Source organism: Shewanella maritima (assembly GCF_004295345.1).
GTDB classification, from domain to species: Bacteria; Pseudomonadota; Gammaproteobacteria; order Enterobacterales; family Shewanellaceae; genus Shewanella; species Shewanella maritima.
Genome location: NZ_CP036200.1, coordinates 288,356 through 519,041, shown reverse-complemented (window position 1 = coordinate 519,041; position 230,686 = coordinate 288,356). Strand labels below are relative to the sequence as shown.

Annotated in this window: 162 protein-coding genes, 8 tRNA genes, 5 pseudogenes and 1 riboswitch (1 of these 176 only partly in view); of the genes and pseudogenes, 89 read left to right on the top strand and 86 right to left on the bottom strand. The window is 43.9% G+C overall.

Features of this window, described 5'->3' with window-relative positions; genetic code table 11:
• Together oleC and oleD are read left to right on the top strand one after the other, a co-directional pair.
• Positions 1-897, top strand: partial view of an olefin beta-lactone synthetase gene (oleC, locus tag EXU30_RS02220; protein WP_130597611.1) — the 3' portion only. 873 nt of this gene lie to the left of the window's left edge; 897 of the gene's 1,770 nt are visible here — the last part of the coding sequence; the start codon falls outside the window, past its left edge; its stop codon occupies positions 895-897.
• A 98-nt stretch (positions 898-995) separates the two neighbouring features.
• Positions 996-2,051, top strand: a complete 1,056-nt coding sequence (oleD, locus tag EXU30_RS02215) for a 2-alkyl-3-oxoalkanoate reductase (protein ID WP_130597610.1) — start codon at positions 996-998, stop codon at positions 2,049-2,051.
• 259 nt (positions 2,052-2,310) lie between these two features.
• Here the strand turns inward: oleD and EXU30_RS20215 are convergent, their stop codons facing one another.
• On the bottom strand, positions 2,311-2,481 hold the full coding sequence (locus EXU30_RS20215) for a hypothetical protein (RefSeq protein WP_165398949.1): 171 nt from the start codon (positions 2,479-2,481) through the stop codon (positions 2,311-2,313).
• 1,053 nt (positions 2,482-3,534) lie between these two features.
• On the opposite strand from EXU30_RS20215, the gene EXU30_RS02210 reads away from it, so the two are divergent.
• From EXU30_RS02210 to ushA, 4 genes are all read left to right on the top strand, one after another.
• Positions 3,535-4,602: a porin gene (locus tag EXU30_RS02210; protein WP_130597609.1), complete on the top strand. Its 1,068-nt coding sequence runs from the start codon at positions 3,535-3,537 to the stop codon at positions 4,600-4,602.
• A gap of 50 nt (positions 4,603-4,652) precedes the next feature.
• Positions 4,653-7,778 (top strand): ExeM/NucH family extracellular endonuclease, encoded by a 3,126-nt coding sequence (locus EXU30_RS02205; RefSeq protein WP_130603183.1) that lies wholly within the window; start codon positions 4,653-4,655, stop codon positions 7,776-7,778.
• Positions 7,779-7,853: 75 nt separating this feature from the next.
• Positions 7,854-10,451: an endonuclease gene (locus EXU30_RS02200; RefSeq protein ID WP_130597608.1), complete on the top strand. Its 2,598-nt coding sequence runs from the start codon at positions 7,854-7,856 to the stop codon at positions 10,449-10,451.
• A gap of 310 nt (positions 10,452-10,761) precedes the next feature.
• Positions 10,762-12,477 carry a bifunctional UDP-sugar hydrolase/5'-nucleotidase UshA gene (ushA, locus tag EXU30_RS02195; protein ID WP_130597607.1) on the top strand — a complete coding sequence of 572 codons (1,716 nt, stop codon included), beginning with the start codon at positions 10,762-10,764 and terminating at the stop codon, positions 12,475-12,477.
• A 375-nt stretch (positions 12,478-12,852) separates the two neighbouring features.
• Here the strand turns inward: ushA and EXU30_RS02190 are convergent, their stop codons facing one another.
• From EXU30_RS02190 to rmuC, 9 genes are all read right to left on the bottom strand, one after another.
• Entirely contained in the window at positions 12,853-13,860 is a 1,008-nt protein-coding gene (locus EXU30_RS02190; RefSeq protein ID WP_130597606.1) for a D-alanine--D-alanine ligase, read from the bottom strand.
• 228 nt (positions 13,861-14,088) lie between these two features.
• Positions 14,089-16,209, bottom strand: coding sequence for an exodeoxyribonuclease V subunit alpha (gene recD, locus EXU30_RS02185; protein ID WP_130597605.1), 2,121 nt, complete (start codon positions 16,207-16,209; stop codon positions 14,089-14,091).
• Positions 16,203-20,030: an exodeoxyribonuclease V subunit beta gene (gene recB / locus EXU30_RS02180; RefSeq protein ID WP_423213356.1), complete on the bottom strand. Its 3,828-nt coding sequence runs from the start codon at positions 20,028-20,030 to the stop codon at positions 16,203-16,205. The genes recD and recB overlap by 7 nt, the downstream gene beginning before the upstream one ends.
• Positions 20,030-23,689 (bottom strand): exodeoxyribonuclease V subunit gamma, encoded by a 3,660-nt coding sequence (recC, locus tag EXU30_RS02175; protein ID WP_130597604.1) that lies wholly within the window; start codon positions 23,687-23,689, stop codon positions 20,030-20,032. The genes recB and recC overlap by 1 nt, the downstream gene beginning before the upstream one ends.
• Positions 23,690-23,781: 92 nt before the next feature.
• Positions 23,782-25,821 carry a transglutaminase TgpA family protein gene (locus tag EXU30_RS02170; protein ID WP_242620296.1) on the bottom strand — a complete coding sequence of 680 codons (2,040 nt, stop codon included), beginning with the start codon at positions 25,819-25,821 and terminating at the stop codon, positions 23,782-23,784.
• Positions 25,808-26,875: a DUF58 domain-containing protein gene (locus EXU30_RS02165; protein WP_130597603.1), complete on the bottom strand. Its 1,068-nt coding sequence runs from the start codon at positions 26,873-26,875 to the stop codon at positions 25,808-25,810. Before EXU30_RS02165 ends, EXU30_RS02170 begins: the two co-directional genes overlap by 14 nt.
• Entirely contained in the window at positions 26,875-27,786 is a 912-nt protein-coding gene (locus EXU30_RS02160) for an AAA family ATPase (protein WP_130597602.1), read from the bottom strand. Before EXU30_RS02160 ends, EXU30_RS02165 begins: the two co-directional genes overlap by 1 nt.
• A 174-nt stretch (positions 27,787-27,960) precedes the next feature.
• Entirely contained in the window at positions 27,961-29,865 is a 1,905-nt protein-coding gene (locus tag EXU30_RS02155) for a transglycosylase SLT domain-containing protein (protein WP_423213372.1), read from the bottom strand.
• A 279-nt stretch (positions 29,866-30,144) separates the two neighbouring features.
• On the bottom strand, positions 30,145-31,641 hold the full coding sequence (rmuC, locus tag EXU30_RS02150) for a DNA recombination protein RmuC (protein WP_130597600.1): 1,497 nt from the start codon (positions 31,639-31,641) through the stop codon (positions 30,145-30,147).
• A gap of 528 nt (positions 31,642-32,169) precedes the next feature.
• On the opposite strand from rmuC, the gene msrP reads away from it, so the two are divergent.
• Both msrP and msrQ read left to right on the top strand, forming a co-directional pair.
• Entirely contained in the window at positions 32,170-33,210 is a 1,041-nt protein-coding gene (msrP, locus tag EXU30_RS02140) for a protein-methionine-sulfoxide reductase catalytic subunit MsrP (RefSeq protein ID WP_130597599.1), read from the top strand.
• Positions 33,211-33,221: 11 nt separating this feature from the next.
• Positions 33,222-33,944 carry a protein-methionine-sulfoxide reductase heme-binding subunit MsrQ gene (msrQ, locus tag EXU30_RS02135; protein ID WP_130597598.1) on the top strand — a complete coding sequence of 241 codons (723 nt, stop codon included), beginning with the start codon at positions 33,222-33,224 and terminating at the stop codon, positions 33,942-33,944.
• A gap of 169 nt (positions 33,945-34,113) precedes the next feature.
• On the opposite strand, the gene EXU30_RS02130 is transcribed toward msrQ, so the two are convergent.
• Positions 34,114-34,308, bottom strand: a complete 195-nt coding sequence (locus tag EXU30_RS02130; RefSeq protein WP_341274637.1) for a hypothetical protein — start codon at positions 34,306-34,308, stop codon at positions 34,114-34,116.
• A gap of 775 nt (positions 34,309-35,083) precedes the next feature.
• On the opposite strand from EXU30_RS02130, the gene EXU30_RS02125 reads away from it, so the two are divergent.
• Positions 35,084-35,899 carry a hypothetical protein gene (locus EXU30_RS02125; RefSeq protein WP_130597597.1) on the top strand — a complete coding sequence of 272 codons (816 nt, stop codon included), beginning with the start codon at positions 35,084-35,086 and terminating at the stop codon, positions 35,897-35,899.
• 160 nt (positions 35,900-36,059) lie between these two features.
• Here EXU30_RS02125 and cysK read toward each other — a convergent pair whose 3' ends face one another.
• Positions 36,060-37,025 (bottom strand): cysteine synthase A, encoded by a 966-nt coding sequence (gene cysK, locus EXU30_RS02120; protein ID WP_130597596.1) that lies wholly within the window; start codon positions 37,023-37,025, stop codon positions 36,060-36,062.
• A 330-nt stretch (positions 37,026-37,355) separates the two neighbouring features.
• Between cysK and EXU30_RS02115 the strand changes: the two genes are divergently transcribed.
• A complete protein-coding gene (locus tag EXU30_RS02115; protein WP_130597595.1) occupies positions 37,356-38,477 on the top strand; it encodes a beta-ketoacyl-ACP synthase III in 1,122 nt (373 codons plus the stop codon).
• 72 nt (positions 38,478-38,549) lie between these two features.
• Complete coding sequence (locus tag EXU30_RS02110; protein WP_130597594.1) at positions 38,550-39,791, top strand: response regulator; 1,242 nt, start codon at positions 38,550-38,552, stop codon at positions 39,789-39,791.
• Between the two features lie 10 nt (positions 39,792-39,801).
• Here the strand turns inward: EXU30_RS02110 and EXU30_RS02105 are convergent, their stop codons facing one another.
• From EXU30_RS02105 to cysZ, 6 genes are all read right to left on the bottom strand, one after another.
• Complete coding sequence (locus tag EXU30_RS02105) at positions 39,802-42,240, bottom strand: sensor domain-containing phosphodiesterase (protein ID WP_130597593.1); 2,439 nt, start codon at positions 42,238-42,240, stop codon at positions 39,802-39,804.
• Between the two features lie 12 nt (positions 42,241-42,252).
• On the bottom strand, positions 42,253-42,978 hold the full coding sequence (locus EXU30_RS02100) for a response regulator (RefSeq protein ID WP_130597592.1): 726 nt from the start codon (positions 42,976-42,978) through the stop codon (positions 42,253-42,255).
• Positions 42,979-42,982: 4 nt separating this feature from the next.
• Positions 42,983-44,344, bottom strand: a complete 1,362-nt coding sequence (locus tag EXU30_RS02095; protein ID WP_165398948.1) for an ATP-binding protein — start codon at positions 44,342-44,344, stop codon at positions 42,983-42,985.
• A 112-nt stretch (positions 44,345-44,456) separates the two neighbouring features.
• On the bottom strand, positions 44,457-45,467 hold the full coding sequence (locus EXU30_RS02090) for an ABC transporter substrate-binding protein (RefSeq protein ID WP_130597590.1): 1,011 nt from the start codon (positions 45,465-45,467) through the stop codon (positions 44,457-44,459).
• 346 nt (positions 45,468-45,813) lie between these two features.
• The gene (locus EXU30_RS02085; protein ID WP_423213355.1) at positions 45,814-48,183 is read right to left on the bottom strand and encodes a carbohydrate binding family 9 domain-containing protein; all 2,370 of its coding nucleotides are present in this window, start codon (positions 48,181-48,183) and stop codon (positions 45,814-45,816) included.
• 265 nt (positions 48,184-48,448) lie between these two features.
• Positions 48,449-49,222: a sulfate transporter CysZ gene (gene cysZ / locus EXU30_RS02080; protein ID WP_130597589.1), complete on the bottom strand. Its 774-nt coding sequence runs from the start codon at positions 49,220-49,222 to the stop codon at positions 48,449-48,451.
• Positions 49,223-49,397: 175 nt separating this feature from the next.
• Between cysZ and smc the strand changes: the two genes are divergently transcribed.
• The 14 genes from smc to EXU30_RS02010 all read left to right on the top strand — a co-directional run bounded on the left by smc (position 49,398) and on the right by EXU30_RS02010 (position 71,312).
• Positions 49,398-52,868, top strand: a complete 3,471-nt coding sequence (smc, locus tag EXU30_RS02075) for a chromosome segregation protein SMC (protein WP_130597588.1) — start codon at positions 49,398-49,400, stop codon at positions 52,866-52,868.
• A 3-nt stretch (positions 52,869-52,871) separates the two neighbouring features.
• A complete protein-coding gene (gene zipA / locus EXU30_RS02070; RefSeq protein ID WP_423213354.1) occupies positions 52,872-53,915 on the top strand; it encodes a cell division protein ZipA in 1,044 nt (347 codons plus the stop codon).
• Positions 53,916-54,062: 147 nt separating this feature from the next.
• Positions 54,063-56,075: an NAD-dependent DNA ligase LigA gene (ligA, locus tag EXU30_RS02065; RefSeq protein ID WP_130597586.1), complete on the top strand. Its 2,013-nt coding sequence runs from the start codon at positions 54,063-54,065 to the stop codon at positions 56,073-56,075.
• Positions 56,076-56,175: 100 nt separating this feature from the next.
• Entirely contained in the window at positions 56,176-56,664 is a 489-nt protein-coding gene (locus tag EXU30_RS02060) for a DUF2919 domain-containing protein (RefSeq protein ID WP_130597585.1), read from the top strand.
• Positions 56,665-56,785: 121 nt separating this feature from the next.
• Positions 56,786-57,985, top strand: coding sequence for a cyclic di-GMP phosphodiesterase (locus EXU30_RS02055; RefSeq protein WP_130597584.1), 1,200 nt, complete (start codon positions 56,786-56,788; stop codon positions 57,983-57,985).
• 95 nt (positions 57,986-58,080) lie between these two features.
• Positions 58,081-58,995, top strand: a complete 915-nt coding sequence (locus EXU30_RS02050) for an NAD(P)-binding domain-containing protein (protein ID WP_130597583.1) — start codon at positions 58,081-58,083, stop codon at positions 58,993-58,995.
• A gap of 53 nt (positions 58,996-59,048) precedes the next feature.
• Positions 59,049-59,270 carry an RNA-binding S4 domain-containing protein gene (locus tag EXU30_RS02045; protein ID WP_130597582.1) on the top strand — a complete coding sequence of 74 codons (222 nt, stop codon included), beginning with the start codon at positions 59,049-59,051 and terminating at the stop codon, positions 59,268-59,270.
• A 10-nt stretch (positions 59,271-59,280) separates the two neighbouring features.
• Positions 59,281-59,643 (top strand): ribonuclease E inhibitor RraB, encoded by a 363-nt coding sequence (locus tag EXU30_RS02040; protein WP_130597581.1) that lies wholly within the window; start codon positions 59,281-59,283, stop codon positions 59,641-59,643.
• Between the two features lie 178 nt (positions 59,644-59,821).
• Positions 59,822-61,807: an NERD domain-containing protein kinase family protein gene (locus EXU30_RS02035; RefSeq protein WP_130597580.1), complete on the top strand. Its 1,986-nt coding sequence runs from the start codon at positions 59,822-59,824 to the stop codon at positions 61,805-61,807.
• Between the two features lie 437 nt (positions 61,808-62,244).
• Positions 62,245-63,645: an SLC13 family permease gene (locus EXU30_RS02030; RefSeq protein ID WP_423213371.1), complete on the top strand. Its 1,401-nt coding sequence runs from the start codon at positions 62,245-62,247 to the stop codon at positions 63,643-63,645.
• 154 nt (positions 63,646-63,799) lie between these two features.
• On the top strand, positions 63,800-64,561 hold the full coding sequence (locus EXU30_RS02025) for a TSUP family transporter (RefSeq protein WP_130597578.1): 762 nt from the start codon (positions 63,800-63,802) through the stop codon (positions 64,559-64,561).
• 84 nt (positions 64,562-64,645) lie between these two features.
• Positions 64,646-65,989, top strand: coding sequence for an exonuclease subunit SbcD (gene sbcD / locus EXU30_RS02020; protein WP_130597577.1), 1,344 nt, complete (start codon positions 64,646-64,648; stop codon positions 65,987-65,989).
• The gene (locus EXU30_RS02015; RefSeq protein WP_130597576.1) at positions 65,986-69,687 is read left to right on the top strand and encodes an SbcC/MukB-like Walker B domain-containing protein; all 3,702 of its coding nucleotides are present in this window, start codon (positions 65,986-65,988) and stop codon (positions 69,685-69,687) included. Before sbcD ends, EXU30_RS02015 begins: the two co-directional genes overlap by 4 nt.
• A 413-nt stretch (positions 69,688-70,100) precedes the next feature.
• Entirely contained in the window at positions 70,101-71,312 is a 1,212-nt protein-coding gene (locus EXU30_RS02010; RefSeq protein WP_130603173.1) for a peptidoglycan DD-metalloendopeptidase family protein, read from the top strand.
• 216 nt (positions 71,313-71,528) lie between these two features.
• On the opposite strand, the gene EXU30_RS02005 is transcribed toward EXU30_RS02010, so the two are convergent.
• Together EXU30_RS02005 and EXU30_RS02000 are read right to left on the bottom strand one after the other, a co-directional pair.
• The gene (locus tag EXU30_RS02005; RefSeq protein ID WP_130597575.1) at positions 71,529-72,173 is read right to left on the bottom strand and encodes a DsbA family oxidoreductase; all 645 of its coding nucleotides are present in this window, start codon (positions 72,171-72,173) and stop codon (positions 71,529-71,531) included.
• A gap of 80 nt (positions 72,174-72,253) precedes the next feature.
• A complete protein-coding gene (locus tag EXU30_RS02000; protein ID WP_130597574.1) occupies positions 72,254-72,802 on the bottom strand; it encodes a carboxymuconolactone decarboxylase family protein in 549 nt (182 codons plus the stop codon).
• A 348-nt stretch (positions 72,803-73,150) separates the two neighbouring features.
• Here EXU30_RS02000 and EXU30_RS01995 point away from each other — a divergent pair, with 348 nt between their 5' ends.
• A complete protein-coding gene (locus EXU30_RS01995; RefSeq protein WP_130597573.1) occupies positions 73,151-73,735 on the top strand; it encodes a TetR/AcrR family transcriptional regulator in 585 nt (194 codons plus the stop codon).
• Positions 73,736-73,859: 124 nt separating this feature from the next.
• On the opposite strand, the gene bla is transcribed toward EXU30_RS01995, so the two are convergent.
• From bla to EXU30_RS01950, 9 genes are all read right to left on the bottom strand, one after another.
• Entirely contained in the window at positions 73,860-74,762 is a 903-nt protein-coding gene (gene bla, locus EXU30_RS01990) for a class A beta-lactamase (protein WP_130597572.1), read from the bottom strand.
• Between the two features lie 201 nt (positions 74,763-74,963).
• The gene (locus EXU30_RS01985) at positions 74,964-75,329 is read right to left on the bottom strand and encodes a VOC family protein (RefSeq protein WP_130597571.1); all 366 of its coding nucleotides are present in this window, start codon (positions 75,327-75,329) and stop codon (positions 74,964-74,966) included.
• 2 nt (positions 75,330-75,331) lie between these two features.
• Positions 75,332-75,925 (bottom strand): GNAT family N-acetyltransferase, encoded by a 594-nt coding sequence (locus EXU30_RS01980; RefSeq protein ID WP_130597570.1) that lies wholly within the window; start codon positions 75,923-75,925, stop codon positions 75,332-75,334.
• Positions 75,926-76,270 carry a 5-carboxymethyl-2-hydroxymuconate Delta-isomerase gene (locus EXU30_RS01975; protein WP_130597569.1) on the bottom strand — a complete coding sequence of 115 codons (345 nt, stop codon included), beginning with the start codon at positions 76,268-76,270 and terminating at the stop codon, positions 75,926-75,928. It lies immediately after the preceding gene.
• A gap of 53 nt (positions 76,271-76,323) precedes the next feature.
• On the bottom strand, positions 76,324-76,596 hold the full coding sequence (locus EXU30_RS01970; protein WP_130597568.1) for a hypothetical protein: 273 nt from the start codon (positions 76,594-76,596) through the stop codon (positions 76,324-76,326).
• Positions 76,589-77,143 carry a hypothetical protein gene (locus tag EXU30_RS01965; protein WP_130597567.1) on the bottom strand — a complete coding sequence of 185 codons (555 nt, stop codon included), beginning with the start codon at positions 77,141-77,143 and terminating at the stop codon, positions 76,589-76,591. Before EXU30_RS01965 ends, EXU30_RS01970 begins: the two co-directional genes overlap by 8 nt.
• 544 nt (positions 77,144-77,687) lie before the next feature.
• The gene (locus tag EXU30_RS01960; protein ID WP_423213370.1) at positions 77,688-78,182 is read right to left on the bottom strand and encodes a M48 metallopeptidase family protein; all 495 of its coding nucleotides are present in this window, start codon (positions 78,180-78,182) and stop codon (positions 77,688-77,690) included.
• A gap of 356 nt (positions 78,183-78,538) precedes the next feature.
• Positions 78,539-78,988, bottom strand: coding sequence for a DUF3010 family protein (locus tag EXU30_RS01955; protein ID WP_130597566.1), 450 nt, complete (start codon positions 78,986-78,988; stop codon positions 78,539-78,541).
• A gap of 68 nt (positions 78,989-79,056) precedes the next feature.
• The gene (locus EXU30_RS01950; protein ID WP_130597565.1) at positions 79,057-80,412 is read right to left on the bottom strand and encodes a DEAD/DEAH box helicase; all 1,356 of its coding nucleotides are present in this window, start codon (positions 80,410-80,412) and stop codon (positions 79,057-79,059) included.
• Positions 80,413-80,712: 300 nt separating this feature from the next.
• Here EXU30_RS01950 and rssA point away from each other — a divergent pair.
• From rssA to EXU30_RS01880, 14 genes and pseudogenes are all read left to right on the top strand, one after another.
• Positions 80,713-81,746, top strand: a pseudogene (gene rssA, locus EXU30_RS01945) (patatin-like phospholipase RssA).
• Positions 81,747-82,159: 413 nt separating this feature from the next.
• Entirely contained in the window at positions 82,160-84,277 is a 2,118-nt protein-coding gene (gene nrdD, locus EXU30_RS01940) for an anaerobic ribonucleoside-triphosphate reductase (RefSeq protein WP_130597564.1), read from the top strand.
• Entirely contained in the window at positions 84,277-84,756 is a 480-nt protein-coding gene (nrdG, locus tag EXU30_RS01935) for an anaerobic ribonucleoside-triphosphate reductase-activating protein (protein WP_130597563.1), read from the top strand. Before nrdD ends, nrdG begins: the two co-directional genes overlap by 1 nt.
• A gap of 325 nt (positions 84,757-85,081) precedes the next feature.
• Positions 85,082-90,547, top strand: coding sequence for a response regulator (locus tag EXU30_RS01930; RefSeq protein WP_130597562.1), 5,466 nt, complete (start codon positions 85,082-85,084; stop codon positions 90,545-90,547).
• 171 nt (positions 90,548-90,718) lie between these two features.
• On the top strand, positions 90,719-91,819 hold the full coding sequence (locus EXU30_RS01925; RefSeq protein ID WP_130597561.1) for a response regulator: 1,101 nt from the start codon (positions 90,719-90,721) through the stop codon (positions 91,817-91,819).
• 110 nt (positions 91,820-91,929) lie between these two features.
• Positions 91,930-93,357 carry a hybrid sensor histidine kinase/response regulator gene (locus EXU30_RS01920; RefSeq protein ID WP_207234092.1) on the top strand — a complete coding sequence of 476 codons (1,428 nt, stop codon included), beginning with the start codon at positions 91,930-91,932 and terminating at the stop codon, positions 93,355-93,357.
• A gap of 338 nt (positions 93,358-93,695) precedes the next feature.
• Positions 93,696-94,052, top strand: a complete 357-nt coding sequence (locus EXU30_RS01915; RefSeq protein WP_130597560.1) for a YibL family ribosome-associated protein — start codon at positions 93,696-93,698, stop codon at positions 94,050-94,052.
• Between the two features lie 63 nt (positions 94,053-94,115).
• A pseudogene (gene ribA / locus EXU30_RS01910) lies at positions 94,116-94,732 on the top strand (GTP cyclohydrolase II).
• 269 nt (positions 94,733-95,001) lie between these two features.
• A pseudogene (locus EXU30_RS20885) lies at positions 95,002-96,290 on the top strand (NRAMP family divalent metal transporter).
• A 102-nt stretch (positions 96,291-96,392) separates the two neighbouring features.
• Positions 96,393-97,058 carry a TetR/AcrR family transcriptional regulator gene (locus tag EXU30_RS01900; RefSeq protein WP_130597559.1) on the top strand — a complete coding sequence of 222 codons (666 nt, stop codon included), beginning with the start codon at positions 96,393-96,395 and terminating at the stop codon, positions 97,056-97,058.
• 172 nt (positions 97,059-97,230) lie between these two features.
• Positions 97,231-97,662, top strand: a complete 432-nt coding sequence (gene ndk / locus EXU30_RS01895) for a nucleoside-diphosphate kinase (RefSeq protein WP_130597558.1) — start codon at positions 97,231-97,233, stop codon at positions 97,660-97,662.
• 770 nt (positions 97,663-98,432) lie between these two features.
• Positions 98,433-101,123, top strand: a complete 2,691-nt coding sequence (locus tag EXU30_RS01890) for a TonB-dependent receptor (RefSeq protein ID WP_130597557.1) — start codon at positions 98,433-98,435, stop codon at positions 101,121-101,123.
• 789 nt (positions 101,124-101,912) lie between these two features.
• Positions 101,913-104,558, top strand: coding sequence for a TonB-dependent receptor (locus EXU30_RS01885; RefSeq protein WP_130597556.1), 2,646 nt, complete (start codon positions 101,913-101,915; stop codon positions 104,556-104,558).
• A gap of 598 nt (positions 104,559-105,156) precedes the next feature.
• A tRNA-Pro gene (locus EXU30_RS01880) sits at positions 105,157-105,233 on the top strand.
• A 382-nt stretch (positions 105,234-105,615) separates the two neighbouring features.
• Here the strand turns inward: EXU30_RS01880 and EXU30_RS01875 are convergent.
• Both EXU30_RS01875 and EXU30_RS01870 read right to left on the bottom strand, forming a co-directional pair.
• Positions 105,616-107,409: a DUF3413 domain-containing protein gene (locus EXU30_RS01875; protein WP_130597555.1), complete on the bottom strand. Its 1,794-nt coding sequence runs from the start codon at positions 107,407-107,409 to the stop codon at positions 105,616-105,618.
• 102 nt (positions 107,410-107,511) lie between these two features.
• On the bottom strand, positions 107,512-107,727 hold the full coding sequence (locus tag EXU30_RS01870) for a YejL family protein (protein WP_130597554.1): 216 nt from the start codon (positions 107,725-107,727) through the stop codon (positions 107,512-107,514).
• Positions 107,728-107,993: 266 nt separating this feature from the next.
• Here EXU30_RS01870 and yejK point away from each other — a divergent pair.
• A pseudogene (yejK, locus tag EXU30_RS01865) lies at positions 107,994-109,021 on the top strand (nucleoid-associated protein YejK).
• Between the two features lie 199 nt (positions 109,022-109,220).
• Positions 109,221-110,168 carry a magnesium/cobalt transporter CorA gene (gene corA / locus EXU30_RS01860; RefSeq protein ID WP_130597553.1) on the top strand — a complete coding sequence of 316 codons (948 nt, stop codon included), beginning with the start codon at positions 109,221-109,223 and terminating at the stop codon, positions 110,166-110,168.
• Between the two features lie 101 nt (positions 110,169-110,269).
• Here corA and EXU30_RS01855 read toward each other — a convergent pair whose 3' ends face one another.
• On the bottom strand, positions 110,270-111,511 hold the full coding sequence (locus EXU30_RS01855; RefSeq protein ID WP_130597552.1) for a cyclic di-GMP phosphodiesterase: 1,242 nt from the start codon (positions 111,509-111,511) through the stop codon (positions 110,270-110,272).
• Positions 111,512-111,717: 206 nt separating this feature from the next.
• Between EXU30_RS01855 and EXU30_RS01850 the strand changes: the two genes are divergently transcribed.
• Complete coding sequence (locus tag EXU30_RS01850) at positions 111,718-112,413, top strand: 2OG-Fe(II) oxygenase (protein WP_130597551.1); 696 nt, start codon at positions 111,718-111,720, stop codon at positions 112,411-112,413.
• A 43-nt stretch (positions 112,414-112,456) separates the two neighbouring features.
• On the opposite strand, the gene EXU30_RS01845 is transcribed toward EXU30_RS01850, so the two are convergent.
• From EXU30_RS01845 to EXU30_RS01830, 4 genes are all read right to left on the bottom strand, one after another.
• Positions 112,457-113,803 (bottom strand): ATP-binding protein, encoded by a 1,347-nt coding sequence (locus EXU30_RS01845; RefSeq protein ID WP_130597550.1) that lies wholly within the window; start codon positions 113,801-113,803, stop codon positions 112,457-112,459.
• Positions 113,794-114,468, bottom strand: coding sequence for a response regulator (locus EXU30_RS01840; protein ID WP_130597549.1), 675 nt, complete (start codon positions 114,466-114,468; stop codon positions 113,794-113,796). Before EXU30_RS01840 ends, EXU30_RS01845 begins: the two co-directional genes overlap by 10 nt.
• Before the next feature lie 175 nt (positions 114,469-114,643).
• Positions 114,644-115,324 (bottom strand): LysE family translocator, encoded by a 681-nt coding sequence (locus tag EXU30_RS01835; RefSeq protein WP_130597548.1) that lies wholly within the window; start codon positions 115,322-115,324, stop codon positions 114,644-114,646.
• A 186-nt stretch (positions 115,325-115,510) separates the two neighbouring features.
• Complete coding sequence (locus tag EXU30_RS01830) at positions 115,511-116,776, bottom strand: dicarboxylate/amino acid:cation symporter (RefSeq protein WP_210147162.1); 1,266 nt, start codon at positions 116,774-116,776, stop codon at positions 115,511-115,513.
• A 649-nt stretch (positions 116,777-117,425) separates the two neighbouring features.
• On the opposite strand from EXU30_RS01830, the pseudogene EXU30_RS01820 reads away from it, so the two are divergent.
• Positions 117,426-119,821: pseudogene (locus tag EXU30_RS01820) on the top strand (Ig-like domain-containing protein).
• 121 nt (positions 119,822-119,942) lie between these two features.
• Here the strand turns inward: EXU30_RS01820 and EXU30_RS01815 are convergent.
• Both EXU30_RS01815 and EXU30_RS01810 read right to left on the bottom strand, forming a co-directional pair.
• Positions 119,943-121,310: an L-serine ammonia-lyase gene (locus EXU30_RS01815; RefSeq protein WP_130597546.1), complete on the bottom strand. Its 1,368-nt coding sequence runs from the start codon at positions 121,308-121,310 to the stop codon at positions 119,943-119,945.
• Positions 121,311-121,394: 84 nt separating this feature from the next.
• Positions 121,395-122,678 (bottom strand): aromatic amino acid transport family protein, encoded by a 1,284-nt coding sequence (locus EXU30_RS01810; RefSeq protein ID WP_130597545.1) that lies wholly within the window; start codon positions 122,676-122,678, stop codon positions 121,395-121,397.
• Between the two features lie 428 nt (positions 122,679-123,106).
• Here EXU30_RS01810 and EXU30_RS01805 point away from each other — a divergent pair, with 428 nt between their 5' ends.
• Complete coding sequence (locus EXU30_RS01805; RefSeq protein ID WP_130597544.1) at positions 123,107-123,679, top strand: uracil-DNA glycosylase family protein; 573 nt, start codon at positions 123,107-123,109, stop codon at positions 123,677-123,679.
• Positions 123,680-123,823: 144 nt separating this feature from the next.
• Here the strand turns inward: EXU30_RS01805 and galE are convergent, their stop codons facing one another.
• On the bottom strand, positions 123,824-124,852 hold the full coding sequence (galE, locus tag EXU30_RS01800) for a UDP-glucose 4-epimerase GalE (protein WP_130597543.1): 1,029 nt from the start codon (positions 124,850-124,852) through the stop codon (positions 123,824-123,826).
• A gap of 292 nt (positions 124,853-125,144) precedes the next feature.
• On the opposite strand from galE, the gene EXU30_RS01795 reads away from it, so the two are divergent.
• The 4 genes from EXU30_RS01795 (at position 125,145) to EXU30_RS01780 (ending at position 129,283) form a co-directional block, all read left to right on the top strand.
• Positions 125,145-127,355: a transporter substrate-binding domain-containing diguanylate cyclase gene (locus EXU30_RS01795; RefSeq protein WP_130597542.1), complete on the top strand. Its 2,211-nt coding sequence runs from the start codon at positions 125,145-125,147 to the stop codon at positions 127,353-127,355.
• A gap of 188 nt (positions 127,356-127,543) precedes the next feature.
• On the top strand, positions 127,544-128,035 hold the full coding sequence (locus EXU30_RS01790; RefSeq protein WP_341274636.1) for a nuclear transport factor 2 family protein: 492 nt from the start codon (positions 127,544-127,546) through the stop codon (positions 128,033-128,035).
• A gap of 121 nt (positions 128,036-128,156) precedes the next feature.
• A complete protein-coding gene (locus EXU30_RS01785) occupies positions 128,157-129,002 on the top strand; it encodes a hypothetical protein (RefSeq protein ID WP_130597541.1) in 846 nt (281 codons plus the stop codon).
• Positions 128,975-129,283: a hypothetical protein gene (locus tag EXU30_RS01780; protein ID WP_130597540.1), complete on the top strand. Its 309-nt coding sequence runs from the start codon at positions 128,975-128,977 to the stop codon at positions 129,281-129,283. The genes EXU30_RS01785 and EXU30_RS01780 overlap by 28 nt, the downstream gene beginning before the upstream one ends.
• 132 nt (positions 129,284-129,415) lie before the next feature.
• On the opposite strand, the gene EXU30_RS01775 is transcribed toward EXU30_RS01780, so the two are convergent.
• Positions 129,416-130,147, bottom strand: coding sequence for an LEM-3-like GIY-YIG domain-containing protein (locus EXU30_RS01775; RefSeq protein WP_130597539.1), 732 nt, complete (start codon positions 130,145-130,147; stop codon positions 129,416-129,418).
• A 46-nt stretch (positions 130,148-130,193) separates the two neighbouring features.
• Complete coding sequence (locus tag EXU30_RS01770) at positions 130,194-130,523, bottom strand: DMT family transporter (protein WP_130597538.1); 330 nt, start codon at positions 130,521-130,523, stop codon at positions 130,194-130,196.
• A gap of 136 nt (positions 130,524-130,659) precedes the next feature.
• Here EXU30_RS01770 and EXU30_RS01765 point away from each other — a divergent pair, with 136 nt between their 5' ends.
• Positions 130,660-131,178 carry a DUF1993 family protein gene (locus tag EXU30_RS01765; protein WP_165398947.1) on the top strand — a complete coding sequence of 173 codons (519 nt, stop codon included), beginning with the start codon at positions 130,660-130,662 and terminating at the stop codon, positions 131,176-131,178.
• An 87-nt stretch (positions 131,179-131,265) separates the two neighbouring features.
• Here EXU30_RS01765 and EXU30_RS01760 read toward each other — a convergent pair whose 3' ends face one another.
• The 3 genes from EXU30_RS01760 to EXU30_RS01750 form a co-directional block, all read right to left on the bottom strand.
• Entirely contained in the window at positions 131,266-132,255 is a 990-nt protein-coding gene (locus EXU30_RS01760; RefSeq protein WP_130597536.1) for an SMP-30/gluconolactonase/LRE family protein, read from the bottom strand.
• A 311-nt stretch (positions 132,256-132,566) separates the two neighbouring features.
• Positions 132,567-133,925 carry a sodium-dependent transporter gene (locus tag EXU30_RS01755; protein WP_130597535.1) on the bottom strand — a complete coding sequence of 453 codons (1,359 nt, stop codon included), beginning with the start codon at positions 133,923-133,925 and terminating at the stop codon, positions 132,567-132,569.
• Between the two features lie 470 nt (positions 133,926-134,395).
• Complete coding sequence (locus EXU30_RS01750) at positions 134,396-134,866, bottom strand: Lrp/AsnC family transcriptional regulator (RefSeq protein ID WP_130597534.1); 471 nt, start codon at positions 134,864-134,866, stop codon at positions 134,396-134,398.
• Positions 134,867-135,854: 988 nt separating this feature from the next.
• Between EXU30_RS01750 and EXU30_RS01745 the strand changes: the two genes are divergently transcribed.
• Positions 135,855-138,380, top strand: a complete 2,526-nt coding sequence (locus EXU30_RS01745) for a TonB-dependent receptor (protein ID WP_130597533.1) — start codon at positions 135,855-135,857, stop codon at positions 138,378-138,380.
• A 108-nt stretch (positions 138,381-138,488) separates the two neighbouring features.
• Here EXU30_RS01745 and gloA read toward each other — a convergent pair whose 3' ends face one another.
• Both gloA and EXU30_RS01735 read right to left on the bottom strand, forming a co-directional pair.
• On the bottom strand, positions 138,489-138,899 hold the full coding sequence (gene gloA / locus EXU30_RS01740; protein ID WP_130597532.1) for a lactoylglutathione lyase: 411 nt from the start codon (positions 138,897-138,899) through the stop codon (positions 138,489-138,491).
• A 511-nt stretch (positions 138,900-139,410) separates the two neighbouring features.
• On the bottom strand, positions 139,411-139,773 hold the full coding sequence (locus EXU30_RS01735; protein WP_130597531.1) for a winged helix-turn-helix transcriptional regulator: 363 nt from the start codon (positions 139,771-139,773) through the stop codon (positions 139,411-139,413).
• Positions 139,774-139,943: 170 nt separating this feature from the next.
• On the opposite strand from EXU30_RS01735, the gene EXU30_RS01730 reads away from it, so the two are divergent.
• Positions 139,944-140,531: an NAD(P)H-dependent oxidoreductase gene (locus EXU30_RS01730; RefSeq protein WP_130597530.1), complete on the top strand. Its 588-nt coding sequence runs from the start codon at positions 139,944-139,946 to the stop codon at positions 140,529-140,531.
• A gap of 50 nt (positions 140,532-140,581) precedes the next feature.
• Positions 140,582-140,986 carry a GFA family protein gene (locus EXU30_RS01725; protein ID WP_130597529.1) on the top strand — a complete coding sequence of 135 codons (405 nt, stop codon included), beginning with the start codon at positions 140,582-140,584 and terminating at the stop codon, positions 140,984-140,986.
• Positions 140,987-141,065: 79 nt separating this feature from the next.
• On the opposite strand, the gene nth is transcribed toward EXU30_RS01725, so the two are convergent.
• The 14 genes from nth to EXU30_RS01650 form a co-directional block, all read right to left on the bottom strand.
• Positions 141,066-141,701, bottom strand: a complete 636-nt coding sequence (gene nth / locus EXU30_RS01720; RefSeq protein ID WP_130597528.1) for an endonuclease III — start codon at positions 141,699-141,701, stop codon at positions 141,066-141,068.
• 345 nt (positions 141,702-142,046) lie between these two features.
• Positions 142,047-142,742: an electron transport complex subunit E gene (locus EXU30_RS01710; protein ID WP_130603165.1), complete on the bottom strand. Its 696-nt coding sequence runs from the start codon at positions 142,740-142,742 to the stop codon at positions 142,047-142,049.
• The gene (rsxG, locus tag EXU30_RS01705) at positions 142,735-143,358 is read right to left on the bottom strand and encodes an electron transport complex subunit RsxG (RefSeq protein WP_130603167.1); all 624 of its coding nucleotides are present in this window, start codon (positions 143,356-143,358) and stop codon (positions 142,735-142,737) included. The genes EXU30_RS01710 and rsxG overlap by 8 nt, the downstream gene beginning before the upstream one ends.
• A gap of 86 nt (positions 143,359-143,444) precedes the next feature.
• Entirely contained in the window at positions 143,445-144,503 is a 1,059-nt protein-coding gene (gene rsxD / locus EXU30_RS01700) for an electron transport complex subunit RsxD (protein WP_130597527.1), read from the bottom strand.
• 2 nt (positions 144,504-144,505) lie between these two features.
• Complete coding sequence (rsxC, locus tag EXU30_RS01695) at positions 144,506-147,202, bottom strand: electron transport complex subunit RsxC (RefSeq protein ID WP_130597526.1); 2,697 nt, start codon at positions 147,200-147,202, stop codon at positions 144,506-144,508.
• A complete protein-coding gene (gene rsxB / locus EXU30_RS01690) occupies positions 147,196-147,780 on the bottom strand; it encodes an electron transport complex subunit RsxB (RefSeq protein ID WP_130597525.1) in 585 nt (194 codons plus the stop codon). Before rsxB ends, rsxC begins: the two co-directional genes overlap by 7 nt.
• Complete coding sequence (rsxA, locus tag EXU30_RS01685) at positions 147,780-148,358, bottom strand: electron transport complex subunit RsxA (RefSeq protein ID WP_130597524.1); 579 nt, start codon at positions 148,356-148,358, stop codon at positions 147,780-147,782. The genes rsxB and rsxA overlap by 1 nt, the downstream gene beginning before the upstream one ends.
• A 400-nt stretch (positions 148,359-148,758) precedes the next feature.
• Complete coding sequence (locus EXU30_RS01680) at positions 148,759-150,654, bottom strand: EAL domain-containing protein (RefSeq protein ID WP_130597523.1); 1,896 nt, start codon at positions 150,652-150,654, stop codon at positions 148,759-148,761.
• Positions 150,655-151,043: 389 nt separating this feature from the next.
• Positions 151,044-151,119 (bottom strand) — tRNA-Asn (locus EXU30_RS01675).
• Positions 151,120-151,141: 22 nt separating this feature from the next.
• Positions 151,142-151,217 (bottom strand) — tRNA-Asn (locus EXU30_RS01670).
• Between the two features lie 23 nt (positions 151,218-151,240).
• Positions 151,241-151,316: transfer RNA gene (locus EXU30_RS01665), tRNA-Asn, on the bottom strand.
• A gap of 22 nt (positions 151,317-151,338) precedes the next feature.
• Positions 151,339-151,414: transfer RNA gene (locus tag EXU30_RS01660), tRNA-Asn, on the bottom strand.
• Positions 151,415-151,440: 26 nt separating this feature from the next.
• Positions 151,441-151,516, bottom strand: a tRNA-Asn gene (locus EXU30_RS01655).
• Between the two features lie 31 nt (positions 151,517-151,547).
• Positions 151,548-151,623: transfer RNA gene (locus EXU30_RS01650), tRNA-Asn, on the bottom strand.
• A 1,309-nt stretch (positions 151,624-152,932) separates the two neighbouring features.
• Between EXU30_RS01650 and uvrB the strand changes: the two genes are divergently transcribed.
• On the top strand, positions 152,933-154,951 hold the full coding sequence (gene uvrB / locus EXU30_RS01645) for an excinuclease ABC subunit UvrB (RefSeq protein ID WP_130597522.1): 2,019 nt from the start codon (positions 152,933-152,935) through the stop codon (positions 154,949-154,951).
• A 123-nt stretch (positions 154,952-155,074) separates the two neighbouring features.
• Here uvrB and EXU30_RS01640 read toward each other — a convergent pair whose 3' ends face one another.
• On the bottom strand, positions 155,075-155,998 hold the full coding sequence (locus EXU30_RS01640; protein WP_130597521.1) for an energy transducer TonB: 924 nt from the start codon (positions 155,996-155,998) through the stop codon (positions 155,075-155,077).
• A 275-nt stretch (positions 155,999-156,273) separates the two neighbouring features.
• Complete coding sequence (gene asnS / locus EXU30_RS01635; RefSeq protein ID WP_130597520.1) at positions 156,274-157,674, bottom strand: asparagine--tRNA ligase; 1,401 nt, start codon at positions 157,672-157,674, stop codon at positions 156,274-156,276.
• Between the two features lie 274 nt (positions 157,675-157,948).
• Between asnS and EXU30_RS01630 the strand changes: the two genes are divergently transcribed.
• Positions 157,949-158,284, top strand: coding sequence for a hypothetical protein (locus tag EXU30_RS01630; protein ID WP_130597519.1), 336 nt, complete (start codon positions 157,949-157,951; stop codon positions 158,282-158,284).
• Positions 158,285-158,311: 27 nt separating this feature from the next.
• On the opposite strand, the gene EXU30_RS01625 is transcribed toward EXU30_RS01630, so the two are convergent.
• Positions 158,312-158,887, bottom strand: a complete 576-nt coding sequence (locus tag EXU30_RS01625; protein ID WP_130597518.1) for a CoA pyrophosphatase — start codon at positions 158,885-158,887, stop codon at positions 158,312-158,314.
• 205 nt (positions 158,888-159,092) lie between these two features.
• On the opposite strand from EXU30_RS01625, the gene EXU30_RS01620 reads away from it, so the two are divergent.
• Genes EXU30_RS01620 through EXU30_RS01610 form a run of 3 tightly spaced genes read left to right on the top strand, consistent with a single transcriptional unit; the run spans position 159,093 to position 164,216 of the window.
• Positions 159,093-159,782, top strand: coding sequence for a TetR/AcrR family transcriptional regulator (locus tag EXU30_RS01620; RefSeq protein ID WP_130597517.1), 690 nt, complete (start codon positions 159,093-159,095; stop codon positions 159,780-159,782).
• Positions 159,769-161,106 (top strand): efflux RND transporter periplasmic adaptor subunit, encoded by a 1,338-nt coding sequence (locus tag EXU30_RS01615; RefSeq protein ID WP_130597516.1) that lies wholly within the window; start codon positions 159,769-159,771, stop codon positions 161,104-161,106. The genes EXU30_RS01620 and EXU30_RS01615 overlap by 14 nt, the downstream gene beginning before the upstream one ends.
• On the top strand, positions 161,106-164,216 hold the full coding sequence (locus EXU30_RS01610; protein ID WP_130597515.1) for an efflux RND transporter permease subunit: 3,111 nt from the start codon (positions 161,106-161,108) through the stop codon (positions 164,214-164,216). The genes EXU30_RS01615 and EXU30_RS01610 overlap by 1 nt, the downstream gene beginning before the upstream one ends.
• Before the next feature lie 423 nt (positions 164,217-164,639).
• Here EXU30_RS01610 and pabB read toward each other — a convergent pair whose 3' ends face one another.
• Positions 164,640-166,112: an aminodeoxychorismate synthase component I gene (gene pabB / locus EXU30_RS01605; protein ID WP_130597514.1), complete on the bottom strand. Its 1,473-nt coding sequence runs from the start codon at positions 166,110-166,112 to the stop codon at positions 164,640-164,642.
• 218 nt (positions 166,113-166,330) lie between these two features.
• On the opposite strand from pabB, the gene EXU30_RS01600 reads away from it, so the two are divergent.
• From EXU30_RS01600 to EXU30_RS01585, 4 genes are all read left to right on the top strand, one after another.
• Positions 166,331-167,872, top strand: a complete 1,542-nt coding sequence (locus EXU30_RS01600) for a fumarate hydratase (RefSeq protein ID WP_130597513.1) — start codon at positions 166,331-166,333, stop codon at positions 167,870-167,872.
• Between the two features lie 307 nt (positions 167,873-168,179).
• Positions 168,180-170,234 carry a dipeptidyl-peptidase 5 gene (locus tag EXU30_RS01595; RefSeq protein ID WP_130597512.1) on the top strand — a complete coding sequence of 685 codons (2,055 nt, stop codon included), beginning with the start codon at positions 168,180-168,182 and terminating at the stop codon, positions 170,232-170,234.
• Between the two features lie 448 nt (positions 170,235-170,682).
• Entirely contained in the window at positions 170,683-171,315 is a 633-nt protein-coding gene (locus EXU30_RS01590) for a YchE family NAAT transporter (RefSeq protein WP_423213369.1), read from the top strand.
• A 134-nt stretch (positions 171,316-171,449) separates the two neighbouring features.
• Positions 171,450-171,537, top strand: a tRNA-Ser gene (locus EXU30_RS01585).
• Between the two features lie 69 nt (positions 171,538-171,606).
• On the opposite strand, the gene EXU30_RS01580 is transcribed toward EXU30_RS01585, so the two are convergent.
• Positions 171,607-172,455 carry a hypothetical protein gene (locus EXU30_RS01580; protein WP_130597510.1) on the bottom strand — a complete coding sequence of 283 codons (849 nt, stop codon included), beginning with the start codon at positions 172,453-172,455 and terminating at the stop codon, positions 171,607-171,609.
• A 279-nt stretch (positions 172,456-172,734) separates the two neighbouring features.
• Between EXU30_RS01580 and EXU30_RS01575 the strand changes: the two genes are divergently transcribed.
• The gene (locus EXU30_RS01575) at positions 172,735-174,492 is read left to right on the top strand and encodes an acyl-CoA dehydrogenase family protein (RefSeq protein WP_130597509.1); all 1,758 of its coding nucleotides are present in this window, start codon (positions 172,735-172,737) and stop codon (positions 174,490-174,492) included.
• A gap of 90 nt (positions 174,493-174,582) precedes the next feature.
• On the opposite strand, the gene EXU30_RS01570 is transcribed toward EXU30_RS01575, so the two are convergent.
• Both EXU30_RS01570 and EXU30_RS01565 read right to left on the bottom strand, forming a co-directional pair.
• The gene (locus EXU30_RS01570) at positions 174,583-175,140 is read right to left on the bottom strand and encodes a zf-TFIIB domain-containing protein (RefSeq protein ID WP_130597508.1); all 558 of its coding nucleotides are present in this window, start codon (positions 175,138-175,140) and stop codon (positions 174,583-174,585) included.
• A gap of 70 nt (positions 175,141-175,210) precedes the next feature.
• A complete protein-coding gene (locus EXU30_RS01565; protein WP_130597507.1) occupies positions 175,211-176,980 on the bottom strand; it encodes a M61 family metallopeptidase in 1,770 nt (589 codons plus the stop codon).
• Between the two features lie 294 nt (positions 176,981-177,274).
• Here EXU30_RS01565 and hinT point away from each other — a divergent pair, with 294 nt between their 5' ends.
• The 9 genes from hinT to EXU30_RS01520 all read left to right on the top strand — a co-directional run bounded on the left by hinT (position 177,275) and on the right by EXU30_RS01520 (position 185,324).
• Complete coding sequence (gene hinT / locus EXU30_RS01560; RefSeq protein WP_130597506.1) at positions 177,275-177,628, top strand: purine nucleoside phosphoramidase; 354 nt, start codon at positions 177,275-177,277, stop codon at positions 177,626-177,628.
• Positions 177,621-178,634 (top strand): PaaI family thioesterase, encoded by a 1,014-nt coding sequence (locus EXU30_RS01555; protein ID WP_130597505.1) that lies wholly within the window; start codon positions 177,621-177,623, stop codon positions 178,632-178,634. Before hinT ends, EXU30_RS01555 begins: the two co-directional genes overlap by 8 nt.
• Before the next feature lie 8 nt (positions 178,635-178,642).
• Complete coding sequence (locus EXU30_RS01550; protein ID WP_130597504.1) at positions 178,643-179,050, top strand: YcfL family putative periplasmic lipoprotein; 408 nt, start codon at positions 178,643-178,645, stop codon at positions 179,048-179,050.
• A gap of 255 nt (positions 179,051-179,305) precedes the next feature.
• Positions 179,306-179,439: riboswitch (TPP riboswitch) on the top strand.
• 53 nt (positions 179,440-179,492) lie between these two features.
• On the top strand, positions 179,493-181,631 hold the full coding sequence (locus EXU30_RS01545) for a TonB-dependent receptor (RefSeq protein ID WP_130597503.1): 2,139 nt from the start codon (positions 179,493-179,495) through the stop codon (positions 181,629-181,631).
• Between the two features lie 82 nt (positions 181,632-181,713).
• A complete protein-coding gene (locus tag EXU30_RS01540; RefSeq protein ID WP_130603163.1) occupies positions 181,714-181,974 on the top strand; it encodes a YkoF family thiamine/hydroxymethylpyrimidine-binding protein in 261 nt (86 codons plus the stop codon).
• Between the two features lie 39 nt (positions 181,975-182,013).
• Positions 182,014-182,679, top strand: a complete 666-nt coding sequence (gene pnuC / locus EXU30_RS01535; protein WP_130597502.1) for a nicotinamide riboside transporter PnuC — start codon at positions 182,014-182,016, stop codon at positions 182,677-182,679.
• Between the two features lie 11 nt (positions 182,680-182,690).
• Entirely contained in the window at positions 182,691-183,806 is a 1,116-nt protein-coding gene (locus EXU30_RS01530; RefSeq protein ID WP_130597501.1) for a phosphotransferase, read from the top strand.
• 138 nt (positions 183,807-183,944) lie between these two features.
• Positions 183,945-184,544, top strand: a complete 600-nt coding sequence (locus tag EXU30_RS01525; protein WP_130597500.1) for an HvfX family Cu-binding RiPP maturation protein — start codon at positions 183,945-183,947, stop codon at positions 184,542-184,544.
• Positions 184,545-184,775: 231 nt separating this feature from the next.
• Positions 184,776-185,324: an NAD(P)H nitroreductase gene (locus tag EXU30_RS01520; protein WP_130597499.1), complete on the top strand. Its 549-nt coding sequence runs from the start codon at positions 184,776-184,778 to the stop codon at positions 185,322-185,324.
• A gap of 835 nt (positions 185,325-186,159) precedes the next feature.
• Here the strand turns inward: EXU30_RS01520 and EXU30_RS01510 are convergent.
• On the bottom strand, positions 186,160-187,317 hold the full coding sequence (locus EXU30_RS01510) for an iron-containing alcohol dehydrogenase (RefSeq protein ID WP_130597497.1): 1,158 nt from the start codon (positions 187,315-187,317) through the stop codon (positions 186,160-186,162).
• A 225-nt stretch (positions 187,318-187,542) separates the two neighbouring features.
• Here EXU30_RS01510 and EXU30_RS01505 point away from each other — a divergent pair, with 225 nt between their 5' ends.
• Positions 187,543-188,001, top strand: a complete 459-nt coding sequence (locus EXU30_RS01505; RefSeq protein ID WP_130597496.1) for a hypothetical protein — start codon at positions 187,543-187,545, stop codon at positions 187,999-188,001.
• A gap of 168 nt (positions 188,002-188,169) precedes the next feature.
• Here EXU30_RS01505 and EXU30_RS01500 read toward each other — a convergent pair whose 3' ends face one another.
• On the bottom strand, positions 188,170-188,901 hold the full coding sequence (locus tag EXU30_RS01500) for a glutathione S-transferase (protein WP_130597495.1): 732 nt from the start codon (positions 188,899-188,901) through the stop codon (positions 188,170-188,172).
• 168 nt (positions 188,902-189,069) lie between these two features.
• On the opposite strand from EXU30_RS01500, the gene trhO reads away from it, so the two are divergent.
• Positions 189,070-190,047: an oxygen-dependent tRNA uridine(34) hydroxylase TrhO gene (trhO, locus tag EXU30_RS01495; RefSeq protein WP_130597494.1), complete on the top strand. Its 978-nt coding sequence runs from the start codon at positions 189,070-189,072 to the stop codon at positions 190,045-190,047.
• 105 nt (positions 190,048-190,152) lie between these two features.
• Here trhO and EXU30_RS01490 read toward each other — a convergent pair whose 3' ends face one another.
• Positions 190,153-191,634 (bottom strand): Ppx/GppA phosphatase family protein, encoded by a 1,482-nt coding sequence (locus EXU30_RS01490; protein ID WP_130597493.1) that lies wholly within the window; start codon positions 191,632-191,634, stop codon positions 190,153-190,155.
• Positions 191,635-191,648: 14 nt separating this feature from the next.
• Positions 191,649-193,781 carry a polyphosphate kinase 1 gene (gene ppk1 / locus EXU30_RS01485; protein ID WP_130597492.1) on the bottom strand — a complete coding sequence of 711 codons (2,133 nt, stop codon included), beginning with the start codon at positions 193,779-193,781 and terminating at the stop codon, positions 191,649-191,651.
• 381 nt (positions 193,782-194,162) lie between these two features.
• Here ppk1 and yegD point away from each other — a divergent pair, with 381 nt between their 5' ends.
• The 3 genes from yegD (at position 194,163) to EXU30_RS01470 (ending at position 197,177) form a co-directional block, all read left to right on the top strand.
• Positions 194,163-195,551 (top strand): molecular chaperone, encoded by a 1,389-nt coding sequence (yegD, locus tag EXU30_RS01480; RefSeq protein WP_130597491.1) that lies wholly within the window; start codon positions 194,163-194,165, stop codon positions 195,549-195,551.
• An 80-nt stretch (positions 195,552-195,631) separates the two neighbouring features.
• A complete protein-coding gene (locus EXU30_RS01475) occupies positions 195,632-196,120 on the top strand; it encodes a CreA family protein (protein ID WP_130597490.1) in 489 nt (162 codons plus the stop codon).
• A 139-nt stretch (positions 196,121-196,259) separates the two neighbouring features.
• Positions 196,260-197,177: an SDR family NAD(P)-dependent oxidoreductase gene (locus tag EXU30_RS01470; RefSeq protein WP_130597489.1), complete on the top strand. Its 918-nt coding sequence runs from the start codon at positions 196,260-196,262 to the stop codon at positions 197,175-197,177.
• A gap of 90 nt (positions 197,178-197,267) precedes the next feature.
• On the opposite strand, the gene ykgO is transcribed toward EXU30_RS01470, so the two are convergent.
• The 5 genes from ykgO to EXU30_RS01445 all read right to left on the bottom strand — a co-directional run bounded on the left by ykgO (position 197,268) and on the right by EXU30_RS01445 (position 201,231).
• Positions 197,268-197,405, bottom strand: a complete 138-nt coding sequence (gene ykgO, locus EXU30_RS01465) for a type B 50S ribosomal protein L36 (RefSeq protein ID WP_130597488.1) — start codon at positions 197,403-197,405, stop codon at positions 197,268-197,270.
• The gene (locus EXU30_RS01460; protein WP_130597487.1) at positions 197,405-197,653 is read right to left on the bottom strand and encodes a type B 50S ribosomal protein L31; all 249 of its coding nucleotides are present in this window, start codon (positions 197,651-197,653) and stop codon (positions 197,405-197,407) included. The genes ykgO and EXU30_RS01460 overlap by 1 nt, the downstream gene beginning before the upstream one ends.
• A gap of 203 nt (positions 197,654-197,856) precedes the next feature.
• Positions 197,857-199,053, bottom strand: a complete 1,197-nt coding sequence (locus EXU30_RS01455; RefSeq protein WP_130597486.1) for a cystathionine beta-lyase — start codon at positions 199,051-199,053, stop codon at positions 197,857-197,859.
• A gap of 203 nt (positions 199,054-199,256) precedes the next feature.
• The gene (locus EXU30_RS01450) at positions 199,257-200,537 is read right to left on the bottom strand and encodes a sensor histidine kinase (protein ID WP_130597485.1); all 1,281 of its coding nucleotides are present in this window, start codon (positions 200,535-200,537) and stop codon (positions 199,257-199,259) included.
• 22 nt (positions 200,538-200,559) lie between these two features.
• A complete protein-coding gene (locus EXU30_RS01445) occupies positions 200,560-201,231 on the bottom strand; it encodes a response regulator transcription factor (protein WP_130597484.1) in 672 nt (223 codons plus the stop codon).
• 130 nt (positions 201,232-201,361) lie between these two features.
• On the opposite strand from EXU30_RS01445, the gene EXU30_RS01440 reads away from it, so the two are divergent.
• The 3 genes from EXU30_RS01440 to EXU30_RS01430 are packed head-to-tail and all read left to right on the top strand — an operon-like array spanning position 201,362 to position 204,434.
• Positions 201,362-202,471, top strand: coding sequence for a glycosyltransferase family 2 protein (locus EXU30_RS01440; RefSeq protein ID WP_130597483.1), 1,110 nt, complete (start codon positions 201,362-201,364; stop codon positions 202,469-202,471).
• Complete coding sequence (locus tag EXU30_RS01435) at positions 202,471-203,922, top strand: ArnT family glycosyltransferase (RefSeq protein WP_130597482.1); 1,452 nt, start codon at positions 202,471-202,473, stop codon at positions 203,920-203,922. The genes EXU30_RS01440 and EXU30_RS01435 overlap by 1 nt, the downstream gene beginning before the upstream one ends.
• Positions 203,922-204,434, top strand: a complete 513-nt coding sequence (locus EXU30_RS01430) for a GtrA family protein (RefSeq protein ID WP_130597481.1) — start codon at positions 203,922-203,924, stop codon at positions 204,432-204,434. The genes EXU30_RS01435 and EXU30_RS01430 overlap by 1 nt, the downstream gene beginning before the upstream one ends.
• A 175-nt stretch (positions 204,435-204,609) precedes the next feature.
• Here the strand turns inward: EXU30_RS01430 and pdsS are convergent, their stop codons facing one another.
• On the bottom strand, positions 204,610-206,772 hold the full coding sequence (pdsS, locus tag EXU30_RS01425; RefSeq protein ID WP_130597480.1) for a proteobacterial dedicated sortase system histidine kinase: 2,163 nt from the start codon (positions 206,770-206,772) through the stop codon (positions 204,610-204,612).
• A gap of 32 nt (positions 206,773-206,804) precedes the next feature.
• Positions 206,805-207,494: a proteobacterial dedicated sortase system response regulator gene (gene pdsR, locus EXU30_RS01420; protein ID WP_130597479.1), complete on the bottom strand. Its 690-nt coding sequence runs from the start codon at positions 207,492-207,494 to the stop codon at positions 206,805-206,807.
• 232 nt (positions 207,495-207,726) lie between these two features.
• Here pdsR and pdsO point away from each other — a divergent pair, with 232 nt between their 5' ends.
• The 3 genes from pdsO (at position 207,727) to EXU30_RS01405 (ending at position 211,731) form a co-directional block, all read left to right on the top strand.
• A complete protein-coding gene (pdsO, locus tag EXU30_RS01415; RefSeq protein ID WP_130597478.1) occupies positions 207,727-208,470 on the top strand; it encodes a sortase-associated OmpA-like protein PdsO in 744 nt (247 codons plus the stop codon).
• 66 nt (positions 208,471-208,536) lie between these two features.
• Positions 208,537-211,014 (top strand): marine proteobacterial sortase target protein, encoded by a 2,478-nt coding sequence (locus tag EXU30_RS01410; protein ID WP_130597477.1) that lies wholly within the window; start codon positions 208,537-208,539, stop codon positions 211,012-211,014.
• A gap of 99 nt (positions 211,015-211,113) precedes the next feature.
• A complete protein-coding gene (locus EXU30_RS01405) occupies positions 211,114-211,731 on the top strand; it encodes a class GN sortase (protein WP_242620293.1) in 618 nt (205 codons plus the stop codon).
• A gap of 41 nt (positions 211,732-211,772) precedes the next feature.
• Here EXU30_RS01405 and EXU30_RS01400 read toward each other — a convergent pair whose 3' ends face one another.
• The 3 genes from EXU30_RS01400 to EXU30_RS01390 all read right to left on the bottom strand — a co-directional run bounded on the left by EXU30_RS01400 (position 211,773) and on the right by EXU30_RS01390 (position 214,904).
• Complete coding sequence (locus EXU30_RS01400) at positions 211,773-212,795, bottom strand: GGDEF domain-containing protein (protein ID WP_130597475.1); 1,023 nt, start codon at positions 212,793-212,795, stop codon at positions 211,773-211,775.
• A gap of 285 nt (positions 212,796-213,080) precedes the next feature.
• Positions 213,081-213,974: a hypothetical protein gene (locus tag EXU30_RS01395; protein WP_130597474.1), complete on the bottom strand. Its 894-nt coding sequence runs from the start codon at positions 213,972-213,974 to the stop codon at positions 213,081-213,083.
• Positions 213,975-214,532: 558 nt separating this feature from the next.
• Positions 214,533-214,904: a diacylglycerol kinase gene (locus EXU30_RS01390; protein ID WP_130597473.1), complete on the bottom strand. Its 372-nt coding sequence runs from the start codon at positions 214,902-214,904 to the stop codon at positions 214,533-214,535.
• A 265-nt stretch (positions 214,905-215,169) separates the two neighbouring features.
• On the opposite strand from EXU30_RS01390, the gene EXU30_RS01385 reads away from it, so the two are divergent.
• The 3 genes from EXU30_RS01385 to EXU30_RS01375 all read left to right on the top strand — a co-directional run bounded on the left by EXU30_RS01385 (position 215,170) and on the right by EXU30_RS01375 (position 218,062).
• Positions 215,170-216,126 (top strand): DNA ligase, encoded by a 957-nt coding sequence (locus EXU30_RS01385; RefSeq protein ID WP_130597472.1) that lies wholly within the window; start codon positions 215,170-215,172, stop codon positions 216,124-216,126.
• A gap of 476 nt (positions 216,127-216,602) precedes the next feature.
• Positions 216,603-217,055, top strand: a complete 453-nt coding sequence (locus tag EXU30_RS01380) for a DUF695 domain-containing protein (protein WP_130597471.1) — start codon at positions 216,603-216,605, stop codon at positions 217,053-217,055.
• Between the two features lie 539 nt (positions 217,056-217,594).
• Positions 217,595-218,062, top strand: coding sequence for a low molecular weight protein-tyrosine-phosphatase (locus EXU30_RS01375; RefSeq protein WP_130597470.1), 468 nt, complete (start codon positions 217,595-217,597; stop codon positions 218,060-218,062).
• Positions 218,063-218,276: 214 nt separating this feature from the next.
• On the opposite strand, the gene ylqF is transcribed toward EXU30_RS01375, so the two are convergent.
• Together ylqF and EXU30_RS01365 are read right to left on the bottom strand one after the other, a co-directional pair.
• The gene (gene ylqF, locus EXU30_RS01370; RefSeq protein WP_130597469.1) at positions 218,277-219,212 is read right to left on the bottom strand and encodes a ribosome biogenesis GTPase YlqF; all 936 of its coding nucleotides are present in this window, start codon (positions 219,210-219,212) and stop codon (positions 218,277-218,279) included.
• Positions 219,213-219,327: 115 nt separating this feature from the next.
• Entirely contained in the window at positions 219,328-220,167 is an 840-nt protein-coding gene (locus EXU30_RS01365; RefSeq protein WP_130597468.1) for a 2OG-Fe(II) oxygenase family protein, read from the bottom strand.
• Between the two features lie 493 nt (positions 220,168-220,660).
• Between EXU30_RS01365 and EXU30_RS01360 the strand changes: the two genes are divergently transcribed.
• Positions 220,661-221,575 (top strand): bifunctional methionine sulfoxide reductase B/A protein, encoded by a 915-nt coding sequence (locus tag EXU30_RS01360; RefSeq protein ID WP_130597467.1) that lies wholly within the window; start codon positions 220,661-220,663, stop codon positions 221,573-221,575.
• Positions 221,576-221,690: 115 nt separating this feature from the next.
• Here EXU30_RS01360 and EXU30_RS01355 read toward each other — a convergent pair whose 3' ends face one another.
• From EXU30_RS01355 to rne, 3 genes are all read right to left on the bottom strand, one after another.
• A complete protein-coding gene (locus tag EXU30_RS01355) occupies positions 221,691-222,878 on the bottom strand; it encodes a C45 family autoproteolytic acyltransferase/hydrolase (protein ID WP_130597466.1) in 1,188 nt (395 codons plus the stop codon).
• Positions 222,879-223,164: 286 nt separating this feature from the next.
• The gene (locus tag EXU30_RS01350; protein WP_130597465.1) at positions 223,165-224,724 is read right to left on the bottom strand and encodes a SulP family inorganic anion transporter; all 1,560 of its coding nucleotides are present in this window, start codon (positions 224,722-224,724) and stop codon (positions 223,165-223,167) included.
• A gap of 186 nt (positions 224,725-224,910) precedes the next feature.
• Positions 224,911-228,270 (bottom strand): ribonuclease E, encoded by a 3,360-nt coding sequence (gene rne, locus EXU30_RS01345; protein ID WP_130597464.1) that lies wholly within the window; start codon positions 228,268-228,270, stop codon positions 224,911-224,913.
• A 594-nt stretch (positions 228,271-228,864) separates the two neighbouring features.
• Between rne and rluC the strand changes: the two genes are divergently transcribed.
• Both rluC and EXU30_RS01335 read left to right on the top strand, forming a co-directional pair.
• Positions 228,865-229,821, top strand: a complete 957-nt coding sequence (gene rluC, locus EXU30_RS01340; protein ID WP_130597463.1) for a 23S rRNA pseudouridine(955/2504/2580) synthase RluC — start codon at positions 228,865-228,867, stop codon at positions 229,819-229,821.
• Positions 229,822-229,896: 75 nt separating this feature from the next.
• Positions 229,897-230,547, top strand: a complete 651-nt coding sequence (locus tag EXU30_RS01335) for an HAD-IA family hydrolase (RefSeq protein WP_130597462.1) — start codon at positions 229,897-229,899, stop codon at positions 230,545-230,547.
• Positions 230,548-230,686 lie beyond the last annotated feature (139 nt).

Below are 230,686 nucleotides of genomic sequence, written 5' to 3'. Positions count from 1 at the left end.
CGAGGTGATGCGTTAGAAAAGCAGCACAAACTTAATAGCATTCAACGGGTTATTTCAGCAGGTGCGCCAGCAACCATATCTTCAATTGAGATTTTTAGCCGTATGCTTAACGACGATGTTGAAGTGCTTAACTCTTACGGCGCAACTGAATCGTTACCTATCAGTATGATTGGTAGCAAGGCATTAATGGGTACCACAGCTATTACCGATAATGGTGGTGGTATTTGTGTTGGTCAGCCAGTTGATGGTGTTGATGTGCAGATCATCGATATTCATGAAGACGCCATTAAGCAGTGGGATGACACCCTAAGCTTACCCGCCAATCAAATTGGTGAAATTGTGGTAAGCAGCAATAAAGTGAGCCAGCGTTATTATCAGCGTGAGCAGGCAACGATTGATTCTAAAATTGAAGATGCCAATGGTCGCAAGCGTCATCGTATGGGAGATGTGGGTTATCTTGATGATGACGGCAAATTGTGGATGTGTGGCCGAAAAGCACATCGCGTTGATGCAACGCTAAGTTTGAATAGTGAAGAGTTAGGCTCTAACGGCAACGAACTAGACTCTAACAGTAAGCAGCAATCAAAGCGTTTTTACTCCATTCCTTGTGAGCGTGTGTTTAACACATTAGAAGATGTTAAACGCAGCGCTCTGGTTGGCATTGAAGTTAACGGTAAAACCGTGCCACTGATTTGCGTTGAGTTAGTCAAGCAACCTAACTGCAGCTCGGGTAAAGCATTGTATGCCTCATTGTTAAGTATTGCTAAGCAGCATGAGCATACCAAAGGTATTACTCGCTTTTTAATCCATCCTGATTTTCCTGTTGATGTGCGCCACAATGCTAAGATTTTCCGCGAAAAACTTAGCGTTTGGGCTCAAGCGCAATGGAAGGAATAGAGAGTGGAAGGAATAAAAAGTGGAAAGAGCAAATAGTTTCACAGCGTTAGAGTTAGTCTCAGTTGTAAAGTGAATAAAGCAAGCAAAGGAACACCTTAATGAACGCGTTAGTTTTACAAAATCTCACTGATATCGAGCAGCAGGTTTTAACTGATCTGGCGAGCCGTTTTAAAAAGGTATTAGTGACTGGCGCAGGCGGCTTTTTAGGTAAAGCGATAGCGCTGCGTTTACATTGCGCCGGCATTGAGGTGGTGGGTTTAGCTCGCGGTGAATATCCACAGCTAAGTGAGCTTGGCATTGATATGCGCCGCGGTGATATTAGCAAGCTTGCTGATGTTAGCAACGCAGCGAAAGACTGTGATTGTGTGTTTCACGTTGCCTCAAAGGCGGGAGTGTGGGGCAGTAAGCAGAGCTACTTTGCGCCTAATGTTGATGGCGCGGCTAATGTTATTGCTGCCTGCAATGAGCACAATATTCAATACCTGGTTTATACCAGTACGCCGAGTGTGACCTTTGCTGGGCGTGATGAAAATGGCGTAAATGAATCTGAACCTTATGCCGAAACCTATTTAAATCATTATGGCGAGTCAAAAGCTGTTGCTGAGAAGATGATGTTGGCTGCTAGCACTGACAGCCTTAAAGTGACAGCGCTGAGACCGCACCTAATTTGGGGGCCTGAAGATCCGCATCTAGTGCCTCGGGTTATCGCCAGGGCAGAAGCAGGGCGCTTAAAGCTGGTGGGCAAGCAAGACAAGTTAGTTGATACCATTTATGTGGATAACGCTGCACTCGCGCATTTGCAAGCTGCGCTAGAGCTTACCAATCAAGCAAAATGCGCCGCAAAAGCTTATTATCTTAGTAATGATGAGCCAATTACCATGGCCGATATGCTTAACCGCATTCTTGCTTGCAAACAATTGCCACCAGTGAGTAAACGCGTGCCTGCGGGGCTAGCATTTGCTGTTGGTAGTATCCTAGAGTCTGTATATCACGCATTGGGCAAACAAGATGAGCCAATCATGACGCGGTTTGTGGCAAAGCAGTTATCTACTAGCCATTACTTTGACATATCTGCCGCAAAAGCAGATTTTGATTACCAGCCTATCGTGAGTATCGATGAAGGTATGCGCCGTTTGCGCCAGTGGTTGTCATAAATTGCTGCTATTCAATAAAGTGGTGATTTTGTTTTCAGCCCTAAACCACCTACTTCAGTAGGTGGTTATCATTTGTTTAGGCTTTGCCTGTAAATTCTAGTGTTTTCCAAAACTGGCAGCTTTGATTGTTGGCTTATGCCGCAATGACATTTAAAGCATGCAGCAAGCACATCCCCCTCTTTGTTTTCACAAGAATGCTCGACGAAAACATCCTTATTTTCAAAGACTTTAGATGTCATTACCACTCTAGTCGATAGCTTCAACCGATGAAGCTAGACTCCCTTGTTGGGAGCTCACACAAAGCCTGCTTCTTCAGAAGGTGGTAATTTACTGGTGATGGCAGCTTTGTTGTTATCGCTTTAATGTCGTGTTTTCCAGCAGTTTGCGTACCGTTGGCTTTTAGTACATCGACAGATGCTATTGTTTCCACAATCTATTCCCTACATCTAGCACTATATCAATGTGCTTACTTTGTCCTGTTAACTAAGGGCATGTGGCTTCGTTTTAATCTCACAGCACTAGACCACACAAATCTGAGCTAAATCGCTTTTTACTGGCACCTTTTAGGCTAAAAAACAAACAAAATTCAGGGGCGATTTGCGTTTTAGCTCGATTTTTGTTCACTGTTCTTGAATTGGGATAGTTCCGTTTGGTGGTTGTTTTAATATAATTCTTTTATTTTTATATGGTTATGGTTCTTGTGTTTGTTACAGTTCTTTAGTTTGTGCTAATAAATGTGTTTTTATTTTTTATTGTTTTTGTTTTTGGTTTAATTGGCTTGGTTTTATAATGTATTAAATAAACATGTTGTTATGCACTTGTATATTAAATATTAACTTCATAATTTTGTTTTAAACAGGTTAAAAATTGTTCTATTAGATTTATTTAATAAAAATTTAATCAGTTAAAAACCACTGGCCTCTCATTTCATACCTATTTTTGAATATAGCGTTTTATGCTGTCATTTTGTTAAAAACTGGTGGTATAAGCTGCTTTGTCTTTTTATTTGGTGCAACATACCGTTAACTTTGCTTGTTCATGCTGTTTGAAAACTTTGTTGTGTAAATGTGTCAATAAGTTTGCTTGTTTTTGTGACTTTAATCACTAATTTTACTCTTGTTATTAAACCTGTGCTTTTCTAGCATTGCGTTGTTGATATATAGCGCCATTTTTAATTCTAATTTTAGAAGTGTGCTGAAGGGGTTTTATTTTTGTTAACCCACAATTGTTTGCTTTTTATGGGTCAACGATTTTTGCTTCTACGTATTTTTGTTGTGATTTTGTGAATGGATTCGGGGTCGTTTTGATTACAAATTCGCACGCGCTTCTTGTTGTTAAATTTTTGTGTTAACTCACTTTAGGAAATATTGGCAATTCCAATTAGTGTGCTGGTTAATAAATCAACAACTCAATCAATAATTATTATGCCAAATCCCAACCTCGTATGACGGTTGGCATTTACCAAAAGATGGAAATACACGCGATGCTAAGAAAAACTACCGTTGCAATCGCCCTAGCTTCTCTGTTCAGTGTTGGTTCAGCAACTGCTGTGTCTCTAGAGCAAAGTGATAATGGGGATTACATTCGCTTATATGGTGAAGTAGGTGTAGGTGGCCATTTTGCTACCAATGCAGATTATAACCATGACGAATTTTATGAAGCCAAAGGCTATGTTGATGACAGCTTTGCCACCATGGGTGTGCGAGGCGAGCGTAGCAACTATATTTATCGCCTAGAGCTAGACTACCAGCGCCGCAACTGGAAAGGTGGTGATGGCGAATTCGAACTAGCGATCGACAAAATGTATGTTGGTTACAAGTTTGACGATGTTCACTGGATTGAGCTAGGTCTTACCGATACCGCGTTCGACCAGTACGACCACTATGGTGACTTCACGTTCAACAAAGCTGTTGAAACAGGTGAAGCAGGCGACCAAGAAAACACAGTTAAGTACGAAGCACAGTTTGATCATTTAGTTTACGGTGCATCTTACTCGTATGAAGGTAAGCATAAGAATGGTTCGCCACAAGGTGACATTGTTAATGGTTATGTTGGTTGGTTAAAAGACACAGTGACGTTCGTAATTGGCCTTGAAGCTCGCGCTGGTTCAAATGGCGAATCAAAATACGGTAAGCAACGCCTACTAGGCGCTGGTGCTCGTTGGCAAACAACTGAAAACCTAGCCTTCGGTATTAACGCTTTTGTTGAAGATGAAGACTTAGCAACACGCCGTGCTCCTGGGATCGGAAGCGAGTACGTGTACCTAGAGTACGAAACATTCCGCAACTATGGCCTGACGTTGAGCAGTAAATACGTGCTTAATGAAAACTGGGAAATCATTACCTCTGCAAACCACGAACAGTATGAAAACTGGGACGTGGAAAGCCCTAACTTCGATTACACAGAACTACCTCCTGAATATGGCAAAGACCGTCAGTGGGTAAGTGCTGGTTTCAATTACCGTCCTGCACGCGACATTGTTCTTTCATTGGAAGGCCGTTTTGGCGAAGCGCCTGAAGCTGCTTACGCCTATGCACGCATGTACTTCTAATCGCGTTGTAACTTATTGAAAAATTGCGCTAAGCAAATATCGAGATAATTATGAAAAAAACACTTTTATCACTAGCAGTAGCTAGTGTATTCAGCGCGAGCGTACATGCTGGTGTTGAAGATCTATTGATCACTGAAATGGTGCAAAAAGACTATGGTGCTGAATTAGGCGCTGTAGAAATCACTAACACCCATGCAACTGATGCATTTACCTTTACCGATGACACCGCAGTGTACATTTGGGGTAACGGTAAGTACGAAAACCAAATGCTAAATGCAGATGGCCAGCCACTTATGAGTGGTTTGACTGTTGATGCGGGTAAATCTATCGTCGTGATCAATAAAGATGCTAGCGACGAGTATAAGAAAACGATTACCGACAATGGTGGTAGCTATGTTATTGGCACAGGTCATGCTGATACCAGTTACACCGACTTTTTCTTGAGCGGTAACGACGGTTTTTACATTAAAAATGGTAGTACTGTTATTGACCGTGTGGGTGATGCCAGCGATACCAGTGTGTGGGCGCCTGATACTACTTTACGCCGTCGTAAAGACGCTGATGGTAATGCACCTGCGCAAACGGGTGACTTTGATGCTGCCCAGTGGGAAACAATCAGCCCACTTGATACTTCTACCGTTGGAGCTCCAAACCTTGCTGACGCATACATCCCATTCGTATGTGAGAACCTAACAGCAATTTCTGAGGTTCAAGGTGAAGGCAGTGCTTCTCCAATCGCTGGCCAAGATGTTGTCGTTGAAGGTGTGGTGACCGCTGTTGTTGAGTTGCCAAGCAAAGGCTTCTTCTTACGCGATATCGAATCAGACGGTAACCCACTGACATCAGACGGTATATTCGTTAAAAGCAGCAGCGCTGATGACAACATGGTTGGTCGCACAGTATGTTTAGGTAGTACCGTTGCAGAATCTTACGGTCAGACTCAACTTGCTGCTGAAACATGGGAAGTGACTAACAGCGATTACACTGCTACCACACCAACTGACATTGAAGTGCTTGAGTCAGACAATGGTTCATTCGAAACAACGCTTGAGCGTTATGAAGGCATGCTAGTTAATCTGCCTGAAGATATGAACCCGCTTGAAGAAGGCAATCAAGACATGCGCGTTTCGCGCAGCTTCAGCTTCAACTATGACAGCTACCGCAACAACATTACACTTGCTTATAAGCGTCCTAACTTACAGCCTAACCAGCTTAACGTAGCAGGTAGCCCAGAATCATACGCAGCTGCTGAGCAAAATGATGATTACCGCTTAATCATTGAAAGCTCAACCAAAGCACCAAATGGCGTTATTCCTTACTACCCTAACTTTGCTGTAAACCCTGCAAACAACTACATTCGCATCGACGACAGTGTAGTGGGTATGCAAGGTGTCATTAGCTATAGCTTTGGTGATTACGCACTGACGGTAACTAATGAGCTAAACGACACTAACTTTGTTCATAATCGCCCGCGTACTGACAGCCCTGATATTTCTGAAGATGTTGAAGCGGACCACTTCGCTATTCGCGTAGCATCACAAAACTTGTTCAACTACTTTAATTCGCCATTTGGTGGTGATCAGAACCAGTTTGGTCAAAGCCGCGGTGCAGATACTCAAGCTGAATTCGACAAGCAAAAAACAAAGCTTGTTGAAGCTATTCGTGCGTTAGACGCTGACGTTGTTGGCCTAATGGAAATGGAAAACAACGGTTTTGGTCTTAAGAGCGCGGTTGCTGACCTAGTTAACGAAGTTAACGTTTACTACAACGACGAATACGCTGATAACTACGACAAACCATACTCAACCGAAAACCGCTATGTGTTTGTTGGTTTTGACCACAATGGTAATCAGATTCTTGATGAGTTGGACGCGCTTGGTTCTGACGCAATTGCAACCGGTATTATTTATCGCCCAAGCAAGATGAGTGTTGAGCGCACTCGCGTTGTGACTATGCCACAACAAAAAGCGCCAACCATTGTTAACGACAATAACGAAGTTATTAAAGACAACAATGATGAGATCCTTGAAAGCGGTCAAAACTACCACCGTGATGCGCTGGTTGTAACTTTCGTTATTAACCAAACGGGTAAGCGTTTAACCCTTGCTGTAAACCACTTTAAGTCTAAAGGTTCTACTTGTTGGGAAGACTGGCAAGGTGTGGAATTTGGCGATGCAACTAAGTGGACTGAGAAAGCGCCAGACCCAGATTTCCAAGGTTCTTGTTCTGAGTTCCGTATTGCTGGTGCAGTGCAACTTGGTGATGAGCTAGAGAAAATTTCAGGCGACAAGATCATTCTTGGTGACTTAAATGCTTACGCAAAAGAAGATCCGCTACTTGTACTGACTGAAAATCCACGCAATAAAACGCTAACGACTGCTAGCTACACCTACGTAGGCACCAAGCCACAGTTCAATACCGACGGCACGCCTGTCAACATCACCAAAACTTATGGCTACGTTGATATCCTATCGAAAATTTTCGATGAAAAAGGCAAGTACGGTTGGAGCTACTCGTTCAATGATGAAGTAGGTTCTCTTGACCATATTCTAATCACTCCGTCTCTTGAAAGCCGCGTGATTGATGCGACTGACTGGCACATCAACGCCGCTGAGTCGAATCTTTACGACTACAACGACGAGTACAAGCCTGAAGGTCATAACTTCTACGCAGCAGATCACTTCCGCTCTTCTGACCATGACCCAGCGTTAGTGACATTAAGTTACTTACCGGGCGAGGCTGACAGCGGTCATGCTTTACATCTAACGCTCCTAAACAAGCTTATGAAGGTGCCTTATCAGGTTCCTGCATCTGCCGGTGCGCTTAAAGGTGATATCGCTAAAGTGAAGCTAACCCCATCTGACGACAAAGCTCAGTTAGACCTTAGTCAACTTGTTGAGCCAAACGTTGTACTGACAGAAGACGGCCAAGCAATGGTTACCTTCGAAGTGTTTGGTGCACCTGCTGCACACTACACAGCGAAAGTATACCTAGAGCGTGATGGTGCAATGGTTGCGGGCTCTGAGCAGAGTTTATCGATTCAGGTAGCCAAGCGTGATTCTCTAGTCGCTGAAATCAAAGAAGAGCAGCATGACAATACTGGTGGTAGCACTGGTTTCTTCAGCTTGCTTTCACTTCTTGGTTTAGCAGCGCTACGTCGCCGTAATCGTAAATAACAAGGATTTAATGACTTGTGCAGCGCTCAAGAGTTGAGTGCTTGCACTGGTCATTCACAAGAAAAAGATACGACTATGAATAAAAAAATGACAACAGTCGCTAAAGCGGTAGCTTTATTAATGGCGACTGCATCTACCGCAGCACAAGCTGACTTAGTGATTACTGAGTATGTTGAGGGTGGTGGCAGCAATAAAGCAGTTGAGATTTCTAATTTAGGCTCAACAACTATTAATTTGGATGCTGCACAGTATGTGTTATCCCTTCACTCAAATGGTAAAACTGAGGCTGGAAATACTGCAACATTAACAGGCATGCTTGAGCCAGGTAAGAGCATTGTTTACCACAATGGAAGTGCAGACGAGCAGTTCAAAGTAGGCATTGAATCAACGGTAACCTATTTTAATGGTGATGACGCGTTAACGTTAACCAAAGACGGCGCTATTATCGACCGTTTTGGCAAGCTTGGCGAAGACCCTGGTTCAGAATGGTTAGACCCAAATGACAGCAATTTCTCAACCAAAGATAAAACGCTGCGCCGCAAGGCAAGTGTTACTACTGGCGATGTGAATGCTACAGCTGACTTTCCTGGTGCCAACAATGAGTGGGTTGTGTTTGATAAAGACACCGCTGATGGCTTAGGTTGTCCTGGTGAAGGTGCTTGTAGTGTTGTCGTCGAGCCTGGTGTGCTGTTAATTACAGAGTACATTGAAGGTAGTGGCAGTAACAAAGCTGTTGAGTTGTCAAATGTAGGCGGTAGTGAATTAGATCTCGATGCTGCGGTTTATCAAATTGGCTTGTACTCAAATGGTGCAACTGAGATTGGTAACAACGAAATTCTAAGCGGCAAGCTTGCTGTTGGTGAGTCAATCGTGTTCCACAATAGTGGTGCTAATGATGAGTTTAAGATTGGTACGGCGTCAACAATTACCTATTTCAACGGAGATGATGCGCTGGTATTAACCAAAGATGGTGCCGTGATTGACCGTTTTGGTAAATTAGGCGAAGACCCAGGCTCGGCTTGGACAGATCCTAACGACGCTAATTTCTCAACAGCAAACAAAACCTTGCGCCGCAAAGACAGTGTGACAGCCGGTGATACTGTTGCAGATGCTGACTTCCCTGGCACTGACAATCAATGGGTAACTTTTGACATTGATACGGCTGATGGCCTAGGTTGTGCGGGTGAAGCAGCATGTGGTTCAGAGCCTGATCCGCTTCCATGTAACAATTGTGAAATTTTAACGCCAGTAGCAGACCCTGACACCTTCGTACGTGAAGATTATTATTCCAATGTGATCAACGGTGACTTTGAATCTCCTGAAGCTTGGAAAAATGCTATCTCGGCAGCTATTTCTGTAGGCCATGTTGAAATCACTTATAAGCAGGTTTGGTCAGTGCTAACCTACTCAGATGAAGACCCGACTAACTCTGATAACGTTATCGAGTTGTACACGGGGAATTCAATCTCTAAACACAGCAATGGTGGTAACACTAGCGACTGGAACCGAGAGCACGTTTGGGCTAAGAGCCATGGTTTCCCAAGTGAGGGACAACGTGGTTATAAAGACGCTCATCACTTGCGCCCAACCAATACTAAAGTCAACTCTACCCGCAGTGCTTACGACTTTGACAACTGTGCGGATACAGGTACTGAGTTAACCGATGCTCCGGGTAACTACCTTGATACTGCTAAACGCTGCTTTGAACCTCGTGACGAGATTAAAGGTGATGTTGCGCGTATGATTATGTACATGGATACGCGTTATCAAGGTAATGATGATGACATGCCAGATCTCATCGCTGTAGACCGTATCACCACAGCTGATGAAGTGTCTGCCAACGAGCCGCTAATTGGTAAGCTTTGTACTATGTACGCTTGGCATCAGCAAGATCCAGTTGATGATTTCGACCGTCAACGTAACGATGCAGTTTACAAGTATCAAGGTAACCGTAACCCGTTTATCGATAACCCTGAGTGGGTTAAGCAGGTATATGGCGATCAATGTGGTGACCCAGTTAATCCAGAGCTAGATGTTGATGTAATCATCGAAGCGCCAGAAAGCGTTAACGAAGGTGAAGCTTTTGTTGTTGATGCATCTAAAACTGTTGCTGAAGACGGCACCGAGCTAACGTTCGCTTGGGAGCAGGTATCAGGCCCAGAAGTGAGCTTTGATAGCACTGCTAAAGTGCTAAACATCACGACTCCTAAAGTTGATGCTGATACAACGCTAGCATTTAAGCTTGTTGTCTCTGATGGCACATTAGAAACCAGTGAAATGGTGAGCGTAGCACTAATCAATGTACCACTAGAGCTAGATATTAGCTTCAGCGGCGCAACTGTTGTGCCTGAAGGCGAAGAAGCTACCATCACTGCTGCCATAGCAGATGCGCCAGCAGGTCTAACTTATGCTTGGAAACAAGTGTCTGGCCAAAGTGCGGAGTTTACTGCTGATGGGTTAACGCTGAATGTTACTGCGCCAGAGGTCGATATTAACCAAACTTTAGTGTTTGAGTTTACTGCAGACAATGGTGAAGACACAGTGTCTAAGCTGGTTAACCTAGAAGTGACAAATACGCAAGAACCGGGTTGGACTAAGCCTGATGGTGGTAGCCTTGGTGCTGGCCTATTAATGCTATTACCGCTAGCTTGGCGTCGCCGTCAATCTAAGTAGGTATTAGGTCATCTTTTGGATGATTAGCATGCTAATGTCAGCAGAGTGAAAGCTCTGCTGGCTTTTTTGTTTCGATAGCTAATGATACCAATTAGCACAAGTATGTGATCATTCTTACTGGTTAAAATCGCCTATAACTTCGTTATAAATTTTGTAGGTAGAACAACTAGCTAGCTGCAATTTATGCCTCGTTCTAAGCGATTTTTCCTGCGTAATCTCTGATCACTTATTTATCCCAATTGGTATGAAATGTCAGTCGTTGATTTAACATAGCGACAATGATTAAAAAATTGATTAATTGAGGGACTTTATGACACGGTCTCGTTTAAATACTCCGGTATTAAAATCGCGCTCAAAGTTAGCCATACTTGTCGCGAACTTAGCCTTGCTAACGACACTTTCAGGTTGCATGGATGGTGCGCCTAAATATGACAGTTGTGAAGCTGCGGGTGAATCTTGTACTCGCTTTACACTCGTTCATACCAATGACCATCACGGTCGCTTTTGGCAAAACGACAAAGGCGAATATGGTATGGCGGCACGCAAAACCCTTATAGATAGCATTCGCAAGGAAGTCAGCGAGGCAGGTGGCAGTATGTTGTTGTTATCTGGCGGCGATATCAATACCGGTGTGCCTGAGTCAGATTTGCAGCATGCAGAGCCTGATTTTCTTGGGATGAACTTATTAAAATACGATGCGATGGCAGTGGGGAATCATGAGTTTGATAACCCGTTGGCGATTCTTGATAAACAGCGTAAATGGGCGCAGTTCCCTATGCTGTCGGCCAATATTTATCGTAAAGTTGATGATGAGTGGCAACTGTATTTTGAGCCGTACCGTATATTTGATGTGGGCGGGCTTAAGCTTGCAATTGTTGGCTTAACCACAGAGCAAACAGCGCAAATTGGTAACCCTAAGTATGTGAAAGCGCTGCGCTTTAATAAGCCACAAATTGCGCTGCGCAATACTTTAACCCAGCTAAAGCACAACGAGAAACCTGATTTAGTATTTGCCCTTAGCCATATTGGTCACTATCAGGATGGCAATCATGGCAGTAATACCCCAGGTGATGTCGCATTGGCTAGAAGCCTAAAGCGAGGTCAGCTTGACGGTATTATTGGTGGTCACTCACAAAACCCTGTGTGTATGGAAGCGCCAAATAAATACGCTGACTTTAAGCCAGGTGATGAGTGTCAACCTGACAGACAGCGCGGCACTTGGATCATGCAGGCTTATGAGTGGGGCAAGTATGTTGGTCGTGCTGACTTTGAGTACTATAACGATGAGCTGCATTTAGCCAATTACCGACTGCTTCCTGTGAACTTGTATGATGAGCAAGGTAAACAACATGGTGATTATGCTGAAGACCCGCAAATGATCGAGCTGTTAACGCCATATCAGCAGCAAGGGCAGGGCATTCTTAACGAAGTGGTTGGCTCAACATCTGCCAAGCTTGTGGGTTCGCGTAAAGTGGTACGCAGCCAAATAAACGAGCTAGGGGTTCTCATTGCAACAGCGCAAAGCCGCGGTGTGGTGAAAGCTGACTTTGGCATTATGAACTCTGGTGGTATTCGCGCCTCAATTGAGCAAGGTGATATTCGCTACCGTGATGTATTAACCGTGCAGCCATTTGCCAACTCAGTGACAGTGACCAAAATGCTGGGTAAAGATATTGAGCAGTATTTAGCAACTGTTGCGACACAAAGTCGAGGTTCTGGCGGGTTCGCTCACTTTAGCGGTATTGATATGACGGTGAATTGCCAAACCCAAAGGGTCAATATTCACAGCATTAACGGTGAAGCTTTTGATAAGACTAAGCGTTATAGTTTTAGTTTACCAGGCTACAACGCTGGTGGTGGTAATGGTTACCCTGTGCTCAGCAATGCAGTAGACAGTGGTTATATTGACGCTGACTTGTTGAACCTTTATATCAAGCAACACAGCCCAATTGATCCAAGTAGCGACCAATGGAAGCACAAGGTGAAGTTTACTGGCGCAAGCACACCATTAGGATGTGATGGCTAGTTCTGTTTCCAAACTTCGTTTGGAGAAAGTCGTGGGATTTCATCCCACACCCGAGCAAGAAGGGGATCAACAGCAATCCCCCTCTTGCATCTCCCTTTGCCGTCCCTACGAAATTGTTACCCTCATGCTTATTAAGAAAATGTCTAACGCTTTCGATAGGCCATCCATGGCCAAACGAAAGCTATCCAGATGTCCTATCTGGATTACGTCATTTTCTTAAGCGCCTTTCGGCAATTTCGAGGGAGAAGGTTTGAGACTGGAGGTATAACTGGTCTAGTTAGGTAAATTTCACTCAAAAACGCCTCAATGAGGCGTTTTTTGTCGCAGTCGTAGGTTGCAAATAGCTATGCTACCGGTCTGTAATCAAAAACGAGCTTATGAGTTCAACGCTCTCGTTACGGCATCTTTTAAGAACTCACCATAGTCATGGCCATTGTGCGCTAGCATTTTGGGGAACATGGAAATCGGGGTTGAGCCTGGGAAGGTGTTGATTTCATTTAGCAAAATTTCACCGTCTTCGGTTAAGAAGAAATCGATACGTGACAGGTGACGTAGCTTCATGCCTTTAAAGGCTTTGATTGAGTATGCTTGTATTTTGGCAAGCTGTTCGGCGGTTAGGTTGTCAGCTTCAACTTTAGTGCTTGCCTTGCTATCTGCGGCATATTTCTCATCAAAGGTATAAAATGAGTTGCTATCGCAAATGATTTCGCCTGGCTTGCTGGCAATCACTTCACCTTGATATTCATATGCGGCGACTTCTAGCTCACGAGCAACAATGGTTTTCTCAACCACCACATAAGGTGAATACTTAAACGCGTCTTTAAGTACATTTGCGATATCATCGCGGTTATCGACCTTGTAGCAACCTACAGATGAGCCTTGTGACGCGGCTTTTACAAACACAGAGCCCCATTTATCAAAGGCTGCTTGGGTTTCGCTAATGGCTTGGTCATCGAGTTGATGTAGAAATAGGTAAGGCGTGTTAGGAATGCCAAGAGCGCTAAACCACATTTTTGCGGTGACCTTGTTGAAGCTGTTTCGTGATGCTTCTGCGTCACAACCAAAGTAAGGTAGGCCAATCAGCTCAAAGTAAGATTGAATATCGCCAGTTTCGCCCGGATAGCCGTGAATACATGGGATAACAAAATCAATTGGCCAGTTTTTTGATGGCTCTGCAACGTGTCTCAATTGACGCTCGCCAGTAAGCTCACAAATCTCACCATCTGACGTGATGTATTGCCCTTGCTTATTTAGTTCAACCTTTTGTACCTGGTATTCAGGAATGTTTTCGAGCGTTGTTTCAAAAAACTTGGCTGAAAGAAGGGAAATATCGTGCTCAGCGCCGCCGCCACCGCACAATAACAATACATTGATTTTCGACATCAAATGCTCCAAAGCGTAAAACCTATGCCACTGCTTTTTGACAGCTCAGAATGCTGCAAAAAACTGTAGCTTGTAATTATAAGACCAACTAGCAGCGCCCATGATAATGAGCCTTAGCAGGCACAATCAAGCAATGTTAGCGCTTGTTCATTTTAGTGGCGTTGTTTTAATCAATTTTGTTGTTTTTAGTAAGTTGAGCTAATTTAGCCATTTTAGAATTGTTCAGAGTTAACCCCAAAGCCTTTCGCCAAGCCCTGAGCTGCGCAAAGTGATGTTAGTACTTGCTCGCTCGAAAACCTTAGCCGTACCTAGGCAATAGAAATAGCTTTTAGCGCGCGTAATTGCGGTGTACACCAGCTCTTTTGTCAGCAGTTGCCATTGCGAAGTCGTTGGCATAGCTGGTAGTACAAACGCCACACAGTCAAACTCACTACCCTGAGATTTATGCACTGTCATCGCAAAGCAGGTGTCGTGCTTTGGTAGCCTTGCTGGTAGCACTTTTAAAATGCTGCCATCGGCTTGAATAAAGTGCGCCATCAGCCTGCTTGGGTTGGCATCATCTTGCAAAATGAGTCCGATATCGCCGTTGAACAGCCCAAGGTTGTAGTCATTGCTTTGGATAATAATCGGCCTGCCTAGGTAAAATTCTTGCTGCGGTTTGAGTAGCTGCTTTTGCTGCAGCGCTAGGGTCATGCTGGCGTTAATGCCATCAACGCCATATTGGCCGCTGCGCATGGCGCACAACAAACGGAACTGGTTGTAGCTATCAATGATTTGCTCACTGGTATAAATGGCTGGCTGCTCATTAGCTGCGTGCTCATTAACTGCTTGGTCAGTTGCACCTTCACTTAACGCGAGTGAGCTAAACACGTTTTGGTTATGTCCAATCATGTCTAAATAGGGCTGATAGGCACTGCAAGCAAATTCGAGTAGCTCACTTTTGCCCGCGTTGTCGCTAGCTGCGATAGCATTTGCATCGTTAATTTGATGCTGAAACCAAACTAGCTCTGGATAATTACGTCTAATCACCTGACGGATCTGCCGAACATCAGCCTGATTCACAGCCGTTGCCAGCTTGCCAATACCTGCATCACCCACAAAGCGGTGGCTGTGGCGCAGCATACATAAGCTATCGCCAAAGCTGTTTTGCTGTGCAACTTGATATTGGCTCACATCTTCACCGGTAAGCTCAGCAATTAACTTGGCTTGATTGGCGCTGTAACGCATCGCCCAAGCATCGTTTATTTGCCCCTGAGATTCCCCGTTAAAACTCTGATTAACCTGGGTATTTCTTAACCCTAAGCAAATATCAGCCAGCACAGCACCGGCCTCAACCGAGGCTAATTGGTCTTGATCCCCCAGTAAAATGAGCCTTGCGTTCGCAGGTAGCGCGCTGACGATTTTATGCATCATGGGTAAATCCACCATTGACGCCTCATCAATCACTAACAAATCAAGCCGCAGCGGATTATCTGCATGGTGACGAAAACGATGTGAGTGCGGAATAACACCAAGCAGGCGATGTAAGGTCGAGGCTTCTTCAGGAATAGCGTTTAAGGCATCGATAAGTCTTTGATTATCACCTAGCTTGCCTTTAAGCCTCGCTTTGGAACCTTTGATGGACTCAGTTAATCGCGCTGCGGCTTTACCTGTAGGGGCAACCAGTTTCATGGTAAGTGATTGCTGACTTAGTAGCAGTAACAGCAGTTTAGTTACCGTGGTGGTTTTACCTGTGCCAGGGCCGCCAGTTATCACTGCTAAAGCTTGTGTCAGCGCTGTTGCGGTGGCGATTTTTTGCCAGTTAAAGCCTTGGGTTGGTGAACTGCTATCAACAGGAAACAGTATGTCTAAATCTCTTCGCGTACTGGCAATATCCAGCTGAAAATGGGACTGACTTAGTGCTAAAAGTTTGGCCGCGACCTGAGTCTCAAAGTAGTGGTACTTGTTTAAGTACAAACGACCAAGTTCAAGAATTAACGGCTTGTTGTCACCACTTTGACCAACAAAACTAAACTCGCTGATAAGCTGCTCAAGTTGTTGATGATTAACGCTGATTTGGCAGCTCGGGGTATTTGTTGATGCGCTAAATAGGTTCTCGCCGAGTGGGTTTTCAAGATTAATCGAGTTAATCACCAAACAAGTGTGCTGACTGGAGAGTCGCTGGCTCAGCAGTGCGCAGATTAATAGCTGCAGAGACTCTTGTTGCTGTTGAGTGTCGGCATCAACTTCTTCATTGCGACTTTGCAAACGGGTCAGCTCAAGCGCAAAATGTCTATCGAGTGGGGTAAGCAAACCTTGTTGCTGCCAGTGTTGCAGTAATTGTTTAATTGGCGCTTGAGTGACTAACATGCTTGCGCTCCTACTGATTGACCTGACTTGAACAATTGATCTAACTCTTCGATTAATGCTTGGGGCGGCATGTCGTAATACACGCCGCTATTAGGGTGAGCCGGATTCATGCCGCGTAAGAATAAATACAAGCTGCCGCCCATGTGGGATTGGTAGTCATAATTTGGATGACGCAACTGCAAAAAGCGGTGCAGGGCGACCGTGTACAGTATGTATTGCAGGTGATAGTGGTGATCATATATCGCTGCGGTTAAGTTATCGCCTACATAATGGCTGTAATCATCGCCAAGGTGATTAGACTTATAGTCAGCAATAAAGTATTTACCTTGGTATTCAAAGGTTAAGTCGATAAAACCTTTGAGCATGCCCGATAGGGTATCGAAGCTAAATCCTGCTGGGTAACCGTAGCGGATCAGTATTTGATTAAGCTTATCTGCACTCAGGGCTTCAAGGGGAAGATAAAACTCCATCTCCACCATAACCTGCTTAGCGCCCAGCTTTGATAAGGTTAACTCTGACGAGCTAGCTGGGATCTGCAATGGCGTTGCCAAGATCTCTTGATACCACTGAGTTAATGGTGCAAGCCAGATCTGTTCATCAAAACCATAGCGCTTCATTGACTCAAGTAACGCGCCTTCAAGCTCGTTATCTGCTTTGGTGAAGTCAAACTCTTCCATCACCAGATGCATAAAGCTACCGGCATTAGCACCGCGTTCAAAGGTAAAGCGGTTGTATTGCACCTCGTCTACTAGCAGTGTATTTTCTTCAAAGGGCTCTGCTGCTCCGTGGATAAATGCAGGCACGAGCTCTTTAGTTTGTGGGTTAAGCTCGATGTTAGTTTCTTGGTTAAAGTCTTCATCATCTGCGCCCGGGATTGCGGCAGGAGTGTGCTGCTCAACCTTATGAGCGTCTGTTACTAGACCCCTATCTTTTACTAAACCAGAGTAGCTACCTACGCGCCAACTGATCCCTTGTGGTCTAGTTAATACCTTGGCAGCAAGCTCGGCTTCTTGCTCCTGAGATTGCGCTAGTGAACACACCTCTTGCGGCTCAATATCAATTATGTTGATAAAATCGAGCGCTGCTAATGGGCTCAATTGAGTTTTGATGTCGTCAATCAGGCAATTTTTGTCGGTAATGCCAAGCAGGTAGCCAATGGCGCTTTGGAACAACTGTGAGCTTATTCCTGCTTTTAATTTACGCGACTGATTTGCGATGCCAAGATAGCAGCGATACACAGGGCGGGTAAGGGCGACGTACAGCAAACGTAAGTCTTCAGCGAGCGCTTCGCGTTTTTGTATTTCCCAGCCATCTTTGCTGCCGTCCAAATCCCATATGAGTTGGTCGTCTTGATGATAAAGCAGAGGCTCTGGCGTGCGATTATTGCCGCGCACCAAACTGACAAAAGGCACAAAACAAATTGGGTACTCCAAACCTTTCGATTTATGAATGGTGACAATTTGCACCAGATTTTGCTCGCTCTCCAATCTTAGCTGTTGCTCGTCTTGACCATTTGCATCGATGAGCTGCTGTTCAAACCAATTGATCAATGCGCTACTGCCATCAAGCTCGGTGGCTTTTTGCTGTAGCAGCTCGGCCAGATGTCTAAAGTCGGTGAGGCGGCGCTCACCGCTGGCGTTGATATTGCCAACTTCATCGTCATCAATATTCAAGCTGGATTGAACTGTGCTTGTTAGCCTCTGGCTCAGCAGTCGTTGCACCAGTTTAGTGTCGCTCGCCATACGCAGTAGCGCTGGCATAATGCCGTTGCTTAGCCAGATATCATGCCACTGCATAAACTGGTCGAGTAGGGTTTGACGCTGATTTTCATTTTGATTGAACTGATGGATTTGCTCGGCGCTATAACCAATTAACTCGCAAGCGAGCGCCGCACGAATACGGCGCTCATCTTTAGGGTTAGCCAGTGCTTGCAAAATCAGGGCTATGTCGCTGGCTTCCTGGGTGTTGAACACACTGTCGCGGCTGAGAAATACTGCGCCAATGCCGCGTGAAGATAACGACTCTTTGATAACTGCGGCTTCATTTCTGTCGCGCACCAGTACCGCAATATCTTTAGCTTGTAGCGGCTTTTGCTTGATTAAGCACTGGTTATTAGCCGCGTCATTTAGCAGCTTAGCAATTTCATTGGCGGCATCTTCACTGAGTAATTGCCTTGCATTGGTTTTGTTAAGGCCAGCTTCAGGGTCTTCAGCAAGCAGGCGAATACCTAATGAGCAAGACTCGTTACTATTGATTAATTGTTTCTGCGCAGCTTGTGGCGGCGTTGCGACTTCATCAAATGGGATCGCGTCACTAATAAATGGGTCGTGGTGCAGCTTGAATAAGGCATTTACCGAGCTGACTAAGTCTTTACCAGAGCGGTAGTTGGTATCGAGGTTAAAATGGGCTTCGGTTTGCTTGCGCGCACTGATATAGGTGTAAATGTCAGCGCCGCGAAAGGCGTAAATAGCCTGTTTGGGATCGCCAATCATCAACAAGCCAAGCGCGGGGCTTGCACTAATTAAGCTGTCTGCTACGGCATCTTGTGACTGGTTTTGATGATAAACCGCACTAAAAATATCAAACTGTAGCGGGTCGGTATCTTGAAACTCATCAATCATCGCCATAGGGAAGCGTTTAGCGATGGCCTGACTGAGTACGCTGCCTTGCGATTTAATCGCATCGGCAAGGGTGAGCAGTAAATCATCAGGTGTCATCAAGTTACGTTGACGCTTTTGCTCAATAAACCTGTGTTTAATGCCTTGTTGCGCTTTGACAAAAAACGCTGGCATAACCTGATTGATGGCTTCATAAACGCGCTCAATATGATCGAGCAATGGTGCTTGTTGCACCGTGGGTATTTCGCCGCCTTTATTAAGCTTGAGTGTTGATAAAGATAAATGCTCAAGCACCTTCATCGGTGGTAGGCCTTGGCCAAATTGCGCCCAGGTTGCCAGTTGCTCGAACATTTGCGTGAGTTTAGGGTAGCCTTCGGCTTTTTTACCAAAACGCGCGCCATTGAGCGGTAGCGCCGTTAATAGCTCAAGAGTGGTGTCTTGCTCCAGCGCAAAGCGTTTTTTTAAACGAGCAATGCTTTCAACTAATGATTGGCTGAGCTTAGTAAATTCTTGTGGCGTGAATGATTGCACCGCCTCGGTCGCGCCTAATAGCGGCCTTAGTTTTTTGGCTAGCTCATCTGGCGTGGCAACCTTGCTGCTAATAAGCGCTGCCATGCTAGGTGGCAGTTGATAACATACCTCGCGCCAAAAATCGCGCACCGCATGATGTAAGTATTCACTGTCATCAAGGGTAAATTCAGACTCAAATAGCAAAGAGGACTCAAACGCCATATCAGCCAGCACCCGCTGACAAAAACCGTGAATGGTATAAATGGCGGCTTCATCAAGTGTTTTCAGCGCTAAATCAAAGCGTTTAATGGCAAGCTCGCGCTCTGCTTCAGGTGTTTGTTGGTAGAGCGCTTCGATAAATTCATCATCTGTAGCCACGCCAATAAAGCGCTTAAATGCCAGTTGGATACGTTTGCGAATACGATCGCGCAACTCTTCGGTGGCGGCATTGGTAAAGGTTACCACCAAAATTTGCTCACAGGTGAGCGGTGCTTGGCCGCCATGGCCAAGTAGCAACCTGAGATACAAGCCTGAAATGGTATAGGTTTTACCTGTACCGGCGCTGGCCTCAATCAAGTTAGTACCGGAAAAGCTTAGCGCTAAAGGTTTAAGCGGTTTAACGGCTATTGCTGATTGTGGCATTGCTGTTTGTTGAGTTTTTCCAGTCATAAATTTTGTATTTAACTCAGACATTAGCTTAGCTCCTTAGCGCCAGCAGCTTGATTAACGACTTGCGCGTGCTGCTCGATGGCTGCACCAGTAACAAAGGTTTCTAATTCGTCGAGTGCATCACTGTGATACAGGCTCACCATAGGGGCAAACAGATAGTCGACATTTTGGGTAAATGCTGGCGTGTCGAAGTTGTCAGGGAAGCTAAATAAGCGTTTGTTGTGCGCCTCATTGCCCTCTAAAAATGATGACTGGCTACTGTGCCATTGACCTTCTGCGGCATTTAACTTTTCTTGATGCTCACCCTCGGTGCTGGCATACACAAAGCTGGTACGTGGCGGTAAGCAAAGTGGCGTAGATTGACCTGCGACAAAGTAGCGCATAAAACGAGACAGCTGCGCTGTGGCTTGTTCGGCGCTAAGCGGGGCAAAGCTATGGAAGTTTTTAATATCAATCAGGTAGCTATGCTTGGTTTCGCCCATGGCGTTTAAGCATAGATGGCGCAGGTACAGCTGAATAATATCGCGACCATGGGCCTGACTTGGGCGATAGCCCACTAAGCCCTTAGTGCATAGGTTATCGATGCGGCCGGTTAGCTGCAGTGTAGTCAAATGAGATGTTGTTTTGCCTAAATCGACATTGCACTCTAGATCAATACTAATGGCGCTCAGGTCGTCAACATTATCGTCTTGATACAGGTAACGTATGCGGCTCACCAGTGGCGCAATATCTTGCTGATAGCGCTCAAGGATCAAATCATTAAAGGGTGCGAGCGGCAGTCCACCTGCAGCTTTTAAGGTGTCGATTAGTTGAGTGTCAGTTTCGCTGCCTTCATCCCCCAGTGTTCTGCCTAGCGCATTGCTAATGAGCATTGATTGCGTGTTGTAACGCGCGAGATTGTCCTGAGCGAATGGCTCGTCATTATCATCGGCATCGATATTAAGCGATAAATCCAGCTGCAAGGTACGGTTGAAAAAGTATTGTGCAGGGTTGCGATAAAAACGCATTAGCGCTGATAGCTCGATGTCTTGTGTGGTATCAAACGGCAGCAGATTTTCATCTAACTCATGTGATGACGTTGGCGCTTCAATGTTAATAATCGGTTTGTTGCCAATAAACACTGTTGGCGCTTGATGCTCAGACTGCGCTGGCGGGCACCACTGCTGATTAAAGCTGTGCAAGCTTGGTTTCAGCTCATTGGCTTGGTAATGCTGCTTATCGAAAGGCTGCAGTGGCTGCTCGATGATAAGCTGCTCAATTACCGCTTTATCCAGCATTGTCTGTTCAAGCTGGGCTGGGTTATCTGACGCCGCAGCTTCAGGCAAGTAGCTCATTTGAATAAACTCAATCAGCTCAGATACCAACATTGACGGTAAACGCTCGGTATTATCGCGCTCGCTGTGACCAATATAGCTGATATATAGCTGCTGCCTTGCAGATAATAAGGCTTCAAGGAACAGGTATCTATCGTCAAGCCTGCGAGAGCGATCGCCTTTTTCTGCGCCAAAGTGCGCCATCAAATCAAAACCCACAGGGTGCTGTACTCTAGGGTAGACGCCATCGTTCATCCCCAGTAAACATACCACTTTAAACGGAATTGAGCGCATTGGCATCAGGGTACAAAAGTTGATGCTACCGGCAAGATAACGTTGACCAACACGTGATTCTGTGAGTCTTTGAGTAAACCACTGGCGTAAGATTTCAATTTCCAGCTTGCCTTTATGACCTGCATTGGCAAGCTCGGTATCTAATGCCGCTAAGGCTTCGCGCACCGCAAGTAGCTGTTGCTGCTCATCATCTATGGCGTCATAACAATCATCTAGTAATTGACCGAGCAGGGCGAGTTTGTCGTGACTGTTGATGTCGGCTTTAAATTGCTCGCTAAAGTAATCTATGGTTTCGATAAAGTTAAGTAGTTTCCCAAGCGCCTGTGCTGATTGCCCCTCAACGCCAGCAACGGGTAAGGTGTGCTGATAAATATCGGCTTCATCATGCATGGCATAACCAAGAATGAGGCGTTTGATGCCAAATGCCCATGAGTTTTGGTCAAACTCTGGCAAGCCAAGCTCGGCTCGGCTTTGCTCGTCGCGTCCCCAACGAACATTGGCATCATCTAACCAACGCCTGATCAGGTTTAAGTCGTCATCATCAAGCCCAAAGCGGCGTAAAATTGCTGGGACTTCGAGTATGCTGATGATTTCGCTTAACGAGAAACGGCTCTGGTTGATATTGAGCAGGGTTAGAAAGCTATTAATTAATGGTGATTCTTGGGCTGCGCCGCGATCGGCAATGGCATAAGGCAGATAGCGGTTGGCCTTGTGCGCTGAGTTTTCATCATGCCAATAGTTGGCTAGGTCTTCAAAGTGTTGGCTGTTGGCCGTGCCAAAAACTGCGTCGATATAAGGCGCGTAGGCGGCAACATCGGGCAGCATGATCACAATGTCTTTTGGCGCAAGTTCTGGATTATCGCTAAGCAGGTTTAAGATATGATCGTGTAGCGTTTCTACTTCCCTAAGTGGGCTATGGCAGCTGCGCAGGGTAATGGAGTCATCTACTTTTGACAGCGTTCTGCGGCCATTGATGTCTTGGTAAATATCAGCCTGCGGGCCAAGGGCTCGGCCTAAGGTTTCCATTTGCAAAATGTCGTATTGCACGCCATGGAGCAGGTTGTCTGGTTCAATTTCGATATAACAATCATCGCCAAAGTCGGTGTGAGCTTCTGGCAGGCTCAGCATTAAATCCAGTAGCTCGCGCCCCATTTTTCCGTTGTTAGCCAGTAGTGGATTGCCGACTTCTAGTGTGTTTTCCCAGTTGGCATCAAGTTGTTTTTTGCCTGCATATTGCAAGGCCATACGCGCACGCACTTTCGGGTCAACAATATCGCCCCAATAGTGCTGACAAGGGCTGAGGGAAAAGATAGTGACATCAATGCGTGTGGCAAGTTTATATAAAACCTCAAGGGTTTGCGGCGGCATGGATGAGATACCAAATACGAATAAACGGTTGGGTAGCTCGCTGATGTCGGTATTTGGATTTTCGAGCGCGCTAAGTAGGTCTGCGTGTAGGTTGGCCCTGTGATACTCGCTTTGCGCCAAGGTGTCGCGGTTATAACTGATTAGCGCTCGCCACAGTTTGGCTTGCCATAATTGATTTTCATCGAGTTTAAGTTTTGGATGTATCTCAGTCAGCGGCAGCTGTTGCTCCCAGGCTAAAATCCACTGCGGCCTGTACACCAGGTATTGGTCGAAAATATCGGCAATACGGCCACATAATTGATACAGCTTAACGCCATCAATTTGCGCTAACTGCTCATCATCAATTGGCGACGTGAGGCTTAAATACTGGGTTAACGGGCTAAAGTCACTATCGCTTAGCAGTGTCGGCAATAGGTCAATGAGCTTCCAGGTCATCGCTGCTTTGGTAAAGGCATTATCTTTAGGCACATTGGGCAGCAAGCTATGGCACAGTTGCCAGGTAAAGCTTGAAGGCAGTGGGAAGGTTAGCCCTGCAGCGATTTGATTGTACTTGGCGACTTCTAGTCTTAACCAGGTCGACATGCCGGGGCTTTGCACCAGAATCGATTCATCGGCAAGCAGCGGCGCACCTTCTGCAGGCGTTGCCAAGCATAATGACAACTGTGCTGATAGCACTTCCATTTGATTTGATTGAATTAATTTAAGCATGCTCAGTCCGCTAAGCTCTAACTTGAAGAGAATATTGTATGTGTGTAATGGCGTAGCACAAGTAAATCAGTACGCGTAATGAAGAATTTGCCTTAAAGCGCACAAAAGCGTAATCCTAAATACAATTTATAATAACGCCTGCGCAACTCATTGGCTTGTGGCTGGCTAAGTGGTTGGTATTTAAGTTGATTGTAGATGCTGCTGAACTCACTAAACTTTTGCGCTACTTGCGGATTGCTCGATGCCAGAGCTTCACTCACCTGAGTGTCAAACTGACTGACGGTCTGTCCGGTTTGTCTTGTAATGCCGCGTTTATTTAAGCGGGTGCAAATTCGGTTATAGCGCTTAATTAGGCTGTCTTTTTGCTTAGCACTGCTAAACAGCCCAGCGTAATAGGCGATCATGGTGGCAATAGCAATCAGGCTAACTAGCATAAATAGCGCAACTTTACTGGCATCTGCGCTGCCTAATAAGTTTGCTAGCAACTGTTGTTTGCGGCTTTCATCAAAGCCAAGTACCCACATGCTCCAATAAAAATCGATACTCGCCATTTGTTGCCTGAGCTTGTTAAGCAGCGGGTAGTCCTTCATACGTAAGGTACTGAATGGACTGTCGGCAAGATAAGTATCTTGGCTGTTAAAGGTGGCGTCAAAACCATCGAGAATACGCTCTGGCGCGATCATCGCGGTTGGATCAAAGCGTTGCCAACCTTTACCTTCAATCCACACTTCAGCCCAGGCGTGCGCCATATATTGATACACGCTGTAATAGCGTGCATTCGCGTTGTATTCGCCGCCTTGATAACCGGTGACCATACGCGCTGGAATGCCGCTAGCGCGATTTAAATAAACAAAAGCAGAAGCATAATGCGCGCAGAAGCCTGCACGGTTTTCAAATAGAAAGTCATCAACTTGCTGCTCGCCCAATGGCGGCGGGGTTAAGGTGTAATAAAACGCGTTTTCGGCAAAGTGGCGCATAAACGCATCGACACGCTCTAGTTCATCTGGGTATTGCTGTTTAAATGATTGGCCCAATGCCAGAGTTTGTGGGTTGAGGTTTGCGGGCAAGCCTAGATTAATCTTGCGGGTGTTTTCGCTGAGCTCGAGCTCCATTACTTGCTGAGGATAGGAATCGACTCGGTAACTTAAGCGCTGGTCAATCGGGCGCACTGAGTACAGGCGATAATCTTGCAGCTCGACCACATGGGGCGCGTCAGAGTAGGCAACGTTTAACCCATAAAGCCACTTTTTATGGCTTGGTTCACTGATGATGGTATAAGCGAGGCGCTCGCCACTATTTGGGGGTACTTGACGTTTGGGCTTTTCAACGAATGCCATGCGCTGCTTGTGTTTAATGCTATGGTCTTGGCGCCAGGTTTTGCCGTCGTATTTTTCCATTACTAAGGTGCGCCAATAAAGCTCACTATTAGTTAATTGCTGGCGGTCGGAGTCAGCTTCAAATGTTGCTCTAAAGGCGAGCTCGTCAGAGCGGGTGAGCTTGCCTATATCGCCAAAGCTAAGTTCATTGGAAAGCCCGGTTTGCGCCACTTTTAGGTTCGGCGCCAGCCATAATGGACCAAGGCGTGGAAACACCACAAAGAGCAAAATCGCTAACGGTAAACTTTGTAGCATGATTTTAGCTGCAAAAATGGCATTGGCTTTTTTCAAGGCTTTGTCTTGATAGACGCTGATCAACACGCAAGAGTTTATGACCGCAACTAATAGCATTTGCATAGTAAACAGCATTGATTGCTGCTCAAGTAGGGCAAAAGCAATTAAGAAATATCCTACTAACACCACGACTTTTACGTCTCTTAACTCACGCATTTCAATATACTTCAGCGCATAACCTAGCAGCAGCAAGTTAACGAGTGCATTGAGCGCGCCGATTTCGGATGCAACTAACCCAAGTGTTGAAGCTGCGCCTATGGCGAGCGAAGTGACGAGCAGCTTAGGCGGGGCAGAGACTTTGCCAAAATAAATACCGATGCGCCACACAAAGCAAATGGCACAAATGCCAATACTCCAAATGGTGGCATTACTATACAAAGGCAACAGTACCACTACATTGGTAATGAGCAACCAAAACAAGGTGTTGCGACTAATGATGCTATCGAAATTATCTTTCATCATTGGCCTCGCTTTGGTCAAACAAGTCATTAGCTGCCATGGCGGGTTTAAACAGTGCGATAGCTTGCTGACATGCCTGGCGATGGGCTTCACCTGTGTCAGGTTCGATAGTGTTTCCCGGCAGACTTAGGCCAAACATCTGCTTGGCCTTGGTTAAGGTGTCAACTTGCCAGGCTAGGTGGCTAAGTTGCGACTCAAGTAGTTCACCACTTTGAGGGTTGAAGGTAAGCCACACTGGTGCGCCTTCTGGCTCGGCAAATTCTTTGCTCAGCATGCCGCGGCCTTGTGCCCATTGTTTCCAGGCGACCTGTTTAAGCGACTCGCCCGGCACATAGCCTTTTAACCCTTTGAAATCATCGACACCGGGTTTGAGCTTACCGTGCTGCTCATTAATTGGGTCAGGCGTGTCAACACTGCTTAGCTGAATATCACTTGGCAGCGGTTTGGCGTAAATCACATGCTCAAGGTCAAGGTCGACATAAGACCAGGCTTTACACAAGCCCAAAGGGAAGTTTGATGAAACGGTAATTCGCCCTGGCTTTAGTAGTCCACGTTTCGGTTTGTCGAACGGCACTGAGGCATCGGTTAGTTCGTTGCTGTGATGTACGCGGATATGCCTTTGTTCGCTAAAGTTTAAACAAATTTGTTGATGGCTGGTGGACTTATGTTGTTTTGTTGTTTGGCCGCTTAGTTTTATCGGGAATGGCATAGATACACCAGCATGTGCTTCTGGCGCAGGCAAAGCGCTAAAAGTGAGTCCAGCGAGGTTTTTATAGCTGTAGATAATGCAGGTATGAAATACGCTGGCCAGTAGCAGGCTTAAACCTATGACCAAGTTGTTTTGATAGTTAGTACCAAACAGGTACAAGACGACCACCAAGGTTAACCAAGCAAGCCCAAAGGCGCTAGGCAAAATAAAAATGCCGCGATGACTTAGAGTGACTTTTGCTTGTGGTGGAAGGCGGCGTTTAATCCAACGTTGCCAGCGTTGTTGCAGTGCCTTGGGTATAAACCGCTTTGCCCATGGCTGATTTGATTTTTTGCGCTTAGCGAACATCAGCGGATAGGGTTCACTTGGGTCAAGATTGTATCTGACAACGCGCGGCCTTGCAGGGCACTGGCGCTGCGAATTCGATGCTCAGCTACTGAAGTGAATACTGCCTGAATATCTTCTGGTACGAGATATTGTCTGTCGTTGATAAATGCCCACGCTTTAGCTGCTTGCAACAGAGCGATACTCGCACGCGGTGATAAACCATTGGCTTCAGCCTGCTGGCGCGAAAAATCAACCAAGGCAATTAAGTACTTAAGCACCGCATCTGATGCTGTCACTTCACCTACTTGACGCTGCAGTTCAAGTAGCTCTTGTGGTGAAATACATTGTTGTATCTCAACCCGCTCAGCGCCTTGTTGATGGGTTTTAAGCATTTCAAGCTCAGCATCTTCATGAGGGTAACCAATCGAAATACGCATCATAAAACGATCTAATTGCGATTCTGGCAGTGGGAAGGTGCCTGATTGATCTACCGGGTTTTGGGTGGCGATAACAAAGAACGGCTGTGGCAGTGAGTAGGTTTGCCCATCCTGAGTGATTTGCGTTTCAGCCATCGCTTCAAGCAAGGCACTTTGGGTTTTTGGGCTAGCGCGGTTAATTTCATCTGCCAGTAACATCTGGTTGAACAGTGGCCCTTTGTGGAAGGTAAAGCCTTGGGTGTTTTTGTCAAAAATCGATACCCCAAGTAAGTCTGCGGGTAGCATGTCGGATGTAAATTGGATCCGCTGATAACTCATACCAAGGCCACTTGCGAGGCCGTGGGATAAGCTGGTTTTACCCATGCCGGGAAGATCTTCAATTAGCAAATGGCCTTTAGCGAGAATACATGCCAGTGCCAGTTTAATTTGCTCGGGTTTGCCGATTAAAACTTGCTCAAGTTGGGTCAGTAGTGAGTGAATTTTTGCGTCGGCCACAGTGTCTCCCTAACGAGTTGGGTTTAGTACATACCTGTACTTGTAATAATTGTTATATAAACGATTGATACGCATATGTAAGTTGACTGTATCTCGATTAACCCAAATTAGCAAAGCTAGGCTATCGCATAGGGTTCGGTATAGCGTTGCCCAGTCGCTTAGTTATTTAGTCGCTTAGTATTTGAACGCTAACTCTTGCTCGCTAAACATAGGCTCGGCGACTTTTTCTTGATACTGAAAAATAAGCCGATAGCTAAATACCGCTTGTACATATTCACGGGTTTCTCGATATGGGATCGTCTCGATAAAACTCATCACATCAAGTTTGCCATCAGATCGTTTTAGCCAGCGCTTCACATTACTAGGCCCAGCATTATAAGCCGCAGTAGCCAATACGCGGTTGCCATTGTATTGGTCTACAAGCTGCCCGTAATAGGCACTACCAAGCATGATATTGAGCTCAGGCTTGTACAATGAACGTGTGCCAGCGTATTTGAGCTTGTTGCGTTTGGCGGTTTGTTTGGCAGTAGCTGGCATCAATTGCATTAATCCTCTGGCGCCAACACCCGAGGTCGCATAAGGATAAAAAGCACTTTCGCGGCGGCTAATAGCGCGGGTTTCGTACTCACTTACCTGGTATTTTTTGCTGGCTTTTTTGAATGTGGCTTTTTCAGCTGGTGGAAAACGCAGCTTGAGGGCATTCCAGGTTTTAGCTTGAATACTTGATTCAACACCTAAGTCATACCATTGTTGATTAAGTGCATATAGGCCATATTCTGCGCGCATAGCTTTATCTTGGCGGCGCAGTAGGGCAACCCATTCACCGCGGGCATCAATCAACTTATCTATGGCTCTAAGCTCTATCACGCGAGCAAAGCCTGGGTCGTCGTATAGCTTGGCTTTAAGTTTACTATCAGATGCTGGCATCTTGTTGTTCATTGAAAATGGCACCTTGATTTGCTCAGCAGCATAAAAACCATAAAAATTACGGTTTTTACTTAATGGGTCGTACATGGCTGAGTCAAACTGACCTGGCTTACTATCAAGCCTTGCTTGCCAATACTGCCAGCGAGCGTTTGCCTTAGCTTTCTCTGACAGTAGAGGCATAAATTGGGCTAAGGCTTTTAAGTCAGCGTCGCGAATTGCCCAGCGCAGGCGCATCTCAACAAGGTCATCTGAGTCTAAATTTTTTAGTTGACTGTCGGCGTAGGCTAGCACGCTTTGTTTTTGATGAACGAGTGCGCGGCGCACTAAATAGTGATTAAGCTGATGCGACTCATACTGACTAAAACGGTCTTTGTTATTGTATTTTTGATAGAGCTTGGTGGCTTGTTTCAGGTCGCGCTTTGCAAGTTTTCTAAGGCCAACATAGACAATATCGCCCACGACTTTTTGACTGCCACTAAATTTGCGGGTATGACGCAAGCTGTTAGGGTCGCTGTATACCTTTAGCAATAAATCGACTTCCGCTTTGCGGTTTGGCAGCTTTTTACCTAGCCACCTAAGTAAGCTGGTTTGGTTAGCGTTAAAGCTAAGTAGCATACGTTGCCATATTAGGGCGTCCGTACGTTTACCCGCTTTGGTCCATACTTTAAATAGTGGATCGCAAGCTTTTGGACGAGAGCGGCCATGTAACCATAATTGCTCAGCGCCTTTGTAACCAATCTGTTTGTCGCCACGCTGCAGCTGAGCGCGGTTGTAATAGCATTGCAGCGTGACATCGCGCGGCGTGTCAGGTGAGATGGTTAAAAAGTCTTGCCAACGCTTTTGCTCACCAGCAGCCGATAAATAGCGGTACCTTAAGGTGTTATAAAGCGCTGTGGTTTCAAATTTGGCTAGGGCTTTCTTGGCGTCTTTGCCGCTCATTTTCATGATGCCAGCTGACTGCTCATGGTAATCGAGATAAATGTTAAGCGGGTAGTTAGGAATTTGCTTGCGTAGCTGTTTATATTTACTTAGCTGCTTTTTATCTAATGCTGCTTTGGCATCAAGGTAGATTTGTTGCTCTTTGGTGTAGTTACTGCTTGCGACAGCATTGCCACCGAAACCGGCAATCGCTAAAGCACAAACGCTCAGCATGAGAAGGCTCACAATATGGCGCGGAGAGTGATACGAAAACCAGTTTTGCTGCATGAATGCTTATCCCTAAACTTCAATCAAAAAACAATATAAAGGACGCAAGTGCTGTGGCTTTTAGGAATGTATACTCCTGTCCACCGCGGCTTTGGTGTGCTTGCTCACTTGTTTACTGACAACACTGAAATGAGCTGTGTACTGATTGAATCAAGTACCAAGTGTAGCTGAGCAATTACATATTATGCTTAACGCTTACTTTAAATAGAGGTAATTAACGAAATCTTAATTTTTATCGCTCGATTCGTCTAATGCTTGTTGTAATAAATTATTTTCAATTTGTTTACTGGTTTCGACGCCAAGTTGCTGCATTTGATGCGCCTGGCGAATGACATTGCCTTTACCTGTCGACAGTTTATTCATTGCTTGTTGGTAAGTTCTGTCAGCGGTTTCTAATGCACGTCCCAGTTTGTCCATGTCATCTAAATAGCCACAAAGCTTGTCGTAAATTTTACCGGCTTGCTTGGCAATGGCTTGCGCGTTTTGATTTTGATATTCATAACGCCAAATATTATTAATGGTGCGCAGGGCAACCAACAGGTTGGTTGGGCTGACCAACATAATATTTTGCTCCAGCGCATAATTAACTAAGCTAGGGTCGTGCTCGATTGCAAGCAAGAACGCTGGCTCAATTGGAATGAACATCAACACATAATCCAAACTCTTCAGACCGTGAAGTTGATGATAGTCTTTTTGGCTTAGCCCTTTGATGTGCTGGCGAATCGAAATTGCATGCTCTTTTAATGCCTGTTCACATATTTGTGGATCTTCGCTGTTGAAGTAACGCTCATAAGCACTTAACGATAATTTGGCGTCGATAACCACGTCTTTGTCATTTGGCAGATGCACGATAACATCTGGCTTGAAGCGCTTGCCGCTGTCATCTTTCAGTTGTTGTTGAGTGTCGTATTCGTGGCCTTCACGCAGGCCACTTTCTTGTAATACTCGCTCTAGGATCACTTCACCCCAGTTACCTTGTTGCTTGTTGTCACCTTTTAGCGCGTTGGTGAGGTTTATGGCATCTTGACTCATCTTGAGATTAAGTTGCGCCAAATGTTCAAGTTGATGCTTAAGGGCGCTGCGCTCAGATTGTTCATGGGTGTATGACTCATGAACTTGCTTACGAAAACCTTCAAGTTGCTGTTTTAGCGGACCAAGTACACCATCCATTTGGCTGATGTTTTGCTTCTTTAAATTTTCGCTACGTTCTTCAAAGATGCGGTTGGCGAGGTTTTCAAACTGTTCTTTTAGTCTTTGCTCCGCAGATTCAAGTAGCGCAATTTTATCTGCCATGGCTTGTTGCTGCGTATCTGCCTGCGCTTTAATGCTCAGTTGCATGGCATTGGATTTAGACAAGTTAAGTTTAGACTCCATTAACTTGTGCTCGGTTTGTGCTAGCAGCTGCTCGGTTTGTTCTAAACGCTGAGCTTGAGCTTGAGATTTACCTAACTGCGCCAGCAGTTGCTCAACTTTGTCACGCAGGTGGTGTTCGCTGTCTTGTTTATCATCGAGCTGAGTTTGCAATTGCTCTAGGGTGACATCATGGCGAGTTTGCATATCGTTGATTTGTGTTTGATGCTCTTGAATTTGCATGTCGGTGAGCATTTGCCATCGCTTGCGGGTGAGTCGCTGATTAAGTAAGGCACCAAGCATGAGGGCGAGAACAGCAACTGCGCCAATGGCGGCAAATTGCAGCGGAGTAAAGTCTAGGGAAACAGGCATGGTAGCGGCTCTAAAAATCAAAAAACTTAGCTTGGCATGCTTTGCTATTCGCCCGCAAGCCTAGCTTATAGGCTTATGCGTTAATTGCTTGGATTTTCGGCATAAAACTGGTTATTAGGGTCTGTTGATCTTTCAAGATTATTTTTGCAGCTACTTGTTGGAAATTTATACAAGACAGCGACTTTGATGTGTGGTTATTCCACATGATAAGTCGTTAACGCAGTAGAAATGACAACAAGTGCTGCCTGAAAGGTTCGTTTAAAAGCACTTTACTCTTTGTTGTGAGCGAATTTGTTTAGGTGACTAGACGTCATCGCTCACGCCGCGATTAAAGTGCTTTTAATTCGAACAAATTCTAATCAGCAAAGATCAACAGGCCCTAGCGAGTTAGAAAATTAATTCAATCGTTTTGAAATATTTACTCGTATTTATCTGTCTAATCTATACATGAGCATGTGGGCACTTCATGAACATTTGGATACACGAACAGACCCTAGTAGCCTGACACAGTCGATAACGGTGGTAGCAATGACAACAAAAAAAGCATTTAGCAAAGGTATTCAGCAGCAAGCCAGTTGGCAGTTGAAAGACAATCAGGTGACGCCAGAAGCTGTGTTTAACCAGCGCCGTCATATCGTGAAAGCGCTAGGGTTAGGTGCGCTTGGTGCCAGTATTCCTGGTTATGTACAAGCGGGAATTTTTGATTTGTTTGGCGATAAAAAGCCCCAGGCACAGCCTTTTGTTACTCAAGGGCTTAATTTCACTCAGCCACAAATTTATCAAGCGCAGCAGGCGTTAACCCCTGAAAACAAAGTCACTCGCCATAATAACTTTTATGAGTTTGGCACCAGCAAAAGTGACCCTTTTGATAACGCGCAGCATTTCCAAGTTAAGCCATGGACGCTGCAGATCGATGGTTTGGTAGATAACCCGCTAACGTTAGATGCTGATGACTTAACCAAGATGTTTGCCCTTGAAGAGCGCACGTATCGTTTGCGCTGTGTTGAGGCCTGGTCGATGGTGATCCCTTGGGTTGGTTTTCCGCTAGCGAGTTTGCTGAAAAAGGCAGGCGTGAAAGCCAATGCGACTCACGTGGCGTTTGAAACCTTGTTTGATCCAGAGCAGATGCCTGGGCAAAAAAGTCGTTTAATGGGCGGTGGTATTCATTACCCATACGTTGAAGGCTTAACGATTGCAGAGGCGATGAATGATTTGTCGCTGATGGCAGTCGGTTTATATGGAAAAACCTTGCCACCACAAAACGGTGCGCCAATTCGTTTGGTGGTGCCTTGGAAGTATGGCTTTAAGAGCATTAAATCGGTAGTACGGATCCGAGTGATGGACAAGCAACCGCCAACCAGCTGGAACCAGCTTGCACCTCATGAATACGGCTTTTACGCTAATGTGAATCCACAAGTTGATCATCCACGTTGGTCACAAGCCAGTGAAAGGTCAATCGGTGAAGGGGGCTTGTTCTCTGCAAAACGTATCGAAACCCAGATGTTTAATGGTTATGGCGAGCAGGTCGCGCACTTATATAAAGGCCTAGATTTAACAAAGAACTATTAAGGGGCAGTTTTATGCGGTTAAGCCCACGAGGTTTGTGGTGGCTAAAGGCTGGATTACATCTGGCTTGCTTGTTGCCCATTATTTATCTGGTTTACATTGTCGCTACTGATCAAGCTGGCGGCGACCCAGTGCAGTTAATCATTCATTACACCGGTATGGGAACCATCAATAGTTTACTGGCGACCATGTTGGTATCGCCTTTAGCTAAATGGTTAAAGCAGAGTTTACTTGTACGTACGAGGCGTTTGCTGGGGCTGTATGTGTTTGCCTATGCAAGCTTGCATATAGCGGCGTTTTTAAGTTTAGATTTGCTGTTCGAGTGGCAACTTTTGCTGCAAGAAGTGGTTAAACGGCCTTATATACTGGTCGGCGCCATCGCTTTTGTCATACTGCTATTACTGGCATTGACTTCTTTTGAAGCGGTTAAGCGCAAAATGGGTAAGAGCTGGTTAACCTTGCACAGATTTATCTACTTTGCCGCAATCTTAGCGCCAGTACATTTTTATTGGTCGGTTAAATCGGAGATCATCGAGCCAGGGATTTATCTGTTGGTGTTTGCCGTGTTGCTTTGGCTTCGCAGGGCACAGATTGTCCAATGGTTGAAACCGAGCCGAGCAGGCAAAGCGCAGGCAAACAAAGGGCGCAGCGGGGGAGCTGCCAATCATGCTGTTAAAGCTGCTACAAACAAAGCTACTGCAGTAACCACTAAATCGAGTGGTAAAGCCATAAGCTAATCTTCAAACATTTAGTGAGGTGCAACCATAAAAAAGGGCCTAGGCAGGCCCTTTTGCATTTATGTACCTAAATCCTTACTCATATTGAGTTGTAGGTAAAGCATTTGAACGAATAGCAAGCTTACATTAGCTCACTGCTTAGCTTAACAAAGGTCTCAATATTTCAACGCTAAAGCGTTAAGTGTGATGACAGTGAATGCTGACCTTGATCTTCGATAATGTCAGCAATCTGCTGTTGATCTACGTGTTTTAAGCCTGAGAACTCGTTAAGTAATCTGTCTTGCACGTCAAAAGGCATTCCCATCGCGTCCATAAACATGTGAACGCGTAAACTATCTCCTGACTCTAGTAAGTCTACGAGCATGCTTGCTTCGTACTCGACTAATCCATTGATAATGTAACCCCCATCTAATCTACATGGGTACTCACAAGTATAGTAAAGCCGGCAGCGCTCAGTAGATCGAAAAGGATTAAACGGTGATGTCTTTGTAATAGAAATGCATAAAAACCGTAACCAAGCCTGTAACACTTTCAGGTTTTTCTATCAAAAATCGCAATGAACGAAAATTTCACCATGATTTTAATTCAAAACTGAAAGTTTTTTGTAATTATTGCGTGCATCGGCACTTCGATTGAGTATAATGCGCCCTAACAGAGAGATTGCTTATCTTCTGTATCTAGCAGTGTTAGACCGATGCGATAGCAAAAAGAGTCTTATATAAAAACACGCTAGGCCCTACGCCACTTTAGGCGCACTTTGATACTTAAAAAACGACCTAACTATTTGGAGTGACTTATGGAAATTCAGGAATACGATAACGCGTACTATCAGTTAAAAGATGAATTACAAGAGTCTATGCCTTCTGAAGAAGAGTTTGATTAGACAATACTTTTTCAGTTTGGATTTGCTCCAATACGAGAAAAATAATAAATAAAAATAGCAGCCCTTAGGCTGCTATTTTTATTTTCACTCTTCAATCAGTTGCTTCAGCAGTCGGTTGTCATTCGATTAGTCTTGCGTATTTTCGACATCATAAGGGTCAAGCCTTGGGAATATATGCTGCTAGTCACTATTTGGCTTTTGTTGCATGTTATAGTCAAGGGTTCGTAAGGTCGCAATTAAGTACGTAAGGTAGTTTATGTTTTTTCATGTTGAACCAGAGTGTAAACCCTATTCAGCTTTCAGAGTCAAACATGTCACATTAACCTTGCTCAAGGTAACGCTGGGTTGTGTGAGTTTTGGCTTGCATGCTTCAACCAATGAAGTCGACGCTTATGAAGAAAGATTGGCTCAACTAGAAGCTGAAAATGCGCAAATATCAAAAAGACTATTGCGACTAGAGCAGCTAGTTGATGGGTTAAATACTCATACAGGTAATAAAGTTGAGATGTTAGACCTGGTGCAGCTAGTTAAGCTCTACTCGTTGCCAAGTCACGCTCAATCTAACGTGCAAGACTGGCGTATAGGTGCAAATAATCCTGCAATTAATTGGCAATCTGATGGTATTGATTGGCAAGACTCTGCCTCAGAGTATAGCGCTGTCCGTAAAGCTGAAGTTATCGTTACTATTGATGGAAAGCCAATTGAGGTATTAAAAAAGCGCTTGCAGCCTCACGCTTGGTCATTGACGCTTAACGGAGCTCGCGCGGGTGTTTCTTCCGTTGTGATCGATGCAAATATCAATAGCCCTTATCTTGAAGGGGAGTCGTTGCTTAGGCAGTTTGATAAAGCCGGAGTCGATTATACATTGCTGCAATGTGATGAGCTTAATGCTGCCACTTTCGCAGATAGAGTTTATCGCTATCAAGCCAAAGCGTTAAAAACGGGCTGGATGAGGTACGAATATAGCTGTGGAAGTGGTGGGTGTAGTCAGCGTATCGAGCTGCTTTACCAAAAACCAAAAGATGGTGACTTCGCAGAGTTAAGCTCCGTAGCATGCCCTAAAAGCAAATAGTTCGAGCAACATAAAAACAAAAATATCTATGTTGAAAGGACTTGAATATTGAGCTGGCTAACTGGGTTGCTGAGGTTAAATAATAAAAATGCCCGCTTGGAACATTCCTCTAATAAGGATTTTCAAGAGGGCATTTAGTTATTGGGTTTGTCTATTGAGATTACTGCACGTTTTCTGCGTCGCCAAATGCACCAGCAAACAGTGCTGATGAAAGGTAGCGCTCGGCTGCTGAAGGCAGTACTACAACGATATTTTTATCAGCAAATTCAGGCAGCGCTGCAATGCGGTTAGCTGCAACCACAGCTGCACCTGAAGAAATACCGACTAGGATACCTTCTTCTTCCATTAAACGGCGCGCCATTGCAATTGCATCTTCGTTGCTTACTGCTTCTACGCGGTCAACCAGTTCTAAATCTAGGTTGCCAGGAATGAAACCGGCACCAATACCCTGGATTTTGTGTGGTCCAGGTTGTAGTGGCTCACCCGCTTTTGCTTGAGCGATAACAGGTGAGTCAACTGGCTCAACTGCAACTGAAGTAATTTGCTTGCCTTGTGCTTTTAAGAAGCGACTTGCACCAGTGATAGTACCACCAGTACCAACGCCAGCTACAAGTACATCTACTGCACCGTCGGTGTCATTCCAGATCTCTGGACCGGTTGTTTTTTCATGGATTTCTGGGTTAGCTGGGTTGCTAAATTGGCCTAAGATTAGGTACTTATCTGGTGCTTGAGCATGGATTTCATCGGCTTTGTCAATCGCGCCTTTCATGCCTTTCGCGCCTTCGGTTAATACCAGGTTTGCACCTAATGCTTTAAGCAATTTACGACGCTCAAGGCTCATGGTGTTAGGCATGGTAAGGGTTAACTTGTAACCACGAGCAGCTGCAACATAAGCTAACGCAATACCTGTGTTACCAGAAGTCGGTTCAACAATCTCTACATCTTTGGTCAGCTTACCGCTTTTCTCTGCGTCCCAAATCATGTTGGCACCAATACGGCACTTTACGCTGAAGCTAGGGTTACGGGCTTCAATTTTAGCCAGTACGTTACCGTTGCTTACTCGGTTGAGTCGAACTAGTGGTGTGTTACCTAAAGTATATGAATTATCTTCAAAAATCTTGCTCATGAGTCCATTGCTCCTTTGTTTGCATGATTCCATGATAGTCGCCAAGGTGGCTTTTAGAAGTGAAAAATTGTTCTTCTTTATTCCATTTGGTTATTACACAAAAACCTATTATTCTAAAGCACTCAATATTCACTGGGTTTAGAGACAGATCCAAGGTCTGACCATTCGGTTTTACCGCATATTTGTGTATAAATGTTCAAAAATTACGTACTAAAATAGCCACATAAATCATCGCAATGTATCTCTAACTTATCGGCTAGCTATAGTGTAGCTGCAAATGAGCCGTGAGATACCTAAATTGCGGACACTTGCGTTGCGGATACAAGAATAATGAAGAAAGTGGTTATTTCAGGTAGTGGTCTTTTTGTGCCACCAAATACGGTAACTAATGAAGAATTAGTTGCGAGTTACAATCAATATGTTGATCAGTTTAACCAACACAATGAACAACAAATTAAAGCTGGTACTGTAGTTGAGTTGCCGTATTCAAGTTCAGAGTTTATTGAAAAAGCCTCCGGGATTAAGCAGCGCTATGTCATGGTTAAAGAGGGCATTCTTGACCCTAATGTGATGATGCCATTGATTGCAGATCAACCATCTGAAGCACTATCAATGCAAGCTGAGATGGGCATTGAAGCGGCAAAACAAGCGTTGACTCGCGCTAATTGTAAAGCAGAAGACATTGATTTAGTCATTGTTGCTTGTGCTTATACTCAAAGGGCTTATCCGGCAATAGCTATTGAAATTCAGCGTGAATTGGGCACCAAAGGCATGGCATATGACATGTTAGTTGCTTGCTCATCAGCCACCTTTGCGATTACCAACGCGATAAATGCGATTCGAGGTGGTACTGCTAACCGAGTACTGGTGATTAACCCAGAGCTCACATCACCTCAAAGTAACTTCAAAGACAGAGATAGCCACTTTATTTTTGGTGATGTGGCAACCGCTGTTGTGGTGGAACGTCAAGATTTAGCTCACGTAGAGCATGCCTTTAATGTGTTATCAACGAGCTGCATGACAGACTATTCAAACAATATCCGAAGCAATTTTGGTTTTGTAAATCGCTGTGATCCGGAATGTGTTGCTACGCCAGATAAACTGTTCCATCAGCAAGGGCGTAAGGTGTTTAAAGAATTGTTACCTATGATTTATCAACACCTTGAGCAACAATTGAGCAATGAGCAAATAAAAGCTGAAGAATTTAAGCGTTTATGGTTGCACCAAGCTAATATAAATATGAATATGTTCGTAGTGAAAAAGTTACTTGGTGATAACGTTGGTTCACAAACTGCACCAATTGTACTTGATGAGTTTGCCAATACCGCATCAGCGGGATCAATAATCGCATTCCATCGCCATCAAGATGACTTTAAAACCGGTGAGCTTGGACTGCTTTGTTCGTTTGGTGCCGGTTATTCGATAGGGAGTATCGTGCTCGAAAAGTGCTAGGTAACTTGAACGAGGGTTTAGGTTCAGACAAGTGCTCATCGATGTGCGAAAAATTGTTTGCAGGTGGATAGATTGCGCATTCTGATTGTTGAAGACAGCGATGCTGTTTCAAAAATTCTTAAACATCTTATCATTCAAGAGCTAGCTTACGAGGTTGATGTGGCACCTGATTATCAGAGTGCCATCGAGCTTCTTAAAACTAACAAATATTTTGTGGTCGTGGCTGACCTCAATTTACCCGATGCTCCAAATGGCGAAATTGTTCGAGCCGTGCTCACTGAGCATCAAACGCCGTGTATTGTATTAACCGGTAACCTAGATAGCGCGCAACGCAAAAACCTACTTAAACTCGGTATCGTTGACTACATTCTTAAAGAAAACCGCTTTAGCTACCAATATGTGGTTAAGCTAATTGCACGCCTCAACCGCAACCGCGATGTCAAAGTACTGGTAGCAGATGACTCAGTTGTTAGTCGTAAGTTTGTTAGAGCTTTACTCGAGCAACACTTGTTCCAGGTGCTTGAAGCAAATGATGGCGCAGAGGCGCTGCAGGTTCTTGAAAAAGAGCAGGGCATTCAACTGCTTATTACTGATTACAATATGCCCAATATTGATGGGTTTGAGCTGATTTTGCGTGTTAGAGAGAATTTTAGCCGTGAAGACTTAGCCATTATTGGTTTATCGAATGACAATAACGAGTCGTTATCGGCACGTTTTATTAAAAATGGTGCGAACGACTTTTTGCAAAAACCATTCGTACATGAAGAATTCCACTGCCGCGTGCTTAACACATTAGATTCGTTAGACATGATCCGTAGGTTGTGGGAAAAAGCCAATAAAGATTACCTGACAAAAGCGTTTACTCGTCGCTACTTCTTTGGTCAATACAACCGAGATGTTAAAGATGCCAAAGAGCCGAGTGTGTATTCGGTAGCCTTGTTGGATATCGACTTCTTTAAAAAGGTAAATGATACCTATGGCCACGATGTAGGCGATGAAGTATTAATCGAATTTGCTAAACGGTTAAACCAAGCCTTTGGTCAGCACTTTACGGTAGCCCGTTTTGGTGGTGAGGAGTTTGTTGTCGCGTTTAAAGGCCTCGATGCTGAAAAGTCATGGACCTTGATTGACAAATTTAGGCAGCAATCATATGCAACAATGATCAATACTGAGGCTGGGCCTCTCGAGGTGAGCTTTAGTGGTGGTGTAGCAGCAATTGATGCTTGCGAAGGTATTGATAGTGCGCTTAAGCACGCTGATGAATTGTTATATCAAGCAAAACAAGCTGGACGTAATCAGGTTAAAGTTACTTAGTTCTCATTGTTTACTCCATTAAAGGCAAATGATCTAGAATCAAACTTTTAACTTCATTAAAGGTAATTAGTCCAAGAAAAATCCCATTCCTACCTTCAACAATCATATGAGAGTTAGGAAATATACAGAAATGGACAAGCAATTTGTTTATTGGAATGTCTGTTGTGCAGGTAGCGTATTCTTTATCCATTACTTGATGAGCCCGTTTTGACAAAGTTAATCTGTCTCTAGACGTTTCAGCATCTGTGTCTACATATGGACTAATTAATCTGTCTGTATTAGTTGGGGTGATAACACCTTGAATTTTATTGTTTTTAACAACTGCAACGACCCTATCATTATCAAGTATTGATAAAAAATCTTGAATTCGATCATCAGGTTCCACAATATGAACGTGTGGAATGCAAAGATTTGTTATTGATATATTGTTGCTATTTGAAGTTGGGGTCAGATTGTGGTGTTTTATTATTTTACAAATTTCACTTGGGGTGTTTGTATGATCATTTAGCTGTTTGGGTTTACAGAAAAAATACCCTTGAATTAAATCAACGCCTATTTGTTCCAGTGTGTTTAGCTCCGAAATCGTTTCAACACCCTCAACTACTATCTGGCCATTGAGTAAGTGAATGAAATTAGTAAACATTTTAAGCATTTTTTGCTTAACATTATCTGTATCTACGCCTTTGGTAATCTCTTTGTCAATTTTAATTACATTAAGTGGTAATTTTGTTAGGTTGTCAAACGATGTATAACCACTGCCAAAGTCATCTATGCTGACTTTCAACCCCTCATTACATATTTTATGTATACTGGAAACGACGGATTTGTTGTTTGAGAATACTGAAGATTCAGTTAGTTCAATTGTTATTCGTGATATGTCTATATGAGACTCTTTTATGGTTGCAAGTGTTTTGGTCAGATTTTCACTGTTGTTTTTAGTAAAAACCATAGAGTGATTAATCGATAACCCTAAGTTCGGATTGTCTAGTACCTCACTCAACTGGCTTAATTCACTTATTGCTTTTTTAGCAATAATACTATCAATTTTATCGATTAAGTCAGCGTCTTCTGCAATATCAATCAATTCTTGTACTGAATAGCTAAAAGGTAGAGAGAATTCAAACCTTGCAAGTGCTTCTACTGAGCAGATTTTTAAGTTTTTTAAACTAACGATAGGTTGATATGCAACATTTATCGTATTGTTTTGTATTGCTTTTTTTAACTCGTTTTGCAATTTTACTCTCTTGTTGCTGATTGAGTTAACTCTTTTGTCGTAATAACAGATCCTGTGATTGTTATAGTGTATTTTATCGTCAGGTTTTGAAAGCAGCGCTTGTGCGGAGTGACCAAGCAGCTCTGTATTATTGCTAGCGTCAGTGCCAAATATTGATATGCCAACATCAATTTTTAGATCGGATTCGAAAATATTTTCATTAGATGCAATTTTATCAATTGCTGCAGTTATCGATTTATGAATGTCCTTAATGATTTTTGTGGATATGCAAATGCCACTTATTTGATTGTTATTTAATAAGCCATATTTTATTTTTGTTGTGTCATCAGCTAAACTTTGTCGAATGATCATGTTTAACTTATTTGAGTTTTTGATCCCAGCATTAAAGGTATTCATCATGAATACATACATGCATTCATCATTGTTGACTAGCTCTTTATGCTTATCAATAACGTCAAAGAATTGTTGTTTGTTTTCCCATGCCCAGGAGCAAACTTTAGCGTTTGTATCGACAACAGCGTCATAAAAGAAGTCCACCGGAGTTAAATGGAGTATGCACAATTTTGTGTGGTTTTTTTTGTAGAAGTAAAATGAAGTGTTTAACTCGAAGGGAACCGGTTTTCCTTCAGTGTCAAACAACTCAATATTGCCGTTCCACCTTTTCTCTGCGTTACAGCTATGTATGAGCTCTTTGTATTTTGAATCTTCTTTATTAAAAAGTATGTTTACAGGTTGCCCAATGGTTTCGTGATTCTTGAATCCAAGTTTTTTGGTTACCATTTTATTTGATGTGAGCACCTCCATCTTATCATCACATATTATCAACATGCGTTCTGCGTGATAGAATATCTCTTTTAAAAGTAAGGACTCCTGGTTTGTGTCAAGTAATCTTTTTAATACTGTTATTTCTCCTGATATCTCAGAGTCGCTTGTACCAATAATGTTGAATGCCACCAGAAATCTTTCACTATCTAAGTTTAGTATCAAATTGCATGAGGTCGGTTTTTTGTTGCGAATACTTTCTTTTATTTTTATTTTTAGTTGTTCAATTTGATGTTCGTCAATTAAAGTTGTGAGGGCGCTTGAAGGTATACTGCCAGAGTTTTTCTTATAGATGATGTTAACCAACTCTTTCGACTCGAATTGTTTAGAGTGTAGGTCTAATTTCCAATCGAAATTTTTATTTAATAACGAGCTGTTCTTAGTTAGCAGCATATTGAGCTCCGTTTACACTACAATGTTGAACTTAGAGTTGACTTGTACGACTAGTATTATGTCGTCCCTTGTGTATGCTTCTTCTATTAGTTTTATTAGTGGCTTTTCGATGTGAGCCTCTAAGTGGGCGCTGTTAAAAATATCTCTGTATGGGTTCTTCTCTGGTAGGTAGTTGGCGCGTATTTTCGTAGTTTTAATCCTCTGTATATTCGATGAGCTCGCTACTTTCTGTAATTTCGCTTCAAATTCATCGACTTTGTCCAACAATCCAAGAATTGTAAAGGTCAGATAGTTACACATTAATTCTATATCTTGAGTCTTGGAGGTGGATTTTTCTTCAGCTTTAGGTTCGCTATTTTCTATCGATATATAGCTAGTGACAATTTGGCGAATTTCCTTTGGGTATAGAGGTTTCACTGCAATTTCATACTCAATACCTCGTCGCTTCATATCTTCAAGCTCTGGCATAAACTCTTCAATATAGGCAGAAACAATATATATTTTTGTAGAAATGCCTAACTCATGGATCTTTTTTACTACTTGAGTACCACTTAAGTTAGGCATTTTCAGGTCTACAAATACAACTATGGGGTTATGCTTGACAATTAGCTCTATACCTTGAGCGCTGTCACTAGAGGTGATTAGGTTTACTTTTGTAGACGACAAGGCCATTTCATAGGCTTCAAGTAAGCACTCTTCATCGTCAATAGCAATAATGTTTGGGTAGTTCTGACTCATTAATCTATTCCTTATTAGTGAGTTGAAGGCAATTAAGTTCAATGGTAAATGTCGTTTCTACTCCCTGAATGCTTTCAACAGTGAGTCTTCCCTGAGCATTGGTTATTAAAGTGTTGGATATACTAAGACCTAAGCCCGTTCCTTTTCCGACTGGTTTTGTTGTGAAGAAAGGATCGAAGATTTTGAATTTTATGTCATCTGGTATTCCTGGCCCGTTGTCGGTTATTGTTATTCTACATATGTCACCTACCTGTATAATTAATAAGGTTATTTGAGGTGAGGGTTGTGTTTCTATTGCTTGGGCAGCATTTAAAAGTAAGTTAAGCACGACTTGTTCTAAATGATCTTCCTCTATAAAAACTTTTACTCCGTTACTTAAATTTTGGTATTTAAAATCTATGCTTGAGCCGTTAATGCTGCTGTTGAATAGCTCTACCACTCTGTCGATGGTTGCGTTAATATCGCAGTTATGAATACCTTTCTTTTTATTTCTTGAGAATACGAGCAAACCCTGGGTAATTCTTTGTATTCTACCCAGTAGCCTTTCTGTTTTGGCTATTTTGTCAGCTATCTTTTCGTTGGTATTCAATGTTGATATAAAGTCCATGTACCCAAGAATTGCCATCACAGGGTTGTTGATTTCATGTGCAACTCCACCAACGAGCGTACCAATAGTTGACTGTTTCTCCATAGATACTACTTGTGCCTGCGTTTCGTTTAGTTTTTCTATGAGCTTAAAATTTTGCTCATCTGTTTTTCTTCTTTGTTCTACCTCAATAGCCAAAGCATTTTTTGATACGGTAGTTCGTTGTAAATTTTCACGCATAATATTTGCTGAGTTACCTAGCTGTGATATTTCTAGAAAACCATTTATTTCAATTTGAGATGCTAAGTTTCCTTGGCCGACTTTTTCTAGCTTTTTACCAAGTACGTTTATTGGGTTAGATATTTTTGTGATGATCAATATTGCAAGTGCAGCCAAAAGAATGATTAGCGTTAGAGTGACAAACAACAGTGTGAAATACATTTTGTTAAAATGTTTAGTCATCGTGTTTCTAAGAGATTTTGATACTGTGAGTGAAGAGTTGTTCAGTTGATGAAGAGAGGATATCAGTGCGACAGGTGTCACGCTTGTCGTCCGTTGTGAACTATTTACTGTTTGCAGTAGCTCCATTTGCCTTTTGGCTGATTGGCTTAACACTTCTAGTTCGTCAAAATTATTATATTTCAGGCTTCTTAACTCAGTCTCTAACTTGTTTTGTGTGTTATTCCACTGGTTCTTCACCCTGTTATTTGGGGTTAACATATAATCATAAGCAAGTACTAATAGCTTAAAGCTGTGATTAGAAATGTTAGTTGCGACCATTGCTTCATGTTCCGTTGACTTTAAGTCACTGTGTAGGTTCGTCAAATGAATCGACGCACCAACAAATACGAGCATCACCGCACATAAATAGATAGTTAAGGTGTTTTTTAAGCTATTCATCAGTAATGATACTCACTCGGTCGTTTGATACCGTCGCCAATGGGCTTGTATCGATGAATTGCATAATATTTATATTGTTTTTGTCATTGCCTCCATTAGTGTCATTTTGTAGTTGAGCCCAGTGTAATTGTCGTTCCCATAGGCTGAGCGCAGACTGCGGGAGGTTTATTCGTGCATTTGATGTAGAAAAACTTTGTTTCAACACGCCTTGTTGCACACCTAAAGCGTTTGAAAAACTTTGAATCGCACGATCAGGATTTTGTTTTATATAAAGCTCTGCTTCAATAATAGCCGATAAGACGTCTTCAACAATTTGCGGGTTATGCTTAAGATAAGTGTCAGTGGTAAGTAGTACCTCAAATTGAATGTAGTCATGGGGGAATTTGAATATTTTTACATCGTCTCCGAGCAACTCAATCGCTTGTGAAAGGTATGGTTCTCGCATTGTAAACGCGTCGATTTTCTGCTGGTAAAGCAAGTCGGCTAGCTCTTCAGCCTTCGCGAATGTTGTTGTTATTGAATCGAGTTCTATACCATAAATAGGTAATATCGAGTCGTGGAAGTGGTGAACGGTAGAAAACTTCTGCGTAGCGATTGTTTTTCCTCGAAGGTCAGAAATTTCATTTATTCCGCGTAGTTTATTTGCAGCGATTCCATTTACATCATCAGTGTAGTAGAGCGTAGCAATGCACTTTACGGGCTGTTTACGGTCAATCGCAAATACGAATGGAATATCCGCGGTATTGGCAAAGTCTGCTTCGCCTCTGAGTAGTCCCTCATTCAAAGCGCGTTTACCACTGGGGTAGTATTTTATTTTAGGGTCGATACCGTATTTAGCGAAAAAGCCCTGCTCAGCAGCAATATGCACGCTAATAGAGCCTAGTTGCTTGGGTAGGGCGAAGGTCACCTCTGAGCTTGGGTTAGTTATCGTTTGTTGCTCACCGCAGCTTGTTAACAGAGCGAGGGATAATAATATGACTAATTTGAACTTATATGCTTCCATGCTTAGGCTCACAGCTTAATTCCATTCATTCGCTTGAATTTTAAGCTTAGCTCGAGTTTGATTAACTGCCAGTATATAAGTAGAAGAATTTACATTGTTGATTTGCTTAGAAGTAGCTTAGTCGCTTGGGATGCCAATTAGAGTTTGGATGATGAAGTGAGGTAACATTACCGAGTTACTGGCGAGAAGCTTAAATTTTTTGCATGTCTTATTTAGGTTGAAGTTCGGTCTCCAGTAATAACCGGCTGCTAAGCATTTTAACTCGTAAAAGCTTCAGTAAATTATCAAACACTGGTGACGTGATATCTTATTTACTGAAGCGATTAAAGTTTGGTCTAGGACTTAGTTAGAGCAACCAAGCATAGCTAACCTTCATAAAGTAGGTTTTGTCATTTTGGGTTAGCGAGTCAATGTCATCGTTTGCGACAAAGGCATCGCTATAACCCAAGTAAAATACACTTTGTGGGTTGAGCTTATAGCCGTACAACAACTCATTACCCAAGTCCTGGTATACCTTATCTGGGTTACGGTATTGATATAAGCTTGGGTCGCGCTCAATGTGTGTATAGATACTAGATAGGCGGATAAAGCTATTAAGGCTGAGCTGCCAATTAAGGCGCAGGTCGCTTAAGTTTGCCGTGAATAGACGGCCTTGCTCTACATCGAGCGTTTGGTATCGGTGTGATACATCTAGCGCAATCGACTCAGTGATCTTCCATTCAACCTCAGGGTTAAACATGGTTTTAGTGCCAAGTTGGTTGTTGGCGTAGTCAATTTCGTCACCATAGTTAATATCGAGCTCCAGTTTTAATGGGTCAATTGGCGTAAAGTAGCCATATAGCCAGCTTAAGGTGACATCAAAATCATCGGTATTGCCTTCAATAGCAAGTTTAGATGGGTCAAGACGCAAGCCAACGCGGTTCTTATGAACAATACCGCCAGCAATATAACTTTGGTATCCGCCTTCAAAGCGCAGTGACATTTCGGTTTCTTGTTCAATTTGTTCACCAGCCTGATTATGGGTGACATCCCAATCGCCAGATAGCTGCACTGAGCTAAAGAAACTATCGCTCGGGTACCAACGGTAACCGCCACCAGCAACAAGTTTGCTGTAGTCAACGTTTTCAATGAAACCTAGGTCTGCGCGGAAATCTTCACCAGTGGAAATATAGTAAACTTGGCCCCACCAGTTACGTCTGTCATGGACATACTTGATACGATAAACGTTGTCGCTGATCTCTCCGTCTTTTTTGGTTCTCAGAACCCGCTCGTTGTAGTTACAGTTAGTAAAATCACAATCAGGTGCAGGTGCGCTGCAGTCATCACCACGACAGAACTGTTGGAATAAATCTTCTGGATACTGAGTTTTAGAGTGGGCGAACTGCGCGGTGATGGTGTCATGCTCAGTTGGCTGATACTTAACGTCGGTACTTGCCACATAGTTATGATAGTCATCAGACTTTTTCATGGTGATCATCGCACCAACGGATAACTCACTATTCGCATCATATCGGTAGCGACTAGCAATGTTATAGCTAGGCTCGTCGATGGTGGCGATATCAGAGCTGAGGTTGCCAGGCACTAAGAATTGCGTTTGTTCATCATTTGCCGCCAGTAAACCAAAGGTATGCTCGCTTTGCTGAGTTGTTAGCTTCAAACCATAATCAGGAGAGCCAATGTTTCGAGTATGCAGCAAGTTCATTTGCGTATCGAAATAGTCTTTGTTATCAAGGAAGAAAGCACGCTTTTCATCAAAGAACAGCGCAAAGTTATTGTTGACGTTTAGCTGACCACTATCTGCCTCAACTTGAGAAAAGTCTGGATTAATCGTGGCATTTAACAAGGTCGTTGGGCTAATGCCCCAGCGGATATCTAAGCCCGCTTCAACATTGTTCTCATCATCCCATGGTGTTTGTGGATTTAAGCCTCGGCTTGATTCTCGGTTAGCGACTAAAGACGGCGTTAATTGAATATCCTGGCTTGGCTCTAGCCCAACAAGACCTGTGGCTGTGCCGAGCTGACATAATTGGCAGCTGTTATCTCGACTAATTTTGTGGGTCGATAAGCGATGGGTTTCATTGCGCGGGTAGAAGCGAATAAGCTCAATGCCCCAGGTTTGCGCGTCGACTTTTGGGAAGTTAAATAGCCTAAGTGGCAGCTCGACTTCAACTTGGTAACCTTTGTCGGTTACTTTACCTAGGCTGTACCAAATACCGTCCCAGGCATCACTTTCGTTGCCAGTAAGCTCATTTTCAATTGAGTCGCCTTGAGCGCCAAGCGGGTTCACAAAAAACTGGTATGCCAGTTTCGCGTTATTAAAGGTATCCAGCTTGATGCCAATTTGATCATCACCCCAAGAGCTGTCTCTATCGCGCAAGTTTGCGCGAATTTTCTCAGGCTCTGGGTCGTAAGCGGTAAAGGCAAAAAATAGGCTTTCGTTAGTGGCGTAAACTTTAACTTTGGTGGTTACAGGAGCCGCAATATTCTCACCCGGTGATGTTTCATATTTCAGTTCAACTTCGGTGGCATTTGCCCATTGTGGTTCGTCAAATTCACCATCAATTGTTGCACCACGATCTAAAGTGGGAATGTCTAAATGAAAGTTATCGCTATGCCCCGCATGGGCAGATAGAAACGGTAAGCAACTTAATGACGCTAGCGCGACAAGGCGTTTTAAACGCGAGATACAATTTATGTTAGGGCGAAAATTAACCACGACACTCACTACAACTTAATAAACGTGCGCTTATTGTGGCAAAAAATACTGAAGCAGTCGTTAATTGAATGCTAAAAAACTTAAGTGAATTTGTTACAGTGTTTGTCGTATTGTTTCTGTTGCAGCTCTAGAGCTTTAATACTAAAAAGCCATAACCCTTAATAGGTTATGGCTTAGTGGGTGCATTTACTTAACTTTTTACAGCACTCTTTATTTCATTTTCAATGTTAATGCTGTTCGCCGTTGCAACTAACCTAGTTGCAGATTAATCGCGTGCAATTTCTGGGTGTTTATACACTTCGCGGTAGCGGTCAACCCACATTGCTGTTGCTCCGCAAATCGCGATAGGCATAACAAACAAGTTTAAGATGGGGATCATGGAAAACAGGGTAACCGATGCACCAAACGAGTAACTGGTACCTTTGGTATTGCTAAGCGCACGTTTCATATCGTCAAACGGCACCTTGTGGTTATCAAACGGGTAGTCGCAATATTGAATTGCCATCATCCATGAAGTGAATAAAAACCATAAGATTGGCGCGATTGTTTGCCCAACGCCAGGCAATAAGAACAAGACTAAAAAGCCGATTGCTCTGGGTAGGTAATACTTAAACTTAGTCCACTCGCGCTTCATTATGCGTGGTAAGTCTTTGATTAAATCTACCGTATTGCCCGAGTTAAGCGATTTACCGGTGAGATGGTTTTCGACCTTTTCAGCCAGCAAACCGTTAAATGGCGCGGCTATCCAGTTCATCACTGAGCTAAAAACAAATGACATCACCACCAGTAAGCTTGATACTGCAAGTGGCCACAAGAAAAAGTCGAGCCAGGCAAGGTATTCTGGTAACTGGGCATTCATCCATTCAAATAATTCACCGAGTTTGCCAAAGGCAAAATACATGGCGCTACCAAAGAGTACAAAGTTAACCAGCAGTGGGATCACAACAAATACACGAAGCCCAGGCTGCTTAATCAATTGCAAGCCTTCAAAAAAATAATTCACGCCACTTTTTTTCACAGGCATAGATTTTAAGGTCATGAAACAATTCCTTGATTGATACTGTATGCCAGTCTGACCAGTCAAGTATCAGAAAACAAGTATAAAACTGTGTCAGATAAACAAAAAATCGTTACAAAATGCAGCTCAGTTGCTAGACTGAGTCGTTCTGAATACAGTAGCCTGCTTTGAAGCTCCATCCCCAAATTACGCTTGCATGAGATTAAAACAAATAAAATTAGCTGGATTTAAGTCGTTCGTTGATGCGACTAAAATTCCGTTTGAACATGCACTTTCCGCTGTTGTGGGCCCTAATGGCTGCGGCAAATCTAATGTGATTGATGCTGTGCGCTGGGTGTTGGGTGAAAGCTCAGCTAAGCATTTGCGTGGTGATGCCATGACAGATGTGATTTTTAATGGCTCCGCATCACGTAGACCTATCTCTGTCGCCAGCGTAGAACTTACCTTTGATAACTCCGAAGGTCGCCTTGCGGGGCAGTATGCCAATTTCCAGGATGTTTCGGTAAAGCGCCAAGTTAACCGCGACAGCGAATCGACGTATTTTCTCAACGGGCAAAAGTGTCGCCGTAAAGATATTACCGACCTATTTATGGGTACAGGTCTTGGGCCTCGAAGTTATGCAATCATCGAGCAGGGCACCATTTCCCGTCTTATTGAATCTAAACCGCAAGAATTACGCGTCTTCATCGAAGAGGCAGCAGGGATCTCGCGTTATAAAGAGCGCCGCCGCGAAACCGAAAACCGTATTCGTCATACCCGTGAGAACCTAGAGCGTTTAAACGATATTCGCCTTGAGTTAGGTGAGCAGCTTGAAAAGCTGGCTGCGCAAGCCGAGGATGCTAAAACCTATCGAGAGCTTAAAGCTAATGAGCGCAGCTATCATTCGCAACTATTAGTGCTTAAATGGCAAGACTTACAACAGCAGTTCGACAAGTTAACTAAACAAATCGATAAACTTACGCTTGAGCAAGCAAGCGTAGATGACGAGCTAAGGCAATTTGATACCAGTCAATCGCTAGTGACGCAGCAGCTCGCTGAGTTAACCGCCACAGAGCAAGCCAAAGTCGAGCTTTATTATCAAGCGGGCAATCAGGTGAGCCGGATTGAGCAACAAATTGCCCATCAAACTCAGCTTGATGATAGTCAGCGCAAACAGCTTGCCGATTTGCGTGAGCAACTGCAATCGCAAAAGCAGTTGGCTGAGCAGTTAAAGCAAAGTCACTTAACGCTTGAACAAAGCCATCAGCAACTGCAACCAGACATAGAGAGTTTGCAACAAGAGCATGAAATAGCTGATGAACAAGCGCATTTGCTTGAGGATGAATATGAGCAAATTCAAACAGACACCCAGCAAAGTCAGCAAAAATTAGCTAGCGCGCAAACCCAACTCGCGGTTGTGAAAGCGCAGATGAACCATGAGTTAACCCAGCTTGAGCAAGTAAAGCGCGATGTAAGCCAGTATCAGGCGCAAATTGATGAGATGGCTGGGTTATGCCTTGACGATCAACTCGCAGAGCTAACCGAGCAACAACAGCAAACGATTGAGCAAATCGATGAACTGGCAATAGCGCTTAATGACAGTGAGATACACACCAGTCAGTTGCAACAGCGTCTTAGTGAGGCACAAGCAAGTTTGAGTCAGGGCAAACAGCAACAAGCTTCAGTGAATGCTCGTTTGGAGTTAATTGATGAGCTTTTGCAAAACCAAAGTGAGCAAGCCACGCTTCCGCTATGGCAGGTGCTACAAGTCAAGCCCGGTTGGCAAGCGGCTGCCGAGAGTATTTTGCAGCATTTATTACAGTTAGATGTGCTTGATGCAGATGATTTTAATCAAAACACTCAAGCCAATTTGGGTTTTGCGCGTACCAGCACGGCGCAGCAGTATCCGCAGAAAGACGCGATTGTTAGCGCAGAGGTTAATCTTTCGCCTTGGTTAAATCACGTACGTTGGGTTGAAGATGCAAACGAGGCGCATCATGCGTTAGCTGCACGGAATAACCACGATACTCACGACGCGCCCAATACGCGCGAAACTATTTGCGTGACAAAAGCCGGGGAGCTAATTGGTAGTGGTTTTCAATTTAGCGCTGCAGCGGCTACGCCGGTTATTCAGCTAAGTCATGAAAAGCAGCAGCTTAGTGACAAGCTTGATGAGCTAGATGCTGAACTCGAAGTTATGCAACAGGGCGTGTCGGGACTTGCGTTATCGCAAAGTGAGTCAATGCTGCATACACAAGATCTCAAACAGTCGGCTAAGCAAAAACAAGCACTACTGACTGATTGTGAGCAGCAGCTGCGTGCGCTTCAGTTACAGCAATCGCAGTATCAGGCAAAGTTAGACAATGCTAAAAATCAGCTATTTAAAGCTGAGCAGGCGGCAGCGCAGTATCAAGAAAAAATCGCCCACAGCGAGAGTGAGCTTGATAGTCACGAGCAGCAACAAAAACTCGCCAGCGCCAGTCATGAGCAAGTGTTAGCGTCGCAAACTCAGGCGAGTGCACAACTAAAGCAGCTTAAACAATTAAAAGTGCAGCAATCGCAGCGTTTGCAAGCATTGAATACCCAGCGTCAACAGTTAGCCACTGAACTTGCATTAAGCGAGCAAAAGCAGCTGCAAGTTGATAATAAAACCAGTGAAATAGCCCAAGCGATAGCAAGCATAAATAGTCAACTTGCGCAAAACCAACAGCAGCAAACTCAAGGCCAGCAACAGCAACTACAGCAAGAGCTGCAACAGTATTTGCAAAAACAACAGGATTTAGATAAATCTCTGCAGCAAATTCGCACGCAACAGGCTGAGTTACAACAAACGCTAGATAGCTCACTATTAAAGCAAAAACAACAGCTTGAGCAACAACAAGGCTTGACTCAACGTTTAAGCGGGTTAAAGTTACGACGAGAGGGTGTAAAAGGGCAAATTGATGCCCAGATGCAATTGTTGAGTGAACATCAAGTCGAACTTGAGTCAGTCGCGGCTCAGTTGCCAGCTGACGCTAAAATTGCCAAGTGGCAAAAGCTGCTAGACCAGACCAGGCAAGATATTAGCGAGCTTGGCGCAATTAACCTGGCGGCAATTGAAGAGTTTGACAGTCAGAGTGAGCGTAAAGCATACCTCGATGAGCAAGATAACGATTTAAATCAAGCTTTGGCTTCACTAGAAGGCGCAATTAAAAAGATTGATAGGGAAACTCGCGCTAGGTTTAAAACCACCTATGATGCGGTTAATGCAGATTTGCAAAGCCTGTTCCCTAAGGTTTTTGGTGGCGGTAAAGCCTACCTTGCGCTGACAGATGATGACTTGCTTGAAACTGGGGTGACGATTATGGCTCAGCCCCCAGGTAAAAAGAACAGCACCATCCATCTACTAAGTGGTGGAGAAAAAGCCTTAACCGCTTTATCATTGGTGTTTGCCATATTTAGATTAAATCCAGCCCCGTTTTGTATGCTGGATGAAGTAGATGCACCTTTGGATGACGCCAATGTGGGTCGCTTTTGTCGACTGCTCGAAGAGATGTCACAGAGTGTGCAGTTTATCTATATCAGCCACAATAAAATAACAATGGAAATGGCTGAACAATTGATAGGCGTAACAATGCACGAACCAGGTGTGTCGCGCATTGTAGCAGTGGATATAGACACTGCGGTGGCCATGGCCGACGCAGTATAAGAAATGGATACAGGGTTAATAATGAAAGACTTGCAATTAGTGTTGTTTATTCTCGGTGCACTGGCCATTGTTGGCGTTTTAGTTCACGGTTTTTGGTCAATTAGACGGCAGCAACCTAAGTCAATGAAAGAAAGCCCGATGGTGGATTTTTACAAAGAGCAATCCAAGCGTGACGCTGACGGTTTTGATGCCGATGGCGTAGGTGAGGTGAGAGTTCGCAAGGCTGATGACAACGAACCTCAGGATGAACTTGATGACATACCTGAGCCAGAAATTACGCCGCCAAAGCAAACCGCAAGCTCTGCTTCGCAGCTGCAACATGAACCTAAGCAGCAAGCTTTATTTGCAGATACTGATGCTGAAGATGAGAAGTCGCAACAAAAAGAGCCAGAGTTTAAGCAAGAGCCAAGCTTCAGCGATAAAGACCATGACTTTGCGCCAATCAATATCGAGATTGATGACGGCCAAGCTCCTGATATTACACTTGAGCTAAGCGACTCTGAGTCAAGTAACCTTCAAGCTGGTGACGAAAGTGCAGTAGAGCAAGGCGTTGACGTGACAGCCAAGGATGCGCCACAGCCTGCGAGTGGGATTAAAGATACAGAGCAACAAACAACAGCTACAGCCGAGCCGCAAGAGCCGGTTGATGTACTGGTATTACATGTTGTCGCTAAAGAAGGTGAGCAATTACAAGGTGCAGAATTACTGCCGTGCTTGTTATCACTTAACTTCAAATTTGGCGAGATGGATATTTTCCACCGTCATATTGATAATGCCGGTAAAGGTGAAAAGCTATTCTCGCTGGCCAACATGATGAAACCAGGGGTATTTGACCCAGACAACATGGAGCAGTTTGTGACCCAAGGTGTAGTGCTGTTTATGACGTTACCAAGCTATAACGACGCGACGATGAACTTCACCATAATGCTGAACTCAGCATTGCAAATGGTTGACGACTTAGGCGCGGAATTACTTGATGACAGACGTCAGCCTTGGAATGATGAAACACGCCAACAGTACATTCAACGTATTCGAGACGCTGCTTAACCTTTGAAGCCAAATTGCTAAGGCGATTGTTCATAAAGCTTAAATTAACAAAGCTCACGAAAACAAGTAGCCCAGCGTTAAACCAACAGATAGACAAAGGCCGCAACAGCGGCCTTTATTATATAAACGATTATATTTGGATTTATTATGCAAGACATTCAATCACAGATGGCGCAACTAACTGAAACCATCAACCAACATAATATTCGCTATTACGTTGATGATGCACCATCGATTCCTGATGCTGAATATGACCGTTTAATGCAGCAGCTTATCGCGTTAGAAAGTGAACATCCTGAGTTAAAACTCGCTGATTCACCAACCCAACGTGTTGGCGGTGCGCCGCTGGATAAGTTTGAGCAGATCACTCACTTAAAACCTATGCTCAGTCTAGATAATGCCTTTGACCAGGACGACTTTGAAGCCTTTAACAAGCGCATTACCGATAAAGTGAGCGATGTCCATTATGTGTGCGAGCCAAAACTAGATGGCCTTGCAGTAAGCATTACCTATCGCAATGGTGTACTTGAGCGCGCTGCAACTCGTGGTGATGGCACTGTCGGTGAAGATATTACCGAGAACGTGCGCACCATTCGCTCTATTCCATTAAAGCTACGCGGTGATGATTACCCTGAGTTAGTTGAAGTGCGCGGTGAAGTGTTTATGCCAAAATCAGCCTTTGATGCGCTAAACGCGCGTCAGTTGGCTAAAAACGAAAAAGTGTTCGTGAATCCACGCAACGCTGCAGCTGGCAGTTTACGCCAGCTTGATAGCAAGGTTGCCGCTGAGCGTGCTCTGGACTTTTATGCTTACGCGCTTGGCGTAGTCGATGGCGCTAGCGAGCCAATGAGCAATGAGCACTATGGTCAGCTAATGCAGCTTAAAAAGTGGGGCCATCCTGTTTCAAGCGAAGTGAAAGTATGTGAATCGCTTACGCAGGTGTTTGACTACTATGGCGACATTTTAAATCGCCGCAGTGAGCTTGAATATGAAATTGATGGCGTGGTGATCAAGGTAAACGACATCACTAAGCAAGAAAGCTTAGGCTTTGTTGCTAAAGCGCCGCGTTGGGCTATCGCCTATAAATTCCCTGCGCAAGAAGAGCTAACTGTGCTTGAAGCGGTTGATTTTCAAGTGGGGCGCACAGGTGCTATTACTCCAGTAGCACGCTTAAAGCCTGTGTTTGTTGGCGGCGTGACTGTGTCAAATGCCACGCTACATAATGCAGATGAGATTGCTCGATTAGGTGTAAAAGTAAAAGATACTGTGATTATTCGCCGTGCTGGTGACGTTATTCCACAAATTGTCGCTATCGTGCCTGAAAAGCGCCCTGAAGATGCCGTTGATGTTAGCTTCCCAAGCCAATGCCCGGTATGTGGTAGCGATGCTGAACGTGAAGAGGGAGAGGCGGTGCTTCGCTGCACAGGTGGATTATTCTGTGAAGCTCAGCGCAAAGAAGCCATTAAGCATTTTGCTTCACGTAAAGCGTTAAACGTTGATGGTCTAGGCGATAAAGTCGTTGAGCAGATGATTGATAAAGAGTTGATCAAAAGCCCTGCTGACCTATTCGCGCTTACGCCGTCTATGTTAACCATGCTTGAACGTATGGGCATGAAGTCTGCCACCAAGCTAGTTGCGGCGATAGATAGCGCGAAACAAACCACATTAGCGCGCTTTTTATACTCACTGGGTATTCGCGAAGTGGGCGAAGCGACAGCTGCAAACCTAGCCAGTCATTTCAAATCACTTGATGCGATAAAACAGGCGAGCTTAGATCAGCTGATTGAAGTTGAAGATGTTGGCGCGATTGTCGCAAAGCACATCAGTCATTTCTTTAAGCAAGAGCATAACGTTGAAGTCGTCGACGCGCTTATTGCTGCCGGCGTTAACTGGCCAGCAATTGAAGAGGTTAACGAAGCCGACTTAAGCCTTAAAGGGCAAACCTGGGTGTTAACTGGCACCTTGACGCAACTTAATCGCAACGAAGCCAAGGCACAACTACAAGCCTTAGGCGCAAAAGTTGCTGGCAGCGTGTCTAAGAATACAGATTGCTTGGTTGCAGGTGAAGCGGCGGGTTCAAAGCTCACCAAGGCACAAGACCTCGGCATTAAAGTGATTGATGAGCAAGCTTTGCTGGATCTGCTCAACAGCGCAGGTTAATTGGTTTTGACCAGTTTGCTTGGGATTATTGGTCTTGGGTTATTGGCTTTAGGCTATTTGCGTGGAGCATTGGGAAGAGTGCACAGAGTAGTAAGCGTTAATGAATTTTAGTCATATTAAGTGGCTAGACGACAAAGGTCATGTTAAGCCACCACTAACCTTGTACTTAATGCTGGTGTTTCTGGCGCGCGCCTGGTGCGTGCTCGTCGCATCGCTGACGCAATTTAACGACCAGTCTGGCTTAGTGAGGCTTTTCTACCCACAAAAATCAGACTTTTTGTTGGCATTGCTAACGGGTATCGGTGCAGTGTTTGTGTATTTTCTGATTATCGCTGAGCGTAAACGCAAACCTGATTGGTTGAGACCCATCTTCAAGCACGGGCGAACGCTACTGCTGATGTTGGTTGCACTCGATGCTGCTGTGTTAGTGCAACGACTCATACACGACTACTTTGTGTTTAAGGTTAGTTACGGCCTAGACTCGCTATTGGTGTTCTGGTCTTTGATCTATTTATTCAACTCAAAACGACTAAAATTGTATTTTAGCGACTGGCATGCGCAAGAAACAGAGCAAAGCGATAAGAAATAGCTTTACAACATGTGACCCTAAGTCGCAGTATTTACAAGTGAAAAGTGCGAATAGGTTATTTATCGCCTAAGCTTTTTGAACTAGGCTGAAATTATTGTAACTTTGCTTAACGGGAATTCATTTGGCTAAAACGGAATTAACTCAGTTGCCAGTGTCCAAGATCGTCGTGGGAATGACGATTAAGCTGCCCCTGTCTTGGACCGAGCACCCGTTTTTTCGAAGCAAAGTAAAAATTGAGCAAAAATCTCAAATTGCCCTCATTCGCGGGCTAAACACTTCTTTTGTTTATCTATTAGATGGTCATGATTTAATCCCTGAGCAGCCGGAAGTCGTTGACGAGCCCGTCACCATCTTGCCTGCTACCGAAATGCCTGATTATAAAGTTGAGGCAAAAAAGTCCATTCGTCGTGGTCAGCAGCGCTTTATCCGCTGCGTTAATGACAGTCGCGGCGTGTTTGGTAAGGTGGTCAGCGACCCAGAAGGTGCTTATCGTGATGCGGTGACTCTGGTTGAAAGCATGATGGAACACCTAAATGAAACTGATTCACCTCATTTAACCCTAGTCAGTAGTAATGAACTTGAAGTGAGCGTAACTCAACATGGAGTGTCAGTCGCCGTGCTATCGATGATGATAGCCCATATGGCAGGTTTGCCACCAAGTGATATTCGCGATATTGCTATTGGTAGTTTGTTCCATGACATTGGTAAATTAAAGGTACCTGAGAATATCCGCCGCAAGCATGGTGAGCTGACAGATCACGAAGTGAATTTTATGCGCATGCATCCAAATTTTGGCTACGAAATGCTGGTAAAGAACAACCTTTACCCTAAAGCCATGTTACACATAGTGCGTCACCACCATGAGTTTGTGGATGGCAGTGGTTACCCAGACAAGCTGACAGCTAAAAAAATTCCCATCACCACGCAAATTGTAAGCCTAGTGAATGACTATGAGTCGCTGCTAAGACGCTATCTATCGCCACAGCTGGCGCTGGGTGTCTTGTTTAAAAGCCGCAAACAGAAGCATGATGAGAAGCTAGTATCTCAGTTGGTCAAGGTACTGGGTATTTATCCGCCTGGAACCTTAGTCAACCTTACCGATGGCAGCTTTGCAAAAGTGATGATGACGACTTCAGAAGTGAAAAAACCTCACGTTTGGGCATGTAGCCCTCGAGGTGAAGATGCGACCTTGCGTTTTTTAATGGAAGAGGAGGTGTCGGTGAGTGAAGTAGTTAAGCTAGAAAACCTCCCAGAAAGCGTGTTAAAAACCCTACAAGCAGAAAATACGATTAGTTTTTACTTTAGTGACTTTGAACACTAACCCTCTATTGTGTCTCTTGAACTGTCGCTGCGCGATAATCGTATGATAATGTTACTTTTCTCATCTAGCAGTTAATCAAATTAAAGGAATATCCTATGGCAAACGTCGCCGTTATTGGCTGTGGTTGGTTTGGGCTGCCGCTGGCTCAGTCATTAGTTAAACAAGGCCATCAAGTATTCGGCTCAAAGCGTAGTGGGCAAGATGCTGCAAATCTAAATGAGTTGGGGATTAGGGGCTTTGCGCTGGATTTAGCCAAAGAGTTGGTGCAATCGAGCTTATCTGCTCAGATGCAGCAAGCGCTGCAAAGCGATGTTGTGGTTGTTAATATTCCGCCAGGACTGCGCAGAGGAGAGACAAACTATTTAGAGTATGTCGCTAAGCTTGAACATTTGCTGTTAGGTAAACCATACAAGCGCTTAGTGTTTATTAGCACCACAGGTGTTTATCCGACGAGTTCAGTTCCATTGAAAGCTGATGATGCCACTGTTAATGCTAATGCGCTGTTGGGACCATTACTGGATGAAACCATGGCACAAGCGAGCTCGCCTGCCAGTGATATTTTGCTAAAAGCCGAATCAGTCATGGCAAGCTTGAACATGGAAACGCTAAATCAAGGTAATGTATCTAAGACCACCATAGTGCGCTTTGCCGGTTTAATTGGGCCTAAGCGTCATCCTGGGCGATTCTTTGCGGGTAAAACCGATGTGCCAGGCGGTAATGTTGCTGTTAACCTAGTGCATCTTGATGATTGTGTTGCCTCTGTGTCACTGATTATTCATGCCGCGTTAAATCATCCAGATTTGTTGGGAGAGGTATATAATCTTTGTGCGCCTATTCACCTGCCTAAGTCTGAATTCTACAGCGAAGCCTGTGAGCATTTAGGTGTCGATAGCGCGACTTTTAGTGAGCAACCACAACCTAGCAAGCGCATTGATGGCAGTTTAATTTGTCGCGACTTAGGCTTTCGCTATTTATATCAAGATCCCCGGCAAATGCTTGATGCTTGCTAATCTGCCATAGGTTATACTTGCGCGATAATTGATAGATGAAAGAGTAAAGATAGATGCAAGAGTTTTCTCTACTTAGCGGCGATGACTATGTTGAGCTATACAAGGTATTAAAAGTACAAGGTTTAGTGAATGCTGGTGGTGACGCTAAGCACGTTATCGCGGAAGGTATGGTTACCGTGAATGGTGAAGTTGATACCCGTAAGCGCAAGAAGTGTGTTGTTGGTGACGTGATTGAGTTCAATGGCGTTGCAGTTAAAATTATTCCAGCTGAATAAGGATTGAAATATGCAATTTCCTGAAGATGATAACGGCCAAATGCTAGCGGCAATGGCTGAGTCAGGTATTGATTTAACTAAAGCGCTAGATGTGGACTTTTTCTTGGTATTTGACGATCAGCGTGATGCTGAATCTGCCCTAGAAACTTTGGTTCAAGACCGAGCTGAAGGCGAGTTAGAAATCCACTTTGATGAAGACACTGAAAAGTGGGAAGTTATTGTGTGCATTAACATGGTGCCAGAGTATGATGCACTGGTAGCAAAAGAAGTCGCATTGAATGAATTTGCTCAAGAGTTTGACGGCATTTCTGATGGCTGGGGCGTAATGCAGCATCAAGAAGGTGACGGCGAGTTTGCCGACGAAGCTGAGTAAACTTGTTCAACTATTGGAACAGTTGCGGGCAGTCGTATTTAGATACCGAATAGTGTGCACGCTCAATAAATGAACACTTGTTGTGTAAACGCTAATAAAAACCACCTTTATGGTGGTTTTTTTGTAGCCGTATGATTAGCATGAGCCTCAATTATGTGATCTGCATTCAAGGATTAGTATGGCAAGGCATATCAGTTTCGGGACCCCAGTTAACGACGCAGAGCGTTGGGCATTCTCATTACTTTCAGATGAATTACCTAAAGACTATATGTTGCTCACCAATGTGGAAATTCCAACCCATACTGGTCAGGCAATGGAAGTTGACGCGCTTGTAGTTGGTGAGTGGGGCGTGTATGTGGTTGACGTTAAGGGCTATATTGGTCGACTTAACGCAGGGCTGCATGCATGGTCTTTAGACGGGCGCGATGTTGATAACAGCCTGTCAAAAGCCAATTATGTTGCCAGAGTGCTTGCGGGTCGCTTAAAGCACAAAATTCCTGTAGGTGTTTATGCACCATGGTGTCAGGGCATGGTGTTTGTTACTGGCCGCAAAGGTGAAGAGATTCTGGTCGAGAAAGATCAGGGTAACTTAAGTATTTATACTCCAGCAAAAATTATCCAAGCGCTAACTAAAGAATGGGGCTTAACCGCACCGCGCAAGCACCAAGTGACTGAGCAACAAAAAGAGATGGTACTTGATACCATAGGTCAGGTCGCCATTGTTGAGCAGCGTAATCAAAAAATTCAAGACTTCATCAAGCTCAAATGTTTGTTCCTGCAACAAGGTTTAGAAGTTTGGCAGTCAGAATATAACCCAGGCGGTTGGACGGCACCCTGGCTACTTAAAATCCTAGTACAGAGCCAATTTGAAAGCGCATTAGATGCTGAACAACACGAAATTAGACTGCGTGAAGAGTTTAAGCGTATGCAGTCGCTATCTGGTTGTAGTGGTGTACCTTTTTGCGCGCCACTTATCCAAGACGGCGAGCAGCTGGTATTGCCTATTCGTATGCCGCGGGGCATTCCGCTGAATATCTTTGAGGTTGAGCAACAATCTACTTATCAACTGCTTGAAATTTTACGCCGCAGTATTAGTGGAATGCAGCAAATTCATCGCCGGGGTTATACCATTGGCGGCTGGGCAAGTAACTGTGTGTTCTTGTCAGATCAAGGTGATGTTGAGTTTATCGACATTAAAGACAATCTTACCATTGCCGAAGATATTGCCGAATATGCTAAGGCGTTCTTAACCCTTGCTGAGCAAACTCAGCAGCCGCGTATTTACCATTGGTATCGTGACGCCGCAAAAGGCACTACTGTCGATTTAGATGCCATTCGCTGTGATTTATCGGCGCTGATCGAGCTGGGCGTATGCGATACCGTGCCGCAGCGTATTGAAATCGAGCGCGGCGCGGTGATTGACCATCACTTTAAACTTGAATCATTTATCTCATCCACTGATCATAGCCAGCTTTGGCAAGCAAGGCATATTCAGGGCAATTACCCTTGTGCAATTAGCGTGTATAACGATGTTGATGAGCAGTGGCACAAGCTAAATAATATTTATCGTAGCTTATCTAAAATCTATCACCCTCATATCGAGAAAGTGCTCAGCTTTGGCCAGCTTCCAGAGTCCAATGATCTATTTATCGCCCGAGCCTGGGCGCAAGGTGTGGCATTAGATGAAGTGAAGGGCGTAGAGATTGGCCAGCCGATCACTTGGTTTATTCAAATTCTTACCGCGCTGCAATACCTGCACAATATTGATATTTTTCATGGCGCAATATGTCCTAAAAACATCATTTGTAATCACGACACTGCGACATTAGTGAACTTTGGGATCGGTAGCGATATCGCGCAAATCCATTACGCCGCTAAATATGCTGATCCAACACTTTGGGACGTGGAGGGTGAAGCCGAGAAAGATCTTTATGGTCTCGTCGCCAGCTTTATCGACTCGTTAGTACCGAAAAAGCTGCATCAAGACGACGGCGCTGCCGGGATTGTTGAAGCGCTGGAGCAATTTGACCGTGAATGGTTTGGCGAGGCGCTTTATGATGCTTGTTTAAAGATTTTGAAGTTTGAATTTAGAATCGAGCCAAATCGTGACTATGCCGAGCAATTAGGTTTAGAAGACGAGGAAGTCGTTCAAGCGGGTATGTAGTAAAAAGTTGATTGTAATTCACTCGTAGTTCCGGCTTATTTGAGCGTTGTGCGTTCAGCGCTCAAATAACGTCGCACAATTAGTCGTTTATTGCTGTTATTTTCCTCATCACAGAAGTTAACCTCATTGGTTCCTACTCCTAACTTGCCGTAAAACAGTGACCAAGATCGCTAATGGTTTATACCTAATGTGATCCGCATCTAACTATCTGCATTAGAATTAAAATTCATTTCAATTGAATAGCTAGCCCATAACGGCTGGTTTGATGTCATAAAACAACATTCGTTACAGATGACTTGTTGTCTGGATCAAATCACTTGCTCATCATGTGAGCTAAATCAAATTCTTGTTGGTGAATTCGCTAACTTTCTTACTACTTAGTTGTACTTTATTTGTGTTTAACAATTGAATTACATTGAAGCGGCCAAAAATCAATAATAAAGGTTGTGAATATGAGTGAGGTACCACAGTTAGATTCAGGGGCGGTTTCCGATGCACAGCGTAAAAAGTACATAATTCTAGGGGCGAACATCCTACTTTTTGCTTTGTTATATAACTTTTTGCCGTTTGAACCGGGCGTTAACACTGGATTGTCTATTTTAGTGTTTGCCGCTATTTTGTGGCTAACAGAAGCTATCCATATTAGTGTTACGGCTATTTTAATCCCCATTCTTGCGGTGATGTTCGATGTGTTTGATACATCTAAAGCGATGGGTAATTTTGCAAACCCGATTATCTACTTATTCTTTGGTGGCTTTGTACTGGCTGCGGCGTTGAATCATCAAGGGATTGATAAACGCATTGCTGAAAAAGTACTGCTATTGTCGAAAGGTAAGCTAAGTATCGCTTGCATCATGTTGTTTGTGGTGACGGCAAGTTTATCGATGTGGATCAGTAATACTGCAACTGCGGCGATGATGTTGCCGCTAGCATTAGGTATCTTGCAGCAGCTTGATTTGAAAACCCACCGTAATACCTACCTGTTTGTGCTGTTAGGCATCGCTTATTCAGCCAATATTGGTGGCATTGGTACTTTGGTTGGTAGCCCACCCAATGCGATTGCAGCGGCTCAAGCTGGACTAACCTTTAGTGAGTGGTTGGAGTTTGGCTTAGTCACGGTAACGTTAATGATGCCTGTGATGCTAATTGCGCTGTACATGTTCTTTAAGCCAGATTTATCAGCAGTCTGCCATATTGAAGCTAGCGATAAAAAAATGACCTTTAGCGCTAAGCTAACCTTGGTGATATTTGCAGCCACTGTTCTAAGCTGGATTTTCAGTAAACCTTTGTCACAGGCATTGGGTGGCGTAGCTAAGTTCGATACCATCGTCGCATTAAGTTGTGTGGTGCTGCTTGCGGGTTTACGTCTGGTTGAGTGGAAGAAGATTGAATCAACGACTGATTGGGGCGTGCTTATCTTGTTCGGTGGTGGATTAACCTTAAGTGCAATACTTAAAGCCACAGGTACCAGTGTGTTTCTAGCGCATGTAGTGACAGACTTCTTTGGTGATGCCCATACCGCGCTATTCATCTTAGCGGTGATCTTCTTCGTAGTAATGCTCACAGAGTTCGCCAGTAACACTGCATCTGCGGCGCTATTAGTGCCAGTATTTGCTGCTATCGCAGAGCCTTTAGGCTTATCACCTGTGATGTTATCAGTGGTTATCGGTATTGCTGCATCGTGTGCATTTATGCTGCCAGTGGCGACACCGCCCAATGCAATTGTGTTTGGCTCAGGTTTTATTAAACAGTCTGAAATGATGCGTGCTGGCGCTGTAATTAACCTTATCACTATGGTTATTTTGTACATAGTGACCAATATTTTCTGGGAAGTGTAAGGTTCTTTTACTAGTTTAGGTGTACCAACAGGGCAGCCACGGGTTGCCCTGTTTTGTTTTGCAGCGATTAAAGTGCTTATTAATCCCTAGATATAGTAATTCAGCCCCAAAGCGGGTTTAATACGTTTCTACTCTCATTTTCTTAATTAACTTCATGTTTGAACTGACTTTGCAAATCGCCGTAGTGCTGTTTTTTGTTGCCGTATTAGCCGGTTTTATTGACGCCATTGCTGGCGGCGGTGGGCTTCTGACTATTCCTGCATTAATGTGGGCAGGTTTGCCACCTGCAGCAGCACTGGGAACCAACAAGTTACAAGCCTGTGGCGGCAGCTTTTTTGCCAGCTTGTATTTTGTGCGTAAAGGCATGGTTAAGCTCAGTGAGTTTAAGCTTTCGATACTGTGCGCTTTTGTCGGCTCAGCAGTCGGTACCATTTTTGTGCAGATGATTGACGCTGAGTTACTGGCATTTATTCTGCCGTTTTTAATCCTAGCAATTGGCTGTTATTTTTTGTTTTCTAAGCAAATTGCAGATGATGATAAGCAGCAAATGGTCACCCCAACCGTGTTCGCTTTTACTGGTGCATTGGGCGTAGGTTTTTACGATGGTTTTTTTGGTCCGGGCACAGGTAGTTTTTTCGCATTGGCGTTTGTTACCTTAGCCGGATTTGGGTTAGCTAAAGCCACAGCGCATGCCAAGGTGCTGAACTTTGTGACCAACATAGCTTCACTTATTTTCTTTTTAATTGGCGGCCAAGTCGCTGTGGCACTGGGGCTGGTTATGCTTGTGGGGCAAGCCATTGGTGCCACATTAGGCTCGCGATTGGTGGTTACTAAAGGCACTAAAATCATCAAACCTTTAGTCGTGACTATGTCGCTTGCCATGAGTATCAAGCTGCTTTGGAGTCAATACGCTTAGGGGTTCAATTACTCGCTTAAGGTAGCGAGTAAATAACGCGTTCAACGCGCAGCCTACAAAGACTAATTCAATAACGAATAAACTATGCGAATTTTACACACTTCAGACTGGCATCTTGGTCAGTATTTTTACGGCAAAAGCCGCGCAGCTGAGCATCAAGCTTTTATGGACTGGCTACTTGAGCAAATAAAGCTGCATCAAGTGGACTTGTTGATTGTTGCCGGTGACATTTTCGACACCACCACGCCGCCAAGTTATGCCCGCGCACTTTACAATCAGTTTATTGTCGACTTGCAACAAACCGAGTGTCAGTTATTGATATTGGGTGGTAATCATGACTCTGTGGCAACCCTTGGTGAATCGCAAGGCTTACTAGCCTATCTAAACACCCATGTTATTCCTGGCGGCTTTGACAGCCCAGAGCAACATGTACTGAGCTTTGACAAAGATGGCGAGCCGATGGCATTGGTTTGTGCATTGCCATTTTTGCGGCCACGTGAACTGGTGACCAGTCAAGCAGGTGATTCTCGCGAGTCTAAACAGCAAAAGCTTGCTAGCGCGATTGCCGACTATTACCAACAAAGCTTTGATCATGCACAAAAGATTAATGCTGAGTTAGCCACGCCTGTGCCGATTATTGCCACTGGGCATTTAACCACAGTGGGCGTCACTAGCTCAGAGTCGGTGCGTGACATTTACATCGGCACGCTCGATGCCTTTAACGCCAACTTGTTTCCTGCTGCCGATTATATTGCCCTTGGGCATATCCACCGCAGTCAAAAGGTCGCCAAAACTGAGCATATTCGCTATAGCGGCTCTCCCATTCCGCTTAGTTTCGATGAGATAGGCTTTGATGAACGATTTGCACAGAGCGAGTCTAGCTCGGGCAAATCGGTATTACTGGTGAGCTTTGAGCAAGATAAGCTCACCGAGGTGACTGAGCTTGATGTGCCATTGTTCCAACCTATGACAGTGCTCAAGGGCAAGCTAGCTGATATTGAAGCTAGCATCGACAAGTTAGTCCAGAGTGCAGCGGAGCATAATAAGGCGCAAAATACCTGGCTAAGTATTGAAGTCGAGCAGCAAGATTTACTCAGCGATTTACAAGATCGCATCGCGCAACTCATTGCCGATAAGCCACTAGAAGTATTACAGCTTAAACGTGCTCGCAAACCACGTAGTCAAACCATTAGCGACACCCATAATGAGACCTTAAGTGAAATTAAAGTTGAAGATGTATTTGAGCGTCGCTTAGCACTAGAAGTGTTTGAAACTGAAGATGAGCTAGCGAGCCGTGAGCGCCTGCGCGTTAAGTTCAAGGAGTTAGTTGAACAAGTGCAGCAAGAAACTGCAGCGCCCAAGCAAGATGCTCAAGAGCCGTTGCAACCAGAATCACAAGCGCAATCAAAAGCGGAGGCAAAAGCATGAAGATTCTAAGCCTTCGCTTTAAGAATATTAATTCGCTAAAAGGTGAGTGGAAGATTGATTTCACTCAGTCGCCATTTATCGACAATGGTCTGTTTGCCATCACAGGCTCAACTGGTGCGGGTAAAACCACGATTTTGGATGCGATCTGCTTAGCGCTTTATCACCGCACGCCTCGCATCGCGACGATTTCTAAAACCACTAACGAGTTAATGACCCGCGGCTGCGCAGATTGCCTAGCGGAAGTGGAATTCGAGGTGAAAGGGAAGGGATACCGTGCATTTTGGAGTCAGCGTCGCTCACGAGGTAAGGTTGATGGTAACTTGCAAGATGCTCAGGTTGAACTTGCTACTTTGCAAGAGGGTAAAGTACTCGCCAGCCAGATTAAGCATAAATCAGAGTTACTTGAATCGATTACCGGCTTAGATTTTGCGCGTTTTACCAAGTCGATGATGCTGTCGCAAGGTCAGTTTGCTGCGTTTTTGAACGCCAATGCTAACGACAGAGCTGAGCTGCTCGAAGAGCTAACGGGCACTGAAATCTATGGTTTGATTTCACAAAAAGTGCATCAAGACTTTAGTGATTCAAAGCAGCAGCTCGCCTTACTTAAAGCTAAGTCAGACAATGTTGCCGTACTCAGTGATGAGCAACTTAGCGAATATCAGCAGCAAGTGACAACTGAAACTAAACAAGTCAGCAAGTTAAGCACTGAGCGCGAGCAAACCAATCAATATTTAAACTGGGCAAAAAGCTGGCAAGAAAACCAGCAAAGCCAGCAGCAAGCGCAAATTGAGCTTAAAGCCGCTGAGCAGGCGCTAATTAAGGCTAAACCAGACTTTGAGCGCCTCGCTCTGCACCAGCCCGCACTTGCTTTGACTCCAGTTTACGACAAGTTTAATCAGCTTGAGTCGCAACAAAACCAGCTTACTAAAGATACCGAGCAGGCAAAAAACGGGTTAACTCAGTGCCAAAGCCAGTTGTCTGCTGAGCAAGGCGTTGTAGAGCAAGCGCAGCAACAGTTTGACCAAGCCAAGCAAGCCCATAAAGAACTGGTTGAGTTAATCGACACTCAGGTATTGCCGCTAGATAGCCAAATTGCCCAGCAACAACAGCAACAGGCGCAGCAAGGTGATGTACTGAATAACCTCAAGCTGCAACTTAGTGAGTGTGAAAAGCTCAAGCAAGAGCAAAATCAGCAACAGCAATATTTAACGCAGAAGCTTGAGCAAACTCAGCTAGCACTAACTAGCTTGCCCCAAGCAGAGCTTATCGCTACAGAGTTAGCCGCGTGGCAAGCGCAGTTTGCTCAACTAAATCAGCTTGAAAATGTTAAAGCGCAAAACCAGCAGCAACAACACAAGCTGGTGCAGACTAATCAGCAGCTTGAACAAGCTATTGACTCTGCGCAGCCGCAAATCGACGCATTTGAGCAAAATAAACAACAGCTTATTGTTCAAGCTGAGCAGCTGCAAAGGCAGCTTGAAAATATCACGCAAAATCAGCCTGTAACTGAACTGCAAACTCGCTATCAGCAGTTAATTGCGCAGCAAAGTGTGCGCCTAGCATTAGAGTCTAATGCCAAGGCTTATATTGAAAATGCAGCGCAGGTTGCGTCATTGACCCAAGACATTGCCAAGCAGCAAGGTGAGTTAGCGGCGGTAAAAGGGCAATTGCATCAAAGTCGCAGTGTATGGAAGGACAAGAAGCAACAACTAGAAGACTTAAAGTTGATTGTGCAGCAAGAGCAGAAAATCGCCGACCTTGCTAGTGAGCGGCAAAAGCTGCAGCCTGGTCAGCCATGTGCGCTGTGTGGCTCAATTGAGCACCCGTTAGTCGAACAATATCAGGTTTTAGATGTGAGCGAGCATCAAACTAGGGCGAATGTACTTGAGCAAGAGCTTGAGCACATCATGCAACAAGGCAAACTTGATGGTGAGTTGCAAGCTAAATTAGATGCCAGTATTCAGGGGTTAAACCAGCAGCTTGAGGCTTTGCATTCCAAGCAAACACAAATTCAGACGTTATGGGCCGAGCACACAGCTACGCTAGGTATTAGCATTGAACTAAGCCAAATTGCAGATGGCAGTGGTGAGTTAGCACCGCTGCTTGATGGCGAGGCAAACGAGCAAGCTTCACTAGCAGCTACCATTGAGCAGGCGCAAGGGCTACAAACTCAGCTTAACAGCGTTAAAGAGCAGCAACATCAGCTTGAGCAGCAAGGAAACAGCACGCTTAATCAATTACAGCTTAACCTGCAACAGTTACAAGGCCAGCAGCAAACGCTACAGCAATTGCAGCAAGAATTTACTCGGCTAAGCAATCAATTTGAGCAAGTTATGACCGAGCTTAAAAACAAGCTGGTGACTTGCGAGCTGACTATGCCAGAACTTACAACAGCCAAGCATTGGTTAGATGAGTTGCAAAGCCGTCTTAATAGTTGGAAGCAAGCGCAGACAAATAAACTAAAGCTTGAGCAAGAGCAGCAGTTGCTCTCACAAACACAGCAGCAACAAGCGCAGCAGCTTGCAACATTACAACGGGAACTAACTAGTCAAACGGAGGCTTTGAGCCAATTAGACTCAGCGCTTAATCAGCTCAGCATGCAGCGTAAACAATTGTTAGTAGCGGATGATGCTCTGCTTGCTAAGCAGCATAGCCTTGATGGATTAACGGATAGGGAACAAAGCCTGCATGCGATGCAAACTAAGTTAAGTCAGCTTAACGATAATGCCCAGCAGTTAAGCTCGAAACTCAACGTGTTAACTGAGCAACTAACGCAGGTAAGAACGCAGCAAGAGCAAGCCAGTAACGACTGGCAGCAGGCGTTAAGCCAAAGCCCGTTTGCAGATATCGCCGCATTTACCGCAGCTAGACTGAGTGACAGTGAATTTGCCCAGTTAACTGAGCAAACCAAAGCCCTTGAGCAAACCAAACTCAAGGCGAGCGCACAGGTCGAGCAGCTTAATGGCAAGCAGCAACAGCTTGAAACGCTGCAGCAAGAGCATAATTATCAACTAACCGAGCTTGATACCTTAACTGAGCAAGCCGCCGAGCAAGAGCAGCAACTCACCGACAGTCGTCAGCGCTTATGGCAAGCTGAGCACGCGTTAGAGCAAGACAAACAGCAGCGGGCGCAACAAGCAGACTTAATTAAGCAGTTAAGTTATGCCCAGCAAGATTATGATGATATTACCTTGCTGCACTCGCTCATTGGCTCACAAAAAGGTGATAAATTCCGCCGTTTTGCGCAAGGGCTAACCCTGGCGCATTTGGTTGAATTGGCTAACAGGCAGCTTAATCGTCTGCATGGACGCTATCAATTAGCGACCGTTAGCGGTGCCACGTTAGAGCTGACTGTGATTGATACTTGGCAAGGTGATGTAAGCCGCGATACGCGCACTTTGTCAGGCGGTGAGAGCTTTTTGGTGAGTCTGGCATTGGCGTTAGCGTTGTCAGATCTCGTGAGTCATAAAACTCAAATTGAGTCGCTATTTCTTGATGAAGGTTTTGGCACGCTTGATGCCACAACGTTGGATATTGCACTGGATGCGTTAGATAGCTTAAATGCCAGTGGCAAGATGATTGGTGTGATAAGCCACGTCGAAGCCATGAAAGAGCGTATTGATGTACAGATAAAAGTGCATAAAATGAACGGCCTAGGTGTCAGTAAACTACAAAGCCAATATGCAGTAGCATCTTGATGATGCCGTTGTCGATTTAGTGGCTACTAATGTGGCTGCAAGCCTTATCAACAGGGCGATGAAGTTCATAAAAGCGTAATAAACAGTTTGTGAAATGCCGATAGTTTGATATAACTATTCGGCATTTTTTTGAATAGAAAGTGCATAATATGCACATACGCGCTGCATAATCATTTGTTGTAGGTGTTTGAGTTTTATTTTTGCTAACTCGCGCCTTGATTACGCCGCAAATACAACAATAAATTTGCCACTCAATATGCCGACTAGCTGTGCGCTACATAGGTTAATACCATTTGGTATAAGTGTTGGGTGGTTAAGCAGCATGCTTAGGGTAACTCATTTTGCAATCAACCAAGAAAGTGGCTTGGGCGCCACTGCCATTCAATTTTTCACAACGTCAAAAAGCAGCGTTAATGAGCTGCGTACTTCTCGTTGGTGCAGCTTTGCTTATGCCAACCACTCAAGAGTTTGAAGTAAAACGTATTCCTGTCGCGTTGGATTTAGAAAAACTACTGCCCAACCTGAGTCAGCTTGATTTTATCGAAGAAGTCGAAACCACTCGCGCCCCCATCTTTAGCCGTGAGATAGCACCTGGCGACACACTTGGCTCACTATTTTCAAAAGCTGGGATTGACCATCAAACCATGTATAAGGTGCTTGAGGCGGATCTCGAAGTCCTCGCGCTTGATACGCTAATGCCAGGTAACCGCATACAGTTTTGGGACAATGATGCTGGCGAGCTGCAAAAACTTGAGCTGTACTTTAATGCCGCAAGACAAGTGGTGTTTAGCCGCTTAGATGATGGCAGCTTTGAAGTGAAAGACATCATTACTGAAGGTGTTTGGCAAAACCGTATTATCGGCGGGGAGATTAACGGCTCGTTTTATCTCTCGGCTGAAAAAGCAGGATTGAATGCGAATGAAATTCAACGCATCAATAATCTGTTAAAGACCAAGTTCAACTTTGCTCGTGAGCTAAGAGCAGGGGATACTTTTCAAGTTTTGATGAACGATCAGTTTATTGAAGGTGTACCTACGGGTAATACTGAGGTGCAAGGGGTAACGATTAACGCGTATTCTCGTAACGTCAGTGCGTTTCAACATTCAGACGGTAATTTTTACGATGAAAACGGCGAAAGTTTAGCACCCGCTTTTCAGCGTATTCCGCTAAAACGTAAGTATCGTTTATCGTCACACTTCAATCCAAAGCGTAAACACCCAATCACTGGTCGCGTGCGCCCGCATAACGGTACAGACTTTGCCACACCTATTGGCACACCAGTGGTTGCGCCAGGCGATGGTGTAGTAACTATGGTGAAAAACCATGCTTTTGCAGGTAAATATGTGGTTATTGAGCACGACAATAAGGTGCGTACTCGTTATTTACATTTATCGCAATTTAGAGTGCGTAAAGGTCAGCGCGTTAAGCGCGGGCAGGTCATCGCTTTAACTGGCAATACCGGCGCATCAACCGGGCCGCATTTACACTATGAGTTTCATGTAAATGGTCGCCCCATAGATCCTATGAAAGCTAATATTGCTGAAGCCAAAGTGTTGCCAAAGAAACAGTTACAAGAGTTCCAACAGATTGTAAGTAGCCGCAAGATGATGATGTCATTTGGCTAAGCTCCATGTTCTAAGCTTAAAGCTCTAAAATCTAAACTCTAAGCTTTAAACTAGACTAGGCTGAAGTACTGCAATGACTTGGACTAGCTCAGTTTTATATAACAAAGCCCAGCACATAAGTGTTGGGCTTTGTTATTTGGACTAACTCAGATGTACAAGCACAGATGTATTAGCTCAGTTGAGGATTGACACTTTTTTCGCCTTAAGGCTCATGCTTCAAGATTTAGCTAACTCTTGTAGCACTTGAGCAAATGTCTCTTGCGGATGAGCGCCATTAAGTGCGCTAGTGCGATTAAATACCACGGTTGGCACACTGCTAATGCCAAGTTGTTGCCAATGAGACTCTTGCTGACGCACGGCTTGTTGCAGCTGCTCATCGTTGAGCGCGTTGCGTGCTTGCTCTGCATCAATTCCGACAGCTGCTGCTTGTTCAATTAACACTGAACGATCAGATACGTCTTTTGCTTCAGTGAAGAAAGCGGCGAACAAGCGCATTTTCAAATCCGTTTGCTTACCCAATTGTTTGGCGTAATCAAGTAGCACGTGGGCATCGAAGGTATTGACCATTTTCATATCGTCAGAATAGTTAAACTCGAAACCGTATTTAGCGCCGGCGGCGGCAATATTTGCTCGCGCGCGATCACTATCTGCTCGTGATGCACCGTACTTTCTAGCGACATGGGTGCGTAACTCTTCACCTTCTGGCGGCATATCGGGATTTAGCTCAAATGGATGCCATTCAATCTCGACTTTATCTTGTATGCCAAGTTGCTCTATCGCAGCGTTCAAGTGGTTATAGCCCACAATGCACCACGGACAGACTACATCTGAAATAATGTCTAATTTGATTTTTTGGGTCATTGCTAAGCCTTTTAACTGTAAAGGAGTAGCTTGCTGACTTTATAAATATAAAGAGCAAGCTACGTATAGAAGTATCCGAGTTATTTAGTCCAGGCAAATTGTTCAAACATAGGGTCAACCGGTGTTTTAGCCACATGGTTGACATAGTTGCTGATTACCTTTTGTGACAAACCTAGAATGATTTCGATGACTTGTTTGTGGCCGTAACCGGCTGCAAAAAATGTTTCCATTTGCTCCTCTGACACATTGCCGCGCTCACGTACCATCGCCAGCGTAAAATCGTGCAATGCTTGTAGCTTTGCATTTGGCATAGGTTGCTGGTTACGTAGCGCTTCAGTTAACGCCGAGTCTACTTTCATCGAGTGGGCGATACCTGTATGAGCCGGCACGCAGTATGTACATTCATGCTCTACGTTGATGGTTTGCCAAACCACTGTTAGTTCTTCTGCATCAAATGAGGTTGAAGTAAATGCTTGGTGCAGTTGCTGATACGCTTTCAGTGTCTCTGGCGATTCAGACATAACAGCATACAAACCTGGTACCGCGCCCATTTGTTTTAGCGCACCCTCTAGCATTGGCTTACTTTTCTCTGGTGCAGTTTCTACTGTGTGAAATGTAAAATTGCTCATGTTGTAATCTCCAATTATTGAAACGGTTAACTTAGGTCGAGTGAAGCGGCATTGCTGCTTTGCCTCGGTGATGTGATGTACTATAGATATAAATGAACGATCGTTCAATAATTATTTTGAACAATCGTTCAAGATAAAGGGGTGAGACTGACTATGTACATGAATTTTCGAGAATAAACACGTATAAAAATTTTTATTTGGTAGTGGGATTAACTTTTGGGTGTAGAGGTTGCGGCTGCATAGGGTTTACCTTAAGGGAACGAGAACCTATAATTGAACGTTAGTTCAAAAGGCTCTAGTCAACATAGCTCTGATCTGCGTAGCTACAATCAGTGTAGAGAACAAGTAATGGCAAAAACTGCAAAATTCGATCGTGATGAAGTGATTGATAAAGCAACCAATCTTTATTGGAAGAAAGGCTTTCATGCGACATCGATGCGTAATTTACAGGATGAAATCGATATGCGTCCTGGTAGCATCTACGCTGCCTTTGGTAGCAAAGATGGCTTGTTTAAACAGGCACTAAGAAACTACACCGATATGGGGCTGGCTGAGTTACAGCTGCTTGTCGAACAATACGACTCGCCACTGGCTGCGCTTAAAGCCTTTGTGAAGTCTCAAGTAGTTGATACCCAAAACTCCGCTCCTAATGGTATGTGTATGTTAGCGAAAACCTTGGGTGAGCTTACCGAAGATAACCAGGATTTGGTTGATACCACCAAAAGTCACCTTGGTGAAATCGCCGAGGCGTTTGCCTCATTAATCGCTAAGGCGCAGGCAGCAGGCGAAGTCAACCAAGGCAAAAGCCCAGATGAGCTTGCTCAGCATCTACAAATCCAAATTTCGGGTTTACGCACCTTTGGTAAAATAACTGCTGACAAAGCACTGCTCAAAGACAAAATTGAGGATATGTTCAAGCATTATCCTTTCTGAGCTTAGGTTCGTTCAATCTGAGCAAGCGTTACTCTTATCTCGACTTAGATTGTTGCAATAGCGCGTTCAATCTAAAAGCCATAGGCTTTGCTCATTAGCCGTAGATTGAGATGTGAAATACCTACTAGTTTTCAGCGCTGAAATGCATCCAAGCTAGTTTGGAAATATCGGCAATTATCTTTTGACTGTCGTCGCTGCTTTCACGAGAATCACTGACTAAAATGCTGATGTAGTAGTGGCTACCGTTTGGTAAGAATACGATTCCTATGTCGTTATGTGCAGCAATCACACCCGTTTGATTATGCTTGCCAGAATAACCGGTTTTATGGGCAACTATGGTTCCTTGACGTACACCTGCGCGGATCTTGTTTTTACCCGTTTTTGAGCTTTTCATGACATCCCATAAAAAGCGGTGACTCGTGGCGGATAGCAATTGCTCGTTGTTGTCATATAGCTTGCTTAAAGCCTGATTTGCGCCATTGGCGGTGGTCCAGTTATCAAATTGTCGCTGCCAAACCTGTTGCATCATCTCTTCGTTGTACTTTACCGCTATGTCTTTAATGCCAGCTTGGTGCAGGTACTGCTCGAGGACTTTTGGGCCGCCTAACATGCCAATTAGTACATCACAGCCAACGTTGTCGCTGACTGCAACCGTATATTTAATGACTTGGGCTAAGGTTAGTTCTGCACCCGTTGGGTATTTCTTCCTAATTGGGCTCCACAATCCATTGTCTAGATCGTCTGGTGTAATGGTTATTTTGTCTGCAAGTGACCATTTTCCTTGATCAACTTGATGCAACACCGCCGCAGCCAAGTGAAACTTAAATACACTTTGCATAGGGAGCTGATTATCAGCGTTTATCGCGACAATAGGGTTTGCATTCTGGTCCCAAATCGATACGCCAACCGTGGCTTGTTTTGAATCTAGCAGGGATTTGATATCAGTGTTAAGAGACACAACAGATTGGCTATAAGCGGTAAAAGACAATAACCAGAGTAGGGTGATGGACAATGATTGACGGAGCATTGGGCTAAACTTCCTGTGTTTTTGGCTAATCAATATGAGGCTGACTAGCATGTGGCTAACTGCTACATAGCTGAGAACTTAAGGCTCCAACATACTACAAGGGCAAGTTTGTCAGCAACACACAGGCTTCAGCGTAAAGACTTATTTTAATGCCAAGTTGGCACTTTTTGTGTGAGTGTTTTCCGAGTATATAAGCTCTAGCTACTCTTGGTGGTAAACCATTTCAATATTATGTCCGTCAGGGTCAACAACATAGGCTGCGTAATATTGGCCGCTATAGTTAGGGCGTATTCCGGGAGCGCCATTATCTTTAGCACCAATCTGCAGCGCGATTTGATGAAAGCTTTGTACTTGCTCGCGGCTTTGGGCTACAAAGGCTAGGTGAAGGTGAGCTGGGTTATCTTCAGGTGTACGGCGGATACATAAAGACGATTTGCCATCGGCGCTAAGTTCAATACCAAGCTTATCTTCGGCAATCGTTTTGATGCCAATGGGAGCTAAAACCTTTTGGTAAAAGGTTTTGCTTTTGTCAAAGTCACGTACACCAAACACGACATGGTCGAACATAACTACTCCTTTGAGTTAAGTTTTTTAAAGTCCGCTCTCAGTAACCCATAAATCTCACTATCGGTAACATTGCCATTCACTATCCAACGCTCCTTGAGCAAACCTTCAGCCTTAAAGCCATGCTTTATTAGCAGTGCTGCTGATGCAGTATTGTTTGGGTCTATGTCAGCTTCTAGTCTGTTCAATTGTAAATGTTCAAAGCAGTAATCGAGCAGTGCACTAAATGCCTCTGACATCAGCCCTTTATGCCAATACTTCCTTGATAGGATATAACCCACTTCAGCGCGTTGTGAGTCTTGACGAATATTGAAAACACTAAGGGTGCCAATTAACTCTTTGGACTCTTTATCGACAATCCCCAGAAACAGCGATTGCCCAGCGTGAAAGTTTGTTTCACCAGCTTGTGCCAGATCTGTAGCTTGTGACTCACTTGTAAAAGGTGGGCAGCTCCAATATTTCATGACTTCTGGGTCAGAGTAAATCTTGTATAAATCGGCGCTATCAAGCGTAGTCACTAAGCGGATCGACAATCGCTCAGTTTCTATATGTATTGGAGCATCGTTTATCGAGTCACAGTTTATTGGGTTAAAGTTCATTTATACCATCGCTCGATTGCAGTAGGTTGCTTTTTCAAAGTCGCTAACATTCATTGCGATGTTTGGTGTGTCAGGGAACAAACTTGTAAGCATTGTCACCATTTGGCGAGATAAATCGGCTTTTTGCTCTATGGTGCGCCCCTGCATGATATGAGCAAAAATATGGATAAAGCTCTCTTGCTTGTTACCAACTAAATAGGTGTTATAAGCGTTTACCCTGACCTTGATATCGCCCTCATCGAATAACCCTGTTTGGTTTGCCACCAAATGAATTTGTTTGATGATGTGCTGTTCGTCATGGTTGTTTAGGACATCCGCAGAGCAGTCCATTATAAAATGCGGCATAGGGGTTCCTTGTTTTTTATTGCCAAAGTCAGATCAGTGTGCACGCCTGAGAGCTATATACTTTGAATTGATACTTTTTCGCATTTAGATTGTTTAATCGTAGCCATAATTTCAACAATCTTTTTGTGATCTGAGTTTTTATCCACGATCAAATGTACGTTTTCGCACTGTCCCAGCGAGTTCAGTGATGCAAGTAAATCATCTGTTTCTTTGCTTTTCACTTTTATAGACGTGGAATCAAATTCGACAATAATCGACTTAGAGTATTGTGCTCCGCATGCTGTAACAAACACCAGTAAACTCGATATAATTAGAGCTTTACTCATTTATGACGTCCTCAGTGCTTAGTTCGCTAGAAGCCCAATCCTCTAGTTTCTTTTCATGGAGTGTTAACAATGATGCTAATAGACTTCTCGAAAGTACAAAAACCTGAACTAATTCGGTTCTGCGTTCGGAACGGTGATTTTGATCTTCTTCAAATTTAATATTTAGGCCTAGCCTTTGAAGCGTTGAAGTGTCGTATGAGAATAAAGGAGCGTGTCGAGTTTCCTTTAGTTTTGGGGACATACCAAGAATCGTGATAGCTTGGTTAACACCTATCAATTGGAAAAAATCTATCTCCTCATTGATCAATATTCTCATCTGTTCATGGAAGTTTTTTTCTTCGTCTTCGCTAGCCTCAAGTAAAGATGACTCAACTTCCATAGGCATGTATAAGGGTTGCGTAGCTCCACCATGCCAACCTACCAGTGCCTCTTTTTTTACTTTGACATCATGGCTGGCTGTTATTACATAATTTGCACAAGAAGAAGCGCAGATATTCTCAACTACTACTTTTAATCTGTACTTGTGTACCAAGCGACCAATTTGCATCCCACCAACTATATCTCCCCAGGACTTTCTATAACTAACGTACTAACTTGGTGTGAGCTTTGGGCTAGTATCTTTTCTAAATCCTCGGCATTTTTCTTCGACGTTTCTCCAATAAATTGAATCGAATCTTGGTCAAGTAAATTAATTTTAGATTCGCTTTGTGTAACGCCTTCCAAGCTTGAACAAGCGATTAAGAACAATAGAGGAAAATAGAATAGATGCCGCATCCTTGCTCCATAAGCGTACTGGTGGTAAATCAGGTTAACCCATTGAAGTTTAGCTGGAATCCAAGTTAGATAAGCAAACTTTAATTAATATTTCCAATAAGTTATCAGACAAAGTGCTTGGCGGCAACTGCGACTAAAACCAAAGAAAGTAAGAACCAAGTTAAGCGAGAACGAGTATGTCTTTAGGTTGAGGATGACAGCGGTAATCGCGCGATGCTGCACGCTATTAGTCAAGTCTTATTGGAAGGGATGCTATGATGAAGCCATTGGGGATGAACTTTCGTCGGCTTGCCTAACGCTGACCAGTACAGCATTAACTAGTAAGGCGATTGCCCAATCGACTCACAGATAAGCAGTAAGCGCATATCGAGTTCGAGCTGGTGGTAATTGCTTTGCATATTACAGCACAGCTGATAGAAGGCTTTGTTGTGGTCTTTTTCTCTTAAGTGGGCGAGCTCGTGCACTATCACCATTTTTAGTAGTGGCTCTGGGATGCGTTTAAGGCGCGATGAAATGCGAATTTCGTTTTTAGCTTTAACCTTGTTGCCCTGGCGACGATTAACATAGCTATGTAGCCCAAGTGCTTGGTGGCTGAGACTAATTTTGTCGTCGAAGATCACCTTTGACAGTGGATCGGTTTGCTTTAAAAATGCCTGCTTAATTTCCAGCGTGTAATCGTACAGCGCCTTGTCGGTACGTATATTGTGAACACGCGGGTATTTCTTGAGTAAGTGTTCGCCTAGTTCATTATTATCAAGCAAGGCTTTTACTTGGGAAATAACGGCTTGCGGGTAGTGGCGAATATAGCGCAGTGGGTCGCTATTGGGCTTTAGGTCTTTGCTGTTAGGCAGGCTTTGAACGTCAACTTTAGGCTTGAGTAGTTTAGCATCCGCTTTTCGCGCCATCACTGGCGGTGGGGCAAGTTTACGTTTGCGGCTTGCGGTGGTAGATGCAGCTTCTGGAGCTTTAGCGTTTGATTTTGAAGGTTGACGAGTCATAGACGATGGTGACGTTTAGCCCAGATGTGTTAAGCCCTAATACGTTTAGCTCTGGTATTTTCAGTTACGATATTTTCAGTCAGGCTTGCCAGTAAGCATGCTCTTTACTCAACTAAAGATTATTCAATCAAGTTAATAGGCTAGCACAGCTTACCGGCAAACTTTCACGCTTATTCTGCTGCTTGCGCTTTACCAAAGATGTGGTGGTTGTGCAGCACGTAAGCAACTTCAAAGGCATTCTTTTGTACGCGCTTAAGCTCAAGCGAGTCGAACTCCACTTGTGGAGGGTTACGCTTTAACTGCTCTTTGATCGCGACTGGCGACAAAATGGTGACAGGCAGGTCGGTAATTTCGATAGCGGCTTCCATTTTAAAGCTGGTTGCACTGCCTGCCTGCTTACCTTTTTGTGGGCGCTCAATAATTGCTATTTCATCCACATGGTAGTCTTGCATCAGTTTGTGAAATGCGAAGTGAAACTCATTGATAGTGGCAGTGTTTGACGCTGCCGACAAAGTGAATGAGATTTGGCGGCAAGCAGGGACGTTAAACGTTTCGCCTTCATAACTTAGTAGGCTAATAATCGCCTCGCCACCTTTAAGTTCTACACCACAAATTTTCATGTTTACCCTTATTTATCTAACTGAAGTGCACCTCAGTGCATCTAAATTCTGTATTACGTGATTCTGCGTTATTCCGCGGAATCGTCTTGTTCAATAATCTTGCTTGGTTTGGCTTTACGGCGCATTGGCGCATCACCAATATCAACAGCAGTCATAAAGCGTTTGTCACGCTTTGGTGCTGTTTTAGATTTGTTGGTTTTAGCCTTAATGCCTGACTTAGCCGCCACTTTTTTACCTGTTGGCTTTTTAGCAGCTTTTTTCGGCTTAGGCTTGATGCCGTTGAATTTGCCTTTTAAGCCTTCAAACTCAGTGATGGCGAACGGTTTACGCAAGAATTGCTCAACCTTTTTAAAGTTGTCCCAATCTTTAGGGCCAACGAAAGATACCGCATCACCTTTAGCGCCAGCACGTCCTGTACGACCAATGCGGTGTACATATTCTTCAGCAAACTTTGGCATATCAAAGTTGATAACCAGTGACACATTAACAAGGTCTAATCCGCGAGAGGCTACGTCTGTGGTTACAAGAATTTGCGCGGCGCCGCGGCTGAATTGATCCATGATTTGATTACGCGCAGCTTGCTTAAGCTCACCGCTTAGTGACGCGGTATTAAACCCTTGTTCAGTTAACACACCAGCTAGGCGGTCGGTGTCAGCACGTGTTGCGGTAAACACAATGATTTGCTTGTGCTCTTCAGTCGTTAACACATGCTTTAGTAGCGACTCTTTGTGCGTCAGGTTATCTGCCAGCACAATACGCTGGTGAATATCTTTATGCTCTGTATGTGACTCGCCAATGGCAACATGGGCAGGCGAGTTAAGTAGCGTTTGGGCAATATCATCAATGTTGTCATGATCTAAAGTCGCTGAAAACATTAATGTTTGTCTACGTTTGTGGTCAGCGGCTTCATTGATTTGTTTTAATTGGTCAGCAAAGCCCAAATCAAGCATGCGGTCGGCTTCATCAAGAATAAGTAGCTCTAAGCCGTTTAGGTACAGGTGCTTTTGCGATAGGTGGTCAGCAATACGACCTGGCGTTGCCACAATAAAGTGTGGATCGCGCGCCAATGCTTTAGCTTGGTCGTTAAAGTTCTCGCCACCTAAAATACTAACCGCTTTATATTGGGTATTGGCAACCAGCAAACGTAACTGGTTATATACCTGCTGCGCTAACTCGCGGGTAGGCAACAAGATAAGCGCTCGAGGATCGCGTTTGGTCAGGGCTTTTTTAGAAATAATTCGCTGCATAGCCGGCAGCAAGAAAGCCAGGGTTTTGCCAGATCCTGTTTTTGACGACGCCATTAGGTCTTTACCGGCTAATGCCACAGGAAGCGCTTGCTCCTGAATTGGTGTTGGACTGGTAAAGCCCATGTGTTCGACGGTTTCGAGTAGGCGTTTGTCTAAAGAAAAATCAGAAAATTGCAAAGGTTGTTCCCCTAAAAAATGCGAGCCAAGTATTATAACTGCATCCAATTACTATAGCTATGAAATAGGCGCAGAAATGGTGCGTGAGATGACAATTAGGTGAAGCTGTTATTTTTGTGGGTTAAATGTCATGTAAATTGTTGATGGAGCGCTCGTTAAAAATGTGTGGTTTCAGAAAATGCAGCAACAATAAACGCTGTATAAGCGCACAATATCTGTGCTTGGGTGATAGATTGTTTGAACCGGATAAATTCTGCTTTGGTAAGCTTGATCAGATAGTCGTAAAGTGAGGAAGTGTGAATGGCGCAAGGTGAGCAAATTGGCTCTTCAATGAGAATTGGTATCGCATTAGGCAGCGGTGCAGCCAAAGGTTGGGCGCATATTGGTGTATTTAAGGCGTTGGCTGAGTTGGGTATTTACCCTGACAAAGTCGCTGGATGCTCTGCCGGTGCCTTAGTTGGCGCAGCCTATTCAGCAGGTTTATTAGAGGAGCTGCAAGGCTGGGTGACCGGTTTTTCTAGCTGGGATATTGTTGGCTTAATGGATTTAAGCTGGCGCAAGGGGGCATTATAAGCGGTGAGAAAGTGTTTGATGTGCTAGGTAGCCGAGTCGGTGATAAAAAGATTGAAGATCTTGATAAGCCTTTTGCTGCAGTTGCCACCGATCTCTACAGCGGTCAAGAAATTTGGTTTAGAGAGGGCGATTTACGTAACGCTGTTAAAGCCTCTTGTTCAATGCCCGGTTTTTTGCCGCCAGTAAAGCAGGGCAATCGTTGGCTGGTTGATGGCGCGGTAGTGAACCCAGTACCTGTATCGCTTAGCCGTGCGATGGATGTGGATTTTGTGATTGCAGTTGATTTACACGGACATCATGCTGAAACAGTTCATAATTTGCCACAACAAATGGCCAGTGAAGCAAGCTCCGTTAAGCCCGATGATTTTGAACATGAAAATGTGCAAGATAATGAGCAAACCCAAGCACAAGAGGCAGAGCACGATTGGAGTTTTGTGGATTTGTTGGGGCGTGGCAAAGAATACGTAAGTAACTTGTCTGAGAAGTTTAGTTTGAATGCGGCTGATATAGCTGGTGGGCAAGCAAAACAAGGGCGTAAATCAAACCCTGGCATGCTTGCGGTTATGACTCAATCCATGGAGATTTTAGAAGAGCGCCACAAACGAGCGCGGTTAATGGGCGACCCACCCGAGATTTGTATTATTCCTAATGTGGCGGGTATTGGCACCATGGAGTTTCACCGAGCTCAAGAAGCCATTGATGCAGGCTACCAAGCGGTTAAAGATGTTGAGCACATTCTTCGAGCAAAGTTGGGTGTTTAGCGCAGGTTTTGCGTTTGTATTGCTAGTTGTTTGGTTATGTATCTGACTATTTTTTAGCATGATCTGACAATGTTAATCGCCTGTCATCTGACGGGCGATTTTCGTTTCTACATTTGTTGGCCAATATGCTTGAACTTATACTTCTGGCAACAAATTACCTCTTGGTATGAGCAAAATCTGTTCAAATTAGCCCTCCCTTAGCGTTCAATTTTGCCTTGGTCAAGTGGCAAATTTGGGTTCATTGCGTGGGTCAGCACAAATAAATTTAATCGTAATTTTACCCTTAAAAATATGATCCAGATCATAGCGTAATTTTGCATATTATCGCTTAATACACCACATCTTGTGTCCGTGATAAAAAATAAACATATATATAGTGTTGTTTAACAGCGCAGTTGAGGAGTAATTAATCTATGCTTGTTGTCATTAAAAGGGATGGTTGTCGTACTGCTTTTAACGGTGAACGTATTCGTGACGCCGTAATCGCAGCAATGGAGTCAGCAGGTCAATCTGATAACGATTACGCTCAAACGCTGGCGAGTGTGGTCGAGCAACAATTTGCTGCCGAGCACGAAGTCGACATTCACGAACTACAAAGCGCAGTTGAAAATGCGCTAATGTCTGGTCCATACAAAGAAGTGGCGCGTCACTATATTGAGTACCGTCATGACCGCGATGTGCGCCGCGAGGCTAAGAGTAAGCTAAACCGTGAAATTCGTGGTTTGGTTGAGCAAAGCGATAGTAGTCTACTTAACGAAAATGCTAACAAAGACGCTAAAGTGATCCCAACGCAGCGTGATTTATTAGCTGGTATTGTGGCTAAGCATTACGCTAAAACCCATTTACTACCTAAAGATGTGGTTGCTGCCCACGAGCGTGGCGATATTCACTACCACGATTTAGACTACGCACCATTTTTCCCAATGTTTAACTGTATGCTTATCGATCTTGAAGGCATGCTGACTAACGGTTTTAAAATGGGTAACGCTGAGATTGATACGCCTAAGTCAATTTCTACTGCGACAGCGGTTACTGCGCAGATCATTGCCCAAGTAGCCAGCCACATCTATGGCGGCACCACCATTAACCGCATTGATGAAGTGTTAGCCAAGTTTGTGCAAATTAGCTACCAAAAGCACCTTGCAACAGGTGAGCAGTGGAATATTGCTGATGTTGAAGCTTATGCCATGGCGCAAACCGAAAAAGAATGTCACGACGCATTCCAATCGCTTGAATATGAAGTCAATACTTTGCATACCGCGAACGGTCAAACGCCGTTTGTTACCTTTGGTTTTGGTTTAGGTACCAGCTGGGAAGCGCGCTTAATTCAAAAGTCTATTATGACTGTACGTATGGCGGGTTTAGGTAAAAACCATAAAACCGCAGTATTCCCTAAGCTAGTGTTTGCCATTCGTGATGGTGTAAACCATAAAGCGGCTGATGAAAACTACGACATTAAGCAAATGGCGCTAAAATGTGCAAGCATGCGCATGTATCCAGATATTCTTAACTATGAGCAAGTGGAGCGTGTCACTGGCTCGTTCAAAACGCCTATGGGTTGCCGTTCATTCTTATCTGCATTTGAGCAAGATGGTGAGCTAGTGCATGAAGGTCGTAATAACCTAGGTGTTGTTAGCCTTAACCTGCCGCGCATTGCAATCGAAGCCAATGGCGATGAAGCTAAGTTCTATGAGCTGCTTGATGAACGTTTAGCTATTTCACGCAAAGCATTAGATACCCGTATTGCTCGCCTTGTTGGTGTTAAAGCGCGTGTCGCACCAATCTTATATATGGAAGGCGCTTGCGGCGTGCGCTTAAATGCCGACGATGACATCTCAGAAATCTTCAAAAATGGCCGCGCGTCTATTTCGCTAGGTTACATTGGTATACATGAAACCATTAATGCACTTTATGGTACTGACAAGCATGTATTTGATGATGAAGCGCTGCGTGAAAAAGCCTTAGATATCATCAAACACATGAAAAAAGCGATTCTAGCTTGGAAAGAAGAAACCGGTTACGGCTTTAGCTTATACAGCACCCCAAGTGAGAACCTATGCAGCCGTTTCTGCTCAATCGATGCTAAAGAGTTTGGCGTAGTTGAAGGTGTAACTGACAAAGGTTACTACACCAACAGCTTCCACCTAGATGTTGAAAAGAAAGTTAACCCATTCGATAAAATTGACTTTGAGCAACCATACCCAGAGTTAGCTAATGGTGGCTTTATTTGCTACGGCGAATACCCGAACATGCAACACAACATTGAAGCGCTTGAACAGGTGTGGGACTACAGTTACTCACGCGTGCCTTACTACGGCACGAACACGCCAATTGATGAGTGTTATGACTGTGGCTTTGTGGGCGAGTTCAACTGTACTAGTAAAGGTTTTGTCTGCCCTAAATGCGGTAACCATGAGCCAAGCCGTGTGTCGGTTACCCGCCGCGTATGCGGATACTTAGGTAGCCCAGATGCACGGCCATTTAACTACGGCAAGCAAGAAGAAGTGAAACGCCGAGTGAAGCATATCTAATGCATTATCACGTTTACCATAGCGTTGATGTTGTTAACGGCAAGGGCACACGTTGCACCTTGTTCGTTAGCGGCTGCGAACACGCTTGCAAAGGTTGTTATAACCAGTCAACCTGGCGCGTGGACTCTGGTCATGAGTATACCCAAGCGTTAGAAGATAGAATCATTGCTGATTTGCAAGATACGCGCATTGTACGCAAAGGTTTGTCGCTATCGGGAGGCGATCCACTGCATCCAGCTAACGTCGATGCTGTACTTAAGCTGGTTAAGCGGGTTAAAGCTGAGTGTGCAGGTAAAGACATTTGGTTATGGACCGGGTATTTAGTTAATGAGTTAAGCGCCGAGCAGCAAGCTATTGTGGATAGGGTAGATGTATTAGTTGATGGTAAGTTCGAGCAAGCATTGTACGACCCATCGCTAAAATGGCGTGGCAGTAGCAATCAACGCATTCACTGCTTGACCGAGGGTGTTGAAATTTAACCCTGACTGTCTAATTCCCCCTTTAGTAAACGCTAAATTGTGTAACAAGTTATATTGTCCTAAAACCAGCGCATCGCCGCTGGTTTTTTGTTTCTTATGTTTTATCTTGTCAACCTATAGCGTAACGTCCACAGGCTTTGGCGAACTGTTCGCATAATGATGTTAATTTCATACATCTTTATAGGTAACCAAATTTCATTTAATCGTCTCATCATAATCGGCTTAGATACGGTACAACACCTTAATTATGAAGCCGAAAATTCTTGCTCGGAACCCTAGTGTTAAGGTACTTTTGTAGCCGATATTGAGCCAAAAGGTGACACTAATGTTATTGACGCAATGGGCGACAAAAAAACAACCAATCTACTCCTGCATAGTTAGTTTGCTGTTAGTACTGTTTTGCATTTGCTTTCAAAATCAAACACTCGCTGATTACGAGCCGACAAGTCACCACCTTACCGAGACTGAAGTTAAGCATATCGTGGTCGAACTTAAGTACCTTGATGAAGTGCTAACCTCATCGGTGCTCAGTTATGGTTTTTCAGGCGATGAGAAATGGTTACTGCGATATAACGAGTACGAACCCAAACTCAACGCCCTTATTGGTAAATTACTGGCTAATCAAGATCCTAGCGACCATGAATTGGTCGCGGCGCTGAACAAAATTAATAGCGATCTGGTACAGCAAGAAGAGCAAGCCATTGCCAAGGTCAAAAGTGGCGATCGCAAAGCAGCAATGGCGATTATTAATAGTGATGCTTACCACGACAGTAAGAACCATTACATGGCGTCGTTGCTCACTTTGGCAAATCGAATTGAAAAGCGCTCGCAAGCACTGGGCGATCCTGATGGTATTAATCTAACAGAGCAAGAAAAACAGTGGATAGCTGATACTACCATTCGCATGGGGGTTGAAGAGTGGCCGCCTATGCTTTACCTCAATGACAAAGGTGAAATTGCTGGTTTAGCTGGTGTGATTGTTAAGCAAATCACCGAAAAAACAGGGCTGAAAATTGAGTTAGTACCGGGGCAATGGCAAGATCTGTTAGACATGTTCTTTAAAGGTGAAATTGACCTAATTCCCCATTCCTATTTAAGTGAAGATCGCAAGCAGTACGGTAGTTACACCACCCCTTACTTTTTAGTGCGTGAATTATTTTTTGTGCTTGGTTCAAATAGCCATATACAAACTAGTTCTGATTTAGCCAACAGTAAAATCGCTATATCAGAGGGCTATACCACGGTTAATAAAATCAAAGCCTTATACCCAAACATTCGAGTTATTGAGACAAAGGGAATTGATGATGCGATAGAAATGGTGTTGTCGGGCGAGGTTGATGCTGTGCTTGATGCTGAAACCGTTATTCTTGATCGCATCGCTGAGCTTGGTATTAATCAATTGCGTTATATCAACGAAGATGTTGTTTCACCATCAACCTTGCATCTACTGTCCCATAATCAACATCCGTTACTTCACGATATTCTTCAAAAGGGCTTAGATTCACTGCAGCTAAGAGAACTTATTCTAACTCGCAACGATTGGTATAAATCTACTGATACTGTGCCAACTACCACAACTGTAAACAGCGATGTGTTCGACAAGCTATGGATTGTGGTTGCAGTTGTTGTAGTGCTGCTAGCAATGATTGTATTCATCACCTCACGTATTTTTAAAGCATCAGACAAGGAATTAGCAGACAAATTTGGTAGTGATAGTTTTAAGCGTACTCTGGTTGTTGTTCAGGCACTACTGTGTGTATTTATTGTGTTGACTGCGCTTATTGTGACCAACCACGCCGAAAAAGAGAGTAATAAGTCACTTCAATACAGCTTAGATACCTTACTTAACTCGACCTACAAACGTATGGCAGGGTGGGTCGATTTAGAGGTCAGTAGCCTGGAGCAGTTGGCCAAAAACCCTGAACTGATAGAAATGGTGGAGGAGCTATTACGCCTGCCGCCATATCCTGATGAGCTTAAGCGCGCCCCTGTACAACGTAAAATTCGTGATTACATTGATAGTCGCAAAGGTATTTCTAGTTCGTTCGGGTTCTTTATTATTTCGCCAGATAAGCTAAGTTTGGCATCAAGCCGTGATTCAAATGTGGGTGAAATTAACCTTATCCAGCAACAACGTCCTGACCTAATGGCATCAGTGCTGGCTGGCAACAGTGTGTTTATTCCGCCTATTCGCTCAGATGTTCCGCTACAAACCAGTGAAGATATTAATTCACTTGATACCAGTATGCCTCCGACCATGTTTTTTGCGGTGCCAGTCTTTGATGGCAGAAATAATGTGATTGCTGTACTGACTAAACGAGTCAACTTTGAAGGTGTATTCTCAACTGTGTTGTCTGCAGGGTTTATTGGTCGTAGTGGTGAAACTTATGCTGTCGACCGCTCAGGTATTTTGCTGTCTAAAGTGCGCTTTGAGCATCAACTTAAAGATATCGGCTTAGTCGCGGAAGATCAGCGAGCATCACTCAACGTTCGAATCGCCGACCCTGGGGTAAATCTTCTTGATACACCATTAAAACCTGACCGCAATTGGCCATTGACTTTAATGGCGAAGAGTATTGCTGATCGCCGTTCAGGTTCGAATCTTCAAGGTTATAACGATTATCGCGGTGTACCTGTGGTAGGTAGCTGGGTTTGGGATCAAAATCTTGGTCTTGGTATTGCTGCTGAAATGGATGTTGCCGAAGCCTTTGCTTTGCTACGTACCTTTAAAGTGACTGTGTGGTCGATGCTTGGTTTATCACTGTTTTTGATGATGGGCACCAGCTTGTTCACTTTACGTATTGGAACCCGCGCTACCAGAGCGTTAGCTAGAACGCAAGCCGAGCTGGAAGAGCAAGTCAAAGAGCGCACAGTTGAGTTGCAAATGAACTCAGAGCGTACACAAAACATTATTGATAACGCATCAGACGGCATAATTGTTGTCGATGGTTCTGGCATCATTCAAGACTTTAGCCCAGCAGCTGTCGATATTTTTGGCTATCAACCGGACGAGGTCTTAGCGCAATCGGTCAGCATGTTAATGGATAAAGGCTTTCACAAAGAGTATGTATTGCACAAAGCCAGTGGCGGTAGCGCCCATTCGATTTTAGAGCTTAAAGGCCTGTGTAAAGATGGCCGTGAAATTGATATCGAAGTAGCCGTGGGTGAAGCCGCGTTAAACGGTGAGTCGCTATTTACTGCAATTGTGCGCGATGCCACTGAGCGTAAAGAGGCTGAGCGCGAGTTAATGCTCGCCAAGCAAAAAGCGGAAGAAGCGACGCAGGCAAAATCAGACTTCCTTGCCAATATGAGCCATGAAATTCGCACGCCTATGAATGCGATTATTGGTATGAGTTATTTGGCACTGCAGACCGACCTTAATCGTAAGCAGTCAGATTACATCAATAAAATTCAAACTTCCGCCGAATCCTTATTGGGCATTATTAACGATATTCTGGATTTCTCTAAGATTGAAGCAGGCAAGTTAGATCTTGAGGATATCGACTTTAACCTCAATGATGCAGTCGATAATTTGGTGCAGGTGATCAGCCAAAAAACACAGCAAAAAGGTTTGGAGCTACTGATTGATATCGACCCACATTTACCGATTGACTTGGTGGGCGATCCGCTGCGTTTAGGGCAAATTTTACTTAACTTGACTAACAATGCTGTGAAGTTCACTGATCACGGTGAGATTATTGTCAAAGCCCAAGAAGTCTCTCGCGATAGCGATGCCGTCTTAGTTAAATTTGGCGTGTCTGACACGGGTATCGGCATGAGCGACGAGCAAATGGCACGTTTGTTTAAGTCCTTTAGCCAGGCTGATGCATCAACTACGCGCAAGTATGGTGGTACAGGGCTTGGCTTAACTATTAGTAAAACCTTGTCGGAAATGATGGGCGGCGAGATTTGGGTTGAAAGCGCTGAAGGTGCGGGGTCGACTTTCTTCTTTACTGCTAAGTTTGGTATCTCAAAGCAAAGCAGTAAATCGGCGTCGCTAAGCACCAACCTTGAGCAGTTAAAAGTGTTGATTGTTGATGACAGCATGGCAGCTAGGGAAATTTTGCATACTCAATGTGACAGCCTAGGATTTATTTCAGATGTGGCACCATCAGGTGAAGAGGGGCTTGAAAAGCTGATCCTAGCTGAGCAACAGGGCAGCCCTTATCAGTTGGTGTTAGCTGATTGGAAAATGCCAACCATGGATGGTATTGAGCTTGGGGCGCAGATAACCCAAAGCCAGCAGCTAGCGATTAAACCACATTACGTGATTGTAACCGCCTACGACCGCGACGAAATGCTCAAATTGGCTGAGAGTATCAAGCTTGACGCCTCTATGGTGAAGCCTATTAGTACTTCAACCTTGTATGACACTGTCATGCGATTGATGGGCAAGCAAAGCGTTGTTACTGAGACAAGTAAGAGTAATAAATTAGATGTATCCGCTGCTAAAGACATTGTAGGTGCTCAAATTCTACTGGTAGAAGATTATGAAATTAACCAAGAGATAGCGACAGAGTTACTAAACTTAGCAGGACTGGAAGTGACACTAGCCAATAATGGCCAGGAAGCTGTCGAAATTGTGCAGTCGCAGCAGTTTGACCTAGTGCTTATGGATATTCAAATGCCAGTGATGGACGGCTTCCAGGCAACGCGTGAGATCCGCAAACTTGGTAAGTTTGATGATCTACCGATTATTGCTATGACCGCCAATGCTATGTCAGGTGATAAAGAGCGTTGTTTAGAGGCGGGGATGAATGACCACCTTGCCAAACCAATTAACCCGCAAGAGGTTTATCGTACGCTCGCTCGCTATATCGCGCCTACAGGTAAGACGTTAGAGATTGACGAAAAGGTTAACCAAGAGGCCCAAGAAGATAGTATTGAAGTAGATAACTTTGATACGCAGACCGCGCTAATGCGCATGGCCGGTAACGTTAAAGCGTACAAGAAAACCCTTGCGCGGGTTGCTGCATCAGAGTCTGATGTGATTGCACGCACTGAGCAAGCACTAAAAGATGAAGATGTGCAGACGGCAATTATTGCAGTGCATACTTTAAAAGGTATTGCGGCCAATATTGGCGCTGATTTTATTATTGAGCCAAGTGAAGTGTTAGAGCACAAGCTTACTCAGATGAAAGATGAGCCGATAGAAGATATTCGCCTCGCTACATCTGCAATGCTCGATGAGCTTGCGCCACTCGTTGAGCAGATGGTTGATGCCATTGAGAAGGCGCTTAATGCAAGCGCATCGCCGAGCGTTAATACTGTAGTTGATATGGTTAAGTTTACTCAGCTGAAACAAACGTTGTTTAAACAAATTGAAGATTATGACAGTACCGCAGCAGACACTTTTGAAGAGTTAGTTCTAAGTGTTGATACTGATGACTTTGCCAAGCAAGTTGATGAAATTTATCAAGCGCTGAGTATGTTCGACTTTGATGAAGCTAAGCCTTTGTTAGACCAATTGGTGCTAGCAGTTGAGGCAAGGCAAGAGGACTTGTCTGTCGGTACACTGCAAACAGCAAGTCCTAGCATGGATGCCGATACTCAGGGGCAACCGTCTGAGCAAGCTTTACCTGACTATATTGATTTGTCGCAGCATATTGAAATCATCGAGTCAGGTATTGAGATGTATGACTCAATGCTGGTGGATAAACTTGATGAGTTGGTTGAGCAGCCCATGTTGCCAGCGCAAAAAATTAAGCTGACTGAGCTTAGAGATATTCTAACTGAATATGACTTTGATAACGCTAGCGTGAAGCTACAAGAGTTGAAGCAGTTATTGTAGCGAGCTTCCTGTAAATGATGCCTCAGCAATAGATATCAGAAAACAATAATAATAGTTATAACATTATATATAACAATAGGTTGATGGCTTGCGTGATAAGGAATACTAGCGAGTCACTGACAGATAAATATGACATAGCACCTAAAGGCTGTGAGTACAGTAGGACACAAGATGATGGACAATAAGAAAGCCACAGTACTAACCGTTGACGATACTGTGACTAACATTGAAGTGGTGAAAGGGGTGTTGGCTGACGACTATTTAGTCCAGGCCGCACTCAATGGCCCTGTCGCGTTAAAAATTATTGCGAAACACAAACCGGATTTGATTTTACTTGATGTCATGATGCCTGACATGGATGGTTATGAGGTTTGTCGCCAGCTTAAAGCCAACGATGAAACCAAAGACATTCCGGTGATATTTTTAACCGCTAAATCCCAGGAAGAAGATGAGACTAAAGGTTTAGCCCTTGGTGCCGTCGACTATATTACCAAGCCAATTAGTCCGCCGATTTTAAAAGAGCGCGTCAAAAATCACTTATTGCTCAAAGCTTCTCGCGACATGCTTGCAAGGCAAAATGAAGTGTTAGAGGAGCGTGTACAAGAGCGAACGCAACAACTAGTGGATTTGCAAGACGTGGCTATGGTGGCGATGGGCGCGTTGGCTGAATCGAGAGACCCAGAAACTGGCAATCATATTCGCCGTACTCAGCACTATGTAAAAGCCTTAGCGATTGAGCTGGCTAAAACTGACGAGCACAAAGATTACCTGCAACCAGATGTGATTACTGCTTTGTTTAAGTCTGCACCGCTTCATGACATTGGTAAAGTCGGGGTGGAAGATAGCATTCTATTAAAGCCTGGCAAACTCACAGATGAAGAGTTTGAGGAAATGAAGAAGCACACTACCTATGGCCGCGATGCAATTGAAGCTGCAGAAGGCTCATTGGGGATTGCGGATAACTTCTTACTGTTTGCTAAAGAAATCGCCTATTCACATCAAGAGAAATGGGATGGCTCAGGCTACCCAGAAGGGCTTGCAGGGGAAGATATCCCGGTATCAGCTCGGATTATGGCTGTTGCTGATGTGTATGATGCGCTAATTAGTGCCAGGGTTTACAAGCCAGCATTTAGCCACGAGAAAGCAGTCAGTATTATTTTGGAAGGTAAGGGAAGCCACTTTGACCCGTTAATGGTTGATTGTTTTGAAAAAATCACCGACAAATTCCAGCAGATCGCCAAGCAATATTCCGATGGCGATGAAGTGCAGTAGCACGAGTATTATGAGAAACCACTGCTTATAGCAATAGCGTCGCAGTCCCTAGCGTAAAAAGCTATCTGAAAGGTAGCAGCAAATAACAATAAGCATAGTAAGGCCGGCATATGCAGCAAACGTACAAATTGGTTCGTAAAGAGTCACCCTACAAAGAGTTGTCAGTACTGATTGTTGATGATTTTGATGCAGTCACCCGAACCCTTTATAAAGCCTTTGAAACCTTGGGGTTTAAAACCATTATTAAGGCAAAAAATGGTAAAGATGCTTTAATGCGATTGGAACATAATATTGTCGACATTATTGTTTCTGACTGGAAAATGCCGAAAATGGATGGCTTGGAGCTGCTGCGAAAAGTGCGCAGTCATGAGGCTTACAAAAATGTGCCGTTTATTATGCTAACCGGTAACCTGGTGCAAAGTGATGTTGTTGAAGCGATTGAAGCTGGCGTATCTGAGTACCTTATCAAACCTTTTTCTATGGCCTCGTTAAGTGAGCGGGTACATAAAGCCTTTGTTTCGCCAATACCGACCTCTGCAGTTGCGCAGCTAGCGGCTGAGAAGCAACAAGCGGAGCAAAAACCAACCAAGCGCACTGTATTAATTGTTGACGATGAGCCCAGTAACCTGCAAGTGCTCGGTGGTTTGCTAAAAGACGATTATAAAACAATTGTGTGCCGCAGCGGTTCGCGGGCGATAGAAGTATGTGCTAAACCTGAAAAGCCAGATTTGATTTTGCTGGATATTATGATGCCAGAAATGGATGGTTTGGCTGTGTGCAAGGCATTAAAAGATAATCCAGAGACGGAGTTTATCCCCATTATATTTGTCACGGCATTGTCGCAAAATGATGATGTAGTAAAAGGGCTAAGTTTAGGTGCGGTTGACTATATTACTAAGCCGATTTTCCCCGAAGTTGTTAAAGCCAGAGTCGCGACCCATATTCAAAGTGTTATTCAACGTGAGAAACTCGTCAGTCAAATAGACACTTTAGTTAATAGCGCCCGCTCCCGTGACGAGCTGCAACAAACTTTTCATCATGATATCCGTAACCCGCTGATGGCTATTTTGTCGGTGCTACCAACCATTAAAGTCAAAGAGCTTGATGATGTTGAAAACATTGGAGTCGTGTCTGATAGCGCTCAGATTATGGTGGAAATGTTAGATAAATATGGGTTGCTACAAGAGGTTGAACAAGGAAGGTTTAATAAGCCGCTTATTCCGGTCAGCGTTAAGCATGTTGTGCATCGGGTGATCGGCGGCATTAAACAAAAACTGCAGCAAAAACGTATTAAGTTAGAGTTAAACCTGAGTGAAGACCACATGTACCTAGGTGATGAGTTGCTTAGTTTTATTATGCTCTCGAATCTGCTTAATAATGCGATTGAGGCTGCACCACCAAGTAGCCCAATTCAAGTGACTTCAAAACAGCTGGAATCGGAGATTCGCCTGGTAATTACTAATCAAGGTGAGGTGCCAATTAATATTCAGGGCAGTTCTTCAATAAGTTTGTTACTGCAGGTAAGCCTGATGGCTTAGGTATCGGAGCTTACTCAGCTAAGCTGTGTGTAGAGGCACAAAAAGGTGACGTTCAACTAAAAAGCCATGATGGTATTCAAACCAGCTTGATATTAACTTTACGTCGAGCCGCTCAGTAATCCTTGCTGTCAATGCAAATTTATCTATTTTGCCATGCTCAAAGCTTAGCTAACACATGGCAACATCTGTGAAGTGAGTCAATCACTGAGGATAAGTTCGCGGTCAAACTCGCACATCACTATAATTTGGGTATATAATCTGCCTCCAAATTAGTGCAGCCTCGTTAGAGACTTGTTTCAAAAATCACGCTTGCTGCACATGAGTGAAAAGGTTACACCATGAATTTAAAACAAGAGCTGCATGCATTAAATGACAAGCTTGATAAGTTTCGCCGTAAGTTAGCAGCTGCTGAGCAACGTGGCGATCAAGCGATTGTGATGCAGTTTAAACGTGAAATTGCTGCTGTTACTAAGAAGATTGCCAGCTTAAAAGGTCAACAGAGTCGCCAGTTAAATAAGCAAGGCGGTGAAATCAAAAACCTACCTTTCAATCGCGCACTCACTAAAGCTGAACAGGCTGATATGGGCAAGTTAAAGAAGTCTGTTAAAGGTTTAGTTGTAGTCCACCCAATGACGGCTTTAGGCCGTGAGATGGGCGTAACACAAGTTACAGGGTTCGCGAAAGCTAAGTTCTAATTTCTTTATTTGTATTCAGGACGAAATGACTCACGGAATGAGTGTTGTCGTAAAGGTTATTCAATGTCGATAAATTATATCGCCACATCTAAACTTCCAACGCCTTGGGCGTGTTTGAAATGCATGGCTTTGAAGATACTGAGTCTGGCAAAGAGCATGTGGCCTTAACACTAGGACAATTTGCGCCTGACCAAGCCATTTTGGGGCGTATTCACTCCGAGTGTTTAACGGGCGATGCGTTGTTTAGCTTACGTTGTGATTGTGGTTTTCAGTTGCAAACCGCTATGCAAACTATTGCAGAACAAGGCCAAGGTTTTATTTTGTATCTTCGCCAAGAAGGTCGTGGTATTGGCTTGCTGAATAAAATTCGCGCTTATGAATTGCAAGATGGCGGGGCGAATACGGTAGAGGCAAATGAGCGTTTAGGCTTTGAAGCGGATATGCGTAAGTACGATATGATTGTACCAATGCTTGAAAAAATTGGCGTAAATCAGGTGCGATTAATGACTAACAACCCGCGTAAAGTTGCCGCAATGCAGCAGGCGGGAATTAAAGTTGAAGAGCGCGTGCCATTGCAAGTCGGTAAGAATCGCTACAACGAGCAGTATTTAAAAACCAAATCAACTCAGCTTGGACACATGATGTCTGAGCATCATTTTGTTGATGATGCCGCTGAGTAAATCGCTCAACCGATAATAAGCGATAAATATGTATTGAAAGCTGCCTAAGGGCAGCTTTTTTGTATTTGAATTACAGGTGATCAGATTTCAAGCGGTTGTCTAACCAAGGTGTTTTAACATTTGAGTATGAATTTTAATGTGTTGCATTTATGTAACTATCACCGTAAGTTATGCGAATGAACATTCACATCCATACGTGTCGTAAAAAGGATGGACTCACAGTACAGCAAACTTTTTAGCGGCATAACAAAGGTGCATTGTTAATCTACATGTCATTTTTTACTTCAAATAAGCTATCCCGAATTTTCGCTCTACTAGGCCCTGGTATTGTGTGGGCTGCAACAAGTATCGGCGTATCACACATAGTACAAGCAACGCGTGCCGGGGCTGACTTTGGCTTCGCCCTTGTTGGCTTTATTGTGCTTGCTCATGTCATCAAATATCCATTTTTCTTATTCGGCCCAAGGTATGCGGCAGCTACAGGCAACAGTTTACTTGAAGGTTATAAAGGCATAGGTAATTGGGCACTACTGCTATTTCTAGCGCTAACTGCCATAACCATGTTCTTTGTGCAATCTGGGGTAACGATTGTTACCTCAGCTTTGGCAATGAACTTGTTTGGCGATGTATTGAGTTTGTCACAGTGGACCGCCGTTATCTTGGCAATAGTGGCGGCAGTACTGCTTATTGGGCATTACAAACTACTCAACACTATGCTCAAGTGGATGATGTTAGCTCTGGTTGTGTGCACTTTGATCGCACTGCTTGCCAGTATCGGTAAATTAGGTTTTGGCCCAGCAGAGAGCGCACCGCAAATATCATTGACCAGCCCAGTAACTATTGCCTTTATCGTAGCGTTAATAGGTTGGATGCCCACAGCAATTGAGGTGTCGGTTTGGCATTCGTTATGGGTGTTAGCTAAAGGTGAGCCTAAAGGAGAAGCTGCAGTTAGTAATGCGAGTTTAGATTTTAATGTGGGTTACGCAACCAGTTTTGTTTTAGCATTGGTGTTTATGTGGATGGGGCATTATTACTCTTTGGCAGCGGTGAGAGCTTTGCTGATTCTGCAGCGGCATTCGCTGGGCAGTTGGTAGGCTTATATAGCCAGGCGCTAGGGCAGTGGAGCTGGTTATTGATGGCCATTGTGACCTTTGTTGCCTTGTTCTCGACAACCTTTGCTGTAGCTGATGGGTTCTCACAAGTATGGCAGCGAGCGGTGTCTGTGTTGGCGGTAAAACGAAGCGTGACGACTACTGCTGGTAACATTCAGTCCAAAGCAAAGTATGCCTATCCAGTTACGTTATTGGTGTTGTCACTCGGTAGCTGGTGGATTATCTCAGCACATACCGCCAATATAAAAGGTTTGTTGGACTTCGTTACCACAGTATCGTTTGTTAGTGCTCCACTATACGCCTGGCTAAACTATAAGGTCATGCTAAGCGACGAGGTGCAAGACAAGTACCGCCCGCAAGGTGCATTTAAGGTGTATACCTTGGGCTGTTTACTTATACTTACGCTATTCAGTTTGTTCTATTTGTATTGGAAGTTTGGTTTCTAACATGAGCAAGTTCGCCATTAGCACAAGTTTGAGAGAAACGATTGCTCGCAGCAGATTGTTTCATTTATTATGTGGCAAATTAACCGCGGTCATCTGTAGTTTATGACATCAACCGATCTTCGCCCTAAGCAAAAACGTAGCCAGCAGACTCACGATAAGTTTTTGAAAGCGCTGCGCAGCGCGCTTGAAAGTAAGTACTTTGAGCATATTAGTATTAAGGAGCTTGCTGAAGGAGCAGGGGTGTCGGTTGGCACCTTTTATCGTCGTTTTGAAAACAAAGAAGCCTTGTTGCCGCTGCTTTATGACGATTTTGGTGCTGAGCTTGAAGCTTGGGTTTGCGAAATGGAGCAACAAGCTCAAGCCTCGCAAAGTCAACAAACTTTAGCGCAATTTGTTTTATGGTTAACCGATCAGACTGCGACATTTCTACTTGAGCGCAAAAGCGTATTTCGAACCATACATTTAAACGCGCGTCTACATGGGAATAACCTGTTTACCGACCCTAATCTAGATAGGGCGACTACCTACCGCAGAATATCGTTGTTATTTGCAGGCAAGCTATCTCAAGCATCGGTCGATCCGACAAGTGAAGATGCAAGAATAGAGTTGCTTAAAGCCTGTGATATGGCAGTTTATATGTTGGTGAATGGACTGCTCGATCAAATTCTCTATCCGACCTTAACACCTGCGATTGCCAGCGACTTGCCACTAGAGCAATTTGTGCAACAATTATCGACTATGCTTACACGCTATCTTGCTCAGCCCTAAGCTTTGCCATCATGCTGGTTAAGTCTTTAGGTTTTGAGTGGTGATATATAACTCAATGTGGATCACACTCACTATTTTGTCGCTGTGATGTGATTAACGCTTTGCACAATTAGCTAATTTACGTATAATCCGCGCGAAAATTAAATTACTTGCTTATATAAGGAAGCTAGTCATGGCGATCGAACGCACTTTTTCTATCATCAAACCTGATGCAGTTGCTAAAAACCACATCGGTGCTATCTACAACCGTTTTGAATCTGCTGGTCTTAAGATCATTGCTTCAAAAATGGTACACCTAACTAAAGAGCAAGCTGAAGGTTTCTACGCTGAGCACAGCGAGCGTCCTTTCTTTGGTGCGCTAGTTTCTTTCATGACTTCTGGTCCTATCATGGTTCAATGTCTTGAAGGTGAAAACGCAGTTCTAGCTAACCGCGAAATCATGGGTGCTACTAACCCAGCTGAAGCAGCTCGCGGTACTCTACGTGCTGACTACGCTGAAAGCATCGACGAGAACGCAGTACACGGTTCAGACGCATTAGCATCAGCTGAGCGTGAAATCGCATACTTCTTCAGTGCTGAAGAGCTTTGCCCACGTACTCGTTAATACGTTAGTGCGTTAACTGAAAGGGAGCCTATTGGCTCCTTTTTTGTTTTCAACGGTTTTAAATTGCATCGCAACTATGTGCTTGAACTATAGCTGTTTAGGCTACGCTTCCTTCTAGGGAGTTAACATACAGCCGACTCATTCAAAAGGCCTCCATATTTATAACGGGCTTATCTTCGTCGTTATCTCGTTAACTATTTGCTGCTTTACCTAGCAACTCGTCTGCAAACTCCCAAGAAATAGTAAGTACGGAACTAAATGCGACATAGTGAATTTTCGCTAAATTAAGCAGACAAAACGTGCTTACATAGAATCAACTGATGAATAGCACTTACATCTGTTATCAAATTTTGATGGTGATTTAGTATTAACAATGCATTTTAAGTAAGGAAACTTAAAGTTAGGTAAATAGGCTTTGGGTTACCCAGCGTTATATGATCTACTGAATAGTTAACATTACCAATTGCAACTTACCTGTAACCGTATGTGACAGCTTTATTTCAGTTGTATCGATATGTATCGCAAAATGTATCACTTCACATTCTCAAAAAACTCTATAAACCATTAAAAAATAAGCCGGTTTTATTTTGAGCGGCTATTTAATACACCAACCTGTATCAACTTGTATCTTCCTTGTTTTTTATTTGTTATCGGTAATTGATGATCTTGCGTCTCTTTAACAGTATCCCTGTGCTTTGGTTAACCGCTAGTTAACTATTGGCACAATAAAAATACATAGCGTTACGTTTGATAACGCATAGGGAGATAAAATGAGTTCTGAATCTTTAACAGCGAAAGCGATCCGTCGTGGATTATTCGCCGTTGCTACAACATCTGTAGCTGCTGCGGGTATGTATTCTCAGGTGTCAATTGCGGCAGAAGCAGAAGCACAAGTTGAAAGAATTGAAGTAACAGGTTCTCGTATTAAACGCACTGATATGGAAACTGCTACACCAGTGACGGTGATGAGTGCAGATGATATGGCTAAGCAAGGCTTTACCACTATTCAAGATGCGTTACAAAGCTTAACTTCAACTACAAGTGCAATGACGACTCAGTCTGTACATGGTTTTACACCTGCTGCGTCTTCTATTAGTTTGCGTGGTGCTGGTGCTAACCGTACTTTGACTTTGGTCGATGGCAAGCGCCTAAACCAATATCCAAAACCTGCAGGCGGTACTGATAACTTTGTTGATACTGCAAACCTTCCTATGGAAGCTGTAGAGCGTATTGAAGTATTACAATCAGGCGGTTCAGCTGTCTACGGTGCTGATGCTGTTGGTGGTGTAATCAACATTATTCTTAAGAAAGACTTTGATGGTGCTGCATTAAAATATCGCCATGGCGATACCACTGGTGGTGGCGGTGCAAGTGACCGAATTGCGCTATCTCTGGGTAGCTCTTCAGAGAAAGGTAACGTATCTACCTTTATTGAATTTACCAATAATGAAGGCCTAACTGCTGCACAGCGTGAAAAATTCGGTGTTCATACTGATAAAGTACCTCATAGCGAATACTCTCAATACAGTTCTTACGGTGCGCGTATTGCTGGTACCGGTACTGGCGCTCGTCAATTATCTGCACAAGAATGTACAGATGGCGGTTGGTTCTGGGATGAGGCTCGCAGCATTTGTGGTTTTGACCGTTCACAGTGGCGAGACCTTGAGCCAGAGAGCTATCGTTTTATCAGTACAACTAACTTCAACTATGAATTAAACGATGACGTGGCTTTTGTTGGTCGCTTAGACTTTGCTCAAGCTAAATCAACGACTAACATTGAGCCAATGGCAATCAATGATTACGACATCAAAGTTAATGGCAATGAATTAACCGTAAGTTATGGTAATCAGCTAAGCAAAACTTTTGCCGACAAAACAACTGCCTTAGGTGGTGATTTTGCCAATGCTACCGATGGCGATTATTACTATGTGCGTCGTTTACATGAGTTTGATAACCGTCGTGGTGAAACCAACACTCGTAACTACTTCTTTACCGTTGGCTTAGAAGGTGTGCTTGCAGATGAGTACAACTGGGACGTTTCGGCAAACTATGGCCGTACCAATGTAGATGTATTCAGAAGCGGTTATGCGACAGTTGGAAGCATGTTTGATTACATCACGGCAGGTGAAAACGGCAATTCACTGCTTAAGCCTATGTCTTCAGATGACGTAGAAGCAGCATCTTACAGCCCATTTGAGCAGGCGCAATCTACTCAAAAGAATATTCAAGCAAACCTAACCGGTATGGCTTTTGAAATGGCTGAAGGCGATGCTTACTTTGCGGTAGGTGCTGAATACACAATTCAAGATTACTCAACCGACACTGACTCAGAGTCTAAGAAAGGTAACATCCTAACTACTGGTGGTTCATCAGGTGCAGGTGAGCGTTCTTACTGGGCAACTTATGCTGAATTGAGCGTACCTGTACTTGAAGAGCTAACTGTGAACGCAGCGGTTCGTTATGACCGTTACGACGATATGGGTGGTAACTTTACTCCTCAGGTAACTGTTGAATACCGTCCAATTGATGAGTTGTTGGTTCGTGGTTCATACAGTCGTGTATTCCGTGCTCCAGACATGCACCGTGTGTATGGTGACCCGACTACTGGTTTCTCTCAAGTCATTGATTTTAAGCAGTGTGCGGCATTGGGTGGCGAGCCAGGCGTGACTCACCCAGATCCAACTATTAACGAGATTTGTAACGAGCTACACATTGACATTACCACTGGTGCTAACAAAGACCTAGAAGCTGAAACTGGTTACACAGCCAACATTGGTGCGGTATACGGCGGAGACGCATTCAACGCAACATTTGATATTTGGGAATGGCAGCTTGATGACATGGTTAGTGACATCAGTGCTTCAAAAGCAGCGCGTGAATACGAGCTGTATGAGCATATGATCACTCGTGATGACAATGGCACAATTACTCATATCAATTCAGTAGCGCAAAACTTGGCATATAAGAAAGTTAGTGGTATCGACTTAACTGCCGGTTACAACTGGGATTTGGATAGTTTTGGTGACCTAAAACTGAACTTCAACGGTACTTACTTGATTAACTCTGAGAGTCAGCTTGACCCGACTTCAGAAGTGGTTGATAACATCGATGAAGGTGGTTTACCACAATATCGCTTTAACTTAGTGCTTGGTTACTTTGTTCAAGATTTCGAGGCAACTTTAGGTGCTTACCACACCGCTAGAATGCATGGTGTTAACTACACCTCATTCAAAACAGATGATGTAAGCGAAAGTGAGTTAGAGGTTGCATCTCAAACTAAGTGGAACCTAACTGCCGCTTACAATATCTCTGATGAATTTAAGCTAACTTCAGGTATTGTTAACTTGTTTGATGCAGGTCCTAACTTTGACCCAACTGACACTTCATGGCCACACTACCCACGCAGCGTATACAACGCTCGCGGTCGTGAATGGTTTGTTGAAGCTGAAGTCAAGTTTTAATCTGTAACGCAAAATAAATTAAGCCACCTATTTGGGTGGCTTTTTTTTGTTTTCAATCTCTAAACCACCTACTTCAGTAGGTGGTTATCACTTGATTGAACTTTTCCTATAAATTCTGGTGTTTTTCAGACCTGGCAGCTTTAACAATTTGCTCATTACTCTTGGTTATCGCTGCAGTTGGTGACGTTAGGTTCTTTTTTAGGGAACCAACACAAAGCCACTTTGTGTAGAAAGAGGTATTTTACATCGTGCTGATAACTCCTATTGCTAAAGCATAGATAACAAACTGCATTGACCCCTATAAATAGTTATTCACCCCGTAGCTGTCTTTATTTTCAACACATTGCGTCAAAATAAGCCTTTATTCACATTTTTTACTCTGTTTTGTAACTTCATTGTTAACTTTCGAATGTTTTATATGCAGGTAAGAAAAAAGTTTTGAATGATTATGTGTTTATTTTGGGTTAATTCTCATTGGGAACATGTTTGTTACATAGTTCATACCACTGAGTAACCAGTGTTACATTGTGTTTCCGCGTGGTTTGTTTGAATATATTTACGCACTCATTTAGTTAAGTATTTGATTTAAAATGAATTGTACTATCGTTATGTGTAACATTCGTGCAAAAATAGTATCAAGTTGTGATTTGGTGGTTTTTTTATAATGAATTCAGTTGATTGGGTTACACCTATTTAACAGTATCGAACTCAAGCGGTTAACTATCGGTTAACAGCTAAAACAATAAAAAACATTGCGTTATTTGATTTAACGTATTGAGGGAGATAAAAATGAGTTCTGAATCATTAACGGCCAAAGCGATTCGTCGCAGCCTTCTAGCAGCTGCTGCTACATCAGTTGCATTTACAGGTTCTGCTTTTGCAGAAGAAGAAAAAGTTGAGCGTATTGAAGTAACAGGTTCACGTATCAAGCAAGTTGATATGGAAACTTCTTCGCCTGTTACGGTTTTAAGTGCAGCGGATATTGCTCTTACTGGTGAAAAAACAGTCGCAGACGTACTTAACAACTCATCTATCAACGCATTTGGTTCATGGCGTGGTATGTCTGGCTATGGTTCTGGTGCAAGTGCAACTAGTTCTATTAACATGCGTGGTCTAGGCTCTCAAGCAACCCTAGTTCTTTTAGACGGTCGTCGTATGCCTGGTACCAGCTCAAGCTCTGGTACTACAGCTGATACGTCGCAAATTCCAACAGCTATCGTTGAGCGTATTGAAATTTTGCGTGATGGTGCTTCTGCGGTATACGGTTCTGACGCGGTTGCTGGTGTTATCAACATTATTACTAAAAAAGAGTTTGACGGTGTTCAGCTCGATTACAGCACTGAGATGCCTGATGTGGAAGGTGGTGAGTCTTCACGTTTTTCTTTGTCAGCTGGCTACAACACTGATAAAGGCAACATTACCTTTACCTATGAGTATTATGATACCGCATCAGTAATGGATAAAGATATCTGGGATCTAAACAACCCAGCTTACAATGCGTATAGCTTGTTTAGTTCTGTTCCTAATGGCTCATATCATGACGGTAATGGTTGGGTTAACTACTCAAATTCAGAGATGTGTGAGCAAACTGAAAATGTAGTCGATAGAACAGATGGCAACAATGTGGGCCAATGTCGTTATAGTTATGGGGCTGTAACTAAGCTGTTTGGTGATATGACTCGTAACTCGTTTATGACTAACTTCAGCTACTCACTTACTGATGACATTCAGTTCCGTGGCCGTGGTTCAGCATCTTTAAGTGAAACAGAGACTCGCTACGCTGGTACTCCAGTATCAACTAACTACCCTGTAATGTCTGCTGACAACCCGTTTAACCCGGTTGGCGAAGACATGACAGTATATATGCGCTCTGTTCAGATTGGTGAGCGTGACACGTTAACCGAAACCAATAACTATGACTTCTTAGGTGGTTTAGTAGGTTACACAGATGTCGGTAATGGTATTGATTGGGAAATTAATGCACAAGTATCTGGTTCGACTACTAACTCGTTTAACTATAACCTGATTAATGACAACATTATCCAGAGTGAAATTGATACTGGTAAGTACGATATCTTTAATTATTCAGGTATGGAGTACGATGAGTGGAACCAGCAAATGACTGCGCTATATTCTGCTGCCGCTCATACAGGTGTTTATCAAGGTAAGTTTGATAGCACTCAAATTGATGGCCTAGCATCTACCTTGCTTTATGAGGGTGATGATGTTTCAGTAGCGATGGTAGTTGGTGCAGAGTATGAAATGATCAACTTTAAGCAAACTTCTGATCCAGAATCAGCCGCCGGCATTATCTCTGGTGGTTCTGGTGGTGACGACGTAAACGCTGAGCGTGATCGTACTGCTGCTTACACTGAATTCCAAGTAGGTTTACCAGGTAATGTAGATATCTCTGCTGCAATTCGTTATGAAAAATACGACCAGTCAGGAACACTAACTGGCGCTGAAGGTCAAGTTACTAACTCTTCTACATTTGATGCTGTAGTACCCAAATTAGGTGTAAGCTGGCGCCCAATTGATGAATTACTTATCCGTGCAAGCTATGGTGATTCATTCCGTGCACCAAACATGGGTGAGATGTTCTCTTCACAATCGTTAAGCTTTGAAACTGCGCATGACGTAACTTACTGTAATGAAAACCCTGATGATGATTACTGTGGTACTGGTCAGCAGCACAAAACTTGGTTTGGTGGTAATCCGAACCTAGAAGCTGAAGAAGGTAACTCACTAACTTTAGGTGCAGTTTGGAATGTTACAGATGCTTGGAGTGTAGAGCTTTCTTACTACGACATCACTTATGACAACAAGATTGAAGCTATCTCAGTAACAGATATCTTACGAGATGAACTATTAAACGGTGGTTCTGATTTCGTTACACGTGGTGCTGACGGTAAGATTGAGTACATCGAGAGTGGTTACGTAAATATGGCATCGGTAGAAACCAGTGGTTTCGACTTTGCAACAGCATATAACTTTGAAACAAACTATGGTGACTTCAACCTGAAGCTAGACATGACTCATGTACTAGAGTTTGTGGAGCAAGCAAATGCTGAATCAGACAAGATTGATAGTGCTGGTGTTCAAGATTACCCACAATGGCGTGGTAACTTTGCTGCAGCATGGTACTACAATGATTGGAATGCGGCTTGGACAACGGTATACATTGGTAGCCAGTCTGGTCAATACTGGCGTGACCTTGGCTATGATTACATCATCGATACGCCAAACTACTTCAAGCACAACTTACAAGTTGGTTACACCCATGACTGGAACGGTACTATTACTGTTGGTGTGAACAACGTATTTGATGAAGAAGCGCCGACTTGGTATAACTTCCCAGATTACCGTGACGTGAATACTGGTTTATACGATGTATTAGGTCGTACTTACTACCTACGTATTAACCAAAAGTTCTAATTAGTTCATCTCTCCCTAGATGACCCAAAGCCTCCGTTCGCGGAGGCTTTTTTTGTTTTCAGCCCTAAACCACCTACTTCAGTAGGTGGTTATCATCGAGTAGGCTTTGCCTGTATTTCTGTTTACATGACATGTTAGGTTGAGCCTTCTATGTAATGATATTTAAAGCACGCAGTAAGCACATCCTCCCTTTGTTTTACTAGAAGGCTCAACGAAAACATCCATGTTTTCAAAGGCTTTAAATATCATCACTTATAGATGCTGCTGAGAATACAAAACCACTGAAAGCCCCTTCTTTAGAAGGTGGATATTTACTTTCAGTCCTAAATTACCGACTTAAGTAAGGGCAGCTAACTGGTGTTTATAAACCGTATTCGTAACATTTAGTCTAAGGCTTTGCTTACTGATATTAAGTGGGCTTGTGCAGACACACTGAGTTAGGCTAGATGAACAGCTTGGTTAATGGATAAACAATCAACACTTGTGAACATTACTCAAGCTTTACCTATTAGGCAGGCTTTGATAATCTCTACTCGCGCATAAAATATAAATAAAGCAGGGTGTTAGAACAATTTGAAATGCTTTATTTTCCACCATTCGGTATGTAGCGCAGCCCGGTAGCGCACTGTCATGGGGTGTCAGGGGTCGGAGGTTCGAATCCTCTCATACCGACCAATTAAAAAATGCCCGTTAATTTAGCGATTAACGGGCATTTTGTCTTTTGTTCATCTGTAAGCTATTGCTTAACAACTTGCATTCCACGTAGGTTAATTCGCAGATATTTAGGTTCTTTACAGTAATTAGCGTGCGTGGCAAAGTGAGGGGCCATAGCTCAACCAAGTAAGTGTGTAAGCTCACAAATGTCGGTCGGTTACTATTACACTGCTACTCGCTACTCGCTACTCGCTACTCGCTACTTGTTATTTTCCACAACTTTGTTTAGTCCCATCTGCCTTAATAAATTGATGGCAGAATCAAACCGCTCGTAAATAAAAAGCCCTTGGCTGATAAGCAAAGGGCTTTTTAAATCTGTTAAGTAGTTAAAATACAGCGACATTTAGTTGTTGTACAAACGCCTACCTTCGCGCATCACCTGAATAAGCTCAGGTGCACTCATTTTCTTCTCTAGCTGTTTGGTAAAGTCGAGATTATAGATTTGGTAGTTGCCATGCCTGTCTAACACAGTTGCTTCTTTAGCTTGGTATATAGCAAAGACCCGGCTGTTACCTATGTAGACCCATTCATCGTGACCAGGTTGGAATAGGGTGCGGCCACTGCTGTAATCTGTTACTGGGTTAGTGCAGTTAAACATGTGGCTCATTAGCGTAGGTGCTAGACCGTAGTGGCTGGTGCGATAATTGATCTCTTTTGCTGTTCTGCCAGCTTCATGCACGATTAATGGTACCTTCACATTAGCTGGTGAAAAGTCGCGGCGGATCTCACGGCTGTTACTGGTAAATACCTGCCCATGGGTGCCGGTGATGATTACGGTTGTTTGTGGGTCGACATTTTTTAATAGCTGCTCTAGCTGCTGATCAATAAAGAAAAGTGATTGACGGTATTGGTTAAACAATACCTTTTCAGCGCTTTTAAGTGGCATAGGCGGCGCGATAGTTTCAATGCCTAAAAAGCCTGCAGGTGTGTCGTAGTCTCTTGGTGAGGAGTAGTTCACTAGCGCAAACCAAGGCTGAGCCTGACTCGCCTGCCATTGATTAAAATCTTCTGTGATTGCGGCGTCGACTTGAGCGCTGCCACGCTTATCTGAGTGCGATGATACGGCAAACTGGCTTGCAATCGCACTTTGACTCAATAGCTGCAGGTTTTCGTCAGAGGTAAATAATTGACGTTGATAATTCTGTTGAGCAAGCACTTGAGTGAGTACAGGTTCTGTTAGCCTAAATTCAATGCGGTCTATATAACTTGTTTGGATGCCGTATAGCAGTGAGAACATACCCGTTAAGTACTGATTACCACCCGTGTAATGCTGGGTAAATAAGGTATTTTTCTGCTGATACTGAGTGAGGAATGGCATAGTTTTGTCAGTGATCATATCAGCGCGAAGGCTATCAACCACTACCATCAATACATTGTTAGCATCACTTGGTGCAGAGCATTGCATAGGGGTAATTGGATATGTTAATTGACTGTTGGCATGAAGCCTAGGCTGGCTATTATCGTCTTCGTTTTGAATGCCACTTTTGGCCATAAATGATTTCGCTGTGGCAGGGTATGACAGCGGGTACACATCATCATAGCGGGTGATTTTATCGACTTGCGTCGCATCGGCCCAAATGTGGATAAGGTGACTGGCAAAAAAGCAAACACCAACAAAGATAACGACTTTATTCCCCCACTGTTTTTTCTGGATTTTGTCGATGCGCTTCCATATATAGTTTGCCGCGGTGAGCTCTAACACTAAGATCGCTAAAGGGACGGAGATATAAGAAGTGCTATGAAGTAGTGAGCTTAAGTCTTGCCAGGCTAAATCGAATGCAAACGGGCTTAAATGAATACCGTAGTCGTCATAAATCAAGGTATCAAATAACAATGCATATAAACCAAGTGATGCGACAAACGCAGTAAACCCACGCAAAATCTTGGAATAGGGTAAAACAAGGGTAACCGGGAAAATAAATACCAAATACACTAAAAACGCTAAAAAGGTAAAGTGGCCTATGGTGCTAATTGCGAGGTATCCCCACTCAAGCGTGGAGTCAGGCCAACCGACACTGCGGATGTATCTGCTGCCAATTAGCATGGCTAAAAAACCGTTAAAGAAGGCAAACCAGTGCCCCCAATTCACTAAGCGTGAAATTTTGTCGCGGCTCATTTGTTTTTTGCGCTCAGCCATGCTTTGTTGTAACCCTATTTTTTAAACCGATCGTTGATAACTGGTTCTTTGTAACTAATCAGTTTTGTAACTGTTTATTTGTAACTGGCCTTTTGAAACAGATCATTGGCTTACTGATTGTGACAACGCCTTAGCAAATTGTTCTGCCACGGCTTTGCGCGACTCAGCAGGAACCTTATTTTCAAGTAAATGAGTCACAGTGTTACCTAGTGCCATTAAGCGAAGATCTGTAGGGGCTTGATGCTTGTCTAGCACAGCTAAAATCTCAGCGATTAATGCTTCTACTTGAGTATTGGTGTATTTAGATTGAATTGCCATAATCAAAAAACTTCAAAATGAATGAATTAGCTGCATATGATAACGGATTTATCAGCCTGTCGCCTATGGATTTATTGCACAATCCCCATCTCAGCAGCGAACAAGTTACAAATATTGGTAAATTTGGTCAGGCTTGTATGATAACTAGCCGAATAACCAGTAAATAACGCTGCATTTCGATGACAAGTTCTCGTAGATGATTCGACTTAGGCAATCTGTTTGATATGATTGGCATCATTTGCGAAAACTGCTTAGGACGCTTCTTAATGACTATTTCCACTGAACACGCCATTATCCATGAAATCTCTCAAGATGCTCAGGGGCAAATGCGTTGTCGCCTTCGACCTCAACCCTTGCTTAATAGTCATGCCGTTGATGCAATACTCGATGAGCTCCACCACAGCTATAGTGGCAAAGGAGGTAAAGGGTTTGGTTTTTTCGGTACTCATGGTGAAGATGGCGAAGCTAACGAAGCCTTTGCAAAAGCGCTTACTGACTACCGAAATGGCGATTTAGGCTTCGTTGAGTTTACCTCTAGTGCGAGCCAATTGCTGCAAGAAGAGCTGTCTAAGTATGATTTTAGTCAGGGCGGTTTTTTGTTGATGTCTTGCTATAGCGTGATGGCCAGTGACTATTTGTTTGTTGCATTGCTAAATGCTAAGTCCTCGATGACCGTACTTGATGACATGGAGCTAAGCGAGAATAACCATTTAGACTTAAGCAATATTCAACTAGCAGCTCGTATCGACCTAACTGAATGGCAAGCTGACAAAGAGTCTCGCAAGTACATTTCGTTTATTCGTGGCCGTGCTGGGCGTAAAGTAGCCGATTTCTTTTTAGATTTCATGGGTGCGTTGAGGGCGTAAATACTAAAGCGCAGAACAAAACTTTGATGAATGCGGTTGAAGATTTTGTCGCCAGCAGCGAGCTTACTAAAGACGAGCGTCAAGAAGCACGCAACAAGGTGTTTGATTATTGCACTGAGCGTGCAGAGACAGGTAACGATATTGAAGTAAAAGATCTTGCCGATGAACTTGCTGACCAAGGTATGGATTCGTTCTATGATTTTGCTTGTGGCGGTAACTATGAGCTAGATGAAGAGTTTCCCGCTGACAAAGCAAGTTTGCGTCAACTTAAAAAGTTTTCTGGCACGGGCGGTGGGGTAACTTTGAGTTTTGATGGTGGGCATTTAGGAGAGCGAGTGATTTACGACCCTATTTCGGACACCATTTTGATCAAAGGTGTACCAGCCAACCTCAAGGATCAGCTAGACCGTCGCTTAAAAGGTGAATAAAGCAGCAAGCTTAAGTTAAAGCGCCAAATATGGCGCTTTTTTTATAACTTTAGTTGGTTATTTGCAGGTTTGGCAATCAATATGAAATAACATCGGCATTATTTCATTTTTTCATTTTATTTTTTATCAAATTTAGTACACTAGCGCCCAATTCAATCTACTGTTCAAGTTACCTAGCGTGACGCTATTAGGGGGACACATGATCACAGCCTATGTTTATCAAAATCGAAAGCTAACCGTTCACGAACTTACTATTCACGACAGCTTGCCCGATAGCACCTTATGGTTGGACATGAAGAAACCCAATGAAGACGAACGATTGTGGTTGAGGCGATTTTCAGCCGAAGATGTGCCAGATGAAGAAGATATCAATGAGATTGAGGCATCTGCGCGTTTTTTCCAAAGTAAGGATGGCTTGCATATTAACTCGTTATTCCCACAGCGCTTTGGCACCGAAGTGCGCGGTATTAACGTGTCATTTAACTTACGGACTGACTTTTTACTGACCATTCGTGAAGATGATGTAGGCCTTATCCGCCTGCTGAGAAATTATCTGCGTTTGGGGCGCCTTGATATCACGACACCTCAAGGGCTAATGCTTGAACTGTTCAACCTCAAAGTAGATTATTTGTCAGATTTAATTGAAGACGTGTACTCGGTACTTGAAAGTGTTGGTGAAGACGTGTTTGAAAATGAAGAGCTTGATGATGTGTTTAAACTCATTACGCTACAAGAAGACTCAAACGGTAAAATTCGCCTAAGTTTGCTTGATACGCAGCGCTCGCTTCGTTATATGCAGCGCTACTATCGTGAGCATTTATCTGAAGAAAACGTCAAAGATTTACGAGAGATGTTATCAGATATTGAGTCTTTGATGCCTCATAGCCAGTTCATCTTCGATAAACTTAACTTTTTACTTGATGCAGCTATGGGCTTTAGCGGCTTACAGCAAAACAAGATCATTAAGATCTTCTCAGTTGCCGCAGTGGTATTCCTGCCTCCTACAGTTATCGCCAGTAGTTATGGGATGAACTTTGCGAATATGCCTGAGCTTGATTGGCAATTTGGTTATCCAATGGCGATAGGTATGATGTTGGCTAGTGCTGCTGGCACTTACTTGTTCTTCAAGCGTAAAGGTTGGTTGTAAATTATTTTTGCGCTGAAAAATTGAAAAGCCAATGCTAATGCATTGGCTTTTTTGTATGGGCATTCGGGTTTAATTACTCTTACATAATAGATACTTATTGGCTATTTACCAAATGCGTAAGTTACGTTGGTACGCGGGTTGAGGTACTTCATTACCTTCTCTGGTAAGCCCGATGGTGGCAGACTACGTACGACCTTTAAACCGTGATCTTGCAGCGAGATAATAGGCGCTTGCTCTTTAGGTACCAAAGGATCGTAAGCGATAACATCGGGTAGTAATATTTGTTGAAGGTTTACCGTTATCACTAAGGCAAATTGCCCATTGGATAACTCAACTACGCTACCTGGTGGATACACGCCAAGCTTTTTAATAAATTTGCCCACATATTCAGTGTTAAGCTTTGTTTTATAGTTTTTATATAGTTGTCCCAAGGCTGTACTTGGGGTTTTCGCTTTAATGTGGTGAGTACCGTTACATAGAGCATCGAACTCATTCACCACAGTCAATAGCTGCGAGGGTTCATCTAATGCTTCTTGCTTTAGTCCTTGCGGGTAACCACTTCCGTCCAGAAACTCATGGTGATTAGCTATCATAGGTTTTGCTTCATCTGGGAAACTGTCGGCAAGCTTTAAAAAATTGATGCTCATGAGTGGGTGTTGTTTAAGCAAGTTTTGTTCAGCATCAGTTAACGACGCTTTTTTACGCAAAATATTCGAAGGAATTTTGAACTTTCCTATGTCATGAAATAGGGCGCCAAGGCCTATCAGTTCAATCTTTTCCCGTGGCCAGTCAAGCTCTTTAGCCATTAACATGCTGAGCATAGACACGTTTAATGCGTGATGATAAATCACGTCACCCGGTTTGGCGTCTGCCATAAGGTGCAGTGCGAGGTCTTCACCGCTTACAAGTATATCGGTGAGGTTGTTAATTAGTTCTTTAGCTTCGTTAACTGCATTAAGCGGCCGACTACTTATTTTAGAGGTCATGGAACGCATCATTGATAATGAGCGGTCAAACTTTTGCTCGGTTTTCTTAAAGCGGCGTTTAAGTTGCTGTTGCTTTTCGATAAGCTCGTTTTTCTGTTTATCCATTTCAGACTTTAAGTCGCTCAAAGCTTGACGGTCGATTTGTTCGTCACCATTTGCTTGCGCGGGTTTTGCATCGCTTTTTTCTCTGACGTAAAAAACTTCTTTTATTCCAAGTCTCTTAATAAGTTGGATTTGTGCAGTGTCTTTTATCTTAAAGCTATTGAATAAAAAAGGGTGGTCTTTCCATGAAGCGGGCAGTCTAATAAACATGCCGACTTGAAGTAATTGGACTGAGACTTTCTCGCTTTGACTCATTGATTATTATTCCTGAAACACATCTTCGCAGGCCGCCTTAGCTGTTGAATGTATCTACTGCAGCCAAAGAGATATTCGTCTAAGCATCAATCGCAAGTTTGAAGCTCATTTATACGGGACTGCGCGGTACTAAATTTAGCAGCGGCTTTACATAAGCTTAACAAGCATGGCAGCATATTTGTATGGTTATCCACTGAAAGTTTGATATGGATTTTATAGAAGTTTATCCAAATGCTTTACCTGAAACCCTGTGCAATAGCTTAATTCAAGTGCTAGATACCCATCCTGCGGTTACTCAAGGGAAAACGGGGAATGGTGTCGACTTAGAAAAGAAGCATAGCCGAGATTTAACTATGGACTCAGTTGCCGAGCTTACGCAACTGAAAAATGAGATACTGCAAGTCACCTTTAAATATGCTGTTGAGTATTTTAAGCGCTATCCGCTGGCGTTGATGGGCGCTGTCGCGGTTAATGTTAACGATGAGCAGGGCAATCCGACCACCTTAACGCCGGACAATTTCGAACGGCTCGGGCTGCCTCGAATAGAGGCTATTGTAAAATACTTGTTCCGCAGTGGAGCAGTAAATTTGCAGCATTATCAACAAGGTGTTGGAGGTTACCCTCATTGGCATTCGGAGCAATTTCCACAGCTGCCCCATAATGAACCTTTACATCGTGTCGCGCTGTTTATGTTTTATTTGAATGATGTTAAGCAAGGTGGTGAAACCGAGTTCTTTTATCAAAATAAGCAAATAAAACCGCAAAAGGGCACTATGGTAATAGCGCCTGCTAGCTTTACTCATAGCCACAGAGGTAACACGCCATTAAGTAATGACAAATATATTGTGACGTCATGGCTGATGTTTAATCGTGCAGAGCAGCTATATGCTCGTAATGATTGATTATGTATTTGCTAGCCTGTTGACTTACTGCATTGTTGAATCGTTATTGAGCGGGCAGTGTTAGAGCGAATTGCGCCCCAAGTAGATCACTTTGCTCGATATTCATGGTGCCACCATAGCTATCAATAATCTCTTGGCAAACCGCAAGACCAATACCTTGTCCTGGTGATTGGGTATCGGCGCGAACACCCCTTAAAATAATTTTTTGTTTAATGCTGTCTTCTACACCAGGCCCATCATCTTCGATGAACAACTGGATATTTCCACTTGATGTAATTGCTGTTACACGCACTTTGCTGATACACAAGCGGTAAGCGTTTTCAAGAATGTTTCCCACAAGCTCCATTACATCGGCTTTTTCCATTGGCAATATTAGTTGAGGAGCAACTTTAAGTTCCAACTGTACCGCTTTTGAGTGATACAATTTATCAAGCATGTCGGTAATTTGCTTGATGACAGGCTCAAGTGGAGTAAGCTCACTGATTAGCCCTTTACGACCCAACATCGCTCGCTTAAGTTGGTATTTTACAAGTTGGTCCATGTCATTGACCTGAGTTAGCGCGTGCTGACGTTGCTGTTCTTGTGTCAGGCTTTTATCGTCTATGATGGCAAGTGTTGCAGCTAGGCGCGTCTTTAGGCTGTGTGCTAAGTCATTCATGGCGTTTTGATAACGGCTTTGGCGTTGCTCACTTTGGCTCACTAGCTGGTTAAGGGAATTCGTTATCCCAGTCAGCTCAACAGGGTAGTCGTTCTCAAGTGATTGCTTTTGACCATCTTTTAATTGTTGCAATTCTAACTTTAAGCGCCTAAGCGGCAGCAAACTCCAATAAGCCGCACTAGTGAGTAGTAAATAAGCGATACCTAATACAATTGCTAATCTAAATAAGGTTAAACGGTCAAACTTGTCTAACTCTTGTTTTAATTTACTGGCGTCTTTCAAAATGACTAGGTGGTAATCCTGAGCTTCTATTTGCACGCTAAGTGCGTAAACAAAATAATTTTGATCTGTACCGTTATTAATGTATTTGACGCCAAAACTGTCCTTAACGTTTTTATAGCGTTCACATATTTGTAAAACGCCCGCGTCTATTGCCGCACTGGACTCCCACATAGTGTGGTAGCGAGAGTCACAGGTTGCCATTAGATACTTGGTGTAAATGTTATCGTTGTCGATAGCCTGTGTAATCGGTACAAGGTTGTTTTCTTGAAACTCCGCCGCAATGACTGGTAGCTCGGCAATAAGTTTGGTGGTGGTGTCATTGTATTTGCTTTGCGCAAACACCAGAGTGAGTAGCCAGGCAAGTGCGAAGCCCACTAATGTAATAATGGTGAAAGAGGTGACCAGCACCCGAGTTAATAGGCGTTTTTCTGGGTGCAGGTTTAGTCGCATGGAAGGTTGAACTTGTAGCCTTGACCTCTAATGGTCAAAATAGGGTTTTCTAGTCCGCCCTGGGTTAACTTTTTGCGTAGCCTACTCACCATAACTTCAATGGTATTTGGATCGCCTTCCTTGTCAGCATAAATAACGTCTAAGATACGTTGCTTGGCAACGACTTCACTATTGTGGCGCATTAGATATTCGAGAATTTGATATTCAAATGCGGTAACTGACATTAACTCACCATTCAGGGTTATTTGTTTTGCTGCTAAGTCGACAGTGAGTGGCCCTGAGCTTATTTGTGGTTTAACGAAGCCCGCACTGCGTCGAACTAGCGCATCAAGTCGTGCAAAAAGCTCTTCTTTCTGGAATGGTTTTACTAGGTAATCATCTGCACCAGCATTAAGACCTTCGACTTTATCTTGCCAATTAACCCTGGCAGTTAAAATAAGAATAGGGAACTTGATGCCTTGTTCTCGGATAGATTTAATCAGGCTCATACCATCTTGATCAGGTAGCCCTAAGTCGACAATTGCAACGTCAATAGGATAGTTGCATGCTTGATAGAAGCCTTCTTTAGCCGTGTCTGCTACTTGCACATGGTTGTCTAGCTCTGACAGCTGAGTCGCAAGGTGGTGAGACAATATTGGATCGTCTTCAATAACTAGCACGCGCATGAACTACCTCTGGAATATCGGACCGTTAGTTTGAGTTTACTTAATCAATTAGTGAATTAAAACTCTGATTAATTACCCTATTTGGAATGTTTCAATTCTGTACTTTTTGGGCTTTTGAGTAGTTTACTTAACACTGCCTGAATAATGACTGAACGTTGTTCATGTTACATTACGGCTAAATTAGCTGACTGATAGCAATTGTTGCCGAAACGCCGATGAATATTACGCCAACACCAAGATCGATATAGCAAGCAATAGCCTTGAAATAGCCTTGAACTTTTTGTTGCGACAAGACAATTGCTACAAATGCAAACCAGAGCAGTGCCAATCCAAATAATACAATGGTAGCGCCAGCCTTCGTTAGCGTATTGGTTTCGACTGGAACCATGACAGTAAACAAGGTGATGAAAAAGATCAGTGCTTTGGGGTTGAGCATATTGGTGAGTAAACCAATTCTAAACCCTTGAAAGTTTGAAAGCGGTGCGGTTTGCGGCTCGTCATCTATTTCGCCTGAACTATCAAGCGTGTTTTGGCGTAGCTGTTTTTGCACTTTATTTGCTTTTATTTGGCTAATGGCAGCTTTGAGTGCGCCAACACCCATCCATGCGAGGTAACTTATCCCCACAAACTGTACGATTGAATAGGCGATTTCTGACTGGCGGATCATTAAACTGATCCCCATTAAAGAAAGAAGTGTGTGAGCCAGAATTGCCAACGCGATACCAAAAGCGCAGCTTAATGCAACGCTTCTTTGTTGCTGGGTAGCGAGTTTAACAATAATTGCGAAGTCTGGCCCGGGGCTCATTAGCGCGATGAAATGAACGATTGCTAAGCTGATCAGTAAAGTTGAGTCCATAAAGTACGGGGTTTATTTGGCTGATTATTATAAAAATATGTCAGGTCATCATGACACGAACTTGAGTGCCCAACAAATTTTGTTGGTTTGACGATAAGTTACGCTAGCCATGTACATGAATGACTATATTACAGCGACAAAAAAGGTGCTATTCGCACCTTTTTTAGTTTAGCTCATAGCTTATTTCTATCGTTGCTCAGGGTGAAGTACTTGCTCTTCGAAGTTGTGAGCGACTTTACCGGCTTGTGAGTTTTCAAACACTTGTTGGTCGAACTCGCCTTCAGATTTTGCAATGACTACGGTCGCAACTGTATCACCGGTTACGTTAACCGCTGTGCGCACCATATCAAGTAAACGGTCAACACCAATAATCAGGGCAATACCTTCAACAGGCAGGCCTACTTGGTTTAGTACCATAGCAAGCATGATTAAGCCTACGCCTGGAACGCCGGCAGTACCGATAGATGCCAAGGTTGCGGTAACCACGACGGTTAGGTAATCCACAAAGCTAAGCTCAATACCAAACACTTGGGCAATAAATACCGTCGCGACACCTTGCATAATCGCAGTACCGTCCATGTTAATGGTGGCGCCAAGTGGTAGTGTGAAAGAAGCAATCTTGTTGTCTACACCCATACGGTGCTCTGCGGTTTCAATTGTAACCGGTAGCGTTGCATTTGAACTTGCTGTTGAAAAAGCGAACAGTTGTACGTCGCGGATTTTACGCAAGAACATGAGTGGGCTTAGGCCTGAGAACACTTTTAGTAAGGTTGGGTATACAACTAATGCGTGGACAATTAATACCAGTAGAACTAAGAAGAAGTACTTCAGTACTGAGCCAAATGTTTCTAGTCCAAGCGTTAGGCTTAATTTAGCCATTAGTGCAAACACACCGTATGGTGCTAATTGCATGATTAGCGTGACCACTCGCATGATAACTTCGTTCAAATCATTGAATAAGGCCGCGACGCGTTTACCGCGTTCGCCAATATGCGAAATCGCAAAACCGAAAATAACTGCAAACAGAATAATTTGCAGCATATTACCTTCAGTCATCGCTTGAATAGGGTTAGTCGGGACTATGTTGATGATGACTTCAGCAAGACTTGGTGCCTCTTTAGCATTAAATTCCATTGCGCTGGTGGCTAAGGAGGCTGCACCTGGGTGGACTATGATTGCCGCTGTAATGGCTACGGTTAGAGCGATTGCGGTCGTAAACAGGTAGAAAGCGATGGTTTTACCACCGAGTCTGCCTAATTTAGACGGATCGCTTAACGAGCAGGTACCGCATACCAAAGATATAAATACCAAAGGCACGACGAGCATTTTTAAACTGGAGATGAAGATGGTACCAATTACCGCGAGCACGCCTTCAGTGATGTAATCCTTAATAAAGGCACTTTCAGGGAATAAATTTCGCAGTAATAGGCCGAGGATAATACCGGTCAGCATACCGATAAGGATTTTACTCGTTAAACCGAGCTTTTTAGATTCTGTCACAGGATCTTCCTTCTATTTTACTTCTTTTTATCTGTTTTATTTAACCGCTCAAGCCTAGCAGGATTATTACGGTTATGAAACGGTGTGCTTTGAAAGTTTGCGGTCATAGGTGTACAAAAAAATACTAGAGTTATAGTATAGTTATGTTTAATTTATGTAATGTTTGCCGATAAGTAACTATAGTAAGCAGTAAGTTTTATTTTTTGTAACAGGGAGCCTGACAATGAGGTCAGCATACAAAGTATTTTTTGCGCTTTTGTGTTCGTTTATATTAGTCGCCTGCGGCGGCGGAGGGAGTATCAGTAGTGGTGGTGAAACACCCGACCCAACAACTATTTCAATAAGCCTTTCTATTTCTAATTCAGATATTTCTGCAGCTGAGCCTGCAACTGTTACCGCAAAAGTCACTGACTCTAGTGGTAACCCTGTCAGTACGCTAGTGAGCTTTGAACTTAATAATGAAGAATATGGCTCGTTTGACCCAGGTACTGGTGAGGTATCAACTAATTCAAGCGGTGAAGCGCAAGTTACTGTAAAAACAGCTGCAATTAAAACCGGCGCTACAGTTATTGCAACGACATCAACGGGGGAGTCAGCATCTATCAACGTCAATATGGCCGGCGATGGTGAGTCTGGTGGCGATACTGAAATCTCTGTAAAGATAGAGACGACAGTGACGCAAGTTTCTGCTGCTGAGCCTGCAATTGTCACTGCAACTGTCACCGACCCTTCAGGCAATCCTGTTAGCACTCTAGTTACCTTTACATTAAACAATGCGACTTACGGTACTTTCACTCCATCTACAGGTCAGGTAGCAACGAATGATAACGGTGTAGCTAGTGTTATTTTAAATACAGCTGATTTAAATACAGGTGCGACGGTAACAGCAACAACAGCGTCTGGAGAATCAAACTCACTTAACGTAACCATGGCCGGTGACGGTGGTGAAGCTGGTGGCGGCGCGCAAGTTTCTCTTGCGCTAACAGATATTGATGGTAATTCAATTCAGAACATCACAACGCTTAAGCCTGGTCGTTTAACCGCAACAGTTACGGGCATCACAAAACCGACTATTGTAACGTTTGCGGCTGATATTGGTGATCTACCAATTAAAACGGCGGTGACTGATGCTGAAGGTAAAGCTGTCGTTGATATTTATGCTGGTAGCGAGTTAGGTGCTGGTGAAGTGACCGCGACGCTGCCAACAAATGAGTCTGGTACTACGATTGTCGTCGTAGGTGCGACTAACGTTGAAATGGGTAGCGGTGATCCTTTTGTTGAAGGTGTAGCTCAAGTGAGTACAGCAGACCTTTCTGCTGGCGGCACAGCGACAGTTACCGTACTTATTCAGGATGACGAAGGTAATCCTTTTACTCAACCTGTAGATGTCAACTTCTCTTCGACTTGTGCAACTAAGAATCCAGCTCAAGCTGTTATTTCTAGCCCTGTATCGTCAAGCAATGGTGTTGCAACGTCAACTTACCTAGCACAAGGCTGTGTGGGTGAAGACCAAATTAACGTAACGGCTAATGCTGGTGGTATCAGCTTATCGGCGGTAGGCACGATTAATGTGCTAGCTGCAGATGTGGGTAGCATAGTGTTTGTTTCTGCAGAACCTGAAAATATCAGTATTTTAGGTACAGGTGGTGATGAATCTTCAACCGTTAAATTCAAAGTATTAGACGAAAATGGTAACCCGGTTGCTAACCAATCAGTGTCGTTCGAGCTAAATACCAACGTTGGTGGTGTAGGTATTACGCCGTTAGTCGCTACGACAAATAACGAAGGTGTGGTGCAAACAGTTGTTACGTCAGGTTCTGTTGCTACCTCGCTGCGTGTGACCGCAACAGTTGAAAATGGTGTAGTCCCAGCTATTTCGAGTCAATCTAAGCAGTTGATTGTCTCTACTGGTATCCCAGATCAAGACAGTTTCTCACTTTCAGCTGAAGTACTAAACGCTGAGGGTGGGATATAGATGGCACGGAAGTGGTTATCACTGCACGTATGGCTGATGCATTTAACAACCCTGTGCCAGATGGAACAACGGTATCGTTTACCACTGAAGGTGGTTCTATTGAAGATGCATGTCAAACCGTAAAAGGTGTATGTTCAGTTATGTGGACATCGCAACTGCCACGTCCTGATGGTCAATCAATTATTGGTGGCGACGGCTCTCAAGTACGAGTACCAAACTCAAGCTTAATTTATTACCCAACGTTGGATATCTACGGTAACGTATACGGTCAAAAGTACGGCGGCCGAGCAACGATTACCGCGACAGCTATTGGTGAAGAATCGTTCCCTGATCACAATGGTAATGGTCGCTTTGATGCTGATGAAATGGACGCATTTTTGAATCAAACTGACGTTACCGGTCAGAGTTTTGATCTCGATGACGCGTACAATGATTATAACGAGGACACTGTATTTAACCCTCAACCAGCTAACCAATTGCCTGGACAGGCTGGTGGTGAGTTAGAAGAGTTAATCGACTTCAATAGCAATGGGCAGTTTGATAAAGCTGATGGCTTGTACAATGGTGTGCTTTGTTCAACCCCTGCGCATGCAGGGTGTGCAGATGGCGTAACTAACTCTAAGTCGTTATTTGTGCGTCGCAGCCTAGTTATGGTGATGTCTGGTTCCGCAGCTTTCGCTACTCCAGCGAATGAAATTTGGATTGATGACCGTGATGGCTTAAATCAAGGTGGCTCAATTGATATCGTAGGTAAAGGTGCTGCAAGCGTTAAGTTTACTATTTCAGATAGACACAATCAGCAGATGCCCGCAGGTACTATCGTGAAGTTCACCGCAAGTGCAGGCTCGGTTGTGAGCGCTGGCGAGTATGTATGGCCTAGTAGTAATCATAACGGTGGTCGTGACTTTGTGGTGACATTAAAAGGTGAAGATGAACCAAATACCGGTATATTCCTTGTTGAAGTGATTACCCCTGGTGAAATCGCTTCGCAAGTCGTATCACTGAATATCAATATCTTCTGATTTATTTTGAAGAGTAAACAAAAAGCCAGTCTTGATGACTGGCTTTTTCATTATGGGGTGCTAAACATTGAGCATGTACTGACACCTTGGTTTTCAGGCATTGAGAACCAAGCATTAAGTGCTAAGCACAAAGATTGGTTACCTTGATAGCTAAGCCGCCTTGACTTGTCTCTCGGTATTTCACATGCATGTCTTTACCGGTTTCATACATGGTAGCAATCACCTTATCCAAGCTGACTCGTGGCGATGAGTTACGGCGAAGTGCCATGCTTGATGAGTTAATCGCTTTAACCGACGCGATAGCGTTACGCTCGATACAAGGTACTTGCACTTGACCTGCAACCGGGTCGCAGGTTAGACCTAGGTTATGCTCCATACCAATTTCTGCCGCCATACACACTTGTGCCGGTGAGCCGCCCATCAGCTCAGCAAGTCCAGCCGCTGCCATAGAGCAAGCAACGCCAACTTCGCCCTGGCAGCCAACTTCTGCACCAGAAATAGAAGCATTGCGCTTGTACAGAGAACCTACTGCAGCAGCAGCTAAGAAGTAACGGGTACATTCTTCTTGTCCAACTTGCTGAATAAACTTGTCATAGTAGGCGAGCACCGCTGGGATGATACCGGCTGCGCCATTGGTAGGTGAGGTAACAACACGCCCACCTGCAGCATTTTCTTCACTTACAGCTAATGCAAATACGTTTACCCAATCAATGATTTCCATCGGGTCGTTACTTAAACGCTCGCCTCGTAGTAGTTCACGATAAAGCGCTGGTGCTCGGCGTGATACTTTTAGTGGACCTGCCAGTACGCCTTCGGTTTTACAACCACGCTCAATTGCGTTTTGCATCGTTTTCCAGACTTGACTAAAACCACCTAGGATTTGTTCTTGGGTGTTAAAGCACAATTCATTTTGCATCATAACGCCGCTAATTCCGAGGCCTGATGCATGACAGTGTTGTACAAGTTCTTCTGCATTGTCATAGTGGTAAGGAACGCTCACGTCGCTTGCCTGAGTTTTATCGAATTCACTTTCTTCAACAATAAAGCCGCCGCCGATAGAGTAATATGTTTTACTCAGTACACACTTATCTCCATTCCAAGCATGTAACTTCATGCCATTTTCGTGCAGAGGTAAAGCGTCAGTATGGAAAATTAACGCGCCGGCTGGGAACTGAACCACATGCTCTGCGTTGCCAACAGTGATGCTTTCACTGGCTTCAACGTTGGTGATGAATGGCGCAATACTATCGATGTCTACAGTTTGAGGTTCGTTACCTGCTAAACCCATGATGATGGCAATATCAGTATGGTGACCTTTACCAGTTAATGACAGCGAGCCGTATACATCAACGGTAAACTTGGTCACTTGTTTCAGCTTTTCGAGCTCACGTAGATCGTTTACAAACTCGTTTGCAGCCTTCATTGGGCCAACTGTATGAGAGCTAGAAGGGCCAATGCCAATCTTAAAAATGTCGAATGCGCTAAACATATGCTTACCTAAAAGCGGCTTAATGCCGCAAAATATGAAGAGGAGCGTTAAGGCTCCTCTTAAAAACAACCAAAGAGCTAATCGTTAACCTATTAAGTCATAAATGATGGCGGTCATTGCCAGTACACCTGCAAGAATCACGAAGATATTGCTGACGCGACCACGATAGGCTTTTAGTGCAGGTACTTTGTAAACCGCATACATTGGCATGAGGTATAAGATTGACGCGATAATAGGGCCACCCAATGCTTCTATCATGCCTAGAATGCTAGGGTTAATAACGGCGACGCCCCAGATTGTGAAGAACATAAAACCCAGAATAAACTTATTGATGCTTGCATCTGATATGGTTTTGTTGCTACTGCGAAGCTGCTTAGCAATCATGCCCTTTAGACCCTCAGTAGCACCTAAGTAGTGACCAAAGAATGATGAGATAATCGCAATGAAGGCAATGATAGGACCGAAATAGCTCACAAAACCGCTGTCATGTACGTTGGCCAGGTAGGATAAAATTGGCAGGTTTTGCGCTTTTGCATCAGCCAATTGAGCAGGGCTAAGTGATAGTACGCAAGAGAATACGAATAGCATAACAAAGCCTACTAGCATCATAGCGGTGTTACGCAGAATAACATCAGCTTTCTTTGCTGCATCTTTGCCATGATCACGCTTCAACGAAACCGAGAATTGCGAAATAGCTGGAGAGTGGTTAAAAGCAAAAACCAATACTGGAATCGTTAACCAAACGGTACCTAAGAAATCAGTTGTAGCCGGAACCACTTGCAGTGCATCCATTTTCCAATCGGGTACAAGGTATAGCGACATAAAGGCTAAAATAGCTACAAGCGGATAAACCAGTAGTTGTGTTACTTTAAGCATGAATTTCTCACCAGCAACCATGACTGACATCATTGCGATGATCAACACGCCAGATAGAATCGCACGCGGAGGTGAGTCAAAACCTAGTTGATTGACAATGAAACTGTCGACAGTATTAGTAATACCTACGCCGTAAATTAATACAATCGGGTAGATTGCGAAGAAGTACAGTACTGTGATGGCTTTACCAGCTCCCACACCAAAGTGCTCTTCAACGACCTGAGTAATGTCACTGCCTTGGATATTTGATGAGCACACAAAACGAGATAAGCCACGATGAGCAAGGTATGTCATCGGCCCAATAATTAATGCCATTAATACCAGTGGCCAAAAACCACCCATGCCAGCGTTGATTGGTAAGAATAAGATACCGGCGCCAACCGCGGTTCCAAATAGGCTTAACATCCAGGTAGTATCTTTGCGGGTCCAAGCGAGTTGGCTAGAACCAGATTGCTCCTCAACTGGAGCTGAAGTCATGGTGTCGTTTTGCATAAGGCAAACCTTAATTAGGTAGAAATTACGGTTGGAGAATATAGAGTTCTGATTTTAGGAAAGTGATCCAAATCATTGTTTGTGGTGGTCAGATTTATAAGTCATACAAAATGCGAGCTAGATCAGAACTATTAGGTATTGCTGAATTAATTGTATAACACGGCGTGCGGCTAATTGTTACTTAGCTAACAAGAGAGGATGTATTGTTACATTTGCGTAACCGTAACTTGGCGTTCAAAGTCGGGCTTTGGGAATTGAAGAAAAGGGTAGTAAGGCAGTGTAAGTTGCTGGCGGTGAGGTTTGCTGCTGAGTAATTTTAGTTATCACTTGCATATTTAACTGAACGCGCAACCTGTCGTTTAATAGAATATAATCACCCGATTAAGCAAGGCTTAATTATGAGTTAGAACTCACTTAAGAAATAACAGATGGAACCTTTACTTCAGCAAATTCGCCAATGCAACGCCTGCGCCATCAAGCTTAAACATGAGTGCAAACCAATAATACAAGCCAGTGAAAATTCTAAGGTATTGATTGCAGGTCAAGCCCCAGGGCGAATAGCTCATGAAACCGGGATTGCTTTTAATGATGCTAGTGGCCAAAGGTTAAGGGATTGGCTCGGTGTATCAGAATCCGAATTTTATGACAGTAATAATTTTGCGATTTTACCTATGTCATTTTGCTATCCTGGTTCAGGAAAGTCCGGCGATCTGGCGCCACTTAAAGAGTGTTCCCTCAAGTGGCGAGAGCAGTTAATGCAAAGCCTAACTCAGGTACAGCTAACCATTATTATCGGTCGGTATGCTAAACAATATCATCTAGGCAATAATCGACAATCTCTAACAGAGGTCGTGTCTATGGGGTTTGATTCTGAGCTGCGCCGGTTTGTCCTGCCACACCCAAGCCCAAGAAATAATATATGGTTATCAAAACATCCATGGTTTGGGTTGCAGGTGTTGCCGCAACTTAAAGTTCAAGTATCAAAGGTTTTATCGCAGTGAGCTTTAGGTACATTGAACCCTTGTTGGACATTGTTTTTGCTTATTGTGCTGCTTGAGAATGGAGCCCTATAAAGGCCAACTGAAAGATTGAGTACCATACAGTTAGCCTAAGTAGTCATATGTATCGATAAATTAGTGTGCTATTCATGCTTTGCTAAAGCCGTTAGGGTTAGCAGATTGCCAGCGCCAAGTATCTATCATCATGTCTGAAATATCACGCTTAGTACGCCATCCAAGTACTTGATTAGCTTTACTCGCATCAGCCCAAAACTCTGGTAAGTCTCCGGCGCGTCTTGGTGCAATTGTGTATGGAATGCTTACGCCGCTTGCCTTTTCAAATGCACTTACAATTTCAAAAACGGATGTTCCGGTACCTGTACCTAAATTAAAGGCCTCGACGCCGGTAAAGCCTGGATTATTGTTTAGCCAATCAAGCGCGGCTACATGGCCCTCAGCGAGATCCATCACGTGAAGATAGTCGCGTAAACAGGTGCCATCAGGCGTCGAGTAGTCATCACCAAAAACCGTCAATTGTTCTCTTTTTCCCACTGCGACTTGGGCAACATAAGGCAACAAATTGTTTGGGATACCTTTTGGGTCTTCACCAATTTCACCACTCTCATGGGCACCGACCGGATTAAAATAACGCAACATCACGCCTTTAAAGTCAGCATTGGCGATAGCGAGATCATTGACTACTCGCTCTATCATTACTTTGGTCGCCCCGTATGGGTTGCTTGGATTGCCTATTTTCAATGTTTCCACATATGGTGGTTTATTCTCTTCACCATAGACGGTAGCTGAAGAGCTAAAAATAAACTGATTAACCTGATGTTTAGTCATAACATCTAGCAGGCATAGTGAGCCAAATACATTGTTTTGATAGTAATCCAGTGGTATCTCGCTTGACTCGCCGACTGCTTTTAGGGCTGCAAAGTGAATAACACCGCTTATATCATGTTGAGTAAATACTTGTTCTAAAGCTGCTTTGTCACAAACATCACCTTCGACAAAATCTATGCTGCGGGATGTTAATTTTTCTACGCGCTTGATAGATTCAAGACTAGAGTTACACAAGTTATCGTAAACAACGACCTCATAGCCTTTATTCAGTAAGCAAAGAGCAGTGTGTGAACCAATATAACCTGCACCGCCAGTCACTAGCACTTTCATGGGAACCCTTTATTTCTTAACACAAAACTCTGCTAAGTATATGTTGCTCGCAGGAAATAACAATTAAGTCAAACACTAAACTTGACCCCTTGGGGGTTTAAACCTATCTTTGGTTAAATATTGCTCACCACGTGGGGCAATTTTAAAAATAGTGAGCTTCACCCTAATAAGTGAAGCACTGCTTAAGCCATAGCAAAAAAGCAATAATACAGCGCTGCATAAACAGCGCGACAAAACAAAAATTCTGCGCTGGTTCGGTTTTCTATGCGAGGCTGAATTCAAGGAGGGGGAAGTGCAAAAGCAAGGAGTGCTGCGCTTAATATCAACTATCTGTTGTATTTTAGCTCTATGGTGTCTGAACCCCTTATCAGCCGCAGAGCCTTCAAACACTGTGCTTAGTGAGCCTGAAAAAGAGTTTATCCTACATAATCCAGTAATTAAGCTAGGTACGGGTCAAGCCACAGCACCTTACTTATTTTTTAACGCACAAAATAATGCTCAGGGCTTTGATAGAGATTATGCCGATCTTATTGAACAGCAAACAGGGTTTACCATTGAGTTTGAAGTGGGCAGCTGGGGGCATGTACAAAATAAAGTTGCTAACGGTGAACTTCATGGTCTCTCAAACATAGCTCAAAGTCATATCAATCAATCTAGTTATCGCTACAGTGAACCCTACCTATCATTACCATCTGTGGTAGTGGTTAATCGCATGAACCATCATGGGATTTTTACTATTGATGACATTCAATACAAAAGAGTTGGCGTTCAGCAATTACATCAGGACGCTGAGTTGTTAACGGCTGAGCTAGGTGATGTCGACATCGTTTACTTTCCAGACGCTTACAAGATGCTACATGCGCTAGTGGAGAATGATATTGATGCCGCGGTTATCGACGAGTCGCTATATTACCTCAGTGATGAAATGGAGATACGTGACTTTATCAGTACTGCGTTTGTGTTAAAAAATCACCAGCAGTTGCATTTTGCTTTCAAGCCAAACCATCAGATCCTGGCTGATATATTCAGTAAAGCCATCGCTGCAATAGGCCCATGTAAAACTAATGATCTCAAACGGCACTGGTTTCGTTCATTTGACGAGCATAACATTGAGTTTACTCATGCTGAGAAAACTTACCTATATTCAAAAAAGCGCTTTAAGTACTGTATTGACCCAAATTGGTTCCCCTATGAAGCCAACGACAATGGCAAGCACATAGGGATGACCGCTGATATTTTGGCGTTGTTTCAACAAAAGCTACAAATCTCCTTTGAATATCTACCCACCAAATCTTGGGTTGAAACCATGGACAGGATGAAAAATGGCGAGTGTGACTGGATTACCTTGGCAATGGCGACACCTCAGCGCGAGACCTTTCTTGATTTCACTGAGCCTTATATCAACGTCCCACTTGTGATTGCAACTTCTCATGATACTGATTTCATTGCTGACATCGGCATTCTCGATGGTAAATCAATCGGCTTTATTAAAGGTTATGCGTTTATAGAGCTGATTAGCCGTCAGTATCCTGAGATTGATATTGTTGCGGTTGATGATATTCATCAAGGCTTATACATGGTTGAGCAAGGTGAGTTGTTTGGGTTTGCAGACTCTCATTCAAATATTAGTTTGCATCTGCAGCTGCATGGGATCGGGAAAGTAAAAGTCTCTGGGCGATTTGATGAGAAGTTTGAATTATCTATGGCGGTTCCTCACGGTGATACTGTACTACTCAGTATCCTTGATAAGTTGGTCGATAGTTTAAGTTCGCAGCAACATCAAGCTATTTTAAATAAGTATATGTCAGTGAGCTACCAGCAAGTAATTGATTATAGAGTCGCCTACCAAGTGATTGTCATCTTTAGCATTGTGACCTTACTTATTTTACTGTGGAACCGCAGAATACATTCGGAGAAACAAAAATATAGGGCGCTAGTAGCTGAGCTAAAGGAAAAGGATCACAAGTTACAAATTGCTTATAAAAAGCTTGAACAGGTCTCTACTATAGATAAGCTCACAGGAATTTATAACCGTAGAAAAATTGATGAGGCATTAAAAGAAGAATTGAGCCGCAGTCAGCGTAGTGACAGTGTTTTCTCAATAATGTTACTTGATATCGATTACTTTAAAGCTGTGAATGATAACTATGGCCATCATGCTGGTGATAAATTTCTAGTTGAGTTTGCACACCTTGTCAGTACTAACAAACGAGAGACTGACTTCTTTGGCCGCTGGGGCGGGGAGGAGTTTATTCTTATCCTACCAAATACCTTGCTGCAGCAAGCCATGCATAAGGCTGAGCGATTAAGACAAATTATTGAGCGCAACCGCTTTACTAAAGTGGGTTACCAGTCTGTCAGCATAGGTGTCAGTACTTATCAATACGGTGATGATACCGAAACCCTTATGCAGCGTGCAGACCGCAGTTTGTACCATGCTAAAGCAGAAGGGCGCAATACGGTAATGGGGCAAGCTGAATTTGATTTTGAGGTTAACAAGTAGCGTACAGGAATGACTTTGAATAAAAGGGCACCGTTGCAAACTTGGGGTTATCAACCTTGAGTATGAGCTTTATTCGTATGCTTGCCATGCGCAATTTGTACTATTAGCTTATGGTTTGATAGGCCTCAATGAGGTTACATGGATACTGGGTGCTCACCTGTAAGTGATGCTAAGGGATGGGGGGTTAGATGATGAAGCACTGCAGAATAGCTGTTTTTTATGTCGGCTGCTTAGTGACGACATTACTTTTTACAAATGTCTTTGCTAATGACAAACCAAATACAATACCTGACCGTCAGTTGATTGAAAGAGCCGTTCTGGACTATATAGAATCTCAGCATCAGGGTGATGGAGACATGATGGCCCGCAGTCTAGATGAAACGCTTGCAAAACGTACATACTGGCTAGGGAAAGATCATGAAGAGTTCGTATTAGAAACTGACTTTGACACCATGATCAAAGTTGCAAATACCTATAACAAAAGTGGTGACAAGTTCCCTACTAACCCTAGAGTAGAGATACGCATTTTAGATATCGACAATCGAGTCGCATCTGTAAAACTGACGGTTGATGACTGGATTGATTACATGCATTTGTATAAAACACGTGATGGACGCTGGTTGACGGTAAATGTACTTTGGCAATTTCGTGACGAGTCTAAACATGCTTCAACTAACTGATTGAAAGTAGTTATACAAACTTAAGATTTTATGCATGAGTGAATTAACTTAATTAAACAAGTTACTATCGTGATGTTGCGCTTGCTGTTGATTTATTGACCACAGATTGATAGCGTTGTCAATGCAACACGCTATCAATTCATTCAGGAAAATAAGGATATTGATTCTGAATTTCATGCACATCATCACGATTAGTCGCACGCTTCAACTTGGGTTTCAGCAGTTGCTGGTGCCTTGTGTGTTAGCCGTTGCCGTTATCCTAACCGGGTGCTCAGATAATCACAAAGTATCCACTCACTCAGCAGATTACGATACTGTTATCGATCAAGATGCTCAGTTTATTTATAAAGATATCAAAGTAGCCAAAGCACCTAGACAATGGGACTGGATGCTTCCAGACTTGAATTCTCTCGCTCAGGCCTCTAGTCAACAATATCGCTATCCTTCACTCACGGGCATCGCTGAGTACAAGCAGTCCTTTCAATTAGATAATGTCATAGGGTTTGTTTGGGGTTGGCAATCTCGTACTGATAAATATGATATTGAAGTATTTTTGCTTTACATGTTTATAGGTGAAGATAAATATCTGATGCGTACTTTTCATAACTCTCATCACCTTACAGTTGATGAGGCTATATTGATTACCTTTTATGATTATTTTCGTTATGAAAGACCGTTTATGGCGCAAAAATGGCAGATTAGTGAGCCCTATGATAACTACAAAATGGAACCCTTACTAACTCTGGGCAGTGAGCTTTTTGAACAAGGGCATGAATATCCAGTGTTTGATGGTCGAATTGTCACTCTAAAAGACGTGTATTTACGCCAAGCCCAAACAAAGCGTGTTAAAGATAACAATGGTTTAACCCATTATGTGTGTAAATGGCTTGTACCAGAAGGGGAGGGAAGCTCGCTAAAGGCGAAGAAGTATGTCTTATCTTGCCAAGCCAATTTGAGCAACAATTAGCAAGAGTTGGTCAGTCAGCCAACCGATTAGTCACTTCCTCAAATTTAATGACACTCAAAGTAGAGTTGAGCCATCAAGGTACTATAACCAATATTGTGTCTGGCGTAATTACTCCACAGCATATGGATGATTCAGGTGGTAGGCAAGATGAACTATCAGGTGAAAGTACTAAAAAACGGGTTGCTGGTTGGCCCATCGCCTCAGGTTATGTAGCTGAAGGCGTAGAGCCTGATTTTGAATTTCTATTAAAGATGGATCTTCAAACTCAAACAGCTCATTGAGTTAGGGTCTGTTACGTATAGTATATCAAATTGAACAATCTGAAAGTGAAGTGATTACAAGTGTTGAGTACGATGCATTACTTTAGTTTTTCTCTAAGCTCACATGTCCTTATGCACGTTAGCTAACCCTACTTACCAAGAATACTTCACCGGATTAGAGGCCCCTTTTTTTCGGTATTTATCATCGATACGTTTGCCAAGATAAAGTTTCACTATCTCTTCAGGGGCCAGCCTGCCAACAAAGCCTTTACGTCCTTTCACAGTGGTTTTTTCAGGGAAGTTTTCATTTGTCGCTTCAAGCCAGTTATCTGCAATAAACACCCCGACAATGAGACCTTGAACCACAGCAACAACATAGTCTGCCTGATTGGCTTTATTTAGGCTTATGCGCCATGCATAGCGAGTTGCTTCATACACTGAGTTATCTAGGGCTGAGCGATTAATGTTGATCATCAGTACCTTATGCTCAAACTCGGCAACGGCTGCACTGTACTTATTAATGATCTCAACAGCGTGCATGGCACCAAATTCATTATTACCATGGCCATCCATAATATTGGTGATGCCCGGATAAGCATCGATCAAAGCTGCTTCTACCTCAAATGCCGTTTTTTCATCTAGCCCATGGCGGTGAATCACGTGTGCAACATCAAAACCTGCAAGTTTAATGGCTCGTATGCGGCTCATTTTCTCAGATAGCTCATCGGACTCTATATCTCCCTGGGCATGAGCGAATACGCGGTTTGCTTTACCCTTGCCAATATAAAAGGTTTCGCCATTTCGAGGGTCGATTAAGCGATAAACGTAGTACTTAAGCCTACTAATGACTTCAGTTGAGAATTGTTCAGCTTTATTTGGTTTCATAGAGGTCGTATATGATTTATAACAGCATTGAATTGTCAGCATCGAGTTAGTGTTCGAGTGTTTTCGAGAATAAGTTTATCACTATCACGCCAGCTAAGATCAAGCTAATCCCAATAATAGCGGCAAGGTCGGGCACTTGCTTATAGACAACGGCGCTTATCGAAGCTACCAGTACCATACCCATGCCTGCCCAGATGGCGTAAGCGATCCCCACAGGTACGGTTTTTAGCACTAAAGACAGGAAGTAAAATGCACCGAGATAACCCATTACGCTGATGCTGGTGGCGGTAGCGTTACTAAAACCATTTGATGCTTTAAGTGCCAGTGTTGCTATCACTTCAAAACCGATAGCAATGGCCAAATACCAATAACCCATGATGTTCCCTAGCTCGTTTAATTACATGGTAACCATGATGAACTAAGTTATTGTGTCATGCGAGTAACAATTAACGGCCGATTTTCAATATTTTATTGATTACTTCAATATGACCAGCATCAAGCAAGGAGAGCAGATGAACAATCAACCTATAGCTGTGTTTAGTCACTACTTACGACAATTACGTCAGCTTTTAAACAAGTGTGCAGATCATTGCGAAGATGAAACATTTCTTGAGGCTAGACTGACAGCCGATATGTTCAATCTGTATACCCAGGTGCAAATTACTGCCGGCTTTAGTTTACGAGCCTGTTGCCCTATGGCGGGGAGAGAAGTGCCTGATTTAAGTTGCCATGGGATAGACAACAATCAGCAACCCCTAGCGCAGCTTGATCGCCAGTTAGTACAAACTCTAGATTATTTAACTGAGTTAGATGACAAGGTTTATGATTTAATGACCGGGCAGATCACCGATAAAGCTGGCCCGGTTGCGGTTAACTTACCGACAAATGAGTTTATTTTTCAGTTTGCGCTGCCTAACTTCATGTTTCACTTATCTATGGTGTATGCCATTGCCAAAACGCTCGGTATTCCAGTCACCAAAGGTGATTTTGATGGCTTTCATCAATATCCGGTGGGATTCTCTTTTGAATAAAAAGCGCGTAATGATTGAACAGTCTGATTTAAAAACGCGCTCTAGCATTAATTAACACGACTTTGTGCATATTAATGTTAGATTTCGCTACATAAATTGACCTAAACCTGCAAGTTCAGTGCGCAATGTAAACAAAGTGCCTTTTGCAGAGGTGACAAGTAACGTTTTGCCATCTTTGCCGCCAAATGCGAGGTTAGTAACGCTTTCACCAAAATGGATGGTACGCAAATGTTGGTGAGCTGCGTTAAAGATTTGCACTTCGCCAGGCCCATGGCTAGTCACATATAAATTGCCGGCACAATCGACTGCCATACCGTCAGGCGATGCGACATCCAAGCGCGTTTTTATATTGCCAATACTGCCATCAGCGTTTAACTCGTACAGTGTCACCTTATTGCTGTAATCGCCAACATACAGTGTTGATTCGTCTGGTGATAGCGCTATCCCGTTAGGTTTATTATGTAGGTTGCTTACAAGTGTGAGTTCACCATTAGGGGCGCGCCAATAAACGCCAGTAAATGGTGTATGCTGTTGTCTTGGACCGAGTTGCCAATCAGGATCGGTAAAGTAGATATGCCCTTTTGAATGGCGGACGAGATCATTTGGAGAGTTAAACGCTTTGTTATTATAGTTGGTAACTAGTGGTGTCAGTTGAAGGTTCGAAATTGAGGGATTGTTCAACTCGGTCAAATTTACTGTAGATAATGCACGCTGACCGTGATCCATTACATACAGTTTGTCGTTGTCTGCCAGCAGCCCATTTGTACCTAGTTCTTGTGCGACTAACTTAACTCCTGAGTCTTGATGCCACTGATAGATATTCGATTTAGGGCCGTTTGATTGGTCGCTGTCAAAGTTCATTTCTGAAAAATAAAAGCGTTGAGTGTTGACTGACCAAGTTGGCCCTTCCAAGAAACGCATGCCAGTAGCAATGACCTTGGGCTTGCTACTTTCGGCTAGAGGGAGCTGAGTGCTATCACATTGTGAGAATAAATTAGGCTCGCTAATTTTCTGCGCGTTAGCTTGACCAAACATCATCAAACTTACACTTGCTAGCGTGAGCAGTTTTTTTATCATCACAAACTCCCTTGTCTTGAATAACCTTGTCTTGAATAACCTTGTCTTGAATAACCTTGTCTTGAGTAACTTTGGCACGAATATCTTGGTTAACTTTGGCGCTTAGTCATCATTGTGCGTAATTGCTGGGTAGGACGCAATATTAGTGACAGGTTATTTATCCGCAGCTCGCTTTACAAGCATTTGCACGTATGTGGACACTAGTAAACTGCAAAGGCCATACTCACAGTGAGTATGGCCTTTGTTTGTTATTCTTGCTTGTTACTCTTGTTTCGAGCAAGCGAACTTCAGTAAGGCTTAAGCCTTAAGCCTTAAGCCGTAAAAAGCTGCGCGATGATAACCAGGATTAATAGCGGACAAATATATTTCACATATATCGGCCAAATTTTCCAAAACAAACTTGAGGTATCGACACCGTCTTGGGCAGAGATGGCTTCAATTAAGCTGTTACGACGCCACACCCATCCTAAAAATATCGCAATTCCCAACGCGATTAGCGGCTGAGCACGCTCTGTCGTTAAAGTGATGGTTGCACCGAAAAGACTACTAAAGTTAAACACAATTAAGCTGGCGACGAGTGCGATGAATAAGCCAACATACAAAGTCGCTTGGTTACGATTGAGCTTGGTTTTCTCAATTAAATAGCTAGTTGGCACTTCAACTATAGACATGGCAGAGGTGAGTCCTGCGATAGTCATTAAAATGAAAAATACGATGGCAAGGATGTACTGGGTTATGCCGCCTAGTGATTCAAACAGTGCTGGGAGTACAGTAAATACCAGAGTGTCTGAGTTTAGCAGGCTGCCATCATCGGCGAATATTTGTACGCCTTGATGCTGGGCGACATACATCGCAGGAATGATCATCAGCGCTGCCAAAAATGCCACCAATGTGTCGGTTAAGGTGACATAACCGGTCAACTTCGCCAGGTTATCCTTTTTGTTGAGATAAGCGCCGTAAACCATCATCGCACCTGTACCTACGGTTAGTGAGAAGAAGGTTTGGCCTAGCGCACTTACCAGTACATCAGTGTCTAATACGCGGCTGAAATCGGGGATCAGTAATTGCTTTAACCCTGTCATGGCGCCAGGCTGGAACAAGATGTAAATACTGCCAAGAACTAGCATTAATAGTAGTAGTGGCATCAAACGCTTAGACCAACGCTCAATACCTTGTTGTACGCCTTGACGGATCACCATGATAACCAATGCAGTGAATATCAGAGTAAACACCAAGTTGCGGGATACAGAAAACTCCATGAGCCAATTGGCTACTTCAGGCTGCTCAGCCATTTGTGCTACTGGCGCTATGGCATGGCTGATAAACCAGCCTGATAGAATGCAGTAAAAGGTACAGATCAATGTTGCAGTAATAATTGAGCCGAAACCAATCGCTCCGCCGAGTTTACTGAGTAATTTATTGCTTGAAAGCTTAGCCATTGCGTCCGCAGGGTTGGTTTGCCCGTGGCGCCCAACCATTAGCTCGGCCATTAGCATTGGGTAACCGAGTAGCAAGATAAGCACTATGTACATTAATAAGAATGCGCCACCACCATGAGTAGCAGCCTGAGTTGGGAATCCCCAAATATTCCCTACGCCAACGGCAGAGCCTGCCGCCGCCATAATAAAGCCGATTTTTGAGCTAAATTGGGCTTGAGAGTTTGTAGCCATAATGCACCTGTTTATTCGATTAGGTCGCGCATACTAAGGCTAGTGGAGATAATTGCAATAGCGAATTTATCCAATATTTTTTAATTGAATAAAATCTTATATCTTTATTTTAGTTAATGTTGAGTATAAACGTCTCATACCTACGTAATGGCGAGAATATCTTGTTTTTGATTGGGCGAAACACAGCTGTAACGCAATTTATCCTTGCTAAGAAAAATTATTGGAATCTGACTGAGCGCACAAAACCCAGTCAAAGTTTTAACGGTTAAAACTATAGTGGGAGTAAAAATTGCAACAGTTTGAATAGCAATGGCATGGACAAGGGCCTGGCTCGGGTTTTAATAAGGGTAACTGAGACTAGAGGTATATAGTTGTTTAAGCCCGCAAGCTAGTCGCTTTTACATTGAATTGATAGCAGTTCGAGCCAAGCATATCGAGCTTAAACACTTAAACCTTATCTCACTACAAACCTAGAGTGCAGGTAGTGGGATACTGGTATGATTTTTAACTTTCTTTAGGACGAAGCTAGAGTGAATTCCAGCAACGTGCACGCTGCTAGTCAGTTTGTCTAATAAGAATTGCTTGTAATGCTGCATGTCTGCAACCAGTACTTTTAATAGGTAATCAGCTTCATTACCTGTGATTAAGCTACACTCCTGAACTTCATCCATCGCGCTAATGTCTTGCTCGAATGACTCTAGTACTTCGATATTGTGCTTTTCTAAACTGACCTGAATATACACGGTGAGATTAAGGCCAAATCGCTCTGGATTTAATTGGGTAGAGTAACTTGCAATGTAGCCAGCATCTTCTAGTGCTTTAACACGTCTAGAGCAGGGTGATGGAGATAAGCCGACCTTTGAAGCTAACTCCTGGTTAGATAGCTTCCCAGGTAACTGTAGGTGTTTCAGGATAGCGAGATCAATCTTGTCGAGTTGCATAACTACTTCTTCTCTCGATACTTATTATTTGAATTTAGGTTATCTAGCCTAAATTTTAGCACTTAGGGTAGTAGGACTCCAGATAAACTCAAGTAGTCGCAATGTTATTTATTAGAATGTTAGACCGTATAACCTAGTTTAAGTTTTAATCATGTGACTTTGAGATGGAAAAGTAATCTCGCTTTTTATATCGCTGCCTAACTCAAGATGCTGCCTAAATTATTAGTTGAATTAGGTGAATGAATACGCATTTATTTGTTAACCAAAATTTTACATTATTGAATTTCTTTTTCTGAAAGCAATTAGATGCTGTTTATTGTTGTATTCACCGCAACTAGCTATTTTGATTGTTTTGTATAATGCAAACTAAAATGGCTTTCCGCCAAATTTTGAATCTTATCTATTCGAAAACTTAGAGCCGGTATGGCATTCAGCTAGCATTTATTATTGTTTAATCTAAAAGATCTTCTGGGTTAACTGTAGTTAATGAATCGCAGGAATTAACTGCGCCATTAATCAAGTTCATGATTTTATTAAAGTTAGTTGAGGATTGTTTTGATATATCCAACTTGGTGATGTGTATGGGACTTGTTTTAGGCAGAGACAGAAAAGTTCCACGCCTTAATGTGATCTGCGTCACACTTTTGCTCAAATTAAAGTCGCTGACATGTTAAATTCTCGCTGGTTTAAATCTCTATTTTTGCCTGGTTGTGGTAGTGAATCATTCTGCGGTTGCATAAATATTTAAGTGCGCAGCTAAAAAGTACTCATTAAATTTAACGTTGTTTCTGTCTTTTTATTAACATTTCAAAGCTTATTTGTTAATGATTTTTGGTTTGACGAAACAACTCGGGTTATTCAGTATCAACTCCGTAGCAGATGTGGGTATTTATTTAGATTGCTTGATTAAGTCGGCGTTTAAATAACAACAAATAAAAATGAACCACTGCACAAGATAATAAGATAAATGCTAGGGAGCTTAATCTGTATGAACCAAAAAACATTAATTGCAACGAGCATTAAAACTGCATTAGTTGCTTCAATCGCCGCCGCATCAACAGCATCGGTTTCAGCTTATGCTGAAGAAACTGCAAATGTTGAGCGTATCGAAGTCACAGGCTCTCGTATTCAACGCCAAGACATGGAAACAGCATCGCCTGTTACTGTCATTGACGAGTCTGCTATTCGTGCCGAGGGTTACACTTCTGTTGATGACCTACTTCAAGCACAAACTTCTATGGCTGGTGCTGCAGTAGGCTCAAGCACTAACAATGGTGCGAACGGTGTCGCTCAAGTTGACCTACGTGGTATGGGTGCACAACGTACGCTTGTTCTTTTGAACGGTCGTCGCATGGTTAACTCAGGTAGCGGTGCAGACAGCTCTGTGGATTTAAACTCTATCCCTGTTGCTATGATCGCTCGTGTTGAAATTCTTAAAGATGGTGCATCTGCAGTTTATGGCTCTGACGCGATTGCTGGTGTAGTAAACATTATCACCAAAAAAGACTTTGAAGGTTTCCAATTCGACGTTCAAGGCAGTACCACAGATAAAAATGATGGTGAAACAGGTGAAATCAGTGCGCTTTATGGTTTCAACACTGACACAGGTAATTATACATTTGGTGCAGCATACTCTCGCCGTGAAGGCGTAGTTCAATCAGACCGTGATTGGACACCATCTGCAGGTAGCTCTTACACACCTGGTGGTACTTTAGGTGGCAAATACCAAGATGAGAACGGTGAGTGGAAGGACCTAGAAACAGGTTACGATTTCACACAAGACTCATACTATCAAACGCCAAATGAGCGCTACAGCTTATTTGCTAATATGACCCAAGAATTGGGTGACGACATCGTATTGACTGGTGACCTACTATACACCAAGCGTAAGTCTAACCAGCAATTAGCCGCGCAACCAGCAAGCACCAAATTAAACGTGTGTGGCGCAGATGGTGTAGCGCCAGGTGAACCATGTGTAGATTTAACGCCTGAGATGATTGCCGCTGGCATCGCACCAGATAGCACTGGCCGTGTTGAGTACCGTCGCCGTACGACCGATGTTGGCCCACGTATTTACTCACAAGATACTGATACTTTGCGCGCTTCAGCTGGTTTAGCTGGTTCACTTGATATCAATACTGGTATGGACTGGGACTTCTCATACACATACGGTAAGAACAGTGCAAAAACTTCTGTTGCTAACTCTATCAACCAGAAGAAGTTTGACGAGTCTGTATACAATAACTTTGATGACTGGATGAACGGCACAGTTAGCCAAGAGCAATTAGATGAAATCAGCTACTTAGAAGAGTCGGACGGTGGTAACGAGCAGCACACAGTATCTGCTGGTTTAACTGGTGAACTATTTGACCTAGAAGCTGGTGCAGTTGCGTTTGCACTTGGTGCTGAATACCGTCACGAAAGCGGTTACTTCAACCCTGATGAAGTGATTGTTGCTGGTGAAGGTACTGCTGCACAACAAGATCCAACTAAGGGTAGCTACGATGTATTCTCTATCTTCCAGGAAGTGAGTGTACCATTTACTGATAAGCTGACAGGTGAGTTCGCATTACGTTTTGATGACTACTCAACGTTTGGTAAAGCAACAACCTGGAAAGTCGGTCTAACGTACGAAGCGACTGATGACTTAATGCTTCGTGGTGTGGCTGCAACAGGTTTCCGTGCACCTAGCATTACCGAGCTATACGGCGGTAACTCTGGCTCATACGACTACCTAACTGATCCTGCTGGCGTAGCTAAAGATTCACAGATCTTAGTGAATTACACGTCTGATGAAAACTTAAAGCCTGAAGAGTCTGAGTCTTACACTTTTGGTATCGTGTACTCACCTAGCTATGTTGATGGTATGTCGTTAACCCTAGATTACTGGCGCTTCAAAGTAGATAACGCAATTTCTCGTCGTGATACTCAGGCATTAATGAACTCATGTTACGCTGGCGATTCAAGCGCATGTGAAATGATTAATGTGACTCACGAGAATGCACAAATCGGTAATTGGGATGGTCTAACAAGCGAGTTAACTAACGTTGGTTATCAAGATACTTCAGGTATCGACTTTAACTTAAACTACAAGTTTGAAGGCGCTGGACTAGACTGGACTATCAATAATGACACCACGTACCTATTAAACTTTGAACAAGATAACAAAGATTACACAGGTACTATCGATGGTAACTTCGGTGCTTACGCTAAAGTACGTAACAACTTCAGCATTCAAGCATCGCAAGGTGACTGGAGCGTGATGTACTTTAACCGCTACATTAGTGAAATGGAGAACCTAACTTCTCCAGAAGATAAAGCTGAAGCTGTGCTTTACCACAACGTTTCTGGCTCTTACCACATCAATGATGAGATGCTGTTAACTTTAGGTATCAAAAACCTAACTGATGAAGAACCTTCTCGCGTTAACAATGGTTCAGACGGTGGAACAGTACCAGAAGTTTACGACACCATTGGTCGTCAATACTACGCTGGTTTCTCAATGAAGTTCTAATTTGAACTTTAGTTAAAAACCTAAAAAAGCCCGCATGTTGCGGGCTTTTTGATATGTAAAGTTTACCTGTGAGGTAAACGACTTAAACTTGCCTAAGGTTTAAAGCGACTATCCTAGTGCTGCTGTGGCAGACGCTTGCTGAATGAGTTCAATTTTGTAGCCGTCCGGATCTTCAACAAACGCTATTTCGGTTTTTCCGCCTGCGACAGGGCCTGGTGCACGAGTCACTTTGCCGCCTGCTGCTTCAATTGCTTTACAGCGCGCATAAATGTCTTCTTCACCAATAGCAATATGACCAAATGCGCTGCCTAAGTCGTACTCTTCAACGCCCCAATTATAGGTCAGTTCGATTACTGCTTGACCACTTGATTCGTCGCCAAAGCCGACAAATGCCAAAGTATATTTATACTCGGTATTTTCTGACTGACGTAAAAGGGACATGCCCATAACCTTAGTGTAGAATTCGATGCTTTTTTCTAAGTTGCCCACACGCAACATGGTATGAAGTAGTTGTGCCATATTTTTGGTTTCTTTTATTGTGAAATCTACCGCCTAGATTAACACTGTTTGCTTAAGGCTCAATCAATTAATGATCAGGATCAATATTAACGGTCACAGTTCACAATTATGAACCAACAAAGTAGGAAATTTGGCAACAGTCGCTATCATTAAGCTATTGAAACTTGGAGGCAAGAATGACTACAGAACTAAAAATGGCCCTTGGCACAACCCTAGTGATTGCAATTTGTTTCAGCGCATTTTTCGTAGCAATGTTTTAAAAATTGTTTGCAATTATTGACTTAAAAAGCCGCATTTAGCGGCTTTTTTGATCTTTTGCGTTTGTCTCAAGATAGCGTTACGTATTTCCCTTATTTCCTTATTTCGTTTTAACCGTCACTAAGCATAAAGCTGCACCGCTTATGGGTGTGTCCCTTTGTTGCTTGCCGCACTTTCTATCTGATTTAGTACTCATACATATCAGAAATGCGCGTATAGTTTGTTCTATCTCGTTTAAACATAAGCAGTTTCATTAGGCTTTAACGTCATATTTCTCAGACCATAACCTTAGATTTTCGAGTATATCCAAGGCGCTGCGGCCGAGTTCTGTTAACTCGTAAGTCACTGCAATAGGGCGTTCTTGCACCACAGTTCGAATAACCATCTTTCGAGACTCAAGTTCTTTTAGTCGCTGGTCGATCATCTTTTTACTCGCGCCGCCCAACATGCGACATAAGTCGTTAAATCTAACCGGTTCATCTTTAAGATGATAAATAATAGAGCCGGTCCATTTTCCGCCGATTATCCTCATACCTCGCTCGATAGCACAAGGCTCAGCGCATGGTTCAATTACTTGCTTTTTGCCTGTTGGCAAGGTTTCTACTTTACTTTTCATAGGAGCTACGTATTTAGTGCTAGGGACTTAAGTTTTGCTAGCAATGCTATTTAAGAACAAGGTATCTGTTTATCTATTTTAGGTTACCAAAAGTTAACTGGTTGAATAATGTATCAAGGTTACTAAAATATACCTTAAGTTTTAATTCTGGTCTAGTTAAGGACAAAATCATGAGTAACGTACTAATCATCAATGCCCACCAAAAATATCCATTTTCAGAAGGTAAGTTGAATCAAACACTGGTTGATAAAGCATCTAAATGGCTGGGCGAAAATGGCCATCAGGTTCGAGTCGTGACCATGAGTGACTCGTTTGATGTTGAACAAGAGATTGCCAATCACCAGTGGGCAGATACGATTATTTTACAGTCGCCTGTTAATTGGATGGGGGTTCCTTGGCTATTTAAAAAATACATGGATGAAGTATATACCGCAGGTATGGCGGGGCAGTTATGTGCAGGGGACGGCCGTACTTCGGCTGAGCCAATTGCAAACTATGGCACTGGAGGTACGTTAACGGGTAAAAACTACATGCTATCGTTAACTTTTAACGCACCAGCTCAAGCATTTGAAGACCCTGCAGAATACCTGTTTGAAGGTAAATCTGTTGATGACTTATTTTTTCCTATGCATATGAATTTCCGCTTCTTTGGGATGCAAGCTTTAACTACCTTTGCTAGCTTTGATGTGATGAAAAACCCGCAAATTGAGCAAGACCTAGCGCGTTTTGAAGCTCACTTAGCTGCGCAGTTTAAATAGACTCACTGCAGGATACTCTTTGAATTGTGTAGACAGACAAAGGAGAGGTTATGACTGATAAACACCATGTTCATTGTGATTGTGGCAAGGTGCAACTTGCTTTGACTGGCTTACCTAAAGTTCATGGTTTTTGCCATTGTGAGGATTGCCGTGAATTACTGCAAGTACCTTATCACTCAGTACTTGCGTGGGAGCCGGAATTTGTTGAATTTACCCAAGGTGAGCAAGAAATAAGAGTATTTCAACACCCTACGAAGCGAATGACACGGGTGTTTTGTGGTCATTGCGGCGATGTTCTATATAACACCAATGCTATGGGCTGGAAGTTAGTATCGCAGCTGATGTTTACAAAGTGTAATGGCAACAAGTTACCCCAAGGTTTCGAGTCTAGCTCGCATTTCTTCTACGACAGACGCATTGTTGATATTGATGATGAGCTGCCAAAGCGGGGCTAAATACTAATAAATGGCGATGACTATTTTCATCGCCATTTTTGTTTGAATAGGGCGTACAGGGTTTAATTTAGATTACTGCTTACTCATCTGTTTTATCTTTAAACTCACATAAGTCTTCAATGATACAGCTACCGCAGCGAGGCTTACGAGCAAGACAAGTGTAACGGCCATGCAGAATAAACCAGTGGTGTACGTCAACTTTGAATTCAGCAGGCGTCACTTTAAGCATCTTTTGTTCAACCTGATCGACATTCTTACCCATGGCAAATTTTGTGCGATTCGCCATACGGAAAATATGGGTGTCGACAGCTATCGTTGGCCAGCCAAAAGCAGTATTTAACACAACATTTGCAGTTTTGCGACCAACGCCAGGCAATGCTTCCAATGCTTCACGGTTTTCAGGCACTTCACCATCATGCAGTTTAAGAAGCATTTCACAGGCTTTAATGACATTAATTGCTTTGTTGTTATATAAGCCGATGGTTTTAATGTATTCCTTTAAGCCTTCAACACCCAAGTCGAATATGGCTTGCGGTGTATTCGCAACAGGGAATAGCTTGTCAGTTGCCTTATTAACACTGACATCAGTCGCTTGCGCTGAAAGTGTCACAGCCACCAATAGCTCAAACGGGCTAGAAAAATTAAGCTCTGTTTCTGGTTTTGGATTGTTATCGCGTAAGCGTGTAAGGATTTCGCGGCGTTTTTGATTATTCATATTGGCTCTACACACAAAAAGCACAGGTCTCGCCAGTGCTTAGGGTTTGTTGATCTTTGCTGATTAGAATTTGTTCGAGTTAAAAGCACTTTAATCAAGACGCGAGCTATGCTGTTTAGTCGACTAAACAAGTGGCTCGCAACGCAGAGAAAAGTGCTTTTAAACGAACCTTTCAGGCAGCGCTTGTTGTCATTTCTACTGCGTTAACAACTTACTCATGTGGAACAACCACACATCAAAGTCGTTGTCTTGTATAAATTTCCAACAAGCAGCAGCAAAAATAATCTTGAAAGGTCAACAGACCCTAATCATTGTTATTATTTGTCTTGAGGTTCACTTAGTGCGCTAACTGACTTTGGTGATCCTCGCGCGCTCGACAGCAGGCGCCGATACTTTAGGTTGCCTTGCTTTAATTTGTTGATCAATCACATTTTTAAGTGCAATGATTAATCCCATGCCGATGAATGCTCCTGGAGGCAGCATCGCCAGTAGAAATGCATTATCGACTTGCCACACTTGGATGGTTAGTACACTTGCCCATTCACCTAACAGCAAATCTGCACCGTCAAACAGTGTGCCTTGACCGAGGATCTCACGTCCAGCGCCTAACACCACTAATACCGCAGCAAAACCAAGACCCATCATTAGACCATCAAACGCTGAGTGGGCGAGGGAGTTGCGCGATGCAAAGGCTTCGGCGCGGCCAATGATCAAACAGTTAGTCACAATCAGTGGTAAGAAAATGCCCAGCGACATATATAAGCCGTAGGCATAGGCGTTGATCAGTAATTGCACGCAAGTTACTAGCGCGGCAATGATCATCACAAATACCGGAATGCGGATTTCTTTTGGTACATAGTCTTGCACCAGCGACACGAGAATATTTGAGCCAACAAGCACTACCAAGGTCGCTAGACCTAAACCAAGGGCGTTGGTGACAGTTGCAGTTACTGCAAGCAGCGGACACAAACCTAAAAGCTGTACGATACCAGGGTTGTTATGCCACAGACCTTGCTTGGCAATTTCTGAATACTTACTCATCATGAGCCTCACAATTAATTGGCGCGCGGTATAACTGGGTACGATTTTGCTCAACAAAACGCATTGCGTTGTTAATTGCTCCTAGATATGCTCTTGGGGTAATGGTCGCGCCAGAGAACTGGTCAATATCGCCGCCATCTTTTTTAACTTTTAATGCTGGCTTAGTATTGTCGTAAATCCAACCGCTAAACTGTAATACCCAACCCGATTTACGCAGTTCAATCTTGTCACCTAACCCTGGGGTTTCCTGATGAGCTAGGGTGCGCACGCCTAGTAAAGTGTTATTGCTGTCAACGCCGATGAGTATCTTAATATCGCCATTGTAACCAGCAGGTGCAATCACCTCTAGCGCCAGAGCAGTCGGCTCTCCATCTATAGTTGCCACATAAGCTGGCATTGGTTGCTCGCTACCTAGTAACTCAGGGTCATGCACCAAAATACAATGCTCGGTTAATGGGTTGTCGTGCATGTTTTCCGGCACCACTTCAGCCAATAACTTGGTAAGTTGCAGTTTTTGTTGTTGCTCAATGGTGTCTTCTGTCATTGCGCTAATAACGGCAACTAGGCCGGTACATAGCAGCGCGAAGATGGCTAAAATGGTGCCATTCTTTACCATAGATTTTTTTGCCATCGATTTGTTGGCAGCAGATTGATTATCTTCAGAACTATTATCTTTAGAACTAGTAGCCACAGTTTTCTCGGTCATAGTGAATTTCCTGTGCGGTGGCCGTATGCTCGTGGGCGAATATAATGGTCAATAAATGGAGCACACATATTGGCAAGCAAGACTGCAAATGCCACGGCGTCAGGGTAGCCGCCAAAGGTGCGGATAACATATATCAATACACCGATCATAGCGCCAAACACTAAGCGACCACGAGGGCTAGTCGCAGCACTGACAGGGTCGGTTGCAATAAAGAATGCTGCCAACATAGTGCCGCCAGAAAATAACTGTAACCAAGGGCTAGCGTGAGTATCTGGGTACAATACAAAGCCAACACCCACGCATAGCATTAGGCTAGATAGTAGTGCTGTTGGAATTTGCCAGCGGATAACTTTTAGCTTTAGTAGCATCAAGCCGCCGAGCAAGTACATTAAATTAACCCAAAACCAACCTTGTCCGACACCAGCATCAAATATGGGTCTTTGTAGGCTTTCATCGGTTGTGAGCCCCATCGCTAGATCGTTTTTTAAGGTATCTAGGGGAGTCGCCATAGCAACCGCATCAACATTTAGCTGGAAGTAATTACCGGCAAACTCTGCTGATTCATAAAAAATAGCCAGCAAACTTGTGAGCATGTCTGCTTGATTAAGCGCAATTGTTTGTGGTGCAACCCATGATGTCATTTGCACTGGGAATGAAATAAGCAGTAAAACATAAGCTGCCATTGCCGGGTTAAACAAGTTATGACCTAAGCCACCATACATGTGTTTAACCATGACTATCGCAAATAAAGTGCCGATAACCACAATCCACCAAGGAGCAAGAGGCGGAATTGCGACTGCTAGTAGGCTTGCGGTCACCAATGCGCTGTTATCTTTTAGTACTGGCAATACGGCGCGGCTGCGCAACTTAACCATTAGCGACTCAGCAATGTAAGCCGTGCTGATTGCCAGCATAAGCTGGATTAAGGTGCCAAAGCCAAAAAAGTAGCTTTGCGCCACTATCCCTGGAATAAGGCATAGTGCAACTTTTAGCATCACCGATGAGGTTAAACTATTGGTGCTGACATGCGGTGATGATGCAATTTTAAATGCCATGATTATTCCTCTTGCTGCTTAGCTAACTTTTTGGCCTTTGCCTTGGCAACGGCAGCAGCAATTCGTGCTTTCTTTTGTTCTTCAGCTGTTAGTGGGGCAGATGTTGGCGTCACAGCTTGAGCTTGTGTATCGCTGCGCTGCGCCTCGTCATCATGTTGATTCTGCTTTGATGCTTCACTTGTTGCCGGTTCATCTGATTGTTTAGTCTCTTTAGCCGCTTTTTTGGCTTTAGCCTTAGCTACTGCGGCGGCAATTCGCGCTTGCTTTTGCTCTGCTGCACTATCTACAGGGGCTGATACAGATGCATCAGCAACAGTATCTTGCTTAGCTTCAGTATCAGCTTCACTAGCACCATCTTCAGCCTGAGAGTCATCGGGCTCGCTGGCTGAGGGTGCTTGTTGAGCCATTTTCTTTGCTTTGGCTTTAGCTACTGCTGCAGCGATACGCGCTTTTTTGTCATCTTGACCGTCGTTATTGGCGGCTAATTCAGCATCAGTGCTCGTCTTCTCTGTTGTCGTCTCTGTAGCTTGCTTGCTGTCTGTCGATTCTGCCGAGTTTTGCGCTGCCTTCTTGGCTTTTGCTTTGGCAACTGCAGCTGCAATACGTGCTTTCTTACTGTCTTGCGCACTTTGGTCATCAGTGGTGTTGCGATCAGTTACGCTTGTATCTGTGCTTTGCTCATCAGACGGCGCGTCAGCGTGAGCCGTTGGTGCGTTATTCGCTTGAGATTGGCCCGCTTGAGCTTCACCTGCTTGAGTTTTAACAGTGAGTTGTGCAGCTTTTTTCGCTTTAGCACGTGCGATAGCTGCGGCCACTCTGGCTTTTTGTGGATCAAGCTCTTCTGAAACCGGCGGACTTGCAGCTTCAGCTTGTTGCTCACTTGCTTTATCAGCTTCTTTGGCTTGCTGTGCTTTCTTGGCTTTGGCGCGAGCAATCGCTGCAGCAACGCGATCTTGCTTTGACTCTAGTTCTTGATTTGCTTGTGCGTCGGACTCTGCGCTTTGAGACGCTTCACCTGTGCCACTTGCTTGCTGAGCAAGTTTGGTTTTTTTCGCCTTAGCTCTGGCGATAGCAGCACTTACCGCTGCTGACTTATTGTCGTTGGCGGAAATGTTAGTCTCTGATGTACTAGTCTCTGCCGCAGACTGCGCTGATTGCTCTGCGGCTTTCTTTTTAGCTGCAATGCGCGCCATCGCCTCGGCTACAGCGTCTTTATCTGAGCCTGACATGGCTTTCTTGCGTTTGTCAGCTGCAGCTTTCGCTTTAGCTTCACGGGCAAGTTTTTCATCTTCTAAGCGTTTCAGCCTGGCTTCAAATCTGTGCTTAGCCGCTTCAGCTTGGCGTTTTTCTTCTGCAGCATTGCGCAGCGCAGATTTGGCAATACGGTAATACTCGACCAGTGGTATATCGCTTGGGCATACGTAGCTACAACAGCCACACTCTATACAATCTTGTAAGTTAAAGCTGGCGGCTTTGTCATACTCTTCAGCTTTTGAATGCCAAAATAGTTGCTGAGGTAGTAGCAGCGCAGGGCAGGCTACAGCGCATTCACCGCAGCGAATACAAGCTTGCTCTGGACTGTCTTGTGCAATTTGATTATTGCTTGGCGCGAGTACGCAGTTTGTCCCTTTAAGTACCGGCACCTGCAATTCGCTGATTGCGTACCCCATCATAGGGCCGCCAATGATTAACTTTTGCTGAGTCTGAGCGCTAAACTGGCATTGCTGCAAGGCATGCTTAATTGGCGTGCCGATAGGAAGCCAGTAGTTGCCTTGATGCGCGACTTGATCGCCAGTTAGTGTCACAACACGCTCAATAAGGGGTTTGCCGTTAAGCACTGCGTCTTGAATGGCAAAAGCAGTACCGACGTTATGTACCACGATGCCTAATTGTGCTGGGATTGCACCACTTGGCACTTCTTGGCCAGTGATGATTTGAATGAGCTGTTTTTCACCGCCAGATGGGTATTTAGTTGGAATAACGGTGACGCGCATCAAACCTTTAGCAATAGGGCATTGAGCAACGGCTTGCTCCATTGCTTGAATTGCTTCTGGCTTGTTGTCTTCTATGGCGATAACAATGCGCTTTGGCGTTAGCAATTTATTGATGACTTCAACGCCAGAGATAATCTCTGCGGCGTGCTCGCGCATAAGGCGATCATCTGAGGTAATAAACGGCTCACATTCCACACCATTGATGATAACTAAATCAATTTCACTGGCTGGGTTGAGCTTAATATGGCTCGGGAACGCCGCGCCGCCCATACCGGCAATACCCGCGTCTTTAACCTTGTCGATAATCGCTTGGTTTGATAGCTCATCAAGCTTGGCAGGTGTTAGCTTCGCCCAGGTATCTTCACCATCAGGCTCAATTACTAGGCTTAATACGGGTAGGCCAGAGGCATGATTGCTTACTCGTGGTTCAATTGCCTTAACTGTACCTGAGGTAGGTGCATGAACTGGCAGGTAACTGAAGCCTTTGCCTTGGGTGAGCATTTGACCTTTTAATACATGGTCACCTTTTTGTGCGGTCAATACCGCTAAATCACCAACCTGAGGAATCGGGACTATGTACTCTGGTGCAAGCGGCAGTCGCGCGATAGGCGTAGTGTTTGACGACTGTTTTAACTCAGGTGGGTGAATGCCACCAGGTGAGTGCCACAGTGTTCCTTTATCTAATTGTTCTAATAAAGTTAGCACCGCTTTTCCTCATACTTCTCGGCCGAAATGACTTCAATGGTTTGCTGATTCAACTTCCAATCCCAGTTTTGTAGGTTGGTTTTTACTGGGATCATGTCGATGCAATCAACCGGGCAGGGCTCAACACATAAATCACAACCCGTGCAATCTTTGGTGATGACAGTGTGCATCAACTTGCCTGAACCTAAAATGGCATCGACAGGACATGCCTGAATACACTTGGTACAGCCAATACACTCGTCTTCACGAATGTAGGCGACTTTTTTGACATTGTCGGCAACCACCTCATCCATTGGTTGTGGGTCAACACCCATTAACTCAGCGAGTTTCTCCATGGTGGCTGTGCCGCCTGGAGGACATTTGTTAATCGCATCGCCGTTGGCTATGGCTTCTGCATAAGGGCGACACCCAGGGTAACCACATTGACCACATTGTGTTTGTGGCAGCAGTGCTTCGGCTTGGTCGATAACAGGGTTGCCCTCAACTTTGAACTTTTCGGCAGCAAAACCGAGCATGATGCCAAATACCAGTGCGACAGCGGTTAATACACCAATGGCAATTAAAATACTTGAAAGCATTACTTCACTAGCCCCGCAAAGCCCATAAAGGCAAGTGACATTAGGCCTGCTGTGATCATCGCAATTGCGCCGCCTTTAAATGGCAGTGGCACATCTGCAGCAGCAAGGCGCTCACGCATGGCTGAAAATAGAATAAGCACTAATGAGAAGCCAGCTGCTGCGCCAAAGCCGTAAACAGCAGATTGCAAGAAGTTATGGTCTTCATTAACGTTAAGTAGTGCTACACCTAACACTGCGCAGTTTGTGGTAATAAGCGGCAAGTAGATACCTAAGGTACGGTGTAGTGATGCACTGGTTTTTTGTACCATCATTTCGGTAAATTGCACCACTACCGCGATGACCAAAATAAAGCTCATGGTTCTTAGGTATTGCAGGTCAAACGGCTGTAATAAGAATTTATTGGTTAAGTAGCTTAAAATTGAGGCGAGGGTAAGCACAAAGGTGGTTGCCATCGACATACCAATCGCGGAGGCAAGCTTGCTTGAAACGCCCATAAACGGGCAAAGTCCGAGAAACTTAACTAATACAAAGTTATTAACCAGTACAGTACCGATTAATAATAAGAGGTATTCGGTCATTATGTTGTTAGATAGCCAAAATCAATCCAGCTATTATCTTAGTTTTAGCGTTAAGAAACAACGGATAAAAAACAAGGTTAAAGCAATATATACCCAAACAACCTCAAGATGCATGTTCAGCGAGAATTGATTGGCTTTCAGGCGCGGCGCTGATTTGATACATAGTTGTTCTACGTTGAAAATCTGCAACAAAGCATGACAGCCAATCAAACTCGCCCTTTGGGAGCCACTCATTAGGTCCATTTCTTTGTTGCAAAGCCTAGAAAGGGAATGCCATTACGTCGACTTTTCGCCTCGAACTGAACCTAATGAGAGGCTCTGAACCCTGTATATTGAAGTTGCTTGGGTATAACTTAACCTTGTTCGAAAATTTACTCTGTAAGGGAAATATCCAGCTGAATCAGCCTTTTTTGACCTTTTCTGGCTGAGCGATGTAGTAGCCTTGCAGACCATCAACAAGTAGCTTTTCAAGAGTGAGTTTCTCATCTTGGCGTTCAACACCACACGCAATTACTTGAATGCTCAATCGTTTAGCAATATCAACAATCATGCGTACGAAAAACTTATTGTTATTGTCTTGCTCAATGGCGTTACTGTAACTGCTATCAAGCTTGATAAAGTCTGGACGAACTTCTCTAAAGAACTTAAATGAAGTAAACCCAAGACCAAAGCGCTCAATGGCGACTTTAGAGCCAACTTTATGCACCTCGTTGACGAAGTTGTGACTGGCTTGCAGATTTGACTGCATGCCAGATTCGTTAATTTCAAATACCAAACGCGATGCTATATTACGCTGACGACCAAGTACGTCTTTCAGCCATAAGCAGAACTGATCTTGCATAGCGGTACTCGCACTAATATTAACGCCGAAAATACCAGACAAACTTGGGTTCTCACTCAGCAGTCTAATGGCATTGGTGACAATCATCTTGTCCAGTTCGAGATTACATGTATGACGCTCAGACATGGCGATAACGGTAGAGGTTGGCAAGTGATCGCCTTCTGCGTTGTAAAAGCGCGCGAGTAGTTCACGATAGATTTCACTGTCGTTATGACAAGGCTGAATCGGCTGTTGGAAAAAGCTCATGCTTTGATTTTGGATAAGCTGAGCAATGGTGGTTTTCCAATGGTCAGTACCTTGCTGTTCATTACCAGTAAACTTCTCTAGTTGATGGTAACGGTTCGGGCCTAATGTTTGCGCAATACTCACAGCTGCATCTGCTAGTGACACTAATTTCGATGGGTCGCATTGGTTCTCATAAGGCACCATACCGGTATGAGCAACAGAGTCCATCGCGGCAGAGCTTGCATATTCATCAAGCTGACCACGCAGATTATCGAGGTATTTCTCACCTTCTTTTAGGGTTAAGCCCTCAAAGAAGATAGCAAAGTCACCACTTGATAAGCGATAGCATTCACTTTTACCGACATTAGCGGCAGCTTTACGCATACAAGTCGCAATTTTTGCAAGGTAATCATCACCGGCAGCGCGGCCATGTAATTGGTTAATATTGGCCAGCTCGGCAGCTTTAGTGATTGCCATGATACCGATTTGTTTATCTTTTGCCTTTTGCACTTTATCTAAATATTTAATAAAGCGGCTACGCGTTGAAAAACCGGTAATTGGGTCTTGGTAGGCAGCTTTTGTTAGCTTGTCGTTTTCAGCATGAACTTTACTCAAGCTGTCTTTCAATTGTGAGCGGCAGCTATCTAACGCATTACCTATAGGGCGAAGTACACCAGGAAAGCGCGAGCGTTCCACAGCCTGGAATGACAGGTTAGGGATGTTACTGATGTATTCTGCAGCGTACTTAATACGGCGCATGTGCACGCGAATCAAAATGGCGAACACCAACATCAAGATGAGGTAACTTAGAATAATAATATGGGCAGCTTGCTCTAGATCGGCAAAACTTGGCGAAATAACACTTGAGGTACTTAAACGCACTTGAATGCGACCATCACCTAGCTCCTCTGCATGACCGAGCTGGATGTCGAACACCTTGCTAGCAAAATCGTCATCAGGACGAGCAAGAGAGCCGAAAGTATAGTTGTAGTCGCTGTCAGTTTTGTGAACATACTGGAAAAACTGAAACGAATATTGCTCAGACAGTTTTTTATACAAGTCTTCGCCATCTCCAACCCAAGGCTTGTATTGCTTAATGTCAGTTTGAAATTGAGCACGCGCGACCTGACCTTGATTTTGTACTTCCATGTTTTCGGTGTGATATATGATGTACAGCATCAAACCAAAAGTGATCAGCAAGGTTAGCTGAAATGATTTTGATATGCCCATAAAGCGTTCGGTTCCTGAAGCATTGGTTAATCGTCAATTATTCGATGAGCTAATGTCATTGTGACTTTTAACTACTATTCACGAGACATCGTTGAAAAATATCAGAAATATTAAACTATATTAGCAGACTTATAGGAAGAATTTCACTAGCACTTATGGTTATAGCAGTTAAAAACAAAACACCGTGTTGCAAACAATTAACTTAGACTATGAATCGTTTTTTAAGACAATATGCCTATAACTCATAACGTAATTTTTTATAAAAATTAGTTAGTTAGAGCGCCTGTTTAGCATTGCCGTGGGTTGAATAAATTCATCGATAGACTAAATAACAGATGGATTTAGCTTACTGCTAGAAGAAAATAAGGAAAATAAACACAGGAAGAGAGTGGCTCCCCAGACTGGACTCGAACCAGTGACATACGGATTAACAGTCCGCCGTTCTACCAACTGAACTACAGGGGAATCGAAGAAATTGAGATTTGATTGGCTCCCCAGACTGGACTCGAACCAGTGACATACGGATTAACAGTCCGCCGTTCTACCAACTGAACTACAGGGGAATTGAATCAAATTGAGATTTAAGTGGCTCCCCAGACTGGACTTGAACCAGTGACATACGGATTAACAGTCCGCCGTTCTACCAACTGAACTACAGGGGAATACTTAAATATCGGATTATGTTGGCTCCCCAGACTGGACTCGAACCAGTGACATACGGATTAACAGTCCGCCGTTCTACCAACTGAACTACAGGGGAATAACATAAACACTTGCTAAATGTATTGGCTCCCCAGACTGGACTCGAACCAGTGACATACGGATTAACAGTCCGCCGTTCTACCAACTGAACTACAGGGGAATAACACATTTATATCACAACACACATTGATTGGCTCCCCAGACTGGACTCGAACCAGTGACATACGGATTAACAGTCCGCCGTTCTACCAACTGAACTACAGGGGAAGCGCTTAGCAATGTATTGCTGAGAACGGAGCGCATAGTAAAACGCTGCAGCCCTTGAGTCAACTCGCATATTAAAAAAAATGAACATCTGCATCTAATTGGTTATGTAATGCGCATCATGTGCGAGATATAAGCGCTAATGCTGTCAGAGCAGGCAGTAGCGCTATGATTTATTTACGAAACTCTTTTTCTCAAACAGCTATTTATTGCATTTATCAACGCATAAGTACGTACAAGTATGTGGATGGGAGGTTAACTTTTAACCTTTTGGCAAAATTCTGTCCGGCAGAGCGTCAAGGTCTGTTTGAATGCGCGGCAACAACATGACTAGTTAAGTTTTAAGGGTTAGTAAGCATGACTTTGATTTTGCCAAGTGGTCGAGAATGGCTGTTAATATTAAAAATAGCAGCTTAGCTAGTAGTGCTTATATATGCCTAAGCTATAGGGGACCAGTTCGCGGCTATTTGTTAAAGAGTTGAGAGCAGCCAAGTAGAGTTTAGGTTTGCTTGTTGGTGCCAAACTAGAGTACTCCAATCTCAGGTCTACTGAACTTTGATCTGTTAACCAAAGAGCTGCACAAAACTAGAATGAGCTGAATAAAATTTTGTTGGTGGGATTGCAATGAATTACTAGGGTTAAATATTAGTAATAGCGCAATTAAAGTTTGTGGATTGTAAGAGCTACTTTCAAATGTAAAAAACTTTCAGTGTGTCATTCATTTGGCAGATATCTTACAAAGGGGCGCTAAAGCACGGCAAAACTGGGTTTAATTGACTTATCCACTATTTCTGTGGATAAGCCTGTGAGTTAAGCCTAAAAATTGGCTGCAAATACCCGTAAAATGGGGCTTGGACTTAAAATGGTCTATTTTTTTAACCATTATTTAAAGCGTTTATTATCAGTGGTTTATAAAAATCAAGCGCTTTTTATGTTTGATGTAGTTAACTACGGGAAAATGTAATCAAAAATAATTCAAAATTGTGCATTAAATTTGCTTTCAGCGTTGATTTTTGCTCGCTTTTTAAGCTTAGGAGAGAACTTTAGCTTAACGTAGATAAGTTTCATATTTCGTTATTCAAACTGTCATAATCTGCCGCTAGGAGATCGCAACAGTCAAATTTCGTCGAATCAAGTGATCGTAAAATGATCAGCTAACCTGGTTGCGTATCCAAGCAATTTTCATCCTATTTAAACTCATTTGGCGTACAAAGTAGCGCATCAAAATTCAGCAGAAAAGCCATGAGTTTGCCATACACCTTAAGCAATATTCGGAGTATGATAATGGGCTGCCATTTATAAGGATTAACACGTGTCAGAATCGATTTTTTCACTTGCTTCCAAATTTGAGCCTGCAGGCGATCAGCCAACCGCGATAAAGCAGCTGGTTGATGGTTTAGAGTCAGGCATTGCGCACCAAACTCTGCTTGGGGTAACTGGCTCTGGTAAAACCTATACGGTTGCTAATGTTATTAAAGAAATGGGGCGTCCGACCATTATTATGGCTCCCAATAAAACCCTGGCAGCTCAGCTATATGGAGAGATGAAAGAGTTCTTCCCTAATAATGCTGTTGAGTATTTTGTTTCTTATTATGACTACTATCAACCAGAAGCCTACGTACCAGCATCAAACACTTTTATTGAGAAAGATGCATCAGTTAACGATCACATTGAGCAAATGCGCCTGTCGGCAACGAAAGCCCTACTGGAGCGTAAAGATGTCGTGTTGATTGCGTCTGTTTCAGCTATCTATGGTCTTGGCGATCCTGACTCTTACATGAAGATGTTATTGCACTTGCGTCAGGGCGACTTTATGGGGCAGCGTGATATTTTAAAGCGCCTGAGTGAAATGCAGTACACCCGCAACGATATTGACCTGCAGCGTGGTACCTACCGTGTACGCGGAGAGGTGATTGATATATTCCCAGCTGATTCAGATAGAGACGCGATTCGCGTTGAGCTTTTTGATGATGAAATTGAAAGATTAAGCGAGTTTGACCCTTTAACTGGGCAAATTACCAAGCGCATAGCTCGCACCACTGTTTACCCGAAAACGCACTATGTGACTCCGCGCGAAAAAATTCTTGCCGCAACCGAAGAGATTAAAGAAGAGCTTCGCGTACGCCGTCAGGAACTACTGGATAATAACAAGCTTATTGAAGCCCAACGCATTACTGAGCGGGTTCAATACGACGTTGAAATGATGGTGGAGCTTGGTTACTGCTCAGGTATTGAGAACTACTCACGCTATCTATCTGGGCGACCAGCGGGCGACGGACCGCCAACCTTACTTGATTACTTGCCAGCTGATGGTTTGCTGATTATCGATGAGTCTCATGTCACTGTGCCACAAATTGGTGCCATGTATAAAGGTGACCGCAGCCGTAAAACCACACTAGTCGAGTATGGTTTTAGGCTGCCATCCGCGCTTGATAACCGCCCGCTCAAGTTTGAAGAGTTCGAAAACTTAATGCCGCAAACGATTTTCGTATCGGCAACACCAAGCAACTATGAACTTGAAAAAAGTGATGATGAAATTGCTGAGCAGGTAGTGCGCCCAACAGGCTTGCTTGACCCAGAGCTTGAGGTGCGCCCGGTGGCAATTCAGGTCGACGACTTGCTGTCTGAGGCCAACAAGCGTATCGCGTTAAATGAAAGGGTGCTGGTCACCACATTAACGAAACGCATGGCAGAGGATTTAACTGAGTACCTTGATGAGCACGGCGTGCGAGTGCGCTACCTTCACTCCGATATTGATACCGTGGAAAGGGTGGAGATCATTCGCGATCTGCGCCTTGGTGAGTTTGACGTGCTGGTCGGTATTAACTTGCTGCGTGAGGGGTTAGACATGCCAGAAGTGTCGCTGGTGTGTATTCTCGATGCTGACAAAGAAGGCTTTTTACGCTCAGAGCGCTCGCTTATTCAGACCATCGGCCGCGCCGCTCGTAACGTCAATGGTAAGGTGATCTTGTACGCTGATACTGTCACAAAATCCATGGACAAGGCGATGAAAGAAACCGAGCGTCGCCGTGCTAAGCAGCATCAGTTTAACCTTGATAATGGCATTGTGCCTAAAGGTGTGGTGAAGAGTATTACCGATGTAATGGACATTGGTGATGCTAGACCAACAGGTAAAGCGAAACGTGGCAAAGGCCTCGCCAAAGTGGCAGAGCCTGAGGTTAACTACGACAGCACCGTTGATATCAATAAGCAGATCCAACAACTCGAAAAACAAATGCTGGAACACGCTAAAAACCTCGAGTTTGAGCAAGCAGCAGCACTACGTGATGAAGTGGCAATGCTTAGAGATAAGATGATTTTGGAAAGTTAGATTTGCTTGGTGTTGGCAATTAAGCTATTGAGTAATAAACGGCTCATACAATATGTGTATGAGCCGTTTTTGGTATATTTAGTTTATATCAGTTTTAATATTCAAAGGCCTGCTGCCTAGGCGCTATTGCGCTTTGATGGTAAATGCGAGCTCTACGGTAAGGTCTTTACTTGCTACCGGATTTCCATTGATGTGCTTTGGTCTATAACGCCATTTTTTTAACGCTTCAATTGCGCTTTGTTCGAATAAACCACTTTCGTCTTGTTCGATAACAACCACGTTTTCGACATTTCCAGATGTGTTTACATTGAAGCTCATCGTTACCCAGCCCTCTATTCCTTGTCTTGCAGCAGATATTGGATAAACAGGCTCTGCACGGTAAATGGATTTTAAGTGGCTATGTTGATTTTGTGCGGCGTCTAATGCGTTAATCGTGTCCAACACCTGTGGGCTTATATTTGAAATCATCATTTCAGCTTTCTTATTCAATAACTTCATCCTTGCATTTGAAGGGGCTATTGATAGTACTTTTCGTGCATAAAGTAGTGTTAAAGACCACTGTTCTAGTTCTGCATGGGACTTCGCCAATTGTGAATCAACTTCAATAGCGGTATCCGTGCAGGTAAACGATTTCCACTCATTATATGCAGTTACAGCGTCCTCATGTTGGTGAGTTTTTGCTAGCAGATCTCCAGAAGTCTTGAGTGCACTCGCATGCATCTTTCCATCGAGCGCATTTAAGTTAATCGCATCAGTAAACTGAATTATGGCTTGCTCATCTTTTCCAAGCTTCGTAAGCATTGTCCCTAGGTAATATCCAATAGTCGCTTTTTCGAAATCATGTTTAGTGTCGATACTTTGTAACGCATTGATAGCTTCCTCTACACGGTGATTTCTTTGTAGATCTATAGCTCTGGTAATTTTTTGTTGAGTTGTAGATGAGAGTATCTTTGATTTACGTTGGTGAGTTGGGCAGTCATCAGCAGCAAGTGCGCTAGATGTGAAAAAAGTCAGTAATGCTAATAAGCCCAGTATGCTTCGATTCATTTATGCTAAGTCCTTTTACGAATGAATTAAATTTACAGCTGGCGCAGAATACCACGTAGTGAGTTTGGTATCACCTGAGTCGTTGGATTAACTAGGAAAATTCACCAAGTGCAGATAGAAAAACTCATTCAGTTTAAGTCAGTTACTTGAAAACCCTTTAATAGATACACAATAAAAAACGCGCCACTTAACAAGTAGGCGCGTTTTGTTATTTCTAGTGTTTTTAGCAATCAGCTAAAACACAAAGCCATTTCAGCTTAAAAAGTCATTCAAGCTTAGAAGTTTGCTGACTTAGGTGCACGTGGGAATGGGATCACGTCACGAATGTTAGCAACGCCAGTCACGTAAGACACTAGACGCTCAAAACCAAGACCGAAACCAGCGTGTGGCACAGTGCCGTAGCGGCGTAAGTCGCGATACCAGTTCATGTGCTCTGGGTCGATGTTCATTGCGCGCATGCGCTCATCTAGCACGTCTAAACGCTCTTCACGTTGTGCGCCACCGATGATTTCACCAATGCCTGGAGCCAGTACGTCCATTGCAGCAACGGTTTTGCCGTCGTCGTTCAAACGCATGTAGAAAGCTTTAATGTCTTTCGGGTAGTTCTTGACAACGACTGGCGCTTTAAAGTGCTCTTCAGCTAGGAAGCGTTCGTGCTCAGACGATAGGTCGATACCCCATTCAACATCAAACTCAAACTTCTTGCCAGATGCTTTTAGAATGTCGATTGCATCAGTGTAATCAACTTGGGCAAAGTCACTGCTTACGAATGCTTCTAAGCGCTCAATAGCAGTTTTCTCAACACGCTTAGCGAAGAATTCTAAGTCATCACGGCGCTCTTCAAGCACAGCATTGAAGCAGTACTTCAGCATTTTTTCAGCAAGCTCAGCAGCATCGTCAAGATCGGCAAATGCAACCTCAGGCTCTACCATCCAAAACTCAGCTAAGTGACGGCTGGTGTTTGAGTTTTCAGCGCGGAAAGTTGGGCCAAAGGTGTAAACCTTAGACAGCGCACAAGCGTAAGCTTCAGCGTTAAGCTGGCCAGAAACCGTTAGGAAGGTTTCTTTACCGAAGAAGTCTTCAGCGAAATCAACATCGCCTTTGTCTGTGCGCGGTAGGTTTTCCATATCCAGCGTTGATACGCGGAACATTTCACCTGCACCTTCTGCATCAGAAGCGGTGATAAGCGGCGCAGATACCCAAACATAACCTTCTTCGTTATAGAAGCGGTGGATAGCTTGCGATAGACAGTTGCGTACACGTGCTACGGCACCAATTAAGTTGGTACGCGGGCGTAGGTGAGCTACTTCACGTAGGTACTCGATTGAGTGACGCTTTGCTGCCATTGGGTAGGTATCAGGATCTTCAACCAAGCCAACAACTTCAACGTTAGTCACTTGCAGCTCAAATGCTTGACCGGCACCTGGAGACTCAACTACTTCACCTGTCATGATCACAGAGCAGCCAGCTGTCAGCTTTAACACTTCGTCATTGTAATTAGACAAGGTATTAGGCACGACGCCCTGAATAGGATCAAAACTTGAACCATCATATACGGCTAAAAATGAGATACCTGCTTTAGAATCTCGACGTGTTCTTACCCAGCCACGTACAGTGACTTGTGTACCAACGGCGTGCTCGCCGTTAAATACAGCTGCGACAGTTGCAATTGTCATTACTGCGCTACTCTCCATCTAACGATTGTAAAAAATATTTGGCGTTTATCTTACCTTTATGGTGGCTTTTCTCAAGCTGAAAACGCTATTCTAGGGTGATAATTGAATGACTTTTTTATTATCTGTAACAAATTTGCTGTTATATCAGCCGAAATCGTTATTTTACCTAAAAGTCTGAATCGCTTTAGCTGATTTTTTAAGCGTGTATCAGTACTTAATCAGAATCTGCCGCAACATACTAGCGGTTGTAACTTTGCAAATTGACAAAGGTGCCATGAAAAGACTTGCCGTTTTCCAAACCATTTTAACCGTGCTCTCGGTGTTATCCTGGAGCATTGCTATTTACGCCTTGATTATTTTTGGTGAAGCAAGACCAGACAAAGCTGTGGGATATTTTCGCAGTAAAGGCGTTGAGGTGCGTTTGCACTGGGACCCAGACTTAACCATTCAGCTCGAATACTTAATATGGGCGTGTGCTGCGATTAGTCTGGTTAATCTGCTGGTAAATTTTTACGCAAAGACTACAACGCGGATCGGCTTTTGGGTCAATATCCCCCTGTTGTTTGTGGTGTCGCTAGCGGCAGGCTTGTATATACGTTACGTGGTGTAGCGAGAACTTTGATCGTTAACTCCAGTTTTAGCTATCGCTGATATGCTGGCACAACATGTTGATTACCGCCGCAGTAATACCCCAAATAAACTTATCTTGATAGGGCATAACATGCACCTTGTGTGTGGTGCCTTTGCGCTGAAAATCAACAGTGTGACGATTATTATTGTCGATGAAATAACTCAGCGGCGCAGTAAAGCAATCTGCTACTTCATTACTATCTATCTTCATGGAAAAAGGTTGTTTAACCATGCCAATAACCGGCGTTACTTCAAAACCTGTCATGGTGTGATGAGATGGAAACGCTCCCAATACTTCAACGTTATCTGCTTTTAAGCCTATCTCTTCATCCGCTTCTCTGAGCGCTGTAGCAACTAGGTTGCTGTCAACCTGTTCAACCTTTCCACCGGGAAAACTGATTTGTCCTGGATGGTGACGAAGGTGCATAGGTCTTTGGGTCAGAATTAGGTTTAGCTGTGACTCAATTTCAATCAATGGAATGAGTACCGCTGCTTGCAATGACTCTCTGCCAGTGAAAATAGACGGAATATCATGGTTGAGTTGATGCAATTTAAACCGCGTGCGAAAGCTATGCCTATCCATATTTTAGTGTTGAATACCTTTTTCTTTGTAAATGTGCTGGTTAAGAGGTGTGCCGTAAACCCAGTATTTTAAGCTATCAGAGTTAGTTTAATTTTGTAATTCCTGATTTAGCGCAAATTCGAGAATTAATCTGCTGCCAATGCGCTTTGCTATCAACTACACTTAATTCCACAGTTGAGGAATTAATCAAAATGACGGCGATTAAATGCAATTAGATGACAAACATCCCCGTAAAGTAGGCAGGCCAACAGGTAAACAAGATAATCGCGACAAGATTATCGCTGCAGCTCGTGAGCTATTTATTGATAAAGAATACAGCAAGGTCACTATGCGTGATATTGCAGAGCTAGCAGGTTCAGATCCTGGGCTTATTCGCTACTATTTTGGCGCGAAAGATGCGTTATTTATCACCATGATAAAAGAGACATCCGCACCTGTACTTGCCCAGATAAAATCAATTAGCGAAGCACCAAAAGTCGGCTCGTTGCATGACTTGATGAACACTTACTATCAGGTAATGGCTAAAAATCCTAAATTTCCACGCTTGATGCACCGCTTACTTAGTATGGCTCATGAGTCGAACGATTTCCCTGAGATAGCAGAGGTAGCAAATAACATAGCAAAGACTCAACGAAACCTGATTTTTGATAGTTTAAAGAAACAAGGTGCACTGCAAGATGACGTTAATGTTCCATCAGCTCAATTAAGCTTTTTCTCGTTAATGGTATTCCCATTTCTAGCGCCAAAAATCATGCTCGACTCGTTGGGGATCCAAATAACGCCAGAGTTTTTAACCGAGCATGCCAAGCAAAATAATCAATTACTCACCCAAGGCTTGTTTAAAGCCCAAGTCAACCCAGATGTAACCAAGGAAACAAGCAATGAACACCAATAAACGATTAATTTTGCCTGGAATTGGCATTGGAGCCGCAGCCTTGGTGTTGTCAGTGGTGTTAAAGCCTGGGCCGGATAAGGTTGATGGCTTTGATAACTCGCGTGTTGTCGAAGTATTTACCCTTGAGCAGGTTGATGTTGCGCCGGTGATAGAAGGCTTTGGCCGCGTGTCGCCAAAACATGTTTGGCAGGCGTTGTCAGAAGTCGGCGGCAAAGTCATTTATCGTCATCCACAGTTAGAAACTGGGCGCACATTGGCAAAAGGCACCAAGCTATTAGAGATTGACCCGCTTGAGTATGAGCTAAACCTTGCTCAGGCCAAAGCGTCACTTAACTCAACTGAGGCGCAGTTAGTAAAACTGGATCAACAACTTGAAAGCCTTAAAACTAACTTTGATATTGAGCAGCAAAAACTTAAGTTAGTCGAGCAAGAGTATCAGCGTAAACAAACACTTAAAAAGCGCAATCTTGTGTCTAGCTCAGAGCTTGAAAGTCAAAAGCAAGCTTTACTGGCGCAGCAAAACGCCTTAGAAAATATTCAAAACTCACTCGATACTTGGCCTGATGACAAAAAAGTCACCGAGGCGCAAAAACAAGTCGACCTTGCCAAGGTGCAAGATGCCGAGCGCCGACTAGCACAAACTCAAGTGGTGCTGCCATTTGATGCGCGTTTGTCAGACGTGAACATCGAGCTGAATCAAGTGGTGAGTATTGGTCAGGTTATGTTGGTTGCCCATCAGCTTGGTAGCTCGGAAATCAAAGCCGAAATGTCACTGCAAAATATGCGCGTGTTGGCAACGTCCCTTGAAGCGGCAATGCCAGAGCATGCACAGCGATTTGCAAAAGCTAGCGACAATGGCGCGATGCCATCAATTGATCGCTTTGAGCTTAATGGCGAAGTGCAATTTCAAGCGGGTAATAATCAGTTTAGTTGGCCAGCTAAGGTCACTCGTGTGGCAGAAACCGTTAATGCTAACCAAGGCACTATTGGTGTGTATTTAGAAGTCGAGCAAGATTACAACAAGCTTAATTTGTTAGAGCGCCCGCCACTAACCAAAGGCATGTTTGTCAAAGCGCGTATTGAAGGCAAAGCCGCTAAGCACTTTAGTGTGCCAGAGCAGGCTATTCACACTAACAACTTGTATGTAATGCAAGCGGATAGCACTTTAAAAATTGTGCCAGTTGAGGTGCTATTTCGTCATGAAGGCGGCGTCGCAGTGCGAGGTGATGTAACGGCGGGTGAACAGTTGGTGGTGAATGACTTAATCCCTGCGATTGAGGGCATGAAGCTACGTGTGGTTGATGCTAACAAGGGGGCTGAATAGTGATTGCGTATGTAACTAGGCATCCAACCCTAGCCAACTTATTGATGATGGCATTTTTACTACTGGGTTTGCTGCATGTAGGCACAATCAAGCGTGAAACCTTCCCTGAGTTTGCACCGCCTTATGTAACAGCTTCTGTAGTTTACCCAGGCGCGTCGCCAGTCGAAGTGGAAGAGAGCATCTGTTTGAGTATGGAAGATGCTGTTGATGGGCTTGCCAATATTGAAGAAGTAACTTGTGACGCCCAAGAAGGCATCGCAACCATGAAGCTTAAGCTAGCTTCCGGTGCCGATATGGGGCGCTTCTTGATTGACGTACAAACTCAAATCAATGCGGTGAAAAACTTCCCTACAGAAATCGAATCACCGATTGTGAAAGAGTTAGATTGGGCTGATCCTGTGGTCGATATCGCATTGGTTGCCGAAACCAGTTGGCCTGATTTAAAGCACTATGCAGAAGATGTAAAGCGCCGCTTAAAGATTGATGCCGGGCTTGATTTAGTCACCATTACTGGCTTTAGCGATCATCAACTGCGCATTGAGCTTAACGAAGTAGACATGCGCCGCTTAGGGCTGTCGGCAGGTGAAATCGCTGACAAAGTGGGCAGGCAAAACGTAAAGCTACCAGCGGGTAACATTGAACTGGCTGACAAAAATCTGCTTATTCGTTTTGATGAGCGCAAGATGACGCCAGGTACTTTAGCCCAGCTGATTGTGGCATCAAATAATGACGGCAGTGTGGTGCGTCTAGGTGATATCGCCACCATCACCGATCGCTTTGAGCTAGATGAAGAGCACGCGTTATTTAATGGCAAACCTGCTGCACTGATTAAAATTCAGAAGAATAAAGCAGAAGATGCGCTGAACGTAAAAGACAAGGTCATCGAGTTTATCGAAAAAGAGCGTCATCTCGCGCCAGATGGTGTCACGCTAACCATGACTAATGACATGTCATCTCTGGTAAAAGATCGCCTCAACATGATGCTAACTAATGGTTGGCAAGGGATTGTATTGGTGTTCTTCAGTATGTGGCTGTTCTTTAGCTTACGTTACTCATTCTGGGTTTCAGCGGGTTTGCCGGTGGCATTCTTAGGTGGCCTGTACCTAATGAGCCTCTTTGGCGTGTCGATCAACATTATGAGCTTGGTTGGTTTGCTTATGGCTATCGGCATCATGATGGATGACGCGATTGTGATTTCAGAATCTATCGCTTCCCATGTTGATCGTGGCCTTGATATCGATACAGCAGTGGTTGAAGGGGTTAAGAAAGTTGCGCCAGGCGTTGCGTCATCCTTTATTACCACAGTGTTGATTTTCAGCTCGCTACTTGGGCTTGATGGTCAAATGGGCGCCGTACTGTCACAAATTCCGATTGTGCTGATCATGGTGTTATCTATCAGCCTGATTGAAGCATTTATCATCTTGCCAAATCACTTACACCATTCGCTAAAGCATCAAAATGATGACGTGGTGCACAACAATGTGTTTGCGCGCTTTAAGCAGCGATTTATGGCAGAGTTTAAGCGTTTTCGTGACACCAAGTTAGTCAATGCTGTTACCTGGGTAGTACGTTGGCGCTATGCCAGTGTCGGCGTCACTTTAGGTATGTTGTTGCTATCGTTTTCATTGCTCACCAGTGGTGCGCTTAAGTTTGTACCATTCCCAGAGCTAGACGGTGATATTGCTGAGGCGCGTGTTTTATTGCCGCCGGGTTCTACCTTGTCGCAAACCCAAGCTATCGTTGACCGCGTGGTTGCAGCAGCAAAAGTCACAGGCGATAAATTTACTGACCAGAATGAAGACAGTCCGCTGATTGAAGACATCACCAGTCAATTTAACTTTAATGCTGATGCAGGCGAGAAAGGTCCACATGTTGCAACGGTGAGGCTAGATTTATTGTCAGCTGAAATTCGCGAAACCAAAATTGATGACTTTATCTACGCGTGGCGCGAGCAAAGCGGTGAAATGGCAATGCCAATTGCCGTGGTATTTAAGCAGCCGTCAATGGGACCAGCTGGTCGTGATATTGAGCTTCGCATTCAAGGTGATGACTTAACCGAGCTGAAAGCTGCGTCTGTGTCGCTGCAATCATACCTAAGCGAGTTTAATGGTATTAACGGCATTATGGATGACATGCGCCCAGGTAAAGAAGAAGTCAAAGTCAGTTTGCGACCCGGCGCGGAAGCGTACGGTATTGATGGGCAAATGGTAGCGTCACAGCTACGCAGCGCCTATTTTGGACAAACCGCTGATGAAATTCAGGTTGGGCCTGAAAACATTGAGATAGACGTGCGCCTTAATCGCGAGCAAGCAGGAGACTTACAGGGTTTAGCTAACTTCCCAATTATCTTAAGTAATGGCGATCAGCTGCCACTATCGTCAGTAGCCTTACTTGAGTATCAACGCTCATACGTGCGTATTCAGCGTATTAACGGCTTGCGGACGGTTACCGTGATGGCAGATGTTGATAACCGTATTGCTAACAGCACAGAGGCCAATGCCAAAATACGCAGTGAATGGGTGCCAATGATCAAACAGCAATACCCTAACATTCGCGTTGATTTTGAAGGCTCAGCTAAAGAAACCTCAAAGACGGGCACGTCATTAATGAATGGCTTTATCGTTGGGTTATTCGGACTGTTTGCTATTTTAAGCTTCCAGTTTAGAAGTTACCTTGAGCCATTTATTGTGATGCTGGCTATACCATTGTCATTGATTGGTGTGTTGTGGGGGCACTTGTTACTGGGGCACAATATGTCGATGCCGTCAGTGATGGGCTTTATCTCATTGGCAGGTATTGTGGTCAATGACTCTATCTTGCTAGTGCAGTACATTCGCCATCATGTCGATGAAGGTGAAGATGTTCATCAAGCGGTGGTGAGTGCCAGTCGCGAGCGTTTTAGAGCCGTGTTCTTAACCTCATTAACCACAGCTGCGGGTTTATTGCCGCTACTGCTCGAAACCAGCTTGCAAGCACAAGTGGTTCAGCCGTTGGTGGTATCCATCGTATTTGGTATTTTCGCCTCGACCATGATGGTGCTATTTATCATCCCTTGCGCTTACGCCATCCTCGCTGACTTTGGTAAAGTGCAAAAGCATGTAGAGATATAACTGACGGCTAGTTAGACTAAAAAATGCCGCTTGGTTTACTGTAGTGGTTGCTGTCGCAGTAACTGACGGTAAATAAGCGGCATAAGTGTTGTCAGCCCTAAATCACCTGATTTAGTCGGAGGTGGTTATCGTTCAGTAAGGCTTTGCCTGTAAATTCTGTTGATTACCAGTTCTGGTAGCCTAAATAATTACCTCACGTTGCAATAACATTTAAAGCACGCCGTGAACACCTCCGTGTGGGCTCAACGAAAACATCCATGTTTTCAATGGCTTTAGATGTTGTTGCAACTCAGATTTATAGGTGAAACTAGGCTCTCTTGTAGGGAGTTCACACAAAGCTACCTTTTTCATAAGGTGGCACTTTACCTGCGTTTATGTCGAAGCAAAGCTGGTTGAGTAGTGACCTTGTCTGATTGATATTTGCTACAAAGTGCCATTATCTAGCACTGGCAAAATCTTGCTGACTTTATCGAATGATTCCTGATACTCCGCATCGCCTTTTGAGTCGGCAACAATCCCGCCGCCAGCCCAGCAATAGATGTTTTGCTTGTCAGTTACTAGGGTGCGAATGGTGATGCTAGTATCCATTTTATTGTCTTGACTGATGTAACCGATACTGCCGCAATACATAGAGCGGCGTGACGGTTCTAACTCTTCAATAATTTCCATGGCGCGGATTTTAGGCGCGCCAGTAATTGAGCCGCCGGGGAAGGTGGCTTTAAGCACATCCACGCAGCTTTTACCTTTGTCTATGGTGGCAGTCACTGTGCTTACCAAATGGTGCACAGCGGGAAAGCTCTCAACATCAAATAGCTTAGGTACAGCAACACTGCCAGGCGCGGCAACGCGGCTAACATCATTACGCAGCAAATCAACAATCATTAAATTCTCAGCGCGATCTTTCTCAGACAGCTTTAACTGCGCGGCAAGTAGGGCATCTTGCTCAGGTGTTGCGCCGCGAGGAAGCGTGCCTTTAATCGGCTTAGTTTGAATTTGGTGTTGATTAACCTGAATAAAGCGCTCTGGCGAAATAGATAAAATGCAGTGCTCAGGTAGGCGCATAAACGCTGAAAATGGCGCTTTGTTTGCAGCGGTAAGTGTGCAGTAAGCTTGCCACTCATCACCTTGGTATTTTGCTTCAAAGCGCTGAGTTAAGTTAATTTGATAACAGTCGCCACTGAGTAAATACTCCTGCACTTGATCAAACTTAGCCAGATATTCATCACGGCTGATTTGTGTTTGCCAACCTTTATAAAGCTTGAATTCGGCTTTATTAACTAAGGAGTGAGTAAAACTGTCGCTATTGGATTCAGCCGCAGTAATTAGCTGTTCAATTTCAGCAAGCTTTTGCTCAAGCGCAGTTTCGCCCTGATAGTGACATGCAAGCCATTGGCTATTGGCATAATCAAACAGCAATACAAAGTCATAAAAGCCAACATTCATTGCAGGCAGTGAAATATCATCAGCGGCAGTGGCTGGCAGTTTTTCAAGCTGACGACCTAGGTCATAGTTAAATGCACCTAACGCGCCGCTGCTAAAGGGCAGGTGAGTGTCGCTCGATTTTGGGTACAGCTGCTGTTTTACCACATCCAAGGCATCAAAAGCATTGCAGCTTTGAGTTTGCTGCTTAATGGCATCAGCCAGTTCATAAGCAATGACATCAGATAAGGCAGTAAATTGATTACTGTAACTATCTGCCGCGCTGCCGCTATTTGCGGTAAGTGTCGCGATTGGGTCGATAGCGATAATGTCGTAGCGGGCATCGATATGATCAGAAAAGCCTGAGTCTAATAACATCGACCAGGGCTTAGCTGCAAACAAACCAAACACAGTTTTAGTGTCTAATTGCCAATCCAATTCGCGAATTGCCAGAGTGTGATTTGATCGCGCAGACATCGATAACCCTTATCTAAAATGTGATGTAGCCCAAAAAGGATGGAAAGAGTATCATATTGCTCACAAAAGGATTAGGGCTTGTGGTTGACGCCTGCCGCTTTTATCAACAAACAAGATAAAAAACTGTATCGGTAAGCTTTTCGACCATATTCCCAATAGTTTGATTTAAAACAACGATAAATAAACTAAGCCATAAAAGGCTGCTGGAGCGCACCAATATGTCCACTAGTGAAACATCTCAAGCTGTTGTTATTAAGCAGGCTGACTTTATTGAAAGCATTGCTGACTCACTACAGTACATCTCCTACTATCACCCTAAAGATTTCGTTGATGCCATGCACGAGGCTTACCTTAAAGAGGAAAGCCCAGCTGCAAAGGATGCCATTGCGCAAATCTTGATTAACTCGCGCATGTCAGCCGAAGGTAAACGTCCATTGTGTCAAGACACAGGTATCGTAACCACGTTCGTTAAGATTGGTATGAATGTGCAGTGGGACAAAACGGACATGACAGTGCAGCAAATGGTGGATGAAGGCGTTCGCCGTGCTTACACTAATCCTGATAACCCGCTGCGTGCATCCATTGTGGCAGACCCTGCTGGTGCGCGTAAAAACACCCGAGATAACACCCCATCAGTAGTGCATATTGATATGGTGCCAGGCAGTCACGTTGAAGTTGCGATTGCAGCAAAAGGCGGTGGCTCTGAAAACAAATCTAAAATGGTCATGCTAAACCCGTCTGACGATATCGCAGCTTGGGTCGAGAAAACCTTGCCAACCATGGGCGCAGGCTGGTGTCCACCAGGTATGTTAGGCATAGGTATCGGCGGCACGGCTGAAAAAGCCGCGGTAATGGCAAAAGAGTCATTAATGGACCCTGTTGATATCCATGAGCTGTTAGATAAAGGCGCAGAAACAGCAGAAGAAAAGCTGCGTTTGGATATCTTTAATCGTTGTAACGACTTAGGTATCGGTGCCCAAGGTCTTGGCGGTTTAACCACAGTGCTGGATATCAAAATCAAGTCAGCGCCAACTCACGCGGCATCTAAGCCAGTTGTGATGATCCCAAATTGCGCGGCAACTCGTCATGTACACTTCCATCTAGATGGCAATGGCCCAGCGGATATAGCGCCGCCTGCACTGGAAGACTGGCCAGAAATTACTCGTGAAGCGGGTGAGAACACTCACCGTGTTGACCTTGATAATGTCACTCAAGCTGACATTGAAAAATGGAAAAGCGGTGACACCTTATTGCTCAACGGTAAAATGCTAACAGGCCGTGACGCTGCTCATAAACGTATTCAAACGCTAATTGAGTCAGGCGAAGGTTTACCAGAAGGCGTCGACTTTACTGGTAAGTTCATTTACTACGTAGGCCCAGTTGATCCAGTTGGTGATGAAGTAGTTGGCCCTGCAGGCCCAACTACAGCAACCCGTATGGATAAGTTCACTGACCTAATGCTAGAGAAAACTGGCCTAATGGGCATGATTGGTAAATCTGAGCGCGGCCCACAAACCGTTGAGTCGATTAAAAAGCACAAAGCGGTTTACTTGATGGCCGTTGGCGGCGCAGCTTATCTGGTTTCTAAAGCCATTAAGAAGTCTCGCGTAGTCGCGTTTGAAGACTTAGGCATGGAAGCGATTTACGAGTTTGAAGTCAAAGACATGCCAGTGACCGTTGCGGTAGATAGCCAGGGCGTGAATGCACACGATACAGGCCCTGCGATTTGGAAAGTGAATATAGCTGATGCGAAAGCCTAAAAGTAAATAGCTGCGCTAATGTCAGGCATAAAAACTACTTTTTCGTATTAGCCTAAGCCGTTAGGCAAACATTAGCGCACGTTTTGCTCACAATTTAACGCTTAAGCCGCTGCTTTAAACAAAAGCAGTTGCTTAGGCGTTTTGCTTTCGCTAGTCTGCTAGCACTTTTAAACAAAGTTCAAGCATAAATAACAAACCAAAGCCGCGCTTAAGCTGGTTTCAAGCCGACTCATAAAGCATGCAGATGTGGGTCGTAGTCTTGATAAAAAGGCTTTGGTAACAATCGAAAAATCGAGACCCAATAACAATGAAAACATCTTCTATATTCATCGCCCTAGCTGCAGCAGGTATGATGAGCAGTGCAGTTGCCGCTGACCAGCGTGCCTTCACGGTACAAGACCTATCTAACCTAAACAAACTTCACAGCGCAGCAGTATCAAACGACGGTAACACCCTTGTTTATGCTGTAAAACTGATTGATGCCGACGGTAAAGCAAGCTCAGATCTATACCAGTTAGACCTAAGCGACAAAAACGCTAAGCCTAAGCAGCTAACTTCAGTAAAAGGCACTGAGCACGATGTGAAATTCGCGCCAGATGACAAGTCGATATACTTCCTAGCAAATCGCACCGGAAGCAGCCAGCTATTCAATATGTCGCTGACCGGCGGCGAAGCACAGGTTATCTCTGACTTACCGCTAGATATTCAAGGTTATGTGTTATCGGCAGACGGTAAACAAGTCGCTTTGAACATGCGCGTATTCCCAGAGTGTAAAGACCTAGCTTGCACAGTAGAAAAGAAGCAACAAGTAGCTGATGCTAAAACCACAGGCCGTGAATACAAGCAGCTAATGGTGCGCCACTGGGACACCTGGGAAGACCATGCTCGCAACCATATCTTTGTAGCAAGCCTTAACGGTAAAACCATCAAAGATGCGGTAAACGTGACTCAAGGCCGCGATACAGAAACGCCGCCTAAGCCGTTCTCTGGCATGGAAGAAGTAACTTTCACCCCAGATGGCAAGCACATTGTTTACACGGCAAAAGCACCAAGCAATACCCAAGCTTGGACAACAAACTATGACCTATGGCAAGTGCCCGTAACAGGCGGTGAAGCCGTTAACCTAACTGAAGCTAACAAAGCCTGGGATGCACACCCAACGTTCTCGGCTGACGGTCGTTACCTTGCATATCTTGCGATGAGCAAACCAGGTTTTGAAGCAGACCGTTTCCGCATCATGCTGCGTGATAATGTCACAGGTCAGGAAAAAGAAGTCGCGCCACTTTGGGATCGCAGCCCACACTCACTGATGTTCAGTAAAGATGGCCGCAAGCTATATGTCACTGCGCAAGATGTAGGTCAAGTCAGCATCTTTGAAGTTAACACTCAATTTGGTGACGTGCGCCCAATCTACAACGATGGTAGCAACAGCCTAATTGCAGCAACTGAAGACAAGCTGATCTTCAACAAGCGCTCTTTAGTTGAGCCGGGTGACCTTTATACAGTTAACCATGAAGGTGAGCATCTAACTCGTTTAACTCAAGTAAACCAAGATAAACTTAGCAAGATTAAGTTCGGTGAGTTTGAGCAGTTTAGCTTTAAAGGCTGGAATGACGAGAAAGTACACGGCTACTGGATCAAACCATACAACTATGAAGAAGGTAAAAAGTATCCAATCGCTTACCTAGTTCATGGTGGTCCACAAGGTTCATTCGGTAACTCATTCTCTGGTCGCTGGAACGCTCAGCTATGGTCAGGTGCGGGTTATGGTGTGGTTATGGTCGATTTCCACGGTTCTACTGGTTATGGCCAAGCATTTACTGACTCAATTAGCGAAGACTGGGGCGGTAAGCCACTCGTTGACTTGCAAAAAGGTATGGATGCAGTGACCAAGCAACAGCCTTGGTTAGATGCCAACAATGCCTGTGCATTAGGTGGTTCATATGGTGGTTACATGATGAACTGGATCCAGGGTAACTGGAACGACGGCTTCAAATGTCTAATCAACCACGCTGGTCTATTCGATCTACGTTCTATGTACTATGTGACAGAAGAACTATGGTTCATCGAGCATGAGTTCGGCGGCACTTACGAGCAGAAAAAAGACCTGTACGAGAAGTTCAACCCAGTTAACTATGTAGAAAACTGGCAAACACCTATGCTGGTTATCCACGGTGAAAAAGACTTCCGTGTACCATACGGTCAAGGTCTAGGTGCATTCACTTACATGCAGCGCAAAGGTATTCCATCTGAACTGTTAATGTTCCCAGATGAAAACCACTGGATCTTAAATCAGGATAACCTAGGCCAATGGTACGAAAATGTATTCCGTTGGATGGACAAGTGGACTGAAAAGAAATAGCAATTAACTATTTGCTATTGAAATAGAAGCTGATGGATTTTTTGATATTAGCTTAGTTAAATTAAAGGGTGCCTTAGGGCATCCTTTTTTATTTGATTACAATTTTTTAACCCGCGTTCCCCATGATAATAGCCGCAGTATCTAGCCATTGTTTGTCTTCGTCTTTGATAGAGCTAAAACTGTGATCTTTTCACTTAGAAAAACTAATCCAAATATCATGTTTGGTTACTAAATTTCTCATTTTGCGATAATCACTTTATCCGCTACATTAGCGCCGAAATTTAACAGTTGTACTAGATATTTAGCAGTCGAAATAAGTATTTAGCGACTAGACTTAATCTTTGTTCTACAAAACGGCTTGGACAAGCTTAGCTTTTTATAGGCTTTCGGCCGGGCAAGTACCATATACATCACGTAAATTAACAGTGAGGATACGAGATTGGACTACATGTTGTTTATCAAGTTCTTTTTAGGGCTGGTGGCAATTATCAACCCAGTAGGGCTATTACCTGTATTTGTTAGCTTAACCAGTCACCAGACTGATGCTGAGCGCGAACATACCAACAAGGTAGCCAACTTTGCGGTAGTGGTGATCCTAATCGTGACCATCACCATAGGTCAGCATATTCTCAATATGTTCAGTATCTCGCTGTCATCGTTCCGTATTGCTGGTGGCAGTCTTATCTGCATTATTGCGATGTCGATGCTGCAAGGTAAAATAAGTGAAGTTAAGCGCAACAAAGAAGAAGACCGCGAGTCATCAGGTATGGACTCGGTAGCTGTTGTGCCACTTGCATTGCCACTGATGGCAGGCCCAGGCGCCTTAAGCTCGGTGATTGTATTTGCTGCAGAGCATAACTCGTTTGCCAATATTATGGGGATGTTTGTTACCGTGATAATTTTCGGTAGCTTAAGCTGGGGCCTGTTTAGAATGGCGCCGGTTATTTTCAAGTTGCTTGGTACTACAGGCATTAACGTGATTACCCGTATTATGGGCCTACTAATGTTCTCGCTAGGTATCGAGATTATCGCCACAGGAGTCAAAGGCTTGTTCCCGATTTTGTTGGCTAATGCTTGGTAATCGGCTTTACGTTCGAGGTTAGTTAACTCAAATGCCTAGCAAATGTGCAAACGCGCCAGAGCAGGGCGTTTTAACTTGACCACAATCAGGCATTTGCGTAAAGTACCCGCCAGATCTCAAAGAGGTCGACATACGGTGAGGTGTCCGAGTGGCCGAAGGAGCACGCCTGGAAAGTGTGTATACCGCAAGGTATCGAGGGTTCGAATCCCTCCCTCACCGCCAGAATTTATAAACAAAGCCCCAGCAGAAATGCTGGGGCTTTGTTGTTTCAGTCATCTTACAAAAACCTAATTATTTCCCTTGAACACTCGCCACCGCGATCAACTGTTGGCAATAAGCTAGGTGATGGCGGATTGGATCTAGGTATTGATTGACCTTAGGGTCGGTGAGATACCAGGGGCTTGGCTGGGTTTCAGCTTGCTCATGAGCAAAGATAGCTTCAACCTGAATTAGTGCTTTGGTTGACGCCATAGTCAGCCAAATGTGGTCGCTCATTTGGGCAAGCTGCTTAAAGATTGAAATTTGAAAGGTGTAAATCATCGCCGCTGGTGTTTCTGCTTTGCGGCTTATTTTATGTAGCAGCTCAAATGGATTGGCTATTTCAAGGTTTTGCTCATCTAGCGCCTGTGCTTTTTCATTATCTTCACTAGTCACTAACGGCGATAAAAATAACTCTGGCCATTGAATGTGCTTGTTGATTAGCACAAGTCCTAAAGCGATACGTCTTTCGCCTAACCAATTATGTACCACACACAGCAGATGTTGTGCTTTCGGCATATCTTCATCACGCATTAGGCTTGGCAATAAAGCCATACGTTGCACATTAACCTGTTTACTCAATAACGACATTAAAATCACCGTTACCAATCCTGTTGACGGCCAGCAGCCTATTTGCGGCTCAATTTGTTTGGCTACTGTATCAAGTTGCTGCTCTAACCATTCATCATCTGGGCTGTTACTCACCACAAAGCTTTTATCAGACTTAGCATATGGGCCATTACAAATGTTGATCACGTTTGGCTCTGCGCGGCGGGTTGAGTTAAACGTAATGGCAATTCCTTGATTGGGTACTTGAATTTCGCCTTTGGCATTACCAAAGATGGTGACCTGTTCAAAGCTTAAGTGTGGCGTGTCTGTCATGTGGGATGTCTGTAATTTGCAGCGTTAAAGTTAACTGCTAGTGCTGTATAGAGGGCTATAGTCTAACGGATCAAGATGCGATATGTCATGGTTAGAGTCGGATTGATTGCAGCTGAGCAACCGAGATTGCGCATAAAAGCTAAGTCAGCAAGGTAGTGCGCTCAAAGCTTGATTTTAGAGACTTTACTCTAGTTAGATTGAGATAAATTGCTTGTATTTTGTAACGGCTTTGGATAATAATTGAAACACTCGTTTGAATCATCTGTTTAAGAGAATAATATGAATCCGTATCAAGCTCCGCTAAAAGACATGCAGTTCCTGCTCGAAGACGTTTTTGACGCAACATCAACCTGGCAGTCGATGCCGGATATTGCAGAGATGGTCGATACCGATACGGCAATGGCTATCTTAGATGAAGCCAGCAAGATTAGCCGTGATCTAATCCACCCTTTAAACAGAAGTGGCGATGAACAAGGCGTACGCCATGAGGGCGATAAAGTGATCACGCCAGACGGTTTTAAAGAGGCTTACCAAGAATTTGCTGATGGCGGTTGGGTCGGTCTTTGTGGTGATGCTGAACTTGGCGGAATGGGTATGCCGAAAATGCTTGGGGTTCTGGTTGATGAAATGAGCTACAGCGCGTGTAACTCATTTACGCTTTACGGCTCGTTAACCGCAGGCGCAGCGCTGGCAATCAATGCTCACGCAACAGATGAACTAAAGAATACTTACCTGCCAAACCTATATTCAGGTCAATGGGCGGGCGCAATGGATATGACAGAGCCGCAATCAGGCTCTGACCTTCGCACCATTCGCACTAAAGCGGTACCAAACGATGACGGCAGCTATGCTATTTCTGGCACTAAAATCTTTATTACTGGTGGTGACCACGACTTAACTGAAAACGTGATTCACTTGGTTCTGGCAAAACTGCCTGACACTAATGGTATTTCATTATTCCTTGTGCCAAAAATCAACGTGAATGAAGACGGTAGCCTAGGTGAGGCGAACGGCGTTTCGGTTGGTTCAATCGAGCACAAAATGGGTTTGAAGGCGTCAGCCACTTGTGTGATGAACTTTGACAATGCCAAAGGCTATTTAGTTGGCAAGCCAAATCGCGGCCTAGTGTGTATGTTCACTATGATGAACTACGAACGCCTAGCGATTGGTATTCAAGGTTTAGGTAGCTCACAAGCGGCTTACCAAATGGCGGCCGAGTATGCCAAAGAGCGCATGCAAGGTTTAGCGGCTGGTGGCTCTCCAACAGGTGCTGACAGCGACCCAATTATTGTTCACGGCGATGTGCGCCGTATGCTACTTACCATTCGCGCATTAACCGATGCAGGTCGCGCGCTGTCAGTATTTACCGGCAAGCAATTAGATTTAGCCAAATATGGCAGCGATGAAGCAAAATCAAAAGCAGCGCGTTACGTTGGCTTAATGACGCCAGTTGCGAAAGCATTCTTATCCGATCGCGGTTTAGATGCCACCATCATGGCGCAGCAAGTATTCGGTGGTCATGGTTACATTCGTGAAACGGGTATCGAGCAACTGGTACGTGACACCCGTATCGCACAAATTTACGAAGGCACTAACGGTATTCAGGCGATTGACTTCCTAGGTCGTAAGGTGACTGGCGACAACCTCGCTACGCTTAAAGAGTTTGTTGCAGATGTGCGCGAAGATTTAGCTGGCTTAAGTCATATTGATGACGCTGACAAAGAAGCTGTGCTAGATAGATTTGAGCAGATTGTACAAACCGCTGCATTTATTAACGATAACAAGGTTGCCCAACCTGCGTTAATCAATGCTAGTGCAGTCGACTTCTTAGATGCCTTTGGTTACACCCTTTATGGCTTCTACTCACTGTTGATGGCAGATAAAGCAGCCAACCATGAAGATAGTGACTTTAAAGCGCAAAAAGCGTTTGTTGCGCGCTTCTATATGGATAAGCTACTTGCAAAAGCAGACTACCACCTAGCGCAAGTGAACCAAGGCGATAGCGCGATTATGTCTATGCCTGAGAACTTGTTCTAAGCCTAAGCTTTAAAGAGTTATAAATAAAAAAGCCGCTCTGATTTAATCAGAGTGGCTTTTTAGTGTTTATGATTATGAAAGGATGAATTGCTATCTTTCTGCTGAATACGGGTCGTCAGCCAGCAAATAAGCACGTAAGTCGGCTTTATTTTCTTGAGCGCTTAACCACTCGCGCATTTGTTTAACTTTGCTGTAGCCCTCATCGCCAAACTTAGTTTGATAAAGCTCGGTTAAGCTTTGTTTTGTAGTTTGCTGACGAATATTACGTTGCCAGCTTTGAGTGACCACTGAGTTTAGGCTGCCAGCTAACCCTTCGCTTTTTAGTAGTTCCCATTCGCCTTTATCTAACCAGATCCCGCCAACAGCTGCACTATAGTCTAGACGATGCTCGTTACCCGCTGAAATCTTGAATTTACGCATAATTGCGCCAGATTTAGGGCAAAACAGTGCTTGTTTGCTGTCTGTAGCATCAGAGTCTTCAAAGCTGATGTTATCTGAAAATTGATAGTCAGGGTTTTGCTCTTTCCAAGCGATATAGTCTTCAATCAATATCCAGTTGCCGCCACAGTTTGAGCAAGTATGAGTTCTAAATTGTCCATCGATAAAGCTTGGAAATAGCGCGCCATTTTTACAACTTGTACAGTTCATAACATTCCTTAGTTATTAGCTTTTTTCCATAGGAGAGGGCGGCTAAACTGAGTTGACCGCCAAAAATAATTTAAGCCTTACCCAACCACAGCTCAGCTTTGCTATCGTCTTTAATGACTAGGCTTACGGTATCTTTCACCGATTCGGTTAATACCATAGTGCCTTGCATCAGTTGATCGCGGCGGAACCAATGTAGCTCAAGCTCGCTGCCAGCGGTGTAATCTTGCAGTTGCTTTTCAAACTCGCCGTTGACTTGCAAACCATCAGCGGCAATTAGTACATCGCCGGCGCTTAAGCCAGCTAGGTGGGCAGGGCTGTTGTGGGCAACGGTGTTGATTTTGATCCCCATAGCTTGCGGAGCAAACTTAGCACCAAAGGCTATCTTGTTACCTTTGTCTGCTTTACCGCCGCCAACATCACTGCTACCTTCGCTAGCACGCAGCACTAGCTCAACGCCAACTTGTTCAAGTAACTCGCTAAGTGGTAAATCCTCGGTTGAATCAAGCCATGCAAATAATTCAGAGCAATCGCGATTAAGCAAACGCTCAATGATTTGTTGGTGAGTGTTGTCTTGCGTGCCGATACCAGTTAAACCATGTTGCTGCCATAGCTCGCGCATAACATCATCGAGCGAGTATTTACCGTTTGACTCAAGGCGCAGGGTTAAATCCAGCATTAGAGCGAACATTGCGCCTTTGGTGTAATAGCTAACAATGGCATTGGCAGCGTTTTCTTTTTGCTGGTAGAAGGTCGTCCAGGTGTTAAAGCTTGAGTCGTTTAGGGTTTGGATAAAGCGTCCTTCACCACGATAAACTCGGGTCATTAACTCGCTCAGCATATCCAAGTATTGGCTTTGGTTAACTCGGCCGCTGCGGTAGGTAATAAAGTCATCAAAGTAAGAAGTGATGCCCTCGTATGCCCAAAGCTGTTTGGTGTACGACTCTTTTGATAAGTCAAACGGGGTAAACTCAGCCGGTTTAATGCGCTTAACATTCCAGCTGTGGAAGTACTCATGGCTGCAAAGTGACAAATAAGTGCGATAACCGCTATCGACCTTGCTATCCATGCTTGCTGGTAAATCGCTTCGTGAGCACATTAACGCCGTTGATGCTTTATGCTCTAGACCGCCAAAGCCTTTATCCAGCACTGTAGTCATAAATACGTAGCGCTTAAATGGCGCAGGCGTGCCAAAAAAGTTGATTTGATATTCACATATAGCTTTTAAGTCTTGCTCTAAACGCGCCATACATGCGCGGTGCTTGCCGCTGAGTACAATATCGTGAGGTACGCCGTTTGCTTCAAAGGTGCTAATGGTTAAATCGCCCATTTCTACAGGGTGGTCGATTAAATCATCGTAGTTGTCAGCGCTAAACTCACCAAAACCAAATTGCTCACCTTGAGTGCGCGTCATGCTAGTGGCGACTTTCCAATCTCTTAGTTCGTTAAGTGCTGGCGGCGCAATAGTCACGGTATGAGCATTATCTTCTAAGCCATTTGCAGCTAGGAAAACACTGCTGCCGTTAAAGAAACCATGGTTAGTATCAAGGTGTGCAGTACGTACAGATAAATCCCAGGCGTAAACCTGATATTCGACGCGCACGCTACCTGCTTGATTGTGTAGTTGCCAGGTTTGCTTGTCTTGCTGACTAATGGCGATGTGCTTGTCTGACTCATCAAATGCCTTAATGCCAATGATGTTTTTAGCAAAATCGCGGATCATATAGCTGCCAGGAAGCCAGGCAGGCAAGGATAGCGTTTGCTCTGCTAGCGCATTTGGGATGGTAAAACTAACAGCAAATAAGTGGGCTTTAGGGTCAATCGCATGGATATGATAATGCATAGGGAGAGTCCATTTTGCGTGGTAAAAATTTCTTATATTGGCGCTCATGCTGCCAAAAACACTGCAATTAGACAAGGATTAAGCGGTTATTGGTTGTTTTTACATTATATCGCTAGAGTCGGAAGCCTAAGGCTTGATAGAATTGGCTTTATTTCCTATTTTTGGTGAAAGATAAGCCTGCTTGGCTGAAGTTGTTTTCATGCTTAAACAATGAAGCAGCTATAGCAACGAGATAACGGCTTAGGCTAAACCAATATTCTTTTTTAAGTCAGCGACTGTATAGAGGAAGCAAAAATGGCCGAAGAAACCATATTTAGTAAGATTATCCGCCGCGAAATTCCTGCCGATATTCTTTATCAAGACGAGTTAGTCACCGCCTTTCGTGACATTGCACCTCAAGCGCCAACGCATATTTTGATTATTCCAAATCACCTTATTCCTACCGCCAATGATGTGAAAGCATCAGATGAAAAGGCTTTAGGCCGTATGATGACTGTAGCAGCAAAGCTTGCTGACGAAGCTGGCATTGCCGAAGACGGCTACCGCTTGATCATGAACTGTAATAAGCATGGTGGCCAAGAGGTTTACCATATTCATATGCACCTTGTGGGTGGTAAGCCATTAGGACGTATGCTTGGTCATGACTAATCCTTCAACTACGAACAAGCAAATTGTTAGCCCAGAGTTTTTTGAGTTAACCGATGTCGCTAAGCGCTTTGTTAATCAACTGGCGCAATGTCGCCGTCTTGGGTTTGATGTAAAAGAGGGCAGTGCTCATCACGTGTTGATTGAGCTGCCATACAGCAAAGATATTATTGGCTACCCTGATACTGGCGTTATTCACGGCGGGGTGATCACAACCTTAATCGATACTGGCTGCGGCGCTGCGGTGGTGTGTGCGATTTTAGATAAGTATAAGTCGCTTGAGATTTCACCCACGCTTGATTTACGTGTTGACTATATGCGCCCAGCTGAGCCAAATAAGTCGGTGTTTGTGCTAGCTGAGTGTTATCGCTTAACGTCAAGCGTGGCGTTTACGCGCGCGATAGCCTATCAAGACAGTATTGATGCCCCAATTGCTCACGCTGTTGGCTCATTTATGCGTATTAGCCCAGAGATGATCAGCGATGAGTTTCGTCAGTCATTAATTGGTGATAACTGTGAGCAAGTGGCATTAGATGCGTCAAATAGAGCCAAAGAGTTTGCTGAGCAAAATCAGCAAATTGAGTTTCAAGATGTGGTTAAACGCGCCATTGATACCAATAACTACACCTATCTGTTAGAAAAAGTGCCGTACTCGCAATTTATTGGTATTTCGGTAGAACGTTTTGGCGATGAAATGGTGTTTAAATTGCCGGCTAAAGCTGACAATATCGGCAACCCAATCTTGCCCGCGATTCACGGCGGGGTGATTGCAGGCTTTATGGAAATGTCGGCCATTGTGCAGCTAATGGTGTTTATGACGGCTAAGAAAGTGCCTAAAATTGTCGACTTTTCGATTGATTACCTCCGCGCTGGCTTGCATCAAGATACCTTTGCCGAATGTAAAATTACTCGTCAAGGTCGCCGCGTGGCGAATGTAAGCATTAATTGTTGGCAGTCTAACCGCAAGCAGTTAATTGCTACGGCGCGAGCACACTTTTTATTAGAATAGGAGTTCCCATGAAACTATTAAAATCGGCTTTGATCGCGCTGGGCTTAGTTGGCTCAGCGGTTATGTTTGCCGGGTGTGCAAATCATACCTCGGGTTTATCGGCCAGTTCAGATGGAAACGTACGTGTTGATAACGCCACTTTTAACCGTGAAGTTGCCATTGGTAATCTACGCTCAAAAATGACCTCAAATATTATGGAAGGCGCAGCGGTCATTTCAAGCAAGGTTGCTACTGACCTGCGTTTGCAATACAAGTTTACTTGGTACGATGCCAGCGGTTTTACCATTGAAGATGAAGCCACAAGCTGGAAGTCGTTAAAACTGCACGGCAAGCAGCAAATGCAAGTAAGCGCAGTCGCGCCTAATGCTAATGCAACGCGCTTTGAAGTGTATGTGCGTAAGGCGTTTTCAAACTAAGTCACTTGTTTATTTCGTTTGGTCGATTCTCTTATTCAATTCTCTTAGCCAATAGTTTGAGTGTGAGAAATCCTGCAAACAAGCGTGACCATAAAGCCAGCTAACACTAGCTGGCTTTTTAATGGAATTTTCAAGGTTTTTGTAATAGGTAAATCACTCAATCTGTGCTGCAGGTCAACTTGGTTAAAATTCATGCTTATAAGTGAGTAAATTGTTTTAATTTGAGTGTAAAGCCACAGGGCTTTGGGTATAATCGACGCCGCCAAGGGGTGTTAGTTGCTGCGTTTATCGCACGTTTTTATTGCAGCACTAACTGAGATGTTTTTTTAACAAACCCTTAGAACCTGATCCGGCTCATACCGGCGTAGGAATAGGCCGCAAAATCTACCTGCACAGACCTTACTATGCTTGCCGGATCTCAAAATCGGAATTTGAGGTCCTCATGTCGTTTAAAAAGAAATCTTCTCTCGCACTAGCCATTATTGCGAGTTTCCATGCCAATGCTGATCAAATTGAAGTCGCTCCTGCTGATGAAGCGATGGAAGTGATAGTGGTTAATGCTGACTTTAACCAAATTAACATTGAGCGCATGCCATCAAGCGTGACTGTGATTGGTGAGCAACAGATTAAAGATGAAGGTGCGCAGCACTTTGAAGATGTATTGAATTCTATTGCCAACTTTAACTGGTCTGGTGGTAGCTCGCGCCCGCGTTATTTCCAAATTCGTGGTGTGGGTGAGCAAGAGCAATATCAAGGCGCGCCAAATTCATCTGTAGGCTATGTGGTTGATGATATTGACCTATCTGGTCTAGGTATGGTGTCGAGCATGTACGACATGCAGCAGGTTGAAGTACTGCGCGGCCCACAAGGTACCCAATACGGTGCTAACGCACTGGCTGGTCTTATTTATCTTAAAAGTAATGACCCGACCGAGCATGCAGAGCATGGCGCAAAAGTGAGTTTAGGTGATGATGACCTACGTACTTTTTCTGGCTTTAGCTCAGGCGCAATTACTGAATCAGGCAAGGTGCTATACCGCGTTGCGCTTGAAAAGCATGACCAAAATGGTTTTAGAACCAACGAATATTTAGGGCGTGATGACACCAACAAGCGTGATGAGTTAACTGCACGCGCAAAATTGCGTTGGTATATGACAGACGATCTTCAAGCTGATCTCACCTTAATGCACGCCAACTTTGACAATGGCTATGACGTGTGGACGCTTGATAACAATGGCTTTAATACCTTAACTGATCAACCTGGTGTGGATAATCAAAAAACCACTGGTGCTGGCCTTAAGTTTATTTACTCTGGCGGTGAGGGCTTTGAGTTAACCTCATTAACGTCATTCGCGAAGACTGACCATCGCCACATGTACGACGGTGACTGGGCTAACCCTGACTACTGGGGCGGTAAAGATTGCGAAGGTGAAGCATGCCAATACGATTACACCTGGGATAAGAAAGCTAATCGTCAGACTATCACTCAAGAGTTTCGTTTTACCTCAACTGAATCTGGTCGTATTTGGAACGGCACCACAGATTGGTTAGTGGGTTTATACGCAATGAACCTTAAAGAAGACAATGACTTATATTCTGAGTACAACACCTGGCCAGACGAAGTCTTAGTATCTGAATACGATGCGACTAACTATGCAGCATTTATGCAGTTTGATACTCAGTTAGGCAATGATTACCTGTTGTCGACAGGTCTGCGTATTGAGCGCCGCGTAAGTGATTATAAAGATACCAACGGCGATAACTTTGATCCAAGTGAGAACATGTGGGGCGGTCATATCGCGCTATCGAAAGCAATCAATGTTGATCACAACGCCTATGCACGTATCGCACGTGGTTATAAAGCGGGTGGCTTTAACATGACCTTGCCACCTGAGCTGGCAGATAAAAAAGAGTTCACCGCTGAAACCCTATACAACTATGAGTTAGGCTTAAAATCTAGCTGGTTAGATGGCAATGTGGATACCAATATCGCGTTGTTCTATATGGATAGACGTGATCAGCAGGTATCAGCTTCATTGCAAGACCCTGAAAACCAACAGCGCTTCATTCTATTTACTGAAAATGCTGGTAGTTCAAACAACTATGGTGCTGAGGTTGATGCTAAGTGGTATGCCAGCGACAACATCGAAGTATACGGTAGCTTAGGTTTACTGAATGCAACCTATGGTGACTATAAGTACAAAGACAAATACGGCTCTGAGGTCGATTTATCTGGTCGCGATCTGGCGCATTCTCCAAAGTACACCTACAGCTTAGGTATGACGTACTTTAGCGACGCAGGTTGGTTTGCCAACCTTAATGCTAGCGGCAAGAGTGATTTCTACTACTCTGATAGCAATGATTCTAAGTCTGAAGCTTACACTATCTTTAATGCGCGCATGGGCTATGAAACCGATACCTGGTCTGCTTATGTTTGGGGTCGCAACCTAACTGATGAGAAGTACGGCGTGCGTGGCTTCTTCTTCGGTAACGAGCCAGATCAAGGCTGGGTTGATAAGCAATATATACGTTATGCCGACCCGCGCCAAATTGGCGTAACCTTTGACTATAAGTTTATGTAAGCGATAGGTTTAATAATCACTTAGTGTTTAGTGCGGCGGTGTAATACCGCCGCATTTGTTTGGAAAAAGCCTGGAGAGAATGATGAAACTGACCGTTGAAATCAGCATGTATCCGTTTAATGAAAACTATATTGATCCAATCAAATGGTTTATCTCGCGCCTTGATAAATACGACAATATTCAGCGTGTAACTAATGCGATGGCGACACAAGTTTGTGGCAATTATGATGATGTGATGCAAATGCTCAATGTTGAAATGCAAGCTGCACATGAAAAGTGGGGCAAGGCAGTATTTGTATGTAAGTTTATTGGCGGTGAATTAAACCTAAGTCACAGCGAGTAAATGCTCATCAATTCCATGAACGAATAATAAGAAAAAGAGATGGTAGATACTTTATTACAAGCTGCGAATGAAATCAGCGTGATGACCGTGTGGGAGTTGATTGCGGTGATTTTAGCGGTTGCCTATCTGGCGTTAGCAATGAAAACGAGTAAGTGGTGTTGGCACGCGGCCTTCATCAGCACGGCGATTTATACCGTATTATTTTGGCAAGTATCCTTGCTAATGGAGTCGGTGCTTAACGTTTACTATATGGCGATGGCTGTTTATGGTTATTGGCTTTGGGCGCAAAAACCAAAGACGGAGGCTGATAGCACGCCGAGCACGGACAACAAGCAAGATGGCTCTTTGATCGAATCCTGGTCTTTAGCCAAACATGGGGTAGTTATTGCCATTACTGGAGCTGTTTCTTTGCTGCTAGGTTATTTGATGGCAACCTATACCCAGGCTTCATTTGCTTATTTAGATGCTGCCACAACCTGCTTTGCGGTGATGACAACTTACCTAGTGGCTAAAAAAGTGCTGGAAAACTGGATTTATTGGGTAGTCATCGACCTAGTCAGTATTTATTTATACTTCCAAAAAGGGTTGATGCTAACCACAGTATTATTTGTCGGTTATGTGTTTATGGCGGTTGCCGGATACTTTATGTGGCGCAAACGCTACTTGGCTCAAACCGCAATTAACCCAAATTTAGCAACAGCGTAGGCGCGAGCTAAGTGTTCATTGAACTTATCAAGCCTTACCTTACTCACGCTCAGCTTAAGTGTGTGCAAACCATGCCCGCAGCGCTAGTTGAGTCACTTGAGCAAAGCTGTCAGCAGGTGTCGGCTTTGTCCCACGGGTTGAGCAATGACAATTTTCGCTTGCACTGCATCGGTGGCGATAAGGTGCTGCGCATTAACCGTCAGACTAGTGAGTGGTGTGATAGGGCGCTTGAAGTTGAGACCTGGCAGCTTGCCTATGCACAAGAATTGGCGCCAAAGCTATTATGGCATGCTGCCGACTATCAAACTTATTTAAGCGAGTTTATCGTACCGCAACAAGCTTCAAATCTAGATGAAGATACAATCAACGATTGGTCTAGCCTGTATGCAGAGCGTGGCTGTAGGCAAATTTTTTCTACGTTTGTACCCGATGAACGCGAGCAGAAGAGCTTCACCGCAGTGTTACTCGCGAGCATGTTAACTGAGCTTCATAGTCTGCCTTTGCCAAGTAAGGCCATTTCCACATCAGAGCAATATCAAAACTATTGGCAGAGGCTTTTGGCGAGAAAAGCTCGGTTAGAGGCGGCATCTCAAACAGATGACGCGGCAAAATCAGCAACTGAATGGCTAGCGCTATTTAAGCAACTCAAAGAAATGCAGCCGCGGGTTGAGGGCTGGCTCGCGCAAATGGATGCCAGCTTGATTAAACCGTGTTATTGCCACCTAGATTTAAACCCTTACAACATTTTACCTAACACCACAGTTTGTGGTCAGCCGCGACTGCAATGCATTGATTTTGAATATGCTATTGCCAGTCATCCTTTGTTTGACCTTGCCTCTGTGATTGCTACTCATGATTTAGATGCTCATGCTACTCAGCAGTTAATTAGCGATTATCTGTCATCTACAATCGCACAATCACATCTTACAAATGATGCTGTCAGTGCCATTGAAAGCGCAGTAAATCTATTTTGGCTATTTGCAGTCATGTGGGCGTTATTGATGTTTGATATGGCTCTTTACGAAAGCCATCTTGATGAAATCCATCGTGACGAAACCCAAAGCGATAAGAGCCTTACATACCTTGATTATGCTAAGCAATACTTAACTTTAATTGCTATGCGCTAACTTGAACTACTCTTAAAGCACTCAATTGAAACAAAAGTTTTGTAATAAAAAACCTTGTGGTTAGGTCTGATGTAAATAACAGACCTATAGCGCTTTGCTGAGCAAAGTGTCGCGTTGAATTTACTTTAAGGATAAACCATGCAAGCACTTGCGAACTTATACCAATCAATACTCAATAAACTGCGTCACTTTGATGGACTAGCACCGCTGGCGCTGCGAATTTATTTAGCGCCAGTATTGATGCAAGCAGGTTACACCAAACTGAGCGCATTTGAAGATACTGCTGCCTGGTTTGGTAACCCTGATTGGGGCTTAGGCTTGCCAATGCCTGAAGTGATGGTCGCGCTGGCGGCGGGGACTGAGTTTTTTGGCGGTATTTTATTGTTGATTGGATTAGCAACACGTGTAGTGGCGATCCCTATGATGTTTACCATGTTGGTGGCTGCATTTGCGGTGCATTGGGAAAACGGTTGGTTAGCGATAGCGGATAGCAGCTCGTGGCTCGCGAATGAAAGTGTGCTTGCTGCAGGGGATAAACTAGCAATGGCGAAGTCGATTTTGCAAGAACACGGTAACTACGAATGGCTAACTAGCTCAGGTAGTTTTGTGATTTTAAATAATGGTATTGAGTTTGCGATAACCTATTTTGTAATGCTGTTAGCCTTGCTGATGACTGGTGGTGGTCGTTACACCAGCGTAGATCACCTGCTAGCGAACAAGTACTTAAAGCCAGAATAATAGTTCCGGGAATACTGATTACCCCGAGCTCAGGTTAGCCTAGTCAGGTGCAATTGAATTAGCGGTTAGTCATTCTATTGAATTAAATATCCCACCAGTTTGGTGGGATATTTGTTATGATGGCTTCAACTTATAGTTTTAATCGCACAGTTTAAATAGCTCTGCTTGTAACCTTAGTACGCTAAATTCAAAGGTTTAAGGTATGGTGCTATTTAGTAAAAGGATGTATTCGTGGACGCAAAAACACTGCTATTAACTCGTCAATCTACCCCTAGACTTGCTGCTCCAGCACCCACTCAAGAGCAATTAGATTTTATTTTAGATGCGGCAATTCGGGTGCCAGATCATTGTGGATTAACGCCATGGGAGTTCATTATTGCCGAGGGTGAAGGCCTCGATAAGCTAGGTGCAGTGTTGTCGCAAGCGGCAATCGATAAAGGTGCTGACCAAGCCTTTATTGAGAAGGCGAGCAAGATGCCTCACCGCGCACCAATGGTGATCACTGTGGTATCGAAAATTCAATCTCATCCGAAAGTACCTGAGCTTGAGCAGCATTTAGCGGCTGGTTGTGCCACTCTTGCGATGCAACAAGCTGCGTTTGCCTTAGGATTAGGAGCCATTTGGCGTACTGGTGATTTTGCTTTCAATCCAAGTGTTAACAAAGGTTTGGGTATTGCTGACACCGATCAAGTCATTGGCTTTTTGTATATCGGCACGCCTGTCACCAGCGCAAATATCAAGCCACAGAAATCAGGTCGGGAGTTTGTGCGTCATTTGTAACGGACGAAAGTGATGTAAAGCAAAAAAGGCTTACCCCAGGGTTAAGCCTTTTGATATAGGTGAACAATTTTGGCCTCTAGCAACTAAAACAGCAACGCCAGCAGGTACTACTTCATTATCCTCAACATTATCCACTTCAGTAACTGGAACTTGTTATTAAAGCCAGCTGCCTAAATCAGTCATCAAAATCCAATGGCAATTGATTTTGGTATAGATAGTACCCTAGTGGACCCATGAACAGGCTGAGAACGCCCCAAATATAGCGTTTATAGGCATCAATTTTAGCGTGCGAGGTGAGCGCGCGGTAGCAAAAGTGTATGTGCAGTATGATAAGCAGTGCTATCAATACGAGTAACATAATGTCCATATTATTCATGTCGGTTCCTAAGCAATCATTGCTTGACGTGGGCAGCTATTGTCGCGATTCATATCTAATCGTGTATAGGGTTTGTGGCCATTTTTATGGCAACTTATCTTCGCGTTATGCTTTTATAAGTGTATCTCTTTATAGATAACTTGCTCGCTCACGATTGAAAATACGCCAAATGGGTGAGGTTGCTTCGTTAATCTACAAGTTAAAAGTATTAAGCCTATTGGAGCATATGAGTTAAGTTATAAATAGTGCTAAAAGCGTAAATTAACTTAAATTTCAGCTGTTTGTGATGAGAACGTAAATTTGAGTTGTTGTAATGGTTATTTTGCTGCAGACGGGCTAGTTGACGGATAGTTTGAAATGCTGGGCTTGATTATTGTAGTGGATGTAAAAAGTGCCAGTGATGGATTGTCACTGGCACTTGGTATTAGCGGCTCTGTTTACTATCGATTGCTTTTGTGGCTAGTAAGCTGTTTCAAGGATTTGCTTACTTACTTCTAGCGTCACTTCTCCGCGCTCGCCAAGCTTGGTCATGCCGTGAGTTTCAAGTGCATTAACCCAGGTATCGATATAGCTTTGCTCAATACCCTCATCTGAGATACGCGTTGGTACTTGCATTTGCTTGAAGAAGTTTTCGGTTGCGGCGATGGCAGCATCAATTTTTAAATCGTCACTGCCTTCTGTGATGTTCCATACACGCTCAGCATATTGCACTAGCTTGCCACGTTTTTGCTCGCGGCGAACTTTCATCACTGCAGGTAATACAATAGAAAGCGTACGCGCATGGTCAATACCATGGCTTGCCGTTAACTCGTGACCAATCATGTGAGTTGCCCAATCTTGCGGTACACCTGCGCCGATTAACCCATTTAGTGCCATCGTCGCTGACCACATAATATTAGCGCGCACTTCTAAGTCATCTTTAGTCTCGCTCGCCAGTGCTTTCGGGCCTTCTTCAATTAATGTCAGCAGTAGACCTTCACTGAATCTATCTTGTACTTTGCCATTAACATCGTACGTGAGGTATTGCTCCATAATGTGCACGAATGCATCTACGACACCGTTTGCCACCTGGCGCTCTGATAACGACAAAGTGACTTTTGGATCAAGTACAGCAAACTGTGGGCGTACCAGTGGGCTACCAAATGGCAGTTTATTACCATCACGTGTCACTACTGAGCCATTGTTTGATTCTGAGCCAGTTGCGGGTAGGGTCAACACTGCGCCAATTGAGATGGCGGCTTTTACTGGTGCGCCTTTGGCAACGATATCCCATGGGTCTTCACCTTCAAACTTAGCGGCCGCAGAGATAAACTTCACACCATCAACGACTGAGCCACCACCTACTGCAAGCAGGTAATCAATGTTTTCTGCTTCAATAATCGCCTGTGCTTTCATCAGAGTGTCGTAGTTTGGGTTTGGCTCGATGCCGGAAAATTCGAACCAGGTGTGGTTTGTTAACGCTTCAACCACTTGATCATATACGCCGTTACTCTTGATTGAGCCGCCGCCGTATACCATAAGCACCCGTGCATCTTTTGGGATTTCTTTGCTAATTGCACTGATCTGGCCTTCACCAAAATGAATTTTAGTGGTGTTGTGGAATGAGAAATTAAGCATGACATTGTCCTAATTACCGCTAAGGGTTAGCGTTTTTGTGTGTATAAGTTATGTATATGGCTTGGTTTGGCGTTTTTCAATTTGTTCACTGAAATTTTAATCAGCACTAAGTGCTGTAACTTGATTGAAAATGTCGCTAAATCTAAACGATAGCTTTTATACGTGCTCAGCAGCTGTTAGGGTCATATACAAACCAACAAGTTATAAAAATAGATTAGCCAAGTTATGCCAAGAGCAAAGAAAGACCTTAAAGCACAAGAAAAGTATTTAGATCAGCAAGCTAAGATGGCTTATGAGCATCTGGTTAGTCAGCAGTCTGCGCAAAAGGCAGCAATGGCAAGTATCACTGCATCGCTGTTGTTGATGATTGTGTTTATGTTGATTGTCAGTGCTGGTCTGAAGTTTGTTTGGCTATTCTTTATTAGCGCCTGGTTTATCGGCCATTTGTCGGCGCAATTTGGCAAGGTGTTTGAGCGAAAGCTGGCGTTGATCCCTGCTATTGCTGCATTAGTCAGTCATGCTGTACTTACGTTAAGTTTAGCAGCGCTAGGACAGATAGAATTAGATGCGTTAAATCTTGCTATGATCCCGCTAAGTTTTTTTAGTGCTTTTTATGGCGGGGTCATGGAGCTTAATCAAATTCAGCGACGAGCACTGTGGCGCAAGGAATTAGGGCGTATTTAGCTTTTATCAACTAAACATCAGCACAAATTGCCATCAACTAAGATTCTAGTAAGCCTTAACGTTCTTTTGCGCCATCAAAGTGCATTTTCCCCATTCAACCGTTATCTATCATGTAGTTGCCCAGTTAAAGGGGACTCTATGAACTATCTTTTCTAGGAGCAATGTTCTCTAGGAGCTTTGTAAAGCGATAAAATGATCTTTATCGTCTAGCCATAGTGGATATTTGCGCATCACATCGGCAAATAGCTCAGATTCAAGATGCGTTGTTAACCAGTTTCTCACTTTGGGGTAAGGCGCAGACTCAAACCACTTTTTGTCGACATGGGCAAATTGGCGCACAAACGGGAAGATGGCAAAATCTGCAAAGGTTGGGCTATTTGCAAATAGATGCGTGTTGACTTCAAGTCTTTGTTCAAGTTTGGCGATGAACTCACATCCTCTGTCACGGTAGTCTTGCTCAGTAAACTCAGGGTAGCGATCAGCGTATTTGTACCTATCAAGATTTTGCTTAAAATCACCATCATTTTGGCTTATTAACGTTTTAGCCTCATCCCAATTTAGGCTTTGCAGCAATAACTGGTAATCATCTTTATCTAAATAGCTTTGCTCTGTGCTTGGGTGCTTAGTGAGTGCATAGGTAAAAATATCTAAACTCTCATCAATAATCAGTGCTGACTCACCGCGCTCACTTAATGCAGCTTTGGCTTGAGCTTCATCTAAACAAAGTACCGGTACTGTGCCTTTAGGCGAAATGGCGAGCATTTCTTGCGGTTTGTGCTTAAGAATAATCTCTCTAATTTGCGGGTTAAGTGATGATAAATGCAGGCCAATGCGTCCACGCATGGCGTAAGGGCAGCGTCTAAAGGTATATAAAACAGCTTGTGATGTGTGTGGTGACATATTTGATACTACTGATTGTTAATCGTTTGATAGCTATGTGAACTAGATTCGGTTAGAATTCTGCGCGCAAAATTGATCTAGATCAATTTTTAAAGCGTTAGTTTTGTAGAATTAGTCACATTTAGTTGTTTTGCACTGGGGATTAAGCCTCAGCGAGCGGAGAAAATCATGTCACAAGTTGTTGTTTGCGCGTTATATAAGTTTGTCGAATTACCTGAGTATCAATCTTTACAGCAGCCTTTGCTGTCAACAATGCAAGCGCTGGATGTAAAGGGCACTTTGCTACTGGCTCAAGAGGGCATTAATGGTACGGTTGCGGGCACGCAGCAAGCAATTGATGGCTTACTTGCCTGGTTAGATGCGCAGCAAGGGCTAAAAGACATTGTTTACAAACTGTCATTCGATGATGAAATGCCGTTTTACCGCACTAAAGTAAAACTTAAAAAAGAAATTGTGACCATGGGTGTAGAGGGTATCGATCCACGTAAAGTGGTTGGCACCTACGTAAAGCCAAAAGATTGGAACAAGCTTATTTCTGATCCTGATGTACTGCTTGTTGATACTCGCAACGATTATGAAGTCGAAATTGGTACCTTTGAGAACGCGGTTAACCCAAACACCGAAACCTTCCGTGAGTTTCCAGACTATGTGAAACAAAACCTAGATCCTGCTAAACATAAAAAAGTCGCCATGTTCTGCACTGGTGGCATTCGCTGCGAAAAATCAACAGCTTATATGAAGGAGCAGGGCTTTGATGAGGTGTATCACTTAGAAGGTGGCATTTTAAAGTATCTTGAAGAAGTCGAGCCTGAACAAAGCATGTGGCAGGGAGAGTGTTTTGTATTTGATAATCGAGTGGCAGTAAATCATCAGTTAGAAAAGGGTCAATACGATCAATGTAATGCTTGCCGTTTACCAATTACTGAACAAGACAAGCGATCAGAGCATTATGTACAAGGGGTAAGTTGCCCGCACTGTATCGACAAACTATCCGATAAGCAGCGTCAGCGCTTTATGGAGCGCGAGCGCCAGGTGCAGCTAGCAAAAGCCCGCGGTGAGAGCCATATTGGTAGTGATGTGGGTCAGGTTATCAAGAATAGACGTCAGCAAAAAGCTGAGCAGAAACAAGCTCAAGCTGAAAAGTAGCCAGAAAACTAATAATGGCGCACCCAATTAAGGCTGCGCCGTTTTTGTACCAAACGTTTATAGAAGCAAGTGCTTATAGAAGCAAGTGCTTATAGCAGTAGGTACTTATAGCAGTAAGTGGACGCCAAGTGGCGCTAATTTTTGCTGTTCGCTCATTAAGTCTTGCATTAGCAACTGGTCTTGCTTGTTATGCTCTTTGGTAAATTTAAAACTTAGCTCATTGGCAGATGCATTGAGTTTTACTGCATAGTCTTTATCGGGTGAACGACCAAGGTTCAACAATACTGCAAGGCGCAGTATGGTCAGTAAACGGGTAAATATTAATCGCTGCTGATTATCACCAAAGATTAGGGCTGAATAGTCTATTTTTTTACGATGACACCCAACGAGCAAAGCTAACATTTGTTGTTGTTGCTGGTTAAAGCCAGGGAGATCGGCGTTATCAAGAATGTAACGGCCATGCTTGTGATGAGACTTTGAATTAATTGAAATACCTATCTCATGCAATTGACAAGCACCACTTAACATCCAGTGATAATCACTAAGTTGCCACTTGACACAGATTTGTTCAAATAGCGCCAGAGCGGTGTCTTGCACCTGACGAGCCTGAGCGGTATCTGTGTGGTACAGCTGAGATAAACTGGTGATCGTTCGCTGGCGAATATCATCTTGATGTTCAATTCTAGCCAGTTCATACAATACGCCTTCGCGCAGCGCACCTTTTGCGACTTGTAGCTGTTGAATATTCAAACGACGGAAAAAGCCAATCATAATGGCCAGGCCTGCCGCGATTAATGGCAGGCGTTTGTCATCTAACGAGGGCAGGTTTAGGGCATTAATATGGCCGCATTCGATTAGGTAAGCTTTGAGTGCTTTAAGGTTGTGGTAGGTAATACCGTCAGGGTTATCAACGATATCATTGATGGCACTGCTAATCGCTTTAGCTGTGCCAGAGCTGCCTAAAACCAAAGACCAGTCTTGATTAAAGTACACCGGTCCTAAGTTGGAAAATTGTTTGTCCGCTGCTTTGACCGCTTGTTTAAATGCTTCCTTGGTGATTGCACCAGTAGTAAAAAAGCGTTTGTTGTAGCTGACACAGCCACATTTTAAGCTGGCAAGGTGGGTTGCTTTTTGCTCGCTTCCTAAAATGACTTCAGTTGAACCGCCACCAATATCAATTACGATATTACGGCTCTGTAGTACCTGACTGTGGGCAATGCCGTTGTAAATAAGTCGCGCTTCTTCGTGCCCAGATACGACATCAATTGGGTAATCCAATGCTTTACGGGCGGCCTTAATAAATACTTGGCGATTTTTAGCCACCCTAAGGGTATGAGTGGCAACTAATTTTACACGTGTTTTTGCAAGCTCAGAAAAGCGTTGGCTGAACTCCTTTAGGCATTGCACTCCATTTTTGATAGCCTCTTCAGCTAGTAAGCTTTGGCTATCTAAAAACTTAGCAAGTTGAACCTGACGCTTTTCTTTGTGCAAAATTTGCAAAAGACCGTCTTGCTCGCGCGCGATCACTAAATGAAAGCTGTTTGAGCCCATATCGATAGCGACAAAATGTTGTGAGGTATCTGACATCCGGTTAATTTACCCTAAGCTTCACGTGGCTGTGTAGGTACATCGATTGTATCGGATTTTATCTCAAGTTGCTTTTTTACCTGTTTTTCATGGTTTAACAGATAGTCATGAATCGCAATTTGGCTGCGTAATTTACGCTTGTTTCCCCGCGGTTGATAACGATTATCTTGTTGTAAATTGATGATCCGCGCTTTGGTGTTGTCTCTAAATTGCAAGTCGACGATGTCGCAGATCATGGTTTTTAATTGCTCGTCATAAACTGGCGTGAATACTTCAACCCGCTCATCGATATTACGTGACATCCAGTCTGCTGATCCGATAAATAGCTTTTGCTCACCATTGGCATGGAAGTACATTACCCGAGAGTGCTCAAGGTAACGGTCGATAATGCTCACTACCTTGATGTTGTCACTAATGCCAGGAATTTGTGGAACCAAACTGCACATACCTCGAATAAGCAGCTGGATTTGTACGCCAGCTTGAGAGGCCTCATACAGTTTATCGATAAGCTGTTTATCAACAAGGTTATTAAGTTTGAGCTGAATATGCGCTTTACGCTTTTGTTTCGCTAGCGTGATTTCATTATCGATGAGCGACAGCAATTTACCTCGTGAGTTGTATGGCGAGACAATTAGGTGTTTAAAATCGTCTTTTCGATAAGGGTGCTCAATTAAATCAAACACCTGCTTAACCTCTTTGGCGATCTCTTGGTTCGCGGTGAATAATGAAAAGTCGGTGTAAAAACGCGCAGTACCTTCGTTGAAGTTGCCCGAACCGACATGACAGTAGTACTGGTTTTTACCGTGTTCTTTACGGGTGATCAGGCACAGTTTGGAATGAATTTTTAGGCTTGGTATACCATGGTGAACATTGACGCCAGCTTCTGCGAGACGGCGGGTCCAGTTAATGTTCGACTCTTCATCGAAGCGCGCGCGTAGCTCAATTACTGCGGTGACACGTTTACCATTTTTAACCCCGTCAATTAACGACTGCATGATATGACTCTTTTTCGCGACACGATACAGGTTGATGCGAATGGCGCTAACAGCTGGATCATAAGCTGCTTGTCTTACTAGCTCGGTAAAATGTGAGAACTTGTGGTATGGGTAATTAAGCATAATGTCTTTATGCCTAATGGCTTCGAAGCTGTTGTCAAAAGCAAGAAACTGTTGTGAGTCGATGGCATGAAGCTTTTCGTTAACCAGTTTTTTGCGTCCCGGATTTGGGAAGTCCATAAAATCACGAAAGCTATGGTAGCGACCACCTGGAATAAGGCACTCAGTTTCGGTTGAACTGATATTTAGGTGTGCTTTGAGCATATTGAGCATGTGCTGCGGCATATTGCGGTCGTATACTAGGCGCACAGGCTGAGCGTTAAGACGCTTTTTAATCCCCATGGTCATTTGCTCAAGAGTCGTCTTCTCTAGCTCGTTACTCACATCATATTCTGCGTCTCGGGTCATTTTCATTGAGAAGACTTCGATGCTGTCATAATCAAAAAATGGTGTGAACAGGTCGTCAATACAGTGGCGAATGATATTGTCGAGCAAGATTAAGTGTTTAATCTTTGTGCCTTTTTCAGATGGAAGCTCAAGGAATCTCGGCACGCTTTTATTGGGAACTTCAACCAGAGCATACTCTTCTTTGTTGGCTTTTTTTAAGCTAGCGACGAGATAGGTGGTGCCATCAACGAGGTGCTGCACTAAATCGCTTTCATCAGTAATAATATGTGGTGCAATGTGACGCTTTAGCTGATTGTTAAAGTATTTTCTTAACCAAGCACTGTGGAATTCACTCAGCTGCGACTCGTTAATTAAAAATATATTGCAGCGGGCTAGCTCTTTCATTAGCTCTTGATAGATAAGATCAAACTTTTCTTGAAGCTTTAAGACCTTTTGCTGAATACTATTCATCAGTTGCAAACACTTTTGCTGTTTGCGGCCAAAGCCCGTTAGTAGGATAGAGCGCCTAACCGCAGCGACTCTCACCTGAAAAAACTCATCCATGTTGCTAGAAAAAATTCCTAAAAAGCGCACACGTTCAATTAGAGGCACCGCTTTGTCGAAAGCTTCTTGCAGAACTCGTTCGTTAAATGAAAGCCAAGAGAGTTCTTTTTCAATGAAAAGCTGAGTTTGCGCATCGGCCATTAGGTACTCCATATACACCAATAACAATAAGGAATAGTTGGAAAGGTAGAGCTTGAAATAAAGGTAAGCTGCTGTTTCGAAAGTATTTATCAGCAGTAGCAACATCCTTTCTATTGTAAATTTAGTATATGACAGATTTATTAAATTAGCCTTTGCAACTCGGTATTAAGTCGGGTTTGTGAGCGTTGTCACTTCGCTGCTATTGAGCTAAAACCAGTGTTTTATTCTCGCTAAATTCGTTTTTCATTTAGTTATCACCACAAACGCTGCTTTTATCGACTGTTAGTGTGCATGCCCGTGTTTGTGCTTTAGTTGTAATTCACCGCGTGCTAAATTTGACGGCTTTTTGTTAGTGTGCGCTAGGGCGCTTGAGGGGCAGTTATGTTTGTTGGGTTCGACTATGGCAGTGCCAATTGCTCGGTGGGGATGATTAATGAGGGCAAGGTGGAGCTTTTACCTCTGTTGGATAACTCCAATTATATGCCATCGACGCTGTATGCCTACGATCGCGATCTTATCGCGCAGGCTGTATATCAAAATCTACCAGCAACCGAACAAGCGAGTTTCGCGCAGTTGCGCTCATCTCAACTTGCTCATGCTAAACGCGTTCGCCATGAATTAGACCTAACGCCAACTGAGCCTGCCGTGTTTGTCGGCAAAGAAGCTCAAGCACACTATCTTGATATGCCCGAAGAAGGGTTTTATGTCCGTTCACCAAAATCGTTTCTTGGTGCAACGGGGTTGCGAGATGAACAAGTCGCCTTGTTTGAAGATATCGTCACCCTGATGATGCAATATGTTAAGCAGCGCGTAGATAAACTGCTTAATGATAAAGGGCTAGGTGTCGCCAGTCATGCCGTCATTGGCAGACCCGTTAACTTTCAAGGTATTGGCGGGGAGCAATCTAACAAGCAAGCAGAAGCCATCTTAACCACAGCGGCTAAACGAGCAGGCTTCACTGAAGTTAGCTTCTTGTTTGAACCTTTAGCTGCAGGTATGGATTACGAAGGGCAGCTTGTACAAGATAAAACCGTGTTAGTGGTGGATGTTGGCGGTGGTACAACTGACTGCTCTGTAGTACGCATGGGGCCAAAGCTTGCAGCAAAAGATGACAGGCAACAAGACTTTTATGGCCATAGTGGCCAACGTATCGGTGGTAACGATTTAGATATTGCGCTAGCAAAACAAGGCTTTATGCCGCATTTTGGCGACGGGAGTTTGCTTAAAACCGGTAAGCCGTTACCGAATCAGGTTTTTTGGAATGCGGTTGCGGTGAATGACATTAGTGCCCAGCGCGACTTTAGTAGTTTGAGTACCAAAAAGTTGATTGATGATTTAATCAAAGATGCTGCTGAGCCTGCTTTGATTAAAAGGCTGCAAAAAGTGCAGCGCGATCAGCTTAGCTACCAGCTAGTGCGTCAAGCCGAGCTTGCTAAGATTAATTTATCGGATACCGATGTCGCCCAAGCAGATTTAACCATGGTTGAAGCGGATTTAACCCCAACTGTCAGTTTTGATTTATTTACTCAAGCTATTGATGATTCGCTTAATAAAGTCGACAGCTTAATGCGCCAAGCGGTTGAGCAGGCAAAGGCTAACCAAGATTTTAAGCAAGTGGATATTATCTATGTGACTGGCGGTACTGCACGCAGCCCCGCCATTTACAATAAAATTGCCAGTATTTATCCTGATGCAGAAATTGTAGTGGGTGACCACTTCGGCTCGGTGACTGCGGGGCTGACTAAGTGGGCGCAGCGTTGTTATTCATAGTGGATTGGTTCACTGCCTAGCATATCCACAATCGGGTACAGCCGTTAGGTTATTGTCAGTAATATTTTAGGGAAATTCAAATGAAGAAACTTAGCAAAGTACTTGCTTGTTTGTCAGTGATTACAACTATTGGTGCACTAAGCGCCTGTAGCGATGATGTGGGTAAAGTAAGCCTGGGTGTGTTCACCACCAAAGATATTAAACTTAACCACATGAACGATCCAATCGTAACTGGCGTCACTTGCCACGTTGCTAGCATTGAGGCTGACTTAGATTTAGCCGACCCGTCTGACTCCTCTATCTCATGTCGTCAAACCGGTGAAATTACGCTCGATATGATTGCTGCAATTGATAAAAGCAAATCTGGTGAAGTGGTATTCAAGAAGTCAAAAAGTATCTTTTTTAAGAGTATGAAGATTCGCCGTATCTATGATGCTGACAATCAAACCTTGATGTACGTTTCATACTCTACCAAAGAAACCTCAGGTAGCTACAAACACAGTTTATCGACCGTACCACTATGGGGTACCAAAGCGTATCAAGCCGCAGCAAAAGTTAGCGTGAATTAATGACAGCCACAGTCACGACTGACGAATATCGTTAACGACCGTCAACACTAACACAAACACCAACACCGCAAGAAAAATCAAAAATCCTTGCTTTGGCTTCTTTAATCTAACTCTCGTTTTCAAGATTAAAGGAGTCAACATGATACGTAGTGTATTCATTACTGGTGCCAACGCAGGGTTGGGCAAGGAATCTGCCAGACAACTCGCTCTTAGAGCTAACATCGACAAAATCTACTTGGGCTGTCGTGATCCGCAAAAAGGTCAAATTGCGCAAGCTGAACTTGAGCAACTCACTGGCCGCAATATCTTTGAAGTTATCACAATAGATGTCAGTAACCTTGACTCTGTTGCTAATGCCGTTAACTCATTACCTCAAAGTGTCGATGCTTTGGTTATGAATGCTGGTGGTACTGGCGGCAAACATTTCCATAATTTAAACAGCAGCGGTGTGACCGAGATTTTTGCCGTAAACCTACTTGGGCATAGTGTATTGGCTGAGTCGCTGCTCACTAGCGGTAAGCTCAATCACGTGGCAGTTTATGCTGGCTCTGAAGCTGCGAGAGGTGTTGAGGAGATGGGCATGAAGCGCCCAACATTTGATACGTCATCTGTGAGTGAGTTTGTTGGTTTAGCACGAGGGAGTTATTTGAGTTCAGTTAACGATCCCACTGTTGCTTATGGTCCAATTAAATATATGGGCGCATTATGGATGTCGGCAATGGCGCGCCGTTACCCACAAATACGCTTTGTCACGATGAGCCCTGGTGCTACAACTGGTACCCAAGGGTTTGATAGTTTGCCATTGCTAAAGCGAGTCATGATGCAATCGGCGATGAAGGTGATGCTATTACTGGGTAAAGCGCACCAGGTTGAAACCGGCGCGAGCCGATACATGGATGCCGTATTCAATTCAAATTATAAGAGCGGTCTATTCTATGCGAGTAGGAAGGGGTTAACAGGTGAGCTAGCTGATCAAGCGACGCTGTTTGCTGATATTGCCAATCAGCAGTATCAAGAAAATGCCTATCAAGCGATTAAGCAGTTAGCACCAATGTGACAATAGATGACTAGCAAAGATGACAGTTTGGGCTAAAGAGTAGTTGGTTATTCCTATTCTTTAGCCGAGATTCATTACAATGTATACGTGTTACTTGCGTGCCTTGCCTTGTACGGCTTTAAATCTTGGATTTGATTTGCAAATCACGTAAACGCGGCCACGGCGTTTAACCACTTGGCAGTCAGGGTGGCGCTGTTTCGCGCTTTTTAACGAGCTTAAAACTTTCATTAGCCAAACGTTCCTTTAAATTTGTTCTTAAATTTAGCTACGCGGCCTTGGTTCTTAGTCGTGCGTTGCTCACCAGTGTAGTAAGGATGAGATTGACTCGATACATCAAGGTTGTAGTAAGGGTAAGTTTTACCCTGATATTCAATTGTTTGATCAGTCTTTAACGTTGAGCCTACTACAAAGTATGCATCGCACGATGTGTCGTGAAAAACCACTTGGCGGTATTCAGGATGGATATCTGGTTTCATTCGCTTCTCCTTGATAAGTACAGGAGATAATAAATGCTACAAGGTATCATTGCAAATGATAATTATTTTTATTTGCATCTTAAGGTTGAGCTGGTGGTAACTACTTATCGATTGACTAGGGCTAACTTAGCCGTAAACAAAACAGGTAGCCGTTGGGCTACCTGATATTAATTTTAGTTGATTAGTTTACTTAGCTAATGCGATTACTTGCATGAGTTTACGACTAGGTTATAACGCTCAAAAGCAGCTTCAAGATCGGCAATCAGGTCATCAACATCTTCAAGTCCGATATGCAATCGAATCAATGGCTTTGATGTATCCCAATTAGTAACCGTGCGGATTTTATCTAGACCAAAATAGCCTAAGATCAGGCTTTCATAACCGCCCCAAGAGAAGCCCATTTTAAAATGCTGCATGTTTTCAACAAATGCTGTGACAGCTTTAAGGTTGCCTTGTTTTAATACAAATGAGAACAGGCCATTACCGCCACTGAAATCGCGCTCAAAAAACTCATGCCCAGGGCAGGTGTCAAACGCCGGGTGTCTTAAATGATCGACTTCTTCACGCGCCGCAAGCCAGTTAGCTACTTTTAGTGCATTTTGTTCGTGCTGCTTTAGACGAACCCCTAAAGTGCGAAGACCACGGTTTGCTAGATAAACGTCATCTGGAGAGGTGGTAAGCCCCATTAAATAGCTGTGTTCACGCAGGCGCGGCCAGTGTTCTTCGTTCGCCGTTGCTGTGCCTATCATCACATCTGAATGACCGACAATGTATTTAGTCGCGGCTTGAATAGATATGTCGATACCCATTTCGAATGGTCTGCAATTGATTGGAGACGCCCAGGTGTTATCTAACATGGTGATAATATTGTGCGCCTTGGCCACCTCACAAATGCCAGGAACGTCTTGAATTTCCATGGTAATTGAGCCTGGTGACTCTAAAAATATTACCTTGGTATTCGGGCGAATAAGCTCTTTAATGTCTGCGCCGATAAGCGGGTCGTAATAAGTGGTTTCTACACCGTAACCGGCAAGCAGTTTGTCACATAAATCGCGAGTTGGCTCATAGACATTGTCGACCATTAACAAATGATCGCCTTGACCTAAGAACGACAATAAAGCACCACTAATTGCCGCAGCACCTGATGGGTATAAAGCTGTGCCACAGCCACCTTCAAGTTCAGCGATAGCTTGTTGAAATGCAAAGTGAGTGTGGGTGCCACGGCGACCGTAAAACAGCTCGCCGTTGGTTTTGTGCTTAATGGCGTGGCGCATGTCATCCATCGAGTCAAACACTACGGTTGATGCACGGTAAACAGGTGGGTTAATAATGCCTTGGGTGTATTTCTTATCTCGGCCTGTGCTGACAATTTGAGTTGCCAATTTATCGTGCTTGCTCATAACGCGCCGCTCTCCTTAAACCACATATTGGGTAAATAGCTTCTTTGTTTTAGCTATCTTAACATCTAGATGGCTAAATGTAAGTGGCTATACTCGCAAATATGAAGTGTTGCTAAATATAAGGTGCTTATAAAAATTGAGTGCTCGTTAATATGAAACAGGCGCGAGCCACCTGAGCAATGCCCTTAGCACAAGCCACAGCACTAAAAACTCAGCTCTGCCACACAACCTTGTGGCTCATTGGGTTTGAGTTGAAATTGCCATTGATAGCGTTGGCAAAGCGTATCAACGATAACTAGCCCCAAACCATGGCCAGTTTGGTTGTGCTCATTGTGACTCAGGCCATGCCCGTTGTCGCTAACGGTAATCGCATTCTCACTAATAATGATTTCAATCGCTTTGTTGTCTTGCTCAAGATCTGTGAGCGCATTAATGGCATTTTGTATTAAGTTGCCCAGTAGCATTTTAAGTACGGCTTCACTTGGAATGATATGAGGTGTTGTTTGAATGTCTAGCTTTAAGCTAATACCTCTTTGGTTAGCTGTGGTCATATGGTTCGACAATATCTGTTCTAGCTCTTGTGCCTCTAACAGTCTTGGCTGAGCTTGTGAGTTAGGGTTTTCTTGCTTGACGATATGCAGCAGGGCATCGACGGTATTTTGCATATCTTGGCTGGCACGAACGATACGCTCACGTTGTTTTTGTTGAAATGCCTGCTCTTGATTGTGACCAAGTAACACTGCTGCGCCGCGCACGATACTCAGTGGTGTTCTCAATTCATGGCTGGCATAACGTGCAAAGGCCTGTTCCTGTTTAATGCGTTGCTCGCTGTTTTCGCGGTATTGATTGAGGCTGTCGGTTAGAATGCCAAACTCGGTTACCGCGCGGCTGCTAATCGTAAAAGAGTCTGGTAGCGGGTGTTGCTGCAGCTGATCGCTTAGCTGATTGATAGGTTTGATCATTGGACTCAGCACTTTGGTCGCGACCGTGTTCAGAATGACAAATAACACTGACATAAGCAGTACACAGAATAATAAAGTGCGTTGCCATTGCACATCGGTGAGCTCAGAGTATTGTGCTAGCGAGATAATATACACTTCTTGCACGCCCTTACTGGTGACTAGTTTGGTTTTGTAGACAAAGTAATCAATAGATTGGCTATGAATTTCGGTTTGGTATTCACTGGGGAACTGGGCGGCTTCTTTAAACTCATCTGGCAGTTGCTCTGCGTGAGAATAGGCGATGACCGTTGGCGAAACCGTTAGCGGAAATCCCGCAGATTGCTCCAAAGCTTCTCCAACATAGGGTTTTGCTTGCTCAAGATTTCTAAGGCTTACCTGATCTTCAACCCATTGCATGACGCCAACCATGACTAAAAATACAAACCCTGCACTGATAAAGCTGATGGCTGCAAATGCAAGTCTTAGCAGGGTCATTAGCGAGCGAGAGGAATATTGGCTGGTGGAGGTTTTGTCTTTGGGCATGGTATCAAACGCCTTGCTGTTTTTAAGTTTGTTGTAATTTAAAGCCAACTTTTGGCACGGTCACTAACATAGGTGTGGCGAAGGGCTTATCCAGTTGAGTCCGCAGTTGATATATATGGCTGCGTAGAATGTCTTGTCCTGGTGGGTTATCACCCCACAGCTGCTCAATGACTTGCTCGCGCGTAACCAGGTTAGGTGCATACTGAGTTAGTAACACCAGAATTTGATAGGTAGTGGGTGTGAGTACTAGCGTTTGCCCTGCGCGCATTGCTTTGTGCTGAGCAAGATTAATACTGAGCTCTGAAAAGCTAATTTCATTAGGTGCCACCTGACCTTTGTGCCTTTTTACCAATGCTTTGACTCTGGCGTAAACCTCTTCCAAATCAAATGGCTTACCTAGGTAATCATCCGCGCCGACATCAAAGCCTTGCAGCAAGTCTTGTTTACTATCAAGGGCGGTCAACATTAACACAGGGGTGATGCAGGCTTGCTGGCGCAATTGACGGCATAGGCTAAGGCCGTCGATTTTTGGCAGCATTAAATCAAGAATGATGGCGTCAAATGCGGTTTGAAGTGCGAGTTTTAGTCCTTGTTCACCATTGGTCGCATAATCTAACTCGCAACCAAGTGCCTCAAAGTAATCACCTAACACGCCAGCCACATCATGGTTGTCTTCAATTATTAGAATTTTCATTTAGCCAAGATAAACAGTCATCACGTTATTGAGTAAATTATCACATGTGCAATGTGTAAGAAATGTCGTCGACATTTCTTACACGCGCACTTGTTCATAATCCAATTCTATTTTTTAAGTGGACAAGATTATGGTTGTGGACACCCACCTAACAGCAGTTTCTCCGGTCACCTTATCGATTGTGATCCCCATGTATAACGAGGTTGAAGGCATTGATGTGCTGTTCGAGCGTTTAAATACACTCATTAGCGATATGGATGACTTGTGTGAGGTGGTTTTTGTCGATGACGGCAGTCACGACGGTACCTGGCAATACTTGCTGCAAAAACACAGCTTACACTTTGAGACGCAATACATTCGCTTGAGCCGTAACTTTGGTAAAGAGGCGGCGATGACAGCCGGTTTAGAGAGTGTTCGCGGTGAAGCGGTCATTTTGCTCGACGCTGATCTACAAGATCCGCCTGAGCTGATACCTGAAATGCTTGCCAAGTGGCGTGAGGGCTTTGATGTTGTCAACATGAAGCGCCGCAAGCGCCATGGGGAAACCTGGTTTAAGCGTTTTTCTGCAGCATGCTTTTACAAATTAATGAACTGGCTTTCAGATACGCCAGTTCATGAAAATGTGGGGGATTTTAGATTACTCAGCCGCCAGGTCGTTGATCACATCAATGCCATGCCTGAACGAAATCGTTTTATGAAAGGAATTTTGAGCTGGCCGGGCTTTGCACAAGCGACCATCGAGTTTGATAGGCACAGCCGTCAATGTGGTGATACTAAATGGAACTATGGCTCGCTGATCGGTCTAGCGATGGACGGTATTACTTCTTTCAGTTTCAAACCATTGAGGCTAGCAACATACTCTGGCGTTACGATTGGCGTGTTTGCCTTCGTATACGGCCTGTGGATTATGACCAAAACCTTAGTGTTTGGCGAAGCTGTGGCGGGTTATGCCTCAATTATGGTGACGCAATTGTTTCTTGCGGGTGTGCAGTTGCTTGCTATTGGCTTAATTGGTGAATATGTCGGCAGGGTATTTGTGGAAGTGAAACAGCGACCGATTTTCATTGTGGCACAAGCTTATCAGCAACACCGCAGTGATAAACCATTTTCCGTTTCTCAAAGGCAGCAATTACAAGCTAACACTGTGCCTAATGCTTTTAGTTACGGTAGCAACAAGGCGCCCGGTCCTATAACCAATACAGTGACAGCCTTTAACTCTGCCAAAGAGGTGAATGGCTAATGTTGAGTATCAGACAAAAGCAATTATTGGGTGTGCTGATTACAGCTCTTTTCATTCGTTTAATTTCATTGCATTTTTATCCGCTAATGGACACAACTGAAGCCCGCTACGGCGAAATGGCACGCCTGATGGTGGAAACGGGTAACTGGTTAACGCCATTGTTTGATTATGGCGTGCCGTTTTGGGGTAAACCGCCACTGCAAAATTGGATGAGCGCTGGCTCAATCGCGCTATTTACCAATAATGAGTTCTTTTTAAGGCTACCTCATTTTATCGCTGGGCTGTTTACGTTAATAGCTGTGGCGCTATTTGCTAAACAGTTTGCTATCAGTCGTCTAAATGTCGCGTTGGTGCTATCGACCATTTGTGTATTTTACGTGTGTTTAGGCACTGTAATGACAGATATGGGCTTACTATTTGCCGTCACCTTAGCCTATATCGGGTTCTACTTGGCGTTCACAAAGCATAAATCTTTTGCCTATATCGGCTTCATTGGGCTTGGCATAGGGTTATTAGCAAAAGGGCCGGTGGCGCTAGTGATATTCTTTATCGGCTCTGGCTTATGGTTATTGTGGCATTTCGGCGCAGTAAAAATGTGGTCGCAGTTAGTGATAAAAGTACCGCTTATTAGTGGCTTTGCTTTAATGCTATTGCTCGCCGCGCCCTGGTATTGGATGGCAGAGCAAGCGACACCGGGCTTTTTAGAATATTTTTTAATTGGTGAGCATTACTCGCGCTTTGTAGATAGTGGCTGGCAAGGGGACTTGTACGGCTCTGCGCATGACCAACCAAGAGGTAAAATCTGGCTATTCTTTGCTTTTGCAGGCTTACCCTGGACGTTATTTATTCCAGCAGCGCTGTATAAATTATATCAACGGCATAATGGATTTGATGGTTTAACTAAGTTTTTGATCTGCTGGATGCTGTCGCCACTTATCTTGTTTACCTTGGCGGGCAACATTTTACCCGCATACGTGCTGCCGGCGGCGCCAGCGCTGGCATTGTTAGTTGCGTATGCGTGGAAAGAACACGGCGTTGCCCACCTTGCTAAAGTTGCCGCATTTATACCCGTGCTTTTGCTAGTCGCATTAGCAATGGTTAACTCGGGCATTGATAAGCAAAAAAGTGATAAATGGCTGTTATCGCAGCGTAGTGAAGATCACCGTGTATTTTATTGGTTGCAACAAGAATTCTCTGGGCGGTATTACACCCAAGGGCAAGCAAAACTTATTGATCAAAATACTCTGCAAGAGGTGACACAGTCACAGTTTTATCTGGTTGCCCATCATAAACACATTGATGTTTCATTACCGCCATTTAGCCGCTGTATCCAGCAGGCAAATACTCAAGATAAGTCACTGTTATTGTGCCGTTCCTCAGCTTCAACATCGGCATCTGAATTGAAGGCGCAGTCTGATGACTTAGCTGTCGAGCAGTTGAGTCGTCACTGATGAGTCAGCCAGCTTTTGAGACTGAGAGTCAAAATGGCGAAGTCGCGCTTTCCTCTGAGCGGCCTAGGTACAGTCAATTTGCACTACAACATAAATTTAGCCTGTTTGACTCAAGCTTTTATCGTTTTGTGTTGGTTGGTGGAAGTAGCTTTATTGTCGATGCCAGCTTGTATTTTTTACTCATCGAGTTTGTGTTTACTGGTGATACAGGTGCGGCGCAATTTGCTCGCGCCATTGCCATGTTAGTTGGGTTGCTGTTGACCTGGATTGGCCACAGATATTACAGCTTTGGCAAGCGAAAACAGCTGAGCGCCAAGGCACAATTTAAGTGGGTTGCGTTGGTGGCTGCATGTTCAATTACCGTGAACTTTATTGGCTTTAGTTTGATGCATACCTTGTTGCCACAACATACTTTGGCGAGTTTATTTAGCCTAGGCTTTGGCGTGGGCTTAGGGTTGGTGGTCAATTGGCTTGGCGCAAATTACCTCACTTATCGTCATGTAGTCGCATAAGCAAAGCAGCTTTGTGGGTTGACTAAATAGATAAAACAGCGCCTATCGGGATGTCTCGATAGGCGCTTTGGGTAATACCACTTATTTGAGCTGGCTCGCTGAACTAGCTTAATAGCTAAGAGACTAGTTTAAGGAATCGCTCACAAAGGCGTCGCTCAAAAAATCTCGGGCAAAATTAGTTAAGCGGAAGTGTCACGCAAATTTCAACCCCTTGTCCTGATTGCGTCTCCACATTCGTGGCACTGATAGTACCGTTATGGAATTCACTAATTAATCTTGCGATATACAAGCCTAAGCCAAGGTGTGGCTTACTGCTGGCTTCTTGCGGGCGTACCGACACCATAGACTCAAAAATTTGATCGTTCATGTTCTCGGGCAATAGTGGCCCAACATTGGTGACCTTGATGATAGCTTGCTTATTGTATTGCGTCAGGCTCACGTCAATGGCGCTATCATCGGCGCTAAATTCTATGGCGTTGTTGATGAGTTTGTCCATTAGCTGCGCGATGTATTCGGGCACTCCGTGACACTGCATCGGCTTGTCTTCAATGTGAGTGCTGAAGCTTTGCTGAGGGTAGGTAAGCTGATATCCCTGCATACAACCTGCAATCACTTTTTGCAGCGGGAAGTCATTGGTCTCAGCCTTAGTAAGACTCTCTTCTAAGCGGGTCGCTTCACTTAAATTGTTGAGGATAAGGTGCAGACGATTAACCCCTTCCTGGGCGCGATTAACGTACTTTTCTGTGGGTTCATCTAGTTGCTGCAAGCTTAAATGCTCAAGGGAGCTACGCACCACTGCAACTGGCGTGCGCAGCTCGTGCGACAGCCTTGACGACATATTCTCTAAATAATGGGTGTATTGACCTAAGCGGCTGACGATACTTGAGAAGCTACGCGATAGATCGCCAATTTCATCTCTGTTTTTTGACGGCTCAATTTGCTGGCGCACACGTCCTTGAGCATCAATTGCGGTTTCAGCCTGGTCGCGTAAGCGGCGAATACGGCTAGAAATGCTCGATGCAAATATAAATAGCGCCAATGTACCCATGCTCATGATGGTGAGAATAATATTGAACAGTTTTTCTAGTGCTTTATTTCGCAGCGAGCGAATACCGTGAGTAGTTTCTTCAGCTATCACCACACCCATGACTTTATCGTCAATCCAAATAGGGCTTGCCGCGGCTAAGATCACCGCTTTACTGTCGGGTGTTAGCCTCCAGGTTGAGCCAGGCTTACCCTCAAGCGCTTTTTCGATATGACTGCCACTTAACTCGGTAGAGTCTTGCAAAGAGTCAATAAAGTCTTGTGGTGGGCGGGTGAGGATTTTGTAATAAAGAGGCAGTAAATACTGGCTATGGAATTTCTCCCAGCCGCTGTTATCCGTTTCAAGTAGGGCCGTGCTCTTCCAGGCGTTGCTAGATGAGCGAATATCGCCCGATTTAGCCAGTACGCGGCCGTGATTATCCACCACCCAAATCCGTGAGCTGTTGTGGCTCATGCCTTTAATAATACTTTCGATTTCAGGTGAGGGAACCAACACTGTACCTAGGTTTGCCACTGAGTTAGTTTGCGATGTTCCGATAATATTGACTAAATCGCGAGTTTGTTTGCTGTCGACATTATGAATGGCGAAACCAAGCTTGCTGCCAACCATTGAAAGTGGCACCCGAAACTCTATGTTGTAGCCTTGTTTGGTCACTCGCCAGTGACCTTGAATACGCACTTCTGGGGTAACAGGAATGCTTTGACTTGGGTCTGCTGGCAGCTCAAATGCACTTAGCCAGCCTTGTTCTGTATTGGCAATAATGTAACGCTTAAATTCGCCGGCAGGGGTTAGCGTTGCCATGACGAGATGATCGTTTCTGTCTACTCTGAGGCTGTTTTTACCACGAAAGATGACATTGGCATCGCTTACTTGAAAAAATCCGTACAGGTATCCTGCGTATTTACCCACCATATGCGTAAAGCGAATATCTGGGGTATCTTGCTCGTCACGTTGATATAGCAAGTTATCCTTGCCGTATTCCAGCATACGGTGAGCATATGGTTGCCAGTCGTGCAGTTTACCGTCTAGCTGAATAGGGCCCGCAAGCGGGTAGGCATAAAGATCACGGCCTTTTTCAACCTGGCTTAAAAAGCTTGCCTGATTGTCAAACAGTTTTGGACGCTCGTGTAAGGCTGTGGCCAGCGCTTGAGTCGTGCCCTCTAAGGTTTTTTCTTGACCGTGACGCAGGTATTTCTCCATCTCCCACACATACTGATAACCAAGCCAGGGCAGGCACAGTAAGAATAGTGACAGGATAACGACTTTGGCTCTAAGCCCTAATGGTAAATACATGAATAACCTTGGTTAAGATACTTTCGATTGCGTTACAAGCTGTCCCAGCGATAGCCCATGCCATATACGGTATCGATACAGTCAAAGTCGCTATCAACGGCGAGAAACTTCTTGCGAATACGCTTTACGTGCGAGGTGATGGTGCTGTCATCAACATAGATTTTAGCGTCCGCCATCAAGTCTTGGCGGCTACGCACATGGCCTGGGTGTTTTGCCATGGCGTGCACCATCCAAAACTCGGTTACTGTTAATTCAATCGGGGTTTGCTTCCAGCTCACCTGAATACGGTTGGCATCAATGGTAAGTGGGCCTCGCTCCATCAAATTATCTTCAATTGGACTTGAGCTAATCAGCTCTGAGCGGCGAAATAGTGCGGCAATCCGTGCAATAAGATGAGGAAAGCTGACATCTTTTGATAAGTAGTCGTCAGCCCCTAAGCGCAGGCCGCAAACCGTATCGATGTCACTATCACGAGCAGTTAAAAAAATGATCGGCAAGGTGCTCGACATATTGCGCAGCGCTTGGCACAGGGTAAAACCGCCGTCGATTTCTTCTTCAAGTCCAATATCTAAAATGGCCAAATCAGGTAAGCGACTGTTAAAAGCTTGCATGGCTTCTGGGCGATTAGCATAGGCCTGAACTTGATAGCCTTGCTGCTGCAATACATCTTTATAGTTCTCGCGGATCGCCGCTTCATCTTCAACTATGGCAATTCTTTTCATCGTCTCTGTATCTTTCTAACACACTCATTTTTCGTATAACGCTGACTATACAGTAAATTTAGCCGCAAAAAAGCGAACTGAGGCAATTGCCATATTGTTGCCACATTTGATCTCTGCATTGCCATTTTTGATGCCAAAAAAAGCCATTTGGGCATTGTTTAATAGCTTCATCGAGTTCAGGAGCACACATTCTGAAACGCAAGTTTAAATAACACCTAAAAGGATGAAGCACATGAAAAAGCAAACTATCGCCATTGCACTAATCGCCACTCTTTCACTTTCAAACATGGCAGTTGCCGCGTCGCAAAACGCTGATATTGAAGAGCGTGAACACACAGAAGAACTAGTAGGTTTGAGTTCTGGTTTAGTGTTTGGCGCAGTTGTGGGTGGCCCGGTTGGCGCATTTATCGGCGCATTTACGGGCTCACTTATTGGTAAATCTGTTGGTGATGACAGTGAGATTGCGGCGCAGCAAGCCAAAATCAGTGAGCAAAGCTCAACCATCACTGCCATGGAGCGTAACAATCAATCATTGCAAGAGATGACCCAAGCCTACAACGAGGCACAAGTGCAGCTGGCACAAATTAAAGCAACTCAACAACAAGTGCTTGATGAGTTAAGCATGGGCATGAATGTACAGTTTAAAACCGGCTCTAGTCATATTGAACCTATCTTCAAACAGCAACTTGATAACGTGGCTTACATGATGAATGTATCGCCAGAGTTAACCCTTGATTTAACCGGCTATGCCGATCGCCGCGGTGACTCAAGCTACAACCAGGTGTTATCTGAGCAGCGTTTACTTGAAGTGACTAACTACCTGACAGCGCAGGGCATTGATGCGAGCCGCTTACAAGGCCAAGCCTACGGTGCTACTGCGCCATTGCATCAAGAGCAGAATTTTGAAAATGACTTCTTTGATCGCCGCGTGACCTTAAAACTTGGTGCTAAGCACGGCGAACTTGCTTCTAACTAACCCCTTCTATTTATTGAAATTAGACAGTTGCCTGCTTGCAATGCAAGTAGGTGACAAGGAGCATTTATGTGTCATGGTTCCCGTTTTAGAAACGAAAAACTAAAGCGCTCATGCTTTAAACGTTATGTATACCTAGTGATTTCTTGCTCGCTATTGATGCTATTTGTGAGTCGCTTTGCAAGCGCTTCAGGTCATACCCAAGGGCAAAATGAGCAGTTAACCCAAGGCTTAATGAGTTATCAAATTGCGACTATTAATACCAGTAGCAATACCCATGCGAGTAACAATGCCAATAGCCATGGCAGCGCCAAAGATGGCTTAGTGCAATTTGGTGAGCCCCACGCTGAGCAAACTTATTATGCATTGCCGCTAAGTACTTCGGTTGATATCAATGTCACTGGCATGGTAAGTCGCGTTAAAGTTGTGCAAACCTTTAAAAACCCAACCAATCATTGGATTAATGGCGAGTATGTATTTCCTTTGCCTGAAAATGCTGCCGTAGACTCATTGCTGATGCACGTTGGTGGCAATACGATAGTTGGCATTATCGAAACCAAAAAGCAGGCGAAGCGAACCTTTGAGGCGGCAAAAGCCCAGGGTAAGCAGGCAAGCTTAATGCAACGCCATCGCAGTAATATTTTTAGTACTGATGTCGCGAACCTTGCACCTCAAGGGGAAATGCAAATTGAGTTTTACTATCAAGAGTCATTGGCGCTCAGAGATGGTGAATACAATTTACATTTTCCTATGACCATCACGCCGCGCTATCAACCCAAGCAACTATCAGAGTTTGACAAGCCACTGCCAACAATGCGCTTTAGTGCTATGTATCAGAATCTATTTGGTCAAAGTAATACGGCTAGCATTGAGCACACTGCCGATCAGTTATCTAAGAATCAGTTATCAGAGTATGAGCTAGCTGAGCAGAGACTAACTCAACACAATTACGCAGCTTTAAACCAAGTAATTAACCCGGTAGAGATTAACGTTAAGTTAGACACTGGCTTTGAACTGGCATCCGTATCCAGTGCTAGCCATAACATTAAGCCTTTTCAGCAAGGTGATGCTTGGTCTATCTCGTTAACCGAGCAGGCAACGCCAAACAAAGACTTTCTGCTCAGCTGGACGCCAATGGCGCAAGCAAATGTTGAGAGTTACTTGTTCAGTCAGCAAGGTCAAACTCATGTGCCAGCATCAAACGCTACACCCGCAGAAACGAAAGTAGCCGGCGTTGAGCCACACAAAGTGACACCCACGAGTCACTATCAGTTATTGATGGTGATGCCGCCGCAGGAGTTAGCACAAGCCCAACAAATAAGCCGTGAGTTGATCTTGGTTATTGATGTGTCTGGCTCTATGTCTGGTGACTCAATTAGGCAGGCAAAACAGGCGCTTAACTATGCGCTAGCCGGACTAACACCACGGGATCGCTTCAACATTATTGCCTTTAGCGACAGGTTGACTCAATTGGCGGTAGAACCTTTAGCTGTTAACAGTCGCAACTTAGGTCTCGGGCAGCAGTTTGTTGCAAGTCTTGATGCTAATGGTGGCACAGAAATGGCGCCAGCACTAAAGGCAGCACTGACTTCAAGTCATAGTAATGGCAATGTTGGTGTTAATGCTGATGGTGAACATCAAACAAAGCACCAAGCTAATTCGCATAAGCTTAAGCAAGTGTTGTTTGTCACCGATGGTGCGGTGTCTAACGAGCAGCAACTGTTTCATATCATTGATACTCATTTAGATGATGCGCGTTTGTTTACCATTGGCATTGGCTCTGCACCCAATCGCTACTTTATGCAACTTGCGGCGTTGGCAGGTAAGGGCAGCTACGTATACATCAGTGATGGTCAGCAGGTGAGCGAGAGAATGGCAAAGCTGCTGGCAAAGCTTGAACACCCCGCTTTAACCGATATCAAAGTCGCTTATCAAGATGGACAAATTCCTGACTACTGGCCAAGTGTGATTGGCGATTTGTACTTGGGTGAACCTTTGGTGCTGAGCATCAAAACCGATGCACAAGCTCAATCTAAACCGCTTGTTGTTAGCGGCAATATTAATGGTCAATTCTGGCAGCGAACGCTTGCTACCGATGAGCCAACTCAAGCTGCAGGGTTAGATTTACTTTGGGCTAATCAATACGTCAATGCACTGGAGCTGACTCAAAACCGCGCTAATCGCCAACGTGTCGAGCAGCAAATTGCTGCCATTGGCCTCAAGTATCACCTCGTTACTTCGCAAACCAGTTTAGTGGCAGTAGATGTCACGCCAGTTAACCCTGATCCAACTAATAGTGTTGATGGATTTGTAAGTAACCTTTTGCCTGCGGGATTCGATGCTAGCAAGCAGCGCGCTAATCAATCGGCAAAACAGCATGCAATGCGTTTACCGCAAACAGCAACCGATAGCCGCTTATGGTTGTTAATTGGTTTTTGCTTGATGTCTTTAGGGCTTGGGCATGTCGCATGGCAATGGCAGCGCCGCAAAGTGAGCAGAACATTCGGTCAATATGCTGCTCCTGTTGCGTTATCAGCTGCGGATTAGGGAGGGGTAGTTATGGCAAAGACCACTATAGCAACCACTCACTTTAGTGCCCGCACTTTTCATTTGATTATAACAGTACTGCTGGTGGGAGGAGGATTAATGATGGTATTTAAGGGAGGATATATGCAGGCAAAAGCCCATTTTGCGCAATACTTAATTGAAAGCGCATTTGAGCGAAGTTTACAAGACCAACAGGCTCACAAGCCTTGGTCTTGGGCTGATACTCACCCTGTTGCCAAGCTGACTATAAAACGTAAGCTAAGCAGTGGCCATACTCAAACGGCGCCTTTATATGTATTGGACGGTGCCAGTGGCAGAACCATGGCGTTTGGACCGGGGCTGATGCACACTGGTGCGCCTGTTTCTGCCAATGGCAATACCATCATTACAGGGCATAGAGATAGTCACTTCTCAGTGCTGCAATTGGTGCAGGTTGGCGACGAAATCGAACTAGTAGACACGTCTGCACAAGTGCTTAAGTATGAGGTAAGTGATATTCAGATAGTGCATGAAACCTCGACTCATGTGTTAAATGACAACGGCGATAGTGAGTTAACGCTAATTACTTGCTATCCGTTCGAGGGCATTACCAGTCAGACTGAATATCGTTATGTCGTTAGCGCCAAGTTGAAAACTGATACTGAAACAGATGGGCAACAAATCGAGTTCGCGTCCACGTCCACTCAAACAAGCAATAAAAAACACGGCTATATGTAGCCGTGTTTTTTCTTTTAATAGGGGCAACCGACAAGGGTAAATTAGCTAATTGGCATTACCCGATTGCGGCCCAAGCGTTTAGCTTCATAAAGCTGCTTATCTGCCGCTTCGATCAACTCGGCAACCCCTTGTTTTTCGGTAATTTGATGTACGCCAAAAGATGCGGTGATAGAGTCGATAACTTTGTCGCTGCGTCTATCTTTCACGGTAAGCTTTTCAAGGGCGCGGCGGATCCCTTCAGCTAAATGCCTTGCTACTCTTTGGTTGCTATTAGGGCAAATAATGGCAAATTCTTCGCCACCGTAGCGATATAGCTTGTTGCCATCACGGCAAGCTTCCTGAATACGTTTAGCTACGGTTTTTAACACTAGATCGCCAAGTTGATGACCAAAGTTATCATTAAAGTTCTTGAAGTGGTCAATGTCCGCGAATATTAGACTGCACTGGGATTCTTTATTTGCGACTTGCGCGACAATGTCATCGTCAAATGCTCTGCGGTTTAGCACATTGGTTAAAGAGTCAAATAACACGTCTTTTTCCGACTCAGCCAGTTTTGATTTTAATGATTCGATTTCCGCTTGAGCTTTAAGTAGCTGCTCGGTAAAGCTAACGGTGCTTGAGCGGATGTTGCCTTGTTCTTTAACGATATTACGCACCACAGCGATGATTTGATCCAGCGAAAATCCACCATCTTCAATTTCGCTTAATTTGGCAAAGTCTTTTTCAATTTGCTCCTGGAATACCTGAGTATCTTTATTGGTGTCTTTTACTGATTGCGCTAAGTCTATCACCATAGCATCGAGGCTCTTGCGAAGTGAACGCACATCTAACTCAACCGGATCGGCTACGTGCTGGCGATAAAGTAATTCACTGGTGACGGGAGAGCAGGTTTGATTTTGTTCAATTGCCTCATCCATAGCTTTATTTAGCTCAGGTGTTTGCTCACCGACATAGGTATACCAGAGGGCATAATTGGTTGGTGTAGTAGGGATTTTGTACTTGAGCATTAACGGAACAGCTTTTTTAAGGTTCGCGGCGGCGGTTTGCAATAGATTGTTTGACATCGAATATATCTAACCTCGCAAAGATGACCTAAAAAGCAGCAAATATAACAAATACACGTTTATGGCTGCATGTTTAGATAACTATAGCAATTTGTCTGAAAGCTTAAGTTGATTGTATGAATTTGTTGTTGATTTAGCTAGGTAAAGTTATGTGAGCTGACTCGTACTACACAGATACTGTTATTGGGGCGATAGTTGGCAACTAAGACATTGCCTATAGTCTAACGCAAGGTAATTGAGTCGCAACAAACGTTGCGCGTGAGCATTGATTACAACTGAAAATAACTAGAAATGATATTGAACTGAAAAGCGCGGACCTGTGAAGCTGTAGTTAAGATTATAATCGGCAAGGTGGAAGTCTTGATCACCGAAGCTAACGTTCTGAGCATAATCTACATCAACTTCGTAGTAGTTATAGCCTACAGACAGCTGCCAGTTGTCACCAACGTTTGTCTCTACAGAGGCGCGAATATCAATTAGTGAACCTTTGACATCATCGTACTTAATGGCGAAATACTGGGCGTGCCCGCCAATTGTCCAGCCAGGGATAAATTCGTAAGTACCATAAATACCAATATCGGGAAGCGGTGCGGTAAGGCTTTCATCAACGACTCTTGGGTTTGCCACAAAGTCGTTACATGCCGAGTTAGCCATCACTGTAGGTGAACACAAACCGATTGTTCCCTCAAAAGCGGTTTTGATAAACATGGTGTGTAAACCAATCGACGCACCAAAAGTGTAATCATCGCCTTGGAATAAATCGTAACCATAGCCTAAACGCATAATGTCGATGTTTAGCGTGGTTTTTAGTTGAGCGCCAGCTTCTACAATGTAAGTTTTGTCATCGTTTGGGTTGGTGAAAATCCAGGTATCTTCAACATAAGGAGTATTGGCGGTGCGATGCAGAGATTTCCAATCGACGTAAACATGGTGTCGATCATTGAACGACCATACAAATTCGAAAAAGGGAAGAAACTGATCTTCAGCCAGAAATAAATCATCCTCAAAATCCAATGGAAAAATACCACCAGTTTCAGGATTGGTAACATTCATATAAGAGTCTGAGCTGGCATAAAATGCACCGACACGAAAAGCGAACGAATCTTCTGCAGTCACATCAGCAACAGCTATTGGAGACATAGCTAATAGCAAAGAGCAAGCAAGTGCAGATTTGAACATGGATTTAGTGCCTTTCATTATTATTGGTTTTAGCGCTTTTTATCGTTATGAATGCCAAAAGCGACGTTTACTTCGTTGCTCAGGACTAATTTAGACTCAAAAGATATTAGCATCTTGTAACCAAATGTGAAGCGGTTGTGATAAAAATATTGTGGTAAATCAAATTTGTGCAGAAGTTGCGGCATTTATCGCGTCAAAGTTTATTGCAAATTCTTGCAAGTGACATTTTTTGCGACTTAAAGTTGGCATATCACATAATTTTGACGCTCTTAAAGTCAATATTTACTGTTAAGCAAAGGGCTAAGCGCTTAAATGAGTGCAGAGGGATTTTTGAACTTAAAGAGTGCTAGCACTGGATGAAAATGCGGAAGTGTTCAGTGATAGAGCAAGGTGTGAGTTGGTGGAAATTGAGCGAACGTATGAGAGTGTGCACAAAGTGCTGGCAAGATTTAAGCGCTGGCAAATGCACTTAATCGAATACCCTTAATAGAATGCGCTCAACCTAATGTACACAAATTGGTAAGCGCTTAAACTTATAATGGATGAATTAGCCTGAATTTACATAAACGCATTGATGAGCACTGCGCCCCAGACAATGCCGCATAAGGTTAATGCGACAAATACTGCTGCTGAGCCAATGTCTTTAGCCCGGCCGCTTAATGGGTGAATGTCGTCACTTATTCTATCTACTACAGCTTCAATAGCAGAGTTCACCAGCTCGACGATGAGCACCAGAAAAACACATGCAACAAGCAATAGCTTTTCTACCAGAGTGACTGGTAGCAATGCCGCGATAGGTAGCATGATTATCGCTAGGACAAGCTCTTGACGAAATGCAGCTTCATTTTGCCAGGCCGCTTTTAATCCTTTCATCGAAAAGCCGGTCGCGCGGATAACGCGTTTAATTCCATGATTGTTTTCTGGTTTCATAAGACTTTGTAGTTGTTATCAGTTGTGTAATGGATGGTCTATGCTTGTTTGGAATGGCATTATGCCACTGTTTTATACCAATTGGGATAAATAAGTGACCAGAGATTACGCAGGAAAAATCGCTTAGAACAAGGCGGAAATTACAGCTAGCTAGTTACTCTACCTACAAAATTTCTAACGAAGTTATAAGCGCTTTTAACCAGTAAGAATGATCAAATAGTTGTTCTAATTGGTATTCTTATATCAACAAGCAAGGAAGCTAACTATGAAATGTCGCGCCCAGCAAGCGCCTGTTTGCATGTGCATTTTAATCATACTTTCTGCAGTTTCAATCAAGTCAACTCAAGTACCGTATCGATTACATCTGGTCATTACTTTGTTACTTAGCTTATTACTCAGTCTGTTATTGGGTGTGTGCAGCGCCGAGTCAAATGCTGACACCTTAGACTTATCAAAAGTGCAAGACACTCCGCCGCAGTTACAGTTAGCCAAAATATATCAAAGTGATATGCAATTAGAGAATTACCTAGTCAGTGAAAAGCTTGATGGTGTGCGCGGTGTGTGGACTGGAACAAAGCTTGTCACCAGAAAGGGTAACGCCATTGATGCGCCTGATTGGTTTATTGCGCAACTGCCCAAGGGCGTTTGCGTTGAAGGAGAGTTATGGCGTAAACGTGATGACTTTGAAACTATTTCTGCTCTAGTGAGAACCAAACAACAAACTGAGCATACTCAAGCTTTGTGGAAACAAGTGAAGCTTATGCTGTTTGATGCCCCTTGTGTAGACGGCAACTTTGCAGAGCGCTACATGTACTTGAAGCAGTTATCAATTGGCAAAGCTAACGTTGGTGCGATAGAGCAGAAAAGGGTGTCTTCAAATGATGAGTTGTTCGACTGGCTAGATGATGTGGTCACAGCTGGCGGTGAAGGGCTGATGCTGCATAAAATGAATGCACGTTATTTCCATGGCCGTACAGACAACATAGTCAAGCTCAAACCCAAACATGACGCTGAGGCAAAAGTGGTCGCTTACACTGCAGGTAAAGGCAAGTACCAAGGCATGGTTGGCGCTTTGGTGGTCGAGCTAGAAGATGGTATACGTTTTAAAATCGGTTCAGGCCTTACCGATGTTCAGCGACAATCTCCGCCGCCCTCAACAGTATTATCACCTTTGAATATTCGGGGTTACCAAAAAGGGCGTACCACGGTTTGCTCGGTTTAAACGAGTTAGGCATCTTGATAAAGACGATTAGCCTTAAATTCAGATCGTCAATGCCACGCTAAATAGGGCTGCGCGATTAAATTACTTTCTATATGAGAGCTGAGCAGCATTTACCAATGATACTATGACTGTGTTTTTATACAGGTTTAATTTTTATGCAGGGAACTTCGCTAATCGCTTCTCGTTATGTAAGTTACAAAATTCTCGGTTTACCAAATGAAATACTGATAAGTTACTGATTTTATAAGTTTAAAATGTTATCAATCGTTTACATAACGAGACCTGATAATTCTCAGTTATCTAAATTCTCGGTTTCACCAGCGCTAGATGCTATTGCTGTTTCTAGATTTGGTTGGTAAGTTATTGGAAATATTAATTAAAAAGTGTATTGCAGTTTGAGTTCTGGCGAAATGTTAATGGATTAAATCGGAATTCCCGCTAATACGCTGTTAGGTATCAATGAAAGGACGCGTGTAATGTCAAACTGGGACTTTTATAAAGCCAATATAAATCAGAACATAGCATCTATCTATTTGGACTTAGACGCAAAATTAGATTTAGAGGAAAATAACCTAGATACGTTAAGCTGGCTATTCATAAAGCTCAAGTACGAGCGCGATGATGGATTAAGTCACGATGATGAATTTGATGCATTGTGTGATTATGAAGATAATATTGAAAATGCAATAGAAGGTTCAGAAATTCACTATGTTGGACGCATAACAACCAACGGCATGAGGCAGTTTTATTTCTATTCAGCAGACTCTTCTTTGTTTGAAAAAGTAATAAATGATGTATTAGATTCAAAAAGTGATTATCTTTATCAAATAGGTTCAAAACCTGATCCAGAATGGAATCAATTTAAAAATGTTTTGTATCCTGGGGAGCATGGTTTAAATCAAATTCAGTCAAGAGAAGGTGATACCTAACAAGCCAATCAAGTCGGACGTATAACAGTTGGCTGCGTTCACTTCGTTCACAATTTTAGCCAACTATTATTCGCCGCTTATTGGGGCGTTAGCTGTACATAAGGATTTGGCATCACTACTCTAAAACTATTAATTCTATCCTTAGTGGTTTTCGTCATCGTGACCTATCTTTACGTTTTCCGAAACCAAGAGATACGAATTGACTTCATTCCTAAACAATTTGAGTTTTGTGAAAAGATCATTTCTAAGGGTGATGCGGAGTACGATGATCTAGTCAAAGTATTAACTAACCATGAAGATGGTTGGGTAGCTTCTTATTCTAGTTTCGCTCCAATTAGAGTTTACTATTCTCCAGCCTTTCAAGTTAATGTGGTGGGGAAACAAGTCGTTGTATCATATAAAACTGATAACGGTTATCCTCAATTTGTTAAATTAATTAAGTATGATTGGTCTAGTTACTGTGCAAAGTACAGCTAACAAGCCATTGCTAATGCTCCGGCCTGATTAAAGAAGAACATATATTTTAAGTCATTGTATTTATGAAAGATAATAAGATTTCTAGCGTCCTATTCGTATGTATGGGCAACATTTGCCGCTCGCCAACTGCAGAAGCGGTATTTAGGCAGCAGGTTGCTAAGCATCAACTAGATGTGTTGGTAGATTCTGCTGGCACAATTGCTTATCACCAGGGGAATGCACCAGATCCACGTTCTGTAGCTGCGGGTGTTAAACGTGGCTTAGATTTTTCAGGTATGAAAGCAAGACAAGTTACTGACAGTGACTTTGAAAACTTTGATCTGATTTTAGCGGCTGATAATGACAACATGGCGGATTTACAAGCACGCTGCCCAAGCCATTTACAGCACAAACTTAAAATGATTTTAGCCTTTGGCGATGCAGATATAACTGAAGTGCCAGACCCTTACTATGGCGGTGATAAAGGTTTTGAGTTGGTGTTAGATTTATTAGAAGACAGCTTGTCGGCGCTTGCTATCAGCATTAAATAGCACGTGGTTTAGCCAACAGTGCTAAGAGCTAAGTGCCAAGTCTTAAAATAAGTAGCCGATTTTAAGCTAATAAAAAGCCACAGTGATGACTGTGGCTTTTGCAGTTTTCGGCTTAGGAAAGCTTAAGCGCAATAGGGATAAACGTTAGACGCAAACATGCGCGGTTAATATTTAGCGCAAGCATTAGTGCAAACACTACTTAGAACAGAGGTAACTAGTGACGCTTACCTGAACGTTTACGTTTTTCCTGCTCTTGTTTTTGCTTTTTAAGCTCTTCTTTTTCTGCCAGTAGTTCTGCCACTTTTTGCTTTTCAACTTCCGCCATTGCTGGAGTTTCAAGGGTTAGCTGACCAATCTTGCCTGAGCGGAACTCGTGTAATAACAGCTCTGATACTTTGTGGTAATCAATACGACCGCCACCGCTCAATGCGCCACGTGAGCGGCCAATGGCTTCTAGCAGTTCAATATCGGTTTCTGGCAATTCTTTTAGCTTGTAACGCTCCATCATTTCTTGAGGGTACGCTTTTAAAAAGTACTCAGCTGCGAACATGGCGACATCGTCATATTCCATAGCCGTATCTTTAATCGCGCCAGTAACTGCTAAGCGGTAGCTGCTTGATTCGTTGTCTACCTTCGGCCACAAAATGCCTGGTGTATCGGATAGTACGATACCATTGCGCAGATTAATGCGTTGCTGATTTTTAGTCACTGCTGGCTCGTTACCCGTTTTCGCGATAACGCGACCTGCAAGGGTATTGATAATGGTAGATTTACCCACATTTGGGATCCCCATGATCATGGTGCGAATGTCTTTTTCGGTAACGTCGCGGTGAGGCACTAATTTACGGCAGATATCAGGGATTTTTTTGACCATGCCAGGTTGCAGTGTGGTGATTGCAGAGGCTTTGACACCTTGCTCTTGTTCAAAATACTCAATCCACTGCTCGGTAATTACCGGATCGGCAAGATCAGCTTTGTTGAGTAACTTGATGCATGGTTTTTCTCCACGCAGTTTGGCAATCATCGGGTTTTCACTGCTATATGGGATACGCGCGTCGAGCACTTCAATCACGAGGTCGACTTGAGGCATAACCTTCTCGATCTCTTTACGCGCTTTATGCATGTGTCCTGGGAACCATTGAATAGCCATGATGTTGCCTTTTGTCACTCAAAAATGAAGCGGTATTCTACCTTGTTCATTGATTAAAAGCACAAAAAAAGCGCCCGAAGACGCTTGTTTGTTGTGCAGCTGTTGGGCCCTAAGCTTAAATCACCCCAAGTTCGCGTAGTCGCTCCATAAGGTAAGAGTCGGCTGTGTATTTGTCTGACAGCACTACCTCTGGGTTTGGATGTAAAAATAGCGGCAGTGAAATGCGAGATTTAGTTTTGTCAGCGCCTTGTGGGTTTATCACACGGTGCGATGTTGATGGGAAGTAGCCTTGTGAAGCTTCTTGCAGCATGTCACCTATGTTAATGATGAGGTTACCAAAGTCACTTGGCACATCAATCCATTCGTCAGTTTTAGTTTTAACCTGTAATCCTGGCTCATTGGCGGCAGGTAATATGGTGATAAGGTTAATATCTTCATGTGCAGCAGCGCGAATTGCGCCTAGTTCTTCATCACCTTGAAGTGGCGGATAGTGTAATACTCTAAGCAAGGTTTTTTGGCTGTTCTCAATCATTTGCGATAGCGGGATTGAGTAGTGTTTGGCTACATCTGCTGGCGAGTATTTTTCAATCCAGCTGAGTAATTCTGCAGCTAACGCGTTGGTTGACTCATAGTATTTAAGAATATTTCGCTTAAGTTCTTCAGGTATTCGGCCCCAAGGGTACACATGGTAGTACTCTTTAATGTCTTTAACGCTATGGCCTTTGGCGGTTTCTGAGATAGAAGCTGGGAAGAATCCGTCTTGTGTTTCTGGTTTAAACAAAAAGTCATCTTTGTTGTCGCTATTGAAAAATTCGTACCATTGCTTGTAAATGGTCTCTACCAGCGATTGCTCAATAGGATGGTGGCTTAAGACCCCAAAGCCAGTTTCATGGAGCGATTTTACAAATTGCTCGGCGCAGTTATCACTGCGGTAGTCGATAGTTTCTAGTTTCATATTTATGATCTTATTTTTATCAGTTTTTGTATAAGCATTTTTATCAGCATTGGGCGAGTTCTTGTGACTCACTCCAACTTGAACCCGAGCTAATGGTAGCTATTGTCGCAATTGGCTGCAATTATTTGATCATGATCACTAGGGCCTGCTGTTCTTTGCTGATTAGAATTTGTTCGAATTAAAAGCACTTTAATCGAGGCGTGAGCGATGAAGTCTAGTCACCTAAACAAATTCGCTCGCAACAAAGAGTAAAGTGCTTTTAAACGAACCTTTCAGGCAGCGCTTGTTGTCATTTCTACTGCGTTAACGACTTATCATGTGGAGCAACCACACATCAAAGTTGTTGCCTTGTATAAATTTCCAACAAGCAGCTGCAAAAATAATCTTGAAAGAGCAACAGGCCCTATACTACCGTACACTTTATAGAAGTTAGGTCGTATCATCATATTGACTAGACCGAGTCCAAAGGTGAGATTTGTGGTAGAGGAAAAACATGAAACCACTAACAGAGTTTGAACGTTATGTAATTGAGCAAAAGGGCACTGAGAGGCCGTTTACTGGCGAATATGTCGATCACAACGCCAAAGGAGTCTACTGCTGTAGGCGATGCGAAGCACCGCTTTATTTGAGTGAACACAAGTTTCAAGCCCATTGCGGCTGGCCTGCATTTGATAACGAAATCAAAGGTGCGGTAACACGCGTACCGGATGCTGATGGACACAGAACTGAAATCGTATGCGCTGAATGTGGTGGTCACTTAGGGCACGTATTTGAAGGTGAGATGTTAACGCCGGCTAACGTGCGCCATTGTGTTAACTCGGTGTCGATGACGTTTAAAGAAATCGAAGCGAGCGAAATAGGTAATGAAGCTAAGCAGTCTACTAAGCTTGCCACCTTTGGCGGCGGTTGTTTCTGGTGCTTAGAGGCGATATTTTCACGCTTAGATGGGGTTGAGAAAGTCACTTCAGGTTATAGCGGTGGCTCTGCAGAAGATGCCAACTACGAGAAAGTATGTAGTGGCAACACTCATCATGCTGAAGTTGTGCAGGTAGAGTTTGATGCTACGAAACTTGATTATCAAACCTTGCTTGCGGTGTTTTTTAGCTCACACGACCCAACCACGCTTAACCGCCAGGGTAATGATGTAGGCCCACAATATCGCTCAGTGATATTTGTGCATGATCAAGTGCAAGCAGACCTAGTTAATGCAGCGCTTGCTGAGCTTGAATCTAAGCAGGTGTTTAATAACCCAGTTGTGACGCAAGTGGTTAAATTTGATGAGTTTTATGCCGCCGAACTAAAACATGAAAATTATTATGCAAACAATCCTCAACAGTCTTATTGTCAGATGGTGGTTAAACCTAAAGTCGATAAGGTGACTGAGCTGTTTCAGCACTTATTGAAGTAACTTTCTGTTTAGTAGAGGGTTGTGTAGCAGTGGGTTGTGTATGCGGTAGATAGCAAAAGAGCGACCCAATGGTCGCTCTTTTTAATACTAACACTAGCTGACTACTATTTAGTATCTAGTAGTTAGTCATGTGAACTGGCTTGTGCTCACTGTCAGTTTGGAAGTAAACATCAACTTTCTTACCGTCAACTTTATAGTAAGTGTTGGTTACGGTACCCATCATGTCACCACGGCCTTTCCAAAGTGGTTTGCTTTGCAGAAGCTCACGTACTTCTGACTCTGGAGTCTCAACAGATGCTTTCGCCATGAAGTTTTCAGCTGCATCTTGACGTGCAAGAGAGTGTGCTGCGAATGCTTCATCAACAAACTCAGCAGGCTGGCTGTAAACAGAGTGGTTAGCGTGTGCTTTGTACTCACCCTCAGAGTAGTTTACTTTACCGCCGTAAGTGTTCTCGATGTTCATCGCAGGCTGGTTAGCAGAAGCTACAGTGTAAGTGAAAAATGCTGTGTATTCTGGGTACTTGTTGAATACTGACTTAATACCTGCGTAGTCTTCAGTGTTGTATACATCCCAGCTTAGGTAGAAAGAAGGAGTCGCTGTATCGCTCAGGATCTCACCGCCGTCTTTTTCACGTAGCGTACCTTGGTCAGCCATGGTGTTCATGGTCATTACTTGAGCACCTTTGGTGACACCACCGTAAGGGATTAGACCAGCCCAAGTTTGGATCAGGCGAGTTTTACCGTCAGTGTCAGTGTGTTTAAGCATTAGCAGACCAGTGTAGTTAACACCCATGTAGTCAAAGTTAGATGCTGCCCATGCTTTATTGCCTGAAGCCGCTACTGCCATTGAAGTACATTTTGCTGGAGCAGATGGGGCGTGAGCACCTTTTTCAGCCTGTAGGAAGCCCATACCGCCGTTGCGTTGAGATTCAAGGATCGCTTCATCTGACATAGCAACAGCTAGAAGAAGGTTAGGGTTCTTGTTTAGTTGATCTGCAAGACCGCGAATGTAAGATGCAGATTCTGGGCTAGCTTTCTTAAGCTTAGCGAATACTTGTTGGTCATCAAAAGACTTAGATAAAGACTCTGCACTTAGGCCTGGAAGCATTTGACCTAAGGTGTCGCTGAAACGCTCGATTGCGCTTTCTACTTGGTTACCAGCGACTTCACCAACGTGTTTACCTAGCTCGTAAGTAGAACCCGTGAACTGTACTTCACCGATTTGATCTGTGTGTTGGATAAGTTCTGCGTTAGCGCTAAACGCGGTGAATGCGATTAAACTAGCTAGAAGGGTCTTTTTCATGATTTAACCTTAACAATGTGTTTCGACTTGGTTTCATCATAGGACAAGGTTTTTAACTAGTATTTATTAAAATGTTTAGAATGCCTTAGTAAATATAAGCGTTTGAAATAAAGGCTAGATCACGGTTTTTATTGCCTAAACGAAATAGCTCCCAAACGATTTGCGATGCCAGCCTCATAGGTATCGGTTAGAAAATGACTGGTAAGTGCGTTAAAAAAATAGCGACCACTAGGGCCGCTATTTAGTTTGGTATCACTGAGTGCTCAAGCCTAAAATTTAAACAGGTTTATGAGTCAAGCTTATCGTCAGCCACCTTGTAGTGTGGATCTTCAATCATGTTCACTTCGACCAAGTCACCCGCTTTATGCAGTAGCGCTTTACAATCCTGACTTAAGTGACGCAAATGTAGCTGTTTACCTGCTTTTAAATAACGCTCAGCAAGGGTGTCGATGGCATCTAATGCTGAGTGGTCGGCAACGCGTGAGTTTTGAAAATCAATGATCACATCTTGTGGATCATCTTCTGCTTTGAATAGTTCAAGGAAGTTTGCCACCGAGCCAAAGAATAGCGGGCCGTTTACACGGTAAATTTTCCAGCCGTTAGCGTCTGTCGATACTTCAACGTTAATATGCTTAGCGTGCTCCCAAGCAAATACAAGAGCAGACACGATAACACCAACAAATACCGCAAAGGCAAGGTCGGTAAATACGGTTACGGTTGTCACAAGTACAATCACGAATGCATCGTGCTTAGGTACTTTGCGCATCACCTTAAAGCTTGCCCATTCAAACGTGCCAAGTACCACAATAAACATTACACCAACTAGCGCTGCCAGCGGGATAATTTCGATGAATGCTGCGCCGAACAAGATAAAGGTTAGTAAGGCTAGGGCAGCAGTAATACCTGATAGGCGACCACGACCACCAGAGTTGATGTTAATCATTGATTGACCAATCATCGCGCAACCACCCATAGCGCCGAAGAAGCCAGAGGTAATGTTACCAACACCTTGGCCAACACATTCTTTGTTGCCTTTACCACGGCTATTGGTCATTTCGTCGATTACCGTTAGGGTAAGGAGCGATTCAATCAAACCAACTGCCGCTAAAATACAGGCGTAAGGCAAGATGATGTAAAAGGTTTCGAAATTGAATGGCACGCTTGGGATGGCAAATGATGGCAGGGTACCTGCAATGGTTGCTGCTTCATCACCACTCATGGTTTTCAAAAAGTCTAATACGTTGCGGGTATCAAGATCTAAACCAACTACTAAACCAGTAACCGTTAAGATAGCAACCAGTGAAGAGGGCACAGCCGTGGTTAGCTTAGGTAGAAAATGAATGATTGCCATGGTTAGTGCCACTAACCCTAGCATGATCATTAATGGCTCTTGTGCCATCCAAACCATGTTGCCTGCAGCGTCTTTGACTTTAAACTGGCCAAGCTGAGCAAGGAAAATAACAATCGCCAGCCCGTTAACAAAGCCTATCATTACCGGGTAAGGCACAATACGGATGAATTTACCCAGTTTAAATACTCCGGCGAGAATTTGAATAATACCGGCGAGTACAACGGCGGCAAACAGGTATTGCACGCCGTGCTCAACAACCAATGAAACCATTACAACTGCCATTGCGCCGGTTGCACCAGAAATCATCCCCGGTCGGCCACCGATGACTGCGGTAACTAGCCCCATAATAAATGCAGCGTATAAACCTACCATAGGTTCAACATGTGCCACGAATGCGAAAGCTACGGCTTCCGGGATCAGTGCCAGTGCCACGGTTAATCCCGAGAGAATATCGGCTTTGCTACTACTTGTTTTGTGTCGAAGAAGATCGAACATGATGCCTCTGATATGTATTGTTGGGGTTGTCAAAAAAATTGTGAGCATGTTAACAAAAATTAATCACTCACTAAACCTGAAAATAGCCTTAAGTAGAATTATTTAACTTTAGGAGTAGCTAATGTCTTTTCAATATTCAGGCATAAAAAAACCACGCCTAAGCGTGGTTTTTCTTAGGGTTAAAGGTTATTGACCAGGGCGAGCCATATCTGATGACGCGCTGTTTGCTGTCATCGATTTAGCTGGTTTAGCCGCAGGTGCTTGAGCACTTGCATAGTCTTTACCTTGTGGTGTTTGTTGCGCAGCGCGCACTTCCACACTTGGCTTAGCCATTTCTGAGCCAACCATAGAGCCAAATCGACTCGCAGTTGGTTTCGCTGCTGGGGCTGACACGCTGTTGCCTTCACTCTCAACTGGAGTCTCATTTGACTCTGCCGCTACTTCGGCTTTGTCTTGAGCTTTAGGCGGTTTAATCGCTGCTGGCTTAGCCATAGGTGCAGATGCGTTAGATGCTAGCGCACTCGCAGGTTTTGCTGGCTCTGCTGATGCTGTTGATACAGGCGCTTCAACAGCTTGCTCAGTTGGCGCTTCAGCGACCTTTTCAGTAGCCGGAGTTTCAGCTGGCGCTTCAACTTTTGCTTCAACAACTGGAGCTTCAACCACTGGCTCTTTCACTTCAGCAGGTGCTTCAACTACCTTTTCGGTTGCTGGCTTTTCAACAGGTGCTTCAGCAGGTGTTTCTGTTTCAACAACCACTTCAGTTACGGTTTCAGCAGCTACTTCAACAACAGGCTCTGCAGCTGGCGCATCAACAACCGTTTCAGTTGTCGGTGCTTCAATTACAGCTTCAGGAGCAGGCGCGTCTACTTTAGCCTCAGATTTACTTGGTGCTTCTGATGTACTTGGAGCTTGTGCTTCACTTGTCGCTGAGTTGTTTTCTGCGTCAAGTTGCTTTTCAAGTTCATCTACCGGAGTAAACACTGGTGCTTGAGCGGTATCTTCATCGTCACGGCGACGGCGCTGGCCTGCTGCACGCAGGTGGCGAGGGCTGCGACGGCTACGACGCTGACCTTCACGCTTACCGTCTTCAGCTTTATCTTCCCCAGTTGTTTCAGCTTTGTCTGTAGTAGCCGCTTCAGCTTTTTCTGTGGTTGCAGCTTCTGCTGTCGCTTGAGAAACCTCTACGCTTTCAGCTTTAGCTTCAACAGCAACACTAGGTTGTTCAACAGTCTCTGCTTTAGCCTCTGTTGCTACTTCTAACGTTTCAGCCGCTTGCTCAGTTTCTTGCTCAACTTTTTTCACGCGCTCTTTACGAGGACGGCGAGTACGAGTTGACTTTTGCTCTTTAGCTTTTGGCGCAGCTTGGCCTTCGCTGTTTTGAGTGTCAGCCGCTGGCTTTTCTGTAACTTGCGCTTCGACAGTCGCTTTTACGTTTGCTTCTTCAGTTGCTAGCGCAGCTTGTGTTTGCTCGTTATTAGTCGCTTCGTTTTCGATGCGAACTTTACGGCGCATATTACGGCGTTGACGACGCTCGCGAGCCGCTTCTTGCTTAGGGCTCTTTTCTACGTTGTCACGCTTTGGCTTGCTGTTGCGGTTAGCTTTGTCAGCAGACTTATTACGCTTGTTCTCGTCTTGATCAGCTTTACCTTTATTACGCTCATTGCGATCAGCGTTACGATCAGCATTTTTGCGTGAACGGTTGTCATTACCGTCTTTTGCATTCGACTCACCACGCTTACGACGTTTGTCATTACGGTTATCTTGGCGCTCGTTACGACGGTTACGACGATTTTGCTGACCGCCTTTTTTACCTTTGTTCTTGTCTTTGTTGTCAGACTTTTCTTCTTCGCTGCCAAATAGCGAGGCAATAGCACTGAAGATGCGACTGAATAAACCTGGCTTTTCTTCTGCCTTAGCTTTCGCAGGCTTAGCTGCCGGTTTAGCTGGCGTTTGCTTAGGTGCACCAAAGCCTTTGATTGCTGGCTCAGGCGCTGCTGCACGCTCAAGTTTACGTGGTTCGTATAACTTGTTTTCTGGCTGTTCAACGCGCTTGTAGCTCGTTTCAGTCACTTCATCGTCAGCTTTGCGACGTACTACGCGATATTCTGGCGTTTCCATGTGACGGTCTGGGATCACGTACACTTCAACGTCATGACGCTGCTCAGTAATGCGGATTGCTTTACGCTTTTCGTTAAGCAGGTAAGCCGCTACATCAACAGGTACTACCGCTTCAATTTGCTTGGTGTTCTCTTTAATTGCTTCTTCTTCCATTAAGCGAAGAATAGACAGTGCTAGAGATTCAGTGCCGCGAATAGTGCCTTGACCGTGACAACGAGGACACAGGTGACCTGCAGACTCTTCAAGAGAAGGGCGCAGACGCTGGCGCGACATTTCCATTAAACCAAAGCGTGAGATACGACCAAGTTGAACGCGAGCACGGTCACTGTGGACAGCATCACGCATGCGGTTTTCAACTTCACGTTGGTGGCGAACTGGTGACATATCGATAAAGTCGATAACCACTAGACCACCTAGGTCGCGCAGACGTAATTGACGAGCAATTTCATCAGCGGCTTCTAAGTTAGTGTTGAGTGCCGTCTCTTCGATATCGCCGCCTTTAGTTGCGCGGGCAGAGTTAATATCGATTGAAGTTAATGCTTCAGTTGGGTCGATAACAATCGAGCCACCTGATGGCAGGCGCACTTCACGTTGGAATGCTGATTCAATTTGCGACTCAATTTGGTAGTGAGTAAATAGCGGTACTTCCGACTCATAGCGTTTTACACGCTCTACAAAGTCAGGGCGCACTAATCCAATGTGTTGCTTAGCTTCGTCAAAGATACGTGGGTGGTCAATTAAGATCTCACCAACATCACGGCGTAAGTAATCGCGAATTGCACGTACAATGACGTTACTTTCCTGATGGATTAAGAAAGGCGCAGGCTTGCTGTTAGCCGCTTCTTGAATCGCTTCCCAGTGATGTTGTAGAACTTTAAGGTCCCACTTTAGCTCAGCTGCATCTTTACCTACACCGGCTGTACGAACAATTAAGCCCATACCTTGTGGTACTTCAAGCTCTGACATTGCAGCTTTAAGCTCGCTACGTTCATCACCTTCGATTCGACGAGAAATACCGCCTGCGCGAGGGTTGTTTGGCATGAGGACCAGGTAAGAACCCGCAAGGCTAATAAAGGTTGTTAGTGCAGCACCTTTGTTGCCACGTTCTTCTTTATCAATTTGGATGATAACTTCCTGACCTTCAGACACCACTTCTTTGATGTTTGGACGGCCTTGGAAAGAGTAACCTTTAGGGAAGTATTCGCGAGCGATTTCTTTAAGTGGTAAGAAGCCGTGACGCTCAGCACCATAGTCAACAAAAGCTGCTTCTAGTGATGGTTCAACACGGGTGATTTTACCTTTGTAGATGTTTGACTTTTTCTGTTCATGACCTGGGCTTTCAATATCCAGATCGTACAGTTGTTGCCCGTCAACAAGGGCTACACGCAACTCTTCTGATTGAGTTGCATTGATTAACATGCGTTTCATGATGACATCATTCTTCTAATAATGGTCATCAAACAACAGATTGTCTGCATTACGGGCCTGATCTTCTAAAGTGCAGCCGTCACGGCTGGTATCAGGCTGGGAGGTGCGCATTACTGTTAGACGCAATCGCTGCGTGTCGCATCCTATTTATGGCTTATTTTCTAGTTGTTACAAAAACAAGGAATTCGTTAGTCAACAAACCCCATAAATCAATTTCTAGTCCGTTAATGCCCAAGTCGAATCGTGTTGTCTGATAACAAGCTAAAATATTGTTCGATTTTGGGGCGAATTTGGGTAAAAGAAACTAAGAAAATTTAGTTGCTACTTACGGTTTAACTGTAACAGCTAATTTGGCTGTTTAAATATTAGTACAGTTTGCAAATCAATGAGTTGCGACCGATAAAGTTCACTTGTTCTTTTACTTATTCTTCGCAGGATGGGGATTTGTGAACACTTTATCCACTGCTTACCCGCATCTAGTCGGCAAATATAGCAATAAACATATAATTCAGCAATCAAAACTCGGCATTCTTAATATATCAATTGCTAACTAAGATCAGTTACAATGTCGCGGTAATAACAGTATGGCGTAACATGAAAACAGAAATCTCCACTAAAGTGCAGATGGTCACGATTGACGAAGACCATTTTGAGCAGCGTATCGATAACTTCCTTCTTACCAAACTTAAAGGCGTGCCGAAAAGCATGGTCTATCGCATTGTGCGTAAAGGTGAGGTGAGGGTAAACAAAAAGCGAATTAAGCCTGAGTACAAGTTACAAATTGGCGATATCGTGCGTATTCCTCCGGTTCGCGTAGCTGAAAAAGACTATCGCACCGCGCCGTCGGCAAACTTATCGCAAGTTGCGCAACTTGAAGAGCGTATCATCCATGAAGATAAGCACTTAATTGTGCTGAATAAGCCTGCTGGCATCGCGGTTCACGGTGGTAGCGGCGTTAACTTTGGGGTGATTGAAGGCTTACGTTCATTGCGTCCGCAGCAAAAGTTTTTAGAGTTAGTACACCGTTTAGATAGAGATACATCCGGAGTATTGCTAGTCGCTAAAAAGCGCAGCGCACTTAAGCATTTGCATGATCAACTACGCAAAAAGACCATGCAAAAAGATTACCTTGCGCTAGTGCGCGGTGATTGGCAGGCAAAAGATAAAGTGGTGAAAGCGCCGCTGTTAAAGATCACCTTAAAATCGGGTGAGCGCATTGTGCGGGTTAACAAAGAAGGAAAAGAGTCTGAAACTCGCTATAAGATCATGCAGCGCTACCGAGGTGCCACATTAGTTAAGGCTTCGCCCGTGACGGGTCGAACCCATCAAATCCGTGTTCATTGCCAATACACAGGCCACGCGATTGCTTGTGATGATAAATACAGCACCCAGCAGTTTGACGACAGCATGAAAGCTATCGGTTTAAATCGTCTATTCTTGCATGCTGCAGAGCTTAAGTTTATTCATCCAGACTCTGAAGTGACCACCATAGTTAAAGCGCCGCTTGATGACGTGTTGCAAAACACATTGGATAAGTTAAAGAAAGCGTAACTATGTAGGCGCGGCTATCGTGTTTATGTAGGTTTGATTGGCACACCTTTATTAGAATTGAACGAATCAAGTTAAATGACGAAAGACAGTAAGAAGTATCAGCTAGTCATATTCGATTGGGATGGCACCTTAATGGATACCATCACGAAAATTGTGGTGTGTATGCAAGACGTTGCCAAGCAAATGGGTCAGCCTGTCCCGAGTGAGCAACAAGTACGGGATATCATAGGTCTGTCGCTACCCACTGTGATGCCAATTTTGTTTCCTAACGCCATTGATAAGCAAGAGGAGTTGGTGGAGTGTTATCGCCAGCAATATAAAAGCTGCACCATTGACACGCCAATGTTCGAGGGTGCGGTTGAGCTTATCGAGCAGCTTTATGATGAAGGTTACACCTTAGCTGTGGCAACGGGTAAGGCAAGACCTGGACTAGATAGAATGCTAGTGACGACAGGCTTAGGTAAGTATTTCAAAGCGACTCGCAGTGCAAGTGATGCTGCGAGCAAACCTGACCCTCAAATGCTCAATTCATTACTCAAAGAGCTCAACGTAAGTGCAATTGATGCTGTAATGGTTGGTGACTCGATAATCGATATGACCATGGCATCTAATGCAGAGATGGACGCCATCGGCGTAAGCTACGGTGCTCACAGTGAGGCTAAGCTGCTCAGCGCTAACCCAGTTGCTGTGGTTAACACTCCATCAGATATAAAGGGCTTGTTGTAGCGGCTGTTATAAAGGGTAAAGCTATCGCAAGATTAGCCTGTTTTCTGGATTTGCAAACACAATAAGTTTGAATAACTTATTTTTAAAAAGCTAAAGGGGAGCAAATGTTCTCCCCTTTAGTTTTATATAAACTCATATC

Coding starts and splice junctions, on each gene's coding strand:
- EXU30_RS01855 (WP_130597552.1), bottom strand. CDS start 111,511: ATGAGTCAAAGCGAGAAAGTCTCAGTCCAATTACTTCAAGTCGGCATG.
- yegD (WP_130597491.1), top strand. CDS start 194,163: ATGTTTGTTGGGTTCGACTATGGCAGTGCCAATTGCTCGGTGGGGATG.
- EXU30_RS01955 (WP_130597566.1), bottom strand. CDS start 78,988: ATGAAAATTTGTGGTGTAGAACTTAAAGGTGGCGAGGCGATTATTAGC.
- rne (WP_130597464.1), bottom strand. CDS start 228,270: ATGAAACGCATGTTAATCAATGCAACTCAATCAGAAGAGTTGCGTGTA.
- EXU30_RS01625 (WP_130597518.1), bottom strand. CDS start 158,887: ATGGATAGGCATAGCTTTCGCACGCGGTTTAAATTGCATCAACTCAAC.
- EXU30_RS01770 (WP_130597538.1), bottom strand. CDS start 130,523: ATGGGTTATTGGTATTTGGCCATTGCTATCGGTTTTGAAGTGATAGCA.
- EXU30_RS01725 (WP_130597529.1), top strand. CDS start 140,582: ATGACTGATAAACACCATGTTCATTGTGATTGTGGCAAGGTGCAACTT.
- EXU30_RS01570 (WP_130597508.1), bottom strand. CDS start 175,140: ATGAACTGTACAAGTTGTAAAAATGGCGCGCTATTTCCAAGCTTTATC.
- EXU30_RS01830 (WP_210147162.1), bottom strand. CDS start 116,776: ATGCTGACCGGTATTATCCTCGGCCTATTACTGCGAAATTTATTCCCT.
- EXU30_RS01680 (WP_130597523.1), bottom strand. CDS start 150,654: ATGGGCATATCAAAATCATTTCAGCTAACCTTGCTGATCACTTTTGGT.
- msrQ (WP_130597598.1), top strand. CDS start 33,222: ATGCGGTTAAGCCCACGAGGTTTGTGGTGGCTAAAGGCTGGATTACAT.
- EXU30_RS01470 (WP_130597489.1), top strand. CDS start 196,260: ATGATACGTAGTGTATTCATTACTGGTGCCAACGCAGGGTTGGGCAAG.
- EXU30_RS01600 (WP_130597513.1), top strand. CDS start 166,331: ATGTCCACTAGTGAAACATCTCAAGCTGTTGTTATTAAGCAGGCTGAC.
- EXU30_RS01845 (WP_130597550.1), bottom strand. CDS start 113,803: ATGCGACTAAACCTGCACCCAGAAAAACGCCTATTAACTCGGGTGCTG.
- EXU30_RS01435 (WP_130597482.1), top strand. CDS start 202,471: ATGTTGAGTATCAGACAAAAGCAATTATTGGGTGTGCTGATTACAGCT.
- EXU30_RS01395 (WP_130597474.1), bottom strand. CDS start 213,974: ATGTTCAAATCTGCACTTGCTTGCTCTTTGCTATTAGCTATGTCTCCA.
- EXU30_RS01380 (WP_130597471.1), top strand. CDS start 216,603: ATGTCAAACTGGGACTTTTATAAAGCCAATATAAATCAGAACATAGCA.
- EXU30_RS01500 (WP_130597495.1), bottom strand. CDS start 188,901: ATGTCACCACACACATCACAAGCTGTTTTATATACCTTTAGACGCTGC.
- recC (WP_130597604.1), bottom strand. CDS start 23,689: ATGCTTAAATTAATTCAATCAAATCAAATGGAAGTGCTATCAGCACAG.
- EXU30_RS02015 (WP_130597576.1), top strand. CDS start 65,986: ATGAAGATTCTAAGCCTTCGCTTTAAGAATATTAATTCGCTAAAAGGT.
- EXU30_RS01995 (WP_130597573.1), top strand. CDS start 73,151: ATGGCAAAAACTGCAAAATTCGATCGTGATGAAGTGATTGATAAAGCA.
- EXU30_RS01355 (WP_130597466.1), bottom strand. CDS start 222,878: ATGAAAAAGACCCTTCTAGCTAGTTTAATCGCATTCACCGCGTTTAGC.
- EXU30_RS02100 (WP_130597592.1), bottom strand. CDS start 42,978: ATGAGTCAGAACTACCCAAACATTATTGCTATTGACGATGAAGAGTGC.
- EXU30_RS01810 (WP_130597545.1), bottom strand. CDS start 122,678: ATGCAAAACGACACCATGACTTCAGCTCCAGTTGAGGAGCAATCTGGT.
- EXU30_RS02130 (WP_341274637.1), bottom strand. CDS start 34,308: ATGCTCGTAGACTTACTAGAGTCAGGAGATAGTTTACGCGTTCACATG.
- nrdG (WP_130597563.1), top strand. CDS start 84,277: ATGCATTATCACGTTTACCATAGCGTTGATGTTGTTAACGGCAAGGGC.
- hinT (WP_130597506.1), top strand. CDS start 177,275: ATGGCCGAAGAAACCATATTTAGTAAGATTATCCGCCGCGAAATTCCT.
- rsxA (WP_130597524.1), bottom strand. CDS start 148,358: ATGACCGAATACCTCTTATTATTAATCGGTACTGTACTGGTTAATAAC.
- EXU30_RS02205 (WP_130603183.1), top strand. CDS start 4,653: ATGAAAAAAACACTTTTATCACTAGCAGTAGCTAGTGTATTCAGCGCG.
- EXU30_RS02045 (WP_130597582.1), top strand. CDS start 59,049: ATGCAAGAGTTTTCTCTACTTAGCGGCGATGACTATGTTGAGCTATAC.
- EXU30_RS01785 (WP_130597541.1), top strand. CDS start 128,157: ATGCAACACGCTATCAATTCATTCAGGAAAATAAGGATATTGATTCTG.
- EXU30_RS02210 (WP_130597609.1), top strand. CDS start 3,535: ATGCTAAGAAAAACTACCGTTGCAATCGCCCTAGCTTCTCTGTTCAGT.
- EXU30_RS01510 (WP_130597497.1), bottom strand. CDS start 187,317: ATGCTTAATTTCTCATTCCACAACACCACTAAAATTCATTTTGGTGAA.
- EXU30_RS01550 (WP_130597504.1), top strand. CDS start 178,643: ATGAAACTATTAAAATCGGCTTTGATCGCGCTGGGCTTAGTTGGCTCA.
- EXU30_RS01400 (WP_130597475.1), bottom strand. CDS start 212,795: ATGTCAAACAATCTATTGCAAACCGCCGCCGCGAACCTTAAAAAAGCT.
- sbcD (WP_130597577.1), top strand. CDS start 64,646: ATGCGAATTTTACACACTTCAGACTGGCATCTTGGTCAGTATTTTTAC.
- trhO (WP_130597494.1), top strand. CDS start 189,070: ATGTCACAAGTTGTTGTTTGCGCGTTATATAAGTTTGTCGAATTACCT.
- EXU30_RS02035 (WP_130597580.1), top strand. CDS start 59,822: ATGGCAAGGCATATCAGTTTCGGGACCCCAGTTAACGACGCAGAGCGT.
- EXU30_RS01455 (WP_130597486.1), bottom strand. CDS start 199,053: ATGAGCAAGCACGATAAATTGGCAACTCAAATTGTCAGCACAGGCCGA.
- EXU30_RS01775 (WP_130597539.1), bottom strand. CDS start 130,147: ATGAAACCAAATAAAGCTGAACAATTCTCAACTGAAGTCATTAGTAGG.
- EXU30_RS02155 (WP_423213372.1), bottom strand. CDS start 29,865: ATGCTGAGCGTTTGTGCTTTAGCGATTGCCGGTTTCGGTGGCAATGCT.
- EXU30_RS01965 (WP_130597567.1), bottom strand. CDS start 77,143: ATGCAAATTGGTCGCTTGGTACACAAGTACAGATTAAAAGTAGTAGTT.
- pdsR (WP_130597479.1), bottom strand. CDS start 207,494: ATGAAAAGAATTGCCATAGTTGAAGATGAAGCGGCGATCCGCGAGAAC.
- recB (WP_423213356.1), bottom strand. CDS start 20,030: ATGTCTGAGTTAAATACAAAATTTATGACTGGAAAAACTCAACAAACA.
- EXU30_RS01850 (WP_130597551.1), top strand. CDS start 111,718: ATGGATTTTATAGAAGTTTATCCAAATGCTTTACCTGAAACCCTGTGC.
- EXU30_RS01805 (WP_130597544.1), top strand. CDS start 123,107: ATGGAACCTTTACTTCAGCAAATTCGCCAATGCAACGCCTGCGCCATC.
- cysZ (WP_130597589.1), bottom strand. CDS start 49,222: ATGACCTTAAAATCTATGCCTGTGAAAAAAAGTGGCGTGAATTATTTT.
- rsxG (WP_130603167.1), bottom strand. CDS start 143,358: ATGGTAAAGAATGGCACCATTTTAGCCATCTTCGCGCTGCTATGTACC.
- corA (WP_130597553.1), top strand. CDS start 109,221: ATGATCACAGCCTATGTTTATCAAAATCGAAAGCTAACCGTTCACGAA.
- EXU30_RS02105 (WP_130597593.1), bottom strand. CDS start 42,240: ATGCTGCTAACTAAGAACAGCTCGTTATTAAATAAAAATTTCGATTGG.
- EXU30_RS01745 (WP_130597533.1), top strand. CDS start 135,855: ATGAACCAAAAAACATTAATTGCAACGAGCATTAAAACTGCATTAGTT.
- EXU30_RS01760 (WP_130597536.1), bottom strand. CDS start 132,255: ATGATAAAAAAACTGCTCACGCTAGCAAGTGTAAGTTTGATGATGTTT.
- EXU30_RS01490 (WP_130597493.1), bottom strand. CDS start 191,634: ATGTCAGATACCTCACAACATTTTGTCGCTATCGATATGGGCTCAAAC.
- galE (WP_130597543.1), bottom strand. CDS start 124,852: ATGAAAGTGCTAGTGACTGGCGGTGCAGGTTATATTGGTTCACACACT.
- EXU30_RS01555 (WP_130597505.1), top strand. CDS start 177,621: ATGACTAATCCTTCAACTACGAACAAGCAAATTGTTAGCCCAGAGTTT.
- rsxB (WP_130597525.1), bottom strand. CDS start 147,780: ATGCTTTCAAGTATTTTAATTGCCATTGGTGTATTAACCGCTGTCGCA.
- EXU30_RS02040 (WP_130597581.1), top strand. CDS start 59,281: ATGCAATTTCCTGAAGATGATAACGGCCAAATGCTAGCGGCAATGGCT.
- EXU30_RS01575 (WP_130597509.1), top strand. CDS start 172,735: ATGAATCCGTATCAAGCTCCGCTAAAAGACATGCAGTTCCTGCTCGAA.
- cysK (WP_130597596.1), bottom strand. CDS start 37,025: ATGAGCAAGATTTTTGAAGATAATTCATATACTTTAGGTAACACACCA.
- EXU30_RS01735 (WP_130597531.1), bottom strand. CDS start 139,773: ATGAAAAGTAAAGTAGAAACCTTGCCAACAGGCAAAAAGCAAGTAATT.
- EXU30_RS01540 (WP_130603163.1), top strand. CDS start 181,714: ATGAAACTGACCGTTGAAATCAGCATGTATCCGTTTAATGAAAACTAT.
- EXU30_RS01835 (WP_130597548.1), bottom strand. CDS start 115,324: ATGGACTCAACTTTACTGATCAGCTTAGCAATCGTTCATTTCATCGCG.
- EXU30_RS01980 (WP_130597570.1), bottom strand. CDS start 75,925: ATGAACTTTAACCCAATAAACTGTGACTCGATAAACGATGCTCCAATA.
- EXU30_RS01930 (WP_130597562.1), top strand. CDS start 85,082: ATGTTATTGACGCAATGGGCGACAAAAAAACAACCAATCTACTCCTGC.
- EXU30_RS01580 (WP_130597510.1), bottom strand. CDS start 172,455: ATGACAGACACGCCACACTTAAGCTTTGAACAGGTCACCATCTTTGGT.
- EXU30_RS02170 (WP_242620296.1), bottom strand. CDS start 25,821: ATGATGAAAGATAATTTCGATAGCATCATTAGTCGCAACACCTTGTTT.
- pnuC (WP_130597502.1), top strand. CDS start 182,014: ATGGTAGATACTTTATTACAAGCTGCGAATGAAATCAGCGTGATGACC.
- EXU30_RS02050 (WP_130597583.1), top strand. CDS start 58,081: ATGGCAAACGTCGCCGTTATTGGCTGTGGTTGGTTTGGGCTGCCGCTG.
- EXU30_RS01460 (WP_130597487.1), bottom strand. CDS start 197,653: ATGAAACCAGATATCCATCCTGAATACCGCCAAGTGGTTTTTCACGAC.
- nth (WP_130597528.1), bottom strand. CDS start 141,701: ATGAATAATCAAAAACGCCGCGAAATCCTTACACGCTTACGCGATAAC.
- EXU30_RS01885 (WP_130597556.1), top strand. CDS start 101,913: ATGAGTTCTGAATCATTAACGGCCAAAGCGATTCGTCGCAGCCTTCTA.
- EXU30_RS02115 (WP_130597595.1), top strand. CDS start 37,356: ATGAAGAAAGTGGTTATTTCAGGTAGTGGTCTTTTTGTGCCACCAAAT.
- EXU30_RS02190 (WP_130597606.1), bottom strand. CDS start 13,860: ATGTCGAAAATCAATGTATTGTTATTGTGCGGTGGCGGCGGCGCTGAG.
- EXU30_RS01440 (WP_130597483.1), top strand. CDS start 201,362: ATGGTTGTGGACACCCACCTAACAGCAGTTTCTCCGGTCACCTTATCG.
- gloA (WP_130597532.1), bottom strand. CDS start 138,899: ATGGCACAACTACTTCATACCATGTTGCGTGTGGGCAACTTAGAAAAA.
- EXU30_RS01915 (WP_130597560.1), top strand. CDS start 93,696: ATGAATTTAAAACAAGAGCTGCATGCATTAAATGACAAGCTTGATAAG.
- oleD (WP_130597610.1), top strand. CDS start 996: ATGAACGCGTTAGTTTTACAAAATCTCACTGATATCGAGCAGCAGGTT.
- EXU30_RS01920 (WP_207234092.1), top strand. CDS start 91,930: ATGCAGCAAACGTACAAATTGGTTCGTAAAGAGTCACCCTACAAAGAG.
- EXU30_RS01565 (WP_130597507.1), bottom strand. CDS start 176,980: ATGCATTATCATATCCATGCGATTGACCCTAAAGCCCACTTATTTGCT.
- EXU30_RS01890 (WP_130597557.1), top strand. CDS start 98,433: ATGAGTTCTGAATCTTTAACAGCGAAAGCGATCCGTCGTGGATTATTC.
- EXU30_RS01840 (WP_130597549.1), bottom strand. CDS start 114,468: ATGCGCGTGCTAGTTATTGAAGACGATCCAATATTGTCTCACCACCTT.
- ykgO (WP_130597488.1), bottom strand. CDS start 197,405: ATGAAAGTTTTAAGCTCGTTAAAAAGCGCGAAACAGCGCCACCCTGAC.
- EXU30_RS02165 (WP_130597603.1), bottom strand. CDS start 26,875: ATGTTCGCTAAGCGCAAAAAATCAAATCAGCCATGGGCAAAGCGGTTT.
- EXU30_RS01815 (WP_130597546.1), bottom strand. CDS start 121,310: ATGTTTAGCGCATTCGACATTTTTAAGATTGGCATTGGCCCTTCTAGC.
- EXU30_RS01750 (WP_130597534.1), bottom strand. CDS start 134,866: ATGCAACTCGACAAGATTGATCTCGCTATCCTGAAACACCTACAGTTA.
- EXU30_RS01925 (WP_130597561.1), top strand. CDS start 90,719: ATGATGGACAATAAGAAAGCCACAGTACTAACCGTTGACGATACTGTG.
- EXU30_RS01545 (WP_130597503.1), top strand. CDS start 179,493: ATGTCGTTTAAAAAGAAATCTTCTCTCGCACTAGCCATTATTGCGAGT.
- rmuC (WP_130597600.1), bottom strand. CDS start 31,641: ATGCCTGTTTCCCTAGACTTTACTCCGCTGCAATTTGCCGCCATTGGC.
- EXU30_RS01765 (WP_165398947.1), top strand. CDS start 130,660: ATGAACAATCAACCTATAGCTGTGTTTAGTCACTACTTACGACAATTA.
- EXU30_RS01410 (WP_130597477.1), top strand. CDS start 208,537: ATGTGTCATGGTTCCCGTTTTAGAAACGAAAAACTAAAGCGCTCATGC.
- EXU30_RS01870 (WP_130597554.1), bottom strand. CDS start 107,727: ATGGCAATTCAATCTAAATACACCAATACTCAAGTAGAAGCATTAATC.
- EXU30_RS01475 (WP_130597490.1), top strand. CDS start 195,632: ATGAAGAAACTTAGCAAAGTACTTGCTTGTTTGTCAGTGATTACAACT.
- EXU30_RS01630 (WP_130597519.1), top strand. CDS start 157,949: ATGAAAAGACTTGCCGTTTTCCAAACCATTTTAACCGTGCTCTCGGTG.
- EXU30_RS01875 (WP_130597555.1), bottom strand. CDS start 107,409: ATGGCTGAGCGCAAAAAACAAATGAGCCGCGACAAAATTTCACGCTTA.
- EXU30_RS02125 (WP_130597597.1), top strand. CDS start 35,084: ATGTTTTTTCATGTTGAACCAGAGTGTAAACCCTATTCAGCTTTCAGA.
- ppk1 (WP_130597492.1), bottom strand. CDS start 193,781: ATGGCCGATGCGCAAACTCAGCTTTTCATTGAAAAAGAACTCTCTTGG.
- EXU30_RS01985 (WP_130597571.1), bottom strand. CDS start 75,329: ATGTTCGACCATGTCGTGTTTGGTGTACGTGACTTTGACAAAAGCAAA.
- pdsO (WP_130597478.1), top strand. CDS start 207,727: ATGAAAAAGCAAACTATCGCCATTGCACTAATCGCCACTCTTTCACTT.
- pdsS (WP_130597480.1), bottom strand. CDS start 206,772: ATGTATTTACCATTAGGGCTTAGAGCCAAAGTCGTTATCCTGTCACTA.
- EXU30_RS01615 (WP_130597516.1), top strand. CDS start 159,769: ATGAACACCAATAAACGATTAATTTTGCCTGGAATTGGCATTGGAGCC.
- EXU30_RS01525 (WP_130597500.1), top strand. CDS start 183,945: ATGCAAGCACTTGCGAACTTATACCAATCAATACTCAATAAACTGCGT.
- EXU30_RS01590 (WP_423213369.1), top strand. CDS start 170,683: ATGTTGTTTATCAAGTTCTTTTTAGGGCTGGTGGCAATTATCAACCCA.
- ligA (WP_130597586.1), top strand. CDS start 54,063: ATGCAAGACATTCAATCACAGATGGCGCAACTAACTGAAACCATCAAC.
- EXU30_RS02010 (WP_130603173.1), top strand. CDS start 70,101: ATGAGCTGCGTACTTCTCGTTGGTGCAGCTTTGCTTATGCCAACCACT.
- EXU30_RS01505 (WP_130597496.1), top strand. CDS start 187,543: ATGCCAAGAGCAAAGAAAGACCTTAAAGCACAAGAAAAGTATTTAGAT.
- EXU30_RS01620 (WP_130597517.1), top strand. CDS start 159,093: ATGCAATTAGATGACAAACATCCCCGTAAAGTAGGCAGGCCAACAGGT.
- EXU30_RS01450 (WP_130597485.1), bottom strand. CDS start 200,537: ATGCCCAAAGACAAAACCTCCACCAGCCAATATTCCTCTCGCTCGCTA.
- EXU30_RS01360 (WP_130597467.1), top strand. CDS start 220,661: ATGAAACCACTAACAGAGTTTGAACGTTATGTAATTGAGCAAAAGGGC.
- smc (WP_130597588.1), top strand. CDS start 49,398: ATGAGATTAAAACAAATAAAATTAGCTGGATTTAAGTCGTTCGTTGAT.
- EXU30_RS02060 (WP_130597585.1), top strand. CDS start 56,176: ATGAATTTTAGTCATATTAAGTGGCTAGACGACAAAGGTCATGTTAAG.
- EXU30_RS01405 (WP_242620293.1), top strand. CDS start 211,114: ATGATGGTATTTAAGGGAGGATATATGCAGGCAAAAGCCCATTTTGCG.
- rsxD (WP_130597527.1), bottom strand. CDS start 144,503: ATGGCATTTAAAATTGCATCATCACCGCATGTCAGCACCAATAGTTTA.
- ndk (WP_130597558.1), top strand. CDS start 97,231: ATGGCGATCGAACGCACTTTTTCTATCATCAAACCTGATGCAGTTGCT.
- EXU30_RS01385 (WP_130597472.1), top strand. CDS start 215,170: ATGAAATGTCGCGCCCAGCAAGCGCCTGTTTGCATGTGCATTTTAATC.
- msrP (WP_130597599.1), top strand. CDS start 32,170: ATGACAACAAAAAAAGCATTTAGCAAAGGTATTCAGCAGCAAGCCAGT.
- EXU30_RS02000 (WP_130597574.1), bottom strand. CDS start 72,802: ATGAGCAATTTTACATTTCACACAGTAGAAACTGCACCAGAGAAAAGT.
- EXU30_RS01445 (WP_130597484.1), bottom strand. CDS start 201,231: ATGAAAATTCTAATAATTGAAGACAACCATGATGTGGCTGGCGTGTTA.
- asnS (WP_130597520.1), bottom strand. CDS start 157,674: ATGACAATTGCAACTGTCGCAGCTGTATTTAACGGCGAGCACGCCGTT.
- EXU30_RS01970 (WP_130597568.1), bottom strand. CDS start 76,596: ATGAGTAAAGCTCTAATTATATCGAGTTTACTGGTGTTTGTTACAGCA.
- EXU30_RS02090 (WP_130597590.1), bottom strand. CDS start 45,467: ATGGAAGCATATAAGTTCAAATTAGTCATATTATTATCCCTCGCTCTG.
- EXU30_RS01350 (WP_130597465.1), bottom strand. CDS start 224,724: ATGTTCGATCTTCTTCGACACAAAACAAGTAGTAGCAAAGCCGATATT.
- rluC (WP_130597463.1), top strand. CDS start 228,865: ATGAAAACAGAAATCTCCACTAAAGTGCAGATGGTCACGATTGACGAA.
- EXU30_RS02005 (WP_130597575.1), bottom strand. CDS start 72,173: ATGACCCAAAAAATCAAATTAGACATTATTTCAGATGTAGTCTGTCCG.
- EXU30_RS01900 (WP_130597559.1), top strand. CDS start 96,393: ATGACATCAACCGATCTTCGCCCTAAGCAAAAACGTAGCCAGCAGACT.
- EXU30_RS02200 (WP_130597608.1), top strand. CDS start 7,854: ATGAATAAAAAAATGACAACAGTCGCTAAAGCGGTAGCTTTATTAATG.
- ushA (WP_130597607.1), top strand. CDS start 10,762: ATGACACGGTCTCGTTTAAATACTCCGGTATTAAAATCGCGCTCAAAG.
- EXU30_RS02025 (WP_130597578.1), top strand. CDS start 63,800: ATGTTTGAACTGACTTTGCAAATCGCCGTAGTGCTGTTTTTTGTTGCC.
- EXU30_RS01730 (WP_130597530.1), top strand. CDS start 139,944: ATGAGTAACGTACTAATCATCAATGCCCACCAAAAATATCCATTTTCA.
- EXU30_RS01375 (WP_130597470.1), top strand. CDS start 217,595: ATGAAAGATAATAAGATTTCTAGCGTCCTATTCGTATGTATGGGCAAC.
- EXU30_RS01430 (WP_130597481.1), top strand. CDS start 203,922: ATGAGTCAGCCAGCTTTTGAGACTGAGAGTCAAAATGGCGAAGTCGCG.
- recD (WP_130597605.1), bottom strand. CDS start 16,209: ATGTTAGTCACTCAAGCGCCAATTAAACAATTACTGCAACACTGGCAG.
- EXU30_RS02095 (WP_165398948.1), bottom strand. CDS start 44,344: ATGGTCGCAACTAACATTTCTAATCACAGCTTTAAGCTATTAGTACTT.
- nrdD (WP_130597564.1), top strand. CDS start 82,160: ATGCTTGTTGTCATTAAAAGGGATGGTTGTCGTACTGCTTTTAACGGT.
- EXU30_RS01365 (WP_130597468.1), bottom strand. CDS start 220,167: ATGAAACTAGAAACTATCGACTACCGCAGTGATAACTGCGCCGAGCAA.
- EXU30_RS01755 (WP_130597535.1), bottom strand. CDS start 133,925: ATGGCTACAAACTCTCAAGCCCAATTTAGCTCAAAAATCGGCTTTATT.
- EXU30_RS01640 (WP_130597521.1), bottom strand. CDS start 155,998: ATGAATCGAAGCATACTGGGCTTATTAGCATTACTGACTTTTTTCACA.
- EXU30_RS01335 (WP_130597462.1), top strand. CDS start 229,897: ATGACGAAAGACAGTAAGAAGTATCAGCTAGTCATATTCGATTGGGAT.
- EXU30_RS01595 (WP_130597512.1), top strand. CDS start 168,180: ATGAAAACATCTTCTATATTCATCGCCCTAGCTGCAGCAGGTATGATG.
- EXU30_RS01710 (WP_130603165.1), bottom strand. CDS start 142,742: ATGAGTAAGTATTCAGAAATTGCCAAGCAAGGTCTGTGGCATAACAAC.
- EXU30_RS01390 (WP_130597473.1), bottom strand. CDS start 214,904: ATGAAACCAGAAAACAATCATGGAATTAAACGCGTTATCCGCGCGACC.
- EXU30_RS01975 (WP_130597569.1), bottom strand. CDS start 76,270: ATGCCGCATTTTATAATGGACTGCTCTGCGGATGTCCTAAACAACCAT.
- ylqF (WP_130597469.1), bottom strand. CDS start 219,212: ATGGCTATTCAATGGTTCCCAGGACACATGCATAAAGCGCGTAAAGAG.
- bla (WP_130597572.1), bottom strand. CDS start 74,762: ATGCTCCGTCAATCATTGTCCATCACCCTACTCTGGTTATTGTCTTTT.
- pabB (WP_130597514.1), bottom strand. CDS start 166,112: ATGTCTGCGCGATCAAATCACACTCTGGCAATTCGCGAATTGGATTGG.
- EXU30_RS01790 (WP_341274636.1), top strand. CDS start 127,544: ATGATGAAGCACTGCAGAATAGCTGTTTTTTATGTCGGCTGCTTAGTG.
- zipA (WP_423213354.1), top strand. CDS start 52,872: ATGGATACAGGGTTAATAATGAAAGACTTGCAATTAGTGTTGTTTATT.